The organism is Arthrobacter sp. 05T410, assembly GCF_056396505.1.
Map to the genome: position 1 here is coordinate 171590 of NZ_JBFTLP010000002.1, position 228314 is coordinate 399903.

The following is a 228314-nucleotide window of genomic DNA, read 5'->3' on the forward strand; positions in this document are numbered from 1 at the left end:
CATCGCCAAACGGCTTGGACTGACGCTGCAAATCCACGACCGCGACGCCCACGACGACGTCGTCCAGGTCCTGCGCGAAGAGGGGGCCCCGGAGCGGGTGGTCTTCCACTGTTTCTCAGGCGGCGAGGCGCTCGCCCGGACCTGCAACGCGGAGGGCTGGTACATGTCCTTTGCCGGAACAGTGACATTCAAGAACGCGACGGACCTGCGGGAAGCGCTGGCTATCGCTGAGCCGAGCCGGATCCTGGTCGAGACCGACGCGCCCTTCCTCACCCCGCACCCGCATCGCGGCCGGCCGAACGCGAGCTACATGGTTCCGTACACGGTGCGGGCCATGGCCGATGTGACTGGGTCGGAGCTTTCCGGGCTGTGTGCGCAGATCGCCGCAAATACGGTGCGGGCGTACGGATCCTGGGACTGAACCACCCTCATCCAGACTCCCGGTGTAGATACGGGGTATGCACAAATTCTTGGTTCCTTTATAACGCTTCGATTACAGTGGTCAACTATTAGCCGGGGTCGGGGAAGGCCTACGGATAATTTCACTCCAGCAGGGCGTGCATTGTGGCCAACGAACCACATGCGCGCTCTCGTTTTGGGTGAGGCAGTGCACGCATGTTCCGTGACGCTCCGGACGCTGTCCGGAGCCGCCGTTGGCGCGCTCGCGGGGGATGGCCACGTGCACTTTTCCCCGTGCCCGGAAGGTCCAAGAGATTCGGGCAATTGTGGTCAAGTTCTTCACATCGGACGGCAAGTTCAGCTTCGTCAAGGTTGGCACGCAGCTCGTGGTGCTGGTGGCACTGGTGCTGGGCCTCGTGGCCTTCGTCGGCAATAACAAGACGATCACACTCAACGTGGATGGCAAAGTCAGCTCCGTCCAGACCTTCGGCGGAACCGTCGGGGAAGTCGTCAAGAGCGCCAAGGTTGAACTGCAGCCATCTGACAGGGTGTCGCCTTCGGCGGACGCCCACGTGCAGGACGGGTCAGTCATCAACGTCAACCTCGCCAAGGCCGTCAAGGTCAGCCTGGACGGCGCCGAACGGACCATCTCCACCACCGCACCCACCGTCGAAGGTCTCGTGACCGAACTCGGCGTGGCCAGCGCCTCGCAGGTCTCCGTGCCCAAGGACGCCCAGCTCGCTGTCTCCGGCTCCTTCGTGTCCATCTCGACGCCTAAAAAGGTGAGCCTCGTTGCGGACGGCAAGGCGGCAGCGACCACGACGACGGCGGCCACAGTCGCCAAAGTGCTCGAGGACGCCGGGCTTTCGCTCGGGGCCAGCGACCGCGTCTCCCAGCCCGGGAACGCCCCGGTGGTCAATGACATGGTGATTAAGGTCTCCCGCGTCGACGTCAGCAAGACGGCCAACACCACCGAGCCCGTCGCCTTCGAAACGCTCACCACCGAGAGTGCTGACATGTTCAAGGGTGAGAAGAAGGTCACCCAGGCCGGCGTCGCCGGCACTACCAGCAAGAACTTCAAGCTGGTCCTCGTGGATGGCCGCGAAGCCTCCCGGACCCTGGTGTCCGAGACCGTCAGCGTCCAGCCCGTCACCGAAAAGGTCACTGTCGGCACCAAGGAAAAGCCCAAGCCCGCCGCCAACACCGGTGCGGCCGCCCCCGCCATGATGAACCAGGGCATGTGGGACAAGATCGCCCAGTGCGAATCCGGCGGCAACTGGTCCACCAACACCGGCAACGGCTACTACGGAGGCCTGCAGTTCGACGTCGGCACCTGGCTCAGCTCGGGCGGCGGCGCCTACGCCCCGAACGCCGCGGCCGCCACCAAGGCCCAGCAGATCGCCGTCGCCAACCGGGTCTACGCCCAGCGCGGACTGCAGCCCTGGGGTTGCGGCTGGGCCGCCTCCAGCTAGCAGGCCAGGCCCGCGGCTGACTGCCCGCCACTGAACGCCCGCAACTAAACGCCCGACTCCCGCGGCTGCCGACCACAGCCAGGGGAGAGCACAGGCCGGGTCCGGATTCCCTCCGGACCCGGCCTGCGGCGTACCGGCGCCGGGATAGGATACCTAGGTGACTGAACCGAGCCCCTCCGCCCCCGAAAGCCTGCCCGGAGCGGCGCCCGCACCGCTGATGGGTGCCTCCGATATCCGCCGGCTGGCAGAGGAAATCAGCGTGCGGCCCACGAAGACCCTCGGGCAGAACTTCGTGATCGACGGCAACACCATCCGGCGGATCGTGAACGCCGCCGACATCCGGGCCGATGAGACCGTCCTGGAAGTCGGCCCCGGACTCGGGTCACTGACCCTTGGCCTGCTGGACGCCGCCCGCAGCGTGGTCGCCGTCGAAATCGATCCGGTCCTTGCCGGGCGCCTGCCGGCCACTGTCGCCGCGTGGCGACCGCACGCCGTCGGGAACTTCCACCTCGTGCTGGCCGACGCCATGCGGGTCACCAAACTTCCCGTCGAGCCGACCGCCCTCGTCGCGAATCTTCCCTACAACGTGGCCGTTCCCGTGGTGCTGCACCTCCTGCAGCACTTCCCGAGCCTGCAGCACGGCCTGGTCATGGTCCAGGATGAAGTCGCCGACCGGCTCGCGGCCGGGCCCGGCTCCAAGACCTACGGCGTTCCATCCGTCAAAGCCGCTTGGTACAGCAGCATGCGCAAGGCCGGCGTGATCGGCATGAACGTCTTCTGGCCAGCGCCCAAGATCCATTCCGGACTCGTCGCCTTCACGCGCCGGGAGCCCCCGGTTACGACCGCCACCAGGGAGCAGGTCTTCGCCGTGATCGACGCCGCCTTCGCGCAGCGCCGCAAGACGCTCCGGGCCGCGCTGGCCGGCTGGGCCGGCAGTGCCGCCGAGGCCGAACGCTGCCTGCGGGCCGCCGGCGTCGACCCCACAGCACGCGGCGAAGTGATCGACATCGCGGCGTTCGCCAGAATCGCCGAAGCCCACGGACAAGCGGACTCCTGAGCTCCTTGTGAGCCCTGCATGGGCGCCTCCGGGGGCGGTTGCGTGCTTGGAGCCCGGGCCGCGATGCCATAGCGTGGAGCCATGAACGCAGTGAGAGGGCGCTTTGCCGCGAGGACCGTCCGGGTGAAAGCTCCAGGCAAGGTTAACGTCTCACTGGACGTCGGACCGCTGCGGCCGGACGGCTACCACTCCGTGGCCAGCGTCTACCTGGCTGTCTCGCTCTACGAAGAAATTGCCGCCACCAGCACCGATACCGGCGAGATCACCGTCAGCATCAGCGATGCGAGCACCGTGGACCTCGACGGGGTGGACATTCCGCTCGATCACCGCAACCTGGCCTACAAAGCCGCCGCTATCATGGCCGACGTCTCGGAACACTCCACGGGTGTCCACCTGGAGATCACCAAACGGGTGCCCGTGGCTGGCGGCATGGGCGGCGGATCAGCCGACGCCGCCGCCACCCTGCTGGCCTGCGACGCGTTGTGGAACAGCGGACTGTCCCGCGATGAGCTGGCCCACCTGGCCGCCGAGCTCGGCGCCGATGTTCCCTTCGCGCTCCTGGGCGGCACCGCCGTCGGACTAGGCCTGGGCGATGACCTCTCGCCGGCCCTGGTCAAGGCCCAGACGGACTGGGTCCTGGTCAGCGCGGACTTCGGCCTGCCCACCCCTGAGGTCTACCGCACCCTGGACCGCCTGCGCGCGGCCGAGGGCCTGGCGGTGGACGAACCCGACGCCGTGGATCCCGGCGTGCTCACGGCTCTGCGCAGCGGCGATGCCGACGCCCTGAGCCGCGTGCTGGTCAACGACCTCCAGCGCGCCTCGATCGAACTGGCCCCGGGCCTGCGCGAGACCCTGGGCCGCGGCGAAGCCTGCGGCGCGATCGCAGGCATCGTCTCCGGCTCCGGACCCACCGTCGCGTTCCTCGCGCACAGCCCCGCCGCGGCCGCCGGGCTCGCCGAAGAGCTGCGGCACCACAGCCTCGACGCCATGGCGGTGCACGGGCCGGTGCACGGGGCCCGCATCATCTCCGATACGCTCCTTTAGGAGCTTTTGACGCATCGCATCCGATGACTTCACAGCTTCACTTCACCGATACACCTAAGAAAGCAGTTCCCAGTGGCACACCTGCTCGGCGGCGAGAACCTCACGGTCTCGTATGCAACCCGTACCGTCCTCGATGGCATTACCCTCGGCCTTGAAGAGGGCGACCGGATCGGCATGGTGGGCCGCAACGGTGACGGCAAGTCAACCCTGATGCGGTTGCTGGCCATGCGCTCCACCCCGGACTCCGGCCGGGTGACCAAGCGCAGCGAGGTCAACATCGGCTACCTGGACCAGAGCGACGTGCTCGACGGCGACCTCACCGTCGGCGCCGCGATCGTGGGGGACCAGGCCGACTACGAGTGGGCCCGCAATCCCCAGATCCGCGAAGTCATGGGCGGGCTGGTGTCCGACGTCGACTGGCACGCCAACGTCCACGCGCTCTCCGGCGGGCAGAAGCGGCGTGTGGCGCTGGCCAAGCTGCTGATCGAGGACCACGACGTCATCATGCTCGACGAGCCCACCAACCACCTCGACGTCGAAGGCGTCGCGTGGCTGTCCCGGCACCTGAAGACCCGCTGGCGGGCCAACCAGGGCGCCTTCCTCGTGGTCACCCACGACCGCTGGTTCCTCGACGAAGTCTGCACCAAGACCTGGGAAATCCACGACGGCATCATGGACCCGTTCGACGGCGGCTATGCCGCCTACGTCCTGGCCCGGGCCGAGCGCGACCGCTCCGCTTCCGTGATGGAAAGCAAGCGCCAGCAGCTCGTGAAGAAGGAACTCGCCTGGCTCCGGCGCGGTGCCCCGGCCCGCACCGCCAAGCCCAAGTTCCGGATCGAGGCAGCCAACGCCCTGATCGCGGACGTCCCCGAGCCGCGTGACTCGACGGCGCTGAGCAAGATGGCCACCGCCCGGCTGGGCAAGGATGTCCTGGACCTCGAGCACGTCTCGCTGGACTTCCTCGGCGGCGAGCCCGGGCAGAAGCTCTTCGACAACATCACGCTGCGCCTCGCCCCCGGGGAGCGGCTGGGCCTCGTGGGCGTCAACGGCGCCGGCAAGACCACCCTGCTCAAACTCCTCAACGGTGAGATCCAGCCCAGCTCCGGGAAGGTCAAGCGCGGCAAGACGGTGGTCACCGCGGTCCTGACCCAGGAGGTCAAGGAACTCGACGACGTCTCGGACCTGCGCGTGATCGAAGTGATCGAGCGGGAAAAGCGCTCCTTCAACGTCGGCGGCAAGGAATTCACCGCCGGCCAGCTCGTGGAGCAGCTGGGCTTCACCAACGAGAAGCAGTGGACCCCGGTCAAGGACCTCTCCGGTGGCGAACGCCGGCGGCTGCAGCTCCTGCGCCTGCTCGTGGGGGAGCCGAACGTGCTGATGCTTGACGAGCCGACCAACGACCTCGACACCGACACCCTCGCCGCCGTCGAAGATGTGCTCGACGGCTGGCCGGGCACGCTCGTCGTCGTCAGCCACGACCGCTACCTGCTCGAGCGCGTCACTGACCACCAGATGGCGCTCCTTGGCGATGGCAAGATCCGTGCCCTGCCGCGCGGCGTGGACCAGTACCTCGAACTGCGGGAAGGGGCCATGGCCGGCTCCACGATCACAGGCGGCGGCAACCCCGTCACCTCCGCCGGCGGGGGATCCGCTCCCGCCACCAGCGGCCCTTCCGAGGCCGAAAAGCGCGACGCCCGCAAGGCCAAGAACCGGATCGACCGCCAGCTGGGCAAACTCAAGCAGCAGGAAGACAAGATCCACGCCCAGATGACCGCCGGGGCCGGGGACGCCAGCAAGTTCGACCAGCTCGCCGGGCTTAACGCGAAACTCCAGGAACTGGCCGGGGAACGCGAAGCCCTTGAACTCGAATGGCTCGAAGCCCTGGAAGTGCTGGGGGAGTAGCCTCCTGCCCTCCCCGGGACATGCCCAGCGTGAGCACCCGCCGCTGGACATGTCCCTCGCAGCCCTCAAAACCCACGGGACATGTCCCTCGGCGCGGGCCAACACCGGACATGTCCCTTGGCGGGCTCAAATCCCGCAGGGCATGTCCCACGGCGCGGACCAGCATTGGACATGTCCCTTGGAGGGCTCAAATCCCGCCGGGCATGTCCCTCGCCGCGGGCCAGCATTGGACATGTCCCTTGGAGGGCTCAAATCCCGCCGGGCATGTCCCTCGCCGCGGGCCAGGGATGGGCATATTGGCGTTATGCCCATTGTCCGGGACCAACACTGGGCATATCCCGCATAGGGACCGAGGTCTCTGCGCACGCCCGGGAAGGCACGTCCCGCGGAGTGCGTGAATCCTGCGGCACATGTCACTTGGCGCGGGCCAGTATTGGACATGTCCCTTGGAGGGCTCAAATCCCGCAGGGCATGTCCCACGGCGCGGGCCAGGGATGGGCATATTGGCATTATGTCCATTGCTCGGGACCAACATTGGGCTCATCCCGCGTAGGGGCCGAGGTCTTTGTGCGCCCAAAAAGGCACGTCCCGCGGAGTGCGTGATTCCTGCGGCATATGTCCGGCCGCGCGGACCAACACTGGACATGTCCACTGGAGGGGCGAAATCCCGCTGGACATGTCCCGCGGCCCGGTCCAGAGATGGGCATATTGGCATTATGTCCATTGCTCGGCTCCAACGCTGGGCATGTCCCGCGTGGGGAACGGGATCTCTGCGCGCGCCCGGGAAGGCACGTTCCGCGGAGCTCGTGAATCCCGCGGCACATGTCCCGCCGCGCGGACCAGGAATGGGCATGTCCCGTGGCGCTGGCCGCACCGCCCACCCGCGCCTGCCCGCTCCTTCCGCGGCGCTGAGTCGCACGAGCATCAACCTTCGTGGCAGAATTGATTCTCGTGCCACAGGTCAAGCCTGGGCACGGTCCGCTCTGGTGTAATGGCAGCACCCCGGCCTTTGGAGCCGTGGAGTATAGGTTCGAGTCCTATGGGCGGAACTTGGCGAGACACACCGCGCAACCAAGCAAGGAGAGCCAATACGTGAGCCCCGAGAATACTGGCCCGGCCGCCGTGATCGTCCTAGCTGCAGGGGCCGGTACCCGGATGAAATCCCGTACCCCCAAAATTCTCCATGAGATCGGCGGCCGCTCGCTGGTCGGCCACGCGCTCCAGGCGGCCCGCAGTATCAGCCCCCGCGAGCTGGCCCTGGTGGTCCGGCATGAACGCGACCTCGTGGCCGCCCACGTCTCCGCCCTCGATCCGAAAGCCCTGATTGTGGACCAGGACGATGTGCCCGGCACCGGCCGCGCGGTCGAGGCGGCACTGGAAGCGCTCGACACGCTCGACCCCCAAGGCCCGCTGGGCGGAACGGTCGTGGTCACGTACGGCGACGTCCCGCTGCTCACCGGTGGCCTGCTCGGCGAGCTCGTCGCCGCCCACGAGGCCGAGGGCAACTCCGTCACCGTCCTCACCGCCGTGCTCGAGGACGCCACCGGCTACGGTCGCATCCTCCGCGCAGAAGACGGAACCGTCACGGGAATCCGCGAGCACAAGGACGCCACCAGCGCCGAACGCGAAATCCGTGAGGTTAACTCCGGCATCTACGCCTTCGACGCCGCCGTCCTGCGCGACGCGCTGGTCCACGTCACCACGGACAACGCCCAGGGCGAAAAGTACCTCACCGATGTCCTGGCCCTGGCCCGCACCGCGGGCGGCCGCGTCGCCGCCGTCGTCACCGACGACCGCTGGCAGGTGGAGGGCGCCAACGACCGCGTCCAGCTCTCGGCGCTCGGCGCTGAACTCAACCGCCGCACCCTCGAAGCCTGGATGCGCGCCGGGGTGACCGTCGTGGATCCCGCCACGACCTGGATCGACGCCACGGTGACGCTCGACGAGGACGTCCGGCTCCTGCCCAACACCCAGCTGCACGGCAGCACCACGGTGGCTCGCGACGCCGTCGTCGGCCCGGACACCACGTTGACCGACGTCACGGTGGGGGAGGGCGCCACGGTGATCCGCACCCATGGCTCCGGCTCCACGATCGGGGCGCGCGCCAGCGTCGGCCCCTTCACCTACCTGCGCCCGGGCACCGTCCTGGGCGAGACCGGCAAGATCGGCGCGTTCTACGAAACCAAGAACGTCACGATCGGCCGCGGCTCGAAGCTGTCCCACCTCGGCTACGCCGGGGACGCGGAGATCGGCGAGGACACCAACATCGGCTGCGGCAACATCACGGCCAACTACGACGGCGAGAAGAAGCACCGTACGGTGATCGGCTCGGGTGTGCGCACCGGTTCGAACACCGTGTTCGTGGCCCCCGTGCGCGTGGGCGACGGCGCCTACAGCGGCGCCGGTGCGATCATCCGCAAGGACGTCCCGGCCGGCGCCCTCGCCGTCACCCTGGCCAAGCAGCGGAACTCGGACGGCTGGGTTGCGGCCAACCGCCCCGGTTCCGTTTCCGCCGGCCTGGCCGTTTCCGCCGGCCTGGCCGAGTCCGCCCTGGCCGAATCCGCTGCCGCGGTGGATTCCGCCGCGGGCGCCGCCCCAACATCCTCCACTACTCCGGCACCGACAGAAGAGGGCTAGCAATCATGAGCGAAATTACGGCACACGGCGAGAAGAAGCTGGTGCTGGCCGCGGGGCGCGCGCACCCTGAGCTGGCGAAGGAGATCGCGAAGGAGCTCGGCACCGAGCTGCTGCCCCTGGACGCCTACGACTTCGCCAACGGCGAGATCTACGTGCGGGCCGGCGAGAGCGTCCGAGGCACCGACGCCTTCGTAATCCAGGCCCACCCGGCCCCGTTGAACAACTGGCTCATGGAACAGCTGATCATGATCGATTCGCTCAAGCGGGCCTCCGCCAAGCGCATCACTGTGGTGTCCCCGTTCTACCCCTACGCCCGGCAGGACAAGAAGGGCCGTGGCCGCGAGCCGATCTCGGCACGCCTCGTCGCCGATCTGTACAAGACCGCCGGCGCCGACCGCATCATGAGTGTGGACCTGCACACTTCCCAGATCCAGGGCTTCTTCGACGGCCCCGTGGACCACCTGATGGCCATTCCGCTCCTGGCCGACTACATCCGCACCCGGGTCGGCTCGGACAAGGTCACGGTCGTCTCGCCGGACACCGGCCGCGTCCGCGTGGCCGAGCAGTGGGCCGAGCGCCTCGGCGGCGCGCCGCTGGCGTTCGTGCACAAGAGCCGGGACCTCACCGTGCCCAACCAGGCCGTCTCCAAGACGGTCGTGGGCCAGATTGAAGGCCGCACCTGCGTCCTGATCGACGACATGATCGATACCGGCGGAACCATCTCCGGCGCCGTCCAGGTGCTCAAGAACGCCGGCGCCAAGGATGTCATCATCGCCGCGACCCACGCCGTGTTCTCCGATCCGGCGGCCCGTCGGCTCTCCGAGTCCGGCGCCCGCGAAGTGGTGGTCACCAACACGCTGCCGATCACCGCGGACAAGCGGTTCCCGCAGCTGACCGTGCTCTCCATCGCGCCGCTGATCGCCCGCGCCATCCGTGAAGTGTTCGACGACGGCTCCGTCACCAGCCTGTTCGACGGCCAGGCCTAAGCCGGCCGGCGGAGGGCCCGGTTTCAGAAACCGGTCCCTCCGCTGGTAGCCTTGTACCGAAACCTTGGCGAGGGAGAGCGCCGGCCTTCCGTATTGAATTCCTTATTGACGGGAAATTAATCGGAACCCGGACTGCTGGTCTCCGTAATCGACTGGGTCTGAATCTCCTTCTGAAGGGCAGCCGCACGGCAGCCCGGCGTCGAAGGTCGTAAACAGACCTCCGCCCTTGCTGAACACCGTTTAGTCCCACAGCTTGAAATCCCACGAGGAGATATCCATGTCTGAGCAGAAGCTCGCAGCAGAAGTCCGCACCGAATTCGGCAAGGGCTTCGCCCGCCGCGCCCGCATGGCCAACCTGATCCCGGCCGTCATCTACGGCCACGGTGCCGAGCCGATCCACATCACCCTGCCGGCGAAGGCCACCACCCTGGCCGTCCGCACCGCCAACGCCCTGCTGACCCTGGACATCGACGGCGAGCAGCACCTGGCCCTCGTCAAGGACATCCAGCGCAACCCGATCAAGCAGATCATCGAGCACCTCGACCTGCTGACCGTCCGCACCGGCGAGAAGGTCACCGTTGACGTGCCCGTTCACCTCAGCGGAGAGCTGGCCCCGGGCAACGTCCACAACCTGGAAATGACGGTCGTTTCCGTCGAGGCCGAGGCAACCCACCTGCCGACCGCCATCGAGGTCAGCATCGAAGGCCGTAGCGCCGGCGAGCACATCCACGCTTCCGACCTCGTCCTGCCGAAGGGTTCCACCCTGCTGGCCGATCCCGAAGCGCTCGTCGTCAACATCTCCGAGGCCACCGAAAACGTCGAAGAGGGCGAAGAGGGCGAAGCAGCCGCACCGTCGGCCGAAGCAGCAGCCGAGTAATTCCGTTGAATTTTACGGCGGCCGGGTCCCTCAGGGGCCCGGCCGCCGTCGTCTCTGATGCCGTATCCCGCGCCGTACGCGCCCCGTAGCCGGCTGCCTGCCCCGACCCACTTGACCCGTCCCACCTGACCCGCCCCACTGGCCGCGCCCCCGGCTGCGTCCCACCGAAGGACTGACCCATGACCGACACCTGGCTGATCGTAGGCCTTGGAAACCCCGGATCCGAGTACAGCCACAACCGGCACAACGTCGGCCAGATGGTCCTGGACGAACTCGCCTCGCGCGTCGGCGGTGGCTTCAAATCGCACAAATCGCGTGCCCAGGTCCTCGAAGGGCGCCTGGGCATCGGCGGACCCCGGATCGTGCTGGCCAAGCCGCTGTCATACATGAACGTCTCCGGCGGCCCAGTGTCTGCCCTGGCCCAGTTCTACGGCATCGATCCGGCCCACGTCATTGCCGTCCATGACGAGATCGACATCCCCTTCGACACCGTGCGGCTCAAGATCGGCGGCGGCGAAGGCGGCCACAACGGACTGCGCGACATCTCCAAGGCCCTGGCCACCAAGGACTACCTGCGCGTGCGGGTCGGCGTCGGGCGTCCGCCCGGACGGATGGAGACCGCGGACTTTGTCCTGCGTGACTTTTCCGCGCCGGAGAAAAAAGAACTGCCCTTCCTCATCGACTCAGCTGCCGACGCCGTCGAACTCCTGGTCCGGGACGGCCTCACCGCCGCCCAACAAAAGTTCCACCCCGCCAAGGCGACGTAGCCCTCCCGGACGTAAACGCAGGCAAAACAGCACGCAGCCGAAACGCCCCGACCGCGGGCCGGCCCGGGCCCGCGGCAGGCGGGCGACGACTAAGTTGCATGCCGATTGCGTGTTTCCTTTCCAAGCTTTCCGCATTCCAGCTATGATCTGTCTACTCTCACGTCGGGGGATAGGGATACGCTACTTCTAAGTGGGCAGTCCGGGGTTGCTGTCTGCAAAGCGGTACGAAGGAAACTACATGTCGAGGGATTCGCTGGGCTGGGGGAATGTTTCCACTACATTGGCACCCGCCGAAGAAGAACATGCTGCCGGCCAGGTCGCGAGACACGGCTGGTCCGGTTTGGCGCGGAACGCTGATGCCGAGCGTGTCCGCCAGGAACTGCTTGCCCAGGACCGGATGGGCGTCGTCATCACCGGCGACCGCGGCGTGGGCAAAACGCTTGTCGGCCGGACCGCCCTCGCGGGCTTCGGCCCCGAGGTGTACACCATCCAGCTCCGCAGTTCAGGGCCGGGTTCGGCAACGCCGTACGGCTGCCTCGCCTTCACCCTTGCGCGGCTCCCGCAGAGTTCCCTGGGCTCGCCGACCGCCATCCTGCACGGCATTACCTCGCTGATCCGCGACGACGCCGCCGGGCGCCAGTGCGTGATCCTGCTCGACAACGCCGGTGCCCTCGATGAACTCAGCACCGGGGTCCTGCTCAACCTGCTCCAGACCCGGACCGCCCGGTTGATCGCAACGGCCCAGCGCACCACTGACCTTCCGCCCGATTTCTACTGGCTCATCACTTCCGGCCAGCTCGCCGAGGTCCGGCTCGCCAACCTGACCGAACTCGAGACGCTGGAGGTCCTGCAGTCAGCTTTGGGCCATCGGGTCTCGACCGCCCTGGCAAGCCAGCTGCACCAGCTGGTCGGCGGCAGCCCCACGCTCCTGCAGGCCGTCGTCTCCGAACAAATCGAACGCGGAAACCTTGTTCTGTCCGGATCCGTGTGGACACTGCTCGATGAGGTTGTGCTGGATGGCCGCACGGCGCTGGAAGATATTGTCCGGGCCAGGTATGCCAGGGAAACACCCGAGGCCCGGGAGGTCATCGACGTCCTCTCCTGCGCCCGGACCCTGCCCCTGTCCCGGCTCGCCAGGATGTACAGCCCCGGTGTCATCGCCGACATGGAAGAGGCCGGCCAGATCGTGGTCGACCGCGCGGACCGGCACCTCGTCACGCTGGGCGACCGCTACCTCGGCGACATTGTCCGCAACTGGCTCAGCGTGGAGCGCCGGCTGGAGCTCCGGGACAAGGTCCCCGGACACCAGGAACATGAACTGGACGAACTGACAGTCGAAGACCTGCTGGCCTACGCGGCGTGGACCCACGACTGCCACGCCCAGCTGGCCCCCGCCCACGCCGTCGCGGCTGCCAGTGCCGCCGTCAAGCTCTTCGACCCGAAATTTGCCCTCAAATGCGCCGGCAGCCTCTCTCCCTCGGACCCTGAATGGGCCGAAGGGCAGCTCCAGAAATCGGCTGCCTACCTCCAGCTCGGCCTGCCGCTGCAGGCCATGTCCGCGCTGGACGACGTCTCCGAACGGCAGGTCAACGGCCTTGCGGCCGAGAACTTCGCCGAATTCATCGCGGCGAAGGCTGACTGCATGGCGTGGCTGGACGACCGCTCCGGCCAGGTCCCCGAACTGCTCGGGCAGGCCAGGGTACGGCTCCAGGACCTGAGCCTGGACGAGCCGTCCCCCGCCCCTGCGGCGCTTGCCCGGGCGGGGCTCTGCCTGGATCTGTGCGAGTTCAACTATTTCTCTTTCATCGGGGATTTCCAGCCCATGATGCAGCGGCTTACCACCGCGGCCACCACGGACGTGCCCGGCGCCGATCCCGTGCACCGGCTCAGGTCGGCCATCATCCTGATGGAGGCCTGGTCCATGACCGGCCACGAACTCGACGCCCGCAAACTCATGCGGGAAATCGGCGGACAGCTGGGCGAGTGGTCCAACGTGCCGCGCATCCGGGAAAACTTCGCCTGGCGCTCTTTCAACGTGCTGCTCCTCTCGGGCCTTTGGCGCCAAGCCATCGACATGCTCAAGGACGCGAGCGGCCGGGCCGGGCACGGGCTGCATTCCGGCAGCGCCGCAACGGACCTCGCCGTCGGACTCGCCTATGTCTATGCCGGCCGCGGGTACATGGCTCTGGATCCGTTGCTGGCCGCGATCGCCCAGCTGGAGGTGCGGGCGAGCCTGCAGTCCCTGCGCCAGGCCTACGCCGCCACTGCTTTTGCCTATGCCCAGACCGGCAACTCGGTCCAGGCCACGATCTACCTGGACCGGGCCCGCTCGGCTGACGGCCCGGCCCGCTTCACGGTCGGCAGTTCCACCGAGTTCTGCATGGATATGGCGTCGCGGTGGCTCGGTGACCCCGAAGCCAAGGACCGGCTGATACGGACCGCGGAGGAGCATTTCCGGAAGGGCCGCTACACCCTGGCCGGCATCTGCATGCTCGGGGCCACCGTCAACGGCACCGTCAAGGATTTTCTTTTGATGGAGGAAATCGCCGGGCTGCGGCAGGGGCCGCTGGCCGAGCTGTCCCGGACGGTCGCCGTCGGCAGCCGGAGGAAGGACGCCGCGATCATGCTCGAAGCCGCCGGGCAGGCCGCGGGCCTCGAACTGGACGCCGTCCAGGCCCGGTGCGCCGCGCTCGCATTCGACTTCGCGAAGGGCGCCGGACTGACCGCCAGCGCCAACGCCGCCTACAGCATGCTGGAGAGCCTCTCGGAGTCCGTACCGGCGCTGCCCGTCATGCCGCGCAACAAGGGCCCGCTGCTGACAGACCGGGAGCGGCAAATCGCCACCCTGGCCGGGAACGGGGTCTCCAACAAGGACATCGCCCTGGAAGTGGGCATTTCCGTCAGGACCGTGGAGGGCCACTTGTACCAGGTGTTCACGAAGCTCGGCGTTTCTTCGCGAAGTGATCTGCTTGGACTCATCTAAGGGGCCGGCGGGAAACCCCGGCACGGCGCCGGCCCGCGCCTTGACCGGGAGGTCGGAAGATTTGATGTCTGCAGTGGAAGCCCTCCAGGGCGGCAGCCATGTGGCCGTGTTCGTCCTCGGCGACAGCGGGATGGGCAAATCAAGGCTCATCGATGCCGTCGTCGGGGAACTGGGCCCCGAGGTGACGCCGGTGCCGATCCACGGCAGCGCGTCGCTGACCAAGGTGCCCTACGGTGTCCTGGGTCCCTTCATCGTCGGACTGCCGGTCCAGGAAGCAACATCGCAGCTGGCCGTGCTGAGGACGCTGTGGGCGCATCTGGAAGAGCAGAAGCGGGCCACCCAGAAGCCCCTCCTGCTGGTCGTTGACGACGCACACGATCTCGACGAGGCGACGGCCGGAATCCTCGCGGAGCTGGCGGCGGCCGGCTGGGCGAAACTGCTTGTGGGCGCGGCGGCCCGGCCCGGACTGCCGGAACCGCTCCTGCAGCTCTGGTTTGAAGGCATCGCCGAGCGGCACGACCTGCGCCCGCTCACCCTCGCGCAGACCACAGAGATGCTGGAGGGCGAGCTCGGCTCGCAAGTGCTGCCAAACGTCGCCGAGATCCTCTGGGAGGCCTCCGGGGGCAACCCGATGCTCCTCAACGGGCTCCTGGACGACGCCAGGAACGACGGGACGCTGCTGCGGCGCAACGGTGTCTGGTTGTTCACCCGGCACCTGAACAGCCACGGTGACCGGCTGACCGACGTCGTGCGCCGCCAGTTGCTGCTGCGCTCGCCGGAAGAACGGCAGGCCCTGAACCTCGTTGCGCTGGCCGAACCCGTGTCCCGGGAACTGATCGAGTCGGTGGCCGGCGAAGAGGCCGTGGGATCACTGATCGACAGCGAACTGATCCGGGTCACGGACACCGGGACGGGTGAGCTGCGGCTGTGGCATACCGTGTACGGCGACACCTTGCGGAACCTGATTTCACCGGCCAGGAGCCTGCAACTTCGGCAAAGCCTGCTGCGCAAGATGGACAGCGAGCCGACGTCTGCCGAGGGACTGCTGCGGCAAGTAAGCTGGTCGATCGAATGCGGCGCGGAGGTCGAGGACCGGCAGCTCCTGAGGGCGGCCGTGCTGGCGAGCCGGCTTTACGAGGACGAGCTCGCCCGCAAGGCTGCCGTCCTCGTCAAGGATCCGGAACTGCAGATGGCGGCCCGCGCCGTGATAGCACGGACCCGCTACAACGCCTCCGACTACATGGCGGCCCGGGACATCCTCGACGCCGATTTCGGGCAGGGAAACAGCATCCCCGGGCTCCTGGCCGGATCCCTCCTGTGGGCCGCAACGATGTCAGCGCTGGGCCACACACCGGCAGAGATCATCAAGCGGGCACAGGTGCTCCGACGCGCCGCCGAACGCCTCGCCGCGGCCCGGCCCGACGACGCCGAAGCCATTCACCGTGCCACGGAAGAGCGGCTGGAGATTCTGGAAGCCATGGTCCTGGCGCTGGCGGGCGAGTACGCGGCAGCCCCGGCCGCGGCGGCGTCCGGCGAGGACGCGGCTGCCGGCACCCCACCCTCGAACACCCCACAGTCGAACACCCTCGTACAGGCGTTCCGGCTCTGCCTCGACGCGGAGCGGCTCCTTGCCGGCGGCAAGGGACTGAGCGCCCTCGCCTCGTTGACCCGGGCCATGGAGGCCGCCGGGGCCGATCACGATGAGCTCTACTTCCTCACCGACTTCCTCGTGGTCCGATCCGCCGCCGCCGCAATCCACTCCGGCGACTGGCAGGGGGCGGAAAGCCTCCTGACCGGCTTCGTCGCCGGATCCGGGCCCAACCTGATTTCCTTCGGCGGGGGAGTGCACGCGGCGCACGGCATCATTCTGCTCTACCAGGGCAAGGCCGCCCAGGCCCTGAACACGCTAAGTGCCGCGCTCGAAGCGCTGCGGTTGACCGACCCCCAGCAGCTGTTCGCGCTCACGGCGGCCATGGCCTTCGCGGCAGCCGCCGAAGTCGGTGCCCAGACGAAGGCGGAGCTACTCCTCGCCGACTTCGAGGCAGCACCCGCGGCCCTGCCGCGGTACATGCGCTCGCTGGCCGCGATGGCCGTGGTCTATGGAAAGGCCCGGCTCGGGAACTACCCGGGTGCCATCGCGGAACTGAAGCGGCTCGGCCGACCTTACCCGGAAGTGGACACCGCCGGGCTCGAACTCGACGCGCTGGCCTTCTGCCTGGCCCTGGGGGACACGGACTCGGCGCCGAGGCTGCTCGAACTCCGGGCCGGGCTCGAGGGGCCAAGGCCCGCCGCGATCTGTGCCTACGCCGCAGCCATCAGCGCGGACAACGCCGCAGACCTCCTTGAGGCCGCGAAAGCCTGTGAGGCGGCGGAATTGTGGGCCTTTGCCGCCCTCGCCTACGACGCCGCGGCGCACGCCTACCGGGCCGCGGGCGACACCCTCAGGGAGCGCATGGCCAATTCCCAGCGGAAGCGGTGCCTGGACCGGGCCGATGACCTTCCCGGCGACGAAGCGGCCAAGAACGATGACTCGCTCGGCATACTGACCCGCCGCGAGCGCGACATTGTGGCGCTGGCGGTACGCGGCCTCACTGACCGGCAGATTGCCGCAGAGCTCCAAGTGTCCGTGCGCACGGTTGAAGGCCATCTCTACCGCAGCTACGCGAAGCTCAACGTCAAGGGCCGTGAGCAGCTTCCCGGTATCGGCGGGCACTAGCGGCAAGCAAGGGAGAGGCCGCGTGGGGCCGTGTCCGCCGGCCGGCCGGCCGTGGCGGGGCCGCTTCCCCGGTGTCCGGGCCGCTACCGGCGCCGGACACGTGCGGCGGGATGGCGACTACTTGGTTTGGGCCTTGCGGCAGCGCCGGTCCAACTGAGTACAGCTACGTAGAGCGGGCGGAATACTCGCTAGGTAATCGAGTACTACTTACGCATACCGAAAATACGCGTAGTCCCTACCGTTGAGGTATCACCGCTCACACTTTGATTGCGAAGGTCTCTCATATGTTCCAGCAAGACGCCGGCTTGCCAACGGGCAGCGGCCAGACAGAAATAGTGTTTTCGGCGCACAGAAACGGTCATGGCCGCAGTAAGGACAGACCCTTCACCCGCCAGGAGGTCGTTGCCGACATCGTTGAGACCCTGACGTCGGGTTCCGGCTGCGGCATCGTGCTCGTGGGCGACCACGGGGCCGGCAAGTCCTTTATCGCCCAGCGCGCCCTGGAGCAGCTCGGCGACGAGTACCTAGTAGTCCAGGTCAGGGGCAGCTCCATATCCTCCAAGCTTCCCTACGGGGCCTTGAGCGTCCTGCTCAACGACCTCGACGCCTCCCACCTCGAGCACCCGCTGATGGTGTTGCGCGGACTGACCCAGCTGCTCCACAACAAATCCGAAGGCCGGCGAATCGTCCTCTTCGTGGACAACGCCCATGACCTCGACGAGCTCTCCAGCATGATGGTGGCCCAGTTGAGCGCCGGGTCCCATGTCACGTTGCTGGCGGCGTGCGTTGACATGCCGCACATAGGCGGGGACATCATGGGCCTGTGGAAGGATGACCTGCTCCGACGGGTGGACCTCGGACCGTTCGACTTCGCAGAGACGGCAACAACGTTGCACCACGAATACGGCGGCCGGTTCTCCCTGACCGCTGCCCGGGCGCTTTGGAGTGCGAGCGGAGGCAATGCCTTGTTCCTCCATTCCCTGGCCCGGGAGCAGATCAAGCTGGGCACAGTGATCCGCCAGGACGGTGTATGGTTCCTGGGCAACGGCCCCATCGCCTTGACCGGAGAGATCCGGGACGTCGTGAAGGCACGCCTCAACCGGCTCGGCAACGGCCAGCGCGACGTCTTTGAACTGCTGGCACTCGCCGGGGCAGTCCCGCTGCAGACCCTCATGCTCATCGCCAACCCGCAGGATATGGACGCGCTCCAGGAGCGGGCCCTGATCCGGGTCACCCATGACCATCCGCCGATGGTCAGCATCGCCAATCCGGTGACCGCCGGAATTGTCGCCAACGTGGTCCCGCCCGGGCGCAGCGCCGAACTCCGCCGCCGGCTCACGGCCGTGCTCCAGGAATCGGACACGCTGGACACCGGCGGCTCGGCCGGCGTCGCCTGGGCGCTGGATTGCGGGGAAGAGGTGAGCTCCCAGGTCGCCCTGGCCGCCGCACGCGCCGCGAACGGTGCATCCGACCACGCGGCCGCCTTGCGATTTGTCCAGGAGGTCGAAGGAAGCGAACCCGCTGCCCTGATGGCCATCGAAACAGTCAATGCCCACATCTCGGTGAACAACGAGGACTCCGCACGCCGGGTTCTGGAGGCACTGGATGACGGCGCGTGCGCCAGGCTTCCCCTGACCGAGTGGACCGCTTTGCAGCTGCTGCGCGTGGAACTGGACAAACGCAGCACCGCCCCGGGCGCCGACCCCGAAGCCCGGATACAGGAGTTCGCCGAGCGGCTGGCTGCCGAGCCCGCCGCACAGAGTTCAGTTGCAGTTGCAGCCCGGGAGCGGCTGCGCCTGGCGGAGGCTGGGCTCGCCGCTTTCCGTGGACGCTACGACGAAGTCCTGGCCATAACCGACGGCGTGGACGCGGGGGACCTGGGCAGCGAACCAAGGATCCTGACCGCCAGCGTGCGCAGCGAGGCCCTGGCCGTCACCGGCAACGTGGTGCGGGCGCTCGCCCTTGGAAAGCAGATCCTGGCGGCCACAGCCGGCGTGCAGCTCCCGGACCATGCGGTTCGTGAGATCAGGGGCAGGTTCCTCCTCCTCCTTTTGCTCTCCGGCAAGTTCAGGGAAACGTCCGTCTATCTTGAGGAGACGTACAGCGGCGCAGAGCCCCAGACCAGGCTGGGCGGGATGTTTGAGATCGGGCACGGCGTCATGGACCTGCATGCCGGACACCTCGACGACGCCTTGTCCCGGCTCCAGGCGGGCCGGTGGCAGCTCCGGGCGCAGGACCCCGACGCTTTGGGCGGCCTGGCCGCGGCCGTGTGTGCCTATGCCGCCGCACTCCAGGGCGAAGAGGAAATGGCTGGCCTGCTACTGGACGATCTTGCCCAGGCCCGGCCGCCCGCGGCCTGGCTGGTGGAACGGCTCACACGCTATTTCGAACTGTCGGCCCAGGCCGAGCTCGGCCAGAGGGCAATGTCCATCCGTGCGCTCTCGGCCGAAGCGGGCAACGACGCCGAAACGTCAGCACTGGCCCCCGCGCTCCTGTTCCAGTCCGCCGCGGCCCGGCTGGGAGACCGCCAGACGGGCCAGAAGCTCGGCAGCCTGAGCGGGAGGGTGACCGGACAATTCGCGGCCCTGTGCTCGCGGCTGGCCGAAGGCATGCGGGAGGCTGACAGCGAGCAGTTACTGGCAGCATCCAAGGAAGCTGAGGCATGCGGCAACACCGTGTTCGCCCGGGACGCGGTGCGGAAAGCCGTCGGCTGCGCGAACGACGCCGGCAACCGCATCGCGCTGCGGATCGCCCAGCGGGCGCAGCAGTCTCTCGATGACAAGTTCGGCAGTCCGAAGAACGGGCTGCGGTCGCTTACAACCTCAACCCTGACGGCGAGGGAATGTGAAGTGGCGGTCCGGGCCGCTGCCGGTACGTCCAACCGCAAGATCGCGGAACAGATGCACGTATCCGTCCGCACTGTGGAGGGACACCTCTATCAGGTGTATTCGAAGCTGCACGTCGCCAGCCGATCGGAACTCAAAGATGTCATCTCGACTCCGGCAGACAGCGCCAGGCTCGGCTGAGCCCGGCAGACTGCAGGCGGCAACCCGGACGGCTATTCAAGACGGGCAGAAACTGGCAGGAAGAACCGGCGATGGAAAGCCTGGCTGAGACCTCGGCACTGATCGAGCGCTCGGCGCTGGTCAAGGACCTGGTGCGTTGCCTGCGTGACGACACCCGATCAGGTGCGCTCATCATCGGCGGCGCGGGCGCGGGCAAGACCGCCGTCCTCAAGGCCGCCATCCGCGAACTCGAGACCCACCGCCGCCTGATTCGGCTGACCGCCACTTCGGCTCTGGCCAGCGTTCCTTTCGGTGCCCTGGCGCCGTACTTGTCCCGGCTTCCTGACCGGGAACTCGACTCCTACGCAGCCGTCGTGGAAGCGATGGCGCGCAGCCTGAAATCCGAGGCGGACCGCCCTCTGTTTGTGGTCGACGACGCGCATTGCCTCGACCATGGGACCGTCCGGCAGTTGGCGCAGGCGGCCGCGACCGGCGCCGCGGGAATCCTCGTGGCCTGCCGTCCCGGGCCGATGATTCCGGAAGAGTTCCTGGCGCTTTGGGACGACGGGATAATTTCCAAGTTCGACCTTTACCCGCTGAGCCGGATCGGAACCCACCAACTGTGCGAGCAGGTCCTTCGGGCCGACGTCTCTCCGTGGGTTAGTGCGTTGTTCCATAAGGCGGCCGACGGCAATCCGCTCATGCTGATGTCTCTGATCCAGCATGCCCGGGCCAGCGGCGCCTTGGGCCTCCGGCACGGAGTATGGTTCCTGCTGGCCAACCCCGACATGGCCCAAGTTCCGGCCGCCGACGTTGTGGACCGGCAGTTGCGCTCCATGACACCGGAGGAAAAGACCGCCGCCACGATCGTTGCCATGGCCGGACCGCTATCCCTGTCCCAGATTCTGCGGATCAGTGGTCCCAAGGCCGTTGATGCCCTGGACACCGCGGGCATCATTGCCGTCTCCACGGGTCATGACCGGCTGGTTCGGGCGGCCAGCCCGATCCTTGGCGAGATTATCCGCCAGCGGGTCCCGGCCGGCCGCAGTTCGGCCCTGCGTTCGAGCGTGTTGTCGCTTCCGTCGGCACGGGCCGCCGCGCCGGGAGCGGCCCTCAACCGGCTGCGCTGGTCCATGGACTGCGGCGTAGAGATCCCTCCGATCCAGCTCCTGCAGGCCGCTGTCGCCGCGAACACGGACCTGGACCCTGCGACCGCGTCCCGGGTGGCTGGCGCCATCCGGGACGCCCGGTTCCTCCCCGAGGCCCGGATCCAGTTGGCTTATTCGCACTTCATCGCGGGGCGCACCGAGGCCGCTGTGGCGTGTCTGGAGGCCGCACAGCCGGTGCCCTCCGGACGGCCGTCCTACCTGGCTGCCCTCCTCGCAGCCCGGCTCGGGTCCGCAACGCCGGCCCGGCAACAGCAAGCCGACGCCGGGACGCACAGCCCGGCCTTTGGACTGTCCATGGAACCAGAGCTCCTGGAATCGCGGGCCCGGGATTCACTGTCTGCGGATTTCGCAACGTGCACCGACCTTTCCGGGCGCGCTCCGGCGGGACGGCCGTCGGACGTGACAGCTGCCGGGGGACTGGCCACAGAGCTTCTGAGTCACTCGTGGGACGGGAAGTTCATGGCAGTCGGAACCGTGCTGCGCGAACTCATCGCCGCGGCCGGCGCCTATCCCGAAATCCGGGTCCCGGCAGTTTCCCTCCTCGCCGAACTCTTGACCGCCCAAGGTCAACTCCGCGCAGGGCTGCGATTGGACGGAGAGGCATGGGGCGGCGCCCGAACCGCAAGCCTGGAACTTCCCTTGGTCTACGAGGACCTCGTGGTGCGCCACTGCCTGAATCTGATCTGGGCCGGCGACTGGGACCGGCTCGGAAATGTCCTGGACGATTACGCGGCCCGTGAGCCTGGGCGTCTGCTGTACAGCGGCGGCATGCTGCACCTCATGCGGGGCTACTCGCGGTTGCGCCAGGGCAGGATGCGTGAAAGCCTGGCCGAACTTCGGCTGAGTGTCGAAGAGCTTACTATCGCCGACCCGTTAGGTCTGTTGCCGTTTGCGCGCGCCGTTGCGGCCTACGCCGCAGGCGCCGTCGGACGCCACCATGAGGCCAGCCAGCATGTGCTGGCCTACCGGCTCTCGGAGTACCGGGAGCCGAAAACCCTTCACCTGCTGGCAGAGGCGTACTGCCGGGCGGCTGAACCCGGAGAAGGGCCCGGAGGAAGCGGTGCCGGAGCTTTGGCGCGGCTGGCGGACGAGGCCCTGCACGAGAGCCTGCGGGGCGTTGAAACCGATATCAGGCGGCTCGCGCTCCGCGGCGGTGACACCTCGGGCGCCGAAGCCCTCGCCCTCAGCAGCGGCGCAGTCGACGGCCCGGAAGCCAGGCTGGTGGAGTCCTACGCGCGAGCGGTGTCGGCGTCCGATGCGTCCGACCTCATTGGCATCAGCGACGACGCGCTCAATGCAGGGCACGGGCTCCTTGCCCTTGAGGCCGCCCAGCAGGCCGAGCGGATCCTGGCAGACGACCCGGAGCGGTGGCGGCTTACCGCGGTCCAGCGCCGGGTCCATCACCGCCTGGTGGAGGCCGGAATGTTGTCGCAATTGGAGGTCGTCCGCAGCGATCACGGCGCCCCGTTGACTGCCCGCGAGACCGAAGTCCTGGAACTGGTGTCGGGCGGGGCCACGAACGCCGAGATCGCCACCGCGCTCTGTGTGTCACTTCGGACAGTGGAGGGGCACCTGTCCCGGATCTTCGCCAAGCTCGGCGTGGGCCGGCGGGCGGACCTCCTGGACCTCGGCCCGCTGCCCTCCTGACCGGCCCGGCCCGGCATGGCGTGACCTGGCTGTGGCGTGCGTACAGCACGGGTGGCCTGCGGGGCCAGCGGGAGTAGCTCCAAGTAGTGCCATGGCGAGTAGGGCGTCAGAAATCGGGTAAACGCTACTCGTGTGCAGAGTCCGTTCGGGCGATTGACTTAAGCCAGTCCCACGAACAGCCCCATCCCGAACAACTCCACCCCGTACAGCTCCAACCCGAACAGCTCACAAAGGTCTCAAAATGAGGAACTTGAGGGCGGTCAGCAACCGCAAGCATGGCCCGAGGAAAGTGTGGTCTCAAATTCCTTGCTTGCGGATGCGGCCACTGCCACCATTAGAGGTGATCGGGCCGTAATCTTTCCCACTAACTCCTTCATTGGAATCGTGCGGTGCCTCAACGGGCAGCCGCGCGCCAAGGTCGGAGCCGGCGGCGTCAGAGCCTTCTGAGACCGAGGCTCTCCCCCCAGCCGCCGCCGGCTCCCTTAATCGGTCTACACGCGGGTCCGCGCCATCGAGAAGCGCGGCCCTGACACCGGCGCCGTCGGGCATCGCCGCAGGGGGTAGCGGCGCGTGACGACGTCTTGTGTGCGAGCCCTCGCCGGCCCTGGCGTCACGCGCCGGCATGTCGGGCGAGCCTTGCGCCGCGCAGGCCTTGCGCCGTAGCAGTGAGAGCCGGCCGGATGTTCCGGCGCCCCTGTTGGATGCCGCTGCTGGATGCCCCTGTTGGATGCCGCTGCTGGATCCCGTCGGCCCACGGCTCCCGCCAATGGGTCGCGGCGACGCACACCCGCGGCCCCTGCGGTCATCGCCGCGGCCCCTATCGTTTGTCGTCTGCCATTTTCTGGCAGCACCAGCCCAACCCGCCTGGCTGGGGGTTGATTGCGGCTGCCCTTGGGCAATGCTCCTGTCGCGGTCCGGGTCTTGGCCGCCGAAGGGCACCGCCGCGGGAGCCGATGGCCGCCGGAGCCGGCTAACGGGGCGCGGACCTCCGCTCGCGTTCCGCGGTGTGCGGGTCCGCGCGGTGGGCGCGCAGGAGAGCTGCAGGAACGTGGGATAATTAGGTTTAATCTGTGTGACGTATTTTGCACGCTGGCCGCCCGGCCGGCGCGGTGTACGCCGCAGCGAACGCCGATCCAGGAGTCTCCGCCATGGTTGCCACCCCAGCCCATCTCCGCCGCTCTGCCGCCGCGCTCGGAAACGAGGAGGTCCTGAGGATCCGCAACGACTTCCCAATCCTGCAGCAGCACGTCAACGGCAGGCCGCTCGTCTACCTGGACTCCGGTGCCACCTCGCAGAACCCGCTCAGCGTGCTCGAGGCCGAGCAGGAATTCTATGAGCAGCGGAACTCCGCGGTCCACCGTGGGGCACACCACCTCGCCGTCGAGGCCACCGAGGCGTTCGAGAACGCCCGGGAAACGGTGGCGGACTTCGTCGGGGCGGAGTGGGATGAGCTGATCTGGACCTCCAACGCCACGGAGGGCCTGAACCTGCTCACCTACTCCTTCCTCAACGCTTCCCTGCCGGGCGCCGGACCCGAAGCGGCCCGGTTCGCCCTGGCCCCGGGCGACGAGCTCGTGGTCACGGAGATGGAGCACCACGCCAACCTGATCCCCTGGCAGGAGCTGGCGGCCCGGACCGGCGCCGTCGTGAAGTTCATCCCGATCGACGACGCCGGCGCCCTTGACCTGGAGGCCGCTGCCGGCATCATCGGCCCGCGCACCCGCGTCCTGGCGTTCACGCACGCGTCAAACGTCCTCGGCACCATCAACCCGGTGGCCGCCCTGGTGGCCCTGGCCCGGTCCGCGGGAGCCCTCGTGGTGCTCGACGCCTGCCAGTCCGCACCGCACCTGCCCCTGGACGTGAAGGCGCTCGACGTCGACTTCGCGGTGTTCTCCGGCCACAAGATGCTTGCCCCCACCGGCATCGGCGCCCTCTATGGCCGCTCGGAGCTGCTCAACGCGATGCCGCCGTTCCTGACCGGCGGCTCCATGATCACCACCGTCACGATGGAACGGGCGGGTTTCCTGCCCAGCCCGCAACGCTTCGAAGCCGGCACCCAGCGCATTTCGCAGGCCGTGGCACTCTCCGCGGCGGTAAATTACCTCAGCGAAACCGGGATGGACCGCATCCACGCCTGGGAAGCCGAACTCGGCCAGCGCCTCGTGCGCGGCCTGGAGTCCATCCCCGGGATCCGGGTGCTGGGTCCGGCGGCCGGGCAGGAGCGGATTGGCCTGGCGGCATTCGACGTCGCGGGCGTCCACGCGCACGACGTCGGCCAGTTCCTGGACAGCCGCGGCATCGCCGTGCGGGTCGGCCACCACTGTGCCCAGCCCCTGCACCGCCGGCTCGGGCTGACGGCGACGACGCGCGCCAGTACGTACCTTTACAACACCACGGACGATGTGGACGCGTTCCTGAACGCGGTCGCCGATGTCCGTGCCTACTTCCAAGCCTAGGACGGACATCCATGAGTCTTGACCAGCTTTACCAGCAGATCATCCTCGAACATGCCAAGGCCCGGCACGGCAGCGGCCTCGCCGCCGCGGACGCGCCCAAGGAGGCCAGCTGCGGCCAGTCCCACCAGCTGAATCCGACCTGCGGCGACGAAATCACGGTCCGGGTGTCCGTTGCCGGCGGGAAGGTCAGTGAGCTGCGCTGGGACGGCGACGGCTGCTCGATCTCGATGGCCTCGGCGTCCGTGCTGACAGACCTCGCCGAGGGCATGACAGTCGAGGAACTCAGCGCCGTCATTGACAGCTTCCGCGAGGTGCTGCGCTCGCGCGGGAAGGTGCCGGCCGACCCGGAGGTGCTGGGCGACGCCGCGGCGTTTGAGGGCGTGTCCCGTTATGCTGCCCGGGTCAAATGCGCCATGCTCTCCTGGGTGGCCGCGGAGGACGCCCTCGGCCAGGCGCTGACGGCCTGACGGCAACACATCAGGGCCGGCCCAGGCCCTTGTAGGTCCAGCCGGCCGCCCGCCACTTGGCAGGGTCCAGGACGTTGCGGCCGTCCAGGATGCGCGGCGCGGACACGAGCGCTTTGGCGGCGTGCGGATCCAGCTCCCGGTACGCCTGCCACTCGGTCAGCAGCAGCACGGCATCGGCCCGGTGCAGCGTCGTCTCCAGGTCCGGTTCCAGCTGGAGTTCGGGGAAGCGCTTGGCGGCATTGGGCAGGGCCTGGGGATCGGTGACCGTCACCACGGCGCCCTGCAGCTGCAGCTGCGCGGCGGCGCTCAACGCGGGGGAGTCCCGGACGTCGTCGCTTTCGGGCTTGAACGCCGCGCCCAGGACTGCGACCCGCTGGCCCAACAGGGACCCGCCGCACAGTTCGCGTGTCAGCTCCACCACCCGGGTCCGGCGCCGCATGTTAATCGCATCCACTTCCCGCAGGAAGGTCAGAGCCTGGTCCGCCCCCAGCTCGCCGGCGCGGGCCATGAAGGCACGGATGTCCTTGGGCAGGCACCCGCCGCCGAATCCGATGCCTGCGTTCAGGAACTTCCGCCCGATCCGCTCGTCGAGCCCGATCGCATCGGCCAGCCGGGTGACGTCGGCGCCGGTGGCTTCGCAGACCTCGGCCATGGCGTTGATGAAGGAGATCTTGGTCGCGAGGAACGAGTTGGCTGCCGTCTTCACCAGTTCTGCCGTGGCGTAGTCCGTCACCAGCCGGGGTGTCCCGCCTGCCAGGGGAGTCTCGTAGACCCTGTCGAGGACGGCCACCGCGGGATGGTCTTCGCTGCCGTCCGGCGTGCCGTAGACAAACCGGTCCGGGTTCAGGGTGTCTGTCACGGCATGGCCTTCGCGCAGGAACTCGGGATTCCAGACCAGCGAGGCGCCGGGCTCTGCCTCCGCCAGCACCTCGGCCAGGCCCGCGGCGGTTCCCACAGGCACCGTGGATTTGCCGGCGACGACGTCGCCGGGGGAGACGTATTCAGCGAGCGAGGCGACGGCGGCGTCGACATAGCGCAGGTCGGCGCCGTTTTCGCCGCGTTTCTGCGGCGTTCCGACGCAGATGAAGTGGACCTCGGCGCCGCGGGCGGCCGCCATGTCGGTGGTGAACCGCAGCCGGCCCGATTCCTCAAGTTGGGACAAGAGTTCGTCGAGCACGGGTTCGTAAAAGGGGGCGTGGCCTGCTGAAAGCTGTGCCACCTTGTGTTCGTCGACGTCGATTCCGACGACGTCGTGACCCAGCTTTGCCATGCATGCGGCATGGACCGCGCCCAGGTAACCGCAACCAATAACCGAGATCCGCATAGTTCCGATTTCCTCCCGTCGGGCCCTGTTCACAGGGTACGTGGTGGACGTCGGGATCGCACAGCCTCACGGCGCGCCATGAACAGCCTGGCCACGAGCGCGCCGGCCATGGCGCCGATCGTGTTTGCGGCGACGTCGGCGACGGACGGAAAGCGCGCCGGCAGGAACGCCATCTGGCCGAGTTCGATCACGACGGAGAGGATGAACCCGGCAACGGCCCCGCCCCACCAGAGCCGCAAGCCCAGGATGATGGCGACCAGGGCGCCCAGCGGAATAAACAGGATCACGTTTGAGGAAAATTCCACCACCCCGTAGTCGAACCAGGGAGGGACGCCCCAGCTGTGCAGTTGCCGGAGCCACCGCATGAGGTAGGTGGCCGCGCCCCGGTCAACGGGCACCGGCCAGAAGGCAATCAGGCCGAGGACCGGAACGCAGGCGCACAGGCCCCAGATGGCGACGCGGCGGGGTAGCAACTGGCGTCCCCTTTCAGCGGTCCACCTTTTTGCTGATTCTAGCGGCCGGCGGCGGCAGGCGCAGGGTGCGCGTGCCGCCGCCGGTGTGCCGGATGCTAGCTGAGCAGCCCGGCCACGCCAATCGCCGCCGTCGCGGCCCCCAGCAGCATGGAGATGCTGACCAGGACCACATGGACGGTCAGGAAGCGCGTGGCCTTGCCGTTGGCGTCGCGGGCACGCGGATCCTTCATGACCCGGCGCAGGAACTGCGGCCAGACAACAAGGGACCAGACGCCGGCGACGATCAGGACGACGGCGAGGACCGCGGGCAGTTCCACGGGGTCAGTGGCTTTCGAGCCAGGCCTGGGCCTGCTGGGACTGCAGGTTCAGGGCCTTGCCGACCATCGGTTCTGCGGCGTCGGCGATCTTGCCGCCAAGGAACGGCACCGAGGAGGTCACGTCGCCCTCGAGCTCGATCCGGGTGCTGCCGCCGTCGGACACGAGACGCTGGACAGCCTTCACGTCCAGCGGGGCGCCGGAGACCTTCAGGGAGATCTTGCTCTGCCGGGAGCCGTCGGCGGTGGGGGCCTCCCAGGCCTCCAGCTGCGTCACCTTCAGGCTTTCGCCAACAAATTTCCGGGCAATGTCGGGCATCCGGGTGGTGGGGATGGTCCGCACGGTGGTGGTGTTGAAAGCGCCGGCGGTGTCGCCGTCGATGGCGAAGGATTCCAGGGTGCCGCCGACGAGTTCGCTCGTGTGGCGCAGGAAGTCTTCATTGACGAAAACCGCGGTAACGCGGTCGACGCTGTGCGGAACGGTGGTGGATGCACTCAGGGCCATAGGGGGGTCCTCCGTGATGTGGAAGTGGACGTTTCGGGCTCCAACATCCTACGTGGTGTGCCGGGCTGGCTCCGATTCGAGGTTTTCCAGATCCCGTGCGGCGGCGGTGATATTCCGCGACATGGCGGGAAAAATGACGCTGTGGAACGGCAGCACTGCGAGCCAGTAGAGGCGGCCGCTGAGGCCCTTGGGGAAGAAGATGGCGCGCTGGCGGTAGCGGCTGCCCGTCCCCTCCGGCTCCACGGAAAGTTCGAGCCAGGCCCGGCCCGGGGCCCGCATTTCGGCCCGCAGCCGCAGCAGCCGGCCACGGTCGATCCGCTCGACCCGCCACCAGTCCACCACCTCGCCCTCGGCCAGCAGGTGCGGGTGCCGGCGGCCGCGCAGCAGCCCCGCCCCGCCGGTGAGCTTGTCCAGCCAGCCGCGCACCTGCCAGGCCAGTGGCAGGGAGTACCAGCCGTTCCGGCCGCCGATTCCTTCGATGACGGTCCACACATATTTGGGGTCCACGTCGCTTTGGAAGCTTCGCTCGTCCACGTACACGGCGTGTCCGGACCAGTCCGGGTCGCTCGGCAGGGGATCGGCGTCGACGCCGGCGCTGGCCCACGTGGTCTCCACCTGGCCGTCGCGTTCCTTGCCCAGGGCGAGGGCCACGGCCCGCCGGTAGGGGGTCAGGCCGCCCTCCGGCGCAGGGATGTACGCGTCGATGTCGTGCTCGGCGGCGACGGCGTCGTGCTGGAGTGATTCGACGAGCGGCAGGGACATGGAGAGCGGGATGGGGGTGGTCAGTGCCACCCACAGACCGGCCAGTTTGGGGGCCGGCACCGGCAGCGCCAGCACCACCCGGTGCGGCAGGCGGGCCTCTGCGGCGTATTCCTGCATCATTCCGGCGTAACTGAGCACCTGGCGGCAGCCGATGTCGAAGGTCCGGTTGATGGGTCCTTCCAGCGACGCTGCCGCCACGAGGTAGTACAGGACGTCACGGACCGCGATCGCCTCGATCTTGTTGCGCACCCAGCTCGGGGCGGGCATCAGCGGCAGCGTCTCGGACAAATGCCGGATCATTTCGAACGACGCCGAACCCGAGCCGATCACGACGCCGGCCTGGAACACCACCGCGTCCACCGGGCTGTCCAGGAACACCTTCCCCACCGCCTCGCGGGAGCGCATGTGGGTGGACAGTTCGGCCCCGGCCGGGTGCAGGCCGCCGAGGTAAACGATCCTGTCCACACCGGCGGCGGCCGCGGCCCGGGCGGCCGTCCCGGCCATCGTCTTTTCCTTGGCCTCGAAGCCGGCCCCGGCCGCCATGGAATGGACCAGGTAGTACAGGACGTCGACGCCGTCGAGCGCCGCCTGCAGGGCGTCCCCGTCGTCGAGGCTGCTGTGGATCACCTCGACGTCGTCCAGCCAGGGCACGCCGGCGATCTTGGCCGGGGTGCGGACCACGACTTTGACCCGGTGCCCGGCTTCCAGGAGCCGGGGGACAAGCCGGCCGCCGATGTAGCCGGTGGCCCCGGTGACGAGCACGGTCTTAGGGGATGCGGCCTTCGCGGTGGCTGCCTGCGGGGCTGTAGCAGGAGTTCCAGCGGGTTCGGGGGTTGCGGTTGTGGCGTTCATGGTGACTCCTTGTCAGCCAGCAGTTGGCGGGTGGCCTACCAAGCCATTCGGTGCGCGGCCCGCGTTGGATGGGCCGCCCGCTCCTGAAGCCAGCCTAGCCCCGTCGGCGGCGCCCCGGGCAGGCCTCACCGGCCGGGCCCGTCGGCGGTCCCCGAGGCTCCGCGGTAGGCTTGGAGGGCCCGGGATTCTCGCGAATTTCGGCTATTCGTGTTGCCTGCACCCCGTGATCCCATCAGGAGCAACAGCTATGAGCCTCAACGGCCCCTCTCTCACCGGTTTGCGCCGTGTCCTCGCCGAAGACCGGAACTACGCCCGCATCCAGGCCGAGGCCGCCCGCGGGTTCGCCGCCCGCAGCGAGGATTACCAGATCAGCGCCCCGGCCGGAATGCGGTCCACGCTGCTCGCGGAAATGGCGGACGGACTCGCGACCCTGGCGGGAAACGAAACCGGCTCTGCAGGGGCTGGCCGGGGAGTGCCCGTGGTCCTGGCCGTCACCGCGACCGGCCGCGAGGCAGAGGACCTGACCGAGGCCCTGCGCGCCTTCCTGCCGGCCGAGACGATCGCGGAGTTCCCCAGCTGGGAGACGCTGCCGCATGAGCGGCTCTCCCCGCGCTCGGACACCGTCGGCCGGCGGCTGTCTGTGCTGCGGCGGCTCGCGCACCCCGAATCGTCCACCGCCGGTGCGCTGCGCGTCGTGGTGGCCCCCGTCCGCGCCGTCGTGCAGCCGATCGTCGCCGGCCTCGGCGAACTGGTGCCGGTCACCCTGACAGTCGGCCAGGAGGCCCCCTTCACCGGTGTTGTCAAGAGCCTGGCCGACGCCGCCTACGCCCGGGTGGACATGGTGACCCGCCGCGGCGAATTCGCCGTCCGCGGCGGCATGCTGGACGTCTTCCCGCCCACCGAGGACCACCCCATCCGGGTCGAGTTCTTTGGTGACGAGGTGGACCAGATGCGCTGGTTCGCCGTCGCCGACCAGCGCTCGCTGACCGCGCCCGGCCTGCACCATCCCACCGAACTCCATGCCCCGCCGTGCCGCGAAATCCTGATCACACCCTCCGTCATGTCCCGCGCCGCGACCCTGAAGTCCCAGCTCCCGGCCGCCGCGGACATGCTGGAGAAAATCGCCGGCGGCATCGCCGTCGAGGGCATGGAATCGCTGGCCCCCGTGCTGGTGGACGCCATGGTGCCGTTCCTGGACCAGCTCCCGGCGGGTTCCATCGCGGTGGTGATCGAGCCGGAGAAGGTCCGCACCCGGGCCCACGACCTCGCCGCGACGAACGAGGAATTCCTCGAGGCCGCCTGGTCCACGGCGTCCGACGGCGGCACCGCACCTCTTGATCTGACCTCTGCGGCGTCCGAAGCGCTGCACTCGGCCAGCTTCCGCTCGCTGACCGAAACCCGCACCGCGGCCCTCGAGCACGGCGTCTCCTGGTGGTCCATCACCTCGCTGGCCAGCGACGAGGAGCTGCTGCCCGACGTCGACGTGCTGAACCTCCACGCCCGGGAACCCCGCGGCTACCAGGGCGACGTGGCGGAAATGATGGACTTCATCGGCTCCCGCGTCCGGGACCAGTGGCGGATCGTCGTGGTCACCGAGGGCCCGGGCCCGGCGCAGCGCCTCGCAGAACTCTTCCACGACAACGACATCCCGTGCGCGCGGGTGGACACGCTCGAGGCCGATCCGCAGGCCGGGCTGATCGAGGTGACCACCGCCGCCGTCGGCCGCGGTTTTGTCCTGGATCCGCTCAAGCTGGCGCTGCTGACCGAGGCTGACCTGCTGGGCCGGACCTCTGCCGGTTCCACGAAGGACATGCGCCGGATGCCGTCCAAGCGGCGGAATGCCGTGGATCCGCTGCAGCTCGTGGCCGGGGACTCCGTGGTGCACGAACAGCACGGCATCGGCCGGTTCGTGGAACTGATCCAGCGCAAGGTTGCCGGTGGCGGCGAGGGCGTGCGCGAATACCTGGTCCTGGAGTACGCCCCGTCCAAGCGCGGAGCCCCGGGCGACCGGCTCTTCGTGCCCACCGACCAGCTGGACCAGGTCACCCGGTACGTGGGCGGCGACACTCCTGCGCTGAGCAAGATGGGCGGCGCGGACTGGGCGAGCACCAAGTCCAAGGTCCGCAAAGCGGTCAAGGAGATCGCCGGCGAGCTGATCCGGCTGTACTCGGCCCGGATGGCCTCCCGCGGCTACGCCTTCGGCCCGGACACCCCGTGGCAGCGGGAACTGGAGGAGGCCTTCCCGTACGTGGAGACCCCGGACCAGCTGACCACCATCAACGAGGTCAAGGCCGACATGGAGCGGGAGATCCCGATGGACCGGCTGATCTCGGGCGACGTCGGCTACGGCAAGACAGAGATCGCTGTCCGGGCCGCGTTCAAAGCGGTCCAGGACGGCAAGCAGGTCGCCGTGCTGGTGCCCACCACGCTGCTCGCCCAGCAGCACTACGAGACGTTCACCGAACGGTTTTCCGGCTTTCCCCTCGTCGTCAAGCCGCTGTCCCGCTTTCAGACCGGCAAGGAGGCCAAAGAAACCGCCGACGGCGTCAAGTCCGGTTCCGTGGACGTCGTGATCGGCACTCACCGGCTGCTGTCCAAGGACTTCGGCTTCAAGGACCTCGGCCTGGTGATCGTGGACGAGGAGCAGCGTTTCGGCGTCGAACACAAGGAAGCGCTGAAGAAGATGCGCACCAACGTCGACGTCCTGGCCATGAGCGCCACCCCGATTCCGCGCACACTGGAAATGTCCCTGACCGGCATCCGCGAAACCTCCACCCTGGCCACCCCGCCGGAGGAACGGCACCCCGTGCTGACGTATGTGGGCCCGTACACGGACAAGCAGACTTCCGCCGCGATCCGCCGTGAGCTGATGCGCGAAGGCCAGGTGTTCTTCGTCCACAACCGGGTGTCCACGATCGACCGCACCGCGGCGAAGATCCGCGAACTGGTCCCGGAGGCCCGGGTGGAGGTGGCGCACGGGCAGATGTCCGAGAGCCGGCTGGAACAGATCATCGTGGACTTCTGGGAAAAGCGCTTCGACGTCCTGGTCTGCACCACCATCATCGAGACCGGCCTGGACATCTCCAACGCCAACACCCTGATCGTGGACGGCGCGGACAAGTACGGACTCTCCCAGCTGCACCAGCTGCGCGGACGTGTGGGACGCGGCCGTGAACGCGCCTACGCCTACTTCCTCTACCCTTCGGAAAAGCCGCTTGGCGAGGTGGCGCTGGAACGGCTCAAGGCCGTCGCGACGCATAACGAGCTCGGCGCCGGCATGCAGCTGGCCATGAAGGACCTGGAGATCCGCGGCGCCGGCAACCTGCTCGGCGGCGAGCAGTCCGGCCACATCCAAGGCGTCGGCTTCGACCTCTACATCCGGCTGGTCGGCGAGGCCGTGGCCGAATACCGGGGCGAGGCGGAGGAGAAGGCCGCCGAAATGAAGATCGAACTGCCGGTCAACGCGCACCTGCCGCACGACTACGTGCCGGGCGAACGGCTGCGCCTGGAGGCTTACCGCAAACTCGCCAGCGCCATCACCTACGAGGCGATCGAGGAGGTCCTCGCGGAGCTCGTGGACCGTTACGGCGAGCTGCCGCTGCCGGCCACCAACCTGATCGACGTCGCCCGGTTCCGGGTGGGCGCCCGCGAGGCCGGATTGTCCGACGTCGCGCTGCAGGGCAACTTCATCAAGTTCTCCCCGGCGCAACTGCCCGAGTCCAAGCTCATGCGCCTGACCCGGATGTACCCCGGCGCGCAGGCGAAGCCGGCTCTGGACGCCGTGCTCGTTCCGAAGCCCAAGACGGCCAGGATCGGCGGCCGGGACCTGCAGGACGCCGAGATCCTGGAGTGGGCCAACGGCGTGATCCGCAACATCTTCTCCGACGCCCCTGTCTCTGCCACACCGGCGGTGAAATAAAAGAATGATGGGAGGACATCACGCCGCGTCGGGAGCCGCGGCGTGGGTAGCCATTGCCTCGACCGGCCCGTATGCGCTCGGCTGGTACCCGCTGGATCCCACCGGAATCGTGATCGGCGCGATGGCGACGGCGGGGACCGCGCTGGTCTGCGACTGGGACCACCGTGCCAGCACGGTGGCGCACGCGCTGCCGCCGCTGTCCAACCTGGTGGCGCGCGGCATTGAGAACGCCAGCGGGGGCCACCGGCAGGGCACTCATTCGGTGCTGGGCGCGGCGTTCTTCGTGCTGCTGGCCACGGTCGCCGGGCAGTGGCAGGTGCAGACCCAGTGGGGGCTGCTGTCCGTCGGAGCCGGCCTGCTGTGCATGTTCATGATCAACATCGCCGCGAAGGCACTGAAACTCTTCCCGAAATTCGGCTGGATCAGCAACTGGATCGTCGGGCTGCTCATGGCCGGACTCGTGACGTGGTTCGCGCCGCACCAGTGGACCTGGCTGCCGGTTTCAATGCTTACCGGGGTGCTGGTGCACATTGTGGGGGACATGATCACCACCGGGGGAGTGCCGCTGCTCTGGCCACTGGTGATCAAGCCGCCCAAGGTCCTGCGGAAACTGCCGCTGCTGAAGAACATCTGGAGGGCCAACGGGGCGTTCTCCATCCCGCTGCTGGGCCGGGCGGGTTCGCGGCGGGAATGGTTCGTCCTGATCCCGGTAAGCGGCTACGCCATGGTGGGGATGTTTGGCGCCGGGCTGGCGGTGGCCAAAGCGCACTTCCCCGCGGCCCTGGCGCTCGGCACGCGGCTGGTCAAGGGCCTGTTCGCACTGGTGCCCGGCTAGGACTGCCACCGGTTAAATGACTGAAGCTCCGGATGAACCGGAGCTTCAGTCATTTAAGGGTCAGGAGAGGCCTAGTTTTCGCCGGCCGAATCCGAGCGGCCCAGCAGGGTCTGCGGGATCCAGAACGCGGCCGCGAAGAGAATCAGGCAGACGGCCATCGGCCAGGTGTTTTCCAGCGTCAGGAAGGACAGCGAGTAGATCGCACCGAGGAACAGGACCATCATCGGCACGAACAGGGCGATGCTGGATCCGAGGCTGTTCTCGACGCGCCGGGACGGGGTGGTGTTGCTGGACATTCGTTCCTCCTCGGCCCCGGGGGGCTCAAAACTGTGGGCGGTGCCGGCACGGTCAGTACGCGGACGAACCCTGTTCACCCTTGACGATCGCGATACCGGAGCTGGCGCCAATACGTGTTGCACCTGCAGCAATCATAGCCTGAGCATCGGCCAGGGAACGCACGCCGCCGGAGGCCTTGACACCCAGGTCCGGGCCGACGGTGCGGCGCATGAGAGCGACGTCCTCGGCAGTGGCCCCGCCGCCGTTGAAGCCCGTGGAGGTCTTCACGAAGTCCGCCCCGGCTTCCACTGCGGCCTCGCAGGCGAGCACCTTCTGGTCATCGCCCAGCAGCGCCGTTTCGATGATGACCTTCAGGATGGCTCCGCCCTCGTGCACGGCGGCCGCGACGGCGGCGATGTCGTCCACCAGCGCGCCCTTGTCATTGGCACGGGCCGCGGCGATGTTGATGACCATGTCCACTTCTTCGGCACCGTCCAGGACCGCGCCGCGGGCCTCGAAGGCCTTGACGTCGCTCGGCGTGGCGCCCAGCGGGAATCCCACCACGGAGCACGTCAGGACGCCGGATCCCTTGAGCGCTTTCTTGACGGTCTTGACCCAGACCGGGTTCACGCAGACCGACTTGAAGTGGTACTCCGCCGCCTCGGCGCAGACCTTGAGGATCTCCGCCTCGCTGGCCTCCGGCTTGAGCAGGGTGTGGTCGATGTAGGAGGCGATGTTGGGCGTCCCCCCGGTGGCGGCTTCTTGGCTCATGGTGGTCCCTTTCGTGGCGGGCCTGGGACGCGGCGGTCCCTTCCCGGGCCTTGTGGGCCTGCGGGCCCTGGCGGCGCCGCGTGGTGCGCGGCTTATCAGGGAACCATCTTGCCATAGGAATGTGCCCGGCGGATGCCCCCGGCCGGGCCTCCCCGGCACGTCAGGCGGCGGCCGCCAGGGCCCGGCCCATGGTGGCCTGAAGCAACTGGGAAGCGCACACCGACGCCGCGGAACCGGAGGCCACGAGCAGCCCCAGCCGGACGCCGTCGTAGGCTGCCGCGTCACCGATCGCCCAGATGCCCGGCACGGAGGTGCGGAAGTCCTGGCCGATGACGATCCCGCCGCCGGCAGCGGTCGCGAGCCCGGCCGTGGCGGCCAGCTCGTCGCGGGCGATGCGCTCCTCGGCGAGGATCACGAGGTCACCGTTCATGCTGGAGCCGTCCTCGAAAACGATGCCCGACGCCGGCAGGGCGGACCCGGCGGCGGTGGGAACGACGGCGGCGGGACGGACGGTGGTGCGGACCGGGCGGACGCCGCGGGACCGGAGCACGGCCTCGGCCTGGCCGGCGGCCGAACCCGTGCCGACCAGGATGCCGAGGGGGCGGCGGCCCAGGACCCGGGTGACGTCCTTGACGGCCTCGCCCAGCCCGGCGGCGTCGTCGATCGTGGAATAGCTCAGGCAGCGGGCGGCACCTTCCACCGGAGCCTCGGCGGGAGCGGAACCGGTGGCGATGACGAGCTCGTCGTAGTCGAACTCCATGCCGTCGGCGGTGGTCACGCGGCGGTTTTCCGCGTCGATGTAGCTTGCCGGCTGGCCGAAGCGGACAGATACCTGGGGCAGGACGGCGAGCTCCAGCAATTCCTCGGGTGCGTCGTCCCGGTTGCTGAGGACCGTGATGGCGCCGGCGAACGGGGTCCGGGTGAGCTGCCGGACGAGCGCCTGGGCGGCCCGGCCGGCGCCGGCGATGACGATCCTGGGCCGGGCGGCCGTGGTGGCGGCGGCAGCCGAAGCGCCTGTCAGGGAGGAAGTGGAGATGGGAGACATTGCCGGAGCGGACATGTGCTGGCCCTTTCGCTGGGTGGCCATCGTGTGGCCGGTGTGCTTGATGAACCCCAGCGTAGGCGTCCGATTTTTCCGGGGTGTTTCCCGGGTGTTGCCGCTTCTGCCCTGCCCGTTCGCCAGTATTTACCGGCCGGTAATGCCGTGGGTCACACCCCGCGAAGGCCGGCAGCAAAGCAACGCGGGGTCACTTAGCGCCTATAGATAGCGGTGGGATGGGCGCTATGTGACCCCGCGTTGGGTTAGACCCGGATCCGGTAGCCGCGTTTCACCACGGTTTCCACCAGCCGGGTGTCCGGCAGCGCGGACCGCAGCCGGCTGACGGTCATGTCCAGGGCATGCACGGAACCGCGCAGCTCCAGCAGGTCCGAGAGCGCCTCGCGGGAGAGCACAGCCCCGCCGGCGCCGATGAGCGCGCGCAGCAGCAACAGCGGTGCGGGCGCCATCTCGACCGGCTCGCCGTTGATGCGCAGCGACCGGCCGCGCAGCTCCACCCTGCCGGAAACGGTGTCGAGCCGGCGGACGTGGTTCAGCGCCAGGTGCTCGCAGACCAGCCGGATCAGGGCGCCCATCCGGAACCGTTCCGGGATCAGCGGATGCAGCCCGGCATCGAGCAGCGGCTGCGCGGTGATGGGCCCGACGACGGCGGTCGCCACGGTGGTCTTCAGGCTCTCTACGAGCTGTTTGTAGACGCCCATCTCGTGCGCCGTGCTCCACATCGCGTCCACGGCGGGCGCGCTGGTGAACGTCAGGACATCCAGGTTGCCGCTGCACGCCGCTTCGATCAGCTTGGGCAGCCGGTCGGCGCCGTCGGGCTTGACCCAGCGGTACGGGGTGACCGTCAGGACGGTGGCGCCGGACATGCGCAGGCGCTCGAGCTGGCGGACATCGGTGTAGCCGTGCAGCTGCACCGCGACTGTCTTGCCGCGCACACCCTCGGCCAGGAGCATGTCCACGAGCGTGGACGTGGTTTCGTCGCTGCTGATTCCGACGTCGGCGAGCCCGGCGGCGCGCACGGCGCCGCGGGCTTTGGGCCCGCGGACGAACATCCGGGTGGCGGAGAGGGTCTCCAGCAGCTGGTCGCCAATGCCAAACGTGTCCGCGGCCTCGCACCAGCGGCGCATGCCGTAGGCGGTGGTCGCGATGCAAAGATCGGGCCGGGCGGCGATGATCGCCCGGGTGTCCTCGATCAGGCTCTGGTCCTCCCGGACCGGGGCGATCTTCAGGGCCGGGGCGTGAAGCACCTCGGCACCGCGGCGTTCCAGGGCCTCGATGAGGTCCTGCGAACGGCGGTGCGAGGTGACGCCGATCCGGAAGCCGTCCAGGGGAAGGTCCCGGTCGGTCGCGTACTCGGCGGGTTCGGGCGCGGGGGCGCCGGCGGTCAGTGCGGAGGCGAGGGCGGGGTTCAAGGGGGACAGTGGTGCGCCGGGCTCCGGGAGGGCTGCGGCGACGGCGTTCAGTGCGCTCATGGGAATCCTTACGCCTCCATCAGTGATGCGGCCAGACGGTCGAGCTCTGCCGTGGCATCGGCACAGCCCCGGTTGGCTTCGGCCACCCGGACAACGTCCCCGATCACCAGGACGGCGGGGTTGCTGCAGCCCGCGGCTGCGGAGGTGATGGTGCCCAGCTCGGCGATCGTGGTGCGCTGGCCGGGGCGGTAGCCACGTTCGACGACCGCCATCGGCATGTCGGCCCGCATTCCGGCCCGGCGGAGTCCGGCCGCGAGGTGGTGCAGGGTGCCGATGCCCATCAGGACCACAATGGTTCCGCCGAGCCCGGCGAGGTGCGTCAGTTCGTTCTCGGTCAGCGGGGCATGGCCGGAGACCACGGTGAACATGTGGCTGACTTCGCGGTGCGTGACCGGGATGCCGGCGGCGGCCGGAACCGAGATGGCGCTGGTGACTCCGGAGATGACGCGGACCGGAACCCCGGCCGCGACGCAGGACGCGACTTCCTCGCCGCCGCGGCCGAACACATAGGGGTCCCCGCCCTTGAGGCGGACCACATTGTTGCCGGCCAGCGCGCTTTCCACCATGAGCTTTTCGATGTCTGCCTGGCTGACCTTGTGGTGGCCGGGCTTCTTGCCCACATCCACTAGCTCTGCCGAGGTCAGGGACGGCAGGTCCTGGTACGGGGCGAGCCGGTCGTAGAAGACGACGTCGGCGTCGCGCAGCGCGGCGACGGCGGCGACGGTGAGCAGCTCGGTGGTCCCGGGTCCGCCGCCGACCAGCGTGACGTGGCCCGCCGGGCCGGCCGGGGGCTCGGCCGCCACCGGAATGCCGGTGGCACGGCACCGGCCGAGGAGGGCCTCCCAGCCCGGCTGGCCGTCGTCGACCGCCGCGACCAGGAACGGGCGCTCGGGCAGCGGGCCGTCCATGCCGGCGCCCTGCGGGGTGCTGAGGCGGAACACGACGGCGCCGGCCGCCTCATAGCGCCGCGAGGCCTGACGGGCGGCGTGGTCCGCGCCCGTGACCAGGACTTCGCGTCCGGTGAGGTCAATGGTGAGCTGCATGGCTATACCTCGTTCTCGTCAGGCAGTCCCGGGGTGGTAGCTCGGACCGGAATGGAAGCCCCGATCAGGACCGGCTGCTGCCCGGCCCGCGCCTTCTCCTCCGCTGTCGCGGGGCGCATCTGGCCGCGCTCGTCGGAGACGAAGGTGATCGAATCGTCTTTCTGGTCCGGGGCGTTGACGAAGGAGCGGAAGCGGCGGAGGCGTTCGGGATCCTTCAGGGTGTCGGCCCATTCGTCGACGTAGGTGTCAACGTGCTTGGCCATGGCGGCTTCGAGGTCCTCGGCGATGCCCAGGGTGTCGTGGACCACCACGTCCTCGACGTGCTTGATGCCGCCGTCGAGCTCTTCCTGCCAGCGCGCGGTGCGCTGCAGCCGGTCGGCCGTGCGGATGTAGTACATGAAGTAGCGGTCGATGTACTTGATCAGGGTTTCGTCGTCGAGGTCCTTGGCCAGCAGCTGGGCGTGCGCCGGAGTGGCGCCGCCGTTGCCGCCGACGTACAGGTTCCAGCCGTCGGCGGTGGCGATGACGCCGACGTCCTTGCCCCGGGCCTCCGCACATTCGCGGGCGCAGCCGGAGACGCCCATCTTCAGCTTGTGCGGGCTGCGGAGGCCGCGGTAGCGCAGCTCGAGCGCGATGGCCATGGCCACCGAATCCTGGACCCCGAAGCGGCACCAGGTGGAGCCGACGCAGGACTTCACCGTGCGCAGGCTCTTGCCGTAGGCCTGGCCGGATTCGAAGCCGGCATCGACCAGGACCTTCCAGATTTCGGGCAGCTGCTCCAGCCGGGCGCCGAACATGTCGATCCGCTGCCCGCCGGTGATCTTGGTGTAGAGGCCGTACTGCTCGGCGACCGTGGCGATCACGCCGAGTTTCTTCGGGGTGATCTCGCCGCCGGCGATCCGCGGGACCACCGAGTAGGTGCCGTCCTTTTGCATGTTGGCCAGGGCGCGGTCGTTGGTGTCCTGCAGGGTGCCGCGGCCGGCGTCCAGGACGTAGGCGCTGTTCTGGCTGGCGAGGATGTTGGCGATGGTCGGCTTGCAGATATCGCAGCCGGCGCCGCTGCCGTACTTGGCCATGATCTCCTCGAAGGAGGTCAGCTCCAGGACCCGGATGGCGTCGAAGAGTTCCTGGCGGGAGAGCTCGATGTGTTCGCACAGGGCCTTGGAGACTTCGACGCCGGACTTGGTCAGTTCGGTTTCGAGCAGCTTCTTGAGCATCGGCACGCAGGAACCGCAGCTGGTGCCGGCGCGGGTGCAGCCCTTGAGCTCGCCGAGTTCCCGGACCGGCGCGTTGCCGTCGCAGCTCCCGCAGCCGTTGACGGTGTCACGGATGGTTCCGGCCGAGACGTTGTTGCAGGAACACAGGATCGCGTCATCCGGCAGTTGGATCTCCAAGACTCCGTCCCCGGCGTCACCGCCGCCGGCCGCGGTGAGGTAGGCGCCGGGTTCGGCGGCCAGTTCGCGGCCCAGCATGGGGCGCAGGGAGGTGTAGGGCGAGGCGTCGCCGACGAAGATGCCGCCGAGCAGGGTCTTGGCATCGTCGGTGGTGACGATCTTCTGGTAGACGCCGCGGGCGGGGTCGGCGTAGACGATCTCGAGCGCGTGTTCCGTGCGGGCGAAGGCGTCACCGAAGCTGGCGACGTCGACGCCGGAGAGCTTGAGCTTGGTGGCGGTGTCGAAGCCGGGGAAGGTCGCGTCGCCGCCGTGCAGCCGGTCCGCGACGATTTCGGCCATCGTGTTGGCCGGGGCCACGAGTCCCAGGCACATGCCGCCGAAGTTGGCGACCTCGCCGATCGCCCAGATGCCGGGAACCTCCGTGGAACAGTCGTCGGAGATGACGACGCCGCCGCGCTGGCCGAGCTGGAACTGCTGCGGTCCCTTTTGCCCATCCGGGCCATCCGCCGCCCGGAACAGTTCGTCGCGGGGCCGCACGCCGATCGCGACGATCACGATGTCGGCGTCGATGATCCGGCCGTCGGCCATGAGGACGCCGGTGACCTGGCCGTCGTCGTCAGAGATGACCTCGGAGGGGAACACCCCGCCGTGGACGGTGAAGCCCTTGGCCTCGATCAGCCGGCCGAGCGCCTGGCCGGCACCCTCGTCCAGCTGGGTGTTCATGAGCCACGGCGAGCCGTTGATGACGATCGGGGTGGCGCCGAGCTGTTCGGTGCCGGCGGCTGATTCCAGGCCCAGCAGACCGCCGCCGATCGTGACCGCGTTGACCTTCCGGCCCAGCTTCGCGGTGAGGTCCGCGATGGCCTTGTTGATGGACCAGACGTCCTCAAGGGTGCGGTACACATGGGTGAGTTCGGCGCCCGGGATGGGCAGGCGGGCAGCGTCCGAGCCCGTCGCTACCACCAGCTCGTCATACGTATAGACGGTTCCCGCCGCGGTCCGGACGGTCTTGCCGGCGGCGTCGATGCTGGTGACGCGCTCGCCGGTCTTGAGGTTCAGGGCCGTGTGGTCCCACATGGAAGCGCTGCCCAGGGTGAGGTCGACGTCGCTGTCGGTGAGTGCCTTGCTCAGCGCGACGCGGTCATAGGGGAGGTGGGCTTCCTCGGTGAGGACGGTAACGTGCCAGCCATCGAGTCCGCGGGCGTGCATGGCATCGGCGAACCGGTGCGCTGCGGGGCCGCCGCCGGCCACCACAATACGGCGCGGGGCGGCGCTGGTTGCGCCCTGGATCGGGTGGCTTGAGGGGTGTCCGGTCACGGTGGGCCTTTCGCATGGGCCGCAGACGGTGCTCTGCAGCTTGTCGTCCCAGACTAGGCAACCGGAATTTCGCTTCAGTTTCCCTTATGTTTCGTGATCTTAACTTCTGCATCACGAATGCATTTCCCGCCGTGTGAGCTCTCTTTTACGCGCCGGACACATCCGGCGCGTCCGGATGAAACACCGCGCGCCTAGCTTGAATATGTGGCCGCAGCAGCGGTTGAGCCCGTAAGGGATGTATCAGAGAGGGGCCGGGATGACCGCCGTACTTGAAACCGCCGTACACGACGTTGAGGACCAAATTACTGAAGCCGCAGCCGGCTGGCACCGGGTGTGCGCCGTGGCGGACCTGGAACCCGCCTGGGGCGAGGCGGCACTGATTGCGGGCCGCCAGGTGGCCGTGTTCCGCACCCTGTCCGGTGAGGTTTTCGCCGTCGCGCAGGAGGACCCGGCCACCGGGGCGAACGTCATGGCACGCGGCATCACCGGATCCCGCGGGGACCGGCCCACGGTGGCATCTCCGTTGCACAAGGAGGTCTACGACCTCGGCACCGGAGAATGCCTCGGCAGCCCGGAACTCCGCCTCGCCACCTTCGGTACCCGGATTGTGGGCGGGTACATTGAGGTGCGGCTCTAGAGGCCCAGTGCCTCGCGGACGTCCGCAAGGACGCCGTCCAGGGCCGTGCGGGCCTCGTCCCGGGCTGCCGGAAGCTCGGCGGCCGAGCCGACACTGCGGATGACTTCCAGGTAGCACTTGAGCTTCGGTTCCGTGCCGCTGGGACGGATGATCACGCGGCTGAGGTCCCGGGTCAGGTACAGCAGGCCCTCGGTGGGCGGGAGGAGTTCGCTGCCCTCGGCAAGGTCCGTGACGGCCTCGACGCCGGAGCCGCCAAACGATTCCGGCGGGCTCACGCGCAGCCGGTTCATCATCGCGTCCAGCAGGCCGAGGTCCGCCACCCGGATGCTGAGCTGGTCGCTCGCGTGCAGCCCGTGCACCAGGTAGAGCTCGTCCAGGGTGTCAAAGATCGTCTTGCCCTCAGCCTTTGCGGCCGCCGCGAGTTCGGCAATGAGGACCGCAGCCGAAATGCCGTCCTTGTCGCGCACCAGCGACGGAGCAACGCAATAGCCCAGCGCCTCCTCGTAGCCGTAGACCAGCCCCGGCACCCGGGCAATCCACTTGAAACCGGTCAGGGTTTCCTCGTGCGCGTAGCCTGCCGCGGCCGCGATCCGCGCCAGCAGCCGGGAGGACACGATCGAGTTGGCGAACACGCCGGCCGGTGCTTCGCCACTGGCGGCCTGCCGCGCCACGACGTGGGCACCGAGCAATGCGCCTACCTCGTCGCCGCGCAGCATGCGCCACGCGCCGGTATCAGGATCCTTCGCCGCCACCGCTGCCCGGTCGGCGTCGGGATCGTTGGCGATCACGATGTCGGCGTCCTCGCGCGTCGCCGCCTCGAGGGCGAGATCCAGCGCCCCGGGCTCCTCCGGGTTCGGGAAGTTCACCGTGGGGAAGTCCGGATCCGGCTGCGCCTGTTCGGTGACGAGCGTGACGTCGTCGAATCCGGCGGCGTTCAGCACCGCCACGGCCGTTTCCCCGCCCACCCCGTGCATGGGGGTCAGGACGATCTTCAGCCCGCGGGCCGGGAAGTGCTCAGGAACCGCCAGAGCCGCGACGGCGCGCTGGTAGTCGCCCGCAATCGAGGGCTCCAGCACAGTCCACCCGTCCGCGGCCAGGACGATCGAGTCCAGGGCGCCGACGGCGTCGATCTTCGCCGCTATCAGGGCATCGTAGGGTGCCACGATCTGGGCGCCGCGGCCGCTTTCCTCCACCGCGTGACGGCCGAGGTACACCTTGTAGCCGTTGTCCTGCGGCGGGTTGTGGCTGGCGGTAACCATGACGCCGCCGTCGCAGTCCAGCGCCCGCACCGCGTAGGCGAGCAGCGGGGTGGGCAGCGCGGCCGGCATCAGGAAGGTCTCAACCCCCGCCGCGGTGAGGATCGCCGCTGTTTCCTCGGCGAAAATGTCGGAGTTGTAACGGGCGTCATAGCCGACGACGGCGCGCGGCCGGGTGCCGGGGGAGGCCTGCCCGACCGCGTTGGTGAGGAAGGCGGTGAAGCCGGCGGCGGCGCGGCGGACCACCACGCGGTTCATCCGGTTCGGACCCGGGCCGAGGGCTGCCCGCAGTCCAGCGGTGCCGAACTGCAGGGTGCCGCTGAAGCTGTCGGCCAGTTCCTGGCGGGCCGCGGCGACGCCCCCGTCGGCGCGGCGGACGAGTTCGGAGAGTGCGGCGGCGGTGGCGGGGTCCGGGTCCTGGCTTGCCCAATCGCGGGCATCGCTCAGGAGGCGGGCGAGTTCGGCATCAGAAGACGTCATGGAACCAAACTATCGCCAATCGTGGGCGATTCCTGCCCAGACAATCGGGAGTTCGGGTTTCAGTTCCATCTCGAGGCCTTTCGCCGGACCTTGACACTCAAATTTCCGGACACGTAACGTCTGGAATATGAAGATGGGCCGTGGTGTCGAATGGGCCGTGCACAGTTGCGTCAACATGGCATGGACACCGCCCGGTGAGCCGGTGAACAGTGCCCGGCTGGCAGAGTTCTACAAACTCCCGGCGGCCTATCTCAACAAGCAGTTTCAGTCGCTGGTCCGCGCCGGCGTCCTGGACTCGGTGTCGGGTCCCCGCGGCGGCTTTCTCTTGGCGCGCCGGCCCGAAAATATCACCGTGCTGGACATCGTGCTGGCGCTGGAGGGCCAGGACCCGGCGTTCCGGTGCGAGGCGATCCTCGGAAATGTTCCGGAACCGGACCGGCAGGAGAACTTCGCGCGGACGTGCCTGATTTCCCAGACTATGCGCCAGGCCGAACTCGCCTGGCGGCAGGCGCTGGCCCGCCAGAGCATCGCCGGGATCGCGGACTCGATGGAGCGGCGGTTCCCGGCGGATAAAGCAAAGGTCCTGGACTACCTGGCCGCGGAATAGCCGCAGCCGGGTGGCCCAGGACCTGTCGCGGGGCCTAGCCAGAACCAGGATCAGAGCTTGGCGATGATGTCTGCCAGCAGCTTGGAAATCCGCGGGCCGGCGGCCTCGCCGGCCTCGAGGACTTCCCCGTGGCTGAGCGGCACGGGGCTGATCCCGGCGGCGAGGTTGGTCACCAGCGAGATGCCGAAGACCTCCATGCCGGCGTGACGGCCGGCGATCGCCTCAAGCGCCGTGGACATGCCCACCAGGTCGGCGCCGATCCGCTTGGCGTACTGCACCTCGGCGGGCGTCTCATAGTGCGGGCCGGTGAACTGGGCGTAGACGCCCTCGTCCAGCGACGGGTCCACCTCGCGGGCCAGCCCGCGGATCCGGGAGGAGTACAGGTCCGTCAGGTCCACGAACGTTGCCCCTTCCAACGGAGAGGTGGCGGTGAGGTTGATGTGGTCGCTGATGAGCACCGGCGTGCCGGGCGTCCAGTTCTCGTTGAGCCCGCCGCAGCCGTTGGTCAGCACGAGGGTCTTGCAGCCGGCCGCGGCGGCGGTGCGCACCCCGTGCACCACGGCTCGGACGCCCTTGCCCTCGTAGTAGTGCGTGCGTGCGCCCAGTACCAGGGCGCGCTTGCCCTCTTTGGTCAGGACCGAGCGGATGGTGCCCACGTGCCCCACCACGGACGGTGCGGAGAAGCCGGGGATTTCGGCGGCGGACAAGGTGGCGGTCGTCTCGCCGATGAGCTCGGCGGCGTCGCCCCAGCCCGAGCCGAGGACCAGCGCGACGTCATGGGATTCGACGCCCGTCTCTGCAGCGATGTAGTCGGCGGCGGCGCGGGCGGCGTCGAAAGGGTCCGTGTTCAGGAATTCTGTTGTACTCACCGGTACAAGTTATCGCGGCCGGGGCCCGCTGCCCAGCATGCACGGCCGGACCCGCGCGCGGCCCGGATTCTTGGTGGCTCCGGTTCAGATGGTGGACAATGGTTGATTGTGACTACGCATCCTGACTTCAGCTCACCCCGCATCGCAATTCTCGGCGGAGGGCCTGGCGGCTACGAGGCCGCCATGGTCGCCGCCTCGCTGGGGGCGCAGGTCACCATCATCGAGCGTGCGGGCCTCGGCGGCTCGGCGGTGCTGACCGACGTCGTTCCGTCCAAAACCCTGATCGCGACGGCAGATCTGATGACCCGCGTCGGCGAGGCCGGCGAGCTCGGGGTTAAATTCGACCTCGACGGCGGCGACTGCACCCCCACGATGCGCGCGGACCTCAAGCACATCAACGACCGCCTGCTGCGGCTGGCGCGGAAGCAGTCGGAGGACATCCAAGTCGGGCTGGAACACCAGAACGTCCGCATCCTGATCGGTTCCGGCAGGCTGCTGGACAACCACACCATCGAGGTCCTCACCGCCAACGGCACCGAGACGGTGGAAGCAGACACCATCCTGCTGGCGGTCGGCGCCCACCCGCGCGAGCTGCCCACGGCCCGCCCGGACGGTGAGCGCATCCTCAACTGGGCCCAGATCTACAACATGGACGTGCTCCCCGAAGAGCTGATCGTGGTGGGTTCCGGCGTCACGGGCGCGGAATTCGCCTCGGCCTACAACGGCCTGGGTTCCAAGGTCACCCTGATTTCCAGCCGCGACCGCGTGCTGCCGGGCTCGGACACCGACGCCGCCGAGGTCCTCGAGGGCGTCTTCGAACGCCGCGGGCTTAAGGTCCTCTCCCGCGCCCGCGCCGAGACCGTCGAGCGCACGGACGACGGCGTCGTGGTCACCCTCGGCGACGGTTCGAAGGTGACCGGCAGCCACTGCCTGGTCTGCGTCGGCTCCATCCCCAACACGGCCGGCATCGGCCTGGAGGAAGCCGGCGTCGCGCTGACCGAGAGCGGCCACATCAAGGTCGACGGCGTCTCGCGCACCACTGCGCCGAACATCTACGCCGCGGGCGACTGCACCGGCGTGCTGGCGCTCGCCTCCGTCGCCGCGATGCAGGGCCGGATCGCGATCGCGCACTTCCTGGGCGACAGTGTCATGCCCCTTAAGCTGCACCAGGTCGCGTCCAACATCTTCACCTCGCCCGAGATTGCGAACGTGGGCGTCTCCGAGGCCGAGATTGATTCGGGCAAGTACCAGGCCGACGTCATCAAGCTGTCGCTGCGCAGCAACGCGCGCGCCAAGATGCGCAACCACCGCGACGGTTTCATCAAGATCTTCGCCCGCAAGGGCTCCGGCACCGTGATCGGCGGGGTGGTGGTGGGCCCGAACGCCTCCGAGCTCATCTTCGCGATCTCGATCGCCGTGACCCAGAAGCTGCACGTCGACGACATCGCCAGCACTTTCACCGTGTACCCGTCCCTTAGCGGCTCCATCTCCGAAGCAGCCCGGCGGCTCCACGTCCACATGTAGATTGCGCACGTAGAGTTACAGAGCGGGCCCGCCGCAATCCGGAGGCTGATGCCATGCAGAGTCCCCAGGCGCTGGTTGAAGCCGCCGAGCGGGCCGCCGCGCGCTCTACTGCGCACGGCGCCGCGGGGGACGTCGCGGGGGAAGAAGAATCCTTCACCGGGTTCGGCGTCACCGGGGTTCCGTTCAGTTCAGGCTACGTACTGGCGTTGCGGCGCTTCGCCGGGTCATCGATCGGGCCGGGGTACACCTCGGTCTGGATCCGCGACCCCGCCGGAGCATGGTCAATGCATGGCACCGTGGCCCCAGGACTCTCGTGCCCCCGGTACTTCGGCGCCGCCCTCGATTCGGCGTCAACCTCCCGCATTTCCCTCACGTGGAGTGGCAGCCACGCTTTCACGGTCGACGTCGACGGCGGCGCTGCGCTGCACTGGCAGCTCACGCTGCGCTCCACGACGATCACCAGATTCATGACGGTGGTGTCCGGTGCCGTTCCGGACCGGCTGTGGCGCAGCCGGGCGTTCCTGCGCGCCATGGGTGCCGTTGCCGGACCGCTCCTCGGGGCGGGCCACCTGGGCCTGACTGGCCTCGCCCCCAACGGCCAACGATTTGCCGTCCACCCTCGGCGCATGTGGTTCGTCGCAGACAGCCGGGCCGTGCTCAAGGGACGCGACTTGGGAGAACCCGCTGCCTTGCCAGTCCAGGACAGGTTGGGGGACTTCTGGATACCCCGGCGAGGCATCCTGATGATGGGAACCGCGGTGTTCGAGCCGGGAGATTAAGCACGACGGTTGACCGGCGCCTGAGGTTCCGCGTCCACTGATCCGGGTCTAGCCTCCTGCGCCGCACACATGCGCGGGTGAACGCAGTGTAAATTCTCGCCGCCCGACAGGCATTCATGTCCGCCGGCGGCCCTAGGATGAATCTCGTCATTCGCACTCATTCAAGGGGACTACATGAGTTATCCGCAGCAACCGAATGCATTTCCGCCCCAGACCGGGGAGACTCCGCTTTGGGCGCCGCTCTATGGGGCTACCCTCAAGCAGGCCGTCCAGCGATTCTTCAAGAAATACGCCATCTTCTCCGGCCGGGCAAGCCGCAGTGAGTACTGGTGGTGGGCACTGGTGTCCCTCATCGTCGGGATAGTCATCAACATCATCACCAGCACCGGCACGACGACTAATGCGTCCGGAACCGCCGTGACGGGACCGGGTGCCATTGTCGGCTTGATCCTTGCTGTCATTTGGGGGCTCGGGACAATCGTTCCGTCCGTGGCCCTGCTGGCGCGGCGCCTCCACGACGTGAACCTGAGCGCCTGGCTGATCCTGCTGGTCCTGGTGCCGTTCCTCGGCGGCCTGGCGCTGTTGGTGATGACAATTCTGCCCTCCAACCCTGCCGGCCAGCGGTTCGACCAGCCCTCCGGCTACTAGTGCGCTTCCGCTGAGCGAAGAATCCCTGGCCGGGAATCCGGGCAGGGATTCTTCGCTTTCGGCAGTCGGGCGCACCGCCGTGCGGGGGCCGCGGTTTCGCGTCAACGTCGCAACACCTGACTGGGAAGGGTGCTGTTTTATGGGACGTTCGGCGCGTCGTTTGCGGAAAATGGGACCACCGGGCCTGCTTGATAAGCGGCCCGGATATGTTCAGCTCATGAAAGGCGGGCATTCGAACTTAGCGGCATGAAGGATCCTCGGGACCAGCCGGAACACAGGGAGCTGTAGCCGGCCCGGCGCTGGGGGCGGTGCACTTCGGGCTGACGGGCGGACCGGCTCCGGCCATCGTGCCCGCGGAGTCCGGCTCCGCGCCATCTGCGGCGTGGAACTCCCGCATTTACCCGGCCTAAAACGGGTACGGCGCGATGTCCGGCCGCACGGTCAGCCACTGGATTTCCGTGAAGGATTCCATGTTGGCGTGATGGCCGCCGATCCGCGAGCCGTTGCCCGAGTTCTTGACCCCGCCGAAGGGCGAGTTGGCCTCGTCGGATACGGTCTGTTCGTTGATGTGGACCTTGCCGGAGTCGAGCCGGTCGGCGATCGTCATGGCCATGCCGACGTCGCCAAGAATCCCGATGGAGAGCCCGTATTCGTTGTCGTTGGCCAGGGCCACGGCCTCGTCCACGGTGGAGAACTTCATCACCGGCGCCACGGGGCCGAAGATTTCGTCCTTCCACGCAGGGCTGGCGAGGTCGAGGTCGGCGAGCACGGTGGGCTGGTAGAAGCGGCCGTCGTGGCTGCCGCCGGCGGCCAGGCGCGCGCCGCCCTGCACCGCGTCCTGAACGATCGTGTCCACCCGGTGGAGCTGCTTCTCGTCGATTACCGGGCCCAGCGCCACTGTTCCGCTCTTTGGGTCGCCTACCGGTAGATGGCGGGCCTTTTCCGCCAGGGCGCTGACGTAGTCCTCGTAGATGTCCTCGTGCACGATATGCCGGCCGGACGCCATGCAGATCTGACCCTGGTGCATGAAGGAGCCAAACGCGGCGGCGGAGACAGCTTTGGGGAGGTCGACGCCGGGCAGCACGATCATTGCGTTGTTCCCACCGAGTTCCAGGTGGGCGCGCTTGAGCAGCCGGCCGGCCGCCTCGCCCACTTTGCGCCCTGCCGCCGTCGACCCCGTGAAGGCGATGACGCGGACCTCGGGTGCCTCTACGACGGCCGAGCCGATCTCGGCGCCGCCGGGCAGCAGGGAGAGCAGGCCGGGCGGAAGACCCGCCTCCTCGAACACCCGGACCAAGGTGACGCCACCACAGACCGCAGTGCGCGGGTCCGGTTTGAGCAGGACGGCGTTGCCAAGGGCCAGCGCCGGGGCGACTGCGCGGATGGAGAGGATCAGCGGGAAGTTGAAGGGTGCAATCACCGAAACGACGCCGACGGGCCGGCGCCGGGCGAAGGACCAGCGGCTCTCGTTTGAGGTCAGCACGTCGCCAGCCGGGAGTGAGGGCAGGGCGGAGGCGTCGTAGCATTCGTTGGCCGCGATGTGGGTTTCCAGCCCGGCTTTGGGCGGGATGCCGCCGGATTCGCGGACGATCCAGGCCTGGATTTCCGCCGAGTGTTCCTCCCAGAGTTGTCCCGCGCGGCGGAGCACGGCGGCGCGGTCTTCCGGGTTGCGGGCGGCCCAGTCCTTTTGCGCTTTCGCGGCTACCGCGGCGGCTTCGCGGACATCCTCCACGGAGGCCACGCCATAGCGGCCCAGCGTTTCTCCGGTGGCTGGTTCGACGGCGTCACCGGTCCCGCCGCGCCCGGGCCGCCAGCCGCTGAGGTAGATCTTGCCGTCCCAGAGGGCGGAGTCGAGCAGGGACATGTTGCGTCCTTTCATCGAGGGTTCTGCTTGTGTACCGGCCGGTCGAAACAGAACCGCACCGGGCCTTCGTCCATCTCATGTCGGTAGGCCGCCGCCGTCAAGAGTGCGGGCGTCAAGAGGGCCGTGCGTCGCCGCCCGCGGGACCTTCGGCCGTAGTGCGTCACAGCCGGGCGAGGTCAACTTGGCACATGGCCAAAATCTATATCCCCTACGGGACCGTCGAAGGACAAACCGCGCAGATCGTGGAGTACATCGCCGAGGTGGTCCGGGCGAACGGGCACCAGGCGGAGACGGCGGACCTCAAGCATTCCCCGGACCCTCTTCCGGGCGGCTATGACGGCGTGATCGTGGCGGCCTCGGTACACGTGGGAAAACACGAGGGGTACGTCGCAGACTTCGTGAAGAAGAACCGCGCTGAGCTCGAACGCTTGCCGTCGGCCCTGGTTTCGGTGAGCATGGCCGCACACGGAGACGAGCAGACCGCGGAGGGCTACGTGGAGAAGTTCGAGCAGGACACGGGCTGGCGGCCCGCCCACGTCGGGTTGTTCGCCGGCGCCGTGCTCTATACCCACTACGGGTTCATCAAGAAGCACGTCATGAAGAAGATCGCCAGCGACAAGGGATCCCCGGACACGGACACGTCCCGTGATTACGTGTACACCGAGTGGGACGGCGTCCGGCGCTTCACGGAGGACTTCCTGGCCCGGTTCGCCGAGCCGCCCGCCCAGCCGTAGGGCTCAGGAGTAGGCGTACGGCGGAACCGTGTCGCCGGGGGTGAAGGGTATGAACCACTGCTCGAAATCCAGACTTGCGGCGTCGTCCTCGAGAACGTCAAGGTTGTCGGAGTAGAGCGCGTCACTGTCGGCATCCTCCAACAGGACTTCCTCGACGTCGGCCCGCCAGTCCTCCGGAAGATCCAGTTCGTAGATGTCCTCGGTGATTTCCGCCTGATCGAGCAGGCAGCGGACGGCTAGTTCCGCTGCAAGGCAGCCGGGGGCGGTCCAGCCCCGGACCAGCGACGCGGTGACGTCGGCCGCGACCACGATGAACTTCTGGGTGAACTTCGCGTCGTAGCTGGCGGCGAACTGTGGCGGCAGCGAGGACAGGACGGAGGTCCCGGCGATGTCGGCCGGCGTGAGAACATCCAGCGTGCTGAGCGTTCCGAGATCGCGGAACAACTGGTCGATCAGAATGCTGGACGAGTTCCACAGGAGTCCGGCCAGCAGACGGGTCTGGCCCACGGCTTTGCGCCGGTCTTCGGAGGAGACGGAGGCCATTTCGGCCAGGTCCTCGGGATCAAACTGGAGCCGCTGCTCGGCTGTCATGTCGTCCGGGTGGGGGTCGAGCCCAAGCAGTTCCAGGCTCAACCCGGTCAGCTTCCGGGCGTCGGCCAGCAGTTCTTCGGTGATGTCGTCGTCGTCGGCGCTCATGGCCCCGATGCTACCCGCCGTTGGCCCGCGGCCCGATTTGCGTTACGCGGCCGGGTTTGGCGGCGGTGCGGCAGCCTTAGGCGGCCGCGGGGTGGATGGTTCCCGACGTCGAACCCGCCCTGGCCATCCGGACGGACAGCAGATAGGCGATCCCGCAGGCCAGGGGAACCAGGCTGGCCGCGATCAGCGATCCGACCGCACCCGACCTTCCGATGATCGTGATCAACAGCGGCAACACCCCCAAGCCCACTAACAGCCAGCCGGCCAGTGCGGTAACTTTCAGGCCGAGGATTGCGGCCGGGAACGCCAGCGCGAGAACGCTGACGGCGATGAGGGGGCCGTTGTCGTTGAGGAAGGCGCTGAGGGCAGCGGGGTCGAAGGCGAGCCACACGCACGCGGCAATGAAGGCCGAGGCGAGGGCGAGCAGCAGGGGAGCGGTTGCCGCCGGCCAGAACCAGGCCGAGACCGCGAGGATGAGCATCGGAACCACCCAGGCGAGCGTGATCAGCGTTCCGGATGATCCGCCCGGGTCCTGCATCGCGAAGCCGCCGATGAAGATTCCCCCGATGATGGTGAACGCCGCCATGACGGCCGCTCCCGTGCGCGTCAGCGCGGCCGCCCGACGTTGCGGATCCTTTTCGCGCGACATGACAACGCCCATCACGACGGCGAACACAATGATCGCGCCGAGCGCCAAAATGACCGGGACGTTCATGGGATGCCTCCTGCGGCTGAACGGAACCTACGTTCATTGCAGCCCCGCCCCTCGGCCGTGCCAAGGGGAGAAAGGCCCGCTTCGGAGCTAGTGGAGTTGCTGAGTGCCCTGAACTCCGGGCTTCCCGATTATTGTTCAACCCAGATGGCGTGGGACAGCCGAACCGTATGTGGCAACTTGGCCTGCCCCGCAGTCCGGGGTGGCCGGACGCACTATACCGAGAGGGGAATGGGATGCACCTCGTCCGCAGGGTGACCCGTGCGGTCATGAATGCGCTTCACAGCATCCGCGGCTTTAATGTTCCTCTTCGGGGGAATGGTGACCGCCTGCTCCAAAGTTACGGACGGTTAAACTCCTGCTGCCACCGTGCCTTATCCCACCTCTCCTGCAGCTTTCGGTCCATGGTCCATTTACTCTCCCATGTGTCGAAGTTGGCCTTGAAGGTGGGCACGTAGTAATTGGAGCCCTTGCGGTGGGTTCTCTTCTTGAGTCTCAGCAAGAGGCCGAGCAGGATCCACACTGCGATGAGAATTACGACCAGGAAGAATACTGTCTCCACGGGCAACCAGTCCTCGAAGGGGTTTAATGCCCCCAGTTTAATCCAAGTAGCGCCGGATAACGAAGCATGCCGCTTCCCACCGGCAGTGCCACTGCCCGTACCGTTGTCGCACGAACAGGAGTTCTGTTCGCCGGTAGGGAAAACAGGTGAGACCTTCGTCCTTCTAAGCCCCCAAGTGTCGCAAGCGTGCGTCTGACTGACAATGGCCGGACTCGGACTCGGACTTGCCCGACGTGCGGTTACAGCTGGCGGGAGGTTGGTGCACTGCGTTTCAACAAGGTCCGGGCTCCCCAATTCACGCACGACGTCAAGACCAGGACGGGGATTGCATTGGTAGAGCATGACCGCTTCGAAGTAGCGATCGATATTCCCACGCTGACTATGTCCGGGCTGCCCTGTACGTGTTCGTTCCGGTGTGGTTTGGTAGGCGGCGTACCCCAAGCGGAGGGTCCACGCCAGAGCACTCACGGTGGTCGGGCCTCTCCTCAGTTCCTTCTCATCATCCGGCCCGACATTGTGATGACCATGAGGACGACAACTCACCTGCGGGGCGATCAGGAAAAAAGACCTCTACCTCCTGGTGCGTCGAAAATGCATAATGGCGTCATGTTCCTATTCGTGCTAGTAGCCATTTTGCTGCTGGTCTTGTTTTGGCAATACATCGTGGCTGGGATCGGCCTGTGGGTGCTCGTGCTGATCATGCGCACCTTGATCAATTGGACGATCGCCGACCCCAAGCCGAACTACCGCCGGGAGCACGTTCAGACCCGGCCTGTGGCCAGGCCCGTCCAGGCTCGCCCTGTTGCCAAGTCCATCCAGACCCGGCCAGCGGCCAAGCCCAGGCCTGCCCTCGAGTTGCCACGGCCCGACTATCTGCCCAGGTGGACTGCCAGCCGCCGGCTGGATGCCGCCCGCGAGCATGCCCAGTGGCAGAAGAAATTCGACAACGCAGCGCAGTAAACCCCGCCGGCCCGGGGTCTAAAAGGGGTAGCGGGGCTGCATCGGTGTCCGGCGGAGAGCGTATTCCGGGGCGCCGGAACCATGGCCCGGTCCAGCTGTGCCTCGCGGGCACCGATGGCGGAAACCCCGCGGATATAGTTCGCCGCCACGCCCAACACGGCTGCCCGTTCACCGATACGCGGGCAACGTTTCTGAACTGGGCCTCAGGCTTGTTCGACCTTGCCGACCACACGCCCGATTAGCTGTAGGTGGTAAACGTACGACCCACACCTGGTACCGGCAACATTGTTGTTGCGCACGCGGAGTCAGTCGCCCGTCTGCGACGTTGCCGACCAGTACCACGTGTGTGAGGCGGGATAAGGACGCCGCCTCGTTCGTGGGGTGAAGTCCTCGTCCGTGGCGTCGACTATCTTTAGCTGGCCGCCCTCGTCAACCATCCTCGCAAGGTCGGCCCTGCTCAACTGCTCGGCCAGCCTCTGCCGGACTGCCTCGGTCACCTCGAAGAGGCGATCGTCCACTGTTTCGACGAGTTCGCGGAAAAGCTCCACGAGCGGAGGCGGCAGCGTCTGCGACGCGGTCATTGCCGACACATCCCGCACTCGAAGGGTTGAGGCATCGAGGACACCCACCGGAAAAGTTGTCGCCACGTTTGATTGCGAGTGCGCAATCGTGGTGTTCCTGAATGCCCCCACCAGCTGGTGAATGTCTAAGAGCTCATCGGGGATGGCGATGTGGTCGGTCAGTGGCTTGCGCACGTTCGAGTGGAAGTAGGTGCGGCAGTATGCGACGACGGCGAAGGCGATCAGATAGGCGCCCGCGTCCTCGAGCTGAGAGCCCTCCCCACGGGACTTGATCGCGAGATCGAGCGCATGGCGAGCTTCAGCAAGATCCGCCCCGTAGCTCGACAACTCGACGAACAACCGAGCATCTGCGGAGTCCGGTACCGTCACGATCTTTAAAATTGATTCCTCAGCGCTGTTCACCGGACCATCATCGCCGAGATCGACTACCGCGGCCATCGTTGCGACATGTGTCGCATTGTCGGGCGGACGCCAGACACAAGATGCTGACGGCCTTCGTCGGTGTTGGGGCGCAGCAGTGGCCGGATGATCAGGCAGCCGCCCCCTGAAAGTGGGCCTCGATGATGCCCTTGATGTCCTCGTGGCAGCCGCCGCAGCCCGTGCCGGCGCGGGTGGACGCCGATACCTCGGGCACCGTTCCGCAGCCCTCGGACACGGCCGTAGCAATCGCCGTGCCGCTGACGCCGGCGCACCGGCAGACGGTCCGGGCGGGGTCGGCGGCACCCGCGGAAGCGATCTGGTCCGGCCCGTCCAGGCGCAGCAGCAGTGACCTGTCGGCGGGCAGTTCCGCGCCGCGTTCGAAGAGCTGCACCAGCTCGGCCGAGGTTCGCGGCATGCCCACGGCCACGAGCCCTTCCAGCACGCCGGCGCGGGTGGTCATCTTGACGTAGCGGCCGTGCTCGGGATCGGCCCACTGGGCGATCTGCAGCCGGGGTCGGCCGTTCACGGCCCCTGAGTTCAAGGCTTCCTCGTCCCAGGGATCTGCGGACACGTCCCCGGCCACGGCCATGTTCATGCCGCGGGCCTTGAGCACGATCACGCCCGGCAGTTCCGCCGGCAGGGACGGCAAAGCTTCGGCCTCCGCCTCGGGCCCGGACGCCAGCAGGGTCAGATAGTCGGCGAGCCATTCGGCCTGCCGCCAGCCCGGGCCGACCAGCCCGGAGGGTCCCCTCGCAGTCCGGCACTGAACGCATTCGGGGTCCGGGCAGCGGACCTCGGCGCAGTCGCCGATCGCGAAGATGTGGGGCTCGTGGTGGGCGCGGAGCTTGTGGTCCACCAGGATCCCGGCACCGGTGGAGAGCCCGCAGCCCTCCGCCAGTTCGGTCCGCGGCCGGACACCGCAGGAGAGGACCAGGAGGTCGCCGTCGATCGCGGAGCCGTCATCCAGCAACAAGGCGGAGAAACCGCCGTCGGGCGCGTTGTGTTCGACGCCGACCGAGCGGGCGTTGCCGGCCACCCGCACGCCGCAGTTCCGCAGGGACGCCGCGAGCACGGCGCCGCCGCCGCGGTCGATGTTCCGGCCCAAGGGATGCGGGCCGTTGTGCACCACGGTCACCGTGGCGCCTTCCTCGGCCGCGGCGAGGGCCGTCTCCAGGCCCAGCACACCGCCGCCCAGGACCACCACGCGCTTGCCGCCGGCCACGGCAGAGTGCAGCACGGACGCGTCGCGGAGATCGCGCAGGGCGGTCACGCCCGGCGGCAGCACCGGCGCGGCCGGGTCCGGATTGAGCCCGGTCAGGTTGGGGATGACCGGCCGTGAACCGGTGGCGAAGACGAGCCGCTCGTAGCCGGGGGAGGTGCCGTCGCTCAACAAGACCTGCTGCCGGGCGCGGTCCACGCGGCGGACGCGGACGCCCAGCCGGACATCGACGCCGTCGGCCACCAGTGCCGCCGCGTCCGCGAGGGCGAGCGCGGCCGGCGTCGTCCGGCCGACGCCAAGATCCGCCACCAGCACTCGGTTGTACGCCGCCTCGGACTCTTCGCCGACCACGGTCAGGTGTGCGATGCCGCTGCGCACGGCCGGCAGCAGCTCGTCGATCAGCCTCGCGGCGACGGGCCCGAAGCCCACCACCACAATCCGCTCAGTCATGAGGTCTCCTCTGCTTGAAGAACGCGGGCTGGAACGCCGCTGTGCTTGCCGGCCAGGGCATCCAGGGAAGCTGCCGGGCGGATCCACACTTTGCTGGTCTTGAACTCGGGCATCCCGGAAATGGGGTCCGTGGCCGCCTCCGTGAGCCGGTTGGCGCTCTCGAGCTCCGGGAAGTGGAACGGCAGGAACACCGTCTCCGGCCGGATGTCCGTGCTCAGTTCGGCGCGGCAGCTGACCACGCCGCGTTCGTTGGAAATCGAGACGTAGTCGCCGTCGGCGATGCCCTGGGCGGCGGCCGCGGCGGGGTGGAGCTGGAGCCGCGCCTCCGGCTGTGCCTCGGCCAGGGCGGCCACCCGGCGGGTTTGCGCGCCGGATTGGTAGTGCTCCATCAGGCGGCCGGTAATAAGGGTCATCGGCGTGCCGGGACGATCGTCGCCGGCCCGGTCGGCCCGCTGGTCCTCCCGGCGGTCCGCCGCGGACGGGACGCCCGCAGAAGTAGAACGACGCCGGGGCGTCACCGGCGTGAACACTGCCCGGCCGCCCGCATGGGCGAAGGCGTCCAGGAAGAGCCGCGGCGTGCCCGCGCTCCCGGCGGGGTAGGGCCAGTAGGCGACCTCGCCGCGGTCCAGCATGGCGTAGTCGATCCCGGAGTAGTCGGCCAGGCCGCCGGAGGACGCGAGCCGGAGCTCCTCGAACACTGTTTCCGGATCCTCGCTGAAGGTGGACGGCGCGTGCAGCATTTCGGCCAGCCGGGTCATGATCCACAGCTCGCTGCGGACACCGGGCGGGGGAGTGAGGGCCCGGCGGCGGCGGAGCACGCGGCCCTCGAGGTTGGTGAGGGTTCCTTCTTCCTCGGCCCACTGGGTCACCGGCAGGACCAGGTCCGCCTCGGCGGCGGTCTCGGAGAGGAAGAAGTCGCACACCACCAGGAAGTCCAGGCTGCGCAGGCCCGCGATCACGGCATTCGCATCCGGGGCGGACACCGCCACGTTGGCGCCGTGCACGAAGAGGCACCGGACGCCGTCGGGCTGTCCCAGCGACTTGAGCAGTTCGACGGCGGGAAGGCCGGGGCCGGGAATCAGGGGTTCGGGCACGCCCCAGACCCTGGCCATGTGGGCGCGGGCGGCGGGATCGGTGATCTTCCGGTAGCCGGGGAGCTGGTCCGCCTTCTGGCCGTGTTCGCGGCCGCCCTGGCCGTTGCCCTGGCCGGTGAGCGTGCCGTAGCCGCTGCGCGCGGAGCCCGGCAGGCCCAGCAGGAGGGAGAGGTTAATGGCGGCCGTGGCGGTGTCAGTGCCGTCCACGTGCTGTTCGACGCCGCGGCCGGTGAGGATGTAGCTGCCGCCCTTGCCGGCGCCGTCGGCCAGCCGCCGGGCGGTTTCACGGATCAGCCCGGCGGGGACGCCGGTGATCGACTGGACCCGTTCGGGCCAAAAGCTTCCGACGCTGCGGACCACGGCGTCATAACCCGTGGTCCGGTCCGCGATGTATCGCGCGTCCGCGAGGCCCTCGTGGATCACCGCGTGGGAGATGCCCAGGAGCAGGGCGAGGTCGGTGCCGGGCAGCGGCTGCAGGTGCAGCCCGCCGCCGTCGGAGGTGAAGGCGGCGGTGGCGGAGCGCCGGGGGTCGACGACGATCAGGCCGCCGGCGTCGCGCGCCCCCTTGAGGTGCTGGACGAAGGGCGGCATGGTCTCGGCAACGTTGGAGCCGAGCATCAGGATGGTGCTGGCGGTGTCGAGGTCCGCGAGCGGGAACGGGAGCCCGCGGTCCAGGCCGAAGGCGCGCATGCCGGCCGCGGCGGCCGAGGACATGCAGAACCGCCCGTTGTAGTCGATCCGTGAGGTGCCCAAAGCCAGCCTGGCGAACTTGCCCAGCTGGTAGGCCTTCTCATTGGTGAGGCCGCCGCCGCCAAACACGCCGACGGCGTCAGCCCCGTGCTCGAGGCGGGCCTGCTTTACGGCGGAGACGATCCGCATGAGGGCCTCGTCCCAGCTGACCGGGTGGTGGACGCCGTCGGCGCCCTTCAGCAGGGGCTCCGTGACGCGGCCCGGGTGGTCCAGCAACGAGGCGGAGGTCCAGCCCTTGCGGCACAAGCCGCCGCGGTTGGTGGGGAAGTCCCGTCCGGCGACTGTCAGGAGCGGCGCGGACGTTGGGGTAGTGGCGGGGCCCGGTGCAGCGTCTACGGGGTCTGACCCCGGCTGGACAGCCGGGGTCAGAGCCGCTGGAGATGTGAGCGTCATGGCGCACTGCAGAGCGCAGTAAGGGCAGTGCGTGTCGGCGCTTTTGGTCATGTTAGACGTGTCCCATCGCATTTCGGTTGGCGTTGCGGATGTAGCAGAACCAGCAGACCACCAGCATCAGCACGTAGGCCCCCACGAAGCCGTAGAACGCCGAGGTGTAGGAACCGCTGGCGGTGTTGGAGGCGTTGAGGACCTGGGGGATGATGAATCCGCCGTAGGCGCCGATGGCCGAGATCAGGCCGAGGGCCGAGGACGCGAGCCGCTGGGTGGTGTGCGTGCTGGCCCCGGCGCGGGCGGCCCGGCTGGAGGTGGCGAAGATGATCGGGATCATGCGGTAGGTGGCGCCGTTTCCGAAGCCGCTGGCAGTGAAGAGGAGCAGGAACAGGAAGAGGAAGAGCCAGAAGTTCTTCAGCGGCAGGGTCCAGAGCATGGTGAGGGTGATGACGGCCATGGCGGCGAAGGCGGCGACGGTCATGCGGGCCCCGCCCATCCGGTCTGCCATGCGTCCGCCGTACGGGCGGGCCAGGGAGCCGACCAGCGGGCCGAGGAAGGCCAGGGACAGGGCCACGGTGCCGACGGAGATGGAGGAAAATGCCGGGAAGTAGTCCTTGATGAGCTTGGGGAAGACGCCGGCGAAGCCGATGAAGGAGCCGAAGGTGCCGATGTACAGCAGCGCCATGATCCACAGGTGCGGCTCTTTGACCGCGGCCAGCGAACCTGCGACGTCGCCCTTGGCGCTGGTGAGGTTGTTCATGTACTTCCAGGCACCAAAGGCTGCCAGCAGGATCAGCGGAACCCACATGAACCCTGCGACGGGCAGGTTCACGGTGCCGGCTGCCAGCAGGGTGATGGCGATCGGCACGGCCAGCTGTGCGACGGCGGCACCGAGGTTTCCGCCGGCGGCGTTCAGGCCCAGGGCCCAGCCCTTTTCCCGTGCGGGGTAGAAGAAGGTGATGTTCGCCATCGAGCTGGCGAAGTTGCCGCCGCCGAAGCCGGCCAGCGCGGCCACGAACAGCATGACGCCGAACGGGGTGGCCGGGTTGGCGACGCACAGGCCCAGGCCGATCGTGGGGATCAGCAGCAACAGGGCGGACACGATGGTCCAGTTGCGGCCGCCGAAGCGGGGAACCATGAACGTGTAGGGGATCCGGAGCGTGGCGCCGACGAGGCTTGGCATGGAGATCAGCCAGAAGATCTCGTTGGTAGAGAATTTGAAGCCGGCGGAGGGAAGCTGGACCACCACGATCGACCACAGCTGCCAGACCACGAAGCCCAGGAACTCGGCGAAGATGGACCAGTTCAGGTTGCGCCGGGCGATCGAGCGGCCGGCCGACTCCCACTGCTCCTTGTTTTCCGCATCCCAGTTGGCGATCCAGCGGCCGGGCCGGTGGTCGAGGGTAAGGGTGCCGCCGGTACTGGCGGCGCCGACCTCTGCGGTGCCGATTTCGGCGGTGCGTTCAGCAGTCACTTGGGAGACCTCCTTGGGGGGTGATGTCCTTCAAAGGTAGGGACGCCGCGTTTCCGGGACGGACGCGGTTTATTAACGCGCTGTGACTTTTGCCTATCGGGGCTTTTATGACGGTGTGAGAATAGGTGTGACGACCACCACGTGAGACAACGACACGAAGTCCAAATAGCGGACTATTTGTCCATTGACTGGACGGTGGGAACTATTATCAGACGTATACGAATCCCTAGCCGGCGGTCCCGGGCATCGGGCTCTTGGGGAAATATCCGACCGGTCTTCATGAAAGCGTTACTACATGTCATCCACTGCCACCTCCGCGGAGCATGGGTCCACCAAGCAGGTGAATTCGCGCGGCCGCGTGATTGTCGCCAGCCTGATCGGTACCACCGTCGAGTTCTATGACTTCTACGTTTACGCCACTGCGGCCGTGCTCGTTTTCCCGAAGCTCTTCTTCCCCGGGCAGAACGAGACGACCCAGCTGCTGGCATCCTTCGCCGTGTTCGGCGTCGCGTTCATCGCCCGCCCGCTCGGCTCGGTCATCTTCGGCCACTTCGGTGACAAGTTCGGCCGCAAGGGCACGCTGGTGGCCTCGCTGCTGACCATGGGCATTGCCACCTTCCTGATCGGCTGCCTGCCGACGGCAACCGTCCCTGGCTGGACCTTCCTGGCCCCGGCACTCCTCGTGGTCCTGCGCTTCTGCCAGGGCCTGGCCCTCGGCGGCGAATGGAGCGGTGCGGCGCTGCTGGCGACCGAAAACGCCCCGTCGAACAAGCGGGCCATCTACGGCACGTTCCCGCAACTGGGGGCCCCGATCGGCTTCATCATCGCCAACGTGATCTTCCTGGTCTTCAGCTACACCCTGACGCCGGAGGCCTTCATGGAATGGGGTTGGCGGGTGCCGTTCCTGCTTAGTGCCGTCATGGTGATCATCGGCCTCTATGTTCGGCTCAAGCTGATCGAAACCCCCGCTTTCACCAAGGTCCTCGAATCCAATGAGGTTGCCAAGCTGCCGCTGGCACGGGTCTTCAAGACCAGCTGGCGTCCGCTGATCCTGGGCACGTTCATCATGCTCGCCACTTACGTGCTCTTCTACCTGATGACCACGTTCACGCTGACCTACGGCACCCGGGCATCCAGTCTGGACACGGCGAAGGCCGCCGCCGAAAAGGCCGGCAAGCCGATGACCGAGGCCGCTGCCGCTGCGTTCGTCCCGGGCCTGGGCTACAGCCGGAACGATTTCCTCTGGATGCTGATCGCCGGTGTCGTATTCTTCGGTATCTTCACGCTGGTCTCCGGCCCGCTGGCCGAAAAATTCGGCCGCCGCAAGATGCTGATTGTTGTAACTTTCGGCATCCTCGCCTTCGGCCTGCTGTTCGTTCCGCTGTTCAGCGCCGGATTCGTGGGCGCCATGGCGTTGCTGATCATCGGCTTCTCGCTCATGGGCCTGACGTTCGGTCCCATGGGTGCGCTCCTGCCGGAATTGTTCCCGGGCAATGTCCGCTACACCGGCTCCGCCATCAGCTACAACGTCTCCAGCATCCTGGGCGCTGCCGTGGCTCCGTTCATCGCCGTCTGGCTCTGGGAACTGGCCGGTGGCAGCACCGTGCTGGTGGGTGTCTACCTCGCCGCCATGGCGGTGCTGACGCTGATCGCCCTGTTCGTGAGCAAGGAAACCCGGGACCTCGACTACACCAACAACGTAGCCTGACGTCCGGCCCTCTTTCCTGACAGAGGAAGCCCGGTGTGTTCATTGAACACACCGGGCTTCTGCGTTTTGCGGGGCTGCGGGGCCAGGCTTCAGCGTTGGCGGGGCTCAGCTCGCGTAGCGCTCCACAAAGTTCCGCAGGATCTTCATCGGTTCTGTCGCAGTGAACTGCCGGGCGTCATCCATGAGCATTTCGGCCGATTCCGGCGGGAAGTAGCCGGCATGGCGGTAGATATCGATCCTGGTGACGAGCCCTTCAGCATCGAGCTCGGGGTGGAACTGCGTCGCGTACAGGTTGGTCTTGATCCGGAACATGTGCACCGGGCAGGCGGCCGAGCTGGCCAGCAGCACCGCATGGGAGGGCAGGACGGTGCAGGCTTCCTTGTGGCCGGTGAACGCCGTAAAGCTCTCCGGCAGCCCGCGCAGGAGGGGATCCTGCAGCCCCTCCGCCGTCAGTTTGATGGTGACGCCGCCGAGCCCTTCACCGTACGTCCGGTCGATCACGGCGCCCTGGTGCAGTCCGAGGGTGCCGACGCCGTAGCAGGCGCCGAGGAACGGGAAGTCCTCGGCCACGATCCTGTCCAGCAGCCCGGCGAGTTCGCGCTCCACCCGGTGCTGGGTGGCGCTCTTGTGCTCGGCCGGGTCGCTGGACGTAAAGGGACTGCCGCCCACAATGACGCCCGAATAGTCGGACAACTCAAGCGTTGGCAGCGGGGCGGCTTCCATCCGGATGCGGTGGAGCTGCTCGGGCCGGAGGCCGCAGTAGCGAAGGTAGGCGCGGTATTCGTCCTCGGCGGCGGTGTCCTCCGCGCGCGAGGCGAGGAGCAGGAATGGCTTCACACTCCAAGTCTCTACTGGCCGGTTGCGGACGCGCCAGAGGCGCGCCCGCAACCGGCAGCGGCGCCGGCCGTCCGCCGTCGCCGTACCGTGTGCCGCTTACTCTGCGGCGCCGTCCTCGATCATGGCGATGATGGCGCCGGCGGACACGGTCTCGCCGGCCGCTGCGGCGAGGCCGATGACGATGCCGGCGCGGTGGGCGGTGAGCGGCTGTTCCATCTTCATCGCCTCGAGCACGACGACGAGATCGCCCTCGGCGACCGTGTCACCCTCGGCGACGGCCACCTTCACGATGGTCCCCTGCATGGGGGAGGTCAGGGCGTTGCCGCTCGCGGCCGCGGGTGCGCCGCCACCCCGGGAGCGCTTCTTGGCCTTGGCCGGCTTTGCGCCTGCGGCGTTGCCGACTGAGCCCAGCGACGCCGGCAGCACGACTTCCAGGCGCTTGCCGCCGACCTCGACGACGACGCGCTGGCGGTCACCGGCGTCGGCCGCTTCAGCCTCGGTGCCGGTCGGGGTCCAGGCCGGAATGTCATTGACGAAGGCCGTCTCGATCCAGCGGGTGTGGACCTTGAAGGGGCCTTCGGCCGGTGCGAAATCGGGATTGGAAACCACCGCGAGGTCGAACGGGATGACGGTGGGGATGCCCTCCACCACCATTTCCTCCAGTGCCCGCCGGGAGCGCTGCAGGGCCTGGGCGCGGGTGGCGCCGGTGACGATCAGCTTCGAGAGCATGGAGTCGAAGTTGCCGCTGATGACATCGCCCTGCTCCACGCCGGAATCGACGCGGATACCGGGACCGGTGGGGTTTTTCAGTACCGTGATGGTGCCGGGGGCGGGCATGAAGTTCCGGCCCGGGTCCTCGCCGGTGATGCGGAATTCGATCGAGTGGCCGCGGACTTCCGGGTCGCCGTAGCCGAGCTCCTCGCCGCGGGCCAGCCGGAACTGTTCGCGGACGAGGTCGATCCCGGTGACTTCCTCGGAGACGCAGTGCTCCACCTGAAGGCGGGTGTTGACCTCGAGGAAGGAGATGGTGCCGTCCTGGCCGACGAGGAATTCGCAGGTGCCTGCGCCGAGGTAGCCCGCCTCCTTGAGGATGGCCTTGGAGGATTCGTAGAGCCGGCGGTTCTGTTCCTCGGTGAGGAACGGGGCCGGGGCTTCCTCGACGAGTTTCTGGTTCCGGCGCTGGAGCGAGCAGTCGCGGGTGGAGACCACCACGACGTTGCCGTGGGCGTCGGCCAGGCACTGGGTCTCGACGTGGCGCGGGGCGTCCAGGAAGCGCTCAATGAAGCACTCGCCGCGGCCGAAGGCGGCGGTGGCCTCGCGCACGGCGGATTCGAAGAGTTCGGGGATTTCTTCGCGGGTGCGGGCCACCTTGATGCCGCGTCCGCCGCCGCCGAAGGCCGCCTTGATGGCGACGGGCAGGCCGAACTTGTCCACGAAGTCGAGGATTTCCTCGGCGGATTCGACCGGGTCGGCGGTGCCGGGAACCTGCGGGGCGCCAACCTTCTCGGCAATGTGGCGGGCCTGGACCTTGTCGCCCAGGGCAGAGATCGCTGCGGGGGAGGGGCCGATCCACGTAATGCCGGCATCGATCACCTTGGCGGCGAACTCGGCGTTCTCGGCCAAGAACCCGTACCCGGGGTGGATGGCGTCCGCGCCGGACTGGCGGGCGACGTCGATGATCTTGTCCATCACCAAGTAGGACTCCGCGGCGGTGTTGCCACCGAGCGCGTAGGCCTCGTCCGCGAGCCGGGCGTGCAGCGCGTCGCGATCGGGGTCCGCGTAGACAGCCACCGAGGCGATGCCTTCATCGCGGGCGGCGCGGATGATGCGCACCGCAATTTCTCCGCGGTTGGCGATCAGCACCTTGGTCAGCCGGCGGATGCCCGCGGCTGTAGATGACTGCGTTGATCCCGGCACGGTGGGTGCGGACTGCTCCGAATTTGCTGACAAGGCGTCTCCTTCTTTCCTTCAGGGAGCCTAGCGCGGTTTTGAGGGTTCCGCCGATATTACTTGCGGATTCCGCGCGTATACGGCCCTTCCTTTGTAGGGTTGCCACAAAGGGCGGCGAATTGGCTCACTCCGCCACGCATTCCGTCGTTACTCGGCGCGGACGTCCGCCGGGTCCACAGCCCCGCCGGTCCAGAGCTCGGTGATGCCCACATTCGCCTGGCCGAGCAGGGCACGCAGGGTGGAGATGGAGAGCCCGACGACGGTGTGGGGATCGCCGTCGACCTTGCGGATGAACGCCCCGCCGTAGCCGTCGATCGTGAAGGAGCCGGCGCACTGGAGCGGCTCGCCGGTGGCGATGTAGGTTTCGATTTCGTCAGCGCTCATCTCCATGAAGTGGACCTCGGCCGAGGACACCGAGCCCAGGGTGGCGCCGGTGCCGCGCGCGCCGTCGTCGCCGTCTGTGTCGTCGTTGGTGTCTGCGTCTGCGTCTGTGTCAGCGTCTGCGACGGCCGTGTCGCGGCAGTCCACGAGCCAGTGGCCGGTGTGCAGGACGCCCATGCTGCCGCTCATGCGGAGCATACGCTCCCGGGCGACGTCGGCCGTGTAGGGCTTTCCGTGGGCCTCGCCGTCGAACTCGAAGACCGAGTCGCAGCCGATCACGATTGCGCCGTCCGCCTCGGGCAGGGACGCGACGGCCTCTGCCTTGGCCCGGGCAAGCAACAGGGCCGTGTCATGCGGATCCGTCACGCCGTAGCGGGCCTGCACGGCGTCCTCATCCACGTCCGAGACGAGGACCTCGTGGGCGATGCCGGCGTTGTGGAGCAGCTTGGTGCGGGCGGGGGACTGGGAGGCAAGAATGAGGCGGGTCACGGCTCCAGCCTAATCCACCGCAGCACAGCAACACGGGGTCCCGGAAGGGCGCCTAAACGGGGCAGAAGACCCTGTCTGCGGATACGTGACAGTGGTGGAGTTGAACCGGCATCCTAAAAAGAATCGAGCAGCTCATGTCTGGATGGCTCGTGGCAAGCGTTGGCATGGTTGGTGATGGAACATATTTTGGCTGGGACGGCTTCACCATCCAATCCGGAAACCTGATCGTGATCGTCGTGATGATCATCTTGTTCATCCTGGCCTTGGTCCTGCCTTTTCCCGGAGGGAAGCGGCGGAAATGACTGCCCCCGCAACACCGGGACACGGTGCGCAGGTCGATGAAACAGACGCCCGCACCTTGACCGGCAGGGCCCGCCGGTGGCTCCTGAGGAAGCTTCCGCCGGACAAACTCTTGCCCGAGGACCAGCCAAGCTTCGTGGCATCCTGGGCGTACGTATTCGGCATGGGGGCCATCGCGTCCCTGCTGTGGATCATCGTTTCCGGGATCGTGCTGGGACTGAACGGACCCCAGTGGTATCACGTGTCCTCGCTGGGGAGTTTCGTCAACAGCACGCATTTGTGGAGCGTGGAGTTCTTCTTCATCTTCATGGTGGTGCACCTGTGGTTGAAATTCTGGATGGCGGCCTGGCGCGGGGGCCGGGTGCTGACCTGGATCACCGGCGTGATCTCCTTTGTCGTTTCCATCGTGGCGGCCTTCACCGGGTATCTGCTCCAGACGAACTTCGATTCGCAGTGGATTGCCTTTGAAGCGAAGGATGCGCTGAACGCGGTCGGAGTAGGCGCTTGGTTCAATGTGGCCAACGTCGGTCAGCTCTTCACCTGGCACGTCACGCTGCTGCCCTTGGCCGTGGGCGCCGTGGTGGTCCTGCACGTCCTGCTGGTCCGGGTCCACGGCGTTGCACCTCCACTGGATGCCGCGGAGTCCGACGCCCAGCTGCTTCACAACCGCCCGGAGGCCACCGAACCTCCGGAGGCCACCGAACCTCCGGAGGCCACCGAACCCAGGGGCACAGAATCCGGGGGCGCAGTGCAATGACCAGAAAAAACAGTAGTACCTCCTGGCGGAAGGCAGACGACGTTGCCAGCCGGCCCTGGACGGGCAGCGTCCGCGAATATGACCTCATCAAGGAACTGATCATCGGCGTTGTGGTGGTCGGCCTGCTCGTGCTCGGTGTGTCCGCCATCTTCGGGTCCCCTGATGAGCCCAGCGTGAGCCTCAAGGCGTGGGCCACGGCCGCCCCGGCGGATTTCGTTGGCACCGCTGCAAAGGAACTGGCCGGCACCAGCGATACTGCCGGATACGGGCCGCCCTACAACTCGACCCCGGACGCGACGCAGAAGATCGGCCCCGTGGACCTTCAAAGCCTCTCCGGCGTTCGCCTCCCGGTTGATACCGCCAATGACTTCGTGATCGCCCCGCTGGCGACGCTGCCGTCGCCGCCGGCAGAGCTGGCGAGCTGGACGGCCGCCACGGATCAGCAGCGCTCAGCCTGGGCAGCTGCCTATTCGGACGCCCTTGCCGCTGCGCCGGATAACGACCCGGCCCAGGTGGGCGACGGCGACTATGGCCCGGTCCCTGCACTGACCGGAGCGCTGCTGGAGATGGCGCGCCAAGGCAGTCTGGACGGCGTGCTGCAAAGCGGCGGAAACTTCTACAACATGGACTACACACGCGGCCTCCTCTTTTTGGGCGACGGCGGCTACTTCCCGGATCTTGCGGCCAGCCAACACCTCTCCGGGGATCAGTGGGGCGTGATGAACGAAACCGGCGATACGCCTGGGCAGTCCTGGTTGTGGCTCTTCTCGCTCCTTTACCAAGTGGAACCGTTCAAGAGCTCGCCTAATGCCGATGCCCTCGTCGTCGTCACGATGTTCGTGCTGACGGCGTTGCTGGCCCTGCTGCCGTTCATCCCCGGACTACGGTCGCTGCCGCGGGTGATCCCCCTCCATCGCCTGGTCTGGAAGGACTACTACCGCAACCGCTGAGTCCGCCGGCAATCCGTGACGCCTAGCTTCGGCTGAGGAGTACAGGCGCGTTATTGTCGGGGGCCCCTGAAACACTGGATTCATGGACGGCAATCAGGGGCCCGAAGTGGTTCCGGCAGGACACGGCGACGCCGGCTTCGGTCGCGCCGGGAGCGGCGCGGCCACCATTCCGGGCACCGCGGAGGCCACCTCCGCGGAGGTGGCGGGCCGGCTGGACGCCGGGCCGGTGGGCTTAGGCTGTCCGCCCACGGACAGTGCCGGGATCATTGACCGGATCCGGGAACTGGAGGACTGGAAGTCCGCCGCGTCCGCGGAACAGGCCCGGCTCGCCGTGGCCTTCGACCTGCTCCAGCGCCGCGAACAAGGCCGGCTCGGGGTCCCGGCCGAGAGGCTTGGCGCCGGGGTCGGTGCGCAGATTGCCCTGGCCCGGCGCGAATCCCCGGCCAGGGGCGGCCGGCTCCTCGGCCTGGCCAAAGCCCTCGTCACCGAGATGCCGCACACCCTCGCCGCCCTGGAAACCGGTCAGCTCAACGAATGGCGCGCCACCCTGCTCGTTCGCGAAACCGCGTGCCTGAGCGCCGCGGACCGGGCCGGCGTCGACGCCGACCTCGCCGCCGATGCCGGGACGTTCGCCGGGGCCGGTGACCGGTCCCTGGTCGCCGCGGCCCGGGCCGCCGCGTACCGGCGTGATCCCCGCTCCGTCACCGAACGCGCCGCGCACGCCGCCAGTGAGCGGCGTGTCAGCCTCCGCCCGGCCCCCGATGCGATGACCTGCCTGACCGCCCTGCTGCCCGTGACCGCCGGCGTCGCCGTCTACAAGGCGCTGAACGGGCACGCCGACACCCTCCGCGCCGCCGGGGACCCGAGGGGCCGCGGGCAGCTGATGGCCGATGCCCTGGTCGAACGCACCACCGGCACCCCGGGCGGGATCACCGGCGTCGAAATCCAGCTCATCATCACCGACCGCACCCTCTTCCAGGGAGACGCCGAACCGGCCCGGCTCCCCGGCTACGGCACCGTCCCCGCCGGCTGGGCCCGCACCCTCATCAACGGCACAAGGGGTGCACACAGAGGTGACGGCGGCCGTCCCCCCGGACCGGGCGGCGCGGCCACAAACAGGGACAGAAACACGGACAGAAACGGTGACGGCCAGTCCGGCGGTCCGGGGCACAGTGGTCGCCCTGGACCGGGTGGCACCGGAGGGAGCGGCGATGACCCCGCGTTCAACCTCTGGCTCCGGCGGCTCTACACCCACCCCGGGAGCGGGGAGCTCATCGCCATCGACTCCCGCGCCCGGCTCTTCCCGCCCGGGCACCGCCGCTTCATCCAGGCCAGAGACGATACCTGCCGGACCCCGTACTGCGACGCGCCCATCCGCCACCTGGACCACATCATTCCCTGGCACACCGGCGGCCCGACCACCACGGACAACGCCGCCGGCCTCTGCGAAGCCTGCAACCACACCAAAGAAACCCCCGGCTGGAAAGCACGCCCCAGCCCCGAAGCCGCACCCGGATCCGCCTCGAGCATCGGCGCGAGGCACACCATCGAACTCACCACCCCCACCGGCCACACCTACCACTCCACCGCGCCACCCCTGCCCGGATCGCCTGCCGGCGAAGTGAGCGCGTATTCCCGCCGCCAGCGCCGCGACGAGCGCCATCGCGCGAAGACGCTCAAGCGTATGCGGCCCTCAGGCTCACTGGCGGCTTGAGCGTCGAACGGATCTCAAGCTGTCCAGGCTTGCACGCACAAAAAAGCCGCCCGCCGATCAGAATGATCAGCGGGCGGCTTTAGGGCAACTCGTCGGGCTTTAGCGCGCGCCGATCTCCTCCGGCTCGGGCTCGCTGTCGGCCGAAGCTGAGGCTGAAGCCGCGGGCCGGAGCTTGGAGCCCTCGACATCGACGTCCGGCAGGATCCGGTCCAGCCAGCGGGGCAGCCACCACGCCTTGTCGCCGAGAAGGTACATCACGGCCGGAACGATCGTCATGCGGACCACAAACGCGTCCACCAGGACACCGAAGGCCATCGCGAAGCCAAGCGGCCGGACCATGTTCAGGTGCGAGAAGATGAAGCCGGCGAACACGCTGACCATGATGATGGCGGCGGCGGTGACTACGGACGCGGCATGGCTGAAGCCGGTGCGGACCGCATGCCGGGCCGATTCCCCGTGCATGAAGGACTCACGCATGCCCGAGGTGATGAACACCTGGTAGTCCATGGCCAGCCCGAACAGCACGCCGATCAGGATGATTGGCAGGAAGCTCAGCACGGCGCCCGGGTTTTCGACGCCGAACACCGTTCCCAGCCAGCCCCACTGGTAGACCGCGACGACGGCTCCGAAGGCGGCCGCGAGCGAGAGCAGGAAACCGCCCGTGGCCAGCAGAGGCACCACGATGGAGCGGAACACGAGCAACAGCAGGATCAGGGACAGCCCGACGACGATGGCCAGGTACGGGGGCAGGGCATCGCCGAGTTTGGCGGAGACGTCGACGTTGCCGGCAGTCTGCCCCGTGAGGCCGATGCTGACCCCGGTGGATTCCTTGATGCGGTCCTTTTCGGCGCGCAGCTCGGAGACCACCTGGACAGTGCTCGCGCTGGCCGGGCCCTCCCGCGGGATGACCTGGAACACCGCGGTGCGGCGGTCCTCGCTCAGCGCCACAGGAATGGCGGCGGTGACGTTGCCAGTGCCGCGGAGGATGTCGGCGACGTCGAGCTGCTTGGCTGTGGCTTCCTCCGCGCTCAGGCCGGCCGGGAAGTCGCCCACCACCACGATCGGGCCTGTCATGCCTTCGCCGAAGCTGCGGCCGGTGACGTCATAGGCCTTGAACGCCTGCGACTCCACAGGCTCGGACCCGCCGTCGGGCAGCGCCAGCCGCAACTGGCTGGCTGGCAGCGCCACGATGCCCAGCAGCAGGACGCCGGCCAGCAGTGCCAGGACCGGGTGCCGGGTGACGAGTCCGCCCCAGCCCTGTTTGCTGCGGCGTTCGTCGCGGGCACGGTCCGCGCTCTCGTGGCCGGGGGCGGCGTTGTGCTTTTCCGCCTTGGCCCAGACCCGGCGGGAGATGAGCCGGGGCCCGATCAGGGACAGGACGGCGGGGGTGAGGGTCAGAGCGACGACGACGGCGACTGCCACCGTTGCGGCGGCGGACAGGCCCATCACGGCCAGGAAGGGAAGGCCCGGGATCACGAGGGCCGCGAGGGCGATGATGACGGTCAGGCCCGCGAACAGCACCGCGTTGCCGGAGGTGCCGGTGGCGAGGGCGACGGATTCCTCGCCGTCCATGCCGGCCAGGAGCTGGCCGCGGTGCCGGTTGACGATGAACAGGGAGTAGTCGATGCCGACGGCGAGGCCCAGCATGAGCGCCAGCATCGGGGAGATGGAACTCATGTTGACGGCGCCGCTGAGGGCAAAGGTGCCGCCGACGCCCACCGCCACACCGACCAGGGCCATCAGCAGGGGGAGCCCGGCGGCGATCAGGGTTCCCAGCATGACGATGAGCACCAGCGCCGCGATGGCGATGCCGAGGATCTCCGAGATGCCGAACAGCTCCGAAACGTCCTCCGTGATTTCCTTGCTGGCCAGGGCGGTCACGCCGGCAGAGGAGACTTCGTGGGCGATGTCCTGGACCTGCTGGCGCACGGCGGGGGCCAGCCCGTTGATCGAGGTCTTGAACTGGACCTGGGCGATTGCCGCAGTGCCGTCCTCGGATACGAACCGCATGCCCTGCGAGGCCTCCAACTGGCGTTTGGCCAGGGCGAGCTTGGCCGCGCCGGCCTCGAGTTCCTTGGTCCCGGCGTCGAGCTTCTCCTGGCCCGCGGCGAGGGCAGCCTTCTGCTGGCCAAGCTGGGCGTCGATGGCCCCGGCGGACATGCCGGCCGCGGTCATCTGCTGCTCGGCGGCGGCCAGCTGGGCCTTGCCGGCGGCCAGTCGGGCGGCCGACGCGTCCAGCTGCGCCTGTCCTGCGGATGCCTGCTGCTCGCCGGCGGCAAGGTCCGTGACGGCCTTGTCCAGCTGGGCCTGGGTGGCGAACGGGTCCACGGTGCCCTGAACATCGGGGAGGGCTTTCAGCTTGGTCAGCGCAGCCGAGACCGCGTCCTTGCCGGCCTGCGTGAACTGGCCGTTCTGCGACTCGAAGACGATGCCGGCCGAGCCGCCGGAGGACTTGGGCAGCTCCTGCTTCAGCTTGTCCGCCATCTGCTGGGTTTCAGTGCCGGGGATCTGGAAGTTGTTGGACATGGTGCCGTGGAAGGCCGCAGCCGCGCCGCCGACGGCCACCAGGACGGCGAGCCAGAGGGAGATGACGAGCCAGCGGTGGCGGTAGGAGAACTTGCCGAGACGGTAGAGCAACAGGGCCATGTCAGTGCCGATCTGGGGAAGGGGTGGCGGGGGAGTGGGACGCGAATCCGGAGCCGAGGAGGCCCATGGAATCGATCAGGAGCTGGCGCAGGACGGACAGGGACTCGGGGGTCAGGTCGCCGCCGCAGCGGGCAAACCAGACATCCATGGCGGCTTTTCCGCACGAGATGACGGAGCCGGCGAGGGCGCGGAGGTAGAGCTCGTCGACGTCGCCGGCCGCCGCCAGCGCAAAGCGTTCGCGGGCGGCTTCGATGATCTGTTCGGTGCAGTGGTCCCAGGCCTCCAGCTCGGAGCGGCTGAGCTGGGGGTTGGTCTGGCCCAGGCTGTAGAGCTCGGCCACCGGTGCGACGGTCATGGGATCGGCCAGTTCAACGAGGGCTGCGCGGGCCGATTCCAGGATGGGCTCGCCTGCCGGGCGGAGCCGGAACTGCTGAAGTGCCGTGTCCAGGAAGCCGAACGTCACCGAGGCGAGCGCCGCCTCGGTGCTGCCGAAGTAGTTGAAGAACGTGCGCCGGGAGATCCCGGCGGCGTCGGCGATGTCCTCCACCGTGAAGTTTCCGGGTCCCCGCGTGCGGAGCAGGTCCATGGCGGCGTCCGTGATGGCCTGCCGGGTAGCGGCCTTGTTCAGTTCGCGGCGCGAGGGGACACCGAGGTCGCCGGATGCGGCGGCGTGGGCGGCGGAGGGGGAGGGCGATGGGGACACGCGCTTACACTACGTGCATGTTTGCACTCTGGGCAAGTATTTTCCAGGGGCGGTGGGGCTGGCAGGATCGGCGCTCAAGGCTTGAGCTGGGCTGCCGCGTCGCCGGAATTGGTCAGGTAGATCGACTGGCCCGTTGCCCCGGGCTCATTCTGCGAGAGCGGAATGGCAAAAACGGCTGTGCCGTAGGCGCAGATCTCCGTCCAGTTCTGCCCGATCGCCGATGTATCGAAGCGCATGGTAACGATGGCGTTGGCGCCGCGCTGCTCGGCCTCGGCCACCATCCGGGCCATGACATCCTGCCGGCTGTCGTAGAGGGCCCGCGTCATTTCCAGCACCTCGCCGCCGCCCAGGGAACGGAAGCCCGCCATGAGCTGGGCCGTGATGTCCCGGGAGCGGACGGTCAGGCCCATGACTTCGCCGAAGACGGCGTCGATCCGGTGGCCCGGGATGTCATTCGAAGTGACGATCAGCATGCCCAGAGCCTATCCACCTTTGCCGCCATTGTGCCCTCTTTTTGCCCTCTGGGCGTCCCTGCCGGATTCACAGGAAAGTGAAAGCTGGGAAACAGCTATCTCTGCTGGGGCAGGTGCAGACTGGAGATGCTCGTGGAGCAGCCTTCCCCGGACGAATCATCAGCTTCAAGCGCCGTCACCGCGGCAGATCCAGGAGACAGCAGATGTCACGCACAACGAAAATCGCGCTCGGCCTCGTGGCCGCGGCCGTGGCACTGGGCGCAGGGCTCGGAGTCGCCGGGATGGCCTCCGCCACCACGACGCCGACGCCCGCCCCGACACCCAGCTCGAGTGCTCCCGGGAACAACTTCGCCGACGGCTACGGCATGCGCGGTGGACACCGCGGCCACGGCGGTGCGGAGTTCGGCTCCCGCGCCAAAGAACTCGCCGCCAAGCTCGGCGTCGACGAGGCGAAGGTCACCGACGCCCTGAAGACTTTCCGCGAAGCCAACAGGCCGGCCACCCCGCCGGCCCCAGGGCAGAAGCCGGACCGCGCAGCAATGGAGAAGGCCCTGGCCGCGTCCCTGGCGAAGTCGCTCGGCATCGATGAAGCCAAGGTCACCGCTGCCCTGGAGGAATTGCGTACCGCGGAACAGGCCAATCACGCCGCGGCACTGAAGCCCCGGCTGGACCACGCCGTCAAGGACGGCACCCTGACCCAGGCAGAAGCGGACGCAGTCACCAAGGCGGCCGAAAAGGGTGTGATCGGCGGACACTAGGCCCGTGCAGACTCGGGCCGAGGCCGGCTAAAGCCGAAGCCGGTAAACCAGAGAAGTCCCCGGGGATTCCCGGGGACTTCTCTGGTGAACACTCGTTCTGTTGTTACGCCCTGGCGTCAGCCAGTTCCCGCTCGTCCCGTCCTGCCGCGGGAGTGGCGGCGGCGGAGGGGTCGACGGCCGCGGTGCCATCGACGTCGTCGCTAAACGGATCGCCGTTCCGCGGCGCGTTGTACAGCGTTTCGTCCAGGATGCCCTGGCGCTTGGCCACGATCGCCGGGATCAATGCCTGCCCGGCCACGTTGACGGCGGTGCGTCCCATGTCCAGGATCGGGTCGATGGCCAGCAGCAGGCCGACGCCGGCCAGCGGCAGTCCCAGCGTGGAGAGCGTCAGCGTCAGCATCACGACGGCGCCCGTAGTGCCGGCGGTCGCGGCAGAGCCGAGCACGGACACCAGTGCGATCAGCAGGTACTGGGTGAAGTCGAGCTGGATGCCGAAGAACTGGGCCACGAAAATCGCCGCCACGGCCGGGTAGATCGCCGCGCAGCCGTCCATCTTGGTGGTCGCGCCGAGCGGCACGGCGAAGGAGGCGTAGGCGCGGGGGACACCCAGGCTTCGTTCGGTCACGCGCTGGGTCAGCGGCAGGGTGCCGATCGAGGAGCGGGAGATGAAGGCCAGCTGCACGGCCGGCCACACGCCGGAGTAGTACTGCTTGATGGACAGCCCGTGGCTGCGGATCAGCACGGGGTAGACCACGAACAGCACGAGCGCCAGGCCGATGTAGATCGCCACGGTGAACTTGCCGAGCGAGCCGATGGTGTCCCAGCCGTAGACGGCCACGGCGTTGCCGATCAGGCCGATCGTGCCCAGCGGCGCGATCCGGATGATCCACCAGAGGACCTTCTGGATGACGGCGAGGGCGGAGGCGTTCAGGGCCAGGAACGGCTCGGCCGCCTTGCCCACTTTCAGCGCGGCGATGCCGACGGCGATCGCGATTACCAGGATCTGGAGGACGTTGAAGCTCACGGCGGTGGTGGCGACGCCGTCAGTGACGGTGGTGGTCGCGCCGAGGCCCAGGAAGTTCTTCGGGAACAGCCCGGTCAGGAAGGCCCACCAGTCACCGGACTTGCCGGCGTACTTCGCTTCCTGGCTGATGCCGGTTCCGGCGCCGGGCTGCAGCAGCACGCCCAGGCCGATGCCGATCAGCACGGCGATTAGCGAGGTGATCGCGAACCAGAGCAGCGTGTTCCAAGCCAGGCGGGCCGCGTTGGAAACGGCGCGCAGGTTGGAAATTGAGCTGACGACGGCGGTGAAGATCAGGGGGACCACGGCGGTCTGCAGCAGCGAGACGTAGCTCGAGCCGATGGTCTGCAGCGTGGTGCCGAGGGCGTTGGGGTTGGCCTTGGTGCTGCCGGTGTACTTGGCCAGCAGGCCAAGGCCCAGGCCGACGATCAGGGCGGCAATGATCTGGAAGCCGAACGAGCCGGCCCATTTGGGCAGCTGGAACCCGGTCTTTCCAGCGGGTGCGGGGGTGCTTGTCTGAGTGGTCACCGGAACACGCTAGGACCGTTGCCAATAGCATGACGAACGGATGTTGAGAAATGTTACGGCGCCACGGGTGGCCCCGCGCCGCGGAATGCCCGGGCTTGCCGCGCCGGCAGGGGCTTTTGTGAAGTTATTCCGGCAAGCGGTGTGGTGATTGTCTCGTCGCCGGGCGGCCCGGGCCGCCCGGTGAGGCGCGAGATGACGGTTCGCGGCAGTGCTCTGGAGACACACTGCCGCGAACTGCCATCCCGGGCAGGGAGGGCCTAGCGTGCGCAGGTGCCTGCGACGCCGCCGCCTGCGTGGTAAATCATGTCCTGGTACGCCACGGAGGAGCGCACCGGGGTGTTGCTGGTGACTGTCTGGACCGTCGCCCCGCTGCGTGCGAGCTTGAAGGACGGCGTGGTCCCGGCCACGAGCGGAACCTTGAAGGAGGTCAGCCCGGCCGGGGCGTCCATGGTCTTGACGTTGCTGCCCTGGGTGATGGTCAGGCGCCCCGGAGTCTTCAGCACGGCCACGAGTTCTACTTCGTTCTTCGCCGCGTCACCGTTAGGGATGTACATCGGCGTGGGTTTGCCGTTGCGACCGATGGGGGTCATCGAGTACGGAGCGTTCGTGGGGTGCGAGCGGTGGCTCCAGTACAAGGCATCCTGGGTGATCGCGGGCTTGACCCCGTTCTTGAACCAGGAAATGTAGTAGGCAGCCATGTCCAGCACTGCATAGCCGCGGTCCTTGGAAGGTGCCACCCATGACTCGGTGTAGTCGTTCCAGGCGATGAGCGCAATGGAGTCGGCGTTGCTGGTGACCGCCGAGGCCAGGGAATCGCGCAGGGTGGAGCTGTTGGACGACTCCCAGTACCGCCCGTCGTAGGACCGTGAATCCTCGAATGCCACCGGCTGCATGTAGGTCTTGCCGCGGCGGTGGGCTTCAGCGCTTTCCTTGGCGAGGGTCGGAACGCCGCTGGCGGTGCGGGTGCCCCATTGCGAATACCCGGACACCGAATTGTTCCAGTCCGTCTTTTGGGTTCCTCCGCCCCACGAAATGAAGATGGGTACGAGGTTGGATTTGACGCCTGAGGAGGCGAGGCGGCTCCGGAGCCCGTCCCACCACGAGGGAGTCTTGCGTTCCGGGAAGAACGGGGCGAGCACGATGCCGGCATTGTTCCTGTAGATGGACGGGTCGTCCTTCACCTTCATGACGTTGTTGTAAACGCTGTCAGAGGTGGAGCCGGCGGCCGTGTTGAAATCCGGGCTGAGCATGATCTTGAAGCCCGGGTCCACCGCCTTGGCGGCGGCGAGCATGGCCGGCAGCTGCTGCCAGCGGATATCGGTGGAGCTGTTGTATTCCCAGATGAATCCGTCCAGGCCCGCCCCGACTGCCTGCCGGACCTCCTTCTCGAAATCGGCCTGCCGCCATGTGGTCTGGGTTGCGCGCTGGGGAGCAGCCGGACGGTCCCTGAGGTCGTACGCGCCGTTGGCGGAGTTGTGGGTGTCCATCCAGCGCGGGTAGACGTCGCGGGTGGCGTCGGGGCTGTCGACGGCGAGCGGGAACGGCGGGAAGTAGTAGGCCCACGCCTTCTTCGCCGAGGTATGCCGGTTCGCGGGCGCCGGGAGGTTGAAGGGCAGCGGATTGCACGCCGTTGTCGTAGCGGTGGGCGTGGCAGTCGGCGTCGCGGCGTTCAGGGGTGCCGGGGCGCTAATCGTGGCCGCAGCCACGACGACGGCCGTCGCAACCACGGATGCCGCTGTGCGCTTCCGGATCCGCGTCCGCGCTTTCGCGGCGTCATTGGTCGGTGGACTTAGGAATGAGGCGATATTCCTCATAAGGGCTCCAATATGGGGTCTTGTGTATGCCCGGCAATCGTCAGCCGCTGCAGGATGCCTCAGCGAGGTTCCGGCAGAAGCCCAGCGCCTGGCTTTTCCTCTGCGCTCCTTCGCGGAGCGCTGGGATGCTGGCGCTATTCGTTCACGCGGGATTCTATTGTCAATAGCTCGCACCGGAGACCAAGGTGCTGGTACCTCTATGCATGCGCCTGGTTCATAGGCGTTGTCCCGTGTAATTGCTGCAGGGACGACGCGCGCATACTGACAGTCAGCAAGACCATGCCGCAGTTGCGGAGGTACTTGCATGACCGGTGCCCTGCCGGAGGGCAAAGGTACACCGGACACTTGAGTCGCAGCCCCAGCCGCCGACCCGGGCGTTCAAAAGCCCAGAAAATGTGTCCCCCAGAGACTAGTCGACTATTGGGCCAAGGTCCATTTGCCCGGGACAGACGGACGGCCGGCTGCGGCGACTTCGCCCCGCGAATAGCCGCCCCAACCGGCCGTCTGCCCACTGTCCGTGCAGGTCAGACCCCGGAACCCGGCTTACCCCAGGAGCGCGCGCTTGAGAGTGTCCAGGCCCACCGAGCCGATGTTCAGGGCCTTCGTGTGGAAGGCCTTGAGGTCGAAGCCGGGGCGGGATTCCAGCTCTTCCCGGATCTGCTCCCACAGCCGCTGGCCCACCTTGTAGGACGGGGCCTGTCCCGGCCAGCCCAGGTAGCGGGTGAACTCGAACTTCAGCTGCCCCTCGCTGATCGGCAGGTTGGCGCGAAGGAAGTCAAAGCCCTTCTCGGAGGTCCAGATGCCGCTGCCCCAGCGCTCGGGGACTTCGAGTTCCAGGTGCACGCCGATGTCGAACACCACGCGGGCCGCACGCATGCGCTGCATGTCCAGCATGCCCATGTGGTCGCCGGGATCATTGAGGTAGCCGAGCTCCTGCATGAGCTTCTCCGCGTAGAGTGCCCAGCCTTCGCCATGGCCCGAGGTCCAGCACACGCTGCGGCGCCACTTGTTCAGCAGCTCCCGGCGGTAGGTGGCGGTGGCGACCTGGAGGTGGTGGCCGGGCACGCCCTCGTGGTACACGGTGGTGGTTTCGGCCCACGTGGTGAAGGTGTCTTCACCGGGCGGCACGGACCACCACATGCGGCCCGGGCGGCTGAAGTCCTCCGAGGGTCCCGTGTAGTAGATGCCGCCTTCATCGGTGGGCGCGATCCGGCACTCCAGCGTTTTCATGACGTCCGGGATCTCGAAGTGGACGCCGGCGAGCTCCGCGACGGCTTTGTCGGACAGTTCCTGCATCCAGGCCTGGAGGGCGTCAGTGCCCTTGAGCTGGCGGGCGGGATCATTGTTGAGGATCTCTTTGGCTTCCTCCACCGTGGCGCCGGACCGGATTTCGCCTGCCACCCGTTCCTGTTCGGCGATGAGGCGGTCGAGTTCCTGGACACCCCAAGCGTAGGTCTCCTCCAGGTCCACGGTGGCGCCGAGGAAGTCCCGCGAGGCCAGGGCGTAGCGGGTGCGGCCCACAGCGTCCTTGGCCGGGGCGACGGGCAGGAGCTCGGACTCGAGGAAACCTGCGAGCCGGGAGTACGCCACCCGGGCAGCTGCCGCGCCGGCGTCGAGCCGGGACTGCAGTTCCGCCGGGAGCGGGCCGTCCGCAGTCTTGGCGCCGGCGGCGAGCTTGGCGAAGAAGCCGTCGTCCGCGGCGTGCTTGGTGGCCTGCTCGATCACGATCGAAACCTGGCGGGCCGCGGCCACTTTGCCGTCCTGCATCGCCGACCGCAGCGACTCTATATAGCCGTCGATGGCGGCGGTGACATTGTGGGCCCGGCCCGCGATGTGCTCCCACTGCCCGGCGGTATCCGTCGGCATGAGGTCAAAGATCGCGCGGATGTCCTGGGACGGGGAGGCGATGTTGTTCAGATCGGCCGTGGCCCAGCCCGATTCGTGGATTTCCAGCTGCAGGCCCAGCCGCTCGCGCATGGCGTCGAGGGTGACGGCGTCGACGTCGTCAGCCGGCTCCAGCCCGTCCAGCGCCGCAAGTGCCTCGCGGGCGGCGGCCGCGAATTCCTCGTGGCCGGCGGGGGAGAAGTCCTGGTACTCCGTCTCGTGCCCGGGCAGGCCGAGTTCGGTGGCGAAGCTCGGGTTAAGCCGGATCAGGGTGTCCGTGTAGGCGTCGGCGACGGCGTCAATGGCCGTCTGCTGGCGCGCGGGGGCAGTGTTGTCTGAGGCGATGATTTCGGTAGTCACCCGACGAGACTAGCCCGGCCGCCGCGGTTATGAAAGAGTCACTGAACTTTTTCGCGCGCAACTCTCCCGTGCAGATTTCGGCTGCGGGCAGGCCTTGCCAGGACGCTGAACCGCGTCGGCTCAGCCCAGGCTGCGGCGCCAGGCCTGCGGACCGGGCCTCGGCGCCAGCCGAAGCTGCTGCCGGCGGACCCAGTGCCGGACGCCGGGGCTTTCCGGTGCCGCCTGCTGGGTCTGCCCCAGGGACAGCACGACGGCGGTCAGCGCCGCCAGCTCTTCCGGCGTCGGTTCGCCCTTCACGACTGAGAGAAGCGGCGAGTCGAGGCTGTCGGCGGGTCCTTCTGGCCGTGGGCCCACGCCGGCGAGGGACCCGGCCTGAGCTTGCGAAGGCTGGGAGCCGGTGGGGACTTGCGAGGTTAGGGGGCGGGTGGGGATCACAGCGGGATGTTCCCGTGCTTCTTGGCGGGCAGGGCTGCCCGCTTGTCCCGGAGGGCGCGCAGGCCCTTGATGATCTGCAGTCGGGTCTCGGACGGTGCGATGACGGCGTCCACGTAGCCGAGCTGGGCGGCCTGGTAGGGGTTGAGCAGCTCTTCCTCGTACTGGCGGATCACCTCGGCGCGCTTGGCCTCGACGTCGCCGCCATCCTCGGCCACCGCGGCGAGTTCGCGGCGGTACAGGATGTTCACGGCACCCTGGGCGCCCATGACGCCGATCTGGGCGGTGGGCCAGGCCAGGTTGAGGTCCGCGCCGAGCTTCTTGGAGCCCATCACGATGTAGGCCCCGCCGTAGGCCTTGCGGGTGATCACGGTCAGCTTGGGCACGGTGGCCTCGGCATACGCGTAGAGCAGCTTGGCGCCACGGCGGATGATGCCCTGGAACTCCTGGTCCTTGCCCGGCAGGAAGCCCGGCACGTCCACGAGCGTGATGATGGGGATGTTGAAGGCATCGCAGTGCCGGACGAAGCGGGCGGCCTTTTCCGAGGCCGCAATGTCCAGGGTGCCGGCGAACTGCATGGGCTGGTTGGCCACGATGCCCACCGTGTGGCCCTCGACCCGGCCGTAGCCGATGATCACGTTCGGGGCATAGAGGGACTGCATCTCGAGGAAGTGGGCGTCGTCGACAATTTGCTCGATGACCTTGCGCATGTCGTACGGCTGGTTGGCCGAGTCCGGGATCAGCGCGTCCAGGGCGAGGTCGTCGTCGTCGACCTCCAGTTCCTGCTGGTGCTCCAGCACCGGGGCCTCGGCGAGGTTGTTGGAGGGCAGGAAGTCGAGCAGTTCGCGGACGAACTCGACGGCGTCGGCCTCGTCGGAGGCCAGGTAAGTCGAGGTGCCGGTGTTGGCGTTGTGCTGCCGGGCGCCGCCGAGGGTTTCCATGTCCACGTCTTCGCCGGTGACGGTCTTGATGACATCCGGGCCGGTGATGAACATGTGCGAGGTCTTGTCCACCATGACCACATAGTCGGTCAGGGCGGGGGAGTAGGCCGCGCCGCCGGCGGAGGGGCCCATGATCAGCGAGATCTGCGGGACGACGCCGGAGGCGTGGACGTTGTTGCGGAAGATGTCCGCGAACATCGCCAGGGAGGCGACACCCTCCTGGATGCGGGCACCGCCGCCGTCGAGGATGCCCACCACGGGGCAGCCGTTGCGCAGCGCGAACTCCTGGACCTTGACGATCTTTTCGCCGTTGACCTGGCTCAGCGAGCCGCCGTAGACGGAGAAATCCTGGCTGTAGACCGCAACCGGGCGGCCGTCCACCGTGCCGTAGCCGGAGACGAGGCCGTCGCCGAGGGGCTTCTTCTTCTCCATGCCGAACGCGGTGGAGCGGTGCACGGCCAGCGCATCGAATTCCACGAAGGAGCCGGCGTCCAGCAACAGGTCGATGCGCTCGCGGGCGGTGTTCTTGCCGCGCGCGTGCTGCTTGGCGATCGCTTCCGGGCCGGAGGGCTGTTCGGCACGGGCCTGGCGGTCGCGGAAATCTGCAATCTTTCCCGCAGTCGTGGTCAGATCGTGGCTCATCAAGTTTCTCCGGCTCTGTCGCAAGGTTGTACGGCGCCCGTCGCGTGGGGTCCTTTGGCTGGAATCCACAAAAGCAGGGCTCTGCTGGCAAGTCTAGTGACGGTATTGGCCGGTGCCGCTGTAGGGAACCTACAATTTTCCCGCCGCGAAGCTCCCTCACCACTTTGTTACCCGCCAGTAACATTGGTCGGCTAGAGTGTGGGCATGACTTCAAGCAACGATGCTTCGGGCACCGCCACAGGGCCGTACCAGGCCGCCGGTTCCCTTCAGGGCCGCACTGTCCTCATCTCGGGGGGCAGCCGCGGCATCGGCCTGGCCATCGCGCTCCGCGCAGCCCGGGACGGCGCCAACATCGTCCTGATGGCCAAGACCGGCCAGCCGCACGCCAGGCTCGAGGGCACCGTGTATACCGCGGCAGAACAGATCGAGGCCGCCGGCGGCCAAGCGTTGCCGCTGGTCGGCGACGTGCGCAACGACGCCGACGTCGCCGGGGCTGTCGACGCCGCCGTGGACCACTTTGGCGGGATCGACGTCGTCATCAACAATGCGTCGGCGATTGACCTCTCCACCACCGACGATGTGGACATGAAGCGCTACGACCTCATGCAGGACATCAACGTGCGCGGGACGTTCCTGCTCTCGAAGATGGCGCTGCCGGCCCTGCGCGCCTCCGGGGCCGGGCACATCCTCACGCTCTCCCCGCCCTTGAACCTGGATCCGAAGTGGGCCGGCCTGCACCTGGCCTACACCATGGCCAAATACGGCATGAGCCTGACCACGCTGGGGCTGGCCGAGGAGCTCAAGGCCGACGGCGTCAGTGTGAACTCGCTCTGGCCGTGCACCTTGATCGACACCGCGGCGATCCGCAACATGCCCGGCGGCGACATGATCGTTAAGGGCGCCCGCAGCCCCGAAATCATGGCCGACGCCGCCCATGCCGTGCTGACCGGCKGCAACGCGGTCCCCGCCCACGGCAGCCGGAGCGGTAACTTCTACACCGATGAACAGGTTCTCGCGGCGGCAGGGGTGACGGACTTCAGCCCGTACAGCCTCGGCGCGCCGGAGGCCCTGCTGGTCCCGGACATCTTCCTCTGAACTTGCTGGGTGTTTTGCGGCCGTCTGCCCCGCGGAATTTCCCCTCATTTGGCGTCCGGGCGCCGGAATCAGCGGTGTGTCCGGCCGACACGCCGGACACCCCGGCCAAAGGTGGGGAGTTTCGGCGGAGGCATGTGAGGCAGACGGCCGGGGCCCCGGTGCGCTTTCCTCGGTAGGATTCAAGGATGGAAACCGCGCAGGAAACCCCGGACCGTCCGCCCCTGGACCTGAGTGCCCTCAGCGATGAGGCGTTCCTGTCCGCGAACGGAATTCCGCGCCTGACGGTGCTTGAGTCCACCGGCTCCACCAACGCCGATCTCCTCCGCGGGGTGACCGAGGAACCCGGCGCGTGGCCGGACCTGTCAGTGCTGACCGCCGAGTACCAGAGCGACGCGCGCGGCCGGCTCGACCGCCGGTGGGAGGCGCCGGCCCGCAGTTCGGTCTCCGTCTCCCTGGTGCTCCTGCCAGTCAACGCGGCCGGCCGGCCGCTGCCGACCCACAGGTACTCCTGGCTCTCCCTCCTGGCCGCCCTCGCCCTGCGTGAGGCCCTGACGGAAACGGCAGGCCTTCCGGCGGAACTCAAATGGCCCAACGACGTCCTGGTCCGGGGCCGGAAAATCGCCGGCATCCTGGCCCAGCTCGGCCCGCTCGGCGCCGGCGGCGCGCCGCCGGTCATCCTCGGCGCCGGCCTGAACGTCACGCTGACGGAGCCCGAACTCCCGGTTCCCACCGCCACCTCCGTGCTGCTGGAGAATCCCGACACAGTGGACCGGACGGAGCTCCTGAAGAGCTACCTGTCCCGCTTCGCCACCCTGTACCGGAGTTTCTGCAACGCCGACGGCGACCCTACCGCCGGCATGGCCGGTGGCCCGTCGCTGCACAAACGCGTGGAGCACTTCCTCTCAACCCTCGGCAAGCAGGTCCGGGCCCAACTCCCGGGCGACCACGAGATCATTGGCCACGCCACGCGCCTGGACGAATACGGCTCACTCCTGGTGGTCGATGCCGCGGGCCATGAACATGTGGTGACCGCCGGCGACGTCGTGCACCTGAGGCCGTGGAACCCGGCCGGGACCGGCGGCCAGGGCACCGGCAGCGGCGGAGCAGAAAGCGGCTATGCGTAGAGTGCTCCTGCCGGGAGAGCAAGTGATTGTGGTGACCCGGCCCCAGCCCAGGATGCTCATTGTCCCGGCGCTGATGTTCATTGTTGTTCCGGCCTTGGCCGCGTACGCCTGCGCCTGGGTTGTCAAGGGCGGTCCGGCGCGGCTCGTCCCCCTCGTCCCGAAAGAGTGGACGCCCTGGCTCCTCGCCGTGTGCCTGGCGTTGGCGGCGTGGGTGCTGCTGGGCTATTGCCTCCCGCGGGTCATTGCATGGCATGCCACCCGCTACATCCTCACCAGCCAGCGCATAGTTGCCCGATACGGCATGTTACGGCGGCGCGATGAACAGATCCCCCTCGCCGCCGTCCGGCATGTGGCCATTGAGCAATCCTTGTTGCAGCGCCTATTGCACTCCGGGAATATATCCTTGGAGACCGGGTACCCCCTTGGAACGGTGGTCCCCGATGTCCCGGAGGTCGCGACATTCCGTAATTTCCTGCTGGACGCCATCGACGACCTCCCGCAGGGCGAGGCGTCCGGCGCCGATGGCATGACCTACAACCCGGGCGAGGCCTGGCCGTGGGAGACGAGAGAAGGTGGAAGAGATGAACGCTGAGAACGTCCACCAGGACATCGATCTCGCTGCCCCGGATTTGCCCCGGGAGCCCGAGGACGCCGCCGGTTCGGCTGCCGCCGACAGCGACGCCGGGACCGCCTTCGGCGCCCAAGCCGGCGCGCTCATCGACACCGCCGCCGAACCCGAACTCGAACCCGACGAAGTCGAGCCCGAAGAACCCGCCGAACCCGTGGCCCCGCCCACCGGCACGATGTCCGCTGAACGGCTTGCCGCCAAGGCCCTGGAAGCGCGGCTGCTGGGCGGAGAACGCAAGCTTCGGCGTCGTGAAGTCGCCGCCGGTGCGGGGCTCTCGCTGCTCTCTGCCCGGAAACTTTGGCGCGCCCTGGGTTTTCCCAACCTCGGGGATGAAGATGTCGCCTTCACCGAGCGTGACCAGGCCGCCCTGTCCACCATCGTGGACCTGGTGCGCGACGGCAAGCTCACCGAGGAAGCCGCAATCTCCATCACCCGGGCCATCGGCCAGATGACCGACCGGATGGTGGTGTGGCAGATCGAGGCCCTCGTGGAGGACATGGTCCAGGAACATGGCGTCACTGACGCCGTCGCCCGCAAGCGGCTCGTCAGCGAGTTGCCGAACCTGATCGACCCCCTCGAGGAGATGCTCGCCTACTCCTGGCGCCGCCAGCTCAACGCCGGTGTGCAGCGCCTGGCCGTCCGGGCCGAAGCCGGGCTGCAGTCCAGCGAAGAGGGCCGCGAAGGCGACGAGGACGATGCGCCCCTGCCGTTGGCCCGGGCGGTCGGCTTCGCCGACCTTGTCTCCTACACCAGCCTGTCCCGCCGGATGAACGAGAAGACGCTCGCCCAGCTGGTGCAGCGCTTCGAGAACAAGTGCGCCGAAATCATCTCGGTCGGCGGCGGCCGGCTGGTCAAGACCGTCGGCGACGAGGTCCTGTACATTGCCGAGACTCCGGCGGCCGGCGCCGAGATTTCCCTGGCCCTGTCCCGCGCCTTCACCGACGACGAGATCCTGCCCCAGGCCCGCGTGGCCATGGTCTGGGGCCGCATCCTCTCCCGCCTCGGCGACATCTACGGACCCACCGTCAACCTCGCCGCCCGCCTTACGGCTCTCGCGGACCCTGGAACCGTGCTGGTGGATTCGATGACCGCGGCCGCGCTGGAGCAGGACGAACGCTTCGTCCTGGTGCCCCGGCCGGCCGAGGACGTCCGCGGGTTCGGTGAAATCCACCCGGTGCAGCTGCAGCCCGGCAGCGGCCGGGGCCTGATCCTGGACTGAACGCCGGATCAGCCCGGCGGCAGGCCGTGGCGGGCTTCTCAGCTGAGCGGCGCGTATGCAATAGTCGGACCGGCAGTTGCGATCCGGCCGGGTTGTGAACGCCGTCAACCCCCGCGCACCAGTGAAGCCGCGCACCACTGTATTGAGGACCGCCATGAACCCATCGCCAGACGCCCCTATCCCGCCCTCGGACGGAAAACAGGGACCTCTACTGCGCTGCGGGTACGGCACGGACCGGGGACTGCGCCGCGAGGCGAACGAGGACTCCTTCATTGCCGCGGACCCCGTCTTCGCCGTGGCGGATGGCATGGGCGGGCACGAGGCCGGCGAAGTTGCCAGCAGCATCTGCGTGCGCACCCTGGCCGAGCTGCCACAGTCCAAGACCGGCAGCCGGGATGCGACGGCGGACATCCTGCAGGAGTACCTGCTCATGGCCGATGCGGGCATCCGTCACGCCACCGGATCGCGTGCCGGAACCACCCTGTCCGGCGTCGTGGTGGTGGAACAACAGGACGTTCCGTACTGGCTTGTCCTCAACATCGGAGACTCCCGCACGTACCGGTACAGCCACGGCCAGCTCGCACAGATCAGCGTGGACCATTCCGAAGTCCAGGAACTCCTCGACACCGGCCAGATCACCGAGGCCGAGGCCGCCGTGTACCCCCGCAGGCACGTGGTGACACGGGCGCTGGGAACCGGGGATGACTCCGAGGCCGACTTCTGGCTGGTTCCCCTTGAAGACGGCGACCGGATGCTGGTCTGCTCCGACGGCCTCAACGGCGAACTCAGCGATGAGAAGATCGCCGGCATCCTCGCGGCCGAGGCCGACCCCCAGGCGGCCGTGGACGAACTGATCCAGGCGGCCTTGCGCAGCGGCGGCCGGGACAACATCACGGCGATCGTGGTCGACGCCCGGACTGCAAACGTGGACGAGCCAGCCTGACCTCGCGGTCAGCGTCAGACCGAATTCGCGGTTCGTCCCTTAGGATCGCGGGCATGGGGACTAAGCCGGATCGAAGGAAAGCAGCGGGCACTGCCGCAACCCTGATTGGAGGGTCCGCGGAAATAATGGACTTCCTGATCCCGCTCTGGGGCGGCATTGAACTCGGCATCGGGCCAAGAGCGATCGGAGCCCTCGTCGCCGTCGAGCTCGTCGTCTCGGTGATCGCACGTCCGATTTCCGGCTGGCTGGTGGACACCCGGGTGCGAACGACAGCGGGTGCGGCAGGAGCCGTGCTCTACGCGGTGAGTTGCGTCGGCTACGCCGTCGCGACGTCGCTGCCGCTCGCCTTCGCCGCTGCAATTGTTGGCGGTATCGGCGGCGCGTTCTTTTGGATTGCGGTCCGGGCAATCGCGGCCGAGTTCCTCGATCGCGACTCTGGCTCGCTGGCCGGGCTGCTGTCCTCCGAAGCACTCGGATCGTGGTTCTTCTGGATTCCAGCGATGGTCCTGCTGCCTCTGACCGGCTTCAGCGGGGTCTTCGGGACCCTCGCCGTTGCCTGTATTATCGCCGCGGTCCTGCTGCTCCGCGTGCCAAAGTTCCTGGCGCCACCGCAGGAGGAGCCGTTGGACGGGTTCCGGGGCGAAGGCAGGCGCCTCGCCCCGCTGCTGCTGATCGCGCTGATGACCGCAGTCGCCGAGGCCGGTGTGTCGCTGCTCCTGCTGCTTCACCTGCAGAAGGCGCTTGAGCTGGAGGTCTACCAGATTGCACTCATCTACCTGCCGGGCGGCATCGTGCTTACGGTTATGCCACGAGCGCTGCACCGGTTCGTTGAACGGCGGGGCCGGCGTACGGGATACGTCCTCGCGTCCGTCGCGTCGGCACTGACTGCGGCCGGCCTCGCGTTCACGCCCAGCCCGCTCGTGATCGCCGCGCTCTGGGTACTCACGAGTGCCTCATGGGCGATCTTGCTGCCGATCCAGCGGGCAGTCGTAGCTGAGGTCAACCGGCACCGCGTGGGCCGCGGCATGAGCCTGCTGACCAACTCCGAGATGCTCGGGGCAGCAGCCGGGTCGCTGCTGGCGGGTCTGCTGTACGACGGTGGATCGTGGCAGCTCTCATGCCTGATCTTCGCGGGCATCATCCTCAGCGGAACCGTCCTTGGCCCACTCGCGCTCACGAAACTGGGCGTGCGCGACCGCCCGGCCGCCGATCTGGCCGTCGTCAACAGCGGCTAGCACGGCTCTCCACCGGCGCAGAATTCGTCCCCGGGCCGGGCGAGGTGATCACCTGTTCGATCTGTGGCCGGACCGGACCCTGGACCGGACAATGTCGGGGATCTAGGGCAGGATAGGTCTGTGAGCACAGGGAAGACCGCAGCAGAGACCGCAGCAGGGACTGAAGAAGCAGCCGAAGCAGCCCCCGGGCACGTCACGGACCCTCAAGGCCCCGACGGGCAGGTCCCGTCCGGGGACATCCGCGCGGAGTATGAAGACCTTGTGGAGCAGGTCCGCAAGCACCGCTTTGCGTACTACCAGCAGGACGCGCCGATCATCTCCGACGCCGAGTTCGACGAGCTCTACCGTCGGCTGGAAACGCTCGAAGCCATGCATCCGGAACTGGTGGCCAACGATTCGCCCACGCAGGAAGTCGGCGGCGAGGTGTCAGCGGCGTTTGCCGCCGTGCAGCATTTGCAGCGCATGTACAGCCTGGAGGATGTCTTCTCGCTCGAGGAGCTGGAGGCCTGGATGGTCAAGGCCGAGGCGGGCGTCGCCAAGCTCGGCAACGGCGGGAACCCGCCGTCGTGGCTCACCGAACTGAAGATCGACGGCCTGGCCGTCAACCTGCTCTACCGCGACGGCGCCCTGGTCCGGGCCGCAACCCGCGGGGACGGCACCACCGGCGAGGACATCACGCACAACGTCCTGACCATCAAGGAAATCCCGCAGCAGCTCAGCGGCACCGGCTTCCCGGCGGAGGTGGAAGTCCGCGGCGAAGTCTTCATCCCGTCGCAGGCCTTCGCGGAATTCAACGAAGCCCTGATCGAGGCCGGCAAGGCGCCGCTGGCCAACCCGCGCAACGCCGCCGCGGGTTCGCTGCGGCAGAAGGACCCCGCGGAAACCGCCAAGCGGCCGCTGCGGATGTATGTCCACGGCATCGGCGCCCGCGAGGGTCTCGACACCGCCAGCCAGTCCGAGACGTACCGCAAGCTGGCCGAGTGGGGACTGCCGACGAGCCCGTATTTCGAGGTCCTGGCCGGGCTGTCCGACGTCCTGGAATTCATCAAGCGCTACGGCGACAAGCGGCACAGCCTCACCCACGAGATCGACGGCATTGTGATCAAGGTGGACGACTTCGCCACCCAGCGGGCCCTGGGCTACACCACCCGGGTGCCGCGCTGGGCAGTGGCCTACAAGTACCCGCCCGAAGAGGTCCATACCAAGCTGCTCGACATCGCCGTCAACGTCGGCCGCACCGGCCGGGTCACCCCGTACGGCGTGATGGAACCGGTCAAGGTTGCCGGCTCCACCGTGGAAATGGCCACCCTGCACAACCAGGAAGTGGTCAAGGCCAAAGGCGTGAAGATCGGCGACATTGTGGTGCTGCGCAAGGCCGGAGACGTGATACCGGAAATTGTGGGCCCGGTGCTGGCGCTGCGGGACCAGCAGCACCCTCCCGTCCGCGACTTCATCATGCCCACCGAATGCCCCGCGTGCGGCACGCCGTTGGCCCCCGGGAAGGAAGGGGACGTGGACATCCGCTGCCCCAACTCCCGGTCCTGCCCGGCGCAGCTGCGCGAACGCGTCTTCCACCTTGCCGGCCGCGGCGCCTTCGACATCGAGGCCCTCGGTTGGGAAGCCGCCATCGCACTGACCCAGCCGGCCGAGCCCGCGGAGCCGCCGCTGACCACCGAGGCGACATTGTTCGACCTCACTCCGGAGCAGCTCGCGGACGTCCGTGTCCGCCGGGAGAAGCGCTCCAAGGGCGCCGGCACAGGGGAATTCGAGCTGGTGCCCTACTTCTTCACCAAAGCCACCACCAAGACCCCGTCCAAGCCCACGGCCACGACGGACAAGCTCTTCCGGGAGCTGGAAAAAGCGAAATCCCAGCCGCTGTGGCGGATCCTGGTGGCTTTGTCCATCCGGCACGTCGGCCCGCGAGCCTCGCGCGCCCTCGCCACCGCGTTCGGCAGCATGGACGCCATCCGGCAGGCCTCCGAGGAGGAGCTCGCCCACGTGGACGGCGTGGGCCCGGTCATCGCCCAGGCGCTGACTGAATGGTTCGCCGAGGACTGGCACCGCGACATCGTGGACCGCTGGGCGGACGCCGGCGTCCGGATGGCGGACGAACGCGACGAGTCGACGCCCAGGACGCTGGAGGGGCTGACCGTGGTGGTGACCGGGAGCCTCGAGGGCTTCAGCCGCGATGAGGCCAAGGAAGCCATCCTGATCCGCGGCGGCAAGGCGGCCGGATCGGTGTCGAAGAACACCAGCTACGTGGTGGCGGGCGAGAACGCCGGCACCAAACTGGACAAGGCCGAACAGCTTGGCGTCCCGGTCCTGGATGAGGACGGCTTCCGTGCCCTGCTGGCGAACGGGCCGGCCGGCGAATGAGTTCCCACTCCGCGGGTCCTCTCGCACCTGGCGTTCCGGGGCTGCTCGAACTGGCCAAATCGGCCGCCGCGGCGGGGGCCGCCGTCCTGGCCACCCGGAAGACTGCGGCCCTGGACGTCAGCAACAAGGGCGACTCAGGAGACTGGGTGACCGCCTTCGACCTCGCCGCCGAAGCCGCCGTCCGGGACGTCATCACCGCCGCCCGGCCGTGGGACATCATCACGGGGGAGGAGGGCGGCACCGTCCTGCCGGCGGAGCCCAGCGGCTACCGCTGGTCCATCGACCCGCTCGATGGCACCACCAATTTCATCCGCAACATCGTCTACTACGCCACCTCCGTGGCGGTGGCCGACGCCGACGGCGTCTGGCTGGCCGGCGTCGTCAGCGCACCGGCGCTGGGACGCACCTACTACGCGTCCCGCGGCGAGGGCGCCTGGCTCCAGGAACAGGGCCAGGTGACCGCCCTGTTCGGCCCGGTCCCCGGACGGACCGGCCAGATCCTGGCCACGGGTTTCAACTACGATCCCGGCGTGCGGGCGGAACAGGCCGCAGGCCTCGGCAGCCTGATGGACGGCTTCGCCGACATGCGCCGGCTCGGGTCCGCGGCGCTGGACCTGTGCCTCGTGGCGGACGGCACGCACGACGCCTACGGTGAGCGCGGGCTCAACGAACACGACTTCGCCGCCGGAGCCCTGATCGCCGAGGAGGCAGGCTGCTGGGTGCGCCGGCCGCGGCTCACCAGCCCCCTGGCCGGCGGCCCCTCCGACGACGAACGCCTGGCCGCATGGACGTGCGCCGGTCCGCTGGAACTCTCCGGCAAATTCCCGCTCTAACATCGTCCCGCCGGGCCGGCTCTACGCCTGTCAGATGCGCCGGAGTGATAGTTCAGTCACGGAAACGGCCTTTCCGGGCATGGCCCGGGCCGGGCGCCCGTACCATTGACAGGTGCCTTCGCAGATCCTCATTCGCCCCGCCGTTCCGGCCGACTTCGACGCCATAGCGCGCATCACCCGGGACGCCTACCTGGCGGCAGGCTACTTTGAGAGCGCCGACCACCCCTACATGCAGCAGATCCAGAACGTCGGGCAGCGCGCGGCGGCCGCGACGGTTTGGGTCGCCGAGCGTGAGGGCCGGATCCTCGGCTCCGTGACGCTGGCGGTCGCCGGCGAGCCCTACGCCGACATCGCCTTCAGCGACGAGCTCGAGTTCAGGATGCTCGTGGTGGACCCCTCCGTGCAGCGCAGCGGCGCCGGCAAGGCCATGGTCCAGGCCATCATCGAGCACGCCAGGGCCCTGCCCGGCATCCACGCCGTGGCCCTCACCACGGGCGAGAGCTGGGAAAGCGCCCACGGCCTCTACCAGAAGACCGGCTTCCTCCGGGCGCCGGAGCGCGACTGGCTTGTGCCGGGCACGGACATCAAACTGCTCGTTTACCGCCAGGAACTCTAGCCGGGGCGGAGGCCCCGCGCAGGTCCGCCGACACAAATCAACCCGGTTTGGCGGCCCGGCCGTCCTGCGCCCTACAGTTGTGCCGATCCCTGCGGCAACTGCGAAAGGCCCACCATGCGCAAGACCTTCGGTACCGGCTCCACCTGGGAACAGACCCTCGGCTATTCCCGGGCTGTCCAGGTGGACAACACCCTCTACATCTCCGCGACCGCCGCCAGCGGCGAGGACGGAATCGTGGGCGAAGACTTCTATACCCAGACCAGCTACATCCTGCAGAAGCTCGGCGCCGTGCTGGCCGAGGCCGGCTTCGGTTTCGAGGACGTGGTGCAGTCCAAGCTGTACCTGACGGACATCAGCCAGTGGGAAGAGGCCGGCCGGGCCCACGGCGAGGTCTTCGGCGACATCCGCCCCACGCTCTCCCTCGTTCACGTGCTGCCGTTCCTGGATCCCAAGATGCTCGTCGAGATCGAACTCGTCGCCCAGAAGAGCGCCACCTAGCGCCAAAGCGACGCCTGCCCGGGGCGTTGCGGGGGCCGGGGGGACTCTGGCGGAACCGCCGGACTTGGAGTATGAAGAGCGCATGACCAAGGCACCCGGGCAGGGGCCCGCCAGGATCCCCCTCATCGGCCAGTTCCGCTCCTATGACCGCTCGTGGCTGCGCGGCGATCTGATTGCGGGGGTCACCGTCGCGGCCCTGATCGTTCCGAAGAACCTCGGGTACGCAGGCATCGCCGGGATTCCGCTGCAGAACGGGCTGTATGCCGCGGCCGCCGGCGCCATCGTGTACGCGATCTTCGGCACGTGCCGGCAGATCTCGATGGGCCCGAGCTCGGGCCTGGCGGCGGTGGCCGCGAGTGCCGTGCTCGCGGCAGGCATCACCGGCGAGCAGGATATCGCCTCGTTCGTTGCCGGAATCACCCTCGCCTCCGGGATCCTGTTCCTGATTCTTGCCGTCTTCAAGATGGGCTGGATCGCGCAGTTCCTCTCGAAGGCCGTGGTCACCGGCTTCCTTTTCGGCGCGGCGATCGACGTCGTGATCGGCGAGCTCCCCAAACTCACCGGGACCGAGGTCACCGGCTCCAACCCGCTCCAGGAGCTGTGGTCCTGGCTGGGCACCCTGGGCGAGGCGCAGCCGACCACCGTGGTGGTGGGGGTCATCGCGCTGGCTGTGGTCTTCGGGCTGAAAGCCATCGCTCCCCAAGTCCCCGGCGCCCTGGTCCTGGTGGTGGGCGGACTGGCGGCGGAGGCGCTCTTCGGTCTCGGGGCCAAAGGCGTGGCCCTGGTGGGCGACGTCCCCAGCGGGCTGCCCTCGCTGCAGGTCCCGGACGGCCAACTCATGTGGGACCACGTCGGCACCGTGGCGCTCGCGGCGGTGGCGCTGGTCCTGATCGGTTTCTCCCAGACCGCCGGGGATGCCAGGGCGTTCGCTGCCAAACACCGCTACCAGATCGACATCAACCAGGAATCCATTGCCCAGTCAATGGCCAACATCGCCTCGGGTCTCTTCAAGGGGATGCCCGTCTCGACAAGCCTGTCCGCGAGCTCGCTGAACGACCACTCGGGGGCGAAGACCGGACTGGCCTCCCTCACCTCCGGGATCACCGTCCTGCTCACGCTGCTCTTCCTGGCGCCGCTGTTCTCGATCCTGCCCAAGCCCGTGCTGGCGGCGCTGATCATCGAGGCCGTCGTCATGGGCATGATGAACGTGCCCGAGCTGCGGCGGCTGGCCCGCGTGCAGAAGTTCGACTTCTGGATTGCGGTCGCGGCGATCATCGGGACCCTCATCTTCGGCGTGCTGGCGGGCGTCGTCATTGGGATCGGGCTCTCGCTCATCTGGCTCGTCCGGGTGGCGACCCATCCGGAGATGCCCGACCTGGGCCGCGAGCCCGGTACCCAGGTCTTCCGCGACGCCGGTGAGCATCCCGGCGATGAGACCGTTCCCGGCATTGCCGTGATCCGGTTCGACGGCGGCCTGTTCTTCGCCACGGCCGATGCACTGGAGGACCGCCTGCGCGACGTCATCCAGTCGACGCCGGGGCTCACCGGGATCGTGCTCGACTGCGGCGGGATCAACTTCGTCGACTCGCAGGGGGCGGCAAAGGTGGCGGACATCGTCATCCTCGCCCGGGAGGCCGGGGTCAACCTGCGCCTGACCCGGCTGAAGCCCGCGGTCCGGGCGGTCCTGGAGCGGGACGGCGTGATCGAGCGCATCGGGGCGGACATGATCCACGGCAACATCCACAGGGCCGTGCAGGCGGAGCAGGCGGCGGCACAGAAGGAGCCCGACGGCGCCTAAGTTGGCTTCGCTGCTTGTGTCGCGGCGCCTAGTGGCCGGCCGGGGCGGGGATTCCGTAACGGTGCTCGGGCCGCCCGGTGGTGCCGTAGCGCAGCTGGATGTCGACGGCGCCGTCGTCCGCCAGCGCGGACAGATACCGCTGGGCGGTGGCCCGGGACACGCCGACCCGGGCGGCGACGTCGGCGGCCGAATACTGCTCGCCCGGCACGAGGGATTCCAGCACCGCGGCCTCGGTGGCGGAGCGGGGACGTGCCGAGGCGACGACGTCGCCCGGGATCAGGGCGCGCTTGGCGCGCTCCACCGTCTCCTGGCTGACGGAGCCCGGCTGGGCCAGGATCCGGCGGTAGCGTGCATAGGAGCGCAGCTGCTGCGAAAGGGATTCGGCTGTGAAGGGCTTGAGCAGGTAGCCCAGTGCCCCGCGGCGGAACGCGAGGCGCAGCGAGGCCGTGTCCGAGGCCGCGCTGAGGATCACGGTGTCGACGTCCAGCTGGTGCAGCAGGTCCAGGCCCGAGGCGTCCGGCAGGTAGACGTCCAGCAGCACCAGGTCCGGGCGGAGGCTGTGGATGGCCTGCAGCGCCTGGGACGCCGAGCCGGCCGGCGGCAGCGCCAGGAAGCCGGCCACCGAATCCACATAGGCGGCATGCAGCTTGGCGACGTGGAAATCATCGTCGACAATCAGCACCCTGAAATCCTCAGACATCGTTGTCCTCCCGGTTTGCTTCAGTGATTCCAGATTCGGTATTTCCCGGCAGCGTTGGCCCCGGTTCGGTGGTTCCCGGCAGCGTGGCGACGAAAACGGCGCCCGGGCCGCCGGGGGAGCCGGCCTCGAGCACCCGCACGTCTCCGCCGCGGCGGCGCGCGAGCTGCCGGGACAGGGCCAGCCCCAGGCCCTGCCCTCCGCCAGGGCGCGCGGGCCGGACCGAGGTCGTGTAGCCCTCCGCGAAGACCCCCTCGGCCTCGGCGGCTGTCATTCCGGTGCCCAGGCCGTCGCCGGAATCGGCGACCACAATGTGGAGTGTGCCGGTGCCTCCGTTGATGCCCGGTTCGTCCAGCACTTCGACTTCCACCCAGCGCTCGGCCGCGGAACCGGCGACGGCGGCGTTCACGGCGTTGTCGATCAGGTTCCCCAGGACTGTGGTGACGTCCTGGGGTTCGGTGACGCGGCCGCGGACCACGGATTCCGGGCCGAGGCGGAGGCTCACGCCGCGCTCGTCCGCCTCGACGCCCTTGGCACCGAGGAAGGCCTGCAGGTAGGGGTCCTGGAGCAGCTCGGCCTGGTCCACCGGGAATGCCAGCGGCCCGGTGCCGGCCAGTTTGGCGAGATATTCCTGGGCCTGCTGGGGCTGGCCAATGCTCATGAACCCGGCGATCGTGTGCAGCTGGTTGGCAAACTCGTGGCGCTGCGCCCGCAAAGCCGCGGACATGGTGCCGACGGCGTCGAGCTGGCGGGTCAGCTGCTGCAGCTCGGTCCGGTCCCGCAGCATCACCACCCAGCCAAGGTCCTCGCGGCCGTGCAGAGCCTTGCGGGCGCTCACCACCAGCACCTGGCCGCCGGCCACGAGTTCCACCGCCTCGCCCTCGGCCGCATCGGCCCGAGTCAGGGCCTTGAGCTGCTCCGGGACCGGCGCGGCGGCCCAGGGCGTGCCCGCGAGGTCCGGGACACCGAGCAGCCGCTGGGCGGCGGCGTTGAAAACGCTGACCCTGCCGTCGGCCGAAACGCCGATCACGCCGTCGTCGACGCCCTGCAACACGGCCACCTGGTCGTGCACCAGGGTGCTGATCTCCTCGGGTTCGAGCCCGAGGGTCAGCCGCTGGAGCCGCCGCCGCAGCAGGAAGGAGGCGAGCACGCCGGCCAGCAGCGCGCCGGCGGCCGTGACGGCGATGGGGATGATGTCCCGGGCCAGGCTTTGGCTGATCGTCTCTGTGGAGTAGCCCACGCTCACCTCGCCCACCACCGCCGTCGAGTCCGGGGCGTATACCGGGACCTTGGCGCCGGCGGACGGGCCCAGCGTGCCCGTGTTCCGCGTGGTGACCTCCCGGCCCGCGAGGGCGTCCGAGGGGTCGGTACTGACCTTTTCGCCCAGCCGCTCCGCGTCGGGGTGCGCCAGCCGGATGCCGGTCTCGTCCGTAATGACCACGAACAGGGCCCCGGTGCGGGTGCGGGCACCCTCCGCGGCAGCCATCAACGGACCGGCTAACAGCTCGGCGGCCGGGGGAGCGGCGGGAAGGGCGCTGGTGGACTGGACCTGAGCCCGCACGGAGGGGTCCGAGGCCACCGTCCGGGCCAGGGTCAGCGCCTGGTTCTCCGCCTCGCGGCCCAGCCGGTCATAGCTCAGCCAGGCGTGGACGGCGCTGCTCAGCAGCACCACCAGCGCCACGACGCCGAGCTGCAGCAGCAGTGTCTGGGTCGAAAAGCGCAGGGCCGGCAGAGCTGTGCGGCGCTTCATCGGGCTCCTGCCTGGGGTTGGTACGGACGTGAGCAAAATGCGCAAAATGCATCCAATAAGCAGTATGCCAATCAATTGAGCCAAAGACCCAGTCGTGACGGGCGCCACTCTAACGTCTGTAGTGCGCATCACACCGGAGTGGTGTCATTCAACGAAGAAGGAGCCGGCCGTGCTGGTATTACTAGGATTCGCCATGATCGCGGTATTCATGGTGCTGATCATGACGAAGAAGTTGACGCCGGTGCTGGCGCTCATCATTGTTCCCACAGTCTTCGGGCTTTTCGCCGGCGCGGGCCTCGGGATCGGCCCGATGGTCATGGACTCCATGAAATCCATGACCTCCACCGCCGCACTGCTGATGTTCGCGATCATCTACTTCGGGCTGATGATCGACGTCGGGCTCTTTGACCCCCTGGTCCGGTTCATCCTGCGAAAGCTCGGCAACGACCCCGCCAAGGTGGTCCTGGGCACGGCCATCCTCGGGGCAGCGGTCTCCCTCGACGGTGACGGCTCCACCACCTTCATCCTCACCACCGCGGCGATGCTGCCGGTCTACCTGCGGCTGAAGATGAGCCCCGTGGTCCTGACCTGCGTGGCCGGCCTGGCCAACGGCACCATGAACATCCTGCCCTGGGGCGGCCCGACCGCCCGCGCCGCCTCCGCGCTGAAGCTCGACGTCAATGATGTCTTCGTGCCCATGGTCCCGTCCCTCATCGCCGGGCTCATCGTCGTGCTGGTCTTCTCCTGGCTGCTCGGCCTGCAGGAACGCAACCGCCTCCGCGCCGTCGCCCCCGAGATCTGGGGCGTCCCGGATACAGCAGCAGCCTTCGACGGCGACGCAGACGGCGCAGCCGGCGGCAGCGCGGCCGGCGGTACCGGCATCCGCCGCGGCCGCAAGGGCCCCGGAGCCTCGCCCGCCGGGCTCTCCCCGGAAGGATCGTCCGTTGCAGTGCTGGAGCGCACCGATTCCCTCGTTGACGACCGCGACTCCGCCATGGCCGACACCGCCCTGGACCCCAACCGCAAGACCCTCCGTCCCAAGCTGTTCTGGTTCAACCTCGGCCTCACGGTCGCGGTCATGGTGACGCTCGTCGCCAACGTTATTCCGCTCCCGTTCGTCTTCATGGTCGGCTCCGCCATCGCCCTGCTGGTCAACTTCCCCAAGGTCAAGGACCAGAGCGCCCAGCTGATCGCGCACGCTCCCTCGATCGTCGCCGTCGTCAGCATGGTCATGGCCGCCTCGGTCCTCACCGGCGTCCTCAACGGCACTGGCATGGTCAAGGCCATGTCGGAATGGCTGGTCCAGATCATCCCGTCCGACATGGGTCCGCTGATGGCCGTGATCACCGGCGTCCTGAGCATCCCGATGACGTTCTTCATGAGCAACGACGCCTTCTACTTCGGCGTCCTGCCGGTCCTGAGCGAAACGGCGGCCCACTACGGCGTCAGCGCCGCCGACATGGCCCGCGCTTCCATCACCGGCCAGCCCTTCCACCTGCAGAGCCCCCTGGTCCCGGCCATCCTGCTCCTGGTCTCCCTCGCGAAGGTGGACCTGGGCGACCACCACAAGAAGGTCCTGTGGCGCACGGCCGTGATCTCCCTGGTGATGCTCGGCGTCGGAGTGCTCACCGGAGCCATCGGCATCGGCTAACCACTCCCAACAACACCAACCAACGCGGGGTCACTTACGGCCCATTCGGGACCTCCGGATGGACCGTAAGTGACCCCGCGTTGTTTGTGGTCGTCGTTCCAGGCGGCGGACAGTAACCACCGTCCAACCCACGTAGACTGGGACGGAAAATAATCCATACCTTGCAGGGGAGATCCATGGCTGCGATCAACCGCGACGACGTCGCGCATCTCGCGCAACTCGCGCACATCGAGATGAGTGCTGAAGAGCTGGACAGGATGGCCGGCGAACTCGCCGTCATCGTGGATTCAGTGAAGTCCGTCAGTGAAGCCGCCGGTGATGACGTCCCGGCCACGTCCCACCCAATTCCGCTGACCAATGTGTTCCGCGAGGACGTCGTGGGCCACACGTTTACGGCCGAGCAATCCCTCTCCGGTGCCCCCGACGCGTACGAAGGCCGTTTCAAGGTCCCGGCAATCCTGGATGAGGACTAAGACCATGACTGAGAACAACGAACTGATCCGCCTCTCCGCCGCCGCGCTCGCCGAGAAGCTGGCCGCCCGCGAGATCACCGCCGTCGAGGTCACCCAGGCCTACCTGGACCGCATCGCCGCCGTCGACGGCAAGGTCCACGCCTTCCTCCACGTCAACGCCGACGAGGCGCTCGCCGTCGCCGCCGAAGTGGATGCGATCCGCGCCGCCGGCGGTGCCGCCGCCGAAGAGCTCCACGTCCTCGCGGGCGTCCCGATCGCCGTCAAGGACCTCATCGTCACGATCGGGCAGCCCACCACGGCCGGCTCGAAGATCCTCGAAGGCTGGCACAGCCCCTACGACGCCACCGTCGTCGAGCGCCTGCGCGCCGCCAAGATGCCGATCCTGGGCAAGACGAACCTCGACGAATTCGCGATGGGCTCCTCCACCGAGCACTCCGCCTACGGGCCCACGCACAACCCGTGGGACCTGGACCGCATCCCCGGCGGTTCTGGCGGCGGCTCCGCTGCCGCCGTCGCGGCCTTCGAAGCCCCGCTGGCCCTCGGCACGGACACCGGCGGTTCCATCCGCCAGCCCGGCGCCGTCACCGGCACGGTCGGCGTCAAGCCCACCTACGGCGGCGTCTCCCGCTACGGCGCCATCGCCATGGCCTCCTCGCTGGACCAGATCGGCCCGGTCTCGCGCACCGTTCTCGACTCGGCCCTGCTGCACCAGGTGATTGGCGGGCACGATCCGCGCGACTCCACCTCGCTGCCGGACCCGCTCGAGGACCTCGTGGCCGCGGCCCGGACCGGCAACGTCGAAGGCATGAAGATCGGCATCATCAAGGAACTCCACGGCGAGGGCTACCAGGCCGGCGTCGAGAACCGCTTCAACGAATCCCTCGAGCTGCTCAAGGGCGCGGGCGCAGAGATCGTCGAGGTCTCCTGCCCCAACTTCAAGTACGCCCTGGGCGCCTACTACCTGATCATGCCGTCGGAGGCCTCCTCCAACCTGGCCAAGTTCGACGGCGTCCGCTACGGCCTGCGGGTCCTGCCCGAACAGGGACCGCTGACCATCGAGCGGGTCATGGGCGCCACCCGCGCCGCCGGCTTCGGCGACGAGGTCAAGCGCCGCATCATCCTGGGCACCTACGCCCTGAGCGCCGGCTACTACGACGCCTACTACGGCTCGGCCCAGAAGGTGCGCACCCTGATCCAGCGCGACTTCGACGCCGCCTTCGAAAAGGCCGACGTGCTGATTTCCCCGACGGCGCCGACCACGGCGTTCAAGCTCGGCGAGAAGCTCAACGACCCGCTGGCGATGTACCTCAACGACGTCGCCACCATCCCGGCGAACATGGCAGGCGTCCCCGGCCTGTCCCTGCCCGGCGGCCTGGCCGACGAGGACGGACTGCCCGTGGGCATCCAGCTCCTGGCACCGGCCCGCCAGGATGCCCGCCTGTACCGCGTCGGCGCGGTCCTGGAATCCCTGCTCGAGGCGCAGTGGGGCGGCCCGCTGCTGGACAAGGCCCCCTCGCTCACTGCTACTTCTGCGGCTGCCGCCGCCTCAAGCCACGGAGGCTCACACTAATGACTGACGCAACCCTCAGCTTCGAAGAGGCGATGGACAAGTACGATCCCGTCCTGGGGTTCGAGGTCCACGTGGAGCTCAACACCAAGACCAAGATGTTCTCCTCCGCGCCGAACGTCTTCGGCGATGAGCCGAACACCAACGTCAACGAGGTTGACCTCGGCATGCCCGGCGTGCTGCCGGTGGTGAACAAGACCGCGATCGAGTCCTCGATCAAGATCGGCCTGGCGCTGAACTGCAAGATCGCCGAGAAGTGCCGCTTCGCCCGGAAGAACTACTTCTACCCGGACACCCCGAAGAACTTCCAGACCTCCCAGTACGACGAGCCCATCGCGTACGACGGCTACCTGGACATCGAGCTCTCCGACGGCACCGTGTTCCGGGTCGAGATTGAACGCGCGCACATGGAGGAGGACGCCGGCAAGCTGACCCACATGGGCGGCGCCACCGGCCGCATCCAGGGCGCGGACTACTCCCTGGTGGACTACAACCGTTCCGGTGTGCCGCTGGTCGAGATCGTCACCAAGCCGATCGAGGGCGCCGGCAGCCGCGCCCCCGAACTCGCCAAGGCCTACGTGGCCGCCGTCCGCGAGATCGTCAAGAACCTCGGGGTTTCGGACGCGAAGATGGAGCGCGGCAACGTCCGCTGCGACGCCAACGTCTCGCTGCGCCCGCACGGCCGCGAACGTTTCGGCATCCGTTCGGAGACCAAGAACGTCAACTCGCTGCGCGCCGTCGAACACGCGGTCCGCTACGAGATCCAGCGGCACGCCGCCGTGCTGGACTCCGGCGAGCCGGTCATCCAGGAAACCCGCCACTGGCACGAGGACACGCGGACCACGACGTCGGGCCGGGCCAAGTCCGACGCCGACGACTACCGCTACTTCCCGGAACCTGACCTGGTCCCGATCACCGCGTCCCGCGAATGGGTCGAGGAGCTCCGGGCCACGCTGCCCGAGCCGCCGGCCGCGCGCCGCAAGCGGCTGCAGGCCGACTGGGGCTACTCGGACCTGGAGTTCCGCGACGTCGTCAACGCCGGCGTCATGGACGAGATCGAGGAAACCATCGCAGCCGGCGCCACCGCCACCGTGGCCCGCAAATGGTGGATGGGCGAGATCGTCGGCCGCGCCAAGAACGCCGACGTCGATCCCGGCCAGCTGGGCGTCAACCCGGCCACCATCGTGGAACTGAACAAGATGGTTGAGGACGGCAAGATCAACAACAAGATGGCCTCCGAGGTCCTGGACGGCGTGCTCGCCGGCGAAGGCACCCCGGCGGAAATCGTCGAGAAGCGCGGCCTCGCCGTGGTCTCCGACGACGGCCCGCTGCTCGAAGCGATCGACGCGGCCCTCGCCGCGCAGCCCGGCGTCGCGGACAAGATCCGCGGCGGCAAGATCCAGGCGATCGGCGCGATCGTCGGCGGGGTCATGAAGGCCACCCGCGGGCAGGCCGACGCCGGCCGCGTGCGCGAGCTGATCCTCCAGCGCCTCGGCGTCGAGGGCTAGCCCCTAGCCGCCCACTAAATCGGTCATGATGGTCTGCAGTGCTTCGCAGACCATCATGACCGATGTGCGTTTAAGGTTCTCCGGCCGGGCCAGGACGTCGATCCGGCGCCGGGTGCTGATGCCCTCCAGCGGCCGCAGCACAATGTCCGGGTTTAGCACAGGCCGCGCGGTGTGCCGCGGCAGCAGGCCGATCACGCCGCCGGCCGCCACGAGCGCCGCCACGGTTGAGTAGTCGTTGATGCGGTGCACGATGTTCAGCTCACGGCTGGAGACCGCCGCGACGGCGGAGAGCACGTCGGCGGGGGAGTAGCCGGCGCGGCTCGTCACCCACGGTTCGCCCACGACGTCGTCCGCCGTCACCGCGCGCTGGCCGGCCAGCCGGTGCCCGGCCGGCAGCGCCACGTCCAGCGGCTCATGCGCGAGCGGGATCACCGCGACGCGTTCCTCGGGCCAGCGCGGGCTGTGGTCCATCCGGTGCGCCAGGACCAGGTCGTAGCGCGCCGTAAGGGCCGGGAAATCCTGTTGCGCGACGTCCTCGTCGGAGAGCAGGATCCGCGGCTGGCCCGGGCCGTCCAGCAGCCGGGCCAGCGGCGCGAACAATGCCTGCCCGGCGCTGTGGAAACCGCTGAGCGTCACCGGCGCCACCGGTGAGCCGTGGTAGGCGCCGATCGCCATCTTCGCATCCGCCATCGCGCTGACCACCGCGGCCCCGGCGTCCGCCAGCACCTGCCCGGCCTCCGTGAGCACCAGGTTCCGGCCCTCCTTGCGGGTCAGCGGCACCTCCACGGTCTTCTGCAGCGCGGCCAGTTGCTGGGACACGGCCGACGGCGTCACCAGGAGGGTTTCGGCGACGGCCTTGACGCTGCCCAGTGCTCCGAGTTCGCGCAACATCTCCAGCTGGTGGATTTCCATGCCAGCCATTCTATGCAACAGCAATTGCTAATTCGTCGATTGAGAAGAATTCGGTTGTGCTAATGCTTTCTGGTGGGTCTAATGGGGTGAGTTGACCCACACGCCGGCCCCGCATGCGGAACAGAACACGCGGAACAGAACGCGCGGAGCAGGACCCCAAAAGCACAGTTAGGAAGGCCCATGAAGGCTCTCTACAAAGCCGGCGCCCACGCAGGATTCGAGCTCGTCGACCGTCCCGAGCCGGAGACCGGCCCCGGGGACGTCAAGATCCGCGTCATGACCACCGGCATCTGCGGCACGGACCTGCACATCCAGGCCTGGGACGCCTGGGCGCAGGGCATCATCAACGCCCCCCTGATCGCCGGCCACGAGTTCTACGGCGAGGTCGTGGAGACCGGCGAGGACGTCCTGGACGTCAAGGTGGGGGACCGGGTCTCCGGCGAAGGCCACATCGTCTGCGGAATCTGCCGCAACTGCCGCGCCGGCCGCCGGCAGATGTGCATCAACACCGTCAGCGTCGGCGTCCAGCGCGACGGCGCCTTCGCCGAGTACGTGGTGATCCCCGAGACCAACGTCTGGGTCCACCAGGACCCCTCGGTCACCCCGGAACTCGGCGCCATCTTCGACCCCTTCGGCAACGCCGTCCACACCGCTCTGAGCTTCCCGCTGGTCGGCGAGGACGTGCTGATCACCGGCGCCGGACCCATCGGCCTGATGGCGATCGCCGTCGCCCGGCACGCGGGCGCCCGCAAGATCGCGATCACCGACGTCTCCGCGCCCCGGCTGGAACTGGCCCGCAGGCTCGGCGTCGACCTCGCGATCGATGTCTCGAAGATGCGGGTCAAGGACGCCCAGCGCGAACTCGGCATGCGCGAAGGCTTCGACATCGGCATGGAAATGTCGGGACACCCCACCGCGCTGCCTGAGATGATCGACAACATGAACCACGGCGGCCGGATCGCGATGCTGGGACTGCCCAGCCAGTCCATCGATATCAACTGGGGCAAGGTGGTCACGCACATGCTGACCATGAAGGGCATCTACGGCCGCGAAATGTTCGAGACCTGGTACGCGATGAGCGCCATGCTCTCCTCCAACCCTGCCCTGCACGCGAACATCTCGGCCGTGGTCACGGACACGCTGCCGGCCACCGACTGGGAAAAGGGTTTCGAGGTGGCCCGCGCCGGCGTCGGCGGCAAGGTGGTCCTCGACTGGACCGTTTTCTAGGTCCCTTTCCTGACCGCGCGCTTCCGGGCCCCTGCCAGACAGCGCCTTCCACGCACAGCATTCCGCCCCCGCATCCAACCAGCCGAGGAGCCAACCCATGTATTCAGCCATCAAGGACCAGCTGCAGCACGAACTCGATGAGATCCGCAGCGCCGGTCTGTTCAAGACCGAGCGGCACATCGACTCGCCGCAGGCCAACCGCATCAAGGCCGGGCAGATCGGCGAGTCCGGCGCCGACGTGCTGAACTTCTGCGCCAACAACTACCTGGGCCTCGCCGACCACCCGGACATCATCGCCGCGGCGAAGACGGCCATGGACGAGCGCGGCTTCGGCATGGCCAGCGTGCGCTTCATCTGCGGCACCCAGGACCTGCACCTGGCACTGGAAAAGCGTGTCTCGGCGTTCCTCGGCACCGAGGACACCATCCTGTTCTCCAGCTGCTTCGACGCCAACGGCGGCGTGTTCGAGTCCCTCTTCGGCCCGGAAGACGCCGTCATCTCGGACGCCCTGAACCACGCGTCCATCATTGACGGCATCCGGCTCTGCAAGGCCCAGCGCTTCCGCTACGCCAACCAGGACATGGCGGACCTCGAATCGAAGCTGATCGAGGCCACCACGCAGGAGAACCCGGCCCGCCGCAAGATCATCGTCACGGACGGCGTCTTCTCGATGGACGGCTTCCTGGCCCCGCTCGAAGCGATCTGCGACCTCGCCGACAAGTACGACGCCCTGGTCATGGTGGACGATTCACACGCGGTGGGCTTCATGGGAGCCACCGGTGCCGGCACGCCGGAACACGCCGGCGTCTCGGACCGCGTGGACATCTACACCGGCACGTTCGGCAAGGCCCTCGGCGGCGCCTCCGGCGGCTATGTCTCGGGCCGCGGTGAGGTGGTGGCGATGCTCCGCCAGAAGGCCCGCCCCTACCTGTTCTCCAACTCGCTGGCCCCGGCGATCGTCGCGGCCACGCTCAAGGCCCTGGACCTCGTGGAAAACTCCGGCGAACTGCGCGGCAAGCTCTTCGCGAACGCGGAGCTCTTCCGGAACCGCATGAGCGAGGAAGGCTTCGACCTGCTCCCCGGCGAGCACGCCATTGTCCCGGTAATGTTCGGCGACGCCGTCATGGCCGCCAAGGTGGCCGATGCCATGCTCCACAACGGCGTCTTCGTCACGGCGTTCAGCTACCCGGTGGTGCCCAAGGGCGCCGCCCGGATCCGCGTCCAGCTTTCGGCCGCACACAGCGCCGACGACGTCGAGGCCTGCGTCCAGGCGTTCGTGCGCAGCCGCGCGGCGGTGGCAGCAGCCTAGTCCGCCTGATCGCCGGGCCGGACCCCCCGCTTTCAGCACGGGGTCCGGCCCCACCCTGCCCGGCCTTGCTCGTTCATCCCGGCTTCCTCCTCTGGCTTGTCCGCGGGACATGCCCAGCCCCGGCAGCGAGGACTGGACATAATGCCACTCTGTCCAACGGCCACGACCAACGAGGGGCATGTCCCGGGCCTGCCCGCCGCAATTGGGGACATGTCCAGGCGCGCGGACCAGGGAAGTGCCTGTCCCTGGCCTGCACGCGGCAACGGGGGACATGTCCAGCTCCGGCAGCGAGGACTGGACATAATGCCACTCTGTCCAACGGCCACGACCAACGAAGGGCATGTCCCGTGCCGGTACGCCGCAACGGGGGACATGCCCAGCCCCGGCAGCGAGGACTGGACATAATGCCACCATGTCCAACGGCCACGACCAACGAGGGGCATGTCCCGGGCCGGCCCGGGGCAACGAGGGACATGTCCAGTCGTGCGGACCATGGAAGGGCATGTCCCGGGGCGGTGTGCACAATTTATCCAAGCAGCCGGGATTCCAAGAAGGTTGCCGCCAAACTCGGAATCGTGGAGACGGCATGTGCCGAGAACGCCGTGAGCCCTGGACATTACAACGCCCTGGGACCCAACAACGGCGCAGGTGATGACTGTGGAACTGATTGACGCCGCTCGCCCGGGCGCAGGTTGCGGCAAACGCCGGATACCGGGACGTGATCACCTGACCCGACGATCTGCAAGGATGGGATCATGTCAGCTCATTACGATGTCGTAATTGTCGGCGGCGGGATCGCCGGCCTGTCCCTTGCCTCCGCCTTGGCCGGGCACTGCAGCGTGGCCCTGATCGAAGCCGAGCAGACCCTGGCCTACCACACCTCGGCCCGCTCCGCCCGGCAACTGATTCCCAGCTACGGCCCGCCCGTGGTCCAGGAGCTCACCGTCCGGACGCTCGACCTCATCGCGGCCCAGGACGCCGAACGTCCGGAACCGGTGCTCACCCCGCGCAGCTTCATGCTGATCGGGGACGACGCCACGGTCCGGGCGGAGGCAAGCGGACACATGCAGCGGATCACCCATGCCGAGGCACTGGATCTGTGCCCGGCCCTGGTCCCGGATTCGTTCAGCGCCGCCGGACTGGACACCGGGTCCTTCGCCTGCAACGCCCCCGTGCTGCTCGAGGACCACCGGCGGCTCGCCGTGGCCGGCGGCGTGGACATCATTACCGGCGCCAGGGTCCATTCCGCCCAGCGCCTGGGCAGCGGCTGGGAACTGGGCGCCGGGCAGGAAGGCTTCCAGTCCGCCGTCGTGGTCAATGCCGCCGGTGCCTGGGCCGACGAGCTCGCCGTCCTCAGCGGCGTCGAGAAGCTCGGCCTGCAGCCGTACCGGCGCACCGCGGCGATCGTCGACGTCGAGAATCCCCTCCCGGAAGCCTGCCCGATGGTGGCGGCGGCCGATGACAGCTTCTACTTCCGGCCGGACAACGGCCAGGTCCTGATCTCGCCCGCCGAACACGTGCCGAGCGGACCCGAGGACGCCCGGCCCTATCCCGGCGACGTCGAACGGGTCATCGCCCGGCTCAACGAGGTCACGACGCTCGGGATCCGGAACGTCCGTACGGCCTGGACGGGGCTGCGGACGGAGGCGGCCGACGGCGTCCCGGTGGTGGGGTTCGACGCCGAGGCCACCGGATTCTTCTGGCTCGCCGGCCAGGGCGGGTACGGATTCCAGACCTCATCCGGCGTCGCGGAACTGGCCGCCGGGCTGATTCTCGCCGGCCAGGGCACCGCCCCGGCCCTGGCCCCGGCCCCGACCCTGGCTGTGTCCCCGTCCACCGAGGCCAGTCCGGCATCCCGGACAGCGGAGGCGCTGGCCGCGACCCGCTGGTCCATCCGGCGCTGAAGAATGGATCCATGAGTACCCTCATCACCAATATCGCCGAACTGATGACCCAGGACGCGGAACACCGCGTCCTCCGCGACGCGGCGGTGGTAATCGAGGGGGAGCGGATTTCCTGGCTCGGGCCCGCGGCCGACGCCCCGGCCGCGGACGAACGGGTGGATGCCGGTGGCCGGGCGCTCCTCCCGGGCTGGGTCGACTCGCACACGCACCTGATCTTCGCGGGGGACCGCACTGCCGAGTTCGAGGCCCGGATGGCGGGGGAGAGTTACAGTGCCGGCGGGATCGCCGTCACCACCGGCGCCACCCGGAGCACGAGCGACTTCGACCTGACCCGGCTGGCGATGGGCCGCGTCGCGGAGGCCGTGTCGCAGGGCACCACCTACCTGGAGACCAAAACCGGCTACGGCCTGGACCTCGAGAACGAGGCCCGCAGCGCCCGCATCGCCTCCACCGTGGCGGACGAGGTCACTTACCTGGGGGCGCACCTTGTGCCCGCCGGGATGGACGCGGAGGAATACACGGAGCTGGTCTGCGGGCCGATGCTCACCGCAGTCCGACCCTACGTCCGCTGGGCCGACGTCTTTTGCGAGCAGGGCGCGTTCAACGAGGACCAGTCCCGCCGGGTGCTCCTGGCCTGCAAGGCCGCCGGGCTGGGGCTGCGCGTCCACGGCAACCAGCTCGGCGAGGGCCCCGGCGTCCGGCTGGCGGTGGAAGTCGGCGCCGCGAGCGTGGACCACGTGAACTACCTTTCGGCCGCGGATGTCGATGCCCTTGCCGGCAGCTGGTCCGGCTGGGACGCCGCCGGCGGCAGCGGCACGCCCGGATCCGGGCAGCGCGGCACGGTCGCCACGTGCCTGCCGGCCTGCGATCTCTCCACCCGGCAGCCGCTGGCCCCCGGCCGTGAACTGCTCGACGCCGGTGTGCAGCTGGCGCTGGCCTCCAACTGCAACCCCGGCACGTCCTACACCAGCTCCATGGCGTTCTGCGTCACCACCGCCGTGCTGCAGATGCGGCTCAGCGTCCACGAGGCGGTGCGCGCCGCGACCTACGGCGGCGCGCTGGCCCTGGGCCGGGAGTCCGGGAACGACGCCGACGGCGAACGCGCGGTGGGCTCGATCGCCGTCGGACACCGCGCGGACCTGCACCTGCTCAACGCACCTTCCGCCACGCATCTGGCCTACCGGCCAGGCATCCCCCTGACGCACGCGGTGTGGCGCGCCGGTGTAGCGCAGCCGGTCCGTTAGCCAGCCGGTCCGTTAGCGAGCCGGTCCGCTGACCCGGCTGGCTCCGGCCCCGGACGGGCCGCCCTAGAACATCATGGGCGGTGCGTCGAGGACGGTCTCGTCCACGCGCCTCTTCTCCCACTGCGTGAAGGGCTTGTCGAGCTCGTACTTGCCGTGCGAGGTGCGCAGCAGGGTGCGGACCTCGGCGTTCTCGGGGTTATTCAGGGACTCGAAATATTCCACCGACCAGTGGAACCAGCGCATGCAGAACAGCCGCATGGTCAATCCGTGCGTCACAAACAGCGCGTTCGGGGCATAGCCGGGCCGGGACCAGTGCCGGTGCAGGGTTTCCATGAAGGAAGAAATCCTGTCATACACATCGGAACCGGACTCGCCCTCGCGGAAGCGGTAGAAGAAGTGCCCGTAGGCGTTGCGGAGCTCCTTCTGGTCCTCGATGTCGCCGGCGATCTGAAAGTTGGCCCAGTCCTGTTCGCGCAGGCGCGGTTCCTCGATCACCCGCTCCACGAGCGGGCCGAGATTCAGCGCCTCGAGGGTCTGGTAGGCGCGCAGGTAAGGGGAGACGTAGACGCACACGGGGCGGCCGTCCAGCTGGCGCCGGACCTCCTCCCCGGCCGCGGTGGCCTGCTCCAGGCCCAGCGCGGTCAACGGGATCCGGTAGTCCGGAACACGGTTGTAGATCGAGGTGTCGGCATTGGCGGCAGACTGGCCGTGCCGGATCATGATGATTTTCCGGGGCGCACTCATAATCCCCAAGCATAGGGCTCCTAAAAAGCCGGGGGTGCCGGCGCGGCCGGCACCATGCGGGCACCAGCAAACTATCGGCAAGTGCAGGCAAGATAGAACCATGTTGGTTCCCTCCCGCCGTCGGCTGCGGTTCGAAGTGTTGATTGTCCTGGGGTTGTCACTCGGGCAGTCCGCGATCTACTCCCTGGTGCAGTTGCTGGACAAGATGACCACGGCGCCGCTGGCCCAGGGGACATCCACCCTGAACCGCTCACAGAGCGCACGCGAATACTTCGACCTCACCTACCAGTTGCTGGACATCATCTTCGCCCTGGTCCCGGTGGCCCTCGTGATCTATTTCCTCACCGAACACTGGCCGGCCGGTGAACGCGGAACCTCGGCGTTCCGAAGGATTGGCTTCGACTTCGCCCGGCCCGGCAAGGACCTCCTGCAGGGTCTCGGACTCGCCGCGCTCATCGGCATTCCGTCCCTGGGGCTCTACGCCGCCGGCCGGGCGCTGGGGATCACGACGGCGATCATCCCCAGTGCCCTGGACGCGTACTGGTGGACCGTGCCGGTGCTGGTCCTGTCCGCGATCCGGCACGCGGTGGTCGAGGAAGTGATTGTGGTGGCGTACCTGCTGGACCGGCTCGGGAAACTGGGCTGGAGCGTGCCGGCGGCCATCGCCGCCAGCGCCCTGCTCCGCGGCAGCTATCACCTGTACCAGGGGTTCGGGCCGTTCATCGGCAACGCGGTGATGGGCGTCGTCTTCGCGCTGTTCTACATCCGGACCAAACGGGTGATGCCGCTGGTGATCGCCCACGCCATCCTGGACACCGTGGCGTTCGTGGGGTTCAGCCTGTTCGGCAAGGCCGTGGGCCTGGGCTGAGTTCCCCGCAAAGCAAGGCGGGGTCCCTTCGGGCCCATCCGGAGCCCCCGGACGGGCGCGAAGTGGCCCCGCGTTGCTATTAGGAGCAGGCCTTAAATGATCTCGGCCGCCGTCTCCTAGGTGACATCGTTGGCACCTAAGAGATGGCGGCCGAAGCGTGGGGCAGGTGGAGCGTTAGATCGTGACCGCTCCGGAGGCGGTCTCGAAGGTGACAGAGAGGATGCCGGGAGTACCGTGCGGCGCGATCCAGTTCACGGCGACGTCTTCCAGCGGCTTTTCAACCGGTTCGCCCAGCCACTCCGTGACGCGCTCGGCCGAACCGGCAATGGTCAGTGCGGACATCTTGACATCGCTCGCGTAGGCGTTGGACGGGTGCAACTCCGGGTCGCCCTCCCACTTGAGCATGTATGGCACCTGGGGGTCGGCGATGAGCCCCAGGATGCCGATCTGCTTCCAGACCAATTCGCGGCCGTCGGGAAACTTCCGGTTGCCGTTGACGGCGGCGCGGCCGAGCCGCTCCTCGAACGGGGCCAGGTCGTCAACCTCGACGCACCAGCCCATCCAGCCGCCGCCGGCCTCGGAGCGTGCCCGGACGGCCTGGCCGAACGGGGCCTTGTCGGAGGCCGGGTGGTTCAGGACCTCCACGACTTCCAGGTACTTGTGTCCCGCGAGCGGGATAATCATGTTGCGTGTCCCGAAACGGGGGTGCACTCCACCCTTCACGGCTTCAACGCCGAGGGCAGACGCAATACGTTCAGTGGTGGCTGCCAAGCCATCGTGTTCACAGGCGTAAGAGACGTGATCCATGCGCATGCCATCATCTTGGCACTTTGTGATGGACCTCTCAGCTTAGGCTCCCCTAACCGTCATGGGACGTCCTGGGGCGCGGAACGCGGGGCCCCGGATGCTCCGTCACGGCGGCCGTCTTCATCTTCGTCACAAAGCTATCCAGGGCTCCGCCGCCATTCCTACACTGAAGTCAGGTCATGAGTGCCAGCGCACAGCCCCGGCTTGCTGGCCGGCAACCCTCGTATCGCGGTGGGGTGCCCCGGGTGAAGACCTGGCCGTCCGGCGCCCGCCGGAGGGCAAGCGCGGCGCCTGTTCCGGTTCGGGCCGAAAGCCCCGGCCGGTGCTGTGCCCAGTGACTCGAGGAGCACCAATGTCCAACGCCTGGTCCTTTGAAACCCGCCAGATCCACGCCGGCCAGGAGCCGGACAGCGCCACCGGCGCGCGTTCCCTGCCTATCTACCAGACGACGTCGTTCGTGTTCCCCAGCGCCGAAAGCGCCGCGAACCGCTTTGCGCTCGCCGAGCTCGCGCCCATCTACACCCGGATCGGCAACCCGACCCAGGATGCCGTCGAACAGCGCGTCGCCAGCCTGGAAGGCGGTCTCGCGGCGCTGCTGCTCAGCTCCGGCCAGGCCGCCGAGACGTTCGCCATCCTCAATATCGCCGAGGCCGGGGACCATGTGGTGGCCAGCCCCAGCCTCTATGGCGGAACCTACAACCTGCTCGCGCACACGCTGAAGAAGTTCGGCATCTCCGTGACCTTCGTGGCGGACCCGGACAACCTGGACCAGTGGCGGGACGCCGTCCAGCCCAACACCAAGCTGTTCTTCGGCGAAGTGGTCTCCAACCCCCGCCAGGACGTCCTGGACATCGAGGGCGTCTCCCGGGTGGCGCACGAGGCCGGCGTGCCGCTGGTTGTCGACAACACGCTCTCCACCCCCTACCTGATCCGGCCGATCGAGTGGGGCGCGGACATCGTGGTCCATTCCGCCACCAAGTACCTCGGCGGGCACGGCGCCGCGATCGCCGGCGTGATCGTGGACTCCGGCAACTTCGACTTCGGGAAGGACCCGGAGCGGTTCCCCGGCTTCAACACCCCCGACCCCACCTACAACGGCCTGGTCTACGCCCGCGACCTCGGAGCCGACGGCGCGCTGGGCGCGAATCTCTCCTACATCCTCAAGGCCCGGGTCCAGCTCCTGCGCGACCTCGGCTCCGCGGTGTCCCCGTTCAACGCCTTCCTCATCGCCCAGGGCATCGAAACGCTGAGCCTGCGCGTCGAGCGCCACGTGGCCAACGCCACGAAGGTGGCGCACTGGCTGGAGGGGCGGAACGACGTCGAATCGGTCGCCTACGCCGGGCTGCCGTCCAGCCCCTGGTACGAGCGCGGCCGCAAGTACGGGCCCAAGGGGACCGGCGCCGTCGTGGCGTTCAACATTGCCGGGGGAGCGGAGGCCGGCAAGCGGTTCGTCGATGCCCTCGAACTGCACTCGCACGTCGCGAACATCGGCGATGTCCGGTCGCTGGTGATCCATCCGGCGTCGACCACCCACAGCCAGCTCTCGCCCGAACAGCAGGTGATCGCCGGGGTGAACCCCGGGCTGGTGCGGCTTTCGGTGGGACTGGAGCACATTGACGACATCCTCGCGGACCTCGACGCCGGATTCCGCGCGGCCAAGTCCGCCTAGGCCGAAGCCCACGCCGAATTTCCCCACCTTTGCGGGCATGACACCGGGAATCGCCGGCACTCCGGGGCGACCCGCCGGTCACGGCTGTCAAAGGTGGGGAGTCTGCGGTGCTGACTGGTCCGGCTGTCACATGGAAGTCATAATCTTCGTCATTTCCGCACCCCGTTTCGTAGACTCGTACCAGGTCATGAGTGCCAGCGACAGCCCCGGCTTGCTGGCCGGCAACCCTCCTTTTGCGGCGGGGTGCCCCGGGTGAAGACCTGGCCTGCCGGTCAGCTGACGGCGGGCAAGCGCGAAGATAGGTCCTCACATGACGATTGCCGTCACCCGCACGGGTGTTCCCGAAACCAAACCATCCCGGACCCCTGACGGGACCGTCCAGTTCGTCAGGATCGGTGATCTGCAGCTCGAATCCGGGACTCCGTTGCCGGATGTGGTGCTCGCCTACGAGACGTGGGGGACCCTGAACGCGGACGCCTCCAACGCCGTGCTCATTGAACACGCCCTGACCGGCGACACACACGTGACCCGCGGCGAGAGCGGGGAGCCCGGCTGGTGGGAACAGCTCGCCGGACCCGGGGCTCCCGTGGACACGGACAAGTATTTCGTCGTTTCGATCAACATCCTGGGCGGCTGCTACGGATCCACCGGGCCTTCCACCCCGGCCCCCGACGGGCGCCCTTGGGGATCGCGGTTCCCGCTGGTCACCCTGCGGGACACCGCCGCCGCCGAGGCGCGGCTGGCCGATGCCCTGGGCATCGGCAGCTGGTACGCGGTGCTGGGCGGCTCGCTCGGCGGCGCGCGCGCCCTTGAATGGGCCGTCACGTTTCCCGGCCGGGTCCGGCGCTGCGCCGTGATTTCCGTCGGCGCCAGCAGCACCGCCGAACAGATTGCCTTCGCGCAGGCCCAGACGCTGGCCATCCGCCAGGACCCCCACTTCAAGGGCGGGGACTACTACGGCGGCCCGGAACCCGAAGCAGGGCTCGCCCTCGCCCGGCGCATCGCGCACATCACCTACCGCTCAGCGGCCGAACTGGACGGCCGGTTTGGCCGCAACGCCCAGGAGTCCGAGACGCCCCTGGAAGCCGGATCGCTGGCCGGACGCGGGCGCTACCAGGTGGAAAGCTACCTGGACCACCAGGGCAGCAAACTGGCCCGGCGTTTCGACGCGAACAGCTACATCGCGATCACCGAAGCCCTCATGAGCCACGATGTGTGCCGGGGGCGCGGAAGCCTCGGGGAGGCACTGGCTCCGGCCACCGCCGAGTTCCTGGTGGCGGCCGTGGACTCGGACCGCCTGTATTTCCCGGCCCAGTCCCGTCAACTGGCAGAGGCCCTGCCGGGCGGCCCGGAACTGCACATCATTGAAGCGCCGATCGGCCACGACGGCTTCCTGACCGAAATCGGCCAGCTCAGCGGGCAGCTCCGGGGGACCTTCTTCGGCCACTAGGCCGGCCCGCTTGTGCATTTTTGCAGATGCGCTCTGCACTAATGGCCGTTGAGGCTCAGGGCGGGAGCGTCCATACTCATGGGGAATGACGCCATGTGCCCTACATCACGGGCGTCCTCAGTCCAATGGTCCGCAGGGTGTCGAAGGCGACACCGAAGGAGTTCACATGAGCACGGAAAACGCCGCGACAACGCGCGCAGACGAGCCGGACGTCAAAACGTCCGGACTGAAGAAGGTAGTAACGGCCTCCATGGCCGGCACGGTGGTGGAGTGGTATGAATTCTTCCTCTACGCCTCCGCCGCCACGCTGGTCTTCGGCAAGACGTTCTTCCCCAATTCGGGCACCGAACTCGACGGCATTATCGCCGCGTTCCTGACCTACGCCGTCGGATTCGTCGCCCGCCCGATCGGCGGCATCGTCTTCGGCCACTTCGGCGACAAGTTCGGCCGCAAGCAGCTGCTCCAGGTCAGCATCCTCCTGGTGGGCGTTTCCACCTTCCTGATGGGCTGCCTGCCCACCTTCGCGCAGATCGGCTACTGGGCCCCGGCACTGCTGGTCTTCCTGCGCTTCGCCCAGGGCTTCGCCGTCGGCGGCGAATGGGGCGGCGCCGTCCTCCTCGTCGCCGAGCACAGCCCCAGCAAGTCCCGCGGGTTCTGGGCCAGCTGGCCCCAGTCCGCCGTTCCGCTCGGCAACCTGCTCGCCACCGCCGTGCTGTTCACGCTGTCCTCCGTGCTGTCCTCCGCCGACTTCCTCAGCTGGGGCTGGCGCGTCGCCTTCTGGCTCTCCGCCGTGATCGTGCTGGTCGGCTACTACATCCGCACCAAGGTCCAGGACGCCCCCATCTTCCTGGAGGCCCAAAAAGAAGTCGAGGTTGAAAACAAGGGCTACGGCGTGGCCGAAGTCTTCCGCCGCTACCCGCGCGGCGTCTTCACCGCGATGGGCCTGCGCTTCGCCGAGAACATCCTCTACTACCTCGTGGTCACGTTCTCGATCACGTACCTGAAGGTCGTCGTCCAGACGGACACCTCGCGGATCCTGCTGCTGCTGCTCGTGGCGCACCTCGTCCACTTCGCCGTGATTCCGATGGTCGGCAGGCTCTCGGACAACGTCGGCCGCAAGCCCGTCTACATGGCCGGCGCCATCCTCGGCGGCACGTGGGGCTTCTTCGCCTTCCCGATGATGGATACCAAGAACGACTTCATCATCCTCGCCGCGATCACCATCGGCCTGCTGTTCCACTCCCTGATGTACGCCGGCCAGCCGGCGCTCATGGCTGAAATGTTCCCGACCCGGATGCGCTACTCCGGTGTCTCGCTGGGCTACCAGGTCACCTCGATTGTGGCCGGTTCGCTGGCTCCGATCATCGCCGTCGCGCTCCTGAGCCAGTACAAGTCCTCGGTCCCGGTCGCCATCTACCTCCTCGGCGCCTGTGTGGTCACTTTGGTTGCGGTGTTCTTCCTGAAGGAAACCCGCGGCATTTCGCTCCGCGACGTCGACGCCGCCGACGCCCGGGGCACGGCCGATCTCCTCGCCGCCAGCAAGCGGTAATCCTCACCGGCCTCACCAGACCCGGTGGGGGCAGACTGCCCGGATCCGCGCACCGCGCGGACCCGGGCAGTCTGCGTTAACTCGGCAGGCTAACGCCGCAGGTTAACGCGGCAGGCTAACGCCGCAGGCACCCGTCCGGCTGCGCTGGCGCCTCAGGCGGACAGCACATCCTGCCGCTCCCGGATTTCGCCGCGAATCGCCTCCAGCACGGCACGGACCGGGGCCGAACGCAGCGCCTCGGGCCGGGCCACAGCCCAGATGGGCAGCTGGCGCTGGAAGTCGTCCGGCAGGACGGGCAGAAATTCCGGCCGGCCCGCCACGAGGAAATTGGGGAGTAGGCCTATCCCGGCGCCCCGCCGGACGGCCTCCAGCTGGGCGAAGACGCTTGTGGCCTGGAAGCTGGACCGCGGCACCGGCAGCTGCGTTGAACGGTGGCCCAGCTCGGCGACCTGGAGCGCCGATTCCACGTAGGAGACAAAGCCGTGTTGCCGGACGTCGTCGAGCGTTGCCGGAAGCCCGTGCTCCTGCGCATAGCCGGGACTGGCGTACAGCCTGAGGAAATAGTTGCTCAGAAAGATGGCGCGGGCGGTGGTGGTGTCCATGTTGCCCACCACCACTTCCAGGTCCACGCCGGAGCGGTTTTGGCTTACCTTGCGGGTGGCGCTGAGCAGTTCGACGTTGAGCAGCGGATTCGCCCGCTGCAGCCGCACGAGGGCCGGGGCCAGGAATTCGGCGCCGAAGCCGTCCGGGGTGCTGATCCGGACCAGGCCGGAGACCACGTCGCCGGAGCGGGCAATGCTGCTCGAGAGGGCGCCGAGAGTGCCCTCGATGGCTTCCGCCGCCGCGACCGCCTGACTGCCGAGTTCGGTCAGCTCCCAGCCGTGCGGGCTGCGTTCGAGCGTCCGGCCGCCGAGCTGTTTGTCGAGGGCCAGGACGCGGCGGGAAATGGTGGTGTGGGTGGTGCCGAGCGTCTCGGCCACGGCGTTGAACCGGCCCAGGCGTGCCACGGTCAGCAGGATCAGCAGGTCGTCGGGGCTCGGTAGCCGGCGCAAGTCCACTATTGTCCCCCTTTGCAGCGAGTGTGGCGGAGCCAGAGCCATGATTGTGCATCTGTGCACATGGCATCTGTGATTTTTTACCTTGATTGCACTCTAACAGGGTGTGATGGTGGACACCGGGGCGCCGGAGTTTCGGCTTTCACGCCGGAGCGCGTCGAGGCGCCCGGCAGCACATCAAGCAAAGGAGCTTAAGCCATGGCAGTCATCGCCTGGATCGGACTCGGAAACATGGGCGGATCCATGTCCGTCAACCTCTCAAACGCCGGACACGAAGTCCGTGGCTTCGACCTCAACAGCGCAGCCGTTGCTGCCGCCGAGGCCGGGGGAGTCAAGGCCGCCGGCAGCATCGCCGAGGCCGTCGCCGGCGCCGACGTCGTCTTCACCATGCTCCCCAAAGGTGAGCACGCCCGCGCCGTGTACCTCGGCCAGGACGGCGTCCTTGCCCACGCGGACACCCGGACCCTCCTGGTGGATTCCTCCACCATTGACATCGCCGCCGCGCAGGCCCTGCACGACGCCGCCGCTGCCGCCGGCTTCCGCTTCGTCGACGCACCCGTCTCCGGCGGCATGAGCGGCGCGAAGGCCGCCACGCTGACGTTCATGATCGGCGGCGAGGCCGGCGCCGTCGCCGACGCCACCGAATACATCCGCCCCATGGCCGCGAACATCATCCCCACCGGCGGCGCCACCACCGGCCAGGCCGCGAAGATCTGCAACAACCTCATGCTCTTCATAAACCTCGCCTCCACCGCCGAGGGCGCGGTCCTGGCCGAGCGGCTCGGCTTGGACAAGCAGGTCTTCTGGGACATCGCGTCGGTCTCCTCCGGCGACAGCTGGGCGCTGCGCACCTGGTACCCCGTGGCCGGCGTCGTGCCGACCGCCGCGTCCAACAACGACTTCGCCCCGACATTCACCACCGAACTGGCCAACAAGGACATCGGCCTGGCCATCAGCGCCGCGCGGGACACCGGCACCCCGCTGGAACTCGGCGAGCACGTCCAGCAGCTCTTCCAGCGCCTCATCGACTCCGGCCAGTCCGGCCAGGACTGCTCGATGATCGTCAAGCTCGTCGACGGCACCCTCGAGTCCGCCAACTAGCCCCCCACAGCCCTGCCCCCACGGCCCTGCCCTTCACGAAAGAGACCCACCCATGGAACGCATCCCGCACTTCATCAACGGCGCCCTGATCTCCGACGCCGAGCGCTTCGGCCCCGTGTTCAACCCGGCCACCGGCGAGCAGGAGAAAGAGGTCGCCCTGGCCTCCGCCGCCCGCGTCGAGGAGGCCATCGAGGCCGCCCGCGCCGCCCTGCCCGGCTGGCGCGCCACGAGCCTGGCCAGGCGCACCGCCATCTTCTTCAAGGTCCGTGAACTGCTCATGCAGCGCCGGCCCGAACTCGCGGCCCTGCTCACCAGCGAGCACGGCAAGGTCCTCTCGGACGCGGAAGGTGAAATCACCCGCGGCCTAGAGAACATCGAATTCGCCACCGGGCTTTCCCACATGCTCAAAGGCGAACGCTCCGAGCAGGTCTCCGGCGGCGTCGATGTCCACTCGGTCCGCCAGCCGGTCGGCGTCGTCGCCTGCATCACGCCGTTCAACTTCCCCGCCATGGTGCCGCTGTGGATGATCGGCAGCGCCCTGGCCTGCGGGAACACCGTGCTGCTCAAGCCGAGTGAGAAGGACCCGTCCTCCGCCATCTTCATCGCCGGGGTCTTCGCCGAGGCCGGCCTGCCGGCAGGGGTGCTCAACGTGGTCCACGGGGACAAGGAAGCCGTGGATGTCCTGCTGGAACACCCGGCGGTCAAGGCCATCAGCTTTGTCGGCTCGACGCCGATCGCGCAGTCCATCTACAAGCGCGCCGCTGATCACGGCAAGCGCGTCCAGGCCCTGGGCGGGGCGAAGAACCACATGGTGGTCCTGCCGGACGCGGACCTCAACATGGCCGCGGACGCCGCCGTCTCGGCCGCCTACGGCTCCGCCGGGGAGCGCTGCATGGCAGTCAGCGTCCTCGTCGCGGTCGGCAGCATCGCCGACGACCTCGTGGAGGCGATCAGCACCCGCATGGCTGCCCTCACGATCGGCCCGGGCACGGACCCGGCCTCCCAGATGGGTCCGCTCATCACGGCCGAGCACCGCGACAAGGTGGCCTCCTACGTTGCCGGCGCGGCCAACGAGGGCGCCACCGTGGTGGTGGACGGCCGCGAACACGAATTCGACTCCAACGGCTTCTTCATCGGCGTCAGCCTGATCGACCACGTCAAGCCCGGAATGAAGGTCTACGACGACGAGATCTTCGGGCCCGTCCTCTCCGTGGTCCGCGTCGAGACCTACGCCGACGCCGTGAAGCTGGTCAACGACAACGAGTTCGGCAACGGCGTGGCCATCTTTACCCGCGACGGCGGCGCCGCCCGCCAGTTCGAGTTCGACGTCGAGGCCGGCATGGTGGGCGTCAACGTGCCCATCCCGGTGCCGGTGGGCACCTTCTCCTTCGGCGGCTGGAAGAATTCGCTGTTCGGCGACACCCACATGTACGGCCCGGAAAGCATCCGCTTCTACACCCGCGGCAAGGTGGTCACCACCCGCTGGCCGGACCCGTCCACCTCGGTGATCGACCTCGGCTTCCCCCAGGTCGACTGACGCCGCAACCCCCCAACAAAAGCAACGCGGGGTCACTTATCGCCCATCCGGCACCGGATCATGGGCCGCAAGTGACCCCGCGTTGTTTGCTGCCTCGGGATTAGAGTAAGCACGCAGGGACAGCCAGGATCCGGGAGGCACCATGACCACGCTCGTCAACCGTCCCAACACGGCATTGCTCGTCGTCGATATGCAGATCGGCGTCGTCGCCGAGGCATACCGCCGCGACGACGTCGTCGCAACAATCGCCGCGCTCGTGGACAAGGCCCGCGACGCCGGGGTGGACGTCGTCTGGGTGCAGCACAGCGGTGAGGAACTTCCGCGCGGCAGCGACGGCTGGCAGTACGTGCCGGAGCTCGCACGCCGCAGTTCGGAGCCGCTCGTGGCCAAGGAGTACAGCGACGCCTTCGAGGCCACCGACCTGGAATCCGTGCTGGCCGGGCGCGGCATCGGGCGCTTCTTCCTGGCCGGTGCGCAGACCGACGAGTGCATCCGCTCGACCCTGCACGGCGCGATCACCCGCGGCTACGACGTCACGCTGGTCGCCGACGCACACACCACCGAGGACCTGACCGAGTACGGCGCCCCGCCGCCGGCTCTGGTGGTCGCGCACACCAATCTGTACTGGCAGTACCACAAGGCGCCGGGGCGGACGGCGGGAACCGTCAACGCGGCCGACGTCGAGTTCGCCGGCCAAGCAGGGTCCTAGCCCTTCATGATTTCCGCGCGCTGGGCCATGTATTCCTCCATGGACAGCTTGCCGTCGGTGTACTGCTGGTCGAGCTCGGCCAGCTTGCGGGCCCGGTAGCCCTGCCCGGCCGACGGCGGCGGCGGAGACTGCGGCGCCTTCGCCTGTCCCGCGCCCGGCGCCGGGGGAGTTTGCGATGCCTGCGGCCGTTGCGGTTGCGGCGGGTTGTTCAGGTACTCGGGGCTGTCCTCGTAGGGGACGGGCGACTGGTAGCCGACCGGGTTCGGGTACTGCTGGCCGGGGTATGGCTGGTTCGGGAACGGCTGGTCCGGAAACCGGGGACTGGGGTTCTGCGGGTTCGGGTACTCCGCGCTGGGGTACTCCGGGCTGGGGTATTGCGGGTTGGGATACGGCTCGTTGGCCGGACCCGACTGCTTCGGGGCGCCCAGCTGGCCAAAGCCGCCGAAGTAGTCCTGCTGGGTGTAGCCATCACGCGGCTGGTTGCCCTGGCCGGGGTTGTTCTGGCTGCCCGGGAACCGGCCGAACTGTCCCGGAGTGCCCTGGTTCCGGCCGCGGGCAGACCTGCGGTAGAGGCGCATCGCCACGGGAACCAGGAAGGACAACACGATGATCCAGAAGAACATACTGCTCACGGTACTGGGCCTTTCAGCTGCTGGGCCTTCTCATCTGCGGGCTCATCTGTAGGGCCGGAGAAGTGTCCCTTCAGCTTATGCCCCGCAGGCTCAGGCCCGAAGCCTCAGGACCGGACAGCGTCCTCGGCGCCGGGCGGGCCTTCGCCTGAACCAAGCGGAACGCCGGGACCGAACACCGGGCCGGCCAGCGGCCGCTTGGCCGTCATGCCGTCGCCGGAGGAGCGGTGCCGCAGCCGGCGGACCACCCAGGGGACGAAATACTCCCTGGCCCACACTAGGTCCCCGCTGCGCGCCTCGCGCCAACTGCGCTGCGGCAGCGGTTTGGGGGAGAGGGGCTGGAGCGTGTGCTCGACGTTCAGCGAGTCCAGCACCATGGCCGCGATCGTGTGGTGGCCCAGCGGTGAGAAATGCAGCCGGTCGACATTCCACATCTGCGGGTCATTGAGCTGGCGCAGCGACCACATGTCCGCGATCACGGCGTCGTGGCGCGCGGCGATCGTGCGCAGGTTCTCGTTGTAAATGGCCACCTTGCTGCGGATCCGGCCCAGCACTGTGGAGCCGGTATCCGGGCCGTTGAACAGGACGACGGTGGCGCCGCCCAGGCTCAGGATCTGCACCACCGAATCCAGCTTTTCGGCGAGCACGTCCGGATCGCCGCCCGGGCGGATGAGGTCGTTTCCGCCTGCGGAGAGCGTGATGAGGTCCGGTTTGAGGGACAGGCAGTGAGCCATTTGCTGGTCCACGATCTGCTGCAGGAGCCGGCCGCGGACGGCCAGGTTCGCGTAGGCGAAGTCGTTGTGCCCACGGCTGAGTTCCTCGGCCACGCGGTCCGCCCAGCCCCGATGGCCGCCCGGACTGGCCGGTTCCGGGTCGCCGATGCCCTCCGTGAATGAGTCGCCCATCGCCACATAGCGGGTCCACGGGTGGGTGACGGTGTCAACGGTGGTCTCGGCTGGGGTGTCCGGTGAATTTTCCATGGGATCGGTTTTGCTCACCCCCTTATCCTGCACTGTTCCCGTTTAGCTGCGCCACCGTAATTTGTTACCGCCGGGTAACTGTAAGAATAGTTCCATGACTCACGCTGACGCCTTCCCCGCCCCTGTCGTCCAATGGTCCCAGCCGGAGCAGGAACGGGCCGGCAAGCCGCTTCTTGTCCTGTTGCACGGCTACGGCGCCAACGAACAGGATCTGCTCAGCCTGGCCGGGATGCTGCCGCAGGAATTCGCGGTGGCCTCGTTGCGCGCCCCGATCGCCATGGGACCGGGCTTCACCTGGTTCCCGCTGACAGGGTCCATTGACTATTCGCTCGACGCCGTCAAGGTCGCGGCAGGCTACGTTCAGGACTGGCTCGACGGCGTCAAAGCCAACCACCCGTCGGTGACGCTGTTGGGGTTCTCGATGGGCATGGCCATGGCCACCACGCTGCTGCGGCAGCGGCCGGCGGACTTTGCCGCCGTCGTCGGGCTGTCAGGTTTTGTCGTCGATGCCGGCGATGACCCCAGCTTCCGCGACGGCGAACTGGACGGCACTGTGCCGCTGTTCTGGGGGCGGGACCAGCAGGACCCCGTGATCACCGAGGACAAGATCGACTACACCGTCGGCTGGGTGCGCAAGCACGTGTTGCTCACCAAGGTCCTCTACACGGGCATGTGGCACGGCATCAACCAGCAGGAGATCGGCCACGTCTCGGAGTTCCTCACGCATGTGGTGCTCAACGCCAAGAAGTAGGCGCGCCGGGGAGGTGTGCGCCAGGGAAGCGGGCGGCTAGGCGGCCGGGGGCGCGCTGATCCGCACGGTCCGGCCGTTCACGGTGACGGTGTCGCCGTCGTGCAGCTGGCGGCCGCGGCGCTCGTCGATTTCGCCGTTGACCTTCACAAGCCCGTTCTTGATCAGTTCCGCGGCCTCCACGCCGTCCTCGACCAGATTCGCAAGCTTCAGCAGCTGGCCCAGCCGGATCATGCTGTCGCGGATAGTGATGTCTTCGAATTCCGGATTGCTCATACAAGCAATAATGCCTGACCTAAGGTGGCACCTATGACCCATCACCGCCGTCTTCCGCTGATCGTCGGCCTGCCCATGGCCGTCGCGACGGGACTTTTCATCCCGATCCAGGGCCGGATCAACGGCGCCCTCGGGGTGGCGCTGGGGGACGGAATCGGTGCCGCCATCGTCAGCTTCAGCACCGGACTGCTGGTCATGACGGTCATTTCCCTGGCCTTGCCCCGGGGCCGGGCAGGGCTGGCGCGGATCCTGCCGGCCGTGCGCGAACGGCAGTTTCCGCCGTACTACGTCCTGGCCGGCTGCATCGGTGCCCTCTTCGTCTTCGCCCAGTCCTTCACCGTGGGACTGCTCGGCGTCGCCCTCTTCACGGTGGCCGCCGTGACGGGGCAGACCCTCAGCGGCCTGCTGGTGGACCGGATGGGGATCGGACCGGCGGGGAAGAGGCCCATTACCGGCATCCGGGTGCTCGGCAGTGTGCTCACCGTCGCCGCCGTCGCCTGGGCGGTGTCGCCCAGGTTCAGCGCCGGGGAATCCGCGCTGCAGTTGCTGGTTCCAGTGATGCTTCCGCTCCTGGCCGGGTTCCTGATGAGTTTCCAGCAGGCCATGAACGGCACAGCCACCGTGCACTACGGCACCCCCATCGCCGCGACACTCGTGAACTTCATCGCCGGAGCGGCCCTGCTGTGGGTGGCATGGCTGATCAAACTCGCCGTGGCCGGGGCCGGCAACCCCCTTCCGGCGCAGTGGTGGTACTACCTTGGCGGCCCGCTCGGCTGCATCTTCATCGGCATCGGCGCCCTCCTGGTCCGCAGCCTGGGCGTGCTGGTCACCGGCCTCGGCATGATCGCCGGCCAGCTGCTGGGGTCCCTCGGCCTGGATCTCATATTGCCGGTGCCCGGAACGGTGATCGCCCTCCCGACGGTCCTCGGCACCATCCTGACGCTCGGCGCCATCGTCCTGGCCACCCTGCCCTGGCCCAAGGGCGCGCTGAAGCGGTAGCGGGCCGGTAGGCTTGGAGTTTGCATTGCATTGTTCGTATCGTCCCGGCCGGCAACCAGCCGGCGTCCCGGGGCCAACACCACGGACCGCACCCAGCGGCCCTGTAGAAAATTGGAGTTCCCATGGCAGCAAAATCCGTCCTCGACCAGATCATTTCCCTCGCCAAGCGCCGGGGATTCGTTTTCCAGGCCGGTGAAATCTATGGTGGCTCCCGTTCTGCGTGGGACTACGGCCCGCTCGGCGCCGAGCTCAAGGAAAACATCAAGCGCCAGTGGTGGCAGTCCGTGGTCCGCGGCCGCGACGACGTCGTAGGCCTGGATTCCTCCGTCATCCTGCCCCGTCAGGTGTGGGAGGCCTCCGGCCACGTCGACGTGTTCTCCGACCCGCTGGTGGAGTGCCTGTCCTGCCACAAGCGTTACCGCGCGGACCACCTCGAGGAAGAGTACGAGGAGAAGAAGGGCCGTCCCGCCGAGAACGGCCTCAAGGACATCGCCTGCGCCAACTGCGGCACCCGCGGCCAGTGGACTGAGCCGCATGAATTCTCCGGGCTGCTCAAGACCTACCTTGGCCCCGTCGCCAGCGAAGAAGGCCTGCACTACCTGCGGCCCGAAACGGCCCAGGGCATCTTCGTGAACTTTTCCAACGTCCTGACCACCTCGCGGAAGAAGCCGCCCTTCGGCATCGGCCAGATCGGCAAGTCCTTCCGCAACGAGATCACGCCCGGAAACTTCATCTTCCGCACCCGCGAGTTCGAGCAGATGGAGATGGAATTCTTCGTCGAGCCCGGCACCGACGAGCAGTGGCACGAGTACTGGATGAAGGAACGCATGTCCTGGTACACGGGCCTGGGCATCCGCGAAGAGAACCTGCGCTTCTTCGAGCACCCGCTGGACAAGCTCAGCCACTACTCCAAGGGCACCACGGACATCGAATACCGTTTCGGATTCCAGGGCTCGGAGTGGGGCGAGCTCGAGGGCATCGCCAACCGCACCGACTTTGACCTCTCCACCCACGCCAAGGCCTCCGGCGCGGACCTGAGCTACTTCAACCAGGCCACCAACGAACGCTACACCCCGTATGTGATCGAGCCCGCGGCCGGCCTCACCCGTTCGTTTATGGCCTTCATGATCGATGCCTACACCGAGGACGAGGCCCCCAACGCCAAGGGCGGGGTGGACATCCGCACCGTGCTCAAGCTCGATCCGCGCCTGGCGCCGGTGAAGGCGGCCGTGCTGCCGCTGAGCCGCAACGAGGACCTGTCCCCGAAGGCCAAGGACCTCGCAGCGCAGCTGCGCAAGAGCTGGAACATCGAGTTCGACGACGCCGGCGCCATCGGCCGCCGCTACCGCCGCCAGGACGAGATCGGCACCCCGTTCTGCATCACCGTGGACTTCGACACGCTCGAGGACCAGGCCGTCACCATCCGCGAACGCGACACCATGAGCCAGGAACGCGTCTCCCTGGACAAGGTGGAGGGTTACCTGGCCGCACGGCTGATCGGCGCCTGAACATGGCCATCGCATACCGGGAATGGCGGGAAGGCGACGACCTCGCGCTGCTGGAAATCTGGGGCGGCCCTGAGACCGTCCAGGCCGGACAGTTCCGCGGGACGCTGTCGCCCTCGGGCAATTCCCCATGGCGCCGCTGCATCGTGGCCGAGGACGTTGTGGACGGTGTCGCCATTCCGGTGGCGGCCGCCGTGGTCCACGAGGCCTCGCTGCACCCTGAACGGCTCTGGGCGTATGTCGAGGTCGCCCGGGACCACCGCCGCGCCGGCCTCGGGTCCACACTGCTGACCATGCTGCGGCACGAGGCCGCCCAGGCGCCGTCGGGCGTGTCCAGACTGCGCTGCAAAGTGGAGCCGGGCACCCCCGGTGCGGCGTTTGCCGAGGCCGCGGGCCTGGCCCCGATCCAGCGCTCCCGCCTCGTCGTCGTTGACCCGGCTCCGCTCAAGCTGCCGGTGTTCGGCGACGGTTCGGAGTCCGCGGCCACCGACCAGGTCGAAGACCTGGCCACGGGCTCGGTGGAGCTCAGCGACGTCGTGGGACGCTACTACACCGCCGTGCACGGCTGGGACAGCCCGGGGGAGCTGAGCGTCGCCGCGGTGCAGCGCCTGTTCCTGGATGACCTCAGCGGCGCCCACGGAGCGATTGTGCTGCGGGCGCCCAAGGCCAGTGCCTTCGGACACGGCATCGCGGCCAGCCGCAAGGGCCGGCTGGAGGGGTTCGCCGTCAGCTACGCCCAGGGAATTCCGGGAGCCGACGGTGGCGCCGATGCCGGTGCGCCCTCGACCACTGAGCCAACTGAGGTGTTCCTCGGGCACGAGCCCAAGCTTGGCGCGGACGAGGCCAAGGCCGCCGTCCGGGACCTGTTGGCCCTGATCGCTTACCAGCACCCGGTGATGCTCGAACTGGACGACGCAATGACCGCCCTGCGCACCGTCGTCGAACCGCTGCTCGAGAGCGGCAAGGCCCATGTCCAGGGCTCGGAAACGCTCGTCGTCTCCGACCCGGCCTAGGCCTTAACCCGACTGACCCGCAGCTGTAGCCGTATAAAGCTTGATAACGGCCACGGCTGCGGGTCAGCATGCGTTAAAGCAGTTATTTGGGCATCACCGGCGGCACGAAGTCGAAGGTCATGCCCAGCAGCCAGACGAGCAGCAGGACCACTGGCAGGTGGAAGACGAACTGCAGGAAGGTGAAGCCCACCAGGTCCCGGGCGCGCAGCCGCAGCACCGCGAGCAGCGGCAGCATGAAGAACGGGTTGACCAGGTTCGGCAGCGCCTCGGCGATCTTGTAGATCTGCACGGTCCAGCCGAGGTTCATCTGCACGTCGGTGGCCGACTGCATCACGTAGGGCGCCTCCACCAGCCATTTTCCGCCTCCGGAGGGGACAAAGATGCCGAGTACAGCCGTGTAGAGGGCAATGACGACGGCGAAGCCGCCGCCGCTGCCGATGTCCGAGAAGAACGCCGCGAGGTGGGTGGAGAGGCTCATGCCACCGGTTCCCGTGGCCTTGGTCAGGATGGCCGCCATCGCCGCATACAGCGGGAACTGCACGAGGATGCCCGCGGTGGCCGGGACGGCCTTCGTTACGGCCTGCAGGAAGTTCCGCGGCGTCCCGTGCAGGACCAGGCCCAGGATGAGGAACACCAGCAGGTAGCCGTTGAGGCTGCTGACCACGCTGAGGAACGGCTTGGTGAGGAACTGCGAGACGAGCCAGCCGAGCGTGAGGACGCCCGCCAGGATCGGCAGGCCCCGGCTGTATTCGAGCCATTCGCCCGGCCGGGAACGCGGCGCGGACTCGGCCGGCTCGTCGTCCAGGTCTACGCCCAGGTCCTCTGCGGTGCGGATCGAGCCGCCCTGGGGCGCGGAGAAGTGCGCAATCACGGTGGTCAGGGCGATCAGGATGGCCAGCGTCAGCAGCGACTGCCAGGTAAAGATCGTGGTGCCGAAGTCCAGGATGCCCGTGATCTTCAGCAGCGCCGGCGGCAGCGACGCGGCCGTGGCCTGCAGCTGCGCGGCAGAGGAGGACAGCCCCAGTGCCCAGACGGCGCCGAGGCCCATGAACGCCGCCGAGGCCCATGAACGCCGCCGCGCCCAAGGCACGGTAATCCACCGTCAGGTCCTTGCGGCGGGCAATCGCGCGGGCCAGCAGTCCGCCGAAGATCAGGCTGAGCCCCCAGTTGAGGAAGGACACGGACATGGCGAGCACGGCCACGAAGCTCACCGCGGTCCGCGCCGTTGACGGCACGAGCGCCAGCCTGTTGATCAGTCTCGCCACGGGCGGGGAGGTGGCCACGACGTAGCCGGTGAGGACCACCATGGCCATCTGCAGGGTAAAGGCCGTCAGGTCCCAGAAGCCGTTGCCGAACGAGTCGGCGATTGCCTGGGGCGTGGCGCCGATGGCGAGTGCGGCCACCGCGATGATGACGACGCCGGCGAGGGCGAAGATGTAGGCATCCGGGAACCACCGCTCCGTCCATGCCGCCATGCGTTGGGCTATCCGTGCGAGACCGCGTTCTTCGGTTCCGCTCTTGGTCACGACTGTGCTTGCCACAGGTGTCCCTCTCCATTGAGTGCTTTTTGTACCCCATGGAGTTTAGTCAAGACGATGGCGGAAGTAGGGCTTATCGGCGCTTGGCACCTGCGCGCCGGGGGCCGTCGGCCTTGTCGAGCCGGCGTCTTTCCTCCTCAGTCGGGGCGCCGCCGCCGAGACCGGCCGGCATCCACCAGGCCCCGGGGGCCGGTCGCAGGGGGAAGTCGGCGATGCCGGCGTCGATCCCGTCCTGCAGGGTCTTGGCCAGGCGCGCCGTGGCGGTCCGGGCGTCGTCGGACGGGTCCGGGAGTGAGCCCGGAAGGATCGGCTCGCCGACGTGGATGCGGACCGGGGCGCGCCAGGCGCGCCGCGGCGAGAAGGCATGGTGGCGGGTCATCAGCCGGTGGGCGCCCCAGACGGAGACCGGGATGATCGGCACGCCGGCCTCGGCGGCCATCCGCACCGCACCGGTCTTGCATTCGCGCACCGTGAAGCTTCGGCTTACGCCGGCCTCGGGCAGGACGGCGACGTATTCGCCCTCCCTAAGCCGGGCGACGGCGGCGTCGTAGGCGTGTGCTCCCGATCCGTACCCGACCACCACATGCCCGGCGGCGCTGACCGCGGGGCCGGCAAACCAGTGGTCGGCGGCGCCCTGCGTGATGAGGAAACGCAGCTGGGCCCGGTTGTGCCACCACAGCAGCATCTCGGCAAAGGCAAAGTCGAGGTAGCCGAAGTGCGTGATCGCGACCACGGCGCCCTGGCCGGGCACCACCGGGCGGGACGGGAGGCGGGTTGATGCGCTTCGGGTTGAGGCAGTGGGCGGCCCGGGCTGGGGCAGGTGCTCCCGCCCCGTGACGAGGACGCGGATCCGGAACAGCCAGCGCAGCGCCAGCCCGGTGCGGACAATGAAACGGTAGAACCGGTCGCTGGGCTCCGGCCGCCACTTCACGGGCCGCCAGCCCAGCCAGTGCCGGGCACCTGCCGGGCCGCGCACGTCAGTGTCCGCCCACCCGCCGCCGGGGCGGCCAGGGCAGGAAGCCGGAGGTGGAGTCGATGTATTCCTTGTACCCGGGACGCGCGGACATTGCCTTTTCCGTCAGCGGCTTCCCGGTCTTGCCGGCGAGCGTCCAGATCATCAGGGCGGGGGAGAGAACGGTCAGGACACCCGGCCAGGAATCGGCCGCCACCAGGAACAGCCCTGCCCAGACGGCGGCGTCGCCGAAATAGTTGGGGTGGCGGGTGTAGCGCCACAGTCCGGTGTTGAGGACGGTGCCGCGCCTGGCGGGATCGGCCTTAAACTGCGTCAGCTGCCAGTCGCCGACCGTCTCGAACACGAAGCCAAGGATCCAGAGCAGGACGCCGGCGAACGCCAGCCAGCCCAGGCTTCCCGTGGCGAACATGCCGACCTGGATGGTGAGCGAGACGAAGAACATCACCAGCCCCTGGGGCAGGTAGACCCGCCGCAGGGCATAGACGTGGCGTGATCCGGGCGCTCCGGCGAGCATGTCCACGTAGCGCGGGTCCTCGTGGCCGCCGCGTGCGCGTGCCCCGATGTGGACGGCGAGGCGGATGCCCCACACGGCGACCAGGGCTAGCAGCAGCAGCCGCCTGCCGGCGTCGCCGTATCCGGCCGAAAGCACCCAGGAGATGCCGGCCACCACCACGAAGCCCAGACCCCAGACGGTGTCGATGACGGAGTGCCGGTTCTGCCGCACGGCAACCGCGAAAGTCACCCCGAGCAGCACCACGAGTCCCACGATGACCCAGGGCAGGCTGCCAAGGAAGGCATCGAGCGGGAACGGCGGCATCACAACACCACCGGCATACGCGTTCCGGCCGCCGGCGGGGCTCCGCCGAGGGCGCTGCGCAATGCGTCCCTGGCGCCGGAAACATCGGCCTCCGTTGCCTCGCCGAAAGCGTCCAGGACGAAACCGTTCGCAAGCACGTTCCACAGTGCCAGCCGGCGGATCATGAAATGGCCGGCTTCCTTGAGCGAGACGTAGTCAACGGACGCGGCGACGCCCTCGGCGCGCCGGGCGTAGTCCAGTGAGTTCGCCGGGCTGGTCCAGCGGTCCTCGGTCCCGTGGACGATCAGGACGCGGCGGCCCGCGACAGGCTGGACCGAAGTCTTGTGGTTCAGCCACGGCGCGAGCGCGACGACGGCTTCGACCTGCGGGTCGTCGGCCACGCACAGCGCCGTGAGACCGCCCATGGAGTGGCCCAGCAGGTACACCGGCACGCCGGGATGTTCCTGGCTGATCCGGGCGAGCGCCCAGCGGGCATCGTGAACGGGGGACATGTCCTCCCCGTTCCAGCCGCGGTAGCGGTTGCGCAGGGTCCACGCGGCCAGCCCGTGCGGGCCGCCCTGCCTGTGCAGCGCCCGGGCGAAGGGCACCATCCGGGCCGGACTCAGGTGCCGGCCGCGGACAGCGTCAAAACTGTCGGCCCGACCGCCGTGCAGGATCAACACGACTCCGCGGGTCTCCCCGGCGGCTTCGGCGATGGTCAGCACGGCTTTGGCGGCGGGCCCGGAACGGCCCGCCTCCGGCTCGCGGTCGTCGAGTTTGCGCATTGCCACGTATGTGTCCTTCCGGTCCTTCGTCCGTCAATTACCAACCATAGGTTGCGGCCCGGTCCCGTCAAGGCCGGTGGTCCCTAGTGTGGATTCGGAGCCGGCGCCCCCGGTGATGGGTGCGGCCGGCATGCGTGCATTTGCTGGCGCCCTTGACGGGGAAATGCGGGAAGAGTAGGCATGAGCAGGTAAACCTCCGGGCGCCACGCCGGCTGGGAGCGCAGAGAACCGTCCGGTCGAATCTCACGACGAAATCGACGGTATACAAAATGAACGGAACACAGTTCGATAGCCTGCGCGGGCAAGTCCGCGGGCAGATCATCACGCCCGGCGACGCCGGCTACGACGCGGCACGGGCAGTCTTCAACGGCATGATCGATAAAAGGCCGGCAGCGGTGGCCCAGGTATCCCAGGTGGCCGATGTCATCTCCTGCGTCAACTTCGCCCGGGACAACTCCCTGGACCTGGCGGTCCGCGGTGGAGGACACAGTGCCCCGGGCTTTGGCACGTGGGATGACGCCCTGGTCATCGATTTCTCCAACATGACCGGCGTCCGGGTTAATCCGGCAGCCGCGACGGCGCGCGCGGAGCCGGGTGCGACGTGGGCCGACTTCAACCACGCGACCCATGCCTTCGGGCTGGCAACTCCCGGCGGCATTGTCGGCTCGACCGGCATCGCCGGGTTGACCCTCGGCGGCGGCATTGGATACCTGAGCCGCAAGTATGGCCTCAGCTGCGACAACCTCCTCTCTGCCGACGTCGTCACGGCCGAGGGAAAATTCCTTACCGCCAGCGAAAGCGAGAACGAGGACCTGTTCTGGGCGTTGCGCGGCGGCGGCGGGAACTTCGGCGTCGTGACGTCGTTCGAGTACCGGATGCACCCCGTGGACATGGTCCACGCCGGCATCATCATTTACCCCATCGAGCATGCCGAGACGGTGGCGCGGTTTTACCGGGACTACATGGCTACCGCCCCTGAAGAGTTTGGCGCGTTCCTGGGCTTCCACCAGGGTCCTCCTGTTCCGTTCCTGCCCGAGGAATGGCATGGCAAACCGGTGTGCGTCATCGTCGGCATGTGGACCGGTGATCCGGCGGAAGGTCCGGCACGCTGGCAGCCGTTCCTGGACGCCGCGCCGGCGGCGGGATCCATGGTGGGACCAATGCCGTACCCCGCCTTGAACTCGGCTTTCGACCCGCTGCAGCCCCCTGGCATGCAGGCCTACTGGAAAGCGGATTTTCTGGCGGAACTGAACGACGGTGCCATCGCGGCGCACATCGAACACGGCAGCAAGGTCCCCAGCGTGCAGACCGCGGTACACATCTACCCCATCGATGGTGCGGTCCAGCGGGTGGGCGCGACGGACACGGCGTTCGCCAACCGGAACGTGAAGTTTTCGCCCGTGATCGCGGCGCAGTGGATGGACCCCGCGGAAAACGAGGCAAACATCGCGTGGGTGAGGGACTACGCGGCCGCGCTGCGGCCCTATTCTGCCCCCGGCGGCTACATCAACTTCATGGATGGCGATGACCTGCCCAGGGTTGCGGAGAACTACGGGGAGAACTACAAGCGGCTGAGGGAGGTCAAAGCCAAATACGATCCGCAGAACCTCTTCCACGTCAACCAGAACATCGCGCCGGTGTAAGCGCGGCGTCATCGGTCCTGAGCGGAACCGCCCACGCCGTAAAGTTTTCGGCATGAGGTTGAACTGCTGATGGGCGCCGGACACTCGCACTCCCACAACGAACATCCGGAGCCGACGCCTCAAATGTTGGCTGCGCGGAAGAAGGCCAACTGGATCCTGGCTGCCATCCTGATCCCGCTGACGCTGCTGACCCTGGCGGCCATGGCCTTCATGTGGCCGTCGGGAAGCAAGGAAGGCATCACGCTGGCCAGCCCGTACGCGGCGGCCCCGGGGGTGACGTTTGACACCGGCAAGATCCAGCGGGTCGTCGTCGGCAGCTGTTCGGATATCCAGGCCGGCGGTGACGCCGCCCAGCAGGGCACCTCCGGTTCCGGCGCCGCGCCGCAGCCGCCGAACGAGGGCTCTCAATGCACGTTCGCCTACACTGAGCCGGACAAGGGCGGCAACCCGGTGAAAGTGGTCATCAACCCTGACGTCGCGAAGTCCCACGGCGTGAAGCCCGGGGACGGGATCCGCTACCTGAACCTCTCGAAGGTGCAGGACGCCGAGGGCCAGGGCGCGCCGGCCTATGTCTTCGTCGACTTTGTCCGGACCCTGCCCATCATCTTCCTGGCCGTGCTCTACGCCGTCGTGGTGATCGCCGTGGCGCGCTGGCGCGGACTGCGGGCCCTGATCGGGCTTGTCGGCGCGTACGTTGTGCTTGTCTCGTTCATGCTGCCCGGGCTGGTCGAGGGCAAGCCGCCGCTGCTGCTGGCTCTCGTGGGATCCACGGTGATCATGATCGGGGTGCTCTACTTCGCCCACGGCTTCTCCGCCCGCACGTCGACGGCGCTGCTCGGGACGATGTTCGGCCTCGCTATTACGGCGCTGCTGGCGGCCTGGGCCACCGACGCCGCCAACCTCGCCGGTGTGGGCAGCCACGACGCTGCCACCCTGACCAACATCTCGGACAACATCTCAATCTCCGGCATCATCCTGTGCGGACTGATCATTTCCGGGCTGGGCGTGCTCAACGACGTCACCATCACGCAGTCCTCGGCCGTCTGGGAACTGTGGGAACTCGCCCCCGAAACCAGCGCCCGGCAGCTCTTCACGTCCGCCATGCGGATCGGCCGGGACCACATCGCCTCCACCGTCTACACCATCGCGTTTGCCTACGCCGGCGCGGCCCTGCCGGTGCTGATCCTGGTCATGCTCTACGAGCGGCCGCTCGGGGACGCCCTGACCAGCGCCGAACTCTCCGAGGAAGTCATCCGCACCCTCGTCGGCTCCGTGGGCCTCGTCCTGGCCGTGCCGGTCACCACCCTCATCGCCGTGCTGGTGGTCAAGGCCACCGGCATCAGGGGTGGTGCGGTGGCAGGGCCCGCGTCGGAACGGACTCCGTCGGATCGGGGCAGGCCGGTAGGGCCCGCGTCGGACCGGATCGCGCCGGATGGGGCCGCCCCGGATTGGGGCGGGTCCGACCCGGGCGGGTCCGACGGCGCCGGTGCTGCCACGCGCCGCGGGCGGCGGGCCGCACTGCGGGGCTGACGAGGAATCTGCAGGCACCCCGAACGCCGCCAGATCGGGAAGATTTCCACATAGCCGGAGCGGGACCGGGCCGATTTGCCCGTCTTTGAGACAATGGTCGGGTGACTGTTGTAGCAACCCCTCCCGCCCCCAAGCTGGAACTCCCGCCCCTGAAGCTGGGCCCGATCACGGTGGACACCCCCGTGATCCTGGCTCCCATGGCGGGCATCACCAACTCCGCCTTCCGCAGACTGTGCCGTGAATACGGCGGCGGCCTGTACGTGGCGGAGATGGTCACCTCGCGCGCCCTCGTCGAGCGCACGCCGGAGTCGCTGCGCATCATTTCGCACGACGACGACGAAAAAGTCCGTTCCGTCCAGCTGTACGGCGTGGACCCCGTCACCGTCGGCCAGGCCGTCCGGATGCTGGTGGAGGAGGACCGGGCGGACCACATCGACCTCAACTTCGGCTGCCCCGTGCCCAAGGTCACCCGGCGCGGCGGCGGATCGGCCTTGCCGTGGAAGATCGACCTCTTCACCTCCATCGTCCAGACCGCGGTGAAGGAAGCCTCCAAGGGCAATGTCCCGTTGACCATCAAGATGCGCAAGGGCATCGACGAGGACCACCTGACCTACCTCGATGCTGGCCGGATTGCCCGCGATTCCGGCGTCGCAGCCGTCGCCCTTCATGGCCGCACGGCCGCCCAGTTCTATTCCGGCCAGGCCGACTGGTCCGCCATCGCCCGGCTGCGCGAAGCCCTGCCGGACATTCCCGTTCTCGGCAACGGAGATATCTGGTCCGCGGAGGACGCGGTCCGGATGGTCCGCGAAACGGGTGTGGACGGCGTCGTCGTCGGCCGTGGCTGCCAGGGCAGGCCCTGGTTGTTCGGCGACCTCATGGCCGCGTTCGAAGGCAGCGACCAGCGGCACCGGCCGGACCTGCGCCAGGTTGCCGAGAGCGTGTACCGGCACGCTGAGCTCATGGTCGAAACGTTCGGGGACGAGGGCAAAGCCCTGCGCGAAATCCGCAAGCACATTGCCTGGTACTTCAAGGGCTACGTGGTCGGCAGCGAACTGCGGACCAAGCTGGCGCTCGTCACCAGCCTGGAGGTGCTGCGCGGCACCCTGGACCAGCTGGACCTCGACTCGCCGTATCCCGGAGGCGACGCCGAGGGTCCGCGCGGCCGCGCTGGTTCGCCCAAAAAACCGGCCCTGCCAAAGGACTGGCTGCTGAACCGGACGCTGGATGACGCCCAGACCCGCGATATTTCCTTCGCCGAACTGGATGTCTCCGGTGGCTGAGACCCGGACCACCGCGCCCGTCCTGGACGGGTATACCTCCCGCGACTGGGCCCGCTGGGTCGAGGAGCCGCCCAAGAGCACCTACCGCTCGGACTTCGAGCGTGACCGTGCAAGGGTCCTGCACTCCTCGGCGCTGCGCCGGCTCGGCGCGAAGACCCAGGTGGTGGCCCCGGATACCGACGACTTCGTCCGGACCCGGCTCACGCACAGCCTCGAAGTTGCCCAGGTGGGCCGCGAACTGGGCCGTGCGCTGGGCTGTGACCCCGACGTCGTGGACACCGCATGCCTCAGCCACGACCTCGGCCACCCGCCTTTCGGCCACAATGGCGAAGCCGCCCTCAACGAGGTGGCGCACGGGATCGGCGGCTTCGAAGGCAACGCCCAGACGCTGCGGCTGCTGACCCGGCTGGAGCCAAAGGTCCTCGCCGCCGACGGCCGGCCGGCCGGCTTGAACCTGACCCGGGCCAGTCTCGATGCCGCCGCCAAATACCCGTGGTCCGCGGTAAACGCCCCGGTCATCCACGGGGAGCGGACCAGCAAGTTCGGTGCCTACGAGGACGACCTCCCCATCTTCGACTGGATCCGCGACGGCGCCCCGGAACGCCGGTCCTGCCTCGAAGCGCAGGTCATGGACCTGGCGGACGATATCTCCTACTCGGTGCACGACGTCGAGGACGCGATCGTGGCAGGGCATTTCCAGCTGCGCTGGATGGACAACCCGGACCACCGCGCCCGCGTCGTCGGCTACGCCAAGCAGTGGTACCTGCCGCACAACGATCCCGCCGCGATCGACGCCGCCCTGGCCCGGCTGGAGGCCACGGATGTCTGGGTGCGCGAGGCCGACGGCAGCCGCAAAGCCATGGCGGCGCTCAAGGACATGACCAGCCAGCTCATCGGCCGCTTCTGCCAGAGCGCGCTGGAGGCCACCCGCACGGTCTACGGTCCGGAAAACCTGACCCGCTACAACGCGGAGCTGATCGTTCCGGATGAAACCGTGATGGAAATCGCGGTCATGAAGGGCCTGGCCACCACCTTCGTGATGACCACCGAACACCGGCAGCCCATCTACGAGCGTCAGCGTGAGGTCCTGCATGCCCTCGTCACCGCGCTCAGCGCCACGGGGGACCGCCATCTGGAACCGATGTTCGCCGCCGACTGGCTCGACGCGGGCGACGACGCCGCGCGGCTGCGTGTCGTCATCGACCAGGTCGCGTCGTTGACGGACGGCTCGGCGCTGGCCATGTACGAGCGTCTCGTGGGCAGCCTGCCGTCGCTGTGGTGAGGGCCCCCATGGCCGGCCCGTCGGCGTCGTACCCGGGGACTAGGATGGCAATGTGGCCGGCCTGATCAAACGCGAAGACATCGATGAAGTACGCCAGCGCACCGACATCAAGGAAGTCGTCGACGGTTACGTGACGCTCAAGGGAGCCGGGCTCGGGTCCTACAAGGGTCTGTGCCCCTTCCACGACGAGCGTTCTCCATCTTTCACCGTTCGACCCCAGGTTGGCCGGTACCACTGCTTTGGCTGCGGCGAGGACGGCGACGTCATCTCCTTCGTCCAAAAGCTGGACCACATCTCCTTCCACGAGGCCGTGGAGAAGCTGGCCCACCGGATCGGCTTCGAGCTCCACTACGAGGACGGCGGCTCCGGGCCCAACCGGGAGGACATCGGCCGGCGCCAGCGGCTGCTGGACGCGCACAAGGTGGCCGACGAGTTCTTCCGTGCCCAGCTGCTCACCCCCGGCGCCGCTGAGGGCCGCAACTTCCTCTACGGGCGCGGCTTCGACCGTGCGGCGGCCGAACAGTTCGGCGTGGGCTACGCGCCGCAGGGCTGGGACTCGCTCCTCAAGCACCTCCGCGGCCGCGGCTACACGGACCCGGAACTCAAGCTGACCGGCATGTTCTCTGAAGGCGGCCGGGGGATCTATGACCGTTTCCGCGGCCGGCTGATCTGGCCCATCCGGGACATCGCCGGCGACACCATCGGCTTCGGTGCCCGCAAGCTCTACGAGGACGATCAGGGCCCGAAGTACCTGAACACCCCCGAAACCGCGCTCTACAAGAAGTCCCAGGTCCTTTACGGAATCGACCTCGCCAAGCGCAACATCGCCAAAGACCGCCAGCTCGTGGTCGTGGAAGGCTACACCGACGTCATGGCCTGCCACCTGGCCGGCATTCCGACGGCGGTAGCCACGTGCGGGACCGCCTTCGGCACCGAGCACATCAAGATCGCCCGCCGGTTGCTCTCCGACGACGGCAGCGGGGGAGAGGTCATCTTTACGTTCGACGGCGACGCCGCCGGGCAGAAGGCGGCCCTGCGCGCCTTCGAAGAGGACCAGCGGTTTGTCGCACAAACCTTCGTGGCGGTCGAACCCAACGGCGCGGACCCCTGCGAACTGCGCCAGTCCAAGGGCGACTCCGCCGTCCGGGATTTGATCGGTAGCCGCCGCCCGCTGTTTGAGTTCGCCATCCGGGCCACCCTGAAGCGGCACAATCTGGACACGGTCGAGGGCCGGATCGCTGCCCTGCGTGAATCCGCGCCCGTGGTGGCGCAGATTCGCGACGCCGGAATCCGTCCAGCCTATGCCCGGGAGCTCGCCGGCTGGCTGGGGATGCCGGTCGAGGAGGTCAGCAGGGCCGTCGGCGCGGCGACCAAACGCGCCGCACAGGCTGCATCGGCTCCGCCGGGCGGCGGCCAGGCCCAGAGTCACGGGCAAGGGGGCGGGCAGGGGTATGCAGGGTCCGGCCGCGGCTTTGCCGGGACCGCGCCCGGCGTTGCCCCCTTGCCGCCGTCGGCCGTACTCCCGTCCTTCAACCGCCCTGATCCCCGGGACCCCGTGGCCGCGATGGAGCGCCAGGCGCTCGAGGTCGCGCTGCAGGAACCCGGCATGCTCGAGGGCGAGACTTGGCAGCGCTTCTCGGAGGCGCGGTTCTCCACACCCGCCTATCTCGCCATCCACGAGGCCATCCGGGCCACCGGACTCGGGTTTTCGGGGGATCCGGTGCGCTGGGTCGAGCAGCTGCTGCAGGAGGTCCCTGAGCCCCTGCGCCCGCTCGTGTCCGAGCTCTCCGTGGTGCCCCTGCCGGCCAACACCCCCGAAGGCGTCCTGCGCTACTGCAAGGACATCCTCGCCCGCTTGTTCGAGCTCCAGATCACCCGCGTCAAGGCCGAGAAGATGGGCCAGCTGCAGCGTCTGGACGCCTCGGCCGACCCCGAGGAATTCCAGCGGCTGAATCGCGAACTCATGCAACTTGAGATGCAGCGGCGGTCCCTGCGCTCGGACGCCTGAGCCGCCGATTTCGTTTCCCGGGCTGGTGTTTGCTAGGCTTATACCCGCTTCATTCCTCCTTAGCTCAATTGGCAGAGCATTCGACTGTTAATCGAAGGGTTGCTGGTTCAAGTCCAGCAGGAGGAGCGCGCAGTCCCCGTTCCGGGTTCCGGAACGGGGACTTTTTTATACCCGGAGGGGGTATTTCGCGACTGGCAGGCGCTGGCCCCGTGGCCGATTTCCCTACCGGCAAAACCTTTGCTAATGTCGTACCTGCTTCATTCCTCCTTAGCTCAATTGGCAGAGCATTCGACTGTTAATCGAAGGGTTGCTGGTTCAAGTCCAGCAGGAGGAGCGGACAGGTCCCGCGGCCGGTGAAAACCAGCCGCGGGACCTTTTTTATTTCCTCTTTTTGTTGCCCCGTCAATGGCCAGGACTTTCCGCCGGGGAACGCACTGGCGGGCAGTTCAGGGGCTCAGACGAAGTACATTTCCACCTGAAGGAAGCGCTGGGCCTCGGCGACCGCTGCCTGGAAGGCCTCCAGCTCCGTGGGGGACTTCCGAGGTTCCCGCGGGTGCCATTCATGCGGCGCCGAGTGCACCTGGGTGAATCCGCCGCCCGGGGGCGCATAAAAGATGCCGAACCGTTGCACCGGCCATTCCGGGGAAGATTCCGGTGCCACGAGGAGGGCGGAGTCATATGCGGGGTTGTACCACTGGGCGATTGGGCGGCGGCGGTCTTCGGTGAACAGGCCGGCGGCGAACAGGGCGGCCGACTGCGGACTGGTCTGAGCGCACAAGCGATCCCACCACAGGGGCAGGATTCCGGCGTCGCACCGCTGCCAAGTGGCCGGAAGGGGCTGGTGATCCTGCCTGTCGGGCATGAAATAACTTTATCGCCCGGCGCGGACGTCGAACAGGGCGCGACGGGGCGCAAGGGCTGCAGGCCACGGCCAGGGCTGCGTGGGCGGCTGGGCGGGGCCATAGGGCAGAGGCCAGAGTGCAGGCCATGTTGGCGGAGCGACGGGCCAGAGGGCAAGAGCTGCAGGGTCGCAGGGATGCGCGGGCGTGCAGGTTTACTGGTGCAGGGGTGCAGGGGTGCAAGGTGTGGCTGGGCAGCGCCACAGGCACAGGGCCGGGCAACGGTGCCCGCTGAACTGGGCTGTCCGGGGGACATGCTCAGTGCTGGCGGGATGCCCTTGGGGACATGTCCAGTGGTGGTCCTGGCGGATGGACATAGTGCCAATATGTCCAGCCCCGGGCGCCAAGAATGGGCATGTCCCGTGGGGGAGGCCGTGAAGAATGGGCATGTCCCGCGGGGGAGGCCGTGAAGAATGGGCATGTCCCGTGGGGGAGGTCGCGATGAATGGGCATGTCCCCCCCGGGGAGGGCCCGGCTACTGGATCGGTGGCACCGTGCTGGGCCGAACAACCAGCCACAGTGCAGCGGCCGCCAGAAGGATGCAGACGGCCTGGACGGCGCCCATCGGGGTTGCGGAGCTGACGCCGAGCCAGCCGACCACCGGCGAGACCAGGCCCGCCATCAAGAAGGTCGCCGCGCCGAGAAGTGAAGCCGCGGTTCCGGCCTGCGCTCCGTGTTTGGCCAGGGCCAGGACCTGCACGGTGGGGAAGGTGAAACCGGCGCCCAGGATGTAGAACCACAGCGGCACCAGGACGCCCCACAGCCCGAACCCCAGCTGGTCGAAGACGACAATCAGGACGGCCATGACGAACATCCAGGCCGTGGAACAAGCCAGGATCCACTGCGGCGGGACGCGCTTGATGAGCCGCGCACTGGTCTGCACGCCTGCCACGATGCCCAGCGAGTTGACACCAAAGAGCAGGCCGTACTGCTGGGGCGTGAACCCGTAGACATTCTGGAACAGGAAAGGCGAGGCGGAGAGGTACGTGAAGAGGCCCGCGAAGTTCATCCCGCCCACCAGCAGCAGGCCTACGAAGATCCGGTCGGAGAACAGCACCTTGTAACGCTGGCCCATGGTCATCCCGGTTTTGCCGCGCTGTTCCGGCGGCAGGGTCTCCCGGATCACGAAGAGGGCCGCGATGATGACGCAGGTCCCGTAGGCGGCCAGGAACAAGAAGATGCCGGGCCAGGGCATCAGCAACAGCAGCTGGGAGCCGATGACCGGGGCGAGGATCGGCGCCAGCCCGTTGACCAGAGCCATCCTCGCGAACATCCGCACCATCGCGTAGCCGCTGAACAGGTCACGGACCATGGCCATGGCCACCACGCCGCCCCCTGCAGCCCCGACACCCATGAGGACGCGGAAAAAACCCAGCGTGGCGATGTCCGTGGACTGCGCTGCGCCCAGGGACGCCGCGATGTGGACCGCTGTCGCCACGATCAGGGGCAGTCGCCGGCCGAACTTGTCGCTCAGCGGGCCCACGACCAGCTGTCCCAGCGCGAAACCGATGGTCGTCCCCGTGAGCGTCAGCTGCACCGCGGCCGCGGAGACGCCAAGGCTGTCTTCCAGGGCCGGGAATGCGGGCAAGTAGAGGTCGACCGTGAACGGCCCGAGGGCGGTCAAAGCGCCGAGCGTCAGGATGTAGAGGAATTTACGACGGCGGCTCAGGGAATCACCGGGATTGTGGGGTGTGCTCACAGTGGTCCATCCTAGGGCCCGCCGGGGTGGCCGGCCGGTGGCTGGGCGGGCGCGCCACACCTTGCCCGAAAAGGCCTCCCAAGAGCCTAAATGATAGTTTTGACACCGGGGTCTGTGCGAAGCTGTCCAGACCCGGCAAGCCCGCGCGAGCGGATCGACGGATGGCACCAGTTAGGCGGGACCGATGAGCGGACGTCACAGCGGCGGCACAGGCAGCGGGTTGCGGATTTCCGCGCTGCCGCAAACCCTGAAGATGATCTTCAAGCTGGCGCCCCGGCAGCTCAATGACGAGATTGCTCTGGCCAAGGCCGAAATCAAGCGCAAGGGGGCACAGCTCGGCGTCGCCGGCGCCTTCTTCGCCGTCGCCTTGGTCTTCGTTGGACTCCTGGTGATCGGACTCTTCGTTGCAGCGATCATGGGACTGGCCACCATCATGCCCGCGTGGCTCGCCGCCTTGTTGGTCTCTGCCGTCTGCCTGATTATCGCCGCGATCGGGGCGCTCATCGGGCAGAACAAGTTCAAGAAGCTCATGCCGTTGGTCCCCGAGAACACGATCCGTGGGCTCAAGTACGATCTCGGCATCGCCAAGGAAGGCTCCGCCTTCGACGCCAGGATCCTGGACCCGAGCACCGAGCAGTACAAAGCAGCGAAGGCCGCCAAGGAAGCCGCCGCCGCCAAGGCGACGGCGGAAAAGGAAGCAAAGGCTGCCGCCAAGCCCGACTTCGGGCCGCCGCCCACAGAGGCTGAACTCCGACGCCGGCTGGACCTGCGGCGCACGCACCTTACCGGCGTCCGCGACGACCTCGGCCGCGAACTCGATGTCAAGACCCAGGCCCAAACCCTTCTGTCGGCCGCCCAGGTCCGGCTCCAGGACGGCAAGGAGCAGCTCAGCGACAAGATCGCAGGCTTCCGCGCCTCAGCCCGATCCTCGGCGGGGTCGGCCACATCCGCTGACGGCCAGGGCCTGGCCGACACGATCAAGCGGCGCTGGAAGCCCCTGGCTGTGCTCGCCGCCTCTGGAGCCGCCCTCGCGGTCCTGGTACGCAGGCTGATAAAGGGCTAGACAGATCCCTGAACCTAAACGCCAAACCGTTGCCGTCCACGGAAAGGGGGAATCGATGAAGTTCATCGGCGCCGGCGCCCGCCCCGGGCAGCCCCTCGTCCACCGCGACGCGGTCTTCACGGTTCCCAATGTCCTGACCGTGGTGCGCTTCCTTGGTGTTCCGTTATTCATCTGGCTGGTCCTCTCGGAGCACAAGTACGGCTACGGTGCCGTCGTGCTCGCGGTCATGGCCAGTACCGACTGGGTTGACGGCTACATCGCCCGCCGCTTCAATCAGATGTCCAACCTCGGACGGGTCATGGACCCGATCGCGGACAGGCTTTCCCTGATCGCCGTCGCCGTGACCCTCGTGATCGCAGGCGTCGTCGAGTGGTGGTATCTCGCCGCGCTGCTGGTCCCGGACGCGGTCCTGCTGGCTCTGTCAGTGTTCTATTTCCACGGCCACCCGGATCTGCCGGTGAGCCGCATCGGAAAGATCCGGACGGGCCTGCTGCTGGTGGGCACGCCGCTGCTGGTGCTCTCCAAGCTTCCGGTGCCCGCCGCGGACGTCTATGCCACGGTCGCGTGGATCTTCCTGGGATTGGGGCTCGTGGGGCACTGGATCGCGGCCTACAACTACGTTTGGGCCATCATCGGCAAGGGCAGGCAGCTTCGCGCCAACGACGGCGGCTCCCGCTGATGGTCTGGGTTGCGGTTTTGCTTGCGGTCCTCGGCGCCTTCTGCCTGGCGTTTGGGGCACAGCGCCAGGGCAGTGCGGTCAAGGCCGATACCGGCGGCCTGGCGCTGAGCACCCACGGCCTGCTGCGGCTCGTGCGTAACCCGCGCTGGGTATTCGGGTTCCTTCTGCTGTGCGCCGGGATGGGAATGAACGCGATCGCCCTCGTCATGGCGCCCTTGACGGTGGTGCAGCCGATCGGAGCGATCGCCCTGGTCATCACCACCGTGGTCAACACCAAGGACCAGGGCCTGAGCATGAACCGGGCAACCGTCGTGGCCATCTCGCTCTGCGTGACCGGCTCAGCGCTGTTCGTGCTGCTGGCCGTCACCGTCACGCAGGAGAATCACAACGTCAGCAGCGAGGACGAGCTGACAATCGTGCTGCTCCTGGCCATTGCGGTCGCGGCCTTTGGCACGCTCGCGGTCCTGTTCAGGCACCGCATGAGCGCCTTCGTCTACATCCTCGGCGCCGGCGTCCTGTTCGGCTTCGTTGCTGTGCTGACCCGCATCATTGGCAGGCACCTGCTCGATCCAAATGGGCAGTTCCTGCTGAATGTGCCGTGGTACAGCGTCGTTGCGATTATTGCTGCAGGCGCTCTGGGATCGTGGTTTGTCCAAAACGCCTACTCCAGCGGACCGCCTGACCTCGTGATCGCCGGATTGACGGTGATCGACCCCATCGTGGGCATCGCGATTGGCATCGTGATTCTGGGAGAACTGCGTCCGGATGTCCAACCCGTGACCGCTATTGCCATGGGGACGGCCGCATTGCTTGCTATCGTGGGAGTCATAGCCCTCTCCAGGCACCACCCGGAAGTCACCAAGCGCAAGAAGGACGCGCGGAAGGCAGCGGGCAGGTCCTAGGGCGTCAGTCCAGACTTCGGCTGCAGGCCCGGCGCGCCTGTGCCGACTGCCAGCCGGCCGCCATTGATCCAGCTGTCCGCACAGCGACCACCAGGAGCTCCTCACGTGACCACGTCCGACAACCAGCCACCGCTGACCATCCTGATTGCCGCTGACACGTACCCGCCCCACGTCAACGGCGCCGCCCAGTTCGGCTACCGCCTCGCCAAGGGCATGACAGCCCGGGGTCACGATGTCCACGTCCTGGCGTGCCGCCCGGGCAAGGGCCCGAGCTACAGCGAGTTCAGCGACGAGGCTACCGTCCACCGCCTGCGCTCCCACTCGGTGCCCACGCACGAGTACTTCCGGGTCACCTTCCCCTGGGAGATCAAGAAGGAAATAGGGCTGTTGTTCGACCGCATTCAGCCGGACGTGGTGCACATCCAGAGCCACTACATGATCGGCGAGCACGTCCTGTACGAGGCCGTGAAGCGCGGCATCCGGGTGGTGGCGACGAACCACTTCATGCCCGAAAACCTGAACCCCTTCCTGCCGTTCCCGCAGTGGTTCAAAGACATTGTGGGCCGGATCTCCTGGCGGGACATGGGCAAGGTCATGGGCCAAGCCGACGTCGTGACCACACCCACGCCGCTTGCCGCCAAAGCCATGCACCAGCACGCCTTCCTCCGCCAGGTCCTGCCCCTTTCCAACGGCATCGACGCCGCAGCCTACGAGCTGCATCCCGACGAAACGGTGGAACGCCACGCCAGCCCCACGGTCCTCTTCGCCGGCCGGCTGGCGGAGGAGAAGCACGTGGACGTCCTGATCGATGCCGTCGCCAAGACGCCCAAAGAACTGGACATCCACCTCGAAATCGTCGGCGGCGGAGAAGTCCGCCCTGCCCTGGAGGCGCAGGTCGCCCGGCTCGGACTGAAGGACAGGGTCAGGTTCCTCGGCCTGGCCAGTGACGCCGAACTTCGCACGGCCTACATCACGGCCGATGTGTTCTGCATGCCCGGCACGGCAGAACTTCAGTCCCTCGTGACCCTGGAGGCGATGTCGGCGTCCACGCCAGTCCTGCTGGCCGACGCCATGGCGCTGCCGCACCTGGTCCGCGACGGGGAAAATGGCTATCTCTTTATCCCCAACGACAGCGATGACCTCGCGGCCAAGCTGACGCGCGTGTTCTCGCTGCCCGACCACGAGCGTGATGCGATGGGCAAGACCAGCCGCGAAATGGTGGAAAGCCACGGTATCGCGCGCACGCTGCAGACGTTTGAGGACATCTACCGGGGCGCGAGCTACGACGACCTGGTCCTCTAGGCACACCGCCTGGCAGAACTGCAGCCCCTCCGAACGCTGCAGGTTCCTCGGCGTCCAGTCCAAGAGCACCCGGGTCAGCACCGGCAGGCCGCCTGCCGGTGGCGGCATGCACGTGTGATGCGTCTACTATTGCTAGAGTATTTTTGCCCGGAACCAATCCGGCCCCCGCGGGCCAGGTCTGGCTCCGGGCGCAGGGGGCTATAGCTCAGCTGGTTAGAGCGCGGGACTCATAATCCTAAGGTCCTCGGTTCAAGTCCGAGTAGCCCTACTTTCATTTCTGCGGCGGCCTCCTCATCCGGGTCCGCAACCACGCGAGCCGTGGCTGACGTCCGACGTCGGCCGCGGCTCCCTTTTTGTCGGGCTTCGTTGGGCCGGCACTTGCAGGCGTCCCGATACTGAGATAAGTTACTGATCAGTAACATATTGCCGGCGCGAAGCCCGCGCCCTTTTGGTCCCCGCTGATCGAGTGAAGGAACACCATGTCCAAAGCTGCCATCGACATCCACAACCTGCCCTACGCCGATGGCGATTTCTTTGCGTTCGAGCAGCTGCTCAGCGCCAAGGAGCAGGACAGGCTGGCCGAAGTCCGCGAGTTCCTCACCCGCGAAGTCCGGCCGATCGCCGTCGATTGCTGGAATCGCGCGGAGTTCCCCATGGAGTTGATCCCGAAGCTCGCCGAAATCGACCTGGTCAGCCCCGTCCGGAGGCAGGGCTACTCGAACCTCTTCGCAGGCATCCTGCACGCGGAGGCCACCCGCGCCGACACGTCGATCGCGACGTTCATGGGCGTCCACGACGGGCTCTTCACGGGCTCCATCGAAGCCCTTGCCTCCCAGGAGCAGCAGGACGCGTGGCTTCCCGAGATCTACTCGCTCAAGAAGATCGGCGCCTTCGGCCTCACCGAGCCCCTGGGCGGCTCCGACGTCGCCGGCGGTACGCGCACCACGGCACGGCGCGACGGCGATAACTGGATCCTCAATGGAGCCAAGCGCTGGATCGGCAACGCGACTTTCTCCGACTGGGTGGTCATCTACGCCCGCGATGTCGACGACAACCAGGTCAAAGGGTTCCTCGTGGACACCAAGACCGAGGGATACAGTGCCGTGAAAATCGAGAACAAGATCTCGCTGCGCACGGTGCAGAACGCTGACATCACGCTCGACAACGTTGTGGTGCCGGAGTTCTTCAAGCTCGCCAACGCCAACAGCTTCCGCGACACCAACAAGGTCCTGAAAGTCACCCGCCTGGCCGTGGCCTGGCAAGCCGTGGGCCAGCAGCTCGCGGCCTTCGACGTCGCCCGGCGCTACGCCGTGGAACGCAGCCAGTTCGGCCGTCCGATTGCCTCCTTCCAGCTGATCCAGCACCAGCTCGTGCAGATCCTCGGCAATGCGGTCAGCTCCATGGGCATGATGGTGAGGCTTTCCCAGCTGGAGGACGCGGGGGAGGCGAAGGACGAGCAGTCCGCGCTGGCCAAGGCCTTCACCACCGCGCGGATGCGCGAAAGCGTGGCCCTGGGCCGGAGTATCCTCGGCGGGAACGGGATCGTGACGGACTTCGAGATGGCCAAAGTCTTTGCGGACGCCGAAGCCATCTACTCCTATGAGGGCACGCACGAAATCAACACCCTCGTCACCGGCCGGGCTATCACGGGCATTTCAGCGATCGTCTGACGGGCGCCAAACGGGCGCCAAACGGTCGCCGCGGCTGCCCGCGGGCGTCAATGGACGATCCGCGCATCAAAGACGGCGCCAAATGCTGCATCACGGACCCGGACTCAGGGGCGGGAGCAGAACCGACGGCCGAAGGTCCATCACGAAAGCCAGCGGGTTGACGTAGTCTTCGCCGCGGCGGACGCCCCAGTGGAGGCAGGGCGGGGCCGGGCCGCAGTGGCCGGTCTGCACCTGCCCCAGGACATCGCCCTCCGCCACGGCGGACCCCGCCCTCAGTGAACTCGCCACCGGCTCGAAACTGCTGCGCAGCCCGTTGCCGTGATCGATCGTGATGACCGGCCGGTCCACCACCGTCCCGACAAAGCTCACCGTCCCGGCGGCGGGCGACTTGAGCGGGGCGCCATCGAAGGCCGCCTCAAGATCGACGCCGCGGTGACCGCTGAGCCACGGCTTGGCCGGGGGATCGAAGGCGCGGAGCACCGCCGGCCGCGGGCTCAGCGGCCAGGTCCAGGCAGACGCAGGGACCGGCCCCGCCCTCGGGGAGCCCCGGCCGGAGGAAATCGCAGCCCGGGCGGCAATGGCGGAGTAGCCGGCATCTGTGGGGCCGGAGCGGGCGGCGGCGTAGCCGGCGTCTGTAGCGTCGGCGTCGGCGGCGGAGGCATGGGCAGCGGCGGAGACATCGGCGTCGGCGGTGATGGGGGGAAGTGCCAGGAACGTGGCCAGGAACAATGCCGCCAGGAGCTGTGCCGCCAGGAGCAGGGCCCGCAGGCCAAGTGGGAGCTTCATGGCCCCAGCCTGTCAAGGCAGCACCCCGGGCGGAATCTCCCGCCATGGCTATGTGGATAAGGTGCCCCCGGCCCCCGCCAAAGCCCCCGAACCCCGCACCGCTGCCGCGGCAAAACCGTCCTCCTGGGCGGGGCCGCTGTAGTACACTTGGTGGAGCAGTTTGCTGTGCCCTCACGCTTGTAAGTCGCGATATTCGTGATTGCCGAAGCCGGCACGCCTCATTCAGGGGTGCGGGGGAGCAGCAGCTGACTACGCGTATCCAGCCCTCCTCAAAAGAAGCCTGAAACTTCCGATGCGGAGGACTGCGCCTCCTGCGGTCCGTTCCACATGGCATGTCCATATGGCGCGGATGGGAAGCGCAGTGGATGCCAGGAGCAACGCCCGCCCCGGGCGAATGCTAAACAACCGTCAACTATTGGCAGGGTAAGAGGGCCATGGGCTCTCTCATGAATGACCTGCCGGAAGGAGCGTCGGCATGCCCGTCGTAACTATGCGCCAGCTGCTTGACAGCGGCGTCCACTTTGGACACCAGACCCGCCGTTGGAACCCGAAGATGAAGCGCTTCATCTTCACGGAGCGCAACGGTATCTACATCATTGACCTGCAGCAGTCGCTGTCCTACATCGACCGTGCCTACGAGTTCGTGAAGGCCACCGTTGCACACGGCGGCACCGTTCTCTTCGTCGGCACCAAGAAGCAGGCGCAGGAGTCCATCGCCGAGCAGGCCACCCGCGTTGGCCAGCCCTACGTCAACCAGCGTTGGCTCGGCGGTATGCTGACCAACTTCCAGACGGTCTCCAAGCGCATCCAGCGCATGAAGGAACTCGAAGAGATCGACTTCGACGACGTCGCCGGTTCGGCTTACACCAAGAAGGAACTGCTGCTCCTTCGCCGCGAACTCACCAAGCTGGAAACCAACCTCGGTGGTATCCGCAACCTGACCAAGGCGCCGTCCGCGCTGTGGATCGTTGACACCAAGAAGGAACACCTTGCTGTCGACGAGGCCAAGAAACTGAACATCCCGGTTGTGGCCATCCTGGACACCAACTGCGATCCCGACGAAGTCGACTTCCCGATCCCGGGTAACGACGACGCCATCCGCTCCGTCAACCTGCTGACCCGCGTTGTCGCCGACGCCGTTGCTGAGGGCCTCATCGCCCGTAACCAGCGCGCCACCGGCACCACGGAAGCTCCGGAAGAGCCGCTGGCCGAGTGGGAGCGCGAGCTCCTCGAAGGCAACAAGGCTGAAGCTGCCGCAGCGCCCGCCGCTGAGGCTGCACCGGCTGCTGACGAAGCACCGGCCGCCGAAGCTGCTCCGGCTGCTGAGGAAGCGCCCGCTGCTGAAGAAGCACCGGCCGCCGACGAAGCCAAGTAGTCAGACAAGTAAATCTGGATCTCCCCACATGCGCTCAGCTGCATAGGGGGTACCGACAGGATGGCCGCTCACTGGGTGAGCAGCCGTCCTGTCGGTCCGTACACCACATAAATTTCTAGACAGAGGGGTTCACATGGCGAACTACACTGCCGCTGATATCAAGGCTCTGCGCGAGCGCACTGGCGCCGGCATGATGGATGTCAAGAAGGCTCTTGACGAAGCCAACGGTGACGCCGAGAAGGCCATCGAAATCATCCGCATCAAGGGCCTGAAGGGCGCCACCAAGCGCGAAGGCCGCTCCACCGCCGAAGGCCTGGTTGCCGCCAAGGTCGCCAACGGCGTCGGCGTGATGATCGAAGTCAACTGCGAGACCGACTTCGTCGCGAAGGCTGACAAGTTCATCCAGCTGGCCGACAAGGTCCTGGCTGTGGCCGTCGAGTCCGGCGCTGCCGACCTCGAGACCCTGCTCGCCACCGAGGTCGACGGCAAGCCGCTGTCCGAGGTCGTCATCGAAGAGGGCGCCGTTCTGGGCGAGAAGGTCGTTGTCCGCCGCATCTCCCGCATCGAGGGCGCCACGGTCGACGCTTACCTGCACAAGACCTCCAAGGACCTCCCGGCCCAGGTCGGCGTGCTGTTCGCTGTTGACGGCGAAGGCGAAGCGGCTGCCACCGCAGCCCACGACGTCGCCGTTCACGTCGCCGCCATGGCTCCGAACTACCTCACCCGTGAGGACGTTCCGGCCGAGCTCGTCGAGTCCGAGCGCCGCATCGCCGAGGAAACGGCCAAGGCCGAGGGCAAGCCCGAAGCCGCGATGACCAAGATCGTCGAAGGCCGCGTTACCGGCTTCTACAAGGGCGAGGTCCTCGTTGACCAGGCATTCGCCAAGGATGCCAAGAAGTCTGTCGCACAGGTCCTCGAAGAAGCCGGCGTCAAGGCAACTGCCTTCACGCGCTTCCGCGTCGGTTCCTAGTCAGACTGGCCAGACACCAGTCAGGCACTAGCCAGACACGCTAAGGGGGTGGTCACCACGGTGGCCACCCCTTTTGCATGCACCCGTAAGGCACCGTTTCCGGTCACGGCCGGAATGCCGCCTTGGGCGCCCAGCACGATAACCTAACTCAGAGTTCACCAACGGGAAGGCACCATGGAAACCGTCACCACTTCAGCCCAGCCAAAGAAGAACAGGCGCCGCGTCCTCTTGAAGCTCTCCGGCGAGGTCTTCGGCGGTGGAAAACTGGGCGTCGACCCGGATACCGTCCGCGGCGTGGCCAAGCAGATCGCCGCAGCAGTTCCCGACGTGGAGGTCGCAATCGTCGTCGGCGGAGGCAACTTCTTCCGCGGAGCCGAACTGTCCCAGAGCGGCATGGACCGCTCCCGCGCCGACTACATGGGCATGCTCGGAACCGTCATGAACTGCCTCGCGCTCCAGGACTTCCTTGAGCAGGCCGGGGTGGAAACGCGCGTGCAGAGCGCCATCACCATGGGCCAGGTTGCCGAGGCCTACATCCCCCGCCGCGCCATCCGCCACATGGAAAAGGGCCGGGTTGTCATCTTCGGCGCCGGCGCCGGCCTGCCGTACTTCTCCACGGACACCGTGGCCGCCCAGCGCGCCATGGAGGTCCACGCCGACGTCGTTCTGATGGCCAAGAGCGGGGTCGACGGCGTCTACACCGCCGACCCGAAGAAGGACCCGACGGCGGAGAAACTGCACCGCCTCAGCTACGACGACGCGCTCCGCCGCGACATCCGCGTGATGGACCAGACCGCGATGACCATGTGCAAGGACAACAACCTCACAATGGTGGTCTTCGGCATGGAAGGCGAGGGCAACGTCACCCGCGCCATCCGGGGCGAAGACCTGGGCACCGTCGTCACCCCCTAGCAACGGCTAGGATGTTTTCAGGACCTTTCCGCCGCCAGGCGGAAGACAAAAGCGCCCGGCGGAATACGGCAGGCGCACAAAGAAGACGTGCCGCGCCCCGGCCCCCGGGACGCACCAATTTCTGAGGAGAGACCGTGATCGAAGAAACCTTGCTCGAAGCCGGGGACAAGATGGACAAGGCAGTTGAGGTAGCCAAGGAAGACTTCGCCTCGATCCGGACCGGCCGCGCGACGCCTGGCCTGTACAACAAGGTCATCGTCGAGTACTACGGCACGCCGACGCCGCTGCAGCAGCTGGCCTCCTTCGCGGTCCCGGATGCCCGCACCATCCTCGTCACCCCGTACGACAAGACGGCCCTGCGCGACATCGAACGTGCCCTCAGCGACTCCGAGGTCGGCGCCAACCCGTCCAACGACGGCAACGTCATCCGGATCACCATTCCCGAGCTGACGTCCGAACGGCGCAAGGAATACGTCAAGATCGTCAAGTCCAAGGGTGAGGACGCGAAGGTGTCCATCCGCAACATCCGCCGTAAAGCGAAGGAAACGCTGGACAAGCTCGTCAAGGACGGCGACGCCGGCGAAGACGAAGGCGCGCGCGGTGAGAAGGAACTCGACGCCATGACCAAGGCACACGTGGACGGGATCGACGAGCTGCTCAAGCGCAAGGAAGCTGAGCTGCTCGAGGTCTGATGAATCAGGCACAGGAGGCCTCCGGGCCGCGCGCCCGGAGGCGGGGGAAGCAGCGCGAGAACCCAACGCCCAAAGCGGGCCGGAACCTGCCCGCCGCCACGGTGGTGGGCGTAGGCATGCTGGTATGCGTCCTCGGCGGCCTGCTGTTCCTCCCGCTGGGCTTCGTCCTGGTGACCGCCACCTTTGCGATCTTCGGCGTCTGGGAGATCTTCCGTGCGCTGGAGGCCGCAGGCACCCGCCTGCCGATCGTGCCGGTGATGGTCGGCACGGTCGCCATGCCGATCGCCGCCTACTTCGGCGGCCTCGAAAGCCTGCTCTTCGCCATGCTCGTCAGCAGCGTGGCGGTGCTGTTGTGGCGGACCCTGGAGGGCGCCGCCGGTTCGGCGCGGAGCATTTTCGCAGGGGTCTTCACCCTGTCCTGGGTGCCGTTCCTGATCAGCTTTGCGGCGCTGCTGCTGCACACCGCCGACGGCGAGACGCCGGTAGGCCTGTGGCCTGACGGGGTGATTCCGGCGGGTGCGTGGGAAATCGCGACCCTGCTGCTTTTGGTGGTGGCCAACGACACCTTCGGTTACCTCGTGGGCGCCTCCCTGGGCAAGCATCCGATGGCCCCCAAGATCAGCCCCAAGAAGACCTGGGAAGGCTTCGCCGGCTCGATCGCCGGGGCCGTCGTCGTGGGCGTGCTCGCCATGATCTTCGTGCTGGGCGAACCGTGGTGGTTCGGCGTCGTGCTCGCCGTGGGCATGGTGGCAGCCGCCACCGCCGGCGACCTCGCCGAATCCATGGTCAAGCGCGAGCTCGGCATCAAGGACATGAGCAGCATCCTCCCCGGACACGGAGGCGTCATGGACCGGCTGGACTCGATTGTCTTCGCCTCGCCGGTGGCGTTCATCCTGTTCTCGGCCCTCACCGCCGCCTAGAAGCACCGGACCAGCACTTCCGGCGCCTAGAATGGTGCCGAGCAAACCAGCCGAACGGCATCAAAGGAACAAAGTAACAGTGGACATTCAACGGCAGATTCCTGCGTCTTTTGACCGCGTGCAGCGGAACCAGTATGGCTACAACGCCAGGCAGGTCGACGATTTCCTGCAGCGCGCACGGGTGTCATTCGAAGCTCCGTCCTCGGCCTCCCGCGCCATCAAGAGCTCGGACGTCCGCGCCGTGTCCTTCGATCCCGTGAAGGGCGGCTACGCCGCCGCCGGCGTGGACGCCGCGCTGGACCGGCTCGAAGACGCCCTCGCCAGGCGCGAGCGCGATGAGCTCGTTGCCGAACGCGGCGAGGATGCCTGGCTGCGCGAAATCGGCCGGCTCGCGGGCGTCCTGCGCGGGCGCCTGCACCGCCCGGACGGCCAGCGCTTCCGGCGCCCGTCCAAGCCCAAGGCCCGCAGCTACAACACCACCGACGTCGACGACCTCTGCCACGAGCTGATCGGCTACCTCGAGGAGGACCAGCCGCTGAGCGTGGACAACGTCCGGCGCGCCGTGTTCCGTCCCGCCGTGGGCCGGGAGGGCTACGAGGAAAGCCAGGTCGACGCATTCCTGGAGCGCGCCGTCGAGCTCATGGCGGCCATCGACTAGTCACGCCCCGCCCGGAGCCCCGCCAGGAGCCCCACCGGCCAACCACCCGCCCGGGTCACCGACGCCGGATCGCGACCGCAGGTTCAGCGTTGCCGGAGCCCCGCCCGGGTCAGCACGCCAGGGTCACCGTTCCGTCGCGAGCGGCCGTTCCGGGGTGTGCAGCCGGGTCATCAGCCGTGTCATTGTCCGCGGCACCCGGCCCCGCGTGGCCCGCGACACCAGGATCGTGACGGCGAACGCGGCCGGTACCGTCCACGCGGCCGGTTGCGCCAGCCACGACGGCGTCTCTGCCGCCCCCAGCACCGAACCGGCCACCATCGCGCTGCCGCAGAGCACGCCGCCGGTCGCCATGCCCGCGATTGCCCCGGCGTCCGTCAGTCCCCGCCACCAAATGCCCAGCAGCAGGACAGGGCAGATCGTGGACGCGGTAAAGGCAAACACGAGCCCCACGCTGCCGGCCAGTGCCAGCGACTCGGTCATCGACGCGATTCCCAGAGGCACCAGCGCCGAGATCAGCGCTGCCAGCCGGAAGCCCCGCACGCTGCCGCCGAACACGTCCTGGCTGATAACGCCGGCCAGAGAGACCACCAGGCCCGACGTCGTCGACAGGAACGCCCCAAACGCCCCCGCCACCACCAGCGCAGAGAGCAGGTCGCCGGCCGCCCCGCCCACCAGGCGGCCAGGCAGCAGCAGCACCAGGGCATCGGCCGGCCCGCTTTGGGCGAGGTCGGGGGCGTAGGCCCGGCCGATCATGCCGTAGGCCGTGGGGAACAGATAGAAGACCGAGAGCAGGCCCAAGACAATCAGGGTGGTGCGGCGGGCCGACTGTCCGTCCGGATTTGTGTAGAACCGGACCAGCACGTGCGGCAGGCCGAGGGTTCCGAAGAGCAGGGCCACGAGCAGCGAAATGACCTGATAGGGGCCTGAGGGTGCCAGCGCCGTCGGATTCACCGCGGGGGCTGCCTCCGCCGGGGAGCTGTTGCCGCCCAGCACCAGCAGCATGAACACGATGGGCACCGCCACCGCCGTCAGTTTCAGCCAGTACTGGAACGCCTGGACAAACGTGATGGAGCGCATCCCGCCCGCCACCACGGTGATGCAGACGACGGCGACCACCGCCACCGGGCCCACCCACGCCGGCAGCCCGGTGGTGATCCGGATGGCCAGGGCGGCGCCGTGGAGTTGCGGGACGATGTAGAGCCAGCCGACCAGGACCACCACCAGGCTTGTGACGCGGCGGACGGCACGCGAATCGAGGCGCGCCTCGGTGAAGTCAGGGATCGTGTAGGCGCCCGAGCGGCGCAGGGGAGCGGCGACGAACAAGAGCAGCATCAGGTATCCGGCCGTGTACCCCACCGGATACCACAGGGCGTCGGTACCGGAGAGCAGGATGAGCCCGGCGACCCCCAGGAAGCTCGCAGCCGAGAGGTACTCCCCGCCGATTGCTGAGGCGTTCCACCACGGCTTGACCGTCCGGGACGCCACGTAGAAGTCCCCGGTGGTGCGCGAGATCCGTAACCCGTAGAAACCAATCACAGCCGTGGCGAGGGAGACGGCGGCGAACGCCGCGACGCCGACGACGGGGTTCACCGGCCGTTCACCCGGCCGCGTGGGTGGCCGCCCACCGGGCCCCGTACGTGGCCGCCCGCCGGGCCGTTCACGTGGGTCCTCACCTGTTCGGTCATTTGTCGCCGGCGAGGTCCCGGTAGCGGGCCTCGTTCCTGGCCGCGGTCCGCACGTACAGCCAGGCACTGAGGCCGATCACGGGATAGATCCCGGCCCCCAGCAGGACCCAGTCGAAGGGAAGGCCGGCAATCGTGGAGTCCGCCAGGCCGGGGACCAGCCCCAGCATCAGCGGGAAGGCGAGCATGATCAGCAGGAATCCCAGGGCCACCACGAGGCCCAGCCGGAGCTGGGACCGGATGAGCGAACGGACGAACAACTGCCCGGCGTCGGTCTCCTCCTCCGCTTCGCGGGAGGCTGCCGCGGAGCGCCCGCCGTTCAGGGCGGCGCTGTTTGCTGCGGTGCTGTTTGCTGCGGTGCCGTTTGGTGTGGCGCTGTTTGGTGTGACGCTGCGCGGCGCCGTGACCCGGACCCTTGTCATGCCTGCGGCCGGATACGGGTTGCGCCGAGCTTTTCCCGGACAGCAGGCAGGTGCCGGCGGCTGATAGGCAGTTCAGCTCCAGCCACGGTGACGCTGGGCCGCGCTGCGGCGAGCTTCAAGTGGCTGACGTGGCTCAGCGCGATCAGGTAGGAGCGGTGGATGCGGACGAATCCGGCGTCGGCCCACTGCTGTTCGAGGTCCGCCAGCGGAACCCTGATGAGGTAGCTGGCATCGGCGGTGTGCAGCCGGGCGTAATCACCCTGCGCCTGGACGTAGGTCACGTCCTCGCGACGGATCATTTTGGTGGTCCCGCCCAGGTCCACGGTGATCATTTCGGGTGCAGGGGCACCATCCTTGAGCAGTTCGCTGATGCGTCCGATCGACTTTGCCAGCCTTTCGGCCCGCACGGGCTTGAGGAGGTAGTCCACGGCCGCGAGCTCGAAGGCCTCCAGCGCGCAGTCCTCGTCGGCAGTGACGAAAACGACGGCGGGCGGGCGGGCGCTGCGGGAGATGGCCCGCGCAATGTCCAGCCCGGACAGCGCCGGCATGTGGATGTCGAGGAACACGGCGTCGACGTCTTCGGCCTCGAGGGCACGCAGGGCCTCGGCGCCCGAGGAAGCCCGGTGGATGGCGCCGATCCGGTCATCCCGGCCGAGCAGGAAGGCCAGTTCCTCAACGGCGGGGAGCTCGTCGTCGGCGACGAGGACGTTAATCATGGCTCTAGCGTACTGCCGCAGGCATTCTTGCCCGACCGGAATCAGGCATCGTGCCGGGGCTGGGACTTGGGGACGCGCATCGTGATCAGGGTGCCTTCGCCGGGCGCGGTCTCGATCACGAGGCCGTTGTCGTCGCCGTACACCTGGCGCAGGCGGGCGTCGACGTTGCGCAGCCCGACGTGGTCGCCGTCGCTGTGCCCGGCAAGGACAGCGCGCAGCTGGTCGGGGTCCATGCCCACGCCGTCGTCCTCGATCGTCACTTCCGCGAAGGCACCGGAGTCATTCGCAGTGATGGAGATGTGGCCCGGGCCCTCCTTGGCCTCCAGCCCGTGCCGGACCGCGTTTTCCACGAGCGGCTGCAGGCTCAGGAAGGGGATCACGGTGCTGAGCACCTCGGGAGCGATCCGCAGGCTGACCTGGACGCGGTCCCCGAACCGGGCCCGCTCCAGGAGCAGGTAGCGGTCGATGCAGCGCAGTTCCTCGGCCAGGGTGGTGAAGTCGCCGTGGCGGCGGAAGGAGTAGCGGGTGAAATCGGCGAACTCCACCACGAGCTCGCGCGCCCGGACCGGATCCGTGTTGATGAAGGATGCGATCGCGTTGAGCGAGTTGTAGATGAAGTGCGGACTGATCTGGGCGCGGAGGGCGCGGACCTCGGCTTCCATCAGGAGCGTGCGGGAGGCGTCGAGCTCGGCCAGTTCCACCTGCGTGGCCACCCAGTCAGCCACCTCCCCGGTGGCGCGGACCAGTCCCGCCCCGGCGGCCGGCGCGAAGGCGGCCACCACACCCACCACACGCGTGCCGGTTTTGATCGGGGCGATCACGACGGCGCGCTCCACCTCCGGCGCCAGCGTCATGCCGCCGACGCCAGCGGCCAGGAGCTGGAGTTCGCCCGCCGGAATGACGGCGAGGTGGCCGCCGTCGAACACTTTTGACGCGAGCCCCATCAGGGCAGGCTTGAGCTCCTCGGCGGCGCCGTCCCACGCGAGCACGCCGGTTGTGTCGGTGATGGCGAGGGCATCGCAGCCCAGGATGCTGCGCAGTTGCCGGCTGGCCTTGGCCGCACCGGCAGGGTTCAGGCCGGTCCGCAGGTACTGGCCGGCCCGGGACGCGGCGTGGAGCGTCGTGTAAGTGGCGCGCTCGGCATCGGTGCCGAGGTCGCGGAAGGAGCGGAGGACCTGGAGCCCGACGGCGACGACCACCGTGATCGCCATGGCGATCACCGCGACGGCGGCGGCGGTGAACAGGGGAGAGTCCGGCATGATGCCCAGCCTACCGCCGGTGCCGGGGCTGACGGCTCTGGCACGTGCCCGGACACCGATGGCCGCGAAACAGGTGTATCGGGCGCCGTTTGGCGCAGCGCCGGGACCGCTGAGCGACGCAGGCTGCCCCGGCTGTGGTAGGTAGCCCACGTCACGGTGCACAGTGATTGCAGTCACATCGGCAGGATGGGTTGCAGGGTGCGTCCCGCGCAGACCACGGCAACCGGTGTGGACTCACCAGTCTCAATGAGGAGGAACCGATGGGTCACGACGCCCAAGAAACGGACGCTGCGGCGGCCGTGGACTTCAAGGAAGTCCAGTCGACGGAGCAGTTCCAGGAACTGCGCACCCGTCACCGCAGCTTTGTCTTCCCGCTATCCATTGCCTTTCTGCTCTGGTACTTCGCCTATGTCCTGCTGGCCGACTACGCGGTCGGATTCATGTCGATCAAGCTTTGGGGCAACATCAACGTGGGCCTGATCCTGGGCCTGCTGCAGTTTGTCTCCACGTTCGCGATCACCGGCTGGTACGTCAGCTATTCGAACCGCAAGCTGGACCCCATTGCCTCCGCGATCCGCCAGGAAATCGAGGGGCACGAATTCGACAAGCACGGCAACCCGGTTGGGGGGACAGCAAAATGACATTCATGGTTCCCTCAGTAAACGTTGCGGATCTCAAGGACACCACCCTGCTGAACATGGGCATCTTCGCCCTCTTCGTCGCGATCACCATGGTCATTGTGATCAGGGCCAGCCGCAACAACAAGACGGCGGCCGACTACTACGCGGCCGGACGTTCCTTCACAGGCCCGCAGAACGGCACCGCCATCGCCGGCGACTACCTCTCCGCAGCGTCCTTCCTGGGCATCACCGGAGCCATCGCCATCAACGGCTACGACGGCTTCATGTATTCCATCGGGTTCCTCGTCGCCTGGCTCGTCGCCCTGCTGCTCGTCGCCGAGCTGCTCCGCAACACCGGCAAGTTCACCATGGCCGATGTCCTCTCCTTCCGGCTCAAGCAGCGCCCCGTGCGCATCGCGGCAGCCATCTCCACGCTGGCCGTCTGCTTCTTCTACCTGCTGGCCCAGATGGCCGGTGCCGGCAGCCTCATCTCACTGCTCCTGGGCATCAGCGACTGGGGCGGACAAGCCCTGGTGATCATCGTCGTCGGCGCCCTGATGATCATGTACGTCCTGATCGGCGGCATGAAGGGCACCACCTGGGTTCAGATCATCAAGGCCATGCTCCTGATCGCCGGCGCGGCAGTCATGACCTTCTGGGTCCTCGCGATCTACGGCTTCAACCTCTCCGACCTGCTGGGCGGCGCGGTGGAAACCTCGGGCAACCCGAACCTGCTCAACCCGGGACTGCAGTACGGCAAGACGGAGACCTCCAAGGTCGACTTCCTGTCCCTCGGCCTGGCCCTGGTGCTCGGCACCGCAGCCCTGCCGCACGTGCTGATGCGCTTCTACACGGTTCCGACCGCAAAGGAAGCCCGCAAGTCGGTGGTGTGGTCCATCTGGCTCATCGGCATCTTCTACCTGTTCACCCTGGTCCTGGGCTACGGCGCAGCTGCGCTGGTGGGTGCCGACACCATCAAGGCAGCCCCGGGCGGCGTCAACTCGGCCGCGCCGCTGCTCGCCTTCCACCTCGGCGGTCCGCTGCTCCTGGGCTTCATCTCGGCGGTGGCCTTCGCGACCATCCTGGCCGTCGTCGCCGGCCTGACGATCACCGCGGCGGCATCCTTCGCCCACGACATCTACGCCAGCGTCATCGCCAAGGGGAAGGCCGACGCCGCCACCGAGGTCAAGGTTGCCCGCCGCACCGTGGTGGTGATCGGGCTGCTGGCCATCGCCGGCGGCATCTTCGCCAACGGACAAAATGTCGCGTTCCTCGTGGCGCTCGCCTTCGCCGTGGCTGCCTCCGCCAACCTTCCGACCATCCTCTACTCGCTGTTCTGGCGCCGGTTCACCACCCAGGGAGCCCTGTGGAGCATGTACGGCGGATTGTCCGCGGCCATCATCCTGATTGCGCTCTCCCCGGTGGTCTCCGGGGCCAAGACGTCGATGATCCCCGGCGCCAACTTCGCCATCTTCCCGCTGAGCAACCCGGGCATCGTCTCCATCCCGCTCGCGTTCTTCCTGGGCTGGCTGGGCACGGTCCTGGACAAGCGGAAGGAAGACGCCACAAAGCAGGCCGAAATGGAGGTCCGTTCCCTGACCGGGGTGGGCGCCGAAAAGGCTACCAACCACTAGGAAGGCTGCACCAGCAGAGGGGCTCCCGTGCAGCAGCACGGGAGCTTCTCCTGTGGATGGGCGCTTCGACAGGGTTTTTCGACGTCAGCGCTGAGGCCTCAGCCGAATGTTCACCATCTTCAGCTCGTMGTGGCCCTCGAAACGGTAGGCCAGCTCCACACTTTTCGTGTCGCAGTCGATCGTTCCGGCCACGTCGGCGGCGTTGGAGCCGTTGTTGGAGCTGACGTTGAGGCTTGAAAAGTTCGGTTTACAGCTGCCGTCAAGCTCCAGGCTCTGCACCCCCGCGGCGAACTCCTCCGGCGAAATCTTCCGCATGAGGGCCGGATCCAGGTACTTCTCGTAGGCGGTGCTGACCTCACCGGCGATGAGCATCTTCGTGAAATCGTCAGCGATGCCCCGTGCCTGGTTGGTGGCTCCGCCCACCACGTTGAGCAGGACGACGGCGCCGGCACTTACCAGCAGGAGCACACCGCCGACGATCCCGAGGACAATCCACAGGGCCTTGCGGCTCTTTTTCGGGGGCGGCAGGGCGGCGCCGCCGTAGTAGGGCGGCGGCTGCCCCGGACCGCCGTAGTACGGAGGTGCGCCGTCGGCGGGTGGCGGGTAGCTGGGTGCCGCGCCGGTCGCGGGTGGCGGGTAGCTGGGTGCCGCGTAGTTGGGCACCGCGGCGTCGGCGGGTGGCCCGGGCGGCGGGGCGTAGTACGGAATGGGCGGCTGGCCGGGCGCCGGGTGGCCGGCTGCAGGCTCATGCCCGGGCTGCGGCGGTACCGGGCGGGGCGGTTCCTCGGGACTGCTCACGGTTCAAGCCTTTCCGGCAGTCCAGACAAGCCACTGCCTGTTGCACTGGGCCGCGTGCGCGGACCCAAGGACTCAGGGGGACCCAACGGACACAGCCTAGCGCCGCGGCCGCCCACGGCACAGATGAAAAGCGGATCAGTTATCGGCGGATCCGCGCTCCAGCAGGGGCTGGATCCGGAACGGGATCAGCTCGCCCATCGCCAGTGCGGTATCGGTCCGGTCCACGCCGTCGCAGGCCAGTATCTTGCCGTTGATCCGGAACAGGTCCTCGGCGTCGAGCGCCACCACCCGCAGGAGCAGATCGGCCGAGCCCGTCAAGCCGTAGCCCTCCAGGATTTCCGGAATCCCGGCGAGCTCGACGGCGAGGGGTCCGAGCTTCTGCTGCTGGACGTGGACGGAGATGAAAGCCATCAGCGGGTACCCCAGGGACACCGGGTTGATCCGCCGCTCGAAGGAGAGGAACACGTGCTTCTTCTCCAGCTGGGCCATCCTGGCCTGCACCGTATTGCGCGAGAGTCCGAGCTTCTGGGCGAGGGCAACCACGGTCCGCCGGGGGTCCCGCGCCATGGCCGAAAGCAGGCGGGTGTCAGTGCCATCCAAGGTTTGCATAATGCGCAAGATTAGCACGGTTGGCGAACGCCAAACAGTGCATAATGCTCAATATTTTTGCGGGTGGTTGTACCCGATGAGCATTGTGAGTAGGGTCACAATTATCCGGGGCAACGGCGCCCGGGCGGCTGGCGCGCCGCGGGATCACGAGTCCTGCGAGTTCCGGTCAGACGACGTCAGAAGGTGCGGACAACAGTGTTTACCGACGACGCGGGCAAGGGCGGCATTGCCGCCGGGGGCCCCGGAAACAGTGAAAATTCTATGAGGCGGACGGGCGGCGACCTCGTCCAGCTCATCACCCCGGCGGGCGAGCGCATCAGCCATCCCGAGTTCGATCCCTGGCTCCAGGACGTCAGCGATGAGCAGCTCTGCGCGCTCTATGAGGACATGGTGGTCATCCGCCGGATCGATGCTGAAGCCACGGCCCTCCAGCGGCAGGGCGAACTGGCACTGTGGCCGCCACTGCTCGGCCAGGAAGCATCCCAGATCGGCTCGGCCCGCGCCCTCCGCGAGGACGACTTTGTCTTCCCGAGCTACCGCGACAACGGTGTCGCCTACTGCCGGGGAGTGAAGCCGGAGGACCTCGTCCGTGCCTGGCGTGGCAACGCCTCCGCCGGCTGGGACCCGTTCACCGTCAACGTTGCCACCCAGCAGATCATCATCGGCGCGCAGAGCCTGCACGCCACGGGCTACGCCATGGGCATCCAGAACGACGGCGCCGACTGTGTCGCCGTGGCCTACTTCGGCGACGGCGCCACGAGCGAAGGCGACGTCAACGAAGCCATGGTCTTCGCCGCGAGCTTCCAGGCGCCCGTCGTCTTCATCTGCCAGAACAACCACTGGGCCATTTCCGAACCCGTCCGGCTGCAGTCGCACATCCAGCTCGCGGACCGCGCCTCAGGCTTCGGCATCCCCAGCATGCGGGTCGACGGCAACGATGTCCTCGCCGTCATGGCAGCCACCCGCATTGCCCTGGACCGTGCCCGGCGCGGCGGCGGCCCCACCTTCATCGAGGCCGTGACCTACCGGATGGGCCCGCACACGACGGCGGACGACCCCACCCGCTACCGGGATGCCAACGAACTCGAGGACTGGGCCGCCAAGGACCCGATCAGCCGGATGAAGTCGCTGCTCGAGCGCAAGGGACTGCTGACCGCGGACCTCGAGGCCGCCGTCGCCGCGCAAGCTGACGCAGTGGCCAAGGAACTCCGGGCCGGCACCATCAACATGCCCGAGCCGCAGCCGCTGGATATCTTCAAGCACGTGTACAGCACGCCCAACTCCTGGCTGGACCGCCAGCAGGAGCACTACTCCCGTTACCTGGCTTCCTTCGGTGATCCCGCAGAAGCCGCTTCTGAAGAAGGTGCACGCTGATGACGCAGATGACCTTTGCCCGAGCCATCAATTCGGGCCTGCGCAAGTCCCTCGAAAACGATCCCAAGGTGGTCCTGATGGGCGAGGACATCGGCGCCCTTGGCGGTGTCTTCCGTGTCACCGACGGGCTGCAGAAAGACTTCGGCAAGCACCGCGTCGTGGACACCCCGCTCGCCGAATCGGGCATCATGGGCACCGCCGTCGGCCTGGCATACCGCGGGTACCGTCCGGTGGTGGAGATCCAGTTCGACGGTTTCATCTACCCGGCGTTCGACCAGATCGTCAGCCAGGTCGCCAAGATGCACTACCGCACCCAGGGCGCGGTCAAGATGCCCATCACCATCCGCGTCCCGTTCGGCGGCGGCATCGGCTCGCCGGAGCACCACTCGGAATCGCCCGAGGCCTACTTCACCCACACCTCGGGGCTGCGCGTGATCAGCGTGTCCAACCCCCAGGACGCCTACACCATGATCCAGCAAGCCATCGCCTCCGACGATCCCGTCCTGTACTTCGAGCCCAAGCGGCGCTACCACGACAAGGGCGAGGTGGACGAGGGCGTCGACCTGAGCTCTGCCCTGTCCATGGAAAAGGCCCGTGTTGTCACCGAGGGCACGGACGTCACCCTCGTGGCCTATGGCCCGCTGGTCAAGACCGCCCGCGACGCCGCCATGGCGGCCGCCGACGAAGGCATCTCGGTTGAGGTCATCGACCTGCGCTCGCTGGCACCGCTGGACTTCGCCACCCTTGAGGCCTCGGTCCGCAAGACCGGCCGTCTGGTCATCACGCACGAGGCCAGCCAGTCCGGCGGCCTCGGCGCCGAAGTCGCCGCGAGCATCACCGAGCGCTGCTTCTACCACCTCGAGGCCGCTCCCGTCCGCGTGACCGGCTTCGATGTTCCCTACCCTTACTCCAAGCTGGAAATGCACCACCTGCCGGGCCTTGACAGGATTCTCGACGGCGTCGACCGTGCCCTCGGCCGCCCCAACTCCCTCAGCGGGCTGGAAGGATGAGCGCCACCATGATCAAGGAATTCAGGCTCCCGGACCTCGGCGAGGGACTGACGGAATCGGAAATCGTCGCCTGGAAGGTCGCGGTAGGGGACACCGTCACCCTCAACCAGATCATCGCCGAGGTAGAGACGGCCAAGGCCGTCGTCGAGCTGCCCTCGCCGTTTGCCGGCGTCGTCGCGGCCCTGCACGAACAGCCCGGCACCGTTGTTGAGGTCGGGAAGCCGATCGTCTCCTTTGAGATCGAGGGCGACGACGGCGCCGCCGGTTCCGGCGGCGGTGTTGGTGCGGACGGGGCCGCAGGCGGCAAGCGTGAGCCGAACCTCGTGGGCTATGGCGCGGTCCTGGAAGCGTCCGGCCGTCCGGCCCGCCGCGCCCGCACCTTCGCGGCCCCGGCGGCCCCTCCGGCCGTCGCGGCAGAGCCGGTGGCACCAGCACGTGCTGCTGAACCGGCCGTCTCTGCGCCGGCCGAATCCAACCCGGTCGAAACCTCGGCGGCATCCGCGGCGGGGGAGCGCCCGCGGTCCACGCCTCCGGTGCGCAAGCTGGCCAAGGATCTCGGCGTCGACCTTGAGGCCGTGCCCGGTACCGGGGAGCGCGGGCTCATCACCCGCGACGATGTGCTGAACTTCGTCGGCGGCGGGGACCTGCCCGCGGCCGCCCAGGAGCCCGCCGGTGCGACGGCGCAGGCCGCAGGGCTTGTCCAGGCCCCGGGCGAGCGCGAGACCCGCACGCCGATCAAGGGCGTGCGGAAGTTCACGGCCGCCGCCATGGTGGCCAGTGCCTTCACCGCGCCGCACGTCACCGAGTTCCTGACCGTCGACGTCACGCCCACGATGGAGCTGCTGGCGCGGCTCAAGGCCAGTCGCGCGTTCGCCGGGTACAAGCTCACCCCGCTGACGCTCGTGTCCAAGGCCGTGCTGATTGCGTTGCGCAACCACCCGACCCTCAACGCCCACTGGGACGAGGCCAACCAGGAGATCGTCCAGTTCAACTACGTGAACCTGGGCATCGCGGCCGCGACCCCGCGGGGGCTGACGGTTCCGAACATCAAGGACGCGGACCGGATGTCCCTCATGGATCTCTCCTCGGCCCTGACGGAACTGACGGACACGGCCCGGGCCGGGAAGACAAGCCCTGAGGCGCTCTCCGGCGGCACGATCTCCATCACGAACATCGGCGTCTTCGGCATTGACGCCGGCACACCCATCCTGAATCCGGGCGAGGCAGCCATCCTGGCCCTCGGTGCGGTCCGGAAGATGCCGTGGGAGTACCAGGACGAGGTCGCGCTGCGCCAGGTCATGACGCTCAGCCTGTCTTTCGACCACCGTCTGGTCGACGGCGAGCAGGGCTCGCGGTTCCTCCAGGACCTCGGCGCCATGCTGGCCGATCCGGGCATGGTCCTCGCGATGGTCTAGGTCCCTCTACACAGCTGCCGGCTGCCCCGTCCGAAAGGAAGGGGCAGCCGGCAGCTTCGTGGTGTGCGGGCTACTTTGGGCGGGGTTGTCGCCGTCCCGGGGCGTATGGAGGACAATTTCGACGGCGGCGGCCCCGTTGACGGCGTGTCCGTGCCAAAGTCCCTCTGGGGTGGGCACGTGGGCGGTGGACACGTGGACCGGTGGACCCGGGAGGGCGCCCGGGGCGGGGGAGTTGCTTAGCCGAGCGGCTCGGTGGGGGCCGGTGCCAGGAGCGCGGCCAGCGCCATGCTTTCCAGCAGCGGCCTCGCGCGGCGGACCCCGATCCGGCGCCCGTGGCTGCGCACCGAGTGCGGGGTCGAGTTGATCAGCCCGAACGTGGCATGCGCGCGCATCCGCAGTTCGGCGGCCTCCGTGCCCTCGTGCAGTCCGGCCAGCACGTCCACCCAGAGTTCGACATAGTTGCGCTGAAGCGTGCGGACCTCGGCCTGGTCCTCGCCGGCCAGGTTGCTGAAGTCCTGGTCCTGGACCCGGATGACGTCCGGGTTGCTCAGCGCAAAGTCGACGTGGAAGGCCACCAGCCCGCCCAACGCCGCCAGATCGCCGTCGGAATCGGCCACCACCCTGCGGCCGCCGTCGAGCAGGTCCTGGCTGACACTGAGCAGCAGGGCGCCGAGGACGGCCTGCTTGCCGGCGAAGTGACGGTAGACCGCCGGGCCGCTGACGCCGGCCGCGGCCCCGAGATCCTCCAGGGAAACGCGGTTGAAGCCCTCCAGGGCAAAGAGCGCAGCGGCGGCGGACAGGAGGGCCTGCCGTCTGTTCGCCTTGGCCTGGCTGCGCTGGGTTGAGGCTGCCTGGGGCGGGGCTGCCTGCGCTGACGGAAGCTGGGCAGTCTGGCTGGGCTCGGTCACCGGCGCATCCCCTCTTTACAAAATGATCCCTGTGTTGGACATCACAGTTAATAGAGACTAACCTAAATCTCAGTTATGCGGTACTAACCGAAATAGTCGGGCGGCCTGAGTTGCCGCTCCGGCGCGCAAGTCCGCGCAGGTCAGGGAACGGAAACAGTCAATGGAGACAATCGCCAGCCGGGTGGATGCGACGAGCACCGCCTACGCCGCGAACCGGGAGGCCCAACTGGGGCTGGCCGGCGAGCTGAGGGAACGGCTCGCCACCACCGCGCTGGGCGGGCCCGCGAAGTCCCGGGAACGCCACGTGGCGCGCGGCAAGCTCCTGCCGCGCGAGCGCATTGACCAGCTGCTCGACGATGGCAGCCCCTTCCTGGAGATCGCCCCGCTGGCCGCGGACGGCATGTACGACGGCGACTCGCCCGGTGCCGGCGTCATTGCCGGCATCGGGCTGGTGCACGGCCGCCAGGTGCTGGTCATTTCCAACGACGCCACGGTCAAAGGCGGCACGTATTATCCGATGACGGTGAAGAAGCACCTCCGCGCGCAGGAAATCGCCCTGGAGAACCGGCTGCCCTGCATCTACCTCGTGGACTCCGGCGGGGCGTTCCTGCCCAAGCAGGACGAGGTCTTCCCGGACAAGGAACACTTCGGCCGGATCTTCTTCAACCAGGCGAGGATGTCCGCGGCGAAGATCCCGCAGATCGCCTCGGTCATGGGCTCCTGCACCGCCGGCGGCGCCTACGTTCCGGCGATGAGCGACGAGACCGTGATTGTCCGCAACCAGGGCACCATCTTCCTGGGCGGCCCGCCGCTGGTGAAGGCCGCGATCGGCGAGATCGTCACGGCGGAGGAACTCGGCGGAGGCGACGTGCACTCGAAGATCTCCGGGGTCACGGACCACCTGGCCGAGAACGATGAGCATGCCCTCCAGATCGTCCGGGACATCGTCTCCACCCTGCCGAAGCCTGCCGCGCCAGTCTGGGACGTGGACACCGTCGTCGAGCCCGTTGCCGACCCGGATGAGCTCTACGGTGCCGTGCCCACGGACGTCAACGCCCAGTACGACGTGCGTGAGGTCATCGCCCGGCTGGTCGATGGCAGCCGGTTCCATGAGTTCAAGAAGAACTACGGCACCACCCTGGTCACGGGCTTCGCCAAGCTGCACGGCCACCCGGTGGGCATCGTGGCGAACAACGGCGTGCTGTTCAGCGAGTCCTCGCTCAAGGGCGCGCACTTCATCGAACTGTGCGACCAGCGCGGCATCCCGCTGATCTTCCTGCAGAACCTCTCCGGCTTCATGGTCGGCAAGGACTACGAGCAGGGCGGCATCGCCAAGAATGGCGCCAAGATGGTCACCGCCGTCGCCACCGCCAGGGTCCCCAAGCTGACGGTCGTGATCGGCGGGTCCTTTGGCGCCGGCAACTACTCAATGTGCGGACGCGCCTACTCCCCGCGCTTCCTCTGGATGTGGCCGGCGTCGCGGATCTCCGTCATGGGCGGCAACCAGGCCTCCAGCGTGCTCGCCACCGTGAAGCGGGACCAGTACGAGGCCCGCGGCGAGGAATGGTCCGCCGCGGACGAGGAAGCCTTCAAGGCCCCCATCAAGCAGCAGTACGAGGACCAGGGCAGCCCTTACTACTCCACCGCCCGCCTCTGGGACGACGGCGTGATCGACCCCGCGGACACCCGCACCGTCCTGGGACTGGCGCTCGACGTCGTCTCCCGCACCCCGCTGCCGGAGACCTCCTTCGGCCTCTTCCGGATGTGAGCCAGCCATGAACCTTTCTTCGCCGACCATCTCTTCGCCCACCACGCCTTCCGTGGCCACTCCTCCAGCCACCCCCACAACCGGCACCCCGCTGTTCGGCACCGTGCTCGTCGCCAACCGCGGCGAAATCGCCTGCCGCGTCATCCGGACCCTGCGCGCCCTGGGCATCCGTTCGGTCGCCGTCTATTCCGACGCCGACGCCGACGCGCGGCACGTGCGGGAAGCCGACTTGGCGGTCCGGATCGGGCCCGCCGCGGCCACCGAGAGCTACCTCAAGATCGAGGCCATCATCCAGGCCTGCCGCGACACCGGCGCCGAGGCCGTGCACCCCGGCTACGGCTTCCTGAGCGAGAACGTCGACTTTGCCCGCGCCCTCGAAGCCGCCGGCATCACGTACATCGGCCCCGGCGTCGAATCCCTGAACGTCATGGGCGACAAGATCCGCTCCAAGAACCACGTCACCGGCTACGGCGTCCCCGTGGTCCCGGGCATCGCTGAACCCGGCATGACCGACGCGCAGCTGATCGAGGCCGCGGCCGGCGTCGGCTTCCCGTTGCTGATCAAGCCCTCCGCCGGCGGCGGCGGCAAGGGCATGCACATCGTCGAACGCGCCGAGGACCTGGAAGCCACCCTGGCCACCGCACGCCGGGTCGCCGCGAGTGCTTTCGGCGACGACACCTTGTTCCTGGAACGGCTCGTGCTCACCCCGCGGCACATCGAGGTCCAGATCCTGGCGGACAACCACGGCAACGTCATCCACCTCGGGGAGCGCGAGTGCTCGCTGCAGCGCCGCCACCAGAAGGTCATCGAGGAAGCACCGTCCCCGCTGCTGGAATCCCTGCCCGACGGGGCGGAGATCCGCGCCCGGATCGGCGAAGCCGCCTGCCAGGCCGCGCGCAGCGTCCACTACTCCGGCGCCGGGACCGTGGAATTCCTGGTCTCGGACGCCGCCCCGGACGAGTTCTTCTTCATGGAGATGAACACCCGCCTGCAGGTCGAACACCCCGTCACCGAGATGGTCACCGGCATTGACCTCGTCGAATGGCAGGTGCGCATCGCCGCCGGCGAGGAACTCACGGTGACCCAGGCCGACGTCGTGCTGACCGGCCACTCGGTGGAGGCACGCGTCTACGCTGAGGTGCCAGAGAAGAACTTCCTGCCGTCCATCGGACAGGTCGTGCTGCTGGACGAACTGCCGGACACCGCGAGTGGCAAGGTCCGTGTCGACTCGGCCCTGCTGGAGGGCCTCCAAATCTCGAGCAGCTACGACCCGATGATTTCCAAGGTCATCGCGTGGGGCGAGGACCGGGCTGAGGCTTTGGACACCCTCGATGAGGCGCTCGCCGGGTATACCGCGCTGGGCATCGACACCAACGTCGAATACCTGCGGCTGCTGATCAACGACGCCGACGTCCGCGCCGGACGGCTCGACACCGGCCTGATCGAACGGAAAATGCCGGAGTTCTCCTTCCGGCACCCGGGCGACTTCGAGGTGGCCGCTGCTGCCGTCTTCGCCGCTGCGATGCACGAGCATGAAACGCAGGACGCCGGGACAGACCCCTGGCATCTCGGTAGCGGGTGGCGGCTCGGTGCAGCTGCCCCGCGCCGGATCAGCCTGGGGACCCCCGACGGCGGTATCGCCACGGTGCAGGTATCCGGCTCCTTGGCGCGGGGGACGGCGACCGTGGCAGTCAACGGCGGCCCGCGACGCCCGGCATCATTTCGGTCCACCAAGCGAGGCACCGCGGAGTTGACTCTGGGCGACGAATCCCGCAGCTACGCGCTGGCGCCTGTCCACCGCGGGCCCGTCCCCCCTGGCCCCGGCAACCCGATGCCAACGGAAGTGTTCCTCGGCAACGAGGGCTGGTCCTGCCGGCTCGAGGTGCTCACGCGGGAGACCCGGCTCGCCCGGGTGCTGGCCGCGATCGAACGCGAGGAAGGCGCCGCCGACCCGGCGGTGCGCTCGCCGATGCCCGGCACCGTGGTGTCGGTGTCCGTCGGCAACGGCGACACCGTGGAGGCCGGCCAGGTCCTGCTCTCAGTGGAAGCCATGAAGATGGAGCACCAGCTCGTGGCGCCCCTGGACGGAACCGTCCACATCAGCGTCGGCTCCGGCGACCTCGTCAAGGCCGATCAGGTGGTGGCAACGATCCACCCCGCTGTTCCGACTGAACCCTCGAAAGCGGAGGACACGATCGAGGAAGCCGTCATCGCGATGGGCGCGGCCGAATGACGGAACCGCACTGATCCCACCGCCTCCACCCCGGCTCACCAACCCCGGCACACCCAACACCTTTCAACAGACCACAGATGTACCTCAGAAACAGGAGTCACCCCATGGCAGATTTTGAACTCAGCGAGGACTACCAGATCCTTAGCGACACCGTCCGCGAATTCGCCGACGAAGTGGTGGCCCCGGTCTCCGCCAAGCACGACGAAGAGCACAGCTTCCCCTACGAGGTCGTCTCCCAGATGGCGGACATGGGCCTGTTCGGCCTGCCCTTCCCGGAAGAGTTCGGCGGCATGGGCGGGGACTACTTCGCCCTGGCCCTGGCCCTGGAACAGCTCGGCCGGGTGGACCAGTCTGTCGCGATCACCCTCGAGGCCGGCGTCTCGCTCGGTGCGATGCCGATCCACCGCTTCGGGAATGAGGCGCAGAAGCAGGAATGGCTGCCGCTGCTGGCCTCCGGCAAGGCGCTCGCCGGCTTCGGCCTGACCGAGCCGGAAGCCGGCTCGGACGCCGGCGGCACCAAGACCACCGCCAAGCTGGGCGGTGGTGAGTGGGTCATCAACGGCAACAAGGAGTTCATCACCAACTCCGGCACGGACATCACCAGGCTCGTCACCGTCACCGCGGTGACCGGCCAGGAGGAACGCGCGGACGGCAGCATCAAGAAGGAAATCTCCACCATCCTGGTGCCCACCAACACTCCGGGCTTCACAGCGGAAAAGGCCTACAACAAGGTCGGCTGGAACGCCTCGGACACCCACCCGCTGACGTTCAACAACGTCCACGTCCCCGAGGAGAACCTGCTCGGCACCCAGGGCCGCGGCTACGCCAACTTCCTCTCCATCCTGGACGAAGGCCGGATCGCGATCGCGGCCCTGGCCGTCGGCGCGGCCCAGGGCTGCGTGGACCAGTCGGTGAAATACGCCAAGGAACGCAGCGCGTTCGGGCAGAACATCGGCAAATACCAGGCCATCGCATTCAAGATCGCCCGGATGGAAGCCCGCGCCCACACGGCCCGCCTGGCCTACTACGACGCGGCCGCCCGGATGCTTGCCGGCAAGCCGTTCAAGACGCAGGCGGCCATCGCTAAGATGGTCGCAGGCGAGGCAGCCATGGACAACGCGCGGGACGCCACCCAGGTGTTCGGCGGCTATGGCTTCATCAACGAATTCACCGTGGCGCGCCACTACCGCGACTCCAAGATCCTTGAAGTCGGCGAGGGCACCACGGAGGTCCAGCTGATGCTGATCGCCCGCGAACTGGGACTGTAGCCGGCCGGAAGGATCACCGATGATCAACAAAGTTGTTGCCAGCGCCGCCGAGGCTGTCGCGGACATTCACGACGGCGCCTCCCTCGCCGTCGGCGGGTTCGGGCTGTGCGGCATTCCCGTGACGCTGATCGAGGCCCTGCATGAGCGCGGTGCCACGGACCTGGAAACCGTCAGCAACAACTGCGGCGTCGACGACTGGGGCCTCGGGATCCTGCTCAAGGACGGCCGGATCCGGCGCACCATCAGCTCCTACGTGGGGGAGAACAAGGAGTTCGCCCGGCAATACCTTTCCGGCGAGCTGGAGGTGGTCCTCACCCCGCAGGGCACGCTGGCCGAAAAGCTGCGCGCCGGCGGCGCGGGTATCCCGGCGTTCTACACCCCGGCCGGCGTCGGCACCCAGGTGTCCGACGGCGGCCTGCCGCAGAAGTACGACGCCGAGGGCAACGTCGCGATTGCCTCCGCGCCCAAGGAAGTCCGCAGCTTCCACGGCGCCGAGTACGTGCTGGAGGAATCGCTGACACCGGACTTCGGGCTCGTGCACGCCTGGAAGGGTGACCGCCACGGCAACCTCGTCTTCCACGCCACGGCCATGAATTTCAACCCGCTGTGCGCCATGGCAGGGAAGATCACCATCGCCGAGGTCGAGGAGCTCGTGCAGCCGGGGGAGCTGGACCCGGAGCACGTCCATGTCCCGGGGATCTTCGTCCAGCGCGTGGTTCTCGCCCCGCAGGGTGAGAAACGCATTGAGAAGCGGACGGTTGCGGTGGCCACCGGTGCCTCCGGCGCACCAAAACTGTCGCCAGAGCAGGCAGGAGCCTAGCCGTGGAAACGAACAAAGCCGCAGAGGCCCCGCCCCGTCCCGAGGCCGTGCGCCACGAATACCGGCGCTCCGCCGTCGAACACGCCGCCGGTACTGAGGGCAAGGGCTGGACCCGCAATGAACTCGCGGCCCGCGTGGCGCAGGAACTGCACAACGGCCAGTACGTCAACCTCGGCATCGGCATGCCGACGCTGATACCCAACTACATTCCCGCCGGCGTCGAGGTGGTGCTGCATTCGGAAAACGGCATCCTGGGTGTCGGGCCGTACCCGGCCGAGGATGAAGTCGACCCGGACCTGATCAATGCCGGCAAGGAAACCGTCACGGTCAACAAGGGCGCGGCGTTCTTCGATTCCGCCGCCTCCTTCGGCATGATCCGGGGCGGCCACGTCGACGTGGCCGTGCTCGGCGCGATGGAGGTCGCCGTCAACGGCGACCTCGCCAACTGGATGATCCCGGGCAAGATGGTCAAGGGCATGGGCGGCGCGATGGACCTGGTGTTCGGGGCCAAGAAGGTGATCGTGATGATGGATCACGTGGACCGCAACGGCAAGCCGAAAATCGTGGAAACCTGCACGCTGCCGTTGACCGGCAAGGGCTGCGTGGACCGGATCATCACCGACCTCGCCGTGATCGACGTCGTGACCGAGGGCGGGAAGTCCCGGCTGGTGCTGCGCGAACTGGCGCCGAACGTGTCTGTGGAGGACGTCGTGGCGGCCACCGGAGCCGAACTCTTTGAGGAAGACCAGGAACTGACCGTATGAGTGATGCAGGCACGACTTCACCGGGCGCAGGCGCACACCCGGGTACCGGCACCCCCCGGGTGATCGAGCAGCGCGGCCTCTATTTCGATGAGCTGGAGGAGGGCGTGGTCTACGCCCACCGGCCGGGCCGGACGCTCACGGAGACGGATAACGTCCTGTTCACCACCATGACCATGAACACCCAGGCCCTGCACCTCGACGCGGCCTGGAGCGCCGGGCAGCCCTTCGGCCAGCGGCTGATGAATTCGATGTTCACCCTTGCCACCGTGGTGGGCCAGTCCGTGCCGCAGCTGACCCAGGGCACCATCATCGCCCAGCTCGGCCTGACGGATGTGTCTTTTCCGAACCCGCTGTACCACGGGGACACCCTGTACACGGAGACGGTGGTGACCGGGAAGAGGCTGTCCGCGTCCCGCCCGGGGCAGGGCATCGTGACCATGCAGCACACCGGACGGAACCAGCACGGGGACGTGGTGGCGCTCGCCGCCCGCAGCTGCCTGATGTGGACACGCGAGGCCCACGCCGCTGCCGAGCTGGAAGCGGCGCAAAAGGGGAGAATAGAGACATGAGTTTCCTGATGGGCCCTGCCCTGCTGTTCTGCCCCGCCGACCGCCCCGAGCGGTACCAAAAAGCCGCGGAACGCGCCGATACCGTGATCGTGGACCTTGAGGACGCCGTCGCCCCTGCCGACAAGCAGCGGGCCCGCGGCGCCATCCTTGCCCAGCTTGGCGCCACCGGCGACGTCCCGGAACTGGATCCGTCCCGCACGGTCGTCCGGGTCAACCCGGCCGGCACGGACGAGTTCGAGAAGGACCTGCACTGCCTCAAGCACACGCCCTACCGGCACATCATGCTGGCCAAGGCGGAGAGCGCTGCCCAGCTGAGGGAACTCGAGGGCTACAGCGTGATTGCCCTCTGCGAGACGGCCGCCGGCGTCCTCAACGCCGCCGCCATCGCCGCCGAGCCCAACGTGGTGGCCCTGATGTGGGGTGCGGAGGACCTGCTGGCATCGCTCGGCGGAACCTCCAGCCGGGCGGAGGACGGCAGCTACCGGGCCGTCGCGCTGCACGCCCGTTCCAGCGTGCTGCTGGCCGCCGGCGCCTTCGGCAAGGACGCGATCGACGCCGTCTACGTCAACATCCCGGATCTGGCCGGCCTGGCACTCGAATCCCGTGACGCGGTGGCGTCCGGATTCTCGTCCAAGGCCTGCATTCATCCGGACCAGGTGGCCGTAGTCCGCGAAGCCTACGCGCCCTCCGAGGCCGACGTCTCGGCAGCCGCGGAGCTGCTCGATGCCGCCTCCGCGGCAGGCTCGGGCGTCTTCCAGTTCAAGGGCAAGATGGTCGACGGGCCCATCCTCAAGCACGCCGCGTCCACACTGCGCCGCGCGGGCCGCGTCGGGTCCTGACCGCGGGCCGGCTGCCCATCGACACGTGCCAACCAACGTGTGCCCATCAGCGTGTGCCCACCAGCGTGTGCCCACCAGCGTGTGCCCGGGTGAAGCTCTGCCGTGTGAAACTCGTCGATTCGCCACAGATGGCCGGATTGGCTGGGCCTATTGCGGCCATCTGCGTCAATTGGGTGCCCTGTGGCTCTGAATCCTCGACCATTCTCCGAGGCCCTGTGCCGGTGGGTTCCTGGGGTGGCCGGCGTCCCGGGGCTGGCGCCGGGCAACTTCGTGGGTGGGATCCTGCCGGACTGGACTTCGCGATTCGCCACAGATGGCCGGATTGGCTGGGCCTATTGCGGCCATCTGCGTCAATTGGGTGCCCTGTGCCGCGCAACCCCAGGCCCGTGCCCCGCATTTGTGCCATGTGTCCCGTGTGGCCGTCATGAACTGGACATGCTCAGTGTGGCCGTCATGAATTGGACATGCTCAGTGTGGCCGTCATGAACTGGACATGCTCAGTGCGGCCTTCATGAACTGGACATGCTCATTGCTGCGTCCAAGAACCGGACATGTTCAGCGGCGCCAGAGGTAACGGTTCTCCGGCCGGCCCGCGGCTCCGTACCGGGGCGTCAGCCGGGCATGGCCGTGAACCACGAGGTACTCGAGGTAGCGGCGGGCGCTGACCCGGGACAGGCCCAGTTGCAGCGCCAGGCCGGCCGCGGAGACGTCCTCCGGACTGGCCTTCAGTGCCTCGATGACCGCGTCCAGGGTGGGGCGCGACAGTCCCTTGGGCAGCCGTACGGCGGCCTGGTCTGGCTGGGCGGGCTGACTCGCCGGGGTTTCCGCCACCGCGGACCGGCGGGAGGGCGCCACCAGGCGGTCGATGCTCGCCTGGTCAAGCGGCCCGGAAGCGCCGGAGGCCAGATCGTCCCGCAGCATGACGTACTCGTCGAGCCGTTCGTTCAATGCCTGCGAGGAGAAGGGCTTGACCAGGTAGTGCAGCACCCCGCCGGCCATCGCGCCACGGACCGTGTCAAGCTCCCGGGACGCGGTGATCACGAGGACATCCACCGGCCGCCGGCGCGCGCGCAGCCGCTGCAGGACGTCCAGGCCGGACATGTCCGGCAGATGGATGTCCAGCAACACCAGCTCCGGGCCCAGCTCCGCGGCCAGATCGATGCCCTGCTGCCCGGTGTGGGCCATGGCCACGACGTCGAATCCGCCGCGTGCCAGCAGGAACCCGTGATGGATCCCGGCCACTGCTACGTCATCGTCAATGATGAGGGTGCGTATGGCGTTCATTGGTTTTGTAGTTCCGCCTCTTTTGTTCTGAGCACTACCGAGAAGCAGGCTCCGCCCAACGCCGATGAGGATACTGCCGCCCGGCCTCCGCGCCGGAGGGCAACCCGCTGGACCAGGGCCAGCCCAAACCCGCGGCTGTTGATTCCCTCGGACTCCTTGCTGGTCACGCCGGGCTCGAACACTTTAGCGCGTTCAGGAACCGGGACGCCGGGTCCGTCGTCCTCCACCACGATGGTCCGCCCGCCGTCGGCGCTCTCACCCAGCCGGATGGCCACAGTGCTGTCGTAACCCGCAGCGTCCACAGCGTTGTCGATCAGGTTGCCCAGCACCGTGATGACGTCGCCCGAGTCATCAACCGAGCACAGCGAATCCGGGCTGACGATGATCTCGATGCCGCGCTCGGCGCAGACCGTGGACTTGGCGATCAGCAGCGCCTGGACCCCGTGGTCGGTGATTCCGGCCGCCAGCGGCCGGTTCGCGAAGACGGCGTCGTTGTGGCTGCGGCCCAGGTATTCGATGGCTTTGTCTTGCTTTCCGAGCTCCAGCAGCCCGGAGATGACGTGCAGTTTGTTGGCAAATTCGTGCGCCTGGGCGCGGAGTGCCTGCGTCACGTCCACGGCGCCGTCGCGGTCACGCAGGACGGTGTGGAGCTCCGTGCGGTCGCGCAGGATCAGCACCTTGCCGACTTCGCGGCCGTCGACGGTGGCCGCATTGACCTTGCCCAGCAGAATCCGTTCACCCGAGAGCACCAGTTCCTCCGTGGCGGACCCGGCCGAGAGCAAGCGGAGGACCGCCGGTTCCAGGCTTGCCGCTGCAGGGGTCCCGGTGATGTCCCCGGCCAGGGCGAGCAGGCGGCGTGCCTCATCGTTGACCAGCGCGACCCTGCCGTCGGCGTCCACCGCCACGAGTCCTTCACCCAGGCCGTGGAGCATGGCGTCGCGCGTTTCGAGCAGGGCAGCGATGTCCTCGGGCTCGAGTTTGTAGATCCGCCGCCACACCAGTTTCGAGACATACATCGCGCCCAGCGAACTCAGCAGTGCCGCCCCGAGCAGCCAGCCGAACAGCTGCGGCATGTCCTCATGGAGGTCGGCGGCCAGGGTGCTCTCCAGCACCCCCACGGATGCGGAGCCGATCACGGCGCCGGCCGCATCGAAGATGGGAACCTTCACCCGCCAGGACTCACCGAGCGTGCCCGTCTGGGTACCCACGTAGATCTCCCCGGACAGCGGCACGGACGGATCGGTGGAGACCGGCCGGCCGATTTCCGCCGGATTGGGGTGCGACTGACGGACCCCGTGCCGGTCCGTCACCACCACATAGGTGACGTTGGATGCCTGCCGGATGACTTCCGCGATCGGCTGGATTGTCTGGGCCGGCGACGATGTGCCGAACGCGTTGATGACCGAGGGCAGCTGGGCAACACTTTCGGCGACGCCGATCAGCCGGCCCTTGTAGGCGTCACGGAGCTGTTGTTCCTGCATCCGGATGGTCACGGCCCCCACCACCGTGAGGACAGCCAGCACGATGCCCAGCTGCAATGCGACCAGCTGGAACCGAAGGGGAATCTTGTGAAACATGTCACAAGTTTCCCATTGGGGGCGCAGCTCGCCCGCCAAAAAGACGGCCGGGGCCGTGACCAATATGACCACTACTACCTCTACGGCCAAATGCTGTTGCCGTTCGGCGGGCGCTCCTAGGGTCAGTGACGTGATTCCAATGATGTGCATCACATTCGCCCTAGGAGAAACCATGACTTCCCAGAACTTTTTCACGCGGCCCGCTTTCACGCGTCCCACCCACACACGTCGCGCCGCCCTCATTGCCGGCGCCGCCGGAGTCGTCCTGGCCATGTCCGCCTGCGCGGGAAGCGGAACCGGCACCGCTGCCGGCGGGTCCGCGGGCGCCGATCCGATCAAGAAGCTCAGCATCATCGTCCCGGCCAACCCCGGCGGTGGCTGGGACCAGACCGGACGTGCCATGCAGCAGGACCTGCAGACCAACAAGCTCGTCTCCTCCGCCCAGGTCACCAACATTGGCGGCGGCGGCGGGACCAACGGCCTCGCCAAGCTCGCCACCGAGAAGGACTTCAACACCCTCATGGTGATGGGCTACGTCATGGTGGGTGCGGTCGAGACCAATGGCGCCAAGACCCGGCTCGAAGACACCACCCCGATCGCGCGGCTCACTGAAGAGCCGCTGGTTCTCGTGGTGCCGGCGTCGTCGAAATACCAGTCGGTCGCCGACCTCGTCGCGGACATCAAGGCCAACGGCAAGGGCGTGGCCATCACGGGTGGCTCGGCCGGGGGCGCGGACCACATCCTGGCCGGGCAGATCCTGAAATCCCAGGGCGTGGAGGCGGACAAGCTGAACTACATCGGCTACTCCGGCGGCGGCGAGTCCATCGCGGCGCTGCTCGGCAACAAGGTCCAGGCCGGCATCTCCGGCGTGGGCGAGTATGCCGAACAGGTCAAGGCCGGCAAGGTCCGGGCGCTCGCCGTCTCCGGAAAGGCCGAGGCCCCGGCGCTTCCCGGGATCAAGCCGCTCAAGGACCAGGGGATCGACGTCGTGCTGACCAACTGGCGCGGCGTGGTGGCCCCCGGGTCCATCGACGACGCCCAGCGAGCGAAGCTGACCGACGTCGTCACCAAGCTGCACGCGTCAGAGGCCTGGAAGTCCACCCTGACCAAGAACAACTGGGACGACGCGTTCCTGGCCGGTGACGGCTTCAAGACCTTCCTGACCGAGGACATCGCCAAGGTCAAGACCACCCTGACCCAGATCGGCCTGGTCAAGTAACAGTGTCTGACCTCGCATCAACGTCTGCACCCGCCGCGGCGCCCCCTGCGGCGCCCGCCAAGCGGCCGACCGGGGAGATCCTGTTCGCCCTCGTGTTCGTCAGCGTGGGCGTCGCGGGCCTGGCGACGGCGGGATCCATTCCGATCCCGCCGTCGGAGACCGGCATCGGCCCGCGTGCCTTCCCCTACATCGTGTGCGGCTTGCTGGTGCTGTGCGGCGCCGGGGTGGTCCTGCAGGTCCTCCGCGGCAAAGTCGGGCAGGCCGAGGACAGCGAAGACCTGGACGTGACCGCCAAGACCGACTGGGTGGCCCTGGCCAAACTCGTGGGTTTCGTGGTGCTGCACATCTTCCTGATCGAGCCGGCCGGCTGGCCGGTGGCCGCCGCCGTGCTCTTCAGCGGTGCCGCCTGGTCCCTGGACGCCAAACCCCTCTGGAAGGCGATCGCCGTGTCCGTGATCCTGGCGCTGGTGCTGCAGTACGTCTTCGGCGGCCTGCTCGGTGTTTCCCTGCCGCCAGGGCCGCTGTTCGAGGGGGTGCCGTTCTTCCATGGATAGCTTCATGCTCCTGCTCGAAGGATTCTCCACCGCGCTCCAGCCCGTCTACCTGCTCTACGCCCTGGGCGGGGTCTTCGTCGGCACCGCCGTCGGCGTGCTGCCCGGCATTGGCCCCGCCATGACCGTGGCCCTGCTCATGCCCATCACCTATGCCCTGGACCCCGCGGCTGCGTTGATCGTGTTCGCCGGGATCTACTACGGCGGCATGTACGGCGGTTCCACCACCTCCATCCTGCTGAACACGCCGGGCGAGTCCTCATCGATCGTCACGGCGCTCGAAGGAAACAAGATGGCCAAGGCCGGCAGGGGAGCGGCAGCCCTGGCGACGGCGGCGATCGGATCCTTCATCGCGGGCACCATCGCGACGGTCCTGCTGACCTTCCTGGCGCCCGTCGTGGCCGACTTCGCCGTCGGCCTCGGCCCCGTGGACTACGTGGCCCTCATGGTGGTGGCCTTCCTGACCGTCGGTGCGCTGCTGGGCGCCTCCGTCCTGCGCGGCCTGGCATCCCTGGCGCTCGGGCTGTTCATCGGCCTGATCGGTATCGATGACAGCACGGCCCAGCAGCGCTTCACGTTCGACAACCCCACCCTGGTTGACGGCGTCGACATGGTCCTCGTGGCCGTGGGCCTCTTTGCCCTCGGCGAGGCGCTTTATGTCGCATCGAAGCTGCGGCACGGCCCGGTGGAGCTGATCCCCGTCAGCAAGGGCAAGAACGCCTGGCTGTCCAAGGAGGACTGGAAGCGGTCCTGGAAGCCGTGGCTGCGCGGAACCTTCATCGGGTTCCCGATCGGCACCGTCCCGGCCGGCGGCGCGGACGTCTCCACATTCCTGTCCTACGCCGCCGAGCGGAAGCTGGCCAAGGGCGCCAACAAGGCCCAGTTCGGCAAAGGCGCGATCGAAGGCGTCGCCGGACCGGAAGCGGCCAACAACGCCGCGGCCGCCGGTGTCCTGGTGCCGTTGCTGACCCTCGGAATCCCGACGACGGCGACGGCGGCCATGATGCTCACGGCGTTCCAGCGCTACCAGATCCAGCCCGGCCCGCTCCTGTTCGAAAACCAGGGCGCGCTTGTCTGGACCCTGATCGCGTCGCTGTACGTCGGCAACCTCATGCTCCTGGTGCTGAACCTGCCTCTGGTGGGCCTGTGGGTGAAGATCCTGCAGATCCCGCGGCCCTACCTCTACGCCGGCATCCTGGTCTTCGCCGCCCTCGGCGCCTTCTCGGTGAACTTCTCCCCGAGCGACGTCGGCATCCTGCTGATAGTGGGCATCCTGGGCTACTTCATGCGCCGCTACGGCTATCCCGTGGCGCCCATGGTGGTGGCGATGATCCTGGGGCCGATGTTCGAGGTGCAGTTGCGGCGTTCGCTGCAGCTCTCGCAAAACGACCCCACGGCCCTGTTCGCCTCGCCGTTCGCCCTGGTCGTGTACGTCTCCATGGCACTGATCTTCGCCGCCTCGTGGTGGCTGCGCCGCCGCCAGGCAACATTGGAGGCTGCGCCGGCGAAGGAAGAGGTGTCCGTCTAAGCGCGGGCGTTGGACTGAATTGCCGCAAATGGCCGGAATGACGACACTCATTCCGGCCATTTGCGGTAAACGGGCCTATGGGAACGCACCGCCCGGGGCCGCACCGCGCCGGGCCGCACCGCGCCGGGCCTCACGCCTCCGACGTCGGGCGCGGCGCCGGGAGCCGGGACGGCGGGATGACGACATACAGCGGGGTCCGGATCCAGCGCTGGCCCGTCGCGCGGAACTCGGCCCGGGTGGAGAAATGGTAGAGGTAGCTGGTGGCACGTATCCAGTGCGGCCGTCCGCCGTCGAACGGGTCGTGGCGCAGCAGCCGCAGCGTGGGCCGGTCCGCCGCCAGCAGTTTGGCCAGGAACGCGTAGAACCACTCCTCGTGCACGGTACGCAGCGGCAGGAACCACATCAGCCAGTCCAGCCGCAGGTGGTACGGGGCGTACTGGCGCGGGATGCGCCGGACGTCGCCGGGCTTGCCCTTGAACCCGTACTCCCGCCAGTCCGCGTCGTCCCCGGGGTCCTCGTCGAGGGTCCCCTCCACCACGATCTCGATCCGCCGCTTCGTGACGGTGCCGAACGCGCCGTAGGTGTTGACCAACTGCCAGCGGTTGAAGGATGCGTTCATCAACTGGTGGTGGGAGAAGAGGTTCTCGATGGGCCGGTAGCTGAGCACCACCAGCAGCACGGTGGCCACAAGGACCACCACCAGCCAAGGAACCGGCGCCTGGCTGCCCACCCCGGCTGCGCCCACCGCCGCTCCTGCTCCTTGTCCGGGGGACGCCGCACGCCAGTCCAGCGGGATCGCCGGAATCACGGCGTGCGCCACGGGATCGCTGACCGCCGCGAAGGCCAGGATGATCGCCATCCAGTTCAGCCAGGCGAAATTTCCGCTCGCCACCAGCCACAGCTGGGTGAAGATGATGATTCCGGCGGCGGCGCTGGCCAGGGGCTGCGGGGCAAAGAGGAAGAAGGGCACCACCAGTTGGGCGAAGTGGTTGCCCAGGACCTCCAGCCGGTGCCAGGCCTTGGGGAGCAGGTGGGCCTGCCGGCTCAGCGGCCCCGGCATCGGCTGGGTCTCGTGGTGGTAGTACAGGGCCGTCAGGTCCCGCCATTCCTGGCCGCCCCGGATCTTGATCAGGCCGGCGCCGAACTCCAGCCGGAACACCAGCCAGACCAGCAGGATCAGGATGGTCCGGGGCGGGGGAGTCTGGTCGGAGCCAAGGAAGGCCACCGTGAACCCGGCCTCCAGCAGCAGCATCTCCCAGCCGAAGCCGTAGAACGTCTGCCCCACGTTCACGATCGACATGTACAACAGCCACAGGGCCAGGAACGCGATGAGCGGAACCCACGGCGGCCCGAGCTGCGGCAGCCCGGCGATGAGCGTGGCGGCAATGGCCATGCCGCTCCAGCACACCGTCCGCAGCAGCCGGTCCGAATAGCGCCAGCGGAACAGGCTGGGCCGGCCCAAACGGTTGAAGCCCTCGAGATACGCCGGCACCGGCAAAAGGCCGCGCTCGCCGAGGAGGGCCGGGAACTGGTTCAGCGAGGAGAGGAAGGCCACGAAATACAGGGTGGCGGTGCTGCGCTGCAGCACCTGCCGGGCGAACTCGTACTCCGGCGCGTCGAACCACGCGGTCCACTCCACGTTTTCCACGTTACGCCTCCGCCCTGCTGCGTCAACGAGCGGCGGAAGACTCAACCCGACGGCGTCGAGCTGGCACTTCACGGCACTGCTGCACGCCGCGGCTGCCGTGAAGTGCCACCTCGAGGCGGACGCGGCGCACCGGCGCGGTGCGGGATACTTGAATCATGCAGCCGCGCAAAATCGTCCTCCTCGGGTCCACCGGTTCCATCGGCACACAGGCGATTGACGTCGTCGACGGCGCCCCGCACCTTTTTGAGGTCGTCGCGCTCAGCGCCGGCGGCGGCAACCTCGAACTCCTGGCCCGGCAGGCCGTCCACACCCGCGCCCAGGCTGTCGGTGTCGCCTCCGGTGATGCCTCCGCCCTCCGGCGCATGATCGACGACGCCGCCCGCGCGGCAGGACTCATCGGGTACAGCCCCGAACTCATCACCGGCCCCGACGCCTCCACCCGGGTCGCGGAAATCACCGCCGACGTCGTCCTCAACGGCATCACCGGCTCGATCGGACTTGCCCCCACCCTGGCCGCCCTCGCCTCCGGGGCAACGCTGGCACTGGCCAACAAGGAGTCCCTGATCGTCGGCGGCGCCCTGGTCAAGGCCGCGGCCCGCGAAGGGCAGATCGTCCCCGTGGATTCGGAGCACTCGGCCATTGCCCAGTGCCTGCGCTCCGGCTCCGCCGCGGAAGTGGACCGGCTGATCCTGACGGCATCGGGCGGGCCGTTCCGCGGCAAGAGCCGGGACGAACTGCACGACGTCTCACCGCAGGACGCCCTGGCCCACCCCACGTGGGACATGGGCCTCATGGTCACCACCAACTCCGCCAGCCTCGTCAACAAGGGCCTGGAGGTGATCGAGGCGCACCTGCTCTTCGACATCCCCCTGGAGAAGATCGACGTCGTGGTCCACCCGCAGTCCGTGGTGCATTCCATGGTCCAGTTCGTCGACGGCTCCACGATCGCCCAAGCCTCGCCGCCGGACATGCGCCTGCCCATTGCCCTCGGCCTCGGCTGGCCGGACCGGGTCCCCGGATCCGCCAGGGCCTGCGACTGGGGCAAGGCCACCAGCTGGACGTTCGAGCCGCTGGACACCGTGGCGTTCCCCGCCGTCGACCTCGCGAAGGCGGCCGCCACGCAGGGCAGCACCTTCCCGGCCGTGTTCAATGCCGCGAACGAGGAAGCGGTGATGGCCTTCCACGCCGGGCAGATCCGGTTCACCGACATTGTGGACACCATCGATGCCGTCCTCAGCGAACACTCAGGCTCCTCCGGGCTGACGGTGGAGTCCGTACTGGATGCTGAAAGATGGGCACGCGCCCGCACCCACGAACGTTTAGCCGTAAGAAGCGTCTAGGAAGCAGCAGATCACAGTATGAGCCCCGTCCTCCTCTTTGTCCTCGGTGTCGTCTTCGTGGCGATCGGCATCGCCGTGTCCATTGCCCTGCATGAAGTCGGGCACCTGCTCCCGGCCAAGCTCTTCAAGGTCCGCGTGACCAAATACATGATCGGTTTCGGACCCACCGTCTGGTCGAAGAAAGGGGGCGAAACCGAGTACGGCCTCAAAGCCATCCCGCTGGGCGGCTACGTGTCCATGATCGGGATGTACCCGCCGAACAAGGAAGACGGCACCGTCCGCATCTCCAGCACCGGAATGTTCCAGTCACTGGCATCCGATGCCCGCTCCCTGGCCCACGAGGAAATCGGCCCCGGCGACGAAACCCGGGTCTTCTACCGGCTGCCGGTCTGGAAAAAGATCATCATCATGCTCGGCGGGCCCGCGATGAACCTGCTGATCGGCGTCGTGCTGACCGCGGTGCTGCTGATGGGATTCGGCACCGCCAGCCAGACCACCACGATCGCGGACGTCTCCAAATGCCAGGTCAAGGCCGGCGAGACCGTGGACCCGGACTCCGCCGACTGCAAGCCCACCCCGGCCGCGGCCGCGGGCCTGTTGCCGAATGACACCATCACCTCTTTCGACGGCAAGGCCGTCACCAGGTGGGACGAACTCACCGGCTGGATCCGCGCCTCGGCGGGCCGGCAGGTGAGCATCACCGTGGAGCGCGGCGGCGCCACCGTCTCGACAACCGTCACGCCCGTGCTCTCCGCCCGCCCGGTTCTCGGTCCCGACGGCCGCCAGGCCAAGGCCGCTGACGGAAGCCTCCAATACCAGGACGTCGGCTTCCTGGGCATCGGCGCCCAGACGGCACTCGTGCAGCAGCCGGCGTCGGCCGTGCTGCCGATGGCGGGGGAGAACATCAAGCAGGTCGCCGGTGTGGTGGTGAACCTGCCGGAGCGCGTGGCCGGTGTGGCCAAGGCAGCCTTCAGCGAGGAACCCCGGGACCCCAACGGCCCCATCAGCGTGGTGGGCGTGGGCCGCGTGGCCGGCGAGGTCGCCGCGATGGAGGAGGTCCCGCTGCAGTCCCGCTTCGCCGCCTTGGTGGGTTTGCTGGCCGGACTCAACTTCGCATTGGCCGTCTTCAACCTCATTCCGCTGCTGCCGCTCGACGGCGGCCACATTGCGGGCGCGCTGTACGAGGGGGCCCGCCGCCAGATCGCCAAGCTGTTCGGCCGCCCGGATCCCGGCGCCTTCGATATCGCCAAGCTGCTCCCGGTGACGTATGTGGTGGCGGTGCTGCTGATGGGCATGGGCGCGCTGCTGATCTACGCCGACATCGTCAAGCCGGTCAACCTCTTCGGATAGGCCCGACTGGCATTTCAGCCAAATTCCGCTGACTATCATTCATAAGCCTATTTAGGCTGATTTTAAGTAATCAGTTGAAGACGGTTGATTATTACCGATCAGCTCCCTAGGCTGGGGTCATGTACGTCATGACAATCGACCAGCGCGGCAGCACGGGCGACATCGACCGGGTCCCCGGCCTCCTGAAGGGGCTCAGCGCACTCTCCACCGCCGGGCGCTTTGAGCGTTCGGTGGGCGACGAGGTCCAGGGCGTCGTGGAACGGGCCGACGAGGTGGTGGAGATCGCCCTTCACGCCCTGCGCAGCGGCCGCTGGTATGTCGGGATCGGAGTGGGGGAGGTGGACCTGCCGCTGCCCGCCAGCCCGCGCGAAGGCTCCGGTCCCGCCTTCGTGGCGGCCCGGTCCGCCGTCGACCGGGCCAAGGGGGCGGCCGCCCATGTTCCCCTCGCCGTGGTTGCCGGCCGCGACCGCCGTCGGGCAAATGCAAATGCAGCAGCCACGGCCGCGGACGGCGCCAGCGGATCCCAGGGGGCCAGGGCCTGCGCCAATGCGGAGGCGGTGCTCCGACTGATTGGCCGCCTGGTCCAGGACCGGACCGCGGCGCAATGGAAGGTGGTGGACGTGCTGCGCTCGGTGCGGCAAGACACCCATGGAACCCACGGCAGCCAAAAAATAGCGGCACAGAAACTCGGAATCACGGAGCAGTCGGTGAGCCGCGCAGTCCTGCGCTCGGGCTGGCAGGAAGAATGGGCCGCGAGGCCGGCCGCAGAACTGTTGCTGACCCTCGCCCACGACAGCACCGAAGGAGAGAAGTGAACGCCCTGTGGATCACGCTGGCCCTGCTCACCGCAGGATTCGTCGGCTGGCCGGTCACTGCCTGGGTGTTCCGCCTCGCCCGCACCATTGATGACCGGGCCGACGCCGGAAGCGGCGCCGGCGCCGGCGGGGACGCGGCCGAGGACCCCGCCGCCGACTCCACCACGGACCCCGACCTCCAGGCGGCCCCGGAGCCGGCCGGGCCGGACGCAGCAGCGCCTACCCCGGCAGCGGCGGCCGCCGCGCCGCCCGCCGAGACCGTCAGCAGCGTGCGCATCCTGCGCGGCGGCGCCATTATCGGCATCCTGGAACGGTTCGCCGTGTGCCTGGCGATCCTGGCCGGCCAGCCCGTCGCCATCGCCTACGTCGTGGCCATCAAGGGCCTCGGCCGGTTTGCCGAGTTGAAAGCCACCCCGGTGGCGGCCGAGCGGTTCATCATAGGAACCCTCACCTCCATGCTCTGGGCAGCCGGTGTCGCCGCCCTGGCCAAGGTCCTCTTCCTCGGCTGACCGCGTGCCCCGGAGCCTCCGGATGGGAACCGGGCAAACAGGGCGATAGTGTATCCATATGACTGTTTTTGCTGTGGAGTACGTGTACGACGCCGAATCATCCGAGGTCCGCGATGCCAGCCGCCCGGCACACCGCGAATGGACCGCGGATCTTGCCCGTGAAGGCGCCCTGCTGGCCAGCGGCCCCTACGGCGACGGTGCAGGCGCGCTGCTCATCTTCAAGGCCGCCGATGAGGCGGCCTTGAATGACCTTCTGCGGCAGGACCCCTTCGCAGCAGCCGGTGCCATCTCGGGCACCCGCACCACCGTGTGGGCGCCGCTGACCGGTCTTCTGGCCGAGCACGCCTAGCCCGTCCCGCCCGCACCTTCGCAACTTCGAATTCTAAAAGGGAGTCCATGTGACCTCGGTCAGCCTGGGAATGCCGTCAGCACCGCCCCCCGTCCTTGCCCCCCGCCGCAAGACGCGCCAGATCAAGGTGGGATCAGTCGGCGTCGGCTCCGATTCGCCCATCAGCGTCCAGTCCATGACCACGACGCCGACGACCGACATCAACGCCACCTTGCAGCAGATCGCGGAACTCACGGCCTCCGGCTGCGACATCGTGCGCGTCGCCTGCCCGTCGGCCGATGACGCCGAGGCGCTGCCGATCATCGCCAAGAAGTCCCAGATCCCGGTGATCGCGGACATCCACTTCCAGCCGAAGTACGTCTTCGCCGCGATCGAGGCCGGCTGTGCCGCCGTGCGCGTGAACCCGGGCAACATCCGCAAGTTCGATGACCAGGTCAAGGAGATCGCCCGCGCCGCCAAGGACCACGGCACCTCCATCCGGATCGGCGTCAACGCCGGATCCCTGGAACCGGGCATCATGAAGAAATACGGCAAGGCCACCCCGGAAGCCCTCGTGGAATCCGCCGTCTGGGAGGCGTCGCTCTTCGAGGAGCACGGTTTCCACGACTTCAAGATCTCCGTCAAGCACAACGACCCGGTCATCATGGTTGCCGCCTACGAGATGCTGGCCGAAAAGGGCGACTGGCCCCTGCACCTCGGCGTCACCGAGGCCGGACCGGCCTTCCAGGGCACCATCAAGTCCGCCACGGCGTTTGGCGCCCTGCTCTCCCGCGGGATCGGCGACACCATCCGCGTCTCCCTCTCGGCCCCGCCGGTCGAGGAAATCAAGGTGGGCAACCAGATCCTGCAGTCGCTCAACCTGCGCCCCCGCAAGCTGGAAATCGTCTCCTGCCCGTCCTGCGGCCGCGCCCAGGTGGACGTCTACACGCTCGCCGAGCAGGTCACCGCTGGCCTGGAAGGCATGGAAGTCCCGCTGCGCGTGGCAGTCATGGGCTGCGTGGTCAATGGTCCCGGCGAGGCCCGCGAGGCCGATCTCGGCGTCGCCTCCGGCAACGGCAAGGGCCAGATCTTTGTCAGGGGCGAGGTCATCAAGACTGTCCCGGAGGATCAGATTGTTGAGACACTGATCGAAGAAGCCATGCGTATCGCAGAAGAGATGGGGGACGCCGATGGCGAAGATGCTGTCAAGGGTAGCCCCGTGGTTAGCGTCTCGTAAGGACGACGCCGCTCCCGGCGTCGTCGTCCGGGTCCTTGGCGGCGCGGACACCGGACAACTGCTGGCCCTGGCGCACCGGGACGCCGTCGCCAATGTCTTCATCCTCTCGCACCTGGAGACCGCCGGTACGGCGTCTCCCACGGCCGGGGGCGCCAGCATTCTTGGCGTGTTCGACGGCGGCACCCTCCTCGGTGCCTGCTGGGCCGGCGCCAACCTGGTGCCGATCGAGCTGGCGCCCGAGCTCGCCCGCCTCATTGCGATGGCCGCGCACCGCTCCGGGCGCCGCTACGCCTCGATCTTTGGCCCCGCCGAAACTGTGCTGGCTCTCTACGCGGCGCTGGAGCAGCTCGGCCAGACGGCCCACGAAGTCCGGGACCACCAGCCCCTGCTGACGATTGCGGGGCCGCCCGCCGTCCGGCCCGAGCCCGCACTCGGCTTTGGCCAGCTGGCTGACTTCGACAAGATCCTGCCCGCATGCGCCGCAATGTTCGAGGAAGAAGTGGGCTATTCGCCCTACCTCGGCGGCAGGGAGTATTACAGCCGGCGCGTCAAGAGCCTCATCCGCCAGGGCCATTCCCTCGTGCACGTGAACGCCGCCGGCGATGTCGTCTTCAAAGCCGAACTCGGCGCCGTCACGCCGGAAGTGACCCAGGTCCAGGGCGTCTGGATGAATCCCGACTTCCGCGGACTGGGACTGAGCGCGGGCTACATGGCCGCCGTCGTCGTCCTCGCCCAGACCCTCGCGCCGGTGACCAGCCTGTACGTCAACGGGTTCAACGCCAAGGCACGCGCCACCTACGATCGGGTGGGCTTTCGCCAGGTGGGCACGTTCGCTACAGTGCTCTTCTAGCGGGCAAATGCCGGCTGGCCGGTCTAGTTTTTTGGGGGAAACATGAAGACATCAGTGCTGCGCATTTTCGGGGCCTCGGCGCTCCTCGCCTGGGGCGCCATGGGATTGGCCGCATGTGGCACGCCCACCGGCTCGCCGGATACAGCCAAGAGTGCGCAAGCCCAGGCCGCAACCACGGTTCCCAGCGCGGCCACGACGCCTACTCCCACCCAGACGCAAGCCAAGGCTTACACGAGCGATGAACTGACGGCCCTCGTGGCACAGTTGAAGGATGCGCACGGCAAGCCGCTCACCGTGATGCCGCTTGCCGATCTCAAGAAGTCGGTCGAACAGGCAAAGTCCTTGCTGGCATCGATCTCGGTGGAACCCGCGGAGTGCGCGGCTCTGGCCCTTGGTGGCCAGGCAGCCTCGACCGAGGGCACGGCGGTCGCGGCGGGGGTGGCCCAAGATGCCGGGACGGGCGCTTCCACGGGTGTCTCCCTGGCGTTCCGGGCTGACGCCAAGCTCCTCAAGAAGGGACTCGCCCAGGTCGAGGACTTCAATAAGTGCTCAGCCCTTTCATTCACGACCAATGGCACCAAAGTGGACCTCAAACTGACCAAGCTGGCCGGAGTCGGCTCAACCCCGGGCACCGTCGCGTACCGGACAGACACCGCACTGCCGGGTGGCCGGAAGCAATCTGCGATCACCGGACAGGTGATCCAGGACGGCGTTCTCATCACCGTCAGCGCGGCAGGTGGCGGCAGCGAGGCCGACGCCATCTCCCGGGCCGGAAAATTACTGGATCAGGCCGCCGCGCTCGTCGGGAAGTAGCCCGATTGCCGCCGCGCATGGATCCGCAACGACATGCCGAAAATATCCGGTTGCAGACTATTGCTTCCCGGCCGCATGTCACATAGGTTCTACCTAGCCGTGTCGCATAGGCGCGCACACTCCCCAACGCATTTTCCGGGGAAGACAACGCCTGGAGACGACACCAAGTAGCTCGCAGCCTGAGATCTGGGGGTGCTGGGGCCACGGAGCCACGCCATGACGGGATGACCAGCCGGAAAACGGCCAGGGGCTTCCATCAGTTATGGCGTGGCTCTTCCATGCGCCGCGCTCCGCAGAAGCGGGGCAGAAGCGGGGGAGAAGCGGAGGAGAAGCGGGGCCGCAGCGGGGCCGGCGCGGCAAAGCGGTGCACTCTGGACGGTAGATTAGTACCTAGATGCTTTTCTTAGGCTTTGCCCGCACTTCCCCAGAAACGGATACCCCACCTGTGGTCCTTCGACTCTCCAAGCTGTTCCTGCGCACCCTGCGCGAAGATCCCGCCGACGCCGAGGTGGCCAGCCACCGGCTCCTGGTCCGCGCCGGCTACATCCGGCGGGCCGCGCCCGGCATCTACACCTGGCTGCCGCTGGGGCTCAGTGTGCTGCGCAAAGTGGAGCAGGTCATCCGCGAGGAAATGACCGCCATCGGAGCCCAGGAAGTCCACTTCCCGGCGCTGCTGCCCAAGGAACCCTACGAGGCCACGAACCGCTGGACCGAATACGGCGAGGGCATCTTCCGGCTCAAGGACCGCAAGGGCAACGACTACCTTCTGGCCCCCACGCACGAGGAAATGTTCACCCTGCTGGTCAAGGACCTGTACTCCTCGTACAAGGACCTGCCGCTGAGCATTTACCAGATCCAGAACAAGTACCGCGACGAGGCGCGTCCGCGCGCAGGCCTGCTGCGCGGCCGCGAATTCATCATGAAGGACTCCTACTCCTTCGACGTCGACGACGCCGGCCTGGACGACAGCTACGCCGCCCACCGCGGCGCGTACCTTAAGATCTTCGAGCGCCTCGGCCTCGAAGTGATTCCGGTTGCCGCCACCGCCGGCGCCATGGGCGGGTCCAAGAGCGAGGAATTCCTGCACCCCACCGAGATCGGTGAGGACACCTTCGTGCGCTCGGCCGGCGGCTACGCGGCCAACGTCGAGGCCGTCACCACAGTGGTCCCCGCGGACATCGACTTCAGCAACGCCCCGGCCGCCGAAGTCCGGGACACCCCGGACACCCCCACCATCGAAACCCTCGTCGACGCCGCCAACGTGCTGGTTCCGCGCACAGAGGCCGACGGCGGCCCCTGGACCGCCGCCGACACCCTCAAGAACGTCGTCCTCGCCGTGACGCTGCCCACCGGCGAACGCCAGATCGTCGTCATCGGCCTCCCCGGAGACCGCGGTGTGGACCTCAAGCGCGTCGAGGCGAACATCGGGTCCTTCCTGCCGATTGCCGGCGAGATCACGCTCGAAGCCGCCAATGAGGACGACCTCAAGAAGCAGCCCCTGATCGTCAAGGGCTACCTCGGCCCCGGCATGTCCCTAGACGCGCCGCTGCTGGGCAGCGAGGGCGCCGCAAAGCTGCTCTACCTCGTGGATCCCCGCGTCGTCAGCGGCTCTGCCTGGGTCACCGGCGCCAACGAGGCCGGCAAGCACGTCTTCGGCCTCGTCGCCGGACGCGACTTCGGCTGGGACGGAGTCATCGAGTGCACCGAGGTGCGCGCCGGCGACGAGGCTCCCGACGGTTCCGGTCCCCTCGAAACCGCCCGCGGCATCGAAATGGGCCACATCTTCCAGCTGGGCCGGAAGTACGCCGCCGCCCTGGACCTGAAAGTCCTGGACCAGAACGGCAAGCAGGTGGTGGTGACCATGGGCTCCTACGGCGTCGGCGTCACCCGCGCCGTGGCGGCCCTGGCAGAGTCCAACCACGACGACCGGGGCCTGGTCTGGCCGCGCGCCGTCGCCCCCGCCGACGTCCACGTTGTGGCCGTGGGCCGCGGCGAGGAGATCTTCGCCGCCGCCGAAAAACTGTCCCTGGAGCTCGAGGCTGCCGGCCTGGACGTCATCTATGACGACCGCCCCAAGGTTTCCCCCGGCGTGAAGTTCGGCGACGCCGAACTCGTCGGCGTCCCCACCATCCTCGCCGTCGGGCGCGGACTCGTGGACGGCGTCGTGGAGATCAAGGACCGCCGCAGCGGCAGTGCCGAGAATGTAGCCGTTGACAAGGCTGTTGACTACGTGGTCAACGCCGTGCGCAACAGCTGATGCCGCGCCGCCCCGGGCGCCGTACTAAGCCGTACTAAGTAATGGTCTCCGGACTCGAATCGATCCAGCTCGGAACTGTCATCCTGATCGTCGTGGCCGGCCTGGCGGCCGGATGGGTCGACGCCGTCGTCGGCGGCGGCGGGCTCATCCAGCTCCCGGCGATGCTCCTGGTGCCGGGCATCAGCCCGGTCCAGGCACTGGCGACCAACAAGATGGGGTCCATCTTCGGCACCAGCACCAGCGCGGCCACGTACTACCGCCGCGTCCGGCCCGATCTGCGCACCGCCCTGCCCATGGCAGCGATCGCGCTGGCGGGCAGCTACGGCGGTGCGGCGCTGGCCGCCAACCTGCCGGCCAGCGTGTTCAAGCCGATCATCGTGCTGGCGCTGATCGCCGTCGCGCTCTTCACCGCCTTCCAGCCCGGCATCGGTGAGCTGACCAAGCTGCGCCACGAGGGGCACCGGCACTACGTGGTGGCCTGCCTGATCGGCGGCGTGATCGGCTTCTACGACGGCCTGATCGGTCCCGGCACCGGTTCGTTCCTGATCATCGCCCTCGTCTCGGCCATGGGCTACGCCTTCCTGGAGGCCAGCGCCAAGGCCAAGATCGTGAACGTGGCCACCAACGCCGGCGCCCTGCTGTTCTTTGTTCCGCACGGCGCCGTGCTGTGGGGGCTCGGGCTGCTGCTGGGCATGGCGAACATGGCCGGCGGCTACCTCGGTGCCCGGACTGCGGTCCGGCAGGGGAGCAAGTTCATCCGGATCGTGTTCCTGGTGGTGGTGGGCGCGCTGATCATCAAGCTCGGCTCCGACGTCTGGCAGGACAACCTGTCCTAAAGCCGCCTGGTTCCGCGGCAACCCGCATGGGACTCCCGGTCCGCTGGCCCCGGGCGTAGCATGCAGCTATGTCAGCAGGTGAGGAACGCTACCGGGATGCCCTCGAGGCCGCGGCCGGACACGCACGCCGGTGGCTTGAGAGCCAGGGAACACGCCGAATCGGGCCGCAGGTCACGGCGGCCGAGCTGGCGGCCGACTTCGGCGGACCGCTGCCCAAAGAGGGCATGCCGGCGGCGGAAGTGGTGGACTATCTTGCGGCCAAGGCCGAACCCGGGCTGATGGCCATGCCGTCCGGGCGGTTCTTCGGCTGGGTCATCGGCGGCACGCTGCCGGCGGCGCTGGCGGCCGACTGGCTGCTCAGCGCCTGGGACCAAAACGCGGGGCTGCGCTTCGCCACGCCCGCCACCGCCGCGATCGAGGAAGCCGCCGGCAAATGGATCCTTGAGCTGCTGGGTCTGCCCGGGGAGTCCGACGTCGGCTTCGCCACCGGCGCCACCATGGCCAACTTCACCGGCCTCGCCGCCGCCCGCTGGCGGCTCATGGCCGACGCCGGCTGGGACCTCGACGGCGACGGCCTCGCCGGTGCGCCCCGGATCCGCTGCTTTGCGGGGCAGGAACGGCACGACACCATCGACCTCGGCCTGCGCTACCTGGGGCTGGGACGTCCCACCGTGGTGCCGTCCGACCGCCAGGGGCGCATCATCCCGGCCGAGCTGGATTGCGCCCTGGACCTTGCGCTCCGTGCGGGGGAGGACGGCCGCCCGGTCCCGGCCCTGGTGTGCCTGCAGGCCGGCAACCTGCATTCGGGCGCCTTCGACCCCTTCGCCGAGGCCATCGCCGTCGCGAAGGCGCACGGCGCCTGGGTGCACGTGGACGGGGCTTTCGGACTCTGGGCGGCCGCCGTGCCCGAGTTGTCCGCCCTGACCGCGGGACTCGGGCTGGCCGATTCGTGGGGGACGGATGCGCACAAGACCCTCAACGTCCCGTACGACTGCGGGATCGTGATCGTGCGCGACGCCCAGGCCCTGCGGTCGGCGATGGGGCTGCACACCAGCTACCTGATCCAGGCCGCGGACGGTGCCGGGGACCCGTTCGAGTCCGTGCCTGAGCTCTCCCGCCGCGCGCGGGGCGTCCCGGTGTGGGCGGCGCTGAAATCCCTGGGCCGCGACGGCGTCGCCAGCCAGGTCCGCACGCTCGTGCAGCGGGCCGCGCAGTTGGCCGAGCAGCTCGGGGCGCTGGACGGCGTGGAGGTGCTCAACGACGTCGACTACACCCAGGTGTCCCTGGCGTTTGGCGACGACGCCGTGACCCGGGCCGTGACGGAGAGGGTCATGGCTGATGGCCGGGTCTGGATGTCCGGGTCACGCTGGCAGGACCGCGATATCCTGCGGATTTCGGTGAGCAACTGGAGCACGGACGACGCCGACGTCAGAGTCGCCGTCGACGCCGTCCGCGACGCGCTGGCGGCGGTGCGGGGCTGACTGCGGGGGTTAGCGAGTTACGCGTGCGCGGAGATGCGGACCGCGGTCACCTTGTATTCAGGGCACCCCGTTACCTCGTCCTCCACGGCAGAGGTGAGGCTGTTGACTGTTGCGCCGGGGAAATGGAAGCCCGCGAACACCTGACCGGGTTCCACATCGTCCGTGATCCTGAGCCGCAGGACCGCCATTCCATGCCGGCTGTCCAGCCGGACAGTATCGCCATCATTCAGTCCCAGCGCCGCCGCGTCCCCGGGCTCGACGTCGATCGTTTCGTCGGGGAGCAGGACCAGGTTGTCGGTCCGGCGGGTCATGCTGCCGGAGTTGTAATGCTCCGCCCTGCGCCCGGTGACGAGCAGGTACGGATAGGCCGCGTCGCACTGCTCGCCCGGCGGCAGGTACGGCCGCGCGGCCAGGTGTGCCAGACCGTCCGGGGTGGCGAACCGGTCCTGATAGAGCCGAGGTGTTCCAGGGGAAACGGCGGACCCGCACGGCCAATGCAGCGGGCCGTCCCGGTCCAGGCGTGCGTGGGATATTCCGCCGAACAGCGGCGCCAGGCTGGCGCACTCCGCCATGGCCTCCTCCGGTGTGGGGCATCCAAGGTCCGCCCCCATGCCGGCCGCGACGGCGTGCAGCACCGCGAAGTCTGTGCGGACGCCGGCCGGGGGCGCCACGGCGGCCCTGACCCGCTGGAAGCGCCGGTCGAAGTTGACGAACGTGCCGTCCTTCTCGAGCCAGGCGGCCACGGGAAAGACGACGTCCGCTGCGGCGGCCGTGGGGGAGAGGAACAGATCGTTGCAGATCACCAGCGGGCAGGCAGCCAGGGCCGCCCGCACCGAAGCGCTGTCAGGATCGGTGGCGAGCACGTCCTCCCCGATCACCCACAGCGCCTGCAACGCCCCGTCCCGGGCGGCCGCGAACATCTGCGGGATCCGAAGCCCTGGCCGCGACGGCACATCGGCCCGCCAGGCCTCGGCGCAGCGGGTCCGCGCTGCCGGGTCCAAGACCTTCTGGTAGCCGGGCAGCAGGTCAGGCAGAGCCCCCATGTCAGACGCACCCTGGACGTTGTTTTGCCCGCGCAGCGGGTTCACCCCACCGCCGGCACCCGGCCCGACGGCACCGCGCAGGAGTGCCAGGTTGGACAGGGTCCGGACACCGTCCGTGCCGTGCCGGTGTTCGGTCACGCCGAGTCCGTAGAAGATTGCCGGGACCAGCGCCTGACCGTACATCACGGCGGCGCGCACGAGGTCGTGCGCCGGGACACCGGAGATTTCGGCTACGCGTTCCGGCGGGTAGTCCTCGAGCAACCCGAGCAGCTCGTCATAGCCGTTGGTGTGGGTATCAAGGAAGGCGGAGTCCAGGAGCCCCTCGCGGACCAGGACGTGGGCCAGGCCGTTGAACACGGCCACGTTGGTTCCCGGCCGGGGCCGCAGGTGGACGTCGGCGTGCCGGGCGAGGAACGTGCGCCGGGGATCCACCACCACCAGGCGGGCGTCGTCCATGACCCGCTGGAAGATCCGTGAACCGACAACGGGGTGCGCCGCCGTCGGATTCGCGCCAACCAGGAGGATCACGTCGCACCGGTCGAGGTCATCGAATGCATTCGTGCCGCCGCCCAGGCCAAACGTGGCGGCCAGGCCGGCCGCCGAGGGGGCGTGACAGAGCCGGGCGCAGTTGTCCACGTTGTTTGTCCCCATGACGGCCCGGGCGAATTTCTGGGCCAGATAGTTCTCCTCGTTGGTGGCCCGGGCCGAGGAGATGACGGCGAATCCGCCCGGGTCCGCGTCCCGGATCCCGGCAAGCCTGGCGGCCACGTAACCCGTTGCGGCCTCCCACGACGCGGGCGCCAGGGTTCCGTTCCTGCGGATCAGCGGGGTTGTCAGACGGTCTGTTGAACCCAGGAACCCGTGGGCGAACCGTCCCTTGACACACGCGTGGCCGCGATTCACTGAGCCCTCACCGGCGGGCCGGACGGTCATGATCACGTTGTCACGGGTGGAGACCTCCAGGGTGCAGCCGACGCCACAATACCCGCAGGTGGTCCGGGTCTGCCGTTCGATCGGCAGCAGGTTGAGCAGCCCGGGCTCGGACAGGGCGCCGGTGGGACACGTATCCACGCACGCCCCGCACGAGACACAGTCGGACTCCGCCCAGGGACCACCGGTGCCCGGCGCCACCACCGTGCCGGCTCCGCGGCCCGTGAGGGTCAGGGCGAACGTGCCCTGGATCTCCGCGCAGGCGCGGACACACCGCCCGCAGGCAATACAGAGATCGCGGTCAAGGTTGACGTACGGGTGGGAGTGGTCAAGTCCGCGCTCCGGCGGCGTGACGGCACCAGACGGGGCAGTCACCCCGTAGTCGGCGCATTGCCGGGCCAGTTCGCTGCGGTCGGCCGGGACGTCCAGCGCCCGGGTCGGCAGCCCCGCGACGATGGCCCGCAGGGCATCCCGCCGCAACGCCCGGGACGCCTCGACGGCGACGCGCAATCCGTCCTCCGCCGGGGTGCTGCAGGCGGCGGCCGGGCCCCGGCCGGTGATGTCGACCAGGCAGGTACGGCACGAGGCCACGGTGGTGAGCCGGTCATCGTGGCACAACGTCGGGAGGGCCAGGCCGGCCGCCCGCACAGCATCGAGCAGCGTGGCTCCGGCCGCGACCTCGACCAGTCGGCCGTCGACAACGAGTTTCACGACGGCCATCCGTCCAGGCCGTAGACGCGGGCGAGGCTTAACACCGCGGACGGCACCCGGCGGCCGAAAGCGCACAGGCTGCCCGCCGCCATCGTGCGCAGCACCTCGCCGCGTTCCCGGCGGATATCCGGCCCGTCAGGCCGCTCCGACAGGGCCCGGCCGCGCCATGTCCCCACCCGGCAGGGCGAGCACTGCCCGCAGCTCTCCGCCGCCGCAAAGTCCCACAGGTTCCGCAGCACCTGCTCGCCCGAAAGCCTGTCATCGAAGGCGACGATCCCTGCGTGGCCGAGGGCCGCTCCCCGGCTGGTGAGGGCGGTATCGCTCAGGGGCACGTCCAGGTCGGCGGGGCCGAGGAAGCCGCCCAGGGGGCCGCCGATTTGCAGTGCACGCATCGCTGCCCCGTCCCGAAGCCCGCCGCCGAGATCTTCCACGATCCGCCGGACCGGCGTGCCGATCTCCACCTCGTAGGCGCCGGGCCGGAGAAACCGTTCGGACAGGCAGGCGACCACCGTGCCGGCCTCGTCCGCGGTCCCCATCGCGGCGTATGCGGCTCCGCCGTGCTGCACTATCCACGGCACCGCACTGAGTGTTTCCACGTTGTTGACTACGGTGGGCCGTCCGTGGAGCCCCCGTGCGGTGGGAAACGGCGGGCGGGGCCGCACGACGCCGCGCAGGCCTTCGAGCCCGTTCAACAGGGCCGTTTCCTCGCCGGAGACATACGACCCCGCGCCAACAGCTACGTGGATCTCCAGGCTGAATCCGCTGCCTCCCGCGTCCGGGCCGAGGTGCCCGGCAGCGCGTGCCTCGAGCAGCGCTTCCTTCAGGCGGGCGACGGCGTGGGGATACTCTGAGCGGACAAACACGACGCCGGTTTCCGCGCGGACAGCGAAGCAGGCCAGGGCGAGGCCTTCGAGCACCCGGTGCGGGTCCTGTTCCATGAGCAAGCGGTCCGCAAAGGAACCGGGGTCGCCCTCATCACCGTTGGCCACAACCACCCGCGGTGCAGGGTGTTCCAGTGCGGCCCGCCATTTGGCGGCGACGCGGAAGCCGGCTCCGCCCCGTCCCTTCAGTCGGGCGGATTCGACCTGGCTGAGGACATCTTCAGGTGTTCCTGCGGCGACGACGCCGGGCCAGGCCGACCATGGCGTCGAGGCTCCCAGCAGCCCGGCGGTCACCACAGCGTACGCACTGTCACAGGACACCGGGATGGGCGGCGCCTTCCGCGGTGACGACCCCTGCAATTGGGCCGCCAGGTCGGGCCCTGCACACGCGTCCTCGCCGTCGATGGCTGCCGGTCCGCCGAAGCAGTAGCCCAGGCAGCGCACTTCCTGGAGCGATACGGCGCCGTCCGCGCTTCGGCTCCCCGCCTCCACTCCCAGCGCCGCTTCCACTTCCGCCATGTGCCTGCCGCCGGACGCCGCGAAGCAGGCGGCTGCACCGCATGCCCGGATGTGCCGGGTTCCGTGCGGCGCGGAGAAGTCGGCGAAAAACGATGCCGGTCCCTCGGCCGCTGCGGCGGGCAAGCCGAGCGCACGGGCGATCTCGGCCGGGGAGGTAACGGAGCCGCGGAGCATACTCTTGATCTCCACGATGGGCCGCTCGAAGCGGGCGGCATACCGGAGGAAAGGATCGTCATTGTCCCGACCCTCCTGCCCGGCAGGTTCGGCGGCTGAGCGCCCGCCACGGGGTTCGTGCATGTGTCCAGCCTTCTCCCCGGCACCCCCGGTCGGGGAAGAGCCAAAAGTCCCCGGATCGCCAAGTGCTGAAGGAGCCGGCTGCGGCTAGTGCTGGTCCGCCGCCCAGTGGGCCATGTCCTGGCCCGGATCGGGCAGTTCCTGCGGGGCGGGCAGGCCGGGAAGCGTCCGGCCCGCCAGCGTGCTCGCCACCCACAGCGATCGGGCCAGATCGCCGTCATAGTGGCGCTGCGAGGCATACCAGAGGGCGTTCTCAACCTCGCGCGCCAGGCTCCACTGCCGGGCGGCCTCGGCGTCGAGCCCGGCTGCGGCACTGAAATCCCCGCACCGCGCGAACAGGGCCCGCCCGGGATCCTGCTGCGGCAGTTCCCGGAGCCTGTTCCACAGCACCGGGGCCACCGCGAACTCCGCCTCCCCGATCATGGGCTGGGGATCAATCGCAGCGTACTCCAGCGGCGGTGTTTCCTTCCGGGTTCCAGGGTCCGGGACGCCCGGCCGGGCCAGCACGTTCAAATAGTGCAGGTCCGCGTGGACCAGGACGTCTTTGCCGGACCGCCGGCCCACGGCGCCGCGGGTCTGGCAGACCTCCAGCGCCGCTTCGAGCAGCCAGCGTGGGAACGGCCGCCCGAGGTGTTCCCACGCCTCCGGGAATTCATCGCTCCACCGCTCGGCCCGTGCCGCCACGTGGTCGATTTCCCGCCACTCCGGCCGGCTGTCCGGGACCACGCTGAGCTGGCGGACCACGCCGCCCCACGCGGTCACCGCCGTGTCCAGCGGGACATCCAGGAGGGAGCGGCAGGCGTCCAGGCGCTCGAGGAGCAGGGCGCAGGAACCGGCGTCGGCGGCCAGCAGCCTGACGGCGCCGTGACCTCCCCACAGGGCGAGGGCGTGGTGTTCGCGGGTGGCCTCCTCATGCGGAAAAGCCAGCTTCAGCACGGCTGCCTCGCCCTTGCCCGGGGACCCCTGCCCGTCCCGGCGCCGCACGGGAATGACGACGCCGCCGTGCCCGTTCCAGGGAAGGGCACCCGGTTCCAGATCCGGCTCCAGGTCCCACTGGTCGAGGAATCGCCCGATCAGGTCAGGAAGTGTCGCCAGCCAGGTGCGTCCCGCAGGGGTACGGGCGTACCGGCGGGAAAGATCAGGCGGGATGGGGACGTCTGGGATCGCGTTCACGGGACCTATCGTAGGGCCGGAGGGGTCGCCGCCGCGTTGGCGGGCCTCGGATGGTTCCTCTGGGACCGGGGGGCCTTTAGACGATGCCGCTCGCGCCGAGCGCGTTGCCGATCGCGAACGTTGCCACCAGCGCAACGGCGCCGCCAATCACCACGCGGATCGCTGCTTTGAGCTTTGAGCCGCCGCCAATCCACGCGCCCACGGCGCCGGTGGCGGCCAACGCCACGAGCACGGCCACGAAGGTCAGCGGAATCCTGATGCTTTCCGGCGGCAGCAGGATGGCCAGCATGGGCAGGATTGCACCGGCGAGGAACGCGATGGCAGAAGCGAACGCCGCGTGCCAGGGGCTCACGATGTCGGTCTCGTCAATATGGAGTTCGGCTGAGAGGTGCGCGCCGAGCGCGTCGTGCGCCGTCAGTTCCTTGGCCACCGTCCGTGCGGTCGCGGGGCTGAGGCCCTTGCCCTGGTAGATCGCCGCGAGCTCCTCGAGCTCTTCCTCCGGCTGTTCCTCCAGTTCCCGGCGCTCCTTTTCGATCAAGGCGTGCTGGCTGTCCTTCTGGCTGCTGACGGAGACATATTCCCCGAGCGCCATCGAGATAGCGCCGCCCACCACGCCCGCGGCGCCCGCGAGCAGGATTGCTCCGGTGTCGGTGGTGGCGCCGGCGACGCCGACGACGATCGCTGCGACGGAGACGATGCCGTCATTGGCCCCCAGAACGCCCGCGCGGAGCCAATTGAGGCGGTGTGCGATGTCATTGTGGTGCGGCTCGTTCTCGTGCTGGGTTGCGGCGCCGGTCGTTTCCATGCCTACAGCAAATCACCCGGCGCCGGGGCATGCCAGTATTCCAAGGCTTACCAAAATAAGCCGAGGCTTGCTCCGGCGTTCAGCCTGCGGGCTGCGACGGCGTTTCGCCCGCCGGCCGCGTCGGCATCGAGGCCCTGTCCAGGCCCGGCAGGGCGCCGGAATCCGCACCCCACTGCACCGCCCGCTTCGCAGACCCGAACAGGGCAGCGATGGCCCACTGCCGGGTCCCGCCCTCACTCAGCGCCACGAGGTCGCCATAGACCGGCAGGGCGGCGGCTTCCAGGTCGCCGAGGCCGGCGGCGGGGGAGGCCAGGAAGGACGGCTCCAGCGCGTAGCCCGCCTCGCGTGGTGGCACCGCGGAACAATGCAGCCGGCTCAGGGATTCCACGGCGCCAAGGAGCGCGTCATGATGGGCCAGTTCCTCGGCCGCGGATTTCGCCGCGTCGCCACCGAGCCGGGTCAGCGCCACCTGGTAGCCGTAGATGGTCTGCGCCTCGGTCCGCGCAGCCGACGCCAGGGCGCCGCCGAGGCTGGACGCGGCCGCGGATGGCTCTCCTTCGGGCTGCGCTGCTGTGGACCGTTCTGCTGCGGCCGGACCCTCTGTGGAGGGCGCCGTCGCGGACGGCGACGGGCAGGTGCCGGACACCTGCGGCGAGGTTACGTCGGCTGCCGGCGCCGCCGTTCCGGTGCCGGCGGCGAGGGCGGACGCCTGCAGCAGCTGAGCGGTGCCGACGGCGGCCAACAGCCGTGCCATGCCGCCGTCGGCCTTGGCAGCGTCCGCGAGGCGCTGGCGGCCGCTGTCTGCCAAGGCCGCCACCAGCCCGGCTGCGGTCGCCGGAAGAGGTGCGGCGGACGCCCCGGAGTCGGGCGCTCCGGAAGCGGACTGAGTCGATGCGGCGTAGGACGCTGCCGGGGGCGTTGCCCGGCCGGAGGCGGCAGCCGCGCCGGCCGGGTCCGCAGGACTTTCTCCGGGCGCCAGCAGCGCTTGCGCCTGGAGTGTCAGCAAGGTCACAGTCCGCTCGATGGCGGGATTCCCGGCAGCGGCCGGACGGCCATCCGCGCCCTCGGCCGGGCTGTCTTTTGAACCGGCCCGGGCCGCGGTGCCAAGCTGGCTGCCGGCGTCCAGCAGTTGCCGGGTTTCGGCCAGTGCGGCGGCGCGCGCCTGCTCAGAAAAGGGCGGCGCCGCAGGTTCCGGCGGCCTGGCCGGCGTCAGGACCACGCCCAGGCTCACCACCACCAGGGCGAGGCACACCAAAAGCGCATAGCGGGGGAGCGACCGGGGAAAGTGATCCTGCCATCGCTTTTCCCTGGTGTCGTCTTTCACAACAGACCATGTTGTCATGCCGGCCCGGAACTGCGTGCACCACGCCGCCCGGAAAATCGCTAGGCTAGTACACACAACATCATCTAGCGGGAGGCGGCCGGCATCATGACCAACGCAGAAGCCACGACTTCAACAGACCGGACCGGGACGGGAAAGGCTGAAGCCGCAACCGTTCAAAATGTCGAGGCCGAGCGCCTTCACGCACTCCTGGAACCCGCAGTGCTGGCGAACCGGCTGTACCTGGAGGACGTATCCATCCATGTCGCCGGTGCCAACCGGGTGGTCCACGTAGTGGTGGACCTGCCGCAGGAGGAGACCGGGGGCGTCGGGCTCGACGTCATCGCCGAGATCTCCAAGACCCTCTCGGACACCCTGGACAACGACCCCAGCATGGACGCGCGCCCCTATGAGCTCGAAGTCTCTTCACCCGGCGTCGGCCGTCCACTGACCGAGGAGCGGCACTGGCACCGCGCCCGCGGGCGGATGGTCAACGTGAACGTGATCCAAGGCGACAACGTCACCGGCAGGGTCCAGTCCGTGGACGATGGGGGAGTCACCCTCGTTCCGGAAATTGCCGTCAAGAAGGGCATGAAGCCCAAACAGGGTGAACCCGTCAAGCTTCCTTTCGACAGGATCCGCAGCGGAAAAGTCGAGATAGAGTTCAGCCACCTCGAAGAGGCCGGCTTGGAAAAAGCAAACAATGGACCTTCTGAGGAGGCCTGATGGATATTGACATGAGCGCACTGAGACTCCTGGAGCGTGAGCGTGAAATCCCGCTGGATCTCCTGATTCCAACAATCGAGCAGGCACTGCTCGTGGCCTATCACAAAACCCCCGGCGCCTTCGAAAAGGCCCGGGCCGAGCTCGACCGCAAGAGCGGCCACGTGACCATCTGGGCCACCGAGATCGACGACGACGGCGCCCCGATCGGCGAGTTCGAGGACACCCCCGCGGGCTTCGGACGCATCGCGGCGAGCACCGCACGGCAGATCATCCTGCAGCGCCTCCGGGACGCTGAGGACGACAACGTGCTGGGCCAGTTCAAGGGCCGTGAAGGTGAGCTTGTCGCCGGCACCATCCAGCAGGGCAACAACCCGCACATGATCCAGGTGAACCTGGGCACGGTGGAGGCACTGCTGCCGCCGCCCGAGCAGGTTCCCGGCGAGAAGTACATCCACGGTAACCGGCTGCGCGCTTTCGTGATCGACGTCCACCGCGGCACCAAGGGCCCGTCCATCACGCTGTCGCGCTCCCACCCCGGGCTCGTCCGGAAGCTCTTCGAACTCGAAGTTCCCGAGATCGCGGACCGTTCGGTCGAGATCGTGGCGCTTGCCCGCGAAGCCGGCCACCGCACCAAGATCGCCGTGAAGGCAAACACCCCCGGCGTGAACGCCAAGGGCGCCTGCATCGGTGAAATGGGTTCGCGTGTCCGGGCGGTCATGACTGAACTGAACGACGAGAAGATCGACATCGTTGACTACAACGACGATCCTGCGACCTTCATCGCCAGCGCCCTCTCGCCGTCGCGCGTGAATTCGGTCACAATCACCGACGAGGCGACGCGTTCGGCCCGGGTGGTCGTTCCCGACTACCAGCTCTCCCTCGCCATCGGCAAAGAGGGCCAGAACGCCCGTCTCGCCGCCAAGCTCACGGGATGGCGAATCGACATCGTCTCCGACGCCGCCGTCAACACCGGCAAATAGCGCAAACGCGCAAGCGCACGAACACGCGCACGAACACGGGCTGCGGGCCGCCATCGCGGCCCGCGGCCTGTGTGCGCTCTCACGGGTTAGCCGTGATTTCCAAGCTGACCGGCATGCCTGGGTTCGGGACCCGGGCGCCGGAGGGGCTAGAATAGACATGACCGCGCCTAACGGCCGGTATCCGTGTGTCTTTGGCGCGTCTGGGTTTTTCCCGGATTCCCGGGACGCGGTGATTCACCAAGCAGCTGTACTGGCAGGAAGATACTCGAACGTGGCACATGTGCAACACCTCGGGAATCAGCCGCAGCGCACCTGTATCGGATGCCGACAAAAAGGATCGCGGTCGGAGTTACTCCGGCTCGTCGCCGGCGCCGGTGGTTCGTCCGCCGTCGTAGTGGATGAACGACGCCGGATGGCTGGCCGGGGAGCATGGCTGCACCCCAGCGAAAAGTGCCTGGCACTGGCGGTCAAACGTCGAGCGTTCGGCCGCGCCCTCAACGGCGCAGCCGGTACGGCCGATGTTGAACGCCGGATCACTGCCGGCACGGAAGCCGTGGGCACCCCGGTGGCCGCAGCAACAACCGTCCAACCTGAAAGCGGGTCAGAAAACTGATGGAAACCCGATGAGTTCCCAGCGATGAGTGCGCAACGATGACAACTTTGTTGCGCTCTGCAATGGGCCTTTCAGCTGCATTCGCGGCGGAGGCCCGCAGTAAGAAGTAGACGGTTCGTGCCTGGCTCGGTGCGGACCGAGACAGGAGAAATGTGGCCAAGGTCCGCGTACATGAGCTTGCTAAAGAGCTCGGTATTACTTCCAAAGATGCAGTAACCAAACTGCAGGAACTGGGCGAATTCGTTCGCTCCGCCTCGTCAACAATCGAGGCTCCCGTTGTGCGGAAACTGCGCAACGCTTACCCCGACGCCCCCGCAGCTTCGAAGTCCGAAGCTCCGGCGTCCGCCCCCCAGGCATCTGCCAGCCCGGCAGCGACCCGTCCGGCGCCTGCACCCGGCCCCGCTGCGCCCGCAGCGCCGGCGGCTGCAGCACCCAAGGCTGAAGCTCCGGCTCCGGCCGCTGCGGCACCTGCCGCCGCGCCCGCCGCTCCGGCAGCCCCCGCCGCCCAGGCTCCGGCAGCCCCCGCTGCCCAGGCCCCGGCCGCTCCGTCGACGGGCGTCAAGCCCGGCGCGCGTCCGGCCCCTAAGGCCGAAACCCCGGCTGCTCCGGCACGCCAGGGTGGTTCTGCACCGCGTCCGGGCGGTCCCCGTCCCGGCAACAACCCGTTCGCCACGTCCCAGGGCATGCCCCGCGGCCGCGGCGGCGACAACGAACGTCCCTCGCGTCCGGGCAACAACCCGTTCGCTCCTTCCCAGGGAATGCCCCGTCCGGGCGGAAGCCGCACCGAGGGTGAACGCCCCGGTGGTCCGCGCCCCGCAGCAGGCGCTGGCGGCCCCCGTCCGGGTGGTCCCCGTCCGGCAGCAGGCGCAGGCGGCCCCCGCCCCGGCGCCCCGCGTCCGGCCGGCGCTCCCGGCGCCGGTCGTCCGGCAGGAGCCGGCGGCAACCGCCCGACTCCCGGCATGATGCCTAACCGCACCGAACGTCCCGCACCCGCTGGTGCCGGCCGTCCCGGCGGCGGAGGCCGTGGTCCGGGCCGTCCGGGTGGCGCTCCGGGTACCGGTGCTCCCGGTGCCGGTGGCGGCGCTCCGGCCGGTGGTGGCTTTGGTAAGGGCGGTCGCGGTCGCGGCGGCACCCAGGGCGCCTTCGGTAAGGGCGGCGCAGGCCGTGGCAAGCAGCGCAAGTCGAAGCGTGCCAAGCGTCAGGAACTGGAGCAGATGAGCGCTCCGTCGCTGGGTGGCGTGAGCGTACCCCGCGGCGACGGCAACACCGTAGTCCGGCTTCGCCGTGGCTCGTCCATCACGGACTTTGCCGACAAGATCGAGGCAAACCCGGCAGCACTGGTGACGGTCCTCTTCCACCTCGGCGAAATGGCAACGGCCACGCAGTCGCTGGATGAAGAGACCTTCGCCCTGCTCGGCGAGGAGCTTGGCTACAAGCTCCAGGTTGTGTCCCCGGAGGACGAGGAGCGCGAGCTGCTCTCCACCTTCGACATCGACTTCGACGCCGAACTGGAAGCCGAAGGCGATGAAGACCTCGAGGCACGTCCTCCGGTTGTCACCGTCATGGGTCACGTTGACCACGGTAAGACCCGACTGCTCGATGCCATCCGCAAGTCCGACGTTATGGCGGGCGAGCACGGCGGTATCACGCAGCACATCGGTGCCTACCAGGTCACCCACGCCCACGAAGGCATCGATCGCAAGATCACCTTCATCGACACTCCGGGCCACGAGGCGTTCACCGCCATGCGTGCCCGTGGTGCGAAGGTCACTGACATCGCCATCCTGGTGGTCGCAGCGGACGACGGCGTCATGCCGCAGACCGTTGAAGCCCTCAACCACGCCCAGGCGGCCAACGTGCCGATCGTCGTGGCCGTGAACAAGATCGACAAGGAAGGCGCCAACCCGGACAAGGTCCGCGGCCAGCTGACCGAGTACGGCCTGGTTCCGGAAGAATACGGTGGCGACACCATGTTCGTGGAGGTCTCTGCCCGCCAGAACCTGAACATCGACGAGCTCCTCGGCGCCGTTCTGCTCACCGCAGACGCTGCCCTGGACATGCGCGCCAACCCGAACAAGGACGCCCGCGGTATCGCGATTGAAGCCAACCTGGACAAGGGCCGCGGTTCCGTGGCCACCGTCCTGGTTCAGTCCGGTACCCTGCACGTCGGCGACACCATCGTGGCAGGCACGGCCCACGGCCGCGTCCGTGCGATGTTCGACGACGACGGCAGCGCCCTGACCGAGGCCGGCCCGTCCCGCCCCGTGCAGGTGCTGGGTCTGTCCAACGTCCCGCGCGCCGGTGACACCTTCTTCGTGACCGCTGACGAGCGTACCGCCCGCCAGATCGCCGAGAAGCGTGAAGCGGCCGACCGCAACGCCGCCCTGGCCAAGCGCCGCAAGCGCATCAGCCTGGAAGACTTCGACCAGGCCGTCGCCGATGGCAAGATCGACACCCTCAACCTCATCCTCAAGGGTGACGTGTCCGGTGCCGTGGAAGCCCTCGAAGACGCGCTGCTCAAGATCGACGTCGGCGAGGGTGTCCAGCTCCGCGTCATCCACCGCGGTGTCGGTGCGATCACGCAGAACGACGTCAACCTGGCAACGGTCGACAGCGCCGTCATCATCGGCTTCAACGTCAAGCCCGCCGAGCGTGTTGCCGAACTGGCAGACCGCGAAGGCGTGGACATGCGCTTCTACTCCGTCATCTACGCAGCAATCGATGACATCGAGGCAGCCCTCAAGGGCATGCTCAAGCCGGAGTACGAAGAGGTCCAGCTTGGCACCGCCGAGGTCCGCGAAGTGTTCCGTTCCTCCAAGTTCGGCAACATTGCAGGCTCGATCGTCCGCTCCGGTGTTATCCGGCGCAACGCCAAGGCCCGCATCAGCCGCGACGGCAAGATCATCGGTGACAACCTCACCGTTGAGACGCTCAAGCGCTTCAAGGACGACGCAACCGAGGTCCGCACGGACTTCGAGTGTGGTATCGGTCTTGGCTCGTTCAACGACATCACCGAAGGTGACATCATCGAGACCTTCGAGATGCGCGAGAAGCCGCGCGTCTAGGTTGGTTTAGCAATACAGGTGCGGGGCCGTTGGATTTTCCGGCGGCCCTGCACTTTTCCGCCGTAGAGGGGCCCCGCCCCTACGCTGGGTGGCCGACGTCTTACKACGTCGGCCACCCAGCTCCGGCAGGCCCGATGCCACTCCCGGGCCCCCTCCACGGCTCCAAAGGGCCGCCGGAAGAATCCAACGGGAGTCCGTCGTAGACTCGCCTTAGGCGCGTGGCATGAAAACCCAACTGGTGTACGGCAGCCGTTACAGCGCCGTCGTACATCCAAATTTTTAGGAGTGGAAATGGCTGATCCCGCACGGGCTGCCAAGTTGGCGCAGCGGATTAAGGTTGTCGTTGCTGAGGCGCTGGGCCGGAGGGTGAAGGATCCCCGCCTGGAAGGCGTCACCGTGACCGACTCGCGGGTGACCAACGACCTGCAGCACGCAACTGTTTACTACACCGTGTTCGGTGACGAAGTGGCCCAGGCCGACGCCGCCAAGGGGCTGGAGAAGGCCAAGGGCGTGCTGCGGCAGGAAGTCGGGCGGAACATCACCGTGCGGCTGACTCCGACGCTCGAGTTCGTGGCTGACCAGATCCCCGTCAACGCCTCGAACCTTGAGGAGCTGCTCCGGGCGGCGAAGAAGCGCGACGCCGAGGTGGCCGCACTTGCCGAAAGTGCCAAGCACGCCGGCGACGCCGATCCTTACAAGAGTGACACTCCGCAGGACGTGGAGCTCGACGAGGACGACTTTGACGAAGAGGACCTGGACCTCATTGACAACGACGCAATCGATGAGGACCGCAACAAGTAGGAATGCCTTCAACAGCAGGGGCCGGAACCGGTAACGGATCCGGCCCCTGCTGTCGTATCCGTTCGTAAAGATCCAGCTGCCGTTGCCGGTGACCCGGGATCCGGGTGAAAACCGCCTCGAGTCTGTCCGGGAGCGGCGTGGAGGTGGACGGCTGCGCCACGGTTGACGAATATAGAAGCATCAAGGACCGCAGTTATGCGCAAAGGTGGCGGAGTGCCGTGGAGTCCAGCCTGACCAAATGCCCGCACTGCGGGAAGACCAACCGGATTCCCGCGGCCGCTGCCGGGCACCCGCGCTGCGGCAACTGCGGCCGGGACCTTGCCTGGATCGTGGCGGCGTCCGACGCCGACTTCCCGGTTGTCGCGGAGCAATCCACCGTTCCGGTTCTCGTCGATTTCTGGGCGGCGTGGTGTGGGCCGTGCCGAATGGTCAGCCCGGTGCTGGACAAGCTGGCCGTGGAGCGGGCTGGAAAGTTCAAGCTGGTGAAGGTCGACGTCGACAGCTCCCCGGGATTGTCCCGGAGATTCGATATCCAGGCCATCCCGACGCTGCTCGTCATCAAGAACGGCGCGGTGGCAACGCGCCAGGCCGGTGCGCCGCCGTCGGCCGCCCTTCGCAGCTGGCTCGACGCCGCACTGTCCGCCTAGCGGCGTCTTGAGCGTCCTCGGGCTCCCAGCCCGCCGCCCAGCACGGGAGATCCCATGCCCAGGAGGTAGCCGAAGTCGTACCAGTTCCCCGCGCGGGCGGAGTTATAGAACGGGAATTCACTCCAGAACCCGAATACATGGGCGATCAGGACGATCCATGCCGTCAACCCATTCCAGAAACCCCACAGCAGGTCTTGCCACCACACGATGTACTCCCTCGGCTGGAAATCCACGGCGCCCTGTCGGGCCAGGTCCGACGCCAGGACAGTGGGCCAGCCTGGAAGCGCCGTGAGCTCAGGCTAGGGCGCCGGCCGGCCCGGCGATAGGGCCGGTGGACCTGTCGGTGCCCGCTGCCCGCTCGCGTGCGGGGATGCGCCCGAGGCCCTCCACCAAATCGGCCTGGCTGCCGCAGAGCGCGATCCGGATCCAGCCCTCGCCGATCGAGCCGAACGCCGTGCCGGGGGCGAAGGCCACCCCGGAGTCCGCCAGGAAGCGGCGCGTCCATGACCGGACATCCCCGCCACTGGCATGCGAGACGTCCGCCCACAAATAGAACGCGCCTTGGGCCGCGAGGTAGGGGATGCCGTGGGCGCGCAGCACCGCCGAGGCCGCGTCGCGGTTGGCCCGGTAGTGGGCATGGGCGTGGCTGACGTAGTCCTGCGGACCGGTCAGCGCTGCCAGCGCGGCGTACTGCGACGGCGAGGCCACGCACGACACGATCGACTCCATCACGTTGTTCATCTTCTGTTCCAGCCCCGGCGGGCAAATCAGCGCACCGATCCGCAGTCCCGTCAGCCCGTAGGTTTTGGAGAGCGTGAGCGAGGTGAAAACGCGTGCTTCGCCCGGGACGTCACTGTCGAAGCGGGCCGGGCTGACGTGCGGGACATCGTAGGTGAACGCCTCGTAGCATTCGTCGGAGATGACCCACAGATCGTGCCGCCTCGCCAGCTCCACGAGCCGGCGGGTCAGGTCCTCGCCCAGGACAGCGCCGAGCGGGTTGGACGGGGAATTCAGGATCAGCACCTTGGTTCGGGGCGTGATGAGCGCCTCGATGTCCTCGATCCGTGGCTGGAAATCGTGCTCCGGGTACAGCGGGTAGCGGACCGGAACGGCGTGCAGCAGGCTGCTCGTCATCGCGAAGGTGGGGTAGCCGGGATTGGGGATGAGGATCTCATCCCCGGGGGAGAGCAACAGGCTCATGGCGAAATGCAGGCCCTGCTGGGCGCCGTCGACCACGTACACGCGCTCCGCGCCGACCGGCGTCGCATTGTGTTCACGGAAGCGGGCGGCGAAGGCCTCCCGCAGCGCGGGGATCCCGGCGTTAGGTGTGTAGTTGGTCTCGTCCCGGTCCAGGCACGCCATGCCGGCCTCGAGGACATGGCGGGGGACTGCGAAGCCCGGCTCCCCGATACTCAGCACGATCGCACCGGGCGTTCGCCAGGCGGCTTCGGTGATCTCGCGGATCTGGTTAATCGGGACGTCGCGGACATGTGCGGCAAGCTCGGGCATGTCTGCCATCCTAACGCCCGGCGTTCGCGGTGGCGGCGGGACTGTGGGCGTCGGGGCGGGGCTGGCCCGCATATACTGGGAGGCGTGCTTTCTGGACTGGTGATAGTAGACAAGCCGCAAGGTTGGACCAGCCACGATGTGGTTGGACGGATGCGGCGGATTGCCGGTACCCGAAAGGTCGGCCACGCCGGGACACTGGATCCGATGGCCACCGGCGTTCTGGTGGTGGGCATCAACAAGGCCACCCGGCTGCTGACCTACATCGTGGGCACGTCCAAGACCTACACCGCCACCATCAGGCTCGGTGAATCCACCGTGACGGACGACGCCGAAGGCGAGGTCACCGCCACCCGCAGCGCCGCCGGGGTCACCGTAGACGCCGTCCGCGCCGGCGTCGCGGCACTGACCGGGGAAATCGAGCAGGTTCCCAGCAGCGTCAGCGCCATCAAGGTCAACGGCGAACGCGCCTACGCCCGGGTCCGGTCCGGTGAAGAGGTCAAGCTCGCAGCCCGGCCGGTGACGATCCACCGCTTTGAGATCCACGAGACCCGTCCCGTCCACGACGGCGAGTCCCTCGACGTGGACGTCACCGTGGAGTGCTCCTCCGGTACCTACATCCGTGCCCTGGCCCGCGACCTCGGCGATGCTCTCGGCGTCGGCGGCCACCTGACTGCACTGCGGAGGACTCAAGTGGGTCCATACACCCTTGATCAGGCACATACGCTCGAACAATTGGCCGAGACGCTGGACGTACTGGAAATCTCGGACGCCGCCCGGGCGCTGATGCCGAACCGTGAACTCAGCGAGGCGGAAACCACTGAGATTTCCTTCGGCCGCAGGATCGGAGCCGGAGCAGCGGCAGGCACACCGGAGGCAGCGACCGCGGACAAACCGGCAGCGGCGTTCGCGCCGGACGGTTCGCTCGTGGCCCTCCTGGCCGATGCGGGAAGCTACGCCAAACCAGTGCTCGTCTTCGCGCCGGATAATGAAAAGCCCGGCAACGAAAAGCCCGGCAACGGCAAGCCGGCCACAGATAAGCAGCCCACAGAAAAGCTGGCCGGCCAGTAGTGGACGCGTATTTCTACATCATTCTGGTGGTTGGCCTGCTCTCCAGCATCATCTGCGTCGTCGCGGGCCTCCTGAAGAAGGCGCCCAACGACACGACGATACTGTCGGTGGCCGCCGTCGAACTTGCCCTTCTGGTCTATCTGGGGGGTTCGATTGTCCGGGTGGCCAGCGGCGAGCGGATCGCGGGGGAGGCTTGGGAGTTCTGGGGCTATCTGGCGACGGCGCTGATCCTCCCGATTGGGGCCGTGTACTGGTCCATCCTCGAGCGGACCCGCTGGAGCAACTTTGTCCTGGCCGCCGTCGGCGTCACCGCCCTGGTGATGGCGGCGCGCATGAACCAGATCTGGTATTGAGATGGAAGAGGCAGAAAACGTGAGCGCAAACTCCCCGCACGACGGCACCGGAAACCCGGCGGCGCCGGCGTCCCGGACCACTGGGCCGGCGGACGCTGGATCCGCCGACACTGCGCCGGCGACGACCGATACCCGCAACACCGGGCCGGGACGGCTGCTGATTGCTGTCTATGCCGTCTTCGCGATTTCGGCGACGGCCCGGGCCGGCTACCAGATTCTCACGAAGTTTTCCGAGGCGCCGCTGGCGTACCTGCTGTCCGCGTTCGCCGCCGCCGTCTACGTCGTGGCCACCGTGTCTCTGGCGAAGCCGGGGCGCACCGCGTTCAAGGTCTCGGTGGCGGCAGTCCTGGTGGAGCTTGTGGGCGTTCTGGTGGTGGGAGCACTCAGCGTGTTCGACTCGGTGAACTTCCCGCACGAGACAGTATGGTCCCTGTTTGGCCGCGGCTACGGATTCATCCCGCTCCTGCTGCCGATCCTGGGACTCATCTGGCTGTACCGCCGACGGCCCGCGCCCCGGGACCACTAACTCCGGCTGGTTACAGGCGGCCGGCGATGCGCCGGGCCTCAGTGAGCCTGCTGCGCAGTCCCGGCCAGGCCGCGGCGAAGCCCGGGTGCAGTTCCTTGCCGCCGACGCCGTCAATCCCCACCCACTGCAGTTCGATACTTTCCGCATCACTGATCGCGGCCTCGAACGGCTGCAGGGCAATGGCCACCACGGTGGTGTAAGACCAGTAGCCGACGTCGAACACCGACGTAAACAGGACCTGGAGATTCCCCGGAGGCACGGCCGCTTCCTCGTGTGCTTCCCGCAACGCGCCGTGGATGGCTTCTTCCCCTTGGTGCAGGGCGCCGCCGGGGAGCCCCCAGGTGCCGCCCTGATGGCTCCACAAGGCGCGGTGCTGGAGCAGGACCCCCTTGGCGGGGTCGTGGACCAGGAGCCCGGCGGAACCGAACCGACCCCAGAACCGCCCCCGGTCGCCATCGACCCAGGCATCGCCAGGATCGCGTGGGCCCAACGGGCGGCGCGGATCGCCCGGGAGCAGTGGTGCGAACGGTGATTCCCCGACTTGGGGAGCGGCTGTGCTGTCCATCCCTACAGCTTGCCACGCACCGGTCCGTAGGAGGGCGGGGGTCGTACGCAGTGTTACGTGCTCGGACGTGCCCTATGGGCTCCAGATGCTCTGAAGTGCGCTGCCGGGAGTCACCCAATATGAGGTCGCGCGCCAGCAGGAATGGCTTCCGCTATGTCTGTCGTACCCCTCTGGCAGAGTTTAGTTATGGAAGCCATTGGAGAGTTCATCCCGGACCGGGCCCCGTGGCCCGGCCCGGCTGTGTCCTCCCGGCATCCCCGCCTGGCCGCCGTTCCCGGCGCGGCTGACGCAGCCGGCGGCGCTCTGGGCGCCGCGGGTGCGGCGGTGGACTCGGCGCTGGCGGCGCTGCGGGCTACGAACCCGGCTGCGGATGTCGACGCCGCATGGTTTGGCTTGCGGGAGGCCGCGGACTTTGCCGGCCACGTCGAGGACCTGTCCCGCACGGTCGATTACTTCCAGCTCGTTGCCGCGGCGGCGGTAGAGCGGACGCGCAAACAAGCCGCGTTCACCGCGCCGGCCGCACACGGCTGGGGTGAGGAAGCGGCCCAGGCGGGCTGGCTCACGGGCTGGAAACAGGAATCCGACGGCGGGACGGATGCAGGGGCCGGCGGGGGAGCTGATGCCCTTTCCGACGCCGGGGCTCACGGCGCACCTGTCGGCGGGACGCATGCCGGGGCCGGAACTGGCCCCCGCGGTGACTTTGCCGGGCAAATTGGGATGTCCGCTGCGGCGGATGACGGGTACCGGAACGCCACAGATTTTTTGCGGGCGCGGCTGCGGATCAGCGCCGCCGAGGCCAGGCGCCGGCTGGCGCTGGCCGACTCGCTGCTGCCCCGGCAGGGACTCGCCGGCCGGCCCATCCCGCCCGTGCACCCGGAGCTCGGAGCCGCCGTCGCGGCCGGCGAGGTCGCCTCCCGCGCCGCGACCCTCGTCACGCTCGCCCTGGACCGGGTCCGGCACAGCTGCCTCCCGGAGGCCGCGGCGGCGATGGAGCACGCCCTGACCCGCACCGCGGCCGAGAACGACGCCGACTTCCTGGCCCGGGTCAGCCGCAGCTGGGCCGAGGCGCTGGACCAGGACGGCGCCGAACCCTCCGAGGAACTGCTCCGCCAGCTCCAGGGCGCCTTCCTCCGCAAACCCCGGCACGGCCTGCAGCACCTGGAAATCTTCGCCACCACAGACCAGTTCGAACACCTGATCACCGTGATGAACACCGCCACCAACCCCCGCACCGGCGAAGGCACCGGCGAGGGCACCGCCACCGGCCACACGGCGCAGGCCGGACCGGGTGACGGGTCCGCGGCGGCGGATGCGCCAGGCCCGGCTGCGGAGCCCGCCACGGCCGAAGAGGACCCGTCGCTGCCGGTTCTGGACCTCCGCTCCCGGCCGCAGAAGCTGCTCGACGGCCTGGTCGGCGCGTGTAAGGCGGCCCTCGCCGCCGGAGGGCTGCCCGCCGCGGGCGGGCTCCGGCCCCAGGTCATGGCCACCATCGACTACCGGGACCTGCTCACCCGGCTCGGGGCGACTCCCGCCGAAGCAGGCGCCCCTGCCAACACCGCACAGCACGGCACCGGAACCAGGCACGGCACCGGGACGCTGCTGTTCACCGGCCCAATTACCGCGTCCACGGTTCGCAAGCTCGCCTGCGACGCGGACATCATCCCGGTCGTCCTCGGCGGCGAGGGCCAGGTCCTGGACATCGGCCGCGCCTCCCGGGTATTCCCGCCCCACATCCGCAAGGCCATCACGGCCCGGGACCGGGGCTGCGCCTTCCCCCAATGCACGATCCCGGCCCCCTGGTGCGAGGCCCACCACATCACCTACTGGTCCGGCGGCGGAACCACCGGAGCCGGCAACGGCATCCTGCTCTGCTCCCATCACCACCATCTGATCCATAAGGAACACTGGAGCATCCAGATGCGCACCGGCATCCCCTGGTTCCTCCCGCCACCCCACCTCGACCCCGCCCGGACACCCCGCCGGAACACCTACTTCCGCCTGGAGTGACCCCGTGCCTGGACGGACGCTCGCCTCGACTGACTCGGTGGGACCCCCGCAACCGCGCCCTCCGTCGCCGGGCTCCCTGCACCGGGCCGAAAGTCCCAAGCCTCCGCGCCACGGCGGGCCTAGGGTGGAGGCATGGACCAGCGCAGTCTGATGCTGCGGGCAGTGAAGACGCTCCACACCCTTGCCTGGCTCGTGATTGAGGCCTGCATGGCCTACGTCCTGTACGCCGGCATCACGGGCCGCAATGACCGGAAGACGAGGGCTGCCGCCGTCGTGGTCGCCAGCGAATCGCTGATTTTTGCGGGCACCGGCTTCCAATGCCCGTTGACCGTCGTCGCGAAAAGTCTTGGCGACGGCTCGGGCTCCGTCACGGACATCTACCTGCCGCGGTGGTTAGCGAATATCCTGCCCGGGCTCCACGTCCCCCTCATCCTCGTCGCAGTGCTGCTGCATTGGCGGAATTGGCGGAAACAGACGGTGCGCGACAGCGAGCGGCGGCTTTTGCTGGGGCGATAGTGCGCGCCCGCCTCACACCTTCGCCCTGCCGCCGATTAACCGTGGTCCCTCCGGCGGGGCCTTTACGCGGATGCCCCGGAGCCCGGCGGACCGTCCGGGAGTTGCCCGGATTGCGGGTAATCTAAGAGAGTTCCGGAGCCGGCACGGTCGCTCCGGAGCAGTTCATGGCAGGCAGCAAAAGGCGAGGTTGATGGTCCACATCTGGAACGATCTGTCCGAGGTCCCGGCGGACTTTGGTCCTTCGGTTGTCACGTTCGGCAATTTCGACGGCGTGCACCGCGGCCACCAGCAGGTGCTGTCGCAGCTCATCCGTACCGCCCGGTTGAAGCACGCACGCGCCGTCGCCATCACCTTCGACCCACACCCCGCGCAGGTACACCGTCCGGAATCGGCTCCCGAACTGATCATGGGGCTGGAGGACAAGCTCGTGGCCCTCGGAGAGCTCGGCCTCGACGCCGTGCTGGTGATGAAGTACTCGATGGAGCTCGCCAGCCTCACCCCCGAGGAATTCGTCGCGTCAGTGCTGGTCGACAGCCTCAAGGCCAGCCACGTGGTGATCGGCCACGACGCCCGGTTTGGCCGCGGCAATTCCGGCGACCTCGCCACCATGCAGGAGCTGGGCAAGAAGCTCGGGTTCGAGGTGCTGGTCATCAGCGAATTCGGCTCAGAGGGCTTTCCCATCCACGACGACGACGGCACGGACCGCCGCTGTTCGTCCACGTGGGTGCGCGAGGCCCTGCGCGCGGGCGACGTCGCCACCGCCGCTGCCGTCCTCGGCAGGCCGCACCGGATGCGCGGCGAGGTGGTGCACGGTGCCGCACGCGGCCGCGACCTCGGGTTCCCCACCGCGAACCTCTCCTCGACGGCCACCGGGTACATCCCCGCGGACGGCATCTACGCCGGCTGGCTCGTGGACCAGGCAGGCACGCGCTGGCCCGCCGCCATCTCCGTAGGCTCGAACCCGACGTTCGACGGCGTGAGCCGTCAGGTCGAGGCCCACGTGATCGACCGCCCGGAAGAGTCTCCCGATGACTTCGATCTGTACGACCAGACAGTTGTGGTGGAATTTGTCGCCAGGCTCCGCGGCATGGTGGCGTACCGTGGGGCTGAAGCTTTGGTGGAGCAGATGCGCCTGGACGTCGTCCAGGCCCACGACCTCCTGTTCGCCCGCTAAGAACCGGGCCGGATCGGCGTCGGCCCCGCGCTGACAATGTTCTGGTTCACTGGAGCCGCGCTGATTCACAGCCACTTGGCAAGGAAGGCAAGACACGTGACCATCGAGAAAAACACGAGGGAACTGGACCAGGACATTGTCCGGGATTTCAGTGCGCGGATGAGCTACGCGTCCTACCTGCAGTTGCCCACCCTGCTCAGCGCCCAGCAGCCGGTCAGCACCCCGGAACACCACGACGAGATGCTGTTCATCATCCAGCACCAGACCACGGAGCTGTGGCTGAAGCTGGTATTGCACGAGCTTCGCAGCGCCGCCGCGTGGCTGCGGTCGGACGACCTCGGGTCCGCCCTGAAGGCGATCGCCCGCGTCAAGCACATTCAGAAGACGCTCACCGAGCAATGGTCCGTGCTGGCCACCCTGACGCCCACCGAGTACTCCCAGTTCCGCGGCTTCCTCGGCAACTCTTCCGGATTCCAGTCCAGCCAGTACCGTGCGGTGGAGTTCCTCCTCGGCAACAAGAACGCCAAGATGCTTCCGGTGTTCGAATCGGACCCCGAGGCCCACGAGATGCTGCGCGAACTGCTCGAAGCCCCCAGCATCTACGACGATTTCCTCGCCTATCTCAAGCGCCAGGGCTTCGACGTCCCTGCCTCCCTGCTGGAGCGCGACGTTACCAAGGCCCACGAGTTCTGCCCCGAACTGGTCCCGGTGTTCAAGTACATCTACGAGAACGCCGCCGACAACTGGGGCGCATACGAGGCCTGCGAGGAACTTGTGGACCTTGAGGACAACTTCCAGCTGTGGCGTTTCCGCCACCTGCGCACCGTCCAGCGGACCATCGGCATGAAGGCCGGCACCGGCGGATCCAGCGGCGCCGCGTTCCTGCAGAAGGCCCTCGAACTGACCTTCTTCCCTGAGCTCTTCGCCGTGCGGACGGAGATCGGCCAGTGAGCATCTCCGCCAACACAGACGCGCCGGACAGCCTGTGGCAGCGCGCCCTCGACCTCGACGCCGCGGATCCGCTGGCCGGCTACCGCGACCACTTCGTCGGCACGGACACGGACCTGTCCTACCTTGACGGCAACTCCCTGGGCCGTCCGCTCAAGCGGACCGTCACCGACATCAGCAGCTTCATCCAGGACAGCTGGGGCGGCCGCCTGATCCGGGGCTGGGACGAGGAATGGCTCGAACTGCCCCAGAAGATCGGCGACCAGCTCGGCCGCGCCGTGCTCGGCGCGGCGCCGGGGCAGACGATCATTGCCGATTCCACCACCGTGGTGCTGTACAAGCTCATCCGCGCCGCGCTGGCAGCCGTCACCGATCCGGCCCGGACCGAGATCGTCCTGGACACGGATAATTTCCCCACCGACCGTTACCTGGTGGAGGGAGTCGCCCGTGAAGAAGGCCTGACCCTGCGCTGGATCGACGCCGATCCCGCCTCCGGCGTCACCGTCGAGCAGGTGCGCGACGCCACCGGCCCGGCCACCGCCGTCGTGGTCCTGAGCCAGATCGCCTACCGCTCCGGCTTCCTCGCGGACCTGCCGGGCATCACCGCGGCAATCCACGACGCCGGCGCCCTGGTGGTGTGGGACCTGTGCCACTCCGCCGGGTCTGTGGAGATCGCTTTGGACGACGCCGACGTCGACTTCGCGGCAGGCTGCACCTACAAATATCTGAACGGGGGACCGGGCTCGCCCGCGTTCGCCTACATCAACGCACGGCACCTGGCCGGGCTGCAGCAGCCCATCTGGGGCTGGATGGGGCGCAAGGACGCGTTCGAAATGGGTCCCGGCTACGAGGCCGCCCCCGGCATCCGCGGCTTCCTTAGCGGCACTCCGGCGATCTTCGGGATGCTCGCCATGCGCGGCACCCTGGACCTGATCGAGGAAGCGGGGATGGCGTCACTGCGGGAGAAGTCACGGGTGCTGACCGCTTATGCCCTCGAACTTTACGACGCCTGGCTGGCGCCGGCCGGCGTGCAGCTGTCCACCCCGCGGGCGGCGGAACTGCGCGGCAGCCACGTGACGATCGACCACCCGGCCTTCCGGGAAATGACGGCCACATTGTGGGACCAGGACGTGATTCCCGATTTCCGCGCCCCGCAGGGCATCAGGATCGGGCTGTCGCCGCTCAGCACATCCTTCGCGGAGCTTTACCGGGGCGTCGCCGCTATTCGCGAACTGCTCGCAGCCCAGGAAAGTGGAAAACCGCAACCGCCGCAGGCAGCTGGCGCGCCGGCAGAGTCGGCGGCCGCGCCCGGCGGTTTCGACAAGACCGCGGACGTGCCACTAAACTGAACGTTGGATCCGGCTGCAGTCCGTGGCGGCTGGCTCCTGTTGTGTACGGAATGCCCGGCTTCGGCGGGGGATTCCGGGACGGCACCCCCGGCAGTGAATTACTGATTCGGGCCTCACGGCACATCTCTAGGAGTTATTGTGGCACTTGAAGCCGCTGTAAAGCAGTCCATCATCAAGGATTTCGCAACGTCCGAGGGCGACACCGGTTCGCCGGAGGTCCAGGTTGCAGTCCTGACTCAGCGGATCAAGGATCTCACTGAGCACATGAAGGAGCACAAGCACGATTACCACACCCAGCGCGGTCTGCTGGCCATGGTTGGTCGTCGCAAGCGCATGCTCACCTACCTCAAGAACACTGACATCACCCGCTACCGTAAGCTCATCGAGCGCCTCGGCCTGCGTCGCTAGTCAGTTTTAAGGGGCGGCCCTTCCGGACCGGAAAGGGCCGCCTTCTTCAGGAAAAAACTAAACAGGAGGATCAACCGCATCACGCATTCGCGGTCCTCGGTAGTGATCCCCGGGAACGGCCTCAAGGAATGAGGCCCGGCCCGTGGGTCTCGATCGATGACCGGGTGCAGTGCAGGCCAGTAGACAGATGCTGGGCTGGGTTGATGCGGCTGGGCTCCGTGAACCAAGAAACGGAGGTGACTCTCTATGGAGGGTCCCGAAATCCAGTTCTCAGAAGCAATCATTGACAATGGCCGCTTCGGCAAGCGTGTAATCCGCTTTGAAACCGGCCGCCTTGCCAAGCAGGCAGCCGGCGCAGCGATGGTCTACATCGATGAAGAGACCGCGCTGCTGTCCGCAACCACCGCCGGCAAGCACCCGCGTGAAGGTTTCGACTTCTTCCCGCTGACCGTCGACGTCGAAGAGCGTATGTACGCCGCCGGCCGCATCCCGGGCTCGTTCTTCCGCCGCGAAGGCCGTCCCTCCACGGAAGCCATCCTGGCCTGCCGCCTCATGGACCGCCCGCTGCGCCCCGCGTTCGTCAAGGGCCTGCGCAACGAGGTCCAGATCGTCGTCACCGTGCTGTCCATCAACCCGGACGAGCTCTACGACGTCGTCGCGATCAACGCGTCCTCGATGTCCACCCAGCTTTCCGGCCTGCCCTTCTCCGGCCCGATCGGCGGCGTCCGCGTTGCCCTCGTTGCCGACGACAACGGCTCGCAGTGGGTTGCGTTCCCGAAGCACTCCCAGCTCGAGAACGCCGTCTTCAACATGGTCGTCGCCGGCCGCATCGCCGGTGACGACGTCGCCATCATGATGGTTGAAGCCGAAGCCACCGACAACTCCTGGAACCTCATCAAGGAACAGGGCGCCACCGCCCCGACCGAAGAGGTTGTCTCCGAAGGCCTCGAGGCTGCCAAGCCGTTCATCAAGGCCCTTTGTGAAGCACAGTCCGACCTGGCAGCCCGCGCCGCCAAGCCGACCGTCGAGTTCCCGGTCTTCCTGGACTACCAGGACGACGTCTACGCCGCTGTGGAGTCCGCTGCCGCCGAGAAGCTGGCCGCTGTCTTCCAGATCGCCGACAAGCAGGAACGCGACACCGCGTCCGACGAGCTCAAGGACGAGGTCACCTCTTCCCTGGCCGGCCAGTTCGAAGGCCGCGAGAAGGAACTGTCCGCAGCCTTCCGCTCCGTCACCAAGCAGGTTGTGCGCCAGCGTATCCTCAAGGACCAGATCCGCATCGACGGCCGCGGCCTGACGGACATCCGCCAGCTCACCGCCGAGGTTGAGGTTCTGCCCCGCGTCCACGGCTCGGCCATCTTCGAACGCGGCGAGACCCAGATCATGGGTGTCACCACGCTGAACATGCTCAAGATGGAACAGCAGATCGACTCGCTGTCTCCCGTGACGCGCAAGCGCTACATGCACAACTACAACTTCCCGCCGTACTCCACCGGCGAGACCGGCCGCGTCGGCTCCCCGAAGCGCCGCGAAATCGGCCACGGTGCCCTCGCAGAGCGCGCCATCATGCCGGTGCTGCCGTCCCGCGAGGAATTCCCCTACGCCATCCGCCAGGTGTCTGAGGCTCTCAGCTCCAACGGTTCGACGTCGATGGGTTCCGTCTGCGCCTCCACGCTGTCCCTGCTGAACGCAGGCGTGCCGCTGAAGGCTGCTGTTGCCGGTATCGCCATGGGCCTGGTTTCCGACCAGGTCGACGGCCAGACCCGTTACGCCGCCCTGACCGATATCCTCGGCGCCGAAGATGCCTTCGGTGACATGGACTTCAAGGTTGCCGGTACCTCCGAGTTCGTCACGGCCATCCAGCTGGACACGAAGCTCGACGGCATCCCGGCCTCGGTCCTGGCCGCCGCCCTGAAGCAGGCCCGCGAAGCCCGTCTGCACATCCTGGACGTCCTGAACTCCGCGATCGACACCCCGGACGAGCTCTCCGAGTTCGCGCCGCGCGTCATCGCGGTCAAGATCCCGGTTGACAAGATCGGCGAGGTCATCGGCCCGAAGGGCAAGATGATCAACCAGATCCAGGAAGACACCGGAGCCGACATCTCGATCGAGGACGACGGAACTGTCTACATTGGCGCCACCAACGGCCCGTCTGCCGACGCAGCACGGTCCGCGATCAACGCCATCGCCAACCCGCAGATCCCGGAAATCGGTGAGCGCTACCTGGGCACGGTCGTCAAGACCACCACCTTCGGCGCCTTCGTTTCCCTGACCCCGGGCAAGGACGGCCTCCTGCACATCTCTGAGCTGCGCAAGATCGCCGGCGGCAAGCGCGTGGACAACGTCGACGACGTCGTCTCCGTGGGCCAGAAGATCCAGGTGGAAATCACCAAGATCGACGATCGCGGAAAGCTGTCCCTCTCGCCCGTAGTGGCTGAGGAGGCTGGCGCGGAAAATGCAGGAAACACGGAAAACGCTGACAACGCCGAGGTCTCCGCGGACGCCGCAGAGTAGTCTCTCCTGAGTCAAAAAGCGGGGCCGGTGGATCAACCACCGGCCCCGCTGCTGTTAAAGGTAGGATGGCAGGCAGATTTGGCATGTGTTCAATGAAAGGCCTTGATGACTGTCGTCCCCCTGCCGCTAGAGCAGAACCAGCACGCTGACACCCTGATCCACGGCGCCGACGGCGGCTCCGAGGTGCGACGCTCGGTCCTGCCCGGCGGCGTCCGCGTCCTCACCGAAGCGATGCCCGGCCAACGCTCTGCCACGATCGGTTTCTGGGTCGGCGTCGGCTCCCGCGACGAGGCTCCCGGCCAGCACGGTTCCACGCACTTCCTGGAGCACCTGCTCTTCAAGGGCACCAAGCGCCGCACCGCGCTGGAGATCGCCTCGGCCTTCGACGAGGTCGGCGGGGAATCCAATGCGGCCACCGCGAAGGAAAGCACCTGCTACTTCGCCCGCGTGCTGGACACGGACCTTCCCATGGCGATCGACGTCATCGCGGACATGATCACCGGCGCGGTCCTGGACCCGCAGGAGATGGAGCAGGAGCGGGACGTCATCCTCGAGGAAATCGCCATGGACAGCGACGATCCCACCGACGTCGCGCACGAGAACTTCGTGGCCGCCGTGCTGGGAACGCACCCGCTGGGCCGCCCCATCGGCGGCACGCCGGCAGCCATCCGGGCCGTGGCACGCGACTCGGTGTGGGACCACTACCGCCGCTACTACCGTCCCGACGAGCTCGTGGTCACCGCGGCCGGCGGCCTGGACCACGACGTCGTCTGCGGGCTCGTGGTGGATGCCCTGCACTCCGCCGGCTGGAACCTTGAGGCCGCGGCCGCCCCCGTGCAGCGCCGCTCCACCGAACGTGCATCGATCACCGGCACGGCCGGCCTGCATGTGGTCAAGAGGCAGGTGGAGCAGGCCAACATCATTATGGGTTGCCCGTCGCTGGTCGCCACCGACGGCCGCCGCTTTGTGATGAGTGTGCTCAACGCCGTCCTCGGCGGCGGAATGTCCTCCCGCCTCTTCCAAGAGGTCCGGGAAAAGCGCGGACTCGTCTACTCGACCTACTCTTTCGCCTCCTCCTACGCCGATGCCGGCTATTTCGGCATGTACGCCGGATGCACCCCGTCGAAGGTCCGCCAGGTCATTGATCTGCTGGGCGCCGAACTGGACAAGCTGGCTGCCGACGGCATCTCAGACGAGGAGCTGCGCAAGGCGGAGGGGCAGCTGTGCGGCGGAATCGTGCTGGCGCTGGAGGACACCGGTTCCCGGATGTCCCGGCTGGGCCGCGCGGAACTGGTGTCCGGCGAGTACCAGGACATCGATGAGACCCTCCGCCAGATCAAGGCCGTCACAGCCGCGGAGGTCCAGGAGCTCGCCCGTGAGCTCGCGGCAGCCCCGCGGACCGTCACGGTGGTCGGGCCGTTCGAGGAAAGCGAGACGTTCGGACTCCTGGCCTAGACATTCCAACTGGCGCGGCGTCATGATGGTGGCGGGGTCACTCGGGAGGAACTCCATATGGGAGAAACTGTGGACCGGCCGCTGCCAGGCAGTGCATGCGAGGCGCTTGAGGCTTTCCTGGGCCATTGGACGGGGACCACGCACTGGGAGGCAACCGCGTGGGGTCCGGCGCGCACCGCGGACACCGAGATTATCTTTTCCCGGGCAGCCGCCGGGCTTGCCGTCGCCCAGAGCTACCGGCACACGGATGCGGACGGGACCCGGTCCGAAGGCCACGGTGTCTTCACGACGGACCCGGACCATCCCGAGACCTTCTGGTACCACGTCAACAGCTTGGGGTTGCCGCCCGAGGGACCCGCGCGCGCCAGCATGGAAGGCGGCACCTTGACCGTGGAACGGCGAAGTGACCGCGGGACCGCACGGCACACCTTCCGGGTGGACGACGGCGAACTCACTCATGCCGCCGGACTCCGCCTGGGCAGGGCGAGCGATTTCACGCCCTTCATGACTACCGTGTGCCGCCGCGTCGCTGAGGGCGCTGCCGTACCGGCGTGAGGTCTTAGGAGGCGGCCTGCAGAATCCGGGTCTTCGGAGTTCCCTCTAGGCCGGGCGCCGCCTCGGCGGAGTTCCAGACCTTCGCCTGAAGATTGGCCAACAAGGCCTCTGCCTGCCCGCGCTGCTCGAAGTCCAGTTCAACGACCACAGAGTGCGGGTCGTCCACGGGTTGGTTGATGCGGTACGCGGTGACGCCCGACGCCGCGCGGTTCACCGGATCACGGTCGAACGCCGCTTTCCACATGGAGAAATCCTTGATCCTATGCTCGATCTGCAAGGTGAACATGCTGCCCTCCTCGTTGGTGTTTGTTGCCCGCCGCGGCGGATATTCCACACTCTAGAACCGGCCAGCTAAACGCGATACCCCGGATTTTGTGAACCCGACATACCGGCTTTATGGAGCCGGGCGTGCCCGGGTTACCCGCCGGCGAACGGCGGCAGCACGTCGACGACGTCGGCCGGCTTGAGCGCCGCGGCATGGTCCCGCACGGCAACTTCGTTGAGCAGGAAGCTGGAGCGGGACAGGATGCGGGCCAGCGGCGGCGTACCGGCCGGCGGTTCGGGGCGCTCGACGGCGAGGATCGCCTCGAGCAGCGAGGCGAGGGTGTCGCCGTCGGCGAGGTCGTAGCGTTCTTCATCCACGCCGGCGGCAGCGCGTGCGGCAGCGAAGTAGCGTACATTCACGAAAAAGTCAGCCTCCGATGGCGCTCATGCTGCGGTCCGGCTGGACGAAGTCGGGCGCGTCGAGGCCCACATGGTCCATGCCGTGGGCCTTGGGCTTGATCCACATGGCATCCTGCCAGCGTTCGGCGAGCTGTTCGTCGCTGGCGCCCTCGCGCAGCAGCCCCAGCAGATCCACTTCCTCGCGCGAGAACAGGCAGCTCATGATCTTGCCCTCGGCGGTGATGCGCGTCCGGCGGCAGTCCGAGCAGAACGGCTCCGTGACGGAGGCGATGATGCCCACAGTGCCGAGCAGAGGGCCGGCGGCGCGGTCGGTGCCGGGAACCCGGGCCCGGACTTCGAACCGTTCCGCCGGGGCGCCGTCGCGGTCCCGCGGGTCGGAACTGAGCACGTAATCGACCGAGAGCAGTTCCCGGATCTCCGCGGCGGTGATCATGTTCCGCCGGGTCCAGCCGTGGTCCGCGTCGAGCGGCATCTGTTCGATGAAGCGCAGTTCATAGCCGCGGTCCAGTGCCCAGGCCAGGAGGGCCGGGGACTCGGCGTCGTTGATGCCGCGCATGAGTACAGCGTTGAGCTTGACCGGGCCCAGGCCTGCGGCCCAGGCGGCGTCGACGCCGGCGAGGACCCTGTCCAGGAAGGGCCGGCGGGTCAGCTTGGTAAAGGTTTCTTCATGCAGGGAGTCCAGCGAGACGTTGATTCTGGTCAGTCCCGCGGCTTTGAGTCCGGCGGCCTTCTTGTCCAGGCCGACGGCGTTGGTGGTCATCGAGATTGGCAGGCCGGGGTGGGCCTGGCGGAGCGCGGCGATGATCTGCAGCAGGTCCGCCCGCACCAGGGGCTCGCCTCCGGTCAGCCGCAGTTCACGCACGCCGAGCATGTCGACGCCGATCCGCACGATCCGGACGATTTCCTCCGCGGACATCACCGCCTGCTTGGACAGCCATTCCAGGCCCTCGGCCGGCATGCAATAGGTGCAACGCAGATTGCACTTGTCCGTCAGTGAGAGGCGCATGTCCGTGGCGCGGCGGCCGTAGCGATCCACGAGCCCTGCAACCAGGCCCTCCGGACGCCCGGACAGCGCGGCTGCAGCAGGCACTCCCGCTCCGGGACTGCCTGCCGCGCGGGGCTGGGGCATACCCAGTTGAACTGTCATAGAGTCAGGCTACGCCACCTCGCTGCCCACGTCACAGCCGCATGACGGCACGGATATTACGGATTCGGGAACGATGTCCGGCGGGGGTCCGGAGCCCTGCCCGGACCGTGGCCGCGAACCTATGCTGGAAGCGTGAACAAGACCCAGCCGGCCCCGGACGCAACGGAGAACCGGCGCATCCTCCTCGTCGAGGACGAACCGACCATCGCGGGAGTGGTCCGGGACTACCTCGTCCAGGCTGGATACCAGGTGGTCCTCGCCGCCGACGGGTTCACGGCCCTGCGCCTTGCGGCCGAACGCCGCCCGGACCTCGTCCTGCTGGACCGGATGCTGCCGGGCCTGGACGGTGTGGAAGTCTGCCGCCGGCTCCGTGCCGCACACAGTGTCCCGGTCATCATGCTCACTGCCCTCGGAACGGAAGACGACCGGATCCTCGGCCTGGAAGCCGGCGCTGACGACTACGTCACCAAGCCATTCTCGCCCCGCGAGCTGGTACTGCGGGTCCGTTCGGTCCTGCGCAGGAGCATTCCCGAATTCAGCCCGGAGCCCTCCGTCGAAGTGGGCGGTTTCGACCTCAACCCGGCCGCACGCACCGTCTCCCGCCATGGCAGGCCCCTGGCGCTGACGGCCAGGGAGTTCGACCTTCTGGCCTTCATGCTCCGCCGTCCCCGGCAGGTCTTCAGCCGCGAGGAACTCATGAAAGCCGTCTGGGGCTGGGACTACGGGGACCTGTCCACTGTCACGGTGCACGTGCGGAGGCTGCGGGAGAAGATCGAGGACGACCCCACCCGCCCCTCCGTCCTGAAAACGGTCTGGGGCGTGGGTTACCGGCTGGACCCCAGCGATGAGGAGGAGTCCGCCGATGCAGACCTCTGAACTCCTGACCATCATCGGCTGGGCCCTGGCCTGGGGAGCCGTGATCGGGGCCGCGTCGCTGCTCATCCTGAAATCCCTGCGCCGGGCCTCGTTCGCGGTCCAGATCTGTGTGGTGGTGCTCGCCGCCGTGGCGGTCCTGACGGCCGGAATGGTCAGCGCCTTCAACGCGATGTTCATCTCGGCCCGGGACCTCGAAGTGATGTGGTACGTCCTGGCCGTGGCTTCCGCCGTGGCTGTTTCGATCGCGCTCGTGCTCGGAGCGAGGGTCTCGCGGAACGCCAAGGCGCTGGTCGAGGCTGCCCGGAGCATCGGCCGCGGCGAGAGCCCCGGGATCCAGTCCCCGGTGATGAGCCACGAACTTGCCGCCCTCGCCGCCGAGCTCGAATCCAGCAGCCGGATGCTGGAGGCCTCCCGGCAGCGGGAGGCCGCCGTCGAAAACGCCCGCCGCGAACTGGTCAGCTGGATCTCCCACGACCTGCGGACGCCGCTGGCGAGCATGCGCGCCATGACCGAGGCCCTGGAAGACGGGATGGCCGCGGACGTCCCCGCCTACTACCGCAAGCTCATCGCGCAGACCGACCTCATGGCCGGCATGGTCAACGACCTCCTGGAACTGTCGAAGATCCATGCCGGAACTATGCGGCTCAAGGCCGAGCCGTTGGACCTGTACGACCTCGCCAGCGACGCCATTGCCGACCTCGCCGCGCTGGCGGAGCAGCACGGCATTACGCTCGACGGCGGCGGCCAACGGGAAAGCCTGGCCCTCGCCGACGGCCCCTCGATGGGGCGTGCCATCCGGAACGTCGTGCTCAACGCGATCGTCCACAGCAGACCCGGCTCGCGGGTGACCGTGGAAGTCGGCCGGGACGGTGACCGGGCCGTCGTCGCGGTCACCGACGGCTGCGGCGGGATCCCCGAAGCGGACCTCCCGCATGTGTTCGAAACCGGCTGGCAGAAGGACCCGGCGCGGCGGCAGACCGGCCGTTGGGCCGCCCCGGACGACGGACTGGACGGAATGGCCCCTGATGGCGCGACCCCGGGCGACGGCTTCCGGGCGCCCGGGCCGGATGAGCCGGCAGGCGTCATGCGCTACAGCGGCGCCGGCCTTGGCCTGAGCATTGTCGCCGGAATCGTCAGCGCCCATCAAGGCACCGTCACCGTGGAGAACGTCGACGGCGGATGCCGGTTCTCGCTGCTGCTCCCCGGCCAGGGAGCCGCCGGCCAGAAGCCGGGTGGCAGCCACGGCACTTCTGCCGGGGAGCCTGCTGCCGGGGGAGCAGCAGCCCCGGCAGCAACAGCCGAGGGAGCACACCACAGGATTCCGCGCGACGCGGTAGAGGAAAAACTCCGGACGGGATGGGCACAGTGAGCAGCGGCGTCAGCTTTGACGGGCAGGGGAAGGAAACCGGCGGCACACTCGCCGGCAGGGAACAGCAGCATACGGAACCGGGAGTCCGGCAGCGGCAGTCCCGGGACCTGTGGGCCGCCGGGGCCGGACTGGTGGCCGTGGGGACGGCGGTGGTCCTCGGTGAACTCACGGCCAGCCTGGTGAGCCCCACGGTGTCTCCGGTGACGGCCGTCGGCGGGGCCGTGATCGACACCGTCCCGCCGGGCGTCAAGGAGTGGGCCATTTCCTTGTTCGGCACGGCGGACAAGGTGGCACTCCTGGGCGGCATGGCACTGGTCATCGCCGCGCTCGCGGCGCTCTCCGGAGTCCTCGAAGTGCGGCGCCGTTTCGCCGGGGTGATTCTCATCGCGGTGTTCGGCGCGGTAGGGCTCGTGGCCGTGCTGAGCCGGGCCGACCTGACCGCCAACGCCATCCCCGTCCCGGTGCTGGTGGCACTGGTGGGGATCGCGCTGTTGCGGTGGCTCATCCGGAAACTGTTGGAGTGGCAACCCGATGCCAGCCGGCGACCGGCGGTGGCGTCCGGCCCGCCGGAAACACCACCGGTTGAGCCGGCTCCGCAGGACGCCCCTGCCGTGGCGCCTGCAGATGCCACAGCCAACGAAGCCGGGCCCGCCCGGCGCAGGTTCCTGCTGGCGCTGGGCGGGACAGCCGCGGTTGCCGCCGTCGCCGGTGTGCTCGCCTCCACCCTCAGGGGAGCGGCCGCCGTCGTCAGCGACGTGCGCAGCAAGCTGGTCCTCCCGGTGCCCGCCGCTCCCGCGCCGCCCATCCCGGCCGGCGCCGAGATCCGGCTGGACGGACTGGGCCCGCTCGTGACGCCGAACAGGGATTTCTACCGGATCGACACCGCCCTGCGCGTCCCGCTGGTGGATCCTGCGGAATGGACGCTGAAAGTCACGGGCCTGGTGGAACGGGAGATCGAGCTCGACTTCGCCACTCTCCTGGCCAAACCCCTGACGGAACGGCACGTGACCATCGCCTGCGTCTCCAACGAGGTCGGCGGGGACCTGATCGGCAATGCCCGCTGGCTCGGCTGGCCGGTGCGCGAACTGCTCGCCATGGCCGGCCCCAAGCCCGGGGCGGACATGGTGCTCTCCCGGAGCACGGACGGCTGGACGGCAGGGACCCCGCTGGAGGCCCTCACGGACAACCGCGACGCGCTGCTGGCCGTCGCCATGAACGGGGAACCGCTTCCGCTCGAACATGGATTCCCCGTCCGGATGATCGTGCCCGGGCTGTACGGCTACGTCTCCGCCACGAAGTGGGTCACCGAACTGAAAGTGACCCGGTACGCGGACGACGTCGCCTACTGGACGCCCCGCGGCTGGAGCGAGCGCGGGCCCATCAAGACATCGTCCCGCATTGACGTGCCGCGCGACGGGGCCAACGTGAAGGGCGGGACGGTTGTCTTCGGCGGCGTCGCGTGGGCCCAGCACACGGGCATCGGCAAGGTGGAGCTGCGGGTCAACCGCGGCGACTGGCATCAGGCCGAGCTGGCCCCCGGCATCTCCAAGGACACCTGGTACCAGTGGAAGCTGGCCTTGCCGCTGGAGCCGGGACAATATGAGGTCCAGGTCCGGGCCACAGCCCTCGACGGCGTGCCGCAGGCCGAGGAATCCGCACCGGTCGCGCCGAACGGAGCCACGGGTTATCACACGGTTAGAGTTGACGTGAAGTCCTAGCGAGCCGAGCAGAGGTCAGGAAACGCATGCACCGCACCGAGACAAGGCATGTCAGCGTTCAAGCACACCGGGACAAGGTGCGGGCCCTGCTGGCCCCCCTGCGCACCGAGGGGCGGGTGGAACGGCTCCCGCTGCTCGAAGCCCTGGGCCGGGGGCTCGCCGCCGACATCCTGGCGCCGCTGGACCTTCCCCCCTTCGCCAACTCGCAGATGGACGGCTTCGCGATCCGCAGCGCC

General features: G+C 67.9%; 193 protein-coding genes, 4 tRNA genes, 1 pseudogene and 2 riboswitches (2 of these 200 running past the window's edge). Of the genes and pseudogenes, 128 read left to right on the forward strand and 70 right to left on the reverse strand.

Translation table 11 applies throughout. The annotated features are described in order from the left end of the window. From AC1DFR_RS03255 to sufU, 16 genes are all read left to right on the forward strand, one after another. A protein-coding gene (locus AC1DFR_RS03255; protein WP_476871268.1) for a TatD family hydrolase crosses the window boundary here: on the forward strand, nucleotides 1–421 show its end. 467 nt of this gene lie to the left of the window's left edge; the window shows 421 of its 888 coding nt (coding positions 468–888); its start codon lies beyond the left edge, outside the window; the stop codon is at nucleotides 419–421. 304 nt (nucleotides 422–725) lie between these two features. After that, nucleotides 726–1871 carry a ubiquitin-like domain-containing protein gene (locus AC1DFR_RS03260; protein WP_476849065.1) on the forward strand — a complete coding sequence of 382 codons (1146 nt, stop codon included), beginning with the start codon at nucleotides 726–728 and terminating at the stop codon, nucleotides 1869–1871. Between the two features lie 217 nt (nucleotides 1872–2088). Then, a complete protein-coding gene (gene rsmA, locus AC1DFR_RS03265; protein ID WP_476856643.1) occupies nucleotides 2089–2928 on the forward strand; it encodes a 16S rRNA (adenine(1518)-N(6)/adenine(1519)-N(6))-dimethyltransferase RsmA in 840 nt (279 codons plus the stop codon). 81 nt (nucleotides 2929–3009) lie between these two features. Then, the gene (locus AC1DFR_RS03270; RefSeq protein ID WP_028276492.1) at nucleotides 3010–3972 is read left to right on the forward strand and encodes a 4-(cytidine 5'-diphospho)-2-C-methyl-D-erythritol kinase; all 963 of its coding nucleotides are present in this window, start codon (nucleotides 3010–3012) and stop codon (nucleotides 3970–3972) included. Between the two features lie 72 nt (nucleotides 3973–4044). Beyond that, entirely contained in the window at nucleotides 4045–5874 is a 1830-nt protein-coding gene (locus AC1DFR_RS03275) for an ABC-F family ATP-binding cassette domain-containing protein (protein WP_476859129.1), read from the forward strand. Nucleotides 5875–6851: 977 nt separating this feature from the next. Continuing rightward, nucleotides 6852–6923 (forward strand) — tRNA-Gln (locus tag AC1DFR_RS03280). A 43-nt stretch (nucleotides 6924–6966) separates the two neighbouring features. Further along, nucleotides 6967–8511 (forward strand): bifunctional UDP-N-acetylglucosamine diphosphorylase/glucosamine-1-phosphate N-acetyltransferase GlmU, encoded by a 1545-nt coding sequence (gene glmU, locus AC1DFR_RS03285; RefSeq protein ID WP_476872713.1) that lies wholly within the window; start codon nucleotides 6967–6969, stop codon nucleotides 8509–8511. A gap of 5 nt (nucleotides 8512–8516) precedes the next feature. Beyond that, complete coding sequence (locus AC1DFR_RS03290) at nucleotides 8517–9497, forward strand: ribose-phosphate diphosphokinase (protein WP_018774662.1); 981 nt, start codon at nucleotides 8517–8519, stop codon at nucleotides 9495–9497. 277 nt (nucleotides 9498–9774) lie between these two features. Continuing rightward, complete coding sequence (locus AC1DFR_RS03295; protein WP_028276489.1) at nucleotides 9775–10374, forward strand: 50S ribosomal protein L25/general stress protein Ctc; 600 nt, start codon at nucleotides 9775–9777, stop codon at nucleotides 10372–10374. Between the two features lie 179 nt (nucleotides 10375–10553). Beyond that, on the forward strand, nucleotides 10554–11141 hold the full coding sequence (gene pth, locus AC1DFR_RS03300; protein WP_223914139.1) for an aminoacyl-tRNA hydrolase: 588 nt from the start codon (nucleotides 10554–10556) through the stop codon (nucleotides 11139–11141). 238 nt (nucleotides 11142–11379) lie between these two features. Beyond that, complete coding sequence (locus tag AC1DFR_RS03305) at nucleotides 11380–14124, forward strand: helix-turn-helix transcriptional regulator (RefSeq protein ID WP_476872714.1); 2745 nt, start codon at nucleotides 11380–11382, stop codon at nucleotides 14122–14124. Next, nucleotides 14102–16840 carry a LuxR C-terminal-related transcriptional regulator gene (locus AC1DFR_RS03310; RefSeq protein WP_476872715.1) on the forward strand — a complete coding sequence of 913 codons (2739 nt, stop codon included), beginning with the start codon at nucleotides 14102–14104 and terminating at the stop codon, nucleotides 16838–16840. Before AC1DFR_RS03305 ends, AC1DFR_RS03310 begins: the two co-directional genes overlap by 23 nt. A gap of 335 nt (nucleotides 16841–17175) precedes the next feature. Beyond that, nucleotides 17176–19866: a LuxR C-terminal-related transcriptional regulator gene (locus AC1DFR_RS03315; protein ID WP_476872716.1), complete on the forward strand. Its 2691-nt coding sequence runs from the start codon at nucleotides 17176–17178 to the stop codon at nucleotides 19864–19866. 71 nt (nucleotides 19867–19937) lie between these two features. Beyond that, nucleotides 19938–22661 carry a helix-turn-helix transcriptional regulator gene (locus tag AC1DFR_RS03320; RefSeq protein WP_476872717.1) on the forward strand — a complete coding sequence of 908 codons (2724 nt, stop codon included), beginning with the start codon at nucleotides 19938–19940 and terminating at the stop codon, nucleotides 22659–22661. Between the two features lie 1148 nt (nucleotides 22662–23809). Continuing rightward, nucleotides 23810–25117 (forward strand): aminotransferase class V-fold PLP-dependent enzyme, encoded by a 1308-nt coding sequence (locus AC1DFR_RS03325; RefSeq protein ID WP_476859123.1) that lies wholly within the window; start codon nucleotides 23810–23812, stop codon nucleotides 25115–25117. An 11-nt stretch (nucleotides 25118–25128) separates the two neighbouring features. Then, nucleotides 25129–25584: a Fe-S cluster assembly sulfur transfer protein SufU gene (gene sufU / locus AC1DFR_RS03330; protein ID WP_230009833.1), complete on the forward strand. Its 456-nt coding sequence runs from the start codon at nucleotides 25129–25131 to the stop codon at nucleotides 25582–25584. Between the two features lie 10 nt (nucleotides 25585–25594). Here sufU and AC1DFR_RS03335 read toward each other — a convergent pair whose 3' ends face one another. The 5 genes from AC1DFR_RS03335 to AC1DFR_RS03355 form a co-directional block, all read right to left on the reverse strand. Further along, nucleotides 25595–26908 (reverse strand): UDP-glucose dehydrogenase family protein, encoded by a 1314-nt coding sequence (locus AC1DFR_RS03335; protein WP_476856545.1) that lies wholly within the window; start codon nucleotides 26906–26908, stop codon nucleotides 25595–25597. A gap of 29 nt (nucleotides 26909–26937) precedes the next feature. After that, nucleotides 26938–27381: a VanZ family protein gene (locus tag AC1DFR_RS03340; protein ID WP_230009621.1), complete on the reverse strand. Its 444-nt coding sequence runs from the start codon at nucleotides 27379–27381 to the stop codon at nucleotides 26938–26940. A gap of 95 nt (nucleotides 27382–27476) precedes the next feature. Beyond that, nucleotides 27477–27698 carry an SCO4848 family membrane protein gene (locus tag AC1DFR_RS03345; protein ID WP_018774651.1) on the reverse strand — a complete coding sequence of 74 codons (222 nt, stop codon included), beginning with the start codon at nucleotides 27696–27698 and terminating at the stop codon, nucleotides 27477–27479. 4 nt (nucleotides 27699–27702) lie between these two features. Then, nucleotides 27703–28200: a DUF2505 domain-containing protein gene (locus AC1DFR_RS03350; RefSeq protein ID WP_476859122.1), complete on the reverse strand. Its 498-nt coding sequence runs from the start codon at nucleotides 28198–28200 to the stop codon at nucleotides 27703–27705. Between the two features lie 48 nt (nucleotides 28201–28248). Beyond that, complete coding sequence (locus tag AC1DFR_RS03355) at nucleotides 28249–29814, reverse strand: SDR family oxidoreductase (protein ID WP_476872718.1); 1566 nt, start codon at nucleotides 29812–29814, stop codon at nucleotides 28249–28251. A gap of 247 nt (nucleotides 29815–30061) precedes the next feature. On the opposite strand from AC1DFR_RS03355, the gene mfd reads away from it, so the two are divergent. Both mfd and AC1DFR_RS03365 read left to right on the forward strand, forming a co-directional pair. Then, nucleotides 30062–33733, forward strand: a complete 3672-nt coding sequence (gene mfd, locus AC1DFR_RS03360; RefSeq protein ID WP_476872719.1) for a transcription-repair coupling factor — start codon at nucleotides 30062–30064, stop codon at nucleotides 33731–33733. Nucleotides 33734–33737: 4 nt separating this feature from the next. Next, entirely contained in the window at nucleotides 33738–34568 is an 831-nt protein-coding gene (locus tag AC1DFR_RS03365) for a metal-dependent hydrolase (protein ID WP_476872720.1), read from the forward strand. Between the two features lie 71 nt (nucleotides 34569–34639). Here the strand turns inward: AC1DFR_RS03365 and AC1DFR_RS03370 are convergent, their stop codons facing one another. The 6 genes from AC1DFR_RS03370 to nirB all read right to left on the reverse strand — a co-directional run bounded on the left by AC1DFR_RS03370 (nucleotide 34640) and on the right by nirB (nucleotide 41898). Continuing rightward, a complete protein-coding gene (locus tag AC1DFR_RS03370) occupies nucleotides 34640–34864 on the reverse strand; it encodes a hypothetical protein (RefSeq protein ID WP_230010712.1) in 225 nt (74 codons plus the stop codon). A gap of 52 nt (nucleotides 34865–34916) precedes the next feature. Then, nucleotides 34917–35615, reverse strand: coding sequence for a deoxyribose-phosphate aldolase (gene deoC, locus AC1DFR_RS03375; RefSeq protein WP_028278361.1), 699 nt, complete (start codon nucleotides 35613–35615; stop codon nucleotides 34917–34919). Between the two features lie 160 nt (nucleotides 35616–35775). Further along, nucleotides 35776–36675 carry an FAD-dependent oxidoreductase gene (locus AC1DFR_RS03380; RefSeq protein WP_476872721.1) on the reverse strand — a complete coding sequence of 300 codons (900 nt, stop codon included), beginning with the start codon at nucleotides 36673–36675 and terminating at the stop codon, nucleotides 35776–35778. Nucleotides 36676–36917: 242 nt separating this feature from the next. Continuing rightward, entirely contained in the window at nucleotides 36918–38060 is a 1143-nt protein-coding gene (locus AC1DFR_RS03385; protein ID WP_476872824.1) for a uroporphyrinogen-III synthase, read from the reverse strand. Between the two features lie 92 nt (nucleotides 38061–38152). After that, nucleotides 38153–39187, reverse strand: coding sequence for a uroporphyrinogen-III C-methyltransferase (gene cobA, locus AC1DFR_RS03390; RefSeq protein ID WP_476872722.1), 1035 nt, complete (start codon nucleotides 39185–39187; stop codon nucleotides 38153–38155). A gap of 2 nt (nucleotides 39188–39189) precedes the next feature. Further along, a complete protein-coding gene (gene nirB / locus AC1DFR_RS03395; protein WP_476872723.1) occupies nucleotides 39190–41898 on the reverse strand; it encodes a nitrite reductase large subunit NirB in 2709 nt (902 codons plus the stop codon). Nucleotides 41899–42154: 256 nt separating this feature from the next. On the opposite strand from nirB, the gene nirD reads away from it, so the two are divergent. Further along, nucleotides 42155–42535 carry a nitrite reductase small subunit NirD gene (gene nirD, locus AC1DFR_RS03400; protein ID WP_476849033.1) on the forward strand — a complete coding sequence of 127 codons (381 nt, stop codon included), beginning with the start codon at nucleotides 42155–42157 and terminating at the stop codon, nucleotides 42533–42535. Here the strand turns inward: nirD and AC1DFR_RS03405 are convergent. Then, nucleotides 42532–44271, reverse strand: a complete 1740-nt coding sequence (locus tag AC1DFR_RS03405) for a phospho-sugar mutase (RefSeq protein ID WP_476859115.1) — start codon at nucleotides 44269–44271, stop codon at nucleotides 42532–42534. The genes nirD and AC1DFR_RS03405 overlap by 4 nt on opposite strands. 133 nt (nucleotides 44272–44404) lie before the next feature. Here AC1DFR_RS03405 and AC1DFR_RS03410 point away from each other — a divergent pair, with 133 nt between their 5' ends. Continuing rightward, entirely contained in the window at nucleotides 44405–44878 is a 474-nt protein-coding gene (locus tag AC1DFR_RS03410; protein WP_476871293.1) for an RrF2 family transcriptional regulator, read from the forward strand. Nucleotides 44879–44928: 50 nt separating this feature from the next. Here the strand turns inward: AC1DFR_RS03410 and AC1DFR_RS03415 are convergent, their stop codons facing one another. Further along, on the reverse strand, nucleotides 44929–45747 hold the full coding sequence (locus AC1DFR_RS03415) for a purine-nucleoside phosphorylase (protein WP_476872724.1): 819 nt from the start codon (nucleotides 45745–45747) through the stop codon (nucleotides 44929–44931). 108 nt (nucleotides 45748–45855) lie between these two features. Here AC1DFR_RS03415 and AC1DFR_RS03420 point away from each other — a divergent pair, with 108 nt between their 5' ends. From AC1DFR_RS03420 to AC1DFR_RS03430, 3 genes are all read left to right on the forward strand, one after another. Continuing rightward, nucleotides 45856–47271, forward strand: a complete 1416-nt coding sequence (locus AC1DFR_RS03420; protein ID WP_028278354.1) for an NAD(P)H-quinone dehydrogenase — start codon at nucleotides 45856–45858, stop codon at nucleotides 47269–47271. 53 nt (nucleotides 47272–47324) lie between these two features. Beyond that, nucleotides 47325–48050 (forward strand): hypothetical protein, encoded by a 726-nt coding sequence (locus AC1DFR_RS03425; protein ID WP_476859114.1) that lies wholly within the window; start codon nucleotides 47325–47327, stop codon nucleotides 48048–48050. Nucleotides 48051–48224: 174 nt separating this feature from the next. Next, nucleotides 48225–48698 carry a DUF805 domain-containing protein gene (locus tag AC1DFR_RS03430; RefSeq protein ID WP_476856537.1) on the forward strand — a complete coding sequence of 158 codons (474 nt, stop codon included), beginning with the start codon at nucleotides 48225–48227 and terminating at the stop codon, nucleotides 48696–48698. A 406-nt stretch (nucleotides 48699–49104) separates the two neighbouring features. Here AC1DFR_RS03430 and AC1DFR_RS03435 read toward each other — a convergent pair whose 3' ends face one another. After that, on the reverse strand, nucleotides 49105–50562 hold the full coding sequence (locus tag AC1DFR_RS03435) for a benzaldehyde dehydrogenase (RefSeq protein WP_476872725.1): 1458 nt from the start codon (nucleotides 50560–50562) through the stop codon (nucleotides 49105–49107). A gap of 188 nt (nucleotides 50563–50750) precedes the next feature. Between AC1DFR_RS03435 and AC1DFR_RS03440 the strand changes: the two genes are divergently transcribed. Beyond that, the gene (locus tag AC1DFR_RS03440; RefSeq protein WP_223914120.1) at nucleotides 50751–51296 is read left to right on the forward strand and encodes a flavodoxin domain-containing protein; all 546 of its coding nucleotides are present in this window, start codon (nucleotides 50751–50753) and stop codon (nucleotides 51294–51296) included. A 3-nt stretch (nucleotides 51297–51299) separates the two neighbouring features. Here the strand turns inward: AC1DFR_RS03440 and AC1DFR_RS03445 are convergent, their stop codons facing one another. The 3 genes from AC1DFR_RS03445 to AC1DFR_RS03455 all read right to left on the reverse strand — a co-directional run bounded on the left by AC1DFR_RS03445 (nucleotide 51300) and on the right by AC1DFR_RS03455 (nucleotide 53266). After that, the gene (locus tag AC1DFR_RS03445; RefSeq protein WP_476849027.1) at nucleotides 51300–51992 is read right to left on the reverse strand and encodes a hypothetical protein; all 693 of its coding nucleotides are present in this window, start codon (nucleotides 51990–51992) and stop codon (nucleotides 51300–51302) included. A gap of 76 nt (nucleotides 51993–52068) precedes the next feature. Continuing rightward, complete coding sequence (locus tag AC1DFR_RS03450) at nucleotides 52069–52707, reverse strand: hypothetical protein (RefSeq protein ID WP_476872726.1); 639 nt, start codon at nucleotides 52705–52707, stop codon at nucleotides 52069–52071. Between the two features lie 337 nt (nucleotides 52708–53044). Next, the gene (locus AC1DFR_RS03455) at nucleotides 53045–53266 is read right to left on the reverse strand and encodes a hypothetical protein (RefSeq protein WP_230009052.1); all 222 of its coding nucleotides are present in this window, start codon (nucleotides 53264–53266) and stop codon (nucleotides 53045–53047) included. A 606-nt stretch (nucleotides 53267–53872) separates the two neighbouring features. On the opposite strand from AC1DFR_RS03455, the gene AC1DFR_RS03460 reads away from it, so the two are divergent. Next, on the forward strand, nucleotides 53873–54226 hold the full coding sequence (locus tag AC1DFR_RS03460) for a hypothetical protein (protein WP_476872727.1): 354 nt from the start codon (nucleotides 53873–53875) through the stop codon (nucleotides 54224–54226). Between the two features lie 305 nt (nucleotides 54227–54531). Here AC1DFR_RS03460 and AC1DFR_RS03465 read toward each other — a convergent pair whose 3' ends face one another. The 4 genes from AC1DFR_RS03465 to AC1DFR_RS03480 form a co-directional block, all read right to left on the reverse strand. Next, complete coding sequence (locus AC1DFR_RS03465; protein ID WP_476849024.1) at nucleotides 54532–55245, reverse strand: hypothetical protein; 714 nt, start codon at nucleotides 55243–55245, stop codon at nucleotides 54532–54534. 91 nt (nucleotides 55246–55336) lie between these two features. After that, nucleotides 55337–56896, reverse strand: a complete 1560-nt coding sequence (locus AC1DFR_RS03470) for an FAD-dependent oxidoreductase (RefSeq protein WP_230007967.1) — start codon at nucleotides 56894–56896, stop codon at nucleotides 55337–55339. Next, nucleotides 56893–59184, reverse strand: a complete 2292-nt coding sequence (locus tag AC1DFR_RS03475) for a molybdopterin oxidoreductase family protein (RefSeq protein ID WP_476872728.1) — start codon at nucleotides 59182–59184, stop codon at nucleotides 56893–56895. The genes AC1DFR_RS03470 and AC1DFR_RS03475 overlap by 4 nt, the downstream gene beginning before the upstream one ends. Before the next feature lies 1 nt (nucleotide 59185). Then, nucleotides 59186–60577, reverse strand: a complete 1392-nt coding sequence (locus AC1DFR_RS03480; protein ID WP_476849155.1) for an MFS transporter — start codon at nucleotides 60575–60577, stop codon at nucleotides 59186–59188. A gap of 319 nt (nucleotides 60578–60896) precedes the next feature. Between AC1DFR_RS03480 and AC1DFR_RS03485 the strand changes: the two genes are divergently transcribed. Beyond that, nucleotides 60897–62309 (forward strand): MFS transporter, encoded by a 1413-nt coding sequence (locus AC1DFR_RS03485; RefSeq protein ID WP_476856529.1) that lies wholly within the window; start codon nucleotides 60897–60899, stop codon nucleotides 62307–62309. Between the two features lie 105 nt (nucleotides 62310–62414). Here AC1DFR_RS03485 and AC1DFR_RS03490 read toward each other — a convergent pair whose 3' ends face one another. From AC1DFR_RS03490 to AC1DFR_RS03500, 3 genes are all read right to left on the reverse strand, one after another. Then, nucleotides 62415–63146, reverse strand: a complete 732-nt coding sequence (locus AC1DFR_RS03490) for a glutamine amidotransferase (protein WP_476851866.1) — start codon at nucleotides 63144–63146, stop codon at nucleotides 62415–62417. A gap of 96 nt (nucleotides 63147–63242) precedes the next feature. After that, nucleotides 63243–65096 (reverse strand): acetyl/propionyl/methylcrotonyl-CoA carboxylase subunit alpha, encoded by a 1854-nt coding sequence (locus AC1DFR_RS03495; RefSeq protein WP_476851865.1) that lies wholly within the window; start codon nucleotides 65094–65096, stop codon nucleotides 63243–63245. A 147-nt stretch (nucleotides 65097–65243) separates the two neighbouring features. Then, complete coding sequence (locus AC1DFR_RS03500) at nucleotides 65244–65966, reverse strand: Maf family protein (RefSeq protein WP_476871287.1); 723 nt, start codon at nucleotides 65964–65966, stop codon at nucleotides 65244–65246. 134 nt (nucleotides 65967–66100) lie between these two features. Between AC1DFR_RS03500 and AC1DFR_RS03505 the strand changes: the two genes are divergently transcribed. The 4 genes from AC1DFR_RS03505 (at nucleotide 66101) to AC1DFR_RS03520 (ending at nucleotide 69687) form a co-directional block, all read left to right on the forward strand. Further along, entirely contained in the window at nucleotides 66101–66268 is a 168-nt protein-coding gene (locus AC1DFR_RS03505) for a hypothetical protein (RefSeq protein WP_223914108.1), read from the forward strand. Continuing rightward, entirely contained in the window at nucleotides 66265–67023 is a 759-nt protein-coding gene (locus AC1DFR_RS03510) for a cytochrome b N-terminal domain-containing protein (protein WP_476872729.1), read from the forward strand. Before AC1DFR_RS03505 ends, AC1DFR_RS03510 begins: the two co-directional genes overlap by 4 nt. Beyond that, a complete protein-coding gene (locus AC1DFR_RS03515; RefSeq protein WP_476856524.1) occupies nucleotides 67020–67973 on the forward strand; it encodes a hypothetical protein in 954 nt (317 codons plus the stop codon). The genes AC1DFR_RS03510 and AC1DFR_RS03515 overlap by 4 nt, the downstream gene beginning before the upstream one ends. An 82-nt stretch (nucleotides 67974–68055) precedes the next feature. Then, on the forward strand, nucleotides 68056–69687 hold the full coding sequence (locus AC1DFR_RS03520) for an HNH endonuclease (RefSeq protein WP_476872730.1): 1632 nt from the start codon (nucleotides 68056–68058) through the stop codon (nucleotides 69685–69687). Nucleotides 69688–69786: 99 nt separating this feature from the next. On the opposite strand, the gene AC1DFR_RS03525 is transcribed toward AC1DFR_RS03520, so the two are convergent. From AC1DFR_RS03525 to AC1DFR_RS03535, 3 genes are all read right to left on the reverse strand, one after another. Beyond that, nucleotides 69787–72333, reverse strand: a complete 2547-nt coding sequence (locus AC1DFR_RS03525) for an MMPL family transporter (RefSeq protein ID WP_476872731.1) — start codon at nucleotides 72331–72333, stop codon at nucleotides 69787–69789. Nucleotide 72334: 1 nt separating this feature from the next. Continuing rightward, complete coding sequence (locus tag AC1DFR_RS03530) at nucleotides 72335–73036, reverse strand: TetR/AcrR family transcriptional regulator (RefSeq protein WP_476872732.1); 702 nt, start codon at nucleotides 73034–73036, stop codon at nucleotides 72335–72337. 74 nt (nucleotides 73037–73110) lie between these two features. Next, the gene (locus AC1DFR_RS03535) at nucleotides 73111–73509 is read right to left on the reverse strand and encodes a YbjQ family protein (protein ID WP_476856510.1); all 399 of its coding nucleotides are present in this window, start codon (nucleotides 73507–73509) and stop codon (nucleotides 73111–73113) included. Between the two features lie 203 nt (nucleotides 73510–73712). On the opposite strand from AC1DFR_RS03535, the gene AC1DFR_RS03540 reads away from it, so the two are divergent. Next, nucleotides 73713–74267, forward strand: a complete 555-nt coding sequence (locus AC1DFR_RS03540) for a hypothetical protein (RefSeq protein ID WP_476872733.1) — start codon at nucleotides 73713–73715, stop codon at nucleotides 74265–74267. A gap of 103 nt (nucleotides 74268–74370) precedes the next feature. On the opposite strand, the gene AC1DFR_RS03545 is transcribed toward AC1DFR_RS03540, so the two are convergent. The 5 genes from AC1DFR_RS03545 to AC1DFR_RS03565 form a co-directional block, all read right to left on the reverse strand. Further along, nucleotides 74371–75816, reverse strand: a complete 1446-nt coding sequence (locus AC1DFR_RS03545; protein ID WP_476872734.1) for a dicarboxylate/amino acid:cation symporter — start codon at nucleotides 75814–75816, stop codon at nucleotides 74371–74373. 257 nt (nucleotides 75817–76073) lie between these two features. Next, nucleotides 76074–77543, reverse strand: a complete 1470-nt coding sequence (locus AC1DFR_RS03550) for a glycoside hydrolase family 71 protein (protein ID WP_476872735.1) — start codon at nucleotides 77541–77543, stop codon at nucleotides 76074–76076. A 630-nt stretch (nucleotides 77544–78173) separates the two neighbouring features. Continuing rightward, nucleotides 78174–79874 carry a DUF885 domain-containing protein gene (locus AC1DFR_RS03555; protein ID WP_476872736.1) on the reverse strand — a complete coding sequence of 567 codons (1701 nt, stop codon included), beginning with the start codon at nucleotides 79872–79874 and terminating at the stop codon, nucleotides 78174–78176. Nucleotides 79875–79994: 120 nt separating this feature from the next. After that, nucleotides 79995–80228: an acyl-CoA carboxylase subunit epsilon gene (locus tag AC1DFR_RS03560; protein WP_459385969.1), complete on the reverse strand. Its 234-nt coding sequence runs from the start codon at nucleotides 80226–80228 to the stop codon at nucleotides 79995–79997. Nucleotides 80229–80305: 77 nt separating this feature from the next. Next, entirely contained in the window at nucleotides 80306–81889 is a 1584-nt protein-coding gene (locus AC1DFR_RS03565) for an acyl-CoA carboxylase subunit beta (RefSeq protein WP_079551557.1), read from the reverse strand. Nucleotides 81890–82093: 204 nt separating this feature from the next. Here AC1DFR_RS03565 and AC1DFR_RS03570 point away from each other — a divergent pair, with 204 nt between their 5' ends. The 11 genes from AC1DFR_RS03570 (at nucleotide 82094) to AC1DFR_RS03620 (ending at nucleotide 94254) form a co-directional block, all read left to right on the forward strand. Continuing rightward, the gene (locus AC1DFR_RS03570) at nucleotides 82094–82984 is read left to right on the forward strand and encodes an SDR family oxidoreductase (RefSeq protein WP_476872737.1); all 891 of its coding nucleotides are present in this window, start codon (nucleotides 82094–82096) and stop codon (nucleotides 82982–82984) included. Between the two features lie 185 nt (nucleotides 82985–83169). Further along, entirely contained in the window at nucleotides 83170–84108 is a 939-nt protein-coding gene (locus AC1DFR_RS03575; RefSeq protein ID WP_476872738.1) for a biotin--[acetyl-CoA-carboxylase] ligase, read from the forward strand. Beyond that, entirely contained in the window at nucleotides 84101–84700 is a 600-nt protein-coding gene (locus AC1DFR_RS03580) for a PH domain-containing protein (RefSeq protein ID WP_230007961.1), read from the forward strand. The genes AC1DFR_RS03575 and AC1DFR_RS03580 overlap by 8 nt, the downstream gene beginning before the upstream one ends. Further along, on the forward strand, nucleotides 84690–85955 hold the full coding sequence (locus tag AC1DFR_RS03585) for an adenylate/guanylate cyclase domain-containing protein (RefSeq protein ID WP_476872739.1): 1266 nt from the start codon (nucleotides 84690–84692) through the stop codon (nucleotides 85953–85955). The genes AC1DFR_RS03580 and AC1DFR_RS03585 overlap by 11 nt, the downstream gene beginning before the upstream one ends. 154 nt (nucleotides 85956–86109) lie before the next feature. Further along, nucleotides 86110–86898 (forward strand): PP2C family protein-serine/threonine phosphatase, encoded by a 789-nt coding sequence (locus tag AC1DFR_RS03590; protein WP_476859093.1) that lies wholly within the window; start codon nucleotides 86110–86112, stop codon nucleotides 86896–86898. A 53-nt stretch (nucleotides 86899–86951) separates the two neighbouring features. Further along, the gene (locus AC1DFR_RS03595) at nucleotides 86952–88133 is read left to right on the forward strand and encodes an MFS transporter (protein ID WP_476872740.1); all 1182 of its coding nucleotides are present in this window, start codon (nucleotides 86952–86954) and stop codon (nucleotides 88131–88133) included. 120 nt (nucleotides 88134–88253) lie between these two features. Beyond that, nucleotides 88254–90509, forward strand: coding sequence for an NAD-dependent DNA ligase LigA (gene ligA / locus AC1DFR_RS03600; protein WP_476872741.1), 2256 nt, complete (start codon nucleotides 88254–88256; stop codon nucleotides 90507–90509). After that, entirely contained in the window at nucleotides 90506–91342 is an 837-nt protein-coding gene (locus tag AC1DFR_RS03605) for an inositol monophosphatase family protein (protein ID WP_476872742.1), read from the forward strand. Before ligA ends, AC1DFR_RS03605 begins: the two co-directional genes overlap by 4 nt. Before the next feature lie 112 nt (nucleotides 91343–91454). Then, nucleotides 91455–91958 (forward strand): GNAT family N-acetyltransferase, encoded by a 504-nt coding sequence (locus tag AC1DFR_RS03610; protein ID WP_018774599.1) that lies wholly within the window; start codon nucleotides 91455–91457, stop codon nucleotides 91956–91958. Between the two features lie 114 nt (nucleotides 91959–92072). Continuing rightward, nucleotides 92073–92456 carry a RidA family protein gene (locus AC1DFR_RS03615; protein ID WP_476872743.1) on the forward strand — a complete coding sequence of 128 codons (384 nt, stop codon included), beginning with the start codon at nucleotides 92073–92075 and terminating at the stop codon, nucleotides 92454–92456. A gap of 82 nt (nucleotides 92457–92538) precedes the next feature. Beyond that, a complete protein-coding gene (locus AC1DFR_RS03620; protein ID WP_476872744.1) occupies nucleotides 92539–94254 on the forward strand; it encodes a SulP family inorganic anion transporter in 1716 nt (571 codons plus the stop codon). Between the two features lie 28 nt (nucleotides 94255–94282). On the opposite strand, the gene AC1DFR_RS03625 is transcribed toward AC1DFR_RS03620, so the two are convergent. Then, entirely contained in the window at nucleotides 94283–94954 is a 672-nt protein-coding gene (locus tag AC1DFR_RS03625; RefSeq protein WP_223914086.1) for a response regulator, read from the reverse strand. After that, nucleotides 94947–96701 (reverse strand): sensor histidine kinase, encoded by a 1755-nt coding sequence (locus tag AC1DFR_RS03630; RefSeq protein ID WP_476872745.1) that lies wholly within the window; start codon nucleotides 96699–96701, stop codon nucleotides 94947–94949. The genes AC1DFR_RS03625 and AC1DFR_RS03630 overlap by 8 nt, the downstream gene beginning before the upstream one ends. 169 nt (nucleotides 96702–96870) lie before the next feature. Here AC1DFR_RS03630 and AC1DFR_RS03635 point away from each other — a divergent pair, with 169 nt between their 5' ends. The 4 genes from AC1DFR_RS03635 to gatB all read left to right on the forward strand — a co-directional run bounded on the left by AC1DFR_RS03635 (nucleotide 96871) and on the right by gatB (nucleotide 101900). Beyond that, nucleotides 96871–98352, forward strand: a complete 1482-nt coding sequence (locus tag AC1DFR_RS03635) for a CitMHS family transporter (protein ID WP_476872746.1) — start codon at nucleotides 96871–96873, stop codon at nucleotides 98350–98352. Between the two features lie 176 nt (nucleotides 98353–98528). Beyond that, nucleotides 98529–98825, forward strand: coding sequence for an Asp-tRNA(Asn)/Glu-tRNA(Gln) amidotransferase subunit GatC (gene gatC / locus AC1DFR_RS03640; RefSeq protein ID WP_026537696.1), 297 nt, complete (start codon nucleotides 98529–98531; stop codon nucleotides 98823–98825). Between the two features lie 4 nt (nucleotides 98826–98829). After that, a complete protein-coding gene (gatA, locus tag AC1DFR_RS03645; protein ID WP_243179654.1) occupies nucleotides 98830–100395 on the forward strand; it encodes an Asp-tRNA(Asn)/Glu-tRNA(Gln) amidotransferase subunit GatA in 1566 nt (521 codons plus the stop codon). Next, nucleotides 100395–101900 carry an Asp-tRNA(Asn)/Glu-tRNA(Gln) amidotransferase subunit GatB gene (gene gatB, locus AC1DFR_RS03650; RefSeq protein WP_476871584.1) on the forward strand — a complete coding sequence of 502 codons (1506 nt, stop codon included), beginning with the start codon at nucleotides 100395–100397 and terminating at the stop codon, nucleotides 101898–101900. The genes gatA and gatB overlap by 1 nt, the downstream gene beginning before the upstream one ends. A 3-nt stretch (nucleotides 101901–101903) precedes the next feature. Here gatB and AC1DFR_RS03655 read toward each other — a convergent pair whose 3' ends face one another. Next, entirely contained in the window at nucleotides 101904–102812 is a 909-nt protein-coding gene (locus AC1DFR_RS03655; RefSeq protein WP_018774590.1) for a LysR family transcriptional regulator, read from the reverse strand. Between the two features lie 180 nt (nucleotides 102813–102992). Between AC1DFR_RS03655 and tdh the strand changes: the two genes are divergently transcribed. The 4 genes from tdh to AC1DFR_RS03675 all read left to right on the forward strand — a co-directional run bounded on the left by tdh (nucleotide 102993) and on the right by AC1DFR_RS03675 (nucleotide 108496). Beyond that, nucleotides 102993–104039: an L-threonine 3-dehydrogenase gene (gene tdh, locus AC1DFR_RS03660; RefSeq protein WP_223914081.1), complete on the forward strand. Its 1047-nt coding sequence runs from the start codon at nucleotides 102993–102995 to the stop codon at nucleotides 104037–104039. A gap of 97 nt (nucleotides 104040–104136) precedes the next feature. Then, nucleotides 104137–105348: a glycine C-acetyltransferase gene (locus AC1DFR_RS03665; RefSeq protein ID WP_243179652.1), complete on the forward strand. Its 1212-nt coding sequence runs from the start codon at nucleotides 104137–104139 to the stop codon at nucleotides 105346–105348. Nucleotides 105349–106103: 755 nt separating this feature from the next. After that, nucleotides 106104–107252, forward strand: coding sequence for an NAD(P)/FAD-dependent oxidoreductase (locus tag AC1DFR_RS03670; RefSeq protein ID WP_476872747.1), 1149 nt, complete (start codon nucleotides 106104–106106; stop codon nucleotides 107250–107252). Between the two features lie 11 nt (nucleotides 107253–107263). Continuing rightward, nucleotides 107264–108496: an amidohydrolase family protein gene (locus AC1DFR_RS03675; RefSeq protein ID WP_476872748.1), complete on the forward strand. Its 1233-nt coding sequence runs from the start codon at nucleotides 107264–107266 to the stop codon at nucleotides 108494–108496. A gap of 63 nt (nucleotides 108497–108559) precedes the next feature. Here AC1DFR_RS03675 and AC1DFR_RS03680 read toward each other — a convergent pair whose 3' ends face one another. Further along, entirely contained in the window at nucleotides 108560–109240 is a 681-nt protein-coding gene (locus AC1DFR_RS03680) for a histidine phosphatase family protein (RefSeq protein ID WP_028278302.1), read from the reverse strand. Between the two features lie 100 nt (nucleotides 109241–109340). On the opposite strand from AC1DFR_RS03680, the gene AC1DFR_RS03685 reads away from it, so the two are divergent. Next, nucleotides 109341–110108, forward strand: a complete 768-nt coding sequence (locus AC1DFR_RS03685) for a CPBP family intramembrane glutamic endopeptidase (RefSeq protein ID WP_476872749.1) — start codon at nucleotides 109341–109343, stop codon at nucleotides 110106–110108. Nucleotides 110109–110282: 174 nt separating this feature from the next. Here the strand turns inward: AC1DFR_RS03685 and AC1DFR_RS03690 are convergent, their stop codons facing one another. Beyond that, nucleotides 110283–110921 carry a VOC family protein gene (locus tag AC1DFR_RS03690; protein ID WP_223914077.1) on the reverse strand — a complete coding sequence of 213 codons (639 nt, stop codon included), beginning with the start codon at nucleotides 110919–110921 and terminating at the stop codon, nucleotides 110283–110285. A gap of 169 nt (nucleotides 110922–111090) precedes the next feature. Continuing rightward, nucleotides 111091–111206, forward strand: a riboswitch (SAM riboswitch). A gap of 61 nt (nucleotides 111207–111267) precedes the next feature. On the opposite strand from AC1DFR_RS03690, the gene AC1DFR_RS03695 reads away from it, so the two are divergent. From AC1DFR_RS03695 to AC1DFR_RS03705, 3 genes are all read left to right on the forward strand, one after another. Beyond that, nucleotides 111268–112584 carry a bifunctional o-acetylhomoserine/o-acetylserine sulfhydrylase gene (locus AC1DFR_RS03695; protein ID WP_476872750.1) on the forward strand — a complete coding sequence of 439 codons (1317 nt, stop codon included), beginning with the start codon at nucleotides 111268–111270 and terminating at the stop codon, nucleotides 112582–112584. A gap of 183 nt (nucleotides 112585–112767) precedes the next feature. After that, nucleotides 112768–112883: riboswitch (SAM riboswitch) on the forward strand. Nucleotides 112884–112894: 11 nt separating this feature from the next. After that, nucleotides 112895–114034, forward strand: coding sequence for a homoserine O-acetyltransferase MetX (metX, locus tag AC1DFR_RS03700; RefSeq protein ID WP_476872751.1), 1140 nt, complete (start codon nucleotides 112895–112897; stop codon nucleotides 114032–114034). A 166-nt stretch (nucleotides 114035–114200) separates the two neighbouring features. After that, nucleotides 114201–115583 (forward strand): MFS transporter, encoded by a 1383-nt coding sequence (locus AC1DFR_RS03705; protein WP_476856488.1) that lies wholly within the window; start codon nucleotides 114201–114203, stop codon nucleotides 115581–115583. Between the two features lie 152 nt (nucleotides 115584–115735). On the opposite strand, the gene AC1DFR_RS03710 is transcribed toward AC1DFR_RS03705, so the two are convergent. Then, nucleotides 115736–116635 carry a LysR family transcriptional regulator gene (locus AC1DFR_RS03710; RefSeq protein WP_223914225.1) on the reverse strand — a complete coding sequence of 300 codons (900 nt, stop codon included), beginning with the start codon at nucleotides 116633–116635 and terminating at the stop codon, nucleotides 115736–115738. 201 nt (nucleotides 116636–116836) lie between these two features. Between AC1DFR_RS03710 and mmsB the strand changes: the two genes are divergently transcribed. The 3 genes from mmsB (at nucleotide 116837) to AC1DFR_RS03725 (ending at nucleotide 119985) form a co-directional block, all read left to right on the forward strand. Then, nucleotides 116837–117739, forward strand: coding sequence for a 3-hydroxyisobutyrate dehydrogenase (gene mmsB / locus AC1DFR_RS03715; protein ID WP_476872752.1), 903 nt, complete (start codon nucleotides 116837–116839; stop codon nucleotides 117737–117739). A gap of 52 nt (nucleotides 117740–117791) precedes the next feature. Further along, nucleotides 117792–119276, forward strand: a complete 1485-nt coding sequence (locus tag AC1DFR_RS03720; RefSeq protein ID WP_476859082.1) for a CoA-acylating methylmalonate-semialdehyde dehydrogenase — start codon at nucleotides 117792–117794, stop codon at nucleotides 119274–119276. A gap of 142 nt (nucleotides 119277–119418) precedes the next feature. Beyond that, nucleotides 119419–119985 (forward strand): isochorismatase family protein, encoded by a 567-nt coding sequence (locus AC1DFR_RS03725; RefSeq protein ID WP_476872753.1) that lies wholly within the window; start codon nucleotides 119419–119421, stop codon nucleotides 119983–119985. Here the strand turns inward: AC1DFR_RS03725 and AC1DFR_RS03730 are convergent. Continuing rightward, entirely contained in the window at nucleotides 119982–120608 is a 627-nt protein-coding gene (locus AC1DFR_RS03730) for a hypothetical protein (RefSeq protein WP_476872825.1), read from the reverse strand. The two genes, AC1DFR_RS03725 and AC1DFR_RS03730, sit on opposite strands and share 4 nt — an antisense overlap. 113 nt (nucleotides 120609–120721) lie before the next feature. Further along, nucleotides 120722–121594, reverse strand: a complete 873-nt coding sequence (locus AC1DFR_RS03735) for an SGNH/GDSL hydrolase family protein (RefSeq protein ID WP_043437127.1) — start codon at nucleotides 121592–121594, stop codon at nucleotides 120722–120724. Between the two features lie 94 nt (nucleotides 121595–121688). Between AC1DFR_RS03735 and AC1DFR_RS03740 the strand changes: the two genes are divergently transcribed. Further along, nucleotides 121689–122345, forward strand: a complete 657-nt coding sequence (locus AC1DFR_RS03740; protein ID WP_476871577.1) for an alpha/beta hydrolase — start codon at nucleotides 121689–121691, stop codon at nucleotides 122343–122345. Between the two features lie 36 nt (nucleotides 122346–122381). Here AC1DFR_RS03740 and AC1DFR_RS03745 read toward each other — a convergent pair whose 3' ends face one another. Next, nucleotides 122382–122618, reverse strand: coding sequence for an RNA-binding S4 domain-containing protein (locus AC1DFR_RS03745; RefSeq protein ID WP_018774572.1), 237 nt, complete (start codon nucleotides 122616–122618; stop codon nucleotides 122382–122384). Between the two features lie 33 nt (nucleotides 122619–122651). Between AC1DFR_RS03745 and AC1DFR_RS03750 the strand changes: the two genes are divergently transcribed. The 3 genes from AC1DFR_RS03750 (at nucleotide 122652) to AC1DFR_RS03760 (ending at nucleotide 126135) form a co-directional block, all read left to right on the forward strand. Continuing rightward, on the forward strand, nucleotides 122652–123617 hold the full coding sequence (locus AC1DFR_RS03750) for a DMT family transporter (protein ID WP_476872754.1): 966 nt from the start codon (nucleotides 122652–122654) through the stop codon (nucleotides 123615–123617). Between the two features lie 122 nt (nucleotides 123618–123739). Continuing rightward, complete coding sequence (locus tag AC1DFR_RS03755) at nucleotides 123740–125125, forward strand: glycine--tRNA ligase (RefSeq protein ID WP_028278290.1); 1386 nt, start codon at nucleotides 123740–123742, stop codon at nucleotides 125123–125125. 2 nt (nucleotides 125126–125127) lie between these two features. Next, nucleotides 125128–126135, forward strand: a complete 1008-nt coding sequence (locus AC1DFR_RS03760; protein ID WP_476872755.1) for a GNAT family N-acetyltransferase — start codon at nucleotides 125128–125130, stop codon at nucleotides 126133–126135. Between the two features lie 82 nt (nucleotides 126136–126217). Here the strand turns inward: AC1DFR_RS03760 and AC1DFR_RS03765 are convergent, their stop codons facing one another. The 5 genes and pseudogenes from AC1DFR_RS03765 to AC1DFR_RS03785 form a co-directional block, all read right to left on the reverse strand. Beyond that, nucleotides 126218–127225, reverse strand: coding sequence for a TIGR00366 family protein (locus AC1DFR_RS03765; RefSeq protein WP_476872756.1), 1008 nt, complete (start codon nucleotides 127223–127225; stop codon nucleotides 126218–126220). Nucleotides 127226–127253: 28 nt separating this feature from the next. Further along, a pseudogene (locus AC1DFR_RS03770) lies at nucleotides 127254–127610 on the reverse strand (TIGR00366 family protein); the annotation flags it as partial. 136 nt (nucleotides 127611–127746) lie between these two features. Then, a complete protein-coding gene (locus tag AC1DFR_RS03775) occupies nucleotides 127747–128604 on the reverse strand; it encodes a lysophospholipid acyltransferase family protein (RefSeq protein ID WP_476872826.1) in 858 nt (285 codons plus the stop codon). Nucleotides 128605–128650: 46 nt separating this feature from the next. Next, on the reverse strand, nucleotides 128651–129463 hold the full coding sequence (locus AC1DFR_RS03780) for a DUF1295 domain-containing protein (RefSeq protein WP_476872757.1): 813 nt from the start codon (nucleotides 129461–129463) through the stop codon (nucleotides 128651–128653). Next, nucleotides 129463–130227, reverse strand: a complete 765-nt coding sequence (locus AC1DFR_RS03785) for an alpha/beta hydrolase (RefSeq protein ID WP_230008914.1) — start codon at nucleotides 130225–130227, stop codon at nucleotides 129463–129465. The genes AC1DFR_RS03780 and AC1DFR_RS03785 overlap by 1 nt, the downstream gene beginning before the upstream one ends. Nucleotides 130228–130496: 269 nt before the next feature. On the opposite strand from AC1DFR_RS03785, the gene AC1DFR_RS03790 reads away from it, so the two are divergent. The 7 genes from AC1DFR_RS03790 (at nucleotide 130497) to AC1DFR_RS03820 (ending at nucleotide 138304) form a co-directional block, all read left to right on the forward strand. After that, a complete protein-coding gene (locus AC1DFR_RS03790; protein ID WP_476872758.1) occupies nucleotides 130497–131870 on the forward strand; it encodes an FAD-binding oxidoreductase in 1374 nt (457 codons plus the stop codon). 69 nt (nucleotides 131871–131939) lie between these two features. After that, nucleotides 131940–133400 carry a YibE/F family protein gene (locus AC1DFR_RS03795; protein ID WP_476872759.1) on the forward strand — a complete coding sequence of 487 codons (1461 nt, stop codon included), beginning with the start codon at nucleotides 131940–131942 and terminating at the stop codon, nucleotides 133398–133400. A gap of 101 nt (nucleotides 133401–133501) precedes the next feature. Beyond that, nucleotides 133502–134680: a tRNA dihydrouridine synthase DusB gene (gene dusB / locus AC1DFR_RS03800; protein WP_018774562.1), complete on the forward strand. Its 1179-nt coding sequence runs from the start codon at nucleotides 133502–133504 to the stop codon at nucleotides 134678–134680. Then, nucleotides 134664–135962, forward strand: coding sequence for a deoxyguanosinetriphosphate triphosphohydrolase (locus AC1DFR_RS03805; RefSeq protein WP_230009400.1), 1299 nt, complete (start codon nucleotides 134664–134666; stop codon nucleotides 135960–135962). The genes dusB and AC1DFR_RS03805 overlap by 17 nt, the downstream gene beginning before the upstream one ends. 52 nt (nucleotides 135963–136014) lie before the next feature. After that, the gene (dnaG, locus tag AC1DFR_RS03810) at nucleotides 136015–137970 is read left to right on the forward strand and encodes a DNA primase (protein ID WP_476871570.1); all 1956 of its coding nucleotides are present in this window, start codon (nucleotides 136015–136017) and stop codon (nucleotides 137968–137970) included. 53 nt (nucleotides 137971–138023) lie between these two features. Further along, nucleotides 138024–138096 (forward strand) — tRNA-Asn (locus AC1DFR_RS03815). 135 nt (nucleotides 138097–138231) lie between these two features. Continuing rightward, nucleotides 138232–138304, forward strand: a tRNA-Asn gene (locus AC1DFR_RS03820). A 120-nt stretch (nucleotides 138305–138424) separates the two neighbouring features. Here AC1DFR_RS03820 and AC1DFR_RS03825 read toward each other — a convergent pair. Both AC1DFR_RS03825 and AC1DFR_RS03830 read right to left on the reverse strand, forming a co-directional pair. Continuing rightward, entirely contained in the window at nucleotides 138425–138832 is a 408-nt protein-coding gene (locus AC1DFR_RS03825) for a hypothetical protein (protein WP_476849386.1), read from the reverse strand. 512 nt (nucleotides 138833–139344) lie between these two features. Next, nucleotides 139345–140568 (reverse strand): multidrug effflux MFS transporter, encoded by a 1224-nt coding sequence (locus AC1DFR_RS03830; RefSeq protein ID WP_476871569.1) that lies wholly within the window; start codon nucleotides 140566–140568, stop codon nucleotides 139345–139347. 184 nt (nucleotides 140569–140752) lie between these two features. Here AC1DFR_RS03830 and AC1DFR_RS03835 point away from each other — a divergent pair, with 184 nt between their 5' ends. From AC1DFR_RS03835 to AC1DFR_RS03860, 6 genes are all read left to right on the forward strand, one after another. After that, complete coding sequence (locus AC1DFR_RS03835; RefSeq protein ID WP_476872760.1) at nucleotides 140753–141631, forward strand: phage holin family protein; 879 nt, start codon at nucleotides 140753–140755, stop codon at nucleotides 141629–141631. Between the two features lie 55 nt (nucleotides 141632–141686). After that, on the forward strand, nucleotides 141687–142310 hold the full coding sequence (locus AC1DFR_RS03840; RefSeq protein ID WP_223914061.1) for a CDP-alcohol phosphatidyltransferase family protein: 624 nt from the start codon (nucleotides 141687–141689) through the stop codon (nucleotides 142308–142310). Then, nucleotides 142310–143212 (forward strand): DMT family transporter, encoded by a 903-nt coding sequence (locus AC1DFR_RS03845; RefSeq protein ID WP_476872761.1) that lies wholly within the window; start codon nucleotides 142310–142312, stop codon nucleotides 143210–143212. Before AC1DFR_RS03840 ends, AC1DFR_RS03845 begins: the two co-directional genes overlap by 1 nt. 105 nt (nucleotides 143213–143317) lie before the next feature. After that, nucleotides 143318–144514: a glycosyltransferase gene (locus AC1DFR_RS03850; protein ID WP_476872762.1), complete on the forward strand. Its 1197-nt coding sequence runs from the start codon at nucleotides 143318–143320 to the stop codon at nucleotides 144512–144514. Nucleotides 144515–144708: 194 nt separating this feature from the next. Then, a tRNA-Ile gene (locus AC1DFR_RS03855) sits at nucleotides 144709–144782 on the forward strand. Between the two features lie 211 nt (nucleotides 144783–144993). Next, nucleotides 144994–146184: an acyl-CoA dehydrogenase family protein gene (locus AC1DFR_RS03860; RefSeq protein WP_223914058.1), complete on the forward strand. Its 1191-nt coding sequence runs from the start codon at nucleotides 144994–144996 to the stop codon at nucleotides 146182–146184. A gap of 90 nt (nucleotides 146185–146274) precedes the next feature. Here AC1DFR_RS03860 and AC1DFR_RS03865 read toward each other — a convergent pair whose 3' ends face one another. Then, nucleotides 146275–146970, reverse strand: a complete 696-nt coding sequence (locus AC1DFR_RS03865; protein ID WP_476872763.1) for a M23 family metallopeptidase — start codon at nucleotides 146968–146970, stop codon at nucleotides 146275–146277. 475 nt (nucleotides 146971–147445) lie between these two features. On the opposite strand from AC1DFR_RS03865, the gene rpsB reads away from it, so the two are divergent. The 6 genes from rpsB to AC1DFR_RS03895 all read left to right on the forward strand — a co-directional run bounded on the left by rpsB (nucleotide 147446) and on the right by AC1DFR_RS03895 (nucleotide 152497). Further along, on the forward strand, nucleotides 147446–148345 hold the full coding sequence (gene rpsB, locus AC1DFR_RS03870; RefSeq protein ID WP_476872764.1) for a 30S ribosomal protein S2: 900 nt from the start codon (nucleotides 147446–147448) through the stop codon (nucleotides 148343–148345). 133 nt (nucleotides 148346–148478) lie between these two features. Further along, on the forward strand, nucleotides 148479–149315 hold the full coding sequence (gene tsf / locus AC1DFR_RS03875; RefSeq protein ID WP_026538253.1) for a translation elongation factor Ts: 837 nt from the start codon (nucleotides 148479–148481) through the stop codon (nucleotides 149313–149315). A 174-nt stretch (nucleotides 149316–149489) separates the two neighbouring features. Next, nucleotides 149490–150227, forward strand: coding sequence for a UMP kinase (gene pyrH, locus AC1DFR_RS03880; RefSeq protein ID WP_018774549.1), 738 nt, complete (start codon nucleotides 149490–149492; stop codon nucleotides 150225–150227). Between the two features lie 134 nt (nucleotides 150228–150361). Beyond that, the gene (gene frr / locus AC1DFR_RS03885; protein WP_018774548.1) at nucleotides 150362–150919 is read left to right on the forward strand and encodes a ribosome recycling factor; all 558 of its coding nucleotides are present in this window, start codon (nucleotides 150362–150364) and stop codon (nucleotides 150917–150919) included. Next, entirely contained in the window at nucleotides 150919–151839 is a 921-nt protein-coding gene (locus tag AC1DFR_RS03890) for a phosphatidate cytidylyltransferase (protein WP_079551459.1), read from the forward strand. Before frr ends, AC1DFR_RS03890 begins: the two co-directional genes overlap by 1 nt. 31 nt (nucleotides 151840–151870) lie before the next feature. Beyond that, nucleotides 151871–152497, forward strand: coding sequence for a DivIVA domain-containing protein (locus AC1DFR_RS03895; protein ID WP_051082302.1), 627 nt, complete (start codon nucleotides 151871–151873; stop codon nucleotides 152495–152497). A gap of 123 nt (nucleotides 152498–152620) precedes the next feature. On the opposite strand, the gene AC1DFR_RS03900 is transcribed toward AC1DFR_RS03895, so the two are convergent. From AC1DFR_RS03900 to AC1DFR_RS03915, 4 genes are all read right to left on the reverse strand, one after another. Beyond that, nucleotides 152621–154087 carry a sodium/solute symporter gene (locus AC1DFR_RS03900; protein WP_476872765.1) on the reverse strand — a complete coding sequence of 489 codons (1467 nt, stop codon included), beginning with the start codon at nucleotides 154085–154087 and terminating at the stop codon, nucleotides 152621–152623. A 91-nt stretch (nucleotides 154088–154178) separates the two neighbouring features. Further along, entirely contained in the window at nucleotides 154179–154601 is a 423-nt protein-coding gene (locus tag AC1DFR_RS03905) for a DUF485 domain-containing protein (RefSeq protein ID WP_476872766.1), read from the reverse strand. Further along, nucleotides 154598–155317 (reverse strand): LytR/AlgR family response regulator transcription factor, encoded by a 720-nt coding sequence (locus AC1DFR_RS03910; protein ID WP_476856476.1) that lies wholly within the window; start codon nucleotides 155315–155317, stop codon nucleotides 154598–154600. Before AC1DFR_RS03910 ends, AC1DFR_RS03905 begins: the two co-directional genes overlap by 4 nt. Nucleotides 155318–155358: 41 nt before the next feature. Further along, nucleotides 155359–156576: a sensor histidine kinase gene (locus tag AC1DFR_RS03915; RefSeq protein ID WP_476856475.1), complete on the reverse strand. Its 1218-nt coding sequence runs from the start codon at nucleotides 156574–156576 to the stop codon at nucleotides 155359–155361. Nucleotides 156577–156836: 260 nt separating this feature from the next. On the opposite strand from AC1DFR_RS03915, the gene AC1DFR_RS03920 reads away from it, so the two are divergent. Together AC1DFR_RS03920 and AC1DFR_RS03925 are read left to right on the forward strand one after the other, a co-directional pair. Continuing rightward, nucleotides 156837–157217 carry a DUF485 domain-containing protein gene (locus AC1DFR_RS03920; protein WP_476856474.1) on the forward strand — a complete coding sequence of 127 codons (381 nt, stop codon included), beginning with the start codon at nucleotides 156837–156839 and terminating at the stop codon, nucleotides 157215–157217. Next, nucleotides 157214–158830, forward strand: coding sequence for a solute symporter family protein (locus AC1DFR_RS03925; protein WP_476856473.1), 1617 nt, complete (start codon nucleotides 157214–157216; stop codon nucleotides 158828–158830). Before AC1DFR_RS03920 ends, AC1DFR_RS03925 begins: the two co-directional genes overlap by 4 nt. A gap of 84 nt (nucleotides 158831–158914) precedes the next feature. On the opposite strand, the gene AC1DFR_RS03930 is transcribed toward AC1DFR_RS03925, so the two are convergent. Together AC1DFR_RS03930 and AC1DFR_RS03935 are read right to left on the reverse strand one after the other, a co-directional pair. After that, entirely contained in the window at nucleotides 158915–159628 is a 714-nt protein-coding gene (locus tag AC1DFR_RS03930) for a hypothetical protein (protein WP_476872767.1), read from the reverse strand. A gap of 135 nt (nucleotides 159629–159763) precedes the next feature. Further along, the gene (locus tag AC1DFR_RS03935; RefSeq protein WP_026266622.1) at nucleotides 159764–160237 is read right to left on the reverse strand and encodes an Lrp/AsnC family transcriptional regulator; all 474 of its coding nucleotides are present in this window, start codon (nucleotides 160235–160237) and stop codon (nucleotides 159764–159766) included. 195 nt (nucleotides 160238–160432) lie between these two features. Between AC1DFR_RS03935 and pdhA the strand changes: the two genes are divergently transcribed. Genes pdhA through AC1DFR_RS03950 form a run of 3 tightly spaced genes read left to right on the forward strand, consistent with a single transcriptional unit; the run spans nucleotide 160433 to nucleotide 164036 of the window. After that, nucleotides 160433–161611, forward strand: a complete 1179-nt coding sequence (pdhA, locus tag AC1DFR_RS03940; protein ID WP_374706662.1) for a pyruvate dehydrogenase (acetyl-transferring) E1 component subunit alpha — start codon at nucleotides 160433–160435, stop codon at nucleotides 161609–161611. Next, nucleotides 161611–162621, forward strand: coding sequence for an alpha-ketoacid dehydrogenase subunit beta (locus tag AC1DFR_RS03945; RefSeq protein ID WP_476872768.1), 1011 nt, complete (start codon nucleotides 161611–161613; stop codon nucleotides 162619–162621). Before pdhA ends, AC1DFR_RS03945 begins: the two co-directional genes overlap by 1 nt. Next, a complete protein-coding gene (locus tag AC1DFR_RS03950; RefSeq protein ID WP_476872769.1) occupies nucleotides 162618–164036 on the forward strand; it encodes a dihydrolipoamide acetyltransferase family protein in 1419 nt (472 codons plus the stop codon). Before AC1DFR_RS03945 ends, AC1DFR_RS03950 begins: the two co-directional genes overlap by 4 nt. Before the next feature lie 236 nt (nucleotides 164037–164272). Here AC1DFR_RS03950 and AC1DFR_RS03955 read toward each other — a convergent pair whose 3' ends face one another. Continuing rightward, on the reverse strand, nucleotides 164273–164944 hold the full coding sequence (locus AC1DFR_RS03955; RefSeq protein WP_476856469.1) for an SACE_7040 family transcriptional regulator: 672 nt from the start codon (nucleotides 164942–164944) through the stop codon (nucleotides 164273–164275). Nucleotides 164945–165104: 160 nt separating this feature from the next. Here AC1DFR_RS03955 and AC1DFR_RS03960 point away from each other — a divergent pair, with 160 nt between their 5' ends. The 7 genes from AC1DFR_RS03960 to AC1DFR_RS03990 all read left to right on the forward strand — a co-directional run bounded on the left by AC1DFR_RS03960 (nucleotide 165105) and on the right by AC1DFR_RS03990 (nucleotide 173205). Further along, nucleotides 165105–166712 (forward strand): carboxyl transferase domain-containing protein, encoded by a 1608-nt coding sequence (locus AC1DFR_RS03960; protein ID WP_476872770.1) that lies wholly within the window; start codon nucleotides 165105–165107, stop codon nucleotides 166710–166712. A 7-nt stretch (nucleotides 166713–166719) separates the two neighbouring features. Continuing rightward, a complete protein-coding gene (locus tag AC1DFR_RS03965) occupies nucleotides 166720–168945 on the forward strand; it encodes an acetyl/propionyl/methylcrotonyl-CoA carboxylase subunit alpha (RefSeq protein WP_476872771.1) in 2226 nt (741 codons plus the stop codon). A 104-nt stretch (nucleotides 168946–169049) separates the two neighbouring features. Then, nucleotides 169050–170213 carry an acyl-CoA dehydrogenase family protein gene (locus AC1DFR_RS03970; protein ID WP_223914042.1) on the forward strand — a complete coding sequence of 388 codons (1164 nt, stop codon included), beginning with the start codon at nucleotides 169050–169052 and terminating at the stop codon, nucleotides 170211–170213. 19 nt (nucleotides 170214–170232) lie between these two features. Then, nucleotides 170233–171033 carry a CoA transferase subunit A gene (locus tag AC1DFR_RS03975; protein ID WP_476856466.1) on the forward strand — a complete coding sequence of 267 codons (801 nt, stop codon included), beginning with the start codon at nucleotides 170233–170235 and terminating at the stop codon, nucleotides 171031–171033. Between the two features lie 2 nt (nucleotides 171034–171035). After that, nucleotides 171036–171797: a CoA transferase subunit B gene (locus AC1DFR_RS03980; RefSeq protein ID WP_476859066.1), complete on the forward strand. Its 762-nt coding sequence runs from the start codon at nucleotides 171036–171038 to the stop codon at nucleotides 171795–171797. After that, nucleotides 171794–172366, forward strand: coding sequence for a MaoC family dehydratase (locus tag AC1DFR_RS03985; protein ID WP_476872772.1), 573 nt, complete (start codon nucleotides 171794–171796; stop codon nucleotides 172364–172366). Before AC1DFR_RS03980 ends, AC1DFR_RS03985 begins: the two co-directional genes overlap by 4 nt. Next, nucleotides 172363–173205, forward strand: coding sequence for an HpcH/HpaI aldolase/citrate lyase family protein (locus tag AC1DFR_RS03990; RefSeq protein ID WP_476871555.1), 843 nt, complete (start codon nucleotides 172363–172365; stop codon nucleotides 173203–173205). Before AC1DFR_RS03985 ends, AC1DFR_RS03990 begins: the two co-directional genes overlap by 4 nt. 555 nt (nucleotides 173206–173760) lie before the next feature. Here the strand turns inward: AC1DFR_RS03990 and AC1DFR_RS03995 are convergent. After that, nucleotides 173761–174489 (reverse strand): response regulator, encoded by a 729-nt coding sequence (locus AC1DFR_RS03995; protein ID WP_476871554.1) that lies wholly within the window; start codon nucleotides 174487–174489, stop codon nucleotides 173761–173763. Beyond that, on the reverse strand, nucleotides 174486–176066 hold the full coding sequence (locus tag AC1DFR_RS04000) for an ATP-binding protein (protein ID WP_476856463.1): 1581 nt from the start codon (nucleotides 176064–176066) through the stop codon (nucleotides 174486–174488). The genes AC1DFR_RS03995 and AC1DFR_RS04000 overlap by 4 nt, the downstream gene beginning before the upstream one ends. Before the next feature lie 172 nt (nucleotides 176067–176238). Here AC1DFR_RS04000 and AC1DFR_RS04005 point away from each other — a divergent pair, with 172 nt between their 5' ends. Genes AC1DFR_RS04005 through AC1DFR_RS04015 form a run of 3 tightly spaced genes read left to right on the forward strand, consistent with a single transcriptional unit; the run spans nucleotide 176239 to nucleotide 179364 of the window. Further along, a complete protein-coding gene (locus tag AC1DFR_RS04005; RefSeq protein ID WP_476872773.1) occupies nucleotides 176239–177285 on the forward strand; it encodes a Bug family tripartite tricarboxylate transporter substrate binding protein in 1047 nt (348 codons plus the stop codon). Between the two features lie 2 nt (nucleotides 177286–177287). Next, the gene (locus AC1DFR_RS04010; RefSeq protein WP_230009576.1) at nucleotides 177288–177839 is read left to right on the forward strand and encodes a tripartite tricarboxylate transporter TctB family protein; all 552 of its coding nucleotides are present in this window, start codon (nucleotides 177288–177290) and stop codon (nucleotides 177837–177839) included. Continuing rightward, nucleotides 177832–179364 (forward strand): tripartite tricarboxylate transporter permease, encoded by a 1533-nt coding sequence (locus AC1DFR_RS04015; RefSeq protein ID WP_476849414.1) that lies wholly within the window; start codon nucleotides 177832–177834, stop codon nucleotides 179362–179364. The genes AC1DFR_RS04010 and AC1DFR_RS04015 overlap by 8 nt, the downstream gene beginning before the upstream one ends. A 130-nt stretch (nucleotides 179365–179494) precedes the next feature. On the opposite strand, the gene AC1DFR_RS04020 is transcribed toward AC1DFR_RS04015, so the two are convergent. Further along, entirely contained in the window at nucleotides 179495–181003 is a 1509-nt protein-coding gene (locus AC1DFR_RS04020) for a lipase maturation factor family protein (RefSeq protein ID WP_476872774.1), read from the reverse strand. A gap of 164 nt (nucleotides 181004–181167) precedes the next feature. Here AC1DFR_RS04020 and dxr point away from each other — a divergent pair, with 164 nt between their 5' ends. The 11 genes from dxr (at nucleotide 181168) to AC1DFR_RS04075 (ending at nucleotide 192828) form a co-directional block, all read left to right on the forward strand. Then, nucleotides 181168–182352: a 1-deoxy-D-xylulose-5-phosphate reductoisomerase gene (dxr, locus tag AC1DFR_RS04025; RefSeq protein ID WP_476872775.1), complete on the forward strand. Its 1185-nt coding sequence runs from the start codon at nucleotides 181168–181170 to the stop codon at nucleotides 182350–182352. An 18-nt stretch (nucleotides 182353–182370) separates the two neighbouring features. Next, nucleotides 182371–183702, forward strand: a complete 1332-nt coding sequence (locus AC1DFR_RS04030) for a M50 family metallopeptidase (protein ID WP_476872776.1) — start codon at nucleotides 182371–182373, stop codon at nucleotides 183700–183702. A gap of 119 nt (nucleotides 183703–183821) precedes the next feature. Then, a complete protein-coding gene (locus AC1DFR_RS04035) occupies nucleotides 183822–184517 on the forward strand; it encodes a MarR family transcriptional regulator (protein WP_476872777.1) in 696 nt (231 codons plus the stop codon). Next, nucleotides 184514–185026: a hypothetical protein gene (locus tag AC1DFR_RS04040; RefSeq protein ID WP_476872778.1), complete on the forward strand. Its 513-nt coding sequence runs from the start codon at nucleotides 184514–184516 to the stop codon at nucleotides 185024–185026. Before AC1DFR_RS04035 ends, AC1DFR_RS04040 begins: the two co-directional genes overlap by 4 nt. A gap of 58 nt (nucleotides 185027–185084) precedes the next feature. Continuing rightward, entirely contained in the window at nucleotides 185085–185375 is a 291-nt protein-coding gene (locus AC1DFR_RS04045) for a YciI family protein (protein WP_079551403.1), read from the forward strand. A gap of 49 nt (nucleotides 185376–185424) precedes the next feature. Further along, on the forward strand, nucleotides 185425–186591 hold the full coding sequence (ispG, locus tag AC1DFR_RS04050) for a flavodoxin-dependent (E)-4-hydroxy-3-methylbut-2-enyl-diphosphate synthase (protein ID WP_028277109.1): 1167 nt from the start codon (nucleotides 185425–185427) through the stop codon (nucleotides 186589–186591). Further along, the gene (locus tag AC1DFR_RS04055; RefSeq protein ID WP_476872827.1) at nucleotides 186554–187441 is read left to right on the forward strand and encodes a GNAT family N-acetyltransferase; all 888 of its coding nucleotides are present in this window, start codon (nucleotides 186554–186556) and stop codon (nucleotides 187439–187441) included. Before ispG ends, AC1DFR_RS04055 begins: the two co-directional genes overlap by 38 nt. A gap of 42 nt (nucleotides 187442–187483) precedes the next feature. Beyond that, nucleotides 187484–188254: a hypothetical protein gene (locus AC1DFR_RS04060; RefSeq protein WP_476872779.1), complete on the forward strand. Its 771-nt coding sequence runs from the start codon at nucleotides 187484–187486 to the stop codon at nucleotides 188252–188254. A 445-nt stretch (nucleotides 188255–188699) separates the two neighbouring features. After that, on the forward strand, nucleotides 188700–190511 hold the full coding sequence (locus tag AC1DFR_RS04065; RefSeq protein ID WP_476849421.1) for a proline--tRNA ligase: 1812 nt from the start codon (nucleotides 188700–188702) through the stop codon (nucleotides 190509–190511). 41 nt (nucleotides 190512–190552) lie between these two features. Then, nucleotides 190553–191347: a sulfite exporter TauE/SafE family protein gene (locus AC1DFR_RS04070; protein ID WP_028277113.1), complete on the forward strand. Its 795-nt coding sequence runs from the start codon at nucleotides 190553–190555 to the stop codon at nucleotides 191345–191347. A gap of 68 nt (nucleotides 191348–191415) precedes the next feature. Next, nucleotides 191416–192828, forward strand: coding sequence for a pyridoxal phosphate-dependent decarboxylase family protein (locus AC1DFR_RS04075; protein WP_476856451.1), 1413 nt, complete (start codon nucleotides 191416–191418; stop codon nucleotides 192826–192828). Between the two features lie 17 nt (nucleotides 192829–192845). On the opposite strand, the gene fdhF is transcribed toward AC1DFR_RS04075, so the two are convergent. From fdhF to AC1DFR_RS04100, 5 genes are all read right to left on the reverse strand, one after another. Then, entirely contained in the window at nucleotides 192846–195521 is a 2676-nt protein-coding gene (fdhF, locus tag AC1DFR_RS04080) for a formate dehydrogenase subunit alpha (RefSeq protein WP_476872780.1), read from the reverse strand. Further along, nucleotides 195509–197209 carry an NAD(P)H-dependent oxidoreductase subunit E gene (locus AC1DFR_RS04085; protein ID WP_476872781.1) on the reverse strand — a complete coding sequence of 567 codons (1701 nt, stop codon included), beginning with the start codon at nucleotides 197207–197209 and terminating at the stop codon, nucleotides 195509–195511. Before AC1DFR_RS04085 ends, fdhF begins: the two co-directional genes overlap by 13 nt. Nucleotides 197210–197293: 84 nt before the next feature. Then, the gene (locus tag AC1DFR_RS04090) at nucleotides 197294–198379 is read right to left on the reverse strand and encodes an aminoglycoside phosphotransferase family protein (RefSeq protein WP_476872782.1); all 1086 of its coding nucleotides are present in this window, start codon (nucleotides 198377–198379) and stop codon (nucleotides 197294–197296) included. 76 nt (nucleotides 198380–198455) lie between these two features. Next, a complete protein-coding gene (locus AC1DFR_RS04095) occupies nucleotides 198456–199184 on the reverse strand; it encodes a VIT1/CCC1 transporter family protein (protein ID WP_223914023.1) in 729 nt (242 codons plus the stop codon). A gap of 79 nt (nucleotides 199185–199263) precedes the next feature. After that, nucleotides 199264–200526 (reverse strand): ferritin-like domain-containing protein, encoded by a 1263-nt coding sequence (locus AC1DFR_RS04100; protein WP_476872783.1) that lies wholly within the window; start codon nucleotides 200524–200526, stop codon nucleotides 199264–199266. 87 nt (nucleotides 200527–200613) lie between these two features. Between AC1DFR_RS04100 and AC1DFR_RS04105 the strand changes: the two genes are divergently transcribed. From AC1DFR_RS04105 to trxA, 6 genes are all read left to right on the forward strand, one after another. Next, entirely contained in the window at nucleotides 200614–201231 is a 618-nt protein-coding gene (locus AC1DFR_RS04105; protein WP_028277119.1) for a ribosome maturation factor RimP, read from the forward strand. Continuing rightward, entirely contained in the window at nucleotides 201231–202211 is a 981-nt protein-coding gene (nusA, locus tag AC1DFR_RS04110; protein ID WP_018774503.1) for a transcription termination factor NusA, read from the forward strand. The genes AC1DFR_RS04105 and nusA overlap by 1 nt, the downstream gene beginning before the upstream one ends. A gap of 157 nt (nucleotides 202212–202368) precedes the next feature. Continuing rightward, entirely contained in the window at nucleotides 202369–202824 is a 456-nt protein-coding gene (locus AC1DFR_RS04115) for a YlxR family protein (protein ID WP_476859050.1), read from the forward strand. Between the two features lie 152 nt (nucleotides 202825–202976). After that, entirely contained in the window at nucleotides 202977–205889 is a 2913-nt protein-coding gene (gene infB, locus AC1DFR_RS04120) for a translation initiation factor IF-2 (protein ID WP_223914021.1), read from the forward strand. A gap of 291 nt (nucleotides 205890–206180) precedes the next feature. Continuing rightward, on the forward strand, nucleotides 206181–206690 hold the full coding sequence (gene rbfA, locus AC1DFR_RS04125) for a 30S ribosome-binding factor RbfA (RefSeq protein WP_018774499.1): 510 nt from the start codon (nucleotides 206181–206183) through the stop codon (nucleotides 206688–206690). 218 nt (nucleotides 206691–206908) lie between these two features. Next, complete coding sequence (gene trxA, locus AC1DFR_RS04130; RefSeq protein ID WP_476872828.1) at nucleotides 206909–207337, forward strand: thioredoxin; 429 nt, start codon at nucleotides 206909–206911, stop codon at nucleotides 207335–207337. Here trxA and AC1DFR_RS04135 read toward each other — a convergent pair. After that, on the reverse strand, nucleotides 207334–207543 hold the full coding sequence (locus tag AC1DFR_RS04135; protein WP_028278246.1) for a hypothetical protein: 210 nt from the start codon (nucleotides 207541–207543) through the stop codon (nucleotides 207334–207336). The genes trxA and AC1DFR_RS04135 overlap by 4 nt on opposite strands. 88 nt (nucleotides 207544–207631) lie before the next feature. Then, a complete protein-coding gene (locus tag AC1DFR_RS04140; RefSeq protein ID WP_476872784.1) occupies nucleotides 207632–208846 on the reverse strand; it encodes a pyridoxal phosphate-dependent aminotransferase in 1215 nt (404 codons plus the stop codon). A gap of 84 nt (nucleotides 208847–208930) precedes the next feature. Between AC1DFR_RS04140 and truB the strand changes: the two genes are divergently transcribed. The 3 genes from truB to AC1DFR_RS04155 are packed head-to-tail and all read left to right on the forward strand — an operon-like array spanning nucleotide 208931 to nucleotide 210793. Next, nucleotides 208931–209914, forward strand: a complete 984-nt coding sequence (truB, locus tag AC1DFR_RS04145; protein WP_476872785.1) for a tRNA pseudouridine(55) synthase TruB — start codon at nucleotides 208931–208933, stop codon at nucleotides 209912–209914. Continuing rightward, the gene (locus AC1DFR_RS04150; protein ID WP_230012044.1) at nucleotides 209914–210267 is read left to right on the forward strand and encodes a hypothetical protein; all 354 of its coding nucleotides are present in this window, start codon (nucleotides 209914–209916) and stop codon (nucleotides 210265–210267) included. Before truB ends, AC1DFR_RS04150 begins: the two co-directional genes overlap by 1 nt. Nucleotide 210268: 1 nt before the next feature. Then, on the forward strand, nucleotides 210269–210793 hold the full coding sequence (locus AC1DFR_RS04155; RefSeq protein ID WP_223914017.1) for a hypothetical protein: 525 nt from the start codon (nucleotides 210269–210271) through the stop codon (nucleotides 210791–210793). A gap of 10 nt (nucleotides 210794–210803) precedes the next feature. Here AC1DFR_RS04155 and AC1DFR_RS04160 read toward each other — a convergent pair whose 3' ends face one another. Continuing rightward, nucleotides 210804–211358 carry an NUDIX domain-containing protein gene (locus tag AC1DFR_RS04160; RefSeq protein WP_476872786.1) on the reverse strand — a complete coding sequence of 185 codons (555 nt, stop codon included), beginning with the start codon at nucleotides 211356–211358 and terminating at the stop codon, nucleotides 210804–210806. Between the two features lie 186 nt (nucleotides 211359–211544). On the opposite strand from AC1DFR_RS04160, the gene AC1DFR_RS04165 reads away from it, so the two are divergent. The 9 genes from AC1DFR_RS04165 to AC1DFR_RS04205 all read left to right on the forward strand — a co-directional run bounded on the left by AC1DFR_RS04165 (nucleotide 211545) and on the right by AC1DFR_RS04205 (nucleotide 222284). Next, complete coding sequence (locus AC1DFR_RS04165; RefSeq protein WP_476872787.1) at nucleotides 211545–213365, forward strand: DUF222 domain-containing protein; 1821 nt, start codon at nucleotides 211545–211547, stop codon at nucleotides 213363–213365. A 132-nt stretch (nucleotides 213366–213497) separates the two neighbouring features. Then, on the forward strand, nucleotides 213498–213881 hold the full coding sequence (locus AC1DFR_RS04170) for a hypothetical protein (protein ID WP_476849435.1): 384 nt from the start codon (nucleotides 213498–213500) through the stop codon (nucleotides 213879–213881). Nucleotides 213882–214071: 190 nt separating this feature from the next. Continuing rightward, complete coding sequence (locus tag AC1DFR_RS04175; RefSeq protein ID WP_476849436.1) at nucleotides 214072–215055, forward strand: bifunctional riboflavin kinase/FAD synthetase; 984 nt, start codon at nucleotides 214072–214074, stop codon at nucleotides 215053–215055. 96 nt (nucleotides 215056–215151) lie between these two features. Further along, complete coding sequence (gene kynA, locus AC1DFR_RS04180) at nucleotides 215152–216006, forward strand: tryptophan 2,3-dioxygenase (RefSeq protein WP_223914012.1); 855 nt, start codon at nucleotides 215152–215154, stop codon at nucleotides 216004–216006. Beyond that, nucleotides 216003–217352, forward strand: a complete 1350-nt coding sequence (kynU, locus tag AC1DFR_RS04185) for a kynureninase (protein ID WP_476872788.1) — start codon at nucleotides 216003–216005, stop codon at nucleotides 217350–217352. The genes kynA and kynU overlap by 4 nt, the downstream gene beginning before the upstream one ends. A gap of 138 nt (nucleotides 217353–217490) precedes the next feature. Next, nucleotides 217491–217760, forward strand: coding sequence for a 30S ribosomal protein S15 (gene rpsO, locus AC1DFR_RS04190; protein ID WP_018774485.1), 270 nt, complete (start codon nucleotides 217491–217493; stop codon nucleotides 217758–217760). A 246-nt stretch (nucleotides 217761–218006) separates the two neighbouring features. Further along, the gene (locus AC1DFR_RS04195; RefSeq protein ID WP_476872789.1) at nucleotides 218007–220274 is read left to right on the forward strand and encodes a polyribonucleotide nucleotidyltransferase; all 2268 of its coding nucleotides are present in this window, start codon (nucleotides 218007–218009) and stop codon (nucleotides 220272–220274) included. A 105-nt stretch (nucleotides 220275–220379) separates the two neighbouring features. Continuing rightward, nucleotides 220380–221729 (forward strand): M16 family metallopeptidase, encoded by a 1350-nt coding sequence (locus AC1DFR_RS04200; RefSeq protein ID WP_243181750.1) that lies wholly within the window; start codon nucleotides 220380–220382, stop codon nucleotides 221727–221729. A gap of 57 nt (nucleotides 221730–221786) precedes the next feature. Next, a complete protein-coding gene (locus tag AC1DFR_RS04205; protein WP_476849438.1) occupies nucleotides 221787–222284 on the forward strand; it encodes a DUF1579 domain-containing protein in 498 nt (165 codons plus the stop codon). A gap of 4 nt (nucleotides 222285–222288) precedes the next feature. Here the strand turns inward: AC1DFR_RS04205 and AC1DFR_RS04210 are convergent, their stop codons facing one another. From AC1DFR_RS04210 to moaA, 3 genes are all read right to left on the reverse strand, one after another. Then, the gene (locus AC1DFR_RS04210) at nucleotides 222289–222570 is read right to left on the reverse strand and encodes a hypothetical protein (RefSeq protein ID WP_476849439.1); all 282 of its coding nucleotides are present in this window, start codon (nucleotides 222568–222570) and stop codon (nucleotides 222289–222291) included. Between the two features lie 131 nt (nucleotides 222571–222701). Beyond that, nucleotides 222702–222968, reverse strand: a complete 267-nt coding sequence (locus AC1DFR_RS04215) for a MoaD/ThiS family protein (RefSeq protein WP_229992995.1) — start codon at nucleotides 222966–222968, stop codon at nucleotides 222702–222704. A gap of 7 nt (nucleotides 222969–222975) precedes the next feature. Continuing rightward, the gene (gene moaA / locus AC1DFR_RS04220; protein WP_223914007.1) at nucleotides 222976–224115 is read right to left on the reverse strand and encodes a GTP 3',8-cyclase MoaA; all 1140 of its coding nucleotides are present in this window, start codon (nucleotides 224113–224115) and stop codon (nucleotides 222976–222978) included. Between the two features lie 132 nt (nucleotides 224116–224247). Here moaA and AC1DFR_RS04225 point away from each other — a divergent pair, with 132 nt between their 5' ends. The 4 genes in view from AC1DFR_RS04225 to AC1DFR_RS04240 are tightly spaced (at most 26 nt apart) and all read left to right on the forward strand, a layout consistent with a single transcriptional unit that may run on beyond the window. Further along, nucleotides 224248–224991, forward strand: a complete 744-nt coding sequence (locus tag AC1DFR_RS04225) for a response regulator transcription factor (RefSeq protein WP_476872790.1) — start codon at nucleotides 224248–224250, stop codon at nucleotides 224989–224991. After that, nucleotides 224978–226360, forward strand: coding sequence for a sensor histidine kinase (locus AC1DFR_RS04230; RefSeq protein ID WP_476872791.1), 1383 nt, complete (start codon nucleotides 224978–224980; stop codon nucleotides 226358–226360). The genes AC1DFR_RS04225 and AC1DFR_RS04230 overlap by 14 nt, the downstream gene beginning before the upstream one ends. Next, entirely contained in the window at nucleotides 226348–228078 is a 1731-nt protein-coding gene (locus AC1DFR_RS04235) for a molybdopterin-dependent oxidoreductase (RefSeq protein WP_476872792.1), read from the forward strand. Before AC1DFR_RS04230 ends, AC1DFR_RS04235 begins: the two co-directional genes overlap by 13 nt. 26 nt (nucleotides 228079–228104) lie before the next feature. Further along, on the forward strand, nucleotides 228105–228314 hold the 5' end (the start) of the coding sequence (locus AC1DFR_RS04240; RefSeq protein WP_476872793.1) for a molybdopterin molybdotransferase MoeA. It continues 1014 nt past the right edge of the window; only the first 210 of its 1224 coding nucleotides appear in the window; the start codon lies at nucleotides 228105–228107; its stop codon lies off the right edge, out of view.

What these genes read in the sequence shown, in the direction of transcription:
- AC1DFR_RS03380 (WP_476872721.1), bottom strand. Translation starts at nt 36,675, where the DNA reads ATGTCCGCTCCGGCAATGTCTCCCATCTCCACTTCCTCCCTGACAGGC.
- AC1DFR_RS03970 (WP_223914042.1), top strand. Translation starts at nt 169,050, where the DNA reads ATGGCAGATTTTGAACTCAGCGAGGACTACCAGATCCTTAGCGACACC.
- AC1DFR_RS03825 (WP_476849386.1), bottom strand. Translation starts at nt 138,832, where the DNA reads ATGCCCGACAGGCAGGATCACCAGCCCCTTCCGGCCACTTGGCAGCGG.
- AC1DFR_RS03425 (WP_476859114.1), top strand. Translation starts at nt 47,325, where the DNA reads ATGCAGAGTCCCCAGGCGCTGGTTGAAGCCGCCGAGCGGGCCGCCGCG.
- AC1DFR_RS03890 (WP_079551459.1), top strand. Translation starts at nt 150,919, where the DNA reads ATGAATCAGGCACAGGAGGCCTCCGGGCCGCGCGCCCGGAGGCGGGGG.
- AC1DFR_RS03595 (WP_476872740.1), top strand. Translation starts at nt 86,952, where the DNA reads ATGGGGACTAAGCCGGATCGAAGGAAAGCAGCGGGCACTGCCGCAACC.
- AC1DFR_RS03625 (WP_223914086.1), bottom strand. Translation starts at nt 94,954, where the DNA reads ATGTCTGAGGATTTCAGGGTGCTGATTGTCGACGATGATTTCCACGTC.
- gatA (WP_243179654.1), top strand. Translation starts at nt 98,830, where the DNA reads ATGACTGAGAACAACGAACTGATCCGCCTCTCCGCCGCCGCGCTCGCC.
- AC1DFR_RS03670 (WP_476872747.1), top strand. Translation starts at nt 106,104, where the DNA reads ATGTCAGCTCATTACGATGTCGTAATTGTCGGCGGCGGGATCGCCGGC.
- AC1DFR_RS03735 (WP_043437127.1), bottom strand. Translation starts at nt 121,594, where the DNA reads ATGGAAAATTCACCGGACACCCCAGCCGAGACCACCGTTGACACCGTC.
- metX (WP_476872751.1), top strand. Translation starts at nt 112,895, where the DNA reads ATGACGATTGCCGTCACCCGCACGGGTGTTCCCGAAACCAAACCATCC.
- AC1DFR_RS04155 (WP_223914017.1), top strand. Translation starts at nt 210,269, where the DNA reads ATGGAAGAGGCAGAAAACGTGAGCGCAAACTCCCCGCACGACGGCACC.
- AC1DFR_RS03325 (WP_476859123.1), top strand. Translation starts at nt 23,810, where the DNA reads ATGGTTGCCACCCCAGCCCATCTCCGCCGCTCTGCCGCCGCGCTCGGA.
- AC1DFR_RS03350 (WP_476859122.1), bottom strand. Translation starts at nt 28,200, where the DNA reads ATGGCCCTGAGTGCATCCACCACCGTTCCGCACAGCGTCGACCGCGTT.
- rsmA (WP_476856643.1), top strand. Translation starts at nt 2,089, where the DNA reads ATGGGTGCCTCCGATATCCGCCGGCTGGCAGAGGAAATCAGCGTGCGG.
- mmsB (WP_476872752.1), top strand. Translation starts at nt 116,837, where the DNA reads ATGGCAGTCATCGCCTGGATCGGACTCGGAAACATGGGCGGATCCATG.
- AC1DFR_RS03840 (WP_223914061.1), top strand. Translation starts at nt 141,687, where the DNA reads ATGAAGTTCATCGGCGCCGGCGCCCGCCCCGGGCAGCCCCTCGTCCAC.
- AC1DFR_RS03910 (WP_476856476.1), bottom strand. Translation starts at nt 155,317, where the DNA reads ATGATTAACGTCCTCGTCGCCGACGACGAGCTCCCCGCCGTTGAGGAA.
- moaA (WP_223914007.1), bottom strand. Translation starts at nt 224,115, where the DNA reads ATGACAGTTCAACTGGGTATGCCCCAGCCCCGCGCGGCAGGCAGTCCC.
- AC1DFR_RS03335 (WP_476856545.1), bottom strand. Translation starts at nt 26,908, where the DNA reads ATGCGGATCTCGGTTATTGGTTGCGGTTACCTGGGCGCGGTCCATGCC.
- AC1DFR_RS04055 (WP_476872827.1), top strand. Translation starts at nt 186,554, where the DNA reads ATGCTGTCAAGGGTAGCCCCGTGGTTAGCGTCTCGTAAGGACGACGCC.
- AC1DFR_RS03995 (WP_476871554.1), bottom strand. Translation starts at nt 174,489, where the DNA reads ATGAACGCCATACGCACCCTCATCATTGACGATGACGTAGCAGTGGCC.
- AC1DFR_RS03605 (WP_476872742.1), top strand. Translation starts at nt 90,506, where the DNA reads ATGAGTTCCCACTCCGCGGGTCCTCTCGCACCTGGCGTTCCGGGGCTG.
- AC1DFR_RS03680 (WP_028278302.1), bottom strand. Translation starts at nt 109,240, where the DNA reads ATGAGTGCGCCCCGGAAAATCATCATGATCCGGCACGGCCAGTCTGCC.
- AC1DFR_RS03990 (WP_476871555.1), top strand. Translation starts at nt 172,363, where the DNA reads ATGAGTTTCCTGATGGGCCCTGCCCTGCTGTTCTGCCCCGCCGACCGC.
- AC1DFR_RS04095 (WP_223914023.1), bottom strand. Translation starts at nt 199,184, where the DNA reads ATGGAAACGACCGGCGCCGCAACCCAGCACGAGAACGAGCCGCACCAC.
- AC1DFR_RS04165 (WP_476872787.1), top strand. Translation starts at nt 211,545, where the DNA reads ATGGAAGCCATTGGAGAGTTCATCCCGGACCGGGCCCCGTGGCCCGGC.
- AC1DFR_RS03745 (WP_018774572.1), bottom strand. Translation starts at nt 122,618, where the DNA reads ATGAGCAATCCGGAATTCGAAGACATCACTATCCGCGACAGCATGATC.
- AC1DFR_RS03410 (WP_476871293.1), top strand. Translation starts at nt 44,405, where the DNA reads ATGGGCCGTGGTGTCGAATGGGCCGTGCACAGTTGCGTCAACATGGCA.
- AC1DFR_RS03950 (WP_476872769.1), top strand. Translation starts at nt 162,618, where the DNA reads ATGAGCGCCACCATGATCAAGGAATTCAGGCTCCCGGACCTCGGCGAG.
- AC1DFR_RS03905 (WP_476872766.1), bottom strand. Translation starts at nt 154,601, where the DNA reads ATGACAAGGGTCCGGGTCACGGCGCCGCGCAGCGTCACACCAAACAGC.
- AC1DFR_RS03925 (WP_476856473.1), top strand. Translation starts at nt 157,214, where the DNA reads ATGACATTCATGGTTCCCTCAGTAAACGTTGCGGATCTCAAGGACACC.
- AC1DFR_RS03505 (WP_223914108.1), top strand. Translation starts at nt 66,101, where the DNA reads ATGTCTGGATGGCTCGTGGCAAGCGTTGGCATGGTTGGTGATGGAACA.
- AC1DFR_RS03590 (WP_476859093.1), top strand. Translation starts at nt 86,110, where the DNA reads ATGAACCCATCGCCAGACGCCCCTATCCCGCCCTCGGACGGAAAACAG.
- AC1DFR_RS03270 (WP_028276492.1), top strand. Translation starts at nt 3,010, where the DNA reads ATGAACGCAGTGAGAGGGCGCTTTGCCGCGAGGACCGTCCGGGTGAAA.
- AC1DFR_RS03915 (WP_476856475.1), bottom strand. Translation starts at nt 156,576, where the DNA reads ATGCCGGACTCTCCCCTGTTCACCGCCGCCGCCGTCGCGGTGATCGCC.
- AC1DFR_RS03295 (WP_028276489.1), top strand. Translation starts at nt 9,775, where the DNA reads ATGTCTGAGCAGAAGCTCGCAGCAGAAGTCCGCACCGAATTCGGCAAG.
- AC1DFR_RS04085 (WP_476872781.1), bottom strand. Translation starts at nt 197,209, where the DNA reads ATGCACGAACCCCGTGGCGGGCGCTCAGCCGCCGAACCTGCCGGGCAG.
- AC1DFR_RS03935 (WP_026266622.1), bottom strand. Translation starts at nt 160,237, where the DNA reads ATGCAAACCTTGGATGGCACTGACACCCGCCTGCTTTCGGCCATGGCG.
- AC1DFR_RS03440 (WP_223914120.1), top strand. Translation starts at nt 50,751, where the DNA reads ATGGCCAAAATCTATATCCCCTACGGGACCGTCGAAGGACAAACCGCG.
- AC1DFR_RS04205 (WP_476849438.1), top strand. Translation starts at nt 221,787, where the DNA reads ATGGGAGAAACTGTGGACCGGCCGCTGCCAGGCAGTGCATGCGAGGCG.
- AC1DFR_RS03470 (WP_230007967.1), bottom strand. Translation starts at nt 56,896, where the DNA reads ATGACTGAGCGGATTGTGGTGGTGGGCTTCGGGCCCGTCGCCGCGAGG.
- AC1DFR_RS04160 (WP_476872786.1), bottom strand. Translation starts at nt 211,358, where the DNA reads ATGGACAGCACAGCCGCTCCCCAAGTCGGGGAATCACCGTTCGCACCA.
- AC1DFR_RS03485 (WP_476856529.1), top strand. Translation starts at nt 60,897, where the DNA reads ATGTCATCCACTGCCACCTCCGCGGAGCATGGGTCCACCAAGCAGGTG.
- tsf (WP_026538253.1), top strand. Translation starts at nt 148,479, where the DNA reads ATGGCGAACTACACTGCCGCTGATATCAAGGCTCTGCGCGAGCGCACT.
- AC1DFR_RS03450 (WP_476872726.1), bottom strand. Translation starts at nt 52,707, where the DNA reads ATGAACGTCCCGGTCATTTTGGCGCTCGGCGCGATCATTGTGTTCGCC.
- AC1DFR_RS03520 (WP_476872730.1), top strand. Translation starts at nt 68,056, where the DNA reads ATGGACGGCAATCAGGGGCCCGAAGTGGTTCCGGCAGGACACGGCGAC.
- AC1DFR_RS04005 (WP_476872773.1), top strand. Translation starts at nt 176,239, where the DNA reads ATGACTTCCCAGAACTTTTTCACGCGGCCCGCTTTCACGCGTCCCACC.
- rpsB (WP_476872764.1), top strand. Translation starts at nt 147,446, where the DNA reads ATGCCCGTCGTAACTATGCGCCAGCTGCTTGACAGCGGCGTCCACTTT.
- AC1DFR_RS04230 (WP_476872791.1), top strand. Translation starts at nt 224,978, where the DNA reads ATGCAGACCTCTGAACTCCTGACCATCATCGGCTGGGCCCTGGCCTGG.
- gatB (WP_476871584.1), top strand. Translation starts at nt 100,395, where the DNA reads ATGACTGACGCAACCCTCAGCTTCGAAGAGGCGATGGACAAGTACGAT.
- AC1DFR_RS03290 (WP_018774662.1), top strand. Translation starts at nt 8,517, where the DNA reads ATGAGCGAAATTACGGCACACGGCGAGAAGAAGCTGGTGCTGGCCGCG.
- AC1DFR_RS03630 (WP_476872745.1), bottom strand. Translation starts at nt 96,701, where the DNA reads ATGAAGCGCCGCACAGCTCTGCCGGCCCTGCGCTTTTCGACCCAGACA.
- tdh (WP_223914081.1), top strand. Translation starts at nt 102,993, where the DNA reads ATGAAGGCTCTCTACAAAGCCGGCGCCCACGCAGGATTCGAGCTCGTC.
- AC1DFR_RS03525 (WP_476872731.1), bottom strand. Translation starts at nt 72,333, where the DNA reads ATGGCCCTGTTGCTCTACCGTCTCGGCAAGTTCTCCTACCGCCACCGC.
- AC1DFR_RS03740 (WP_476871577.1), top strand. Translation starts at nt 121,689, where the DNA reads ATGACTCACGCTGACGCCTTCCCCGCCCCTGTCGTCCAATGGTCCCAG.
- AC1DFR_RS04075 (WP_476856451.1), top strand. Translation starts at nt 191,416, where the DNA reads ATGTCAGCAGGTGAGGAACGCTACCGGGATGCCCTCGAGGCCGCGGCC.
- AC1DFR_RS03895 (WP_051082302.1), top strand. Translation starts at nt 151,871, where the DNA reads ATGGTGCCGAGCAAACCAGCCGAACGGCATCAAAGGAACAAAGTAACA.
- AC1DFR_RS04100 (WP_476872783.1), bottom strand. Translation starts at nt 200,526, where the DNA reads ATGACAACATGGTCTGTTGTGAAAGACGACACCAGGGAAAAGCGATGG.
- sufU (WP_230009833.1), top strand. Translation starts at nt 25,129, where the DNA reads ATGAGTCTTGACCAGCTTTACCAGCAGATCATCCTCGAACATGCCAAG.
- AC1DFR_RS03685 (WP_476872749.1), top strand. Translation starts at nt 109,341, where the DNA reads ATGTTGGTTCCCTCCCGCCGTCGGCTGCGGTTCGAAGTGTTGATTGTC.
- AC1DFR_RS03565 (WP_079551557.1), bottom strand. Translation starts at nt 81,889, where the DNA reads ATGAGCCACGATCTGACCACGACTGCGGGAAAGATTGCAGATTTCCGC.
- pth (WP_223914139.1), top strand. Translation starts at nt 10,554, where the DNA reads ATGACCGACACCTGGCTGATCGTAGGCCTTGGAAACCCCGGATCCGAG.
- AC1DFR_RS04070 (WP_028277113.1), top strand. Translation starts at nt 190,553, where the DNA reads ATGGTCTCCGGACTCGAATCGATCCAGCTCGGAACTGTCATCCTGATC.
- AC1DFR_RS04000 (WP_476856463.1), bottom strand. Translation starts at nt 176,066, where the DNA reads ATGTTTCACAAGATTCCCCTTCGGTTCCAGCTGGTCGCATTGCAGCTG.
- AC1DFR_RS04235 (WP_476872792.1), top strand. Translation starts at nt 226,348, where the DNA reads ATGGGCACAGTGAGCAGCGGCGTCAGCTTTGACGGGCAGGGGAAGGAA.
- AC1DFR_RS03750 (WP_476872754.1), top strand. Translation starts at nt 122,652, where the DNA reads ATGACCCATCACCGCCGTCTTCCGCTGATCGTCGGCCTGCCCATGGCC.
- AC1DFR_RS04170 (WP_476849435.1), top strand. Translation starts at nt 213,498, where the DNA reads ATGGACCAGCGCAGTCTGATGCTGCGGGCAGTGAAGACGCTCCACACC.
- AC1DFR_RS03615 (WP_476872743.1), top strand. Translation starts at nt 92,073, where the DNA reads ATGCGCAAGACCTTCGGTACCGGCTCCACCTGGGAACAGACCCTCGGC.
- dxr (WP_476872775.1), top strand. Translation starts at nt 181,168, where the DNA reads ATGCAGCCGCGCAAAATCGTCCTCCTCGGGTCCACCGGTTCCATCGGC.
- AC1DFR_RS03865 (WP_476872763.1), bottom strand. Translation starts at nt 146,970, where the DNA reads ATGAAGCTCCCACTTGGCCTGCGGGCCCTGCTCCTGGCGGCACAGCTC.
- AC1DFR_RS03355 (WP_476872718.1), bottom strand. Translation starts at nt 29,814, where the DNA reads ATGAACGCCACAACCGCAACCCCCGAACCCGCTGGAACTCCTGCTACA.
- AC1DFR_RS03655 (WP_018774590.1), bottom strand. Translation starts at nt 102,812, where the DNA reads ATGGAAATCCACCAGCTGGAGATGTTGCGCGAACTCGGAGCACTGGGC.
- AC1DFR_RS03780 (WP_476872757.1), bottom strand. Translation starts at nt 129,463, where the DNA reads ATGCCGCCGTTCCCGCTCGATGCCTTCCTTGGCAGCCTGCCCTGGGTC.
- AC1DFR_RS04195 (WP_476872789.1), top strand. Translation starts at nt 218,007, where the DNA reads ATGGAGGGTCCCGAAATCCAGTTCTCAGAAGCAATCATTGACAATGGC.
- AC1DFR_RS04045 (WP_079551403.1), top strand. Translation starts at nt 185,085, where the DNA reads ATGACTGTTTTTGCTGTGGAGTACGTGTACGACGCCGAATCATCCGAG.
- AC1DFR_RS03805 (WP_230009400.1), top strand. Translation starts at nt 134,664, where the DNA reads ATGTCTCCGGTGGCTGAGACCCGGACCACCGCGCCCGTCCTGGACGGG.
- mfd (WP_476872719.1), top strand. Translation starts at nt 30,062, where the DNA reads ATGAGCCTCAACGGCCCCTCTCTCACCGGTTTGCGCCGTGTCCTCGCC.
- AC1DFR_RS03690 (WP_223914077.1), bottom strand. Translation starts at nt 110,921, where the DNA reads ATGCGCATGGATCACGTCTCTTACGCCTGTGAACACGATGGCTTGGCA.
- AC1DFR_RS03620 (WP_476872744.1), top strand. Translation starts at nt 92,539, where the DNA reads ATGACCAAGGCACCCGGGCAGGGGCCCGCCAGGATCCCCCTCATCGGC.
- AC1DFR_RS03785 (WP_230008914.1), bottom strand. Translation starts at nt 130,227, where the DNA reads ATGCGCAAACTCGACGACCGCGAGCCGGAGGCGGGCCGTTCCGGGCCC.
- AC1DFR_RS04115 (WP_476859050.1), top strand. Translation starts at nt 202,369, where the DNA reads ATGACCGCGCCTAACGGCCGGTATCCGTGTGTCTTTGGCGCGTCTGGG.
- AC1DFR_RS03430 (WP_476856537.1), top strand. Translation starts at nt 48,225, where the DNA reads ATGAGTTATCCGCAGCAACCGAATGCATTTCCGCCCCAGACCGGGGAG.
- AC1DFR_RS04035 (WP_476872777.1), top strand. Translation starts at nt 183,822, where the DNA reads ATGTACGTCATGACAATCGACCAGCGCGGCAGCACGGGCGACATCGAC.
- AC1DFR_RS03760 (WP_476872755.1), top strand. Translation starts at nt 125,128, where the DNA reads ATGGCCATCGCATACCGGGAATGGCGGGAAGGCGACGACCTCGCGCTG.
- AC1DFR_RS03985 (WP_476872772.1), top strand. Translation starts at nt 171,794, where the DNA reads ATGAGTGATGCAGGCACGACTTCACCGGGCGCAGGCGCACACCCGGGT.
- AC1DFR_RS03475 (WP_476872728.1), bottom strand. Translation starts at nt 59,184, where the DNA reads ATGACCAAAAGCGCCGACACGCACTGCCCTTACTGCGCTCTGCAGTGC.
- AC1DFR_RS03515 (WP_476856524.1), top strand. Translation starts at nt 67,020, where the DNA reads ATGACCAGAAAAAACAGTAGTACCTCCTGGCGGAAGGCAGACGACGTT.
- AC1DFR_RS04140 (WP_476872784.1), bottom strand. Translation starts at nt 208,846, where the DNA reads ATGCCCGAGCTTGCCGCACATGTCCGCGACGTCCCGATTAACCAGATC.
- rbfA (WP_018774499.1), top strand. Translation starts at nt 206,181, where the DNA reads ATGGCTGATCCCGCACGGGCTGCCAAGTTGGCGCAGCGGATTAAGGTT.
- AC1DFR_RS03860 (WP_223914058.1), top strand. Translation starts at nt 144,994, where the DNA reads ATGTCCAAAGCTGCCATCGACATCCACAACCTGCCCTACGCCGATGGC.
- AC1DFR_RS03575 (WP_476872738.1), top strand. Translation starts at nt 83,170, where the DNA reads ATGGAAACCGCGCAGGAAACCCCGGACCGTCCGCCCCTGGACCTGAGT.
- AC1DFR_RS03790 (WP_476872758.1), top strand. Translation starts at nt 130,497, where the DNA reads ATGAACGGAACACAGTTCGATAGCCTGCGCGGGCAAGTCCGCGGGCAG.
- AC1DFR_RS03585 (WP_476872739.1), top strand. Translation starts at nt 84,690, where the DNA reads ATGAACGCTGAGAACGTCCACCAGGACATCGATCTCGCTGCCCCGGAT.
- AC1DFR_RS03460 (WP_476872727.1), top strand. Translation starts at nt 53,873, where the DNA reads ATGTTCCTATTCGTGCTAGTAGCCATTTTGCTGCTGGTCTTGTTTTGG.
- AC1DFR_RS03945 (WP_476872768.1), top strand. Translation starts at nt 161,611, where the DNA reads ATGACGCAGATGACCTTTGCCCGAGCCATCAATTCGGGCCTGCGCAAG.
- AC1DFR_RS03975 (WP_476856466.1), top strand. Translation starts at nt 170,233, where the DNA reads ATGATCAACAAAGTTGTTGCCAGCGCCGCCGAGGCTGTCGCGGACATT.
- AC1DFR_RS03535 (WP_476856510.1), bottom strand. Translation starts at nt 73,509, where the DNA reads ATGCTGATCGTCACTTCGAATGACATCCCGGGCCACCGGATCGACGCC.
- AC1DFR_RS03795 (WP_476872759.1), top strand. Translation starts at nt 131,940, where the DNA reads ATGGGCGCCGGACACTCGCACTCCCACAACGAACATCCGGAGCCGACG.
- deoC (WP_028278361.1), bottom strand. Translation starts at nt 35,615, where the DNA reads ATGAGCCAAGAAGCCGCCACCGGGGGGACGCCCAACATCGCCTCCTAC.
- nirD (WP_476849033.1), top strand. Translation starts at nt 42,155, where the DNA reads ATGACCGCCGTACTTGAAACCGCCGTACACGACGTTGAGGACCAAATT.
- fdhF (WP_476872780.1), bottom strand. Translation starts at nt 195,521, where the DNA reads ATGGCCGTCGTGAAACTCGTTGTCGACGGCCGACTGGTCGAGGTCGCG.
- AC1DFR_RS03305 (WP_476872714.1), top strand. Translation starts at nt 11,380, where the DNA reads ATGTCGAGGGATTCGCTGGGCTGGGGGAATGTTTCCACTACATTGGCA.
- AC1DFR_RS03435 (WP_476872725.1), bottom strand. Translation starts at nt 50,562, where the DNA reads ATGTCCCTGCTCGACTCCGCCCTCTGGGACGGCAAGATCTACCTCAGC.
- AC1DFR_RS03510 (WP_476872729.1), top strand. Translation starts at nt 66,265, where the DNA reads ATGACTGCCCCCGCAACACCGGGACACGGTGCGCAGGTCGATGAAACA.
- AC1DFR_RS03730 (WP_476872825.1), bottom strand. Translation starts at nt 120,608, where the DNA reads ATGTTCTTCTGGATCATCGTGTTGTCCTTCCTGGTTCCCGTGGCGATG.
- AC1DFR_RS04030 (WP_476872776.1), top strand. Translation starts at nt 182,371, where the DNA reads ATGAGCCCCGTCCTCCTCTTTGTCCTCGGTGTCGTCTTCGTGGCGATC.
- AC1DFR_RS03365 (WP_476872720.1), top strand. Translation starts at nt 33,738, where the DNA reads ATGATGGGAGGACATCACGCCGCGTCGGGAGCCGCGGCGTGGGTAGCC.
- AC1DFR_RS03720 (WP_476859082.1), top strand. Translation starts at nt 117,792, where the DNA reads ATGGAACGCATCCCGCACTTCATCAACGGCGCCCTGATCTCCGACGCC.
- AC1DFR_RS03465 (WP_476849024.1), bottom strand. Translation starts at nt 55,245, where the DNA reads ATGGCCGCGGTAGTCGATCTCGGCGATGATGGTCCGGTGAACAGCGCT.
- AC1DFR_RS03725 (WP_476872753.1), top strand. Translation starts at nt 119,419, where the DNA reads ATGACCACGCTCGTCAACCGTCCCAACACGGCATTGCTCGTCGTCGAT.
- AC1DFR_RS03370 (WP_230010712.1), bottom strand. Translation starts at nt 34,864, where the DNA reads ATGTCCAGCAACACCACCCCGTCCCGGCGCGTCGAGAACAGCCTCGGA.
- AC1DFR_RS04105 (WP_028277119.1), top strand. Translation starts at nt 200,614, where the DNA reads ATGACCAACGCAGAAGCCACGACTTCAACAGACCGGACCGGGACGGGA.
- AC1DFR_RS03675 (WP_476872748.1), top strand. Translation starts at nt 107,264, where the DNA reads ATGAGTACCCTCATCACCAATATCGCCGAACTGATGACCCAGGACGCG.
- AC1DFR_RS03445 (WP_476849027.1), bottom strand. Translation starts at nt 51,992, where the DNA reads ATGAGCGCCGACGACGACGACATCACCGAAGAACTGCTGGCCGACGCC.
- AC1DFR_RS03920 (WP_476856474.1), top strand. Translation starts at nt 156,837, where the DNA reads ATGGGTCACGACGCCCAAGAAACGGACGCTGCGGCGGCCGTGGACTTC.
- cobA (WP_476872722.1), bottom strand. Translation starts at nt 39,187, where the DNA reads ATGCAGCTCACCATTGACCTCACCGGACGCGAAGTCCTGGTCACGGGC.
- AC1DFR_RS03960 (WP_476872770.1), top strand. Translation starts at nt 165,105, where the DNA reads ATGGAGACAATCGCCAGCCGGGTGGATGCGACGAGCACCGCCTACGCC.
- nusA (WP_018774503.1), top strand. Translation starts at nt 201,231, where the DNA reads ATGGATATTGACATGAGCGCACTGAGACTCCTGGAGCGTGAGCGTGAA.
- AC1DFR_RS03540 (WP_476872733.1), top strand. Translation starts at nt 73,713, where the DNA reads ATGTCACGCACAACGAAAATCGCGCTCGGCCTCGTGGCCGCGGCCGTG.
- AC1DFR_RS03580 (WP_230007961.1), top strand. Translation starts at nt 84,101, where the DNA reads ATGCGTAGAGTGCTCCTGCCGGGAGAGCAAGTGATTGTGGTGACCCGG.
- pyrH (WP_018774549.1), top strand. Translation starts at nt 149,490, where the DNA reads ATGGAAACCGTCACCACTTCAGCCCAGCCAAAGAAGAACAGGCGCCGC.
- AC1DFR_RS03665 (WP_243179652.1), top strand. Translation starts at nt 104,137, where the DNA reads ATGTATTCAGCCATCAAGGACCAGCTGCAGCACGAACTCGATGAGATC.
- AC1DFR_RS03695 (WP_476872750.1), top strand. Translation starts at nt 111,268, where the DNA reads ATGTCCAACGCCTGGTCCTTTGAAACCCGCCAGATCCACGCCGGCCAG.
- AC1DFR_RS04060 (WP_476872779.1), top strand. Translation starts at nt 187,484, where the DNA reads ATGAAGACATCAGTGCTGCGCATTTTCGGGGCCTCGGCGCTCCTCGCC.
- AC1DFR_RS04210 (WP_476849439.1), bottom strand. Translation starts at nt 222,570, where the DNA reads ATGTTCACCTTGCAGATCGAGCATAGGATCAAGGATTTCTCCATGTGG.
- AC1DFR_RS03835 (WP_476872760.1), top strand. Translation starts at nt 140,753, where the DNA reads ATGAGCGGACGTCACAGCGGCGGCACAGGCAGCGGGTTGCGGATTTCC.
- AC1DFR_RS03755 (WP_028278290.1), top strand. Translation starts at nt 123,740, where the DNA reads ATGGCAGCAAAATCCGTCCTCGACCAGATCATTTCCCTCGCCAAGCGC.
- AC1DFR_RS03845 (WP_476872761.1), top strand. Translation starts at nt 142,310, where the DNA reads ATGGTCTGGGTTGCGGTTTTGCTTGCGGTCCTCGGCGCCTTCTGCCTG.
- AC1DFR_RS04175 (WP_476849436.1), top strand. Translation starts at nt 214,072, where the DNA reads ATGGTCCACATCTGGAACGATCTGTCCGAGGTCCCGGCGGACTTTGGT.
- AC1DFR_RS03965 (WP_476872771.1), top strand. Translation starts at nt 166,720, where the DNA reads ATGAACCTTTCTTCGCCGACCATCTCTTCGCCCACCACGCCTTCCGTG.
- AC1DFR_RS03320 (WP_476872717.1), top strand. Translation starts at nt 19,938, where the DNA reads ATGGAAAGCCTGGCTGAGACCTCGGCACTGATCGAGCGCTCGGCGCTG.
- AC1DFR_RS04015 (WP_476849414.1), top strand. Translation starts at nt 177,832, where the DNA reads ATGGATAGCTTCATGCTCCTGCTCGAAGGATTCTCCACCGCGCTCCAG.
- AC1DFR_RS03705 (WP_476856488.1), top strand. Translation starts at nt 114,201, where the DNA reads ATGAGCACGGAAAACGCCGCGACAACGCGCGCAGACGAGCCGGACGTC.
- AC1DFR_RS04200 (WP_243181750.1), top strand. Translation starts at nt 220,380, where the DNA reads ATGACTGTCGTCCCCCTGCCGCTAGAGCAGAACCAGCACGCTGACACC.
- gatC (WP_026537696.1), top strand. Translation starts at nt 98,529, where the DNA reads ATGGCTGCGATCAACCGCGACGACGTCGCGCATCTCGCGCAACTCGCG.
- AC1DFR_RS03405 (WP_476859115.1), bottom strand. Translation starts at nt 44,271, where the DNA reads ATGACGTCTTCTGATGCCGAACTCGCCCGCCTCCTGAGCGATGCCCGC.